Consider the following 228,863-nt stretch of genomic DNA (forward strand, 5'->3'; position numbering starts at 1 on the left):
AAACCTTTTTCGCGAGCGCCTGCGTTCGCGGGCCGTGCGCGGCCTGACCGGCGGGGATGAGGCGAGCGCCTCTGCGCTCGATCGCCACGTCGAAGCCGCGCAACAAGGCTTCGCCGCCCCGATCGCGGCCCTGTCGCTGATCTACGACGACATCCAGGCGATCCACGCGGCCCGCGGTGTCGATGTCGGCTGTCTGCCGCGACGGGAGGGATTCTGCACCCTGACGCTGGATGTCTCGGACGTGCTGGAATGTTGCGACGCGACCGTCGATCCGCGCTTCGCAAACTTGCCTTCGGTGACCGGCGAACCGTTCATCCGCTATTATATCGGTACGCCGCTGCGCCTGATCGACGGGATCGAGATCGGCGCGCTTTGCGTCGCCGATATCAAGCCGCGTCCGCCCGCATCGGTGGATCAGAAGGCCTATCTCGTCGGCCTGGCCCGACAGGTGTCGCTGGTGATGGAAGGGCGCCGCGGCGCCCGGGGGGTGAGGGCCGCATGACCGACATCGCCCTGTGTTTCGCGCAGCATGATGTGCATCTCGTCCTGCTGGCGGCGCTGGTCTGCCTTATCGGCTCGGCGGCCAGCGTTCAACTGTTCCACTGCATCCGGTCGGCGGATGGCTACAGCCGGCTGGGCTGGGTGATGCTGACCGCAGTGGCCACCGGCACGATGGTCTGGGCGACCCATTTCGTCGCGATGATGGCCTATCGCACGTCGGCGCCGGTCGTCCTCGATCCGATACAGACGCTCGGTTCGCTTCTGGTCGCCATCAGTATAGCGGCGCCCGGCCTGGCGTTGGCCGCCTCGGCTCGGCGGGGCGCAGGGGTATTGGGTGGCGGCGTCATCGGCGCAGCCATCGCGCTGATGCACTATCTTGGCATGTCGGCCTATCACGTCGACGGCATCGTCACCTGGACCTGGCCGGTCGTCGCCGTATCGATACTGCTGTCGGTCGGGCTCAGCGCCGCCGCCTTCGCACGCGCGCGGCAGGCGGCGCGTGCAGGTGCGTTGCGGACGATGGGCCTGCTCGCGCTGGGTGTCGTGACGCTCCATTTCACCGGCATGGCGGCGATGCATATCACCGTCATCCGCCTGGGCGACGGCCTGTCGCCCTCGACCATGAACGCGCTGGCCGTGGCGACGGCGGTCGCATCGCTGATCATCGTGGGCTGCGCCGCGATCAGCGCGCTGATCGACGGGCATACGAAGGGCGAATCCTACCGCCGGCTACGTCGCATGGCGATGTACGACGGGCTGACCGATCTGCCCAATCGCATGAGCTTCAACGAAGAACTGGAGCGCCGTTTCAACCGCAAGGGCGGGCATCTGTGCATGGCCGTCGTCATGATGGACCTGTCGCGGTTCAAGGTGGTCAACGACACCTATGGCCACCTGGCGGGCGACCAGCTGTTGATGGCGCTGGCGGCGCGGATGACGGCGACGCTGGGTCCCAACGAATGTATCAGCCGTCTGGGCGGAGACGAATTCGCGGCGGTCATTTCCTACGATCTGGCCGAGGAACTGACCGACTTCCTCGATCGGCTGCGCGCGGTCTTCGACGCGCCCTTCGTCTTCGATCGCTTCACCGCGTCGATCGGGACCAATATCGGCGTCGCACTCGCGGTTCATGACGGCTGGGATGCGGACGCGCTGCTGGCCAAGGCGGACCTCGCCATGTACCGCGCCAAGTCGATCCATTCGAGCGAGCCGTGCTTCTACGACGCGCAGATGGACGATGCCGTGCGCGCCCGGCGCGAGCTGGTCGTCGATCTGCGGCGTGCGCTCGACCGGGGGGCGTTCGAACTGCATTTCCAGGTGCAGGCGTCGACCGAGACGGGCGAGATCAAGGGGTATGAGGCGCTGGTGCGCTGGAACCATCCCGTCCGCGGCATGGTGCCGCCCGCGGAGTTCATCCCGCTGGCGGAGGAAAGCGGCGAGGTGGTGCCGCTGAGCATCTGGATCCTGCGCCAGGCATGTTTCGAGGCGGCGCTGTGGCCCAATCGCTATCCGGTGTCCGTCAACCTGTCCCCCAAGCATCTTTCCGATCCGCGTCTGGTGATGACGGTACGGTCCGCGCTGGAGGACAGCGGTCTCGCGCCGAACCGGCTGGTGCTGGAACTGACCGAAAGCGCGATCATCCACGATCGGCGCTTCGCACTCGAACAGCTGCACGCATTGAAGGCGATGGGCGTATCGATCGTCCTCGACGACTTCGGCGTCGGCTATTCGTCGATCGACGTCCTGCGATCCTTTCCGTTCGATTGCATCAAGCTGGATGCGTCCTTCGTCGCCGAGCTGGAATATGACGATCAGGCGATTTCGATCCTGCGATCGGTGACGGCGCTCGGCGGCCTGTTGCGCATGCCGGTGCTGGCAGAGGGGATCGAACGGCCGGCGCAGCTTGCCATCGTGGCGCGCGAAGGCTGCGCCAGCGTGCAGGGCTTCCTGGTCGGCCGGCCCTCGCGCACTTTGTCGGACCCGCACGAGGTGCGGCGGACGATGGCGATCGGGGCCGGTCCGGTGGTCGTCGATTTCCGGCAGCAAGCCGCAACGCCCACCGCGGCTTAACGGGACGGTTGACAGGTCCGGTGCGGTTCAACATTGGGACGTTACAACATCACTGGAATATGTTTTGCTTCTTCGATCCCGCGTTGCCGCCTGCCTGTCGCCGCTGATTGCCTGCCTTCCGATCACCCCCGCCGCTGCGCAGGACACCGATGACGTCGCCGTCGGCAGCGGCGACATCGTCGTGCTCGGCACGCGTCGCGCGCGCAGTGACGGGACGCTGTCATCGGATATCGCCACCCGCACGCTCTCGCAGTCGAGCCGATCGATCGAGCGCGATCTGCTGACCGCCGCCGGGACCTATCGCCTGTCGGACGCGCTCGAACTGGTCAGCGGCGTCAGCAATCAGAACAACCGTGGCGGCGTCATGGACAATTTCGCCATCCGCGGCTTTCTCGGTACGCCGGATGGCGGCGGGGAATATTATGTCGATGGCTTCCTTGCCAATCGCGGCATGGGGCCGCCCCGCGATCCTGCCACCACCGAACGGATCGAGCTGCTGAAGGGGCCGGCCGGCGCGTTGTTCGGCGACATCGATCCGGCAGGCCGCGTCAATATCGTCAGCAAGACGCCGGATTTCGTCCCGGCCGCCTATGCGGTGTTCACGCTGAGATCGTTCGGAACGCGCCGGGTAGAGCTGGATGCGACGGGGCCCGTGTCGCCGACGCTGGCGGCTCGGATCGTCGTGGCGGCGGAAACGTCGGACGGCTGGCGCAACTTCGTCGGGCTGGATCGGCAGGTGGTGATGCCGTCGCTGACCTGGCGGCCCAGCGATCGGCTGCGCGTCACCTATATCGGCGAGATCACGCGCTTCGACACGCTGTTCGATCGCGGCATTCCGGCGCTCGACGGCAACGCGAACGCCGTGCCGCGCGATGCCTATTATGGCGAGCCGAACGACGGCAAGACCCGCTTCCGCAACCAGCGTCACCAGCTGACGGCGCTGGCCGACCTGGGCAACGACTGGACGGTGACCGGGGGCATCGCGTGGCGAACGGGGACGCTGAAGGGCTTTTCCTCCGATCAGTCGCGGCTGGTCGGCGGCCGAACCTTGTGGCGGCAGCGGCGTTCGCGCGATTTCAAGGTGGACGATCTGTCCGCGCGGATCGAACTTGCCGGACATATCGGTGCGCATCGGCCCAGCATCGGGCTGAAGGGCTATACGCTGGACTATGCCGAACGCTGGATGCGGCGCAATCCGGGCGATCCGGCGCGCGGCGGCAATCCCTACGCGATCGACGTCTTTGCCCCCGTCTACGGCCAGACGCCGCCGACGCTGCTGCCCTTTACGAACAATCGCGAAAAGCGCTGGTCGGGCACCGTCTATGTGCAGGACATGTGGGATGTGACCGACCGGCTGACGTTGTCGGGCGGGGCCAGGTTCGATGCCTATCGCCAGCGCATCCGCAACAACAACACGGGGCAGGTGGGGCGTACGGTGGGCTCGCCGATGCATTACCGGCTCGGCGCGCGCTACCAGGCCAGCGATGCGATCGCGGTCCATGCCAGCTGGGGCGAAAGCTTCGTGCTCAACTCGGGCACGGGTCGCGACGGCAACGGTTTCGCGCCCGAAAGCGGCGTCGGATATGAGGTCGGCGTTGCCGGACGCTGGGCGGGTGTCGATGTCGCCGCGACCTGGTTCGATATCCGAAAGCGCGGCATCCTCGCCAACGATCCCGTCGACCCCGCTTTCAATGCGCCGGTCGGCAGCCTGCGCAGCCGCGGGATCGAATGGGACGCATCGGTACGGATCGCGCCACATTGGCAGATCGTCGGCAATTACGCCTGGACGCGCGCGCGGGTGGACGACGGCGCCTTCCCGACCGATCGCGCGCTGAACGTGCCCGATCACAGCGGCACGGTCTTTGCGCTGGGGCGGTTCACCGACGTTGACGGACGGGGGTTCTCGGTGAGCGCCGGCGCCAGCTACATGGGGGACCGTGCCGGGTCGATCGAGCGCGACTATGTGGTGCTGCCCGCCTATCTGAAGGCCAAGGCTGCGATCGAATATGCCGTATCGCCGCGGTTGACGCTGCGGGCGGAGGCGGACAACCTATTCGATGCCCGCTACGCGCAGAGCTCGTATAGCCGCGTGTGGATCTATCCGGGGCAGCCGCGCAACGTCCGGCTGTCGCTACGGGTCAGCGACTGACGTCGGTTCAGAATGCCGGGTCCTCGCCGGGCAGGGTGGAGACGTGGATGCCGCATTCCACCTTGTCCCAGCCACGCCAGCGGCCGGCGCGCGGGTCTTCGCCGGGGCGGACCTTGCTGGTGCAGGGCGCGCAGCCGATCGACAGATAGCCCTGCGCCTCCAGCGGGTGACGCGGCAGGTCGTGCTCGGCGAAATAGGCGTCGAGCTGATCCTTCGACCAGTCGGCGAGCGGATTGATCTTCAGGCGCCCGTCGTCCTCCTCGAAGCGGGGGAGTGCGGTACGGGTGCCGGCCTGGAAGCCCTTGCGGCCCGAAATCCACGCGTCGAACGGGCCGAGCGCGCGGCGGAGCGGTTCGACCTTGCGGATCTCACAGCAGCCGTCCGGGTCGTAGGACCAGCGCATGCCGGTCGCGTCACGTAAGGCGAGCAACCGCGGATCGGGGCGGAAGACGCGCAGGTCGGTGAGGCCCAGTCGCTCAGACAATTCGTCGCGATAGGCGAGGGTCTCGCCGAACATCTTCTGCGTGTTGGTGAAGATGACCGGCACGTCCTTGTCGATCTGCGCCACCATGTGGAGCAGGACCGCAGATTCGGCGCCGTAGGAGGACACGGAGGCGATGCGGCCCGCCAGTTCGCCGGTCAGCAGTTCGCGCAGCATCTCGGGCGCGGGCATGCCGGCGAAGCGGATCTGCATTGCGGCGGCGTCCGCCGCGGTAAAGGCGGGCGCGACATCGATCGTGTCGAGCTGACGTGCTGCCTCAGCCATGGCGGAGCTTCCACACCGGGGCGACGGCGTCCGCCGCGGCCTGATAGCGATAGTCGTAGCGGTCGAGCGCACGGGTTAGTGCCTCGCCGTCGATCGGGGCTTCGGGCGCGAAGCTGTCGAAGCCGCAGCGGCGCATCAGGGGCAGCTGATCGACCAGCACGTCGCCTGCCGCGCGCAGCTCGCCGGTATAGCCCGCCTCGCGCAAGACGCGTGCGGCGCTGTAGCCGCGGCCGTCGCGGAAGGTGGGGAAGCTGACCTCGACGAGCGCGAGTTGCCCCAGTTGCGGGATCAGCGCGCGTGCGTCCTCGCCCGCCTCCAGCCGGACCGCAGTGGCGTTGGTCTGGCCCAGGAAGGCGTCGAGGGTGACGGCGGGTTCGTCGTGCGGCTCGTCGTCGCGGAAGCGCAGCAGCGTGTCGGCATCAGCCATAGATCGCCTCCTTGAACGGTTCGAAGCCGACGCGGCGATAGGTGTCGAGGAAGCGTTCGCCCTCGTCGCGGAGCGCGACATAGCGGTCGGTCACGCGCTCGATCGCATCGACGACGCCGTCCTCCGAGAAGCCGGGCCCGGTGATCTTGGCGAGGCTGACGTCCTCCGCCCCCGATCCGCCGAGCGAGAGCTGGTAGTTTTCGGTGCCCTTCTTGTCGACGCCGAGGATGCCGATGTGGCCGGCGTGATGGTGGCCACAGGCGTTGATGCAGCCGCTGATCTTGAGCTTCAGTTCGCCGAGGTCGCGCTGGCGTTCGCGGTCGGCGAAGCGGTTCGCGATCTTCTGCGCGAGCGGGATCGAGCGCGCATTGGCAAGGCTGCAATAATCGAGGCCGGGGCAGGCGATGATGTCGGTGATGAGGTCGAGGTTCGGCTCGGCGAGGCCAGCGTCGCGCAGCGCGGCCCAAAGGTCACAAAGGTCACGCCCGTGCACATGCGGCAACACGATGTTTTGCGCGTGTGTGACGCGTAACTCATTGAAAGAAAAGCGTTCTGCTAGATCGGCCAGCAGGTCGATCTGATCGGCCGTCGCATCGCCGGGAATACCACCGGCGGGCTTCAGGCTGACGTTGACGATGTGGTAGCCGGGTTGCTTGTGCGCAACCACGTTCTGGTCGAGCCAGACGGCAAAATCGGGATCGCTGCGGTCGACCGCAGCGGCCGGCCCGGTGTCGAACGCGGGGGGCGCGAACATCGCGGTGATGCGGTCGAGTTCGGCGCGCGGCGGATCGATGCCGAGCTGTTTGACGAGGGCGAATTCCTCCTCGACCTGCGCGCGGTAGGCGTCGGCGCCGATCTCGTGGAGCAGGATCTTGATCCGCGCCTTGTAGATGTTGTCGCGGCGGCCGTAGCGATTGTAGACCCGCAGGCACGCCTCCAGATAGCTCATCAGATCGTCGGCGGTGACGAAGTCGCGGATCAGGTGGCTGACCATCGGCGTACGGCCCATGCCGCCACCGACGTAGATCGCGGCGCCCAATTCCCCGTTCTGTTCGAGCAGCTGGATGCCGATGTCGTGCAGGCGCATCGCCGCGCGATCCTCGGCCGCGGCGATGACCGCGATCTTGAACTTGCGCGGCAGGTAGCTGAATTCGGGGTGGAAGGTGCTCCACTGGCGGATCAGCTCGGCCCAGGGACGCGGGTCGGTCACTTCGTCCGCCGCGGCACCGGCATATTGGTCGGCGCTGATGTTGCGGATGCAATTGCCGCTGGTCTGGATGGCGTGCATCTGCACCGTCGCCAATTTCGCCAGAATGTCCGGCGTGTCGGCGAGCTTGATCCAGTTGAACTGCAGGTTCTGGCGCGTGGTGAAATGGCCGTAGCCGCGGTCGTAATCGCGGGCGATCGACCCCAGCATGCGCATCTGGTGCGCGTCGAGCGTGCCATAGGGAATGGCGACGCGCAGCATGTAGGCGTGCAGCTGAAGGTATAGGCCGTTCATCAGCCGCAGTGGCTTGAACTGGTCCTCGGTCAGCTGGCCAGACAGGCGGCGCTCGACCTGATCGCGAAATTCGTCGACGCGGGCATCGACGATCGCCTGGTCGTATTGGTCGTATTTATACATGCGTGGCTTTCCGGCCTTCGGAGTTTTGGTTCGCGCGAAGACGCGAAGACGCGAAGAGGGTTTGGTTCACGCGGAGACGCGGAGACGCGGAGAGGGCGGGGCGCTGCGGCTCGCTTACCTTCGTCATCCCGGCGAAGGCCGGGATCCATGGTTGCGGCGTGGTCAGCGATTGCGTGATGGCCTCAGCGACGTCGTGTCCATGGATCCCGGCGTTCGCCGGGATGACGAGGGGGAAGGTTGGAATGACGAAGGGTAGGGTGGGGCTGGGCATCAGATCACCCAGCTCCCGGCTTCGGGGTCCGCCGGCTTAAGCGTCAGGTCGGGCCGCACGGTCGGGCCGAGCGCACGGATGCGATCCTTGATATGCGCGGGGCGGGGGCCTTCGGGCGTGGCGATCGCGTCGATCAGATAGGGGACGTTGACACGGCGGGCGCCTTCCTCGGCTCGCAGGATACCTTCGCCCTCGTGGCCGACGTCGACGGCATCCTCGACATGACGCGACCAGCCGGTGCCGGTCCACCACACGACGTCGCCGGTGGGGAGGTCGTTGCCGGTCAGGAGCCTCATGCCGACATATCCTCCGCAACGCGCGCCCAGCGAGCGAGCTTGTCCTCGGCGTCGGACAGTTCGACGACCTCGCCGACGACGATTATCGCCGGGCTTTGCACGCGCTCACGCTCGACCATTGGACCGAGGTCGGCGAGCAGGGTGCGGATCGCGCGGCTGCCAACGAGCGTGCCGCGCTCGAGCACCGCGACAGGCATGTCGGGCGCGACGCCGTCCGCCATCAATTTGTCGGCGATGTCGTTCGCCGTTGCGACGCCCATGTAGATCACCAGCGTCCGGCCCTGACCGGCGAGGCCGGACCAGTCCTGATCCGCCAGCCCCTTGCACTGACCCGCGACGAAGCTGACCGCACTGCTGTGATCGCGGTGGGTCAGCGGCAGCATCGCCTCTGCCGCGCAGCCGAGCGCCGCCGAGACGCCAGGAATGACTTCGACGGGCAGGCCGGCGGCGCGCACCGCTTCGACTTCCTCGCCGCCGCGTCCGAAGATGAAGGGGTCGCCGCCCTTCAGCCGCACGACGATCGCGCCGGTCTTCACATGGGCGACGATCAGCGCATTGATCGCCTCCTGCGGCAGCGTGTGACGGGCGCGGCGCTTGGCGACGGAAATACGCTGTGCCGACGGCGGTGCGAGATCGAGTACGCGCGGGTCGATCAGCCCGTCGTGGACGAGGATGTCGGCCGTCCGCAACGCCTCGACCGCGCGAACGGTCAGCAGCCCGGGATCGCCCGGCCCGGCGCCAACGAGGATGACGCGCCCACGGGCGCCCGGATCGAGAAGCGTAGCCATGATCGCCGACATGGCCTCTGCGCCCTCGTGCCGCAACGCAGCGATGCTTGTGGCGACGGTAGGGAAGCTTGTGGCTGATTTACATCAATGTCATTTCGGGTGCGTGGTTCATATCGCGTTAGGATTTGTCACCTAGCCCTTATGTATGACAAGCATCGCTCCCGTCGGGTGTCAGGGCTGCCGCTCTACAGCCCATGTCTTCGACATAGCGATGGCGTTCCAGCCCATCGTCGATACGGTCACCGGCCTGCCCTTCGCCTATGAGGCGCTCGTGCGCGGAGGGAGCGGCGAGGGCGCGGCCGAGGTGCTGGCGCGCGTGACACCGGACAATCGCTACGCCTTCGACCAGCAATGTCGGGTTGCGGCGATCGAGGGGGCGGTGGCCGCTGGTATCCTCGACACGGGTGCCAAACTGTCGATCAATTTCCTGCCCAATGCGGTCTATTCGCCGCTCGCCTGCATCCAGTTGACGTTGAAAACCGCCCGGGCGACGGGACTGCCGACCGATCGGCTGATCTTCGAATTTACCGAGAATGAGGAGATGGCGGACACCGCGCATGTCCAGACGATCGTCGAATCGTATCGCGCGATGGGATTCGGCACGGCGATCGACGATTTCGGCGCGGGGCATGCCGGGTTGGGGCTGCTCGCCAAATTCCAGACCGACTATATCAAGCTCGACATGGAGCTGATCCGCGACATCGACGCCAGCCTGCCGCGTCGGATGATCGTTGAGGGGGTGGTGCGGATCGCCGCGTCGCTCGACATTACGTTGATCGCCGAGGGCATCGAGACGGTCGCCGAATATGAGACGCTGCGCAGCCTCGGCGTGCGCTACATCCAGGGCTATCTGCTGGCGCGGCCGGGGTTCCGGACGCTGCCGGTGGCCGTGCTGCCGGACGCGCGCGCCGCGGCGGTGGCGTGAGGCGCTAACCTCGTCCGTTCGTGCTGAGCGTGTCGAAGCATGGGTGGCCGCAAGAGGCGCAGCTGCCTGCGAAGACCCGCCCGTCGACAGGCTCAGGGCGAACGGAAGGGTGGTGAGGGCGGGGTTTACGCGTCCCGCAATCCGATCCCGATATTCGCCCGCGCGCTTTCCGCTTCGTTGCTGACGACGGGATAGGCACAGTAATCGGCGGCATAATAGGCGCTGGGGCGATGGTTGCCGCTCCAGCCAATGCCACCGAACGGGGCCGCGGAAGACGCGCCGTTGGTCGGGCGGTTCCAGTTGACGATGCCGGCGCGAATGCCCGCCCAGAACCGGTCGTAGAGCGACGGCGTGTGGCTGACGAGGCTCGCCGACAGGCCATAGCGCGTGTCGTTCGCGATGCCGATCGCCTCATCGAAATCGCCGGCACGATAGACCTGCAGGATCGGGCCGAACAGCTCGATATCGGGCCGTTCGGTCGCGTGGGTCATGTCGATGATCGCGGGGCTGAGGAACGGCTTGTCGTCGATCGGCCGTTCCATGTGCCGGATCGGACGGCCGCCGCGCATCGACAGCGCGAGGAAGCTTTCGGTCAGCATGTCGGCGGTATGGTTGTCGATCACCGGCCCCATGAACGGCTGCGGATCGTCATGCGGCGCGCCGACGATCAGCCGCCCGGCGAGCGCATTCACCTGCTCGAGCAGTGGATCGTACAGCCGGTCTTCGACGATCAGGCGGCGCGCGGCGGTGCAGCGTTGGCCGGCGGAGGTGAAGGCGGACTGGATCACCAGGGCGGCGGCCGAATGCAGGTCGGGCGTGTCCCAGACGATGATCGGGTTATTGCCACCCATCTCCAGCGCCAGAATCTTTTCGGGCTTGCTCGCAAAGGCGCGGTTGAGCGCGAGGCCGGTTCGCGCCGATCCGGTGAACAAAAGGCCGTCGATATCCGGATGTTCGGCGAGCGCCTTGCCCTCCGCCGGGCCGCCGAGCAGCAAGCGGACGCACGCCTCGGGCACGCCGGCGGCGCGGTAGCAGTCGATCAGGAAGGCGCCGGTCGCAGGCGTTTTTTCGGAAGGCTTGAACACCACCGCATTGCCGGCGAGCAGCGCGGGCACGATGTGCCCGTTGGGCAGATGCGCCGGGAAGTTATAGGGTCCGAGCACCGCGAGCACGCCGTGCGGCTTGTGGCGCAGCGCCATGCGGCTGCCCATCGGTGCATCGAGGCGGCGCTGCGCGGTGCGTTCGGCATAAGCGGTGACGGAGATGTCGACCTTGGCGATGACCGTGTCGATCTCGGTCCGCGCTTCCCACAGCGGCTTGCCGGTTTCGCGGGCGAGCAGGTCGGCGAACTGTTCGTGACGCTGGCGCACGACGTTGCCGAAGCGGCGCATCGTCTCGATCCGCACGGTCAGCGGCAGCGCGGCCCAGGCGGCCCAGCCGCCGCGCGCGGCCTCCACCTCGGCATCGGCATTGCCGATCGGGCCACGCCAGAGCTCTGCCCCGGTCGCGGGTTCGTGGGAGATGATCTCGTCAACCATGCGTGTGCGCTTCGGCCCTCCTGCGGGCGGGGTTAGGCGAATGGCGGCGGGGCGGCAAGGTGGCGCTCAGGCGAGCGCGTCGCCCATGGCGCGGATCGCGGCGACCTTGGCGTGGACGCGGGACCAGTCGTCGGCTTCCGCGATGGCGGACCAGATCGCCTCGACCTCGTCGATGAGCATGCTGCACGGGCCGCCCTGCCAATAGGCGTGGTCACGCGACTTGCGCGGTGCGTAGGGGGCGAGGGCGGCGCGCAGATCATCCCACGCGCTGCCGTAGCTGTCCGGCAGAGCGCCGCCGAACACGTCGAAAAACAGGCGATCGATGGCCACCTCGCTCGCGCGCATCGTGCGTTCGAGGGTGCGAACGAGCGCGCGGTCCTCATCGCCGCCGCGCGGGGTGACGCCGATCCGCCAGAGCAGCGCGTCGGCGATCTCGCGCTGATAGAGCGCCGGGAACGTCTCGAGCGCGGCGATCAACGGGTCGCTCTCGGCGATCAGGCGCAGCGAAGCGGCGAGCTGCATCACGTCCCAATGGATCGCCTCGGGCTGGCGGCCGAAGGCGTAGAGGCCGGCGTGATCGAAATAGGCGGCGGTGAAGGCGGGGTCCCACGTCGGGGCGAACCGCCACGGGCCATAATCGAAGCTTTCGCCGGTCACGTTGATATTGTCGCTGTTGAGCACGCCATGGACGAAGCCTGCCGCCATATAGCGTGCGGCGAGACGCGCGGTGCGCTCGACGACATGGGTGAGCAGGCGGATCGGATCGTCAGACTCCTCAGCGTACAGATGGTGGAGGACGTAGCGGACGAGCGCGCGCATGCCCGCTTCGTCGCGCTCGTAGGCGAGGCGCTGGAAGGTGCCGATGCGGATATGGCTGTGGCTGAGGCGCACTAGCACCGCCGACCGCGTGGGCGAGGGTTCATCGCCGCGAACCAGCTCTTCGCCCGTCTCGATCAGCGACAGCGTGCGGCTGGTGGGGACGTTGAGCGCCTCCAGCATCTCGGTCGCCAGAATCTCGCGCACGCCGCCCTTCAAGGTCAGCCGGCCGTCGCCGAAGCGGCTGTAGGGGGTCTGGCCCGATCCCTTGGTGCCGAGGTCCATCAGCCGGCCGGCCCCGTCGTACAGCTGCGCAAAGGTAAACCCACGGCCGTCGCCGATGTCGGGGTTGTACTGGCGGAACTGATGGCCGTGATAGCGCAGCGCGAGCGGTTGCGGCAGCGTGCCGGGCAGCGGCTGGAAGCGGCCAAAGGCTTGTATCCATTCGCTATCAACCAGCGTCGCCAGCCCGACCTCCGCAGCGGCGCGATCGTTGCGGAAGCGCAGCCACGTCTCCGGAAAACCGGCGGCCTCCACCGGGGTCGCTATCGTGTCGCCGAGATCGAGCAAGGCGGTGGCGGGGCGGTATGCTTGCGGGGTGGTGGGCATGTGTGGATATGGAGGGCGCTGCCCCCCGGCCGCAACCCCGAGGATACCCGCATGGCTGCGTACGAAGACGGTTACTGGATGTCGGCCGACGGGCTGAAGCTGCACTATCGCCTGTATCCGGGCGATGAGAGCCTGTTGCCCGTGCTGTGCTTTCCCGGCCTGACCCGCAACGCGCGCGACTACGACGCGCTCGCCGCAAGGCTTGCCGGACGGCGGCAGGTGATCGCGGTCGAGTTTCGGGGACGCGGGCGCAGCGAATATGCCAAGGATCCGATGACCTATCTCCCCGCCACCTATGTCGCGGACGTCCAGGCGCTGCTGGCCGAGCGCGGGATCGGGCGGTTCGTCGCCATCGGTACGTCGCTGGGCGGGATCGTGACGATGCTGCTCGCGCAGGCGGGTGCGCCGATCGCCGCGGCGCTGCTCAACGACGTCGGGCCGGAGATCGAGGCGGCGGGGTTGAGCCGGATTCGCGGCTATGTGGGCAAGGGCAGCAGCTGCCCGACGTGGATGCACGCGGCCCGCACGCTCGCCGAGGGCAATGGCGACGTCTATCCCGATTGGGAGATCGAGGATTGGCTGGCGATGGCCAAGCGGCTGTACCGCCTGACCAGCAGTGGCCGCATCGTGCTGGATTACGATCTGAAGATCGCCGAACCCTTCCGTACGCCGGGTAACGAGGCGGGGGCGGATATGTGGGCGGCGCTGTCGGCGTTGCGGGACACGCCGACGCTGATCGTTCGCGGCGGCCGATCCGACGTGCTGTCGCAGCCGGTCGCCGAGCGGATGCTGGCGGCGCTGGACCACGCGGAGCTGGTGACGCTGCCCGGTGTCGGCCACGCCCCGACGCTTGCCGAAGAGCCGCTGCGCGATGCCATCGACCGTCTGCTGGATCAGGCGCGCGCGTGAGCGAAGCGGGAATGCCGGCGGCGGTTCCGCCGGCCAATGAGCCGGCCAATGAACCAGACGGGGCGCCGCGGATCGCGACGCTGGATATCCTGCGCGGCATCGCGATCCTCGCCATCCTGTTCATGAACATCAGCGAGATGGGCGCGTCGATGACCGCCAATTGGTCGGACCTGCACCATCTCGGCTGGAGCGCGAGCGACCAGATCGTCTGGTGGCTGCGCACGATCCTGATCGAGGGCACGCCGCGCGCGATGCTCCAGATGCTGTTCGGCGCGGGCATGCTGATCCTGACCGACCGCATCGATGCGCGGTCGAGCGATCCGCTCAGCGTTCCGCTGCGCTATGGCTGGCGCAATCTGGTGCTGTGGGCGTTCGGCATGGCGCACATGATGCTTTTGCTGTGGCCGGGCGACATCCTGCACAGCTATGCGGTGGCGGCGATGGTCGCGTGCCTGTTCCGTGGCCTGCCGCCGCGGGCGCTGCTGGTGCTGGGCCTGTCCTATGCCACGTTCACGATGGCGCTGGGGCTGAGCACCGTCTCGCACCGGCTCGCCGATCCCACCGCCGCGTCCGCGAGCGCGACCCGCACCGCAGCGGCGGACGATGCGGCGGTCGCGCGCGAAGATGCGTTCGGCCACGGCACGATGGCGCAATGGACCGCCGGGCAGCGCGCGGTGTCGATGGATCGGCTGCGCAACGAGGAAGTGGTGATCGTCTGGGAAGCCGCGGCGACGATGCTGATCGGCGCGGCGCTGTTCCGCTGGGGCGTGTTGCAGGGGGCCTGGTCGCGGCGGCGGTATGGGTGGCTGCTCGCGGTGGGATACGGCATGGGTGTGCCGCTGCGCCTGTACGGCGGGTGGGAAGCGACCCGCCTGGGGGGCGGGTTCGACGTCGCCTGGCTGTGGGAGGATTTCGCCCGGCTGGCAATGACGATGGGGCATCTCGCCGCGGTGATGCTGGCGGTACAGGGGGCGCGGGGGCGGCGGCTGTTGCAGCCGTTCGTCGCGGCCGGCCGGACCGCGCTGACGCTCTATGTCGCGCAGACGCTGATCGTGTCGTGGTTGATCTTCTCGCCGATCGGGCTGGGGCTGTACGGTCGACTCGACTGGACGGCGATGATGGCGGTGGCGCTGGCCGTGAACGCGCTGCTGCTGTGGGGCGCGAACGTCTATGTCTGCCACTTCCGCATCGCGCCGGTGGAATGGGCGTGGCGGTCGATCGTCGAACGGCGGATGCTGCCGCTGCGCTGATCGCGATTCGCTGGGGCAAAGCGGTTTCGTCGGCGATGCGAACGGGGTACAGCCCGGCGCGATGCACCAGCCGGTCCATATCCTCCACCTGCATTCCAGCTTCAGCCTGGGCGGCAAGGAAGCGCGCGCGGTGCGCCTGATGAACGCCTTCGGCGACGCGGCGCGGCACACGATCGTCAGTGGCATGCCCGATCAACTCGGCGCGCGCGCCCAGATCGCCAAGGGCATCCGCTACGAGATCGCGCAGGACCCGCCGTCGCTGACCGGGCGGCCATCGGTCGCGCGCTATGAGGCGCTGGCGCGCTACATGCGGCGCTTCGATCTGGTGCTGACCTATAATTGGGGCGCGATCGACGGGGTGATGGCGCGCCGCGTCTTCCCCAAGGGCATGCCGCCGCTGGTCCACCACGAAGACGGGTTCAACGCCGACGAGGCGGGCGGACTGAAGATCGAACGCAACGTCTATCGCCGCATGGCCTTGGGGGCGGCGCATGCCTTGGTCGTCCCGTCGGAGGTGTTGGAAGGCATTGCGCGCACGACGTGGAAACAGCCGGCCGGCCGCGTGCACCGCATCGCCAACGGCATCGACACGGCGCGCTACACGCAAAAGCCCGAATTGCGCGCGATCCCCGGCTTCCTGCGCGATCCCCGCGACGTGGTGATTGGCAGTCTGGCGGGCCTGCGCGAGGTGAAGAACCTGCCGCTGCTGGTGCGCGCCTGCGGCGGCCTGAGCGGTCGGTTCAAGCTGGTGATCGTCGGCGAAGGGCCCGAGCGAGACGCGATCCTCGCCGCGGCCAAGGCGATGGGTATCGCCGAGCGGCTGGTGCTGCCCGGCTTCCTCGACCGGCCGTATCGCTTCGTCGGGCAGTTCGACGTCATGGCGCTGTCGTCGAAAAGCGAGCAATTGCCGATCAGCGTCGTCGAGGGGATGGCAGCAGGCCTCCCGATCGTCAGCACGCCGGTGGGCGACGTGCCACGCATGGTCGCGGCGGAGAATGCGCCCTTCGTCACCGGAGGCGACGAGGTACTGCTGCGCGATGCGTTGCAGGCCCTCGTGTCGGATGCCGCATTGCGCCGGCGGGTCGGCGCAGCCAATCAGGCCAAGGCGCGCGCCGATTACGATGCGGATACGATGATCGCGCTTTACCGGACGCTGTATGCGGACGCGTTGGGGCGTCCGGGCGCGCTGGGGTAGTTCGGATAAAAATGCGAAGTCGCGTTCCCATTCCTCCCCCGCCAGGGGGAGGTGGCGGCGCCGAAGGCGGTGACGGAGGGGGCGGACAGCAACGTCCCTAATAACGAAGCGCTGCCCTGACCTCCCCCTCCGTCATGCCTTACGGCATGCCACCTCCCCCTGGCGGGGGAGGAATGATCCGCTACGCCGAAGAGTAATCCGTCTTCGGCGATCAAATTTCCGTCAGGTCCACCGCGTTGCGTGTCACGAAGGCGAGCGTTGCCGGATCGGCCTCGCCATGGGCGAGCAGGGCGAGATCGCTCGCGCCTTGAAGCAGGCCGTCCTCGACCTCCGGTTCCTGGGCTTCGGCCGCCTCGACCGTGCCGGCGAGAATGTCGCGCGCCTGATCCTTGCCATAGGCGCTGGCAAAGGCGGCGAGCGCGGTGGCGAAGCATTCGCGATCGGTGACCGGAGCCGCCGGGCGGTGCTGAAGCGAGGCGCAGGCGGCACCCAGCACATAGCCGCGTGACCACGCCGATCCGGTGGCGCCGCCATGCGGCACCGCGCCCGCCGCATAGCCCAAAGCGGCGAACTGGCCGGACAGCAGCGCGTCGAGCGGACCGCTGGGCAGCGGCATGGGGGCAGGCTTGCGGGAACGGGGCGTGCGCTTGGGCGCGATCAGAGTGTCGAGAACCCCCATGGGTCGATGATCCCTCGGCATAAGAAGACGTGTCGTGTCGCGCCTCTCTGCCGCAATCGGGTTAACCGCCGCCTAAGCCTGCCGCAGGTCCGGTGGTGCATGCGGCTAGCACACGTTGCATTTTCTTCGCTTCGCCGCGTTCATCTTGTATAGCCGGCGGGATTTGTTCCCAGCGAGGTTGGATTTTCCGTGTTCAAGGGCCTGAAGCCGATCGTGTACAATGGCCGTGAGGTCTGGCCGCTGGTCGAGGGCGGCAAGGGTGTCGCCGCGACCAACCATGCCTCCGCGGGTGCCTGGGCCGCGGCGGGCGGGATCGGCACCGTCTCGGCGGTCAATGCCGACAGCTACGATCCCGAAGGCAAGATCATCCCGCAGGTCTATCGTGCGCTGACGCGGCGTGCCCGCCATGAAGAGCTGATCGAATATGCCATCGAAGGCGCCGTCCAGCAGGTCAAGCGCGCGTTCGAGATCGCGGGCGGCAAGGGCGCGATCAATATCAACGTCTTGTGGGAAATGGGCGGCGCGCAGCGTGTGCTGCACGGCGTGCTGGAGCGGACCCGTGGCATGGTGGCGGGCGTCACCTGCGGCGCGGGCATGCCCTATAAGCTCAGCGAGATCGCGGCGTCGTACGAAGTGTCGTACCTGCCGATCGTCTCGTCGGGCCGTGCCTTCCGCGCGCTGTGGAAGCGCGCCTATTCGAAGGCGGCGAACTGGCTGGCGGCGGTGGTGTACGAGGACCCGTGGCTGGCCGGCGGCCATAACGGCCTGTCCAACGCCGAAGACCCGCTGAAGCCGCAGGACCCGTACCCGCGCGTCGCCGAGCTCCGCAGCGTGATGCGCGAAGGCGGCATCCCCGACAGCACGCCGATCGTGATGGCCGGGGGCGTCTGGTATTTGCGCGACTGGAACGACTGGATCGACAATCCCGAGCTCGGCACCATCGCCTTCCAATATGGCACGCGCCCGCTGCTGACGCAGGAAAGCCCGATTCCCGAAGAGTGGAAAGCCCGCCTGACGCAGATCGAGGAAGGCGACGTCCTGCTGCATCGCTTCTCGCCGACGGGCTTCTATTCGTCCGCGGTACGCAACCCGTTCCTGCGTAACCTGGAGGCGCGGTCCGAACGCCAGATCGCCTTCTCGACCCAGGAGGCGGGCGACCACGTCTTCCAGCTCGACGTGGGCGTGAAGGGCAAGAACTTCTGGGTGACGCGCAACGACCTGCTGCGTGCGCGCCAGTGGTTCGGCGAAGGCTATACCGATGCGCTGAAGACGCCGGACAATACGCTGGTTTTTGTGACGCCGACCGAAAAGGGCATCATCCGCAAGGATCAGGCGGACTGCATGGGCTGCCTGTCGCAATGCGCCTTCTCGAGCTGGGCGGATACCGAGACGAATTCGACCGGTCGCCTCGCCGACCCGCGCAGCTTCTGCATTCAGAAGACGCTGCAGGACATCGCGCACGGTGGCGACGTCGACCAGAACCTGATGTTCGCCGGTCACGCCGCCTATAACTTCAAGCGCGATCCCTTCTATTCGAACGGCTTCGTGCCGTCCGTGAAGCAGCTGGTCGACCGCATCCTGACCGGCGACTGATCGTGCTGCTGATCGCCGGGACGATCCGCCTGCCCGCCGACCGGCTGGCGGCGGCGCGTCCGGCGATGCGCGCGATGGTGGAGGCGAGCCGGGCCGAGGACGGATGCCTTGGCTATAGCTACGCAGAGGACGTGCTTGAGCCGGGGCTGATCCATGTCGCGGAGCGCTGGCGGGATCGCGCTGCGCTGGAGCGACATTTCGTGACGCCGCACCTGGCCGCGTGGCGTGCGTGCTGGCCGGAATTCGGCATCGGCGAGCGTGCGTTGACGCTGTTCGAGACGGACGACGGCACGCCCACATGACGCCAAGGGTGGCCGCGGCGCTGGCTGATGTCGCGCAACTGATGCGGCCGGCGCTCCATCCGTGGTGGATCATCGGCAGCGGCGCGGTCGTGTTGCATGGAGCGGAGGCCGGCGACGTTCACGACATCGATGTCCTGATCGATCGCGCGGATGTTGCCGCAGTGCTGGCGGCGGCCGGGATAGCGCCGCTGGCGAAGCCACCGGACCCGCTCTTCCGATCGGATATCTTTGCCGTGTGGCAGGGCGCGGACGTGCCTGTGGAGATCATGGCAGGCTTCGCCATCGCCGGTCCGCAGGGATGGTGGCCGGTGCAGCCTGAAACGCGGGGGGCGATCGCCGTACGCGATACGACGCTCTTCGTGCCGGCACGATCCGAGCTGATCGCGCTGCTGCGCCGCATGGGGCGGGCTAAGGACCTGAGGCGGGCCGCGGCGTTGGAGGAGCGGGAGCCGGGTTGAGGCTCGACCCCCGCTCCATAAGGTTAGTTGGCGACGGTGCCGACCACGGCGCCGGCCGTGCCACCGACCGCGGCCCCCTTTTCGACGCTGCCGCCCGTTGCCGCAGCGACACCTGCGCCACCCGCCGCGCCGATACCTGCACCTTTGAGCGTCGAGCAGGCCGACAGGCCGGCAGCGGTGCCGAGGAGAAGGAGCGTGGCGGCGATCGGCTTGAGCGTCATGGGTTAGGCATCCTGTCAAATGGGGTGCCGCGTTCAATGTTGCCGCGCAGCAAAGGTTGCGCGACCCCATGAAATATCACGATTTGTTACATTCGCGCGGGAGGCGTCAGACCCAGCCGTCGAGCACCTGATCGGGCGGGCGGTGGCCGTCCGCCCACATGCGGATGTTCTGAATGACCCGCTCGCCCGACGCCTGCCGCCCTTCAAGTGTCGCCGAGCCCATGTGCGGCGTCATCACCACATTGGGCAGCGCGAGCAGGCGCGGATCGATCCGCGGTTCGTGCTCCCAGACGTCGAGGCCCGCTCCGGCGAGCCGACCCGCCTCCAGCGCATCGACCAGCGCGACTTCGTCGACGATGCCACCGCGCGAGGTGTTGATCAGATAGACGTGCGGCCGCATCAGACCGATACGCCGCGCGTCGATCAGGTCGCGGCTGTCGGTGTTGAGCGGCGTATGGATCGTGACGATGTCAGCGAGCCCGAGCAGGTCGTCGAGATCGGCGTGGAAGGTCGCGCCCAGGTCCGCCTCGACCACCGCGGGCAGGCGGCGGCGGTTGTGATAATGGATCGACAGGCCAAAGGCGCGGGCACGACGCGCGACCGCCTGGCCGATTCGGCCCATGCCCACGATGCCCAGCGCCTTGCCGCCGATGCGCCGGCCCAGCATGCCGCCGGGGCTCCAGCCATGCCATTCGCCCGACCGGACGAGCTTCTCGCCCTCTGCCAGCCGGCGGGGGACGGACACGATCAAGGCCATCGCCATGTCCGCCGTGTCTTCGGTCAGCACGCCCGGCGTATTGGTGACGATGATGCCGCGGGCGCGTGCCGCCTTTAGGGCGATATGGTTCACGCCTGCGCCGTAATTGGCGATCAAACGCAGCCGGTCGCCGGCGCCTTCGATCAACGCCGCGTCGATCTCGTCGGTGACGGTGGGGACCAGCACGTCGCAGTCGGCCATCGCCGCAGCGAGTTGATCGCGCGTCATCGGCGCATCGCCGCGGTTGTTCGTCGTGTCGAACAGATCCTCCAGCCGCGTCATGATCGAGTCGGTCAACTCGCGCGTGACGATCACGCGGGGCGCGCGCGGCGCCGGCGGACGGGGGCTGGTATCTGGCATCGCGCGTCCGGCTTGGCGAAGGCGCGGGCGAACGTCAACGCATCGTTGCCACCGCGCGCGGTGGCGCTAGAGAGAGGATATACGAGAAAAAGGGACAGTGACGATGCGCCATCGGATCTGGGCGGCAGCGGTGCTGGCGGCGGTCGCTATCGAAGGCGGCGCGCTGGCGGCCGACGCCAAGAAGACATTGCCATATTACGCCTCGATCAACGCAGGCCGCGCGCGGATGCGGACCGGGCCGGACAAGACCTATCCGGCGAGTTGGCTGTATCAGCGCGCCGATCTGCCCGTGCGTGTGGTCGCCGTCTTTAAACAGTGGCGCAAGGTGGAAGACCCGGACGGCACGCAGGGCTGGATGCTGGCGGCGCTGCTCAGCGAACGCCGCACCGGCATCGTGCGTGGCCAGCAACCCGCCGATATGCGGGCGCAGCCGTCCGCCGGCGCCGGCCTGTCGTGGCGCGCGGCCCCGGGCGTTGTCGGGCGGCTGAGCGAATGCGGCAATGGCTGGTGCCGTTTCGACGTCAAGGGGCAGGCGGGCTATATCGAGGTATCGCACCTGTGGGGCGTCGAACCCACCGAACGGCTTCCGTAAAAGGTGGTAACCAGCCGTTAGTGCAATTTGGGTTAGCGCGCAGAGGTATAGGAGCCGCCGCGCGTGATCCCGACCGAGCCTTTACCGCTTCACCACAGCTGGCCCCTTTGGATGGCCGATCGCTTCGATCTGGGGCGTGTGATCGAACTGGACCGCGCGCCATCCGACCCGGTTCGTGCTCGGCTCGACACGTCCGCGAACGCGTGGAGCTGCGAACTGGCCGGGCAGCGGCTCGATTGGGGCACGGACGTGCGCCGCCTGTTCGGCTATCCGGCCGACCATCATCCGCAGCGCGAAGAGGTGGTGACGCTGTACGAGGAATCGTCGCGGGCGGCGATGGAGCGGCTGCGCGCCCATGCGATCCGCCATCGGCGCGGCTTCACGCTCGATATCGCGATTCGACCGGTCGATGGCGGGCGCCGTTGGGTGCGACTGGTCACGATGCCGGTGTGCGAGGGCAAGGCCGTGACCTGCCTGAAGGGGTGGAAGGCTGACGTATCGCACCTCTACGGCGACGCGACGCCGATGCCGCTGCCCGCGCTGCCGCTCAGTCGCGGATAGGCTTGGGGCGCTGGCGACTGGCGAGCCACAGTCCGGCGGCGATCTGCGCGACAGCGTAGACCCGGCGACGGGCCGGATGGCCGACGAACGGTCGGACCACGCGCTCTGCGCCCAGCGCCGCATCCTTCCATAAATCGACATGGCGATCGGGTTGGGCAAGTCCGATCAGGCCGTCGCCGACCATGAAGATCGCCGCCATCTCTGCCGCGCGGGCGGGCCAGAGGCTGCCCATCAGCGCGCGCCGTGCGTCGGTCGCCATGCCCTCATCTCCTCTACCGCGACGCTGCGCCGCAGGACTTTTGCGTCGGGATCGACGATGTAGTGGGTGCCGACCGGAATAGTAAGCGTGCCGCGGCCGTCGGTCATCGGCGGGCGCGTGGTGGTGGTGCCGATTTGTACGTCGATCGGCATGGGGAAGGCGCCGCCGCCGGGCACGGTCCACGCGAAGGTTACGCGGTCGCCGGCGCGCGTTTCGACGAGGTCCGGTAGAGCTGCCTGGCGCAGATAGACGTCGAAGAACCAGCGATAGTCCTTGCCCGTCACCTGCCGGACGAGCGCCTCATATTCCGCGGTCGAACCGAAACGGGGGTGGAAATTGCCGGGGCGCGGATCGGGGCGACCGTATACCGCAAGGCGCGTGATCCTCCAGAAAGCGTCGTCGCCGATCAGCCCGCGCAGGGTGTGGAGCATCCACGATCCCTTGTAATAGATGTCCTGGCCCGCGCCGCCCTTGTCGGGTTCGTACACCTCTTCTTCGGTCAGGACCTTGCCCTTCACGATCGGCTGGGCGTTCACGATCTTGTCGCGTTCGGCCTGCATCATCGCGTCGTAGCGCGCGCGGCCTTCGCGCCACTGACCGTAGGCAGGCTGCATGTAGGTGCCATAGCCCTCGTGCAGCCAGTAATCGTCCCAATTGGCGGCGGTGAGCTGGTTGGCGAACCATTCATGGGAAAATTCGTGCTGGAACAGCCAGTCGAAGCCCTCCAGCGTCTTGGCGTAATCATTGCCGTAGGCGTTGATCGTCTGGTGCTCCATCCCCTTGTGCGGGGTTTCGACGACGCCGACCTTTTCGTCGCCGAAGGGATAGGGGCCGACCATGGTTTCGAAGAAATCGAGCGTCGGCGCGAATTCGGCGAAGAGGCGTTCGGCCTGCGCCTTCTCGCCGGGCAGATACCAGTAGGACATGGGGATCGTGTTGCCGAAACGGCTTTTGTAGGTGCCGCTGATCTCTTCATACGGCCCGACGTTGAGCGCGATGGCGTAGGTGTTGGGGTTGCGCGTTCGCCAGTTCCAACGGGTGCGCCCGTCGGGCAGGGTATCGATGCCGATCAGGCGACCGTTGGAGGGCGCCTTCAAGCCCTTGGGTACGATGATGTGGATATCGACCAGCGCGGGTTCGCCGGTCGGAAAGTCGAGGCACGGCCAGAACAGGTCGCAGCCATAGCCTTCGGATGTGGTCGCGAACCAGGTGCGACCGTCGGGCGTCTTCGACCAGACCATCCCGTCGTCCCAGGGCGCGCGCACCGCGACGTGCGGCTGGCCGCCGTAGACGATGCGCGCGGTGACGCTGTCTCCCGCGTTTAGCGCGCGCGGCAGGCGGATGGCGAGGCGCCCTTCGGGATTCGACCAACTCGTCGGCGTCAGGGCGGCGCCGTCGATGGTGATCGCGGTGACGGGCAGGTTGCGGTCGAGATCGATCAGCAGCGTGGCGACGGGCGCGGTGGCGGTGAAGCGCAGCGTCGCGATTCCGTTGAGGGTTTCGGTGTCGGGCAGCACCTCGAAGGTGAGGTCGGCATGGTCGAAGCGGAGCGCGAGTTGTTCGGCGGGGCGGACGCCGCCGGACGTCTGGGTGAGGGGCGTGATCGCGGGCTCGCCCTTCTTGGGGAGCGGTGCGGCGGCGGCGGCGAGCAGGGCGAGGAGGAGCATGGGGGATACCTGTCTAATTCCTCCCCGCTCTGCGGGGAGGGGGACCGCCCGGCGCAGCCGGGGGGTGGAGGCGCCGCCGCAGGCGGCATCGCGTGTGGCTGCCCCTCCACCACGGCCTTTCGGCCGCGGTCCCCCTCCCCTGCAAAAGCAGGGGAGGATTTGCGTACGTTACTTGTTTGCCTGGTCTTTCTTCCACGCCTGATAGGCATCCACTGCGTCGTCCTGCTTCAGCACGCGGGACATCGGGTCGACGACGATATGCGCGCCCGCCGGGACCGTGATCGTCGCGAGGCCGCCGGTCATCGGCACCTTGCGCACGACGTCGTCCACCGCGACCTCGATGGGGAGCGGGAAGGGCTTGCCGGTCGGGGCGACCCATTTCAGCGTCAGCTGCGTCGCGTTGCGGTTGACCACAAGCTTCGGCAAGGCGGCCTGATAGAGGTAGGTGTCGAAGAACCACTGCCAGTCCTGCCCGGTCACCTGATTGACGATCGCGATGAATTCGGGCGTCGTCCGGAACTGCGGCGTAAAATTGCCGGGCGCCGGATCGGGGCGGCCATAGACCTCGCGACGCAGGATTTCGCCGAAGGCTGCGTCGCCGACGGCGTTGCGCAGCGTGTGGAGGACCCACGATCCCTTGTTGTAGATGTCGCTGCCGCGGCCGGGCGCTTTCTCATACACCTCTTCGGCGGCCTGCGGCTTGCCGGTGACGAGGGGCGATTCGTTCAGGATCGCCGGGCGGCTCGCCAGCATCATCGCGGTGTAGCGGCCATCGCCCTCGCGCCAGCGGCCGTAGAGCGGCTGCATGTAGGCGGTGAAGCCTTCGTGCAGCCAGAAGTCGTCCCAGTTGCTCGCGGTGAGCTGGTTGGCGAACCATTCGTGACCGAATTCATGCTGGAACAGCCAGTCGAACCCCTCGGGCGCCTTGGCGTAATTGTTGCCATAAGCGTTGATCGTCTGGTGCTCCATGCCCTTGTGCGGGGTCTCGACCACGCCGACCTTTTCATCCGCCCAGGGGTAGGGGCCGACGGTCGATTCGTAGAAGTCGATCGTCGGGGCGAATTCGGCGAAGAGTTTCTCCGCTTTTTCCTTTTCACCGGGCAGATACCAATAAAACATCGGGATCTCGTTGCCGAAGCGGCTCTTGTAGGTGCCGGCGATCTGTTCGTACGGCCCGACGTTCAGCGCGATGCCGTAGAGGTTCGGGTGCTTCGCCTCCCAGTTCCACGTCGAGCGGCCGTCGTCGAGGCGATCGACGCCGAGCAGCTTGCCGTTCGACGGCGCCGACAGCCCCTTGGGCACGGTGATGTGCAGCGTCACCTTCTGCGGTTCGTAGGTCGGGTAATCGATGCAGGGCCAGATGAGATCGCAGCCCTCCATCTGCACCGCGGTCGCGATCCACGGCTGTCCGTCGGGCGTCTTCGCCCAGACGAAGCCGCCATCCCAGGGCGCGCGCACCGCGGTGTGCGGGCGGCCGCCGTAGACGATCTTGACGGTGAGCTTGGCGTCCTTCGCCGCCTTTTTGGCGAGCGTGATCGTCATCCGGCCTTCGGGGTTGCTGAACCCCGCATCGACGCCGTCGACCTGTACGGCCGTGACGGTGAAATTCTTGTCGAGATCGACGACCAGCTTGTTGATCCGGTCGCGCGCGGTGAAGGTGAGCGTCGCGGTGCCGTTGATCACCTCGCGCACCGGATCGACCTCGATCGCGAGATCGGCGGTGTCGAGCGTCACCTTCTTCTGCGCGGGATCGAGCGGGCCGCCGGACAAAGCGGTCTGCGCGGTGATCGGCGGCATGCCCTTTTCCGCAGCGTGGCCCCCCGTCGACAGGAGCAGCAGGGCAGCGAAGGGCAGGCGTGGCGACATCGGTTTCTCCCTGGGGACAGGCGAGCGCCGGTTTCCACGCTGGGCCGGGCGATGACAAGTCCGAAGCGAGCGGCCTGACGCGATTGCCACGAAAGCGATTGGCCCGAACCCGATCGACTGCTCAGGCTTGCATACCGACCCGTAACGATTGATGCCTATCGCAAGCCACCCCATATAGGCGACAAGGCCGCCCCGGTATCGGGCGGCGTCGGAGTATCCATGACCCTATTTCCCGTCCTTCCCCTGCGCGATATTGTCGTTTTCCCGCACATGATCGTGCCGCTGTTCGTCGGCCGCGACAAATCGGTCGCGGCGCTGGAAGCGGCGATGAACGCCGACAAGGAAATCTTCCTCGTCGCGCAGCTCGACCCCGCGCAGGACGATCCGGCGCGCGAGGACCTGTATGAGGTCGGCGTCACCGCGACCGTGCTGCAGCTGCTGAAGCTGCCCGACGGCACCGTGCGCGTGCTGGTCGAGGGCAAGGCGCGCGGACGGCTGGTCGAGCTGTCCGAGGCGGATGGCTATCTGCAGTCGACGATCGAGATCCTGGAAGAGCGCGTAGCCGAGGGCATCGAGGTCGAGGCGCTGATGCGCTCGGCGGTCGAGCAGTTCGAAACCTACGCCAAGCTCAACAAGAAACTGCCGGCGGAAACCGCGCAGCAGCTGGGCGAGCTGGTCGAGGCGGCGAAGCTGTCCGACGCGCTGATGGCCAACGTCCAGGTCAAGGTCGCCGACAAGCAGGCGCTGCTGGTCGAGCTCGATCCGGTCAAGCGGCTCGAGATGGCCTATGCGCTGATGGAAGGCGAGCTCGGCGTCCTGCACGTCGAGAAGAAGATCAAGAGCCGCGTCAAGCGCCAGATGGAGAAGACGCAGCGCGAATATTACCTCAACGAGCAGTTGAAGGCGATTCAACGCGAGCTGGGGAATAGCGACGACGAGGGCGACGGCGACGAGATCGCCGAGCTGACCCAGAAGATCGCGACGCTCAAGCTCAGCAAGGAAGCGCGCGCGAAGGCGACGGGCGAACTCAAGAAGCTGAAGACCATGGCACCGATGAGTGCCGAGGCGACCGTCGTGCGCAATTACCTCGACGTGCTGCTCGGCCTGCCGTGGGGCAAGAAGAGCAAGATCAAGAAGGACATCGCCGCCGCGCAGGCGGTGCTGGACGAGGATCACTATGCGCTGGAAAAGGTGAAGGACCGGATCGTCGAATATCTCGGCGTGCAGGCGCGCACCAACAAGCTGAAGGGGCCGATCCTGTGCCTCGTCGGCCCGCCGGGCGTCGGCAAGACCAGCCTCGGCAAGTCGATCGCCAAGGCGACCGGGCGCGAGTTCATCCGCCAGTCGCTGGGCGGCGTGCGCGACGAGGCCGAGATTCGCGGCCATCGCCGGACCTATATCGGCTCGCTGCCGGGCAAGATCGTGACGAACCTGAAGAAGGCGGGCACGTCGAACCCGCTGTTCCTGCTCGACGAGATCGACAAGCTGGGCCAGGATTTCCGTGGCGATCCGGCGTCGGCGCTGCTTGAGGTGCTCGACCCCGAACAGAACGGCAAGTTCAACGATCATTATCTCGAGATCGATATCGACCTGAGCGACGTGATGTTCGTGTGTACCGCGAACACGCTCAACCTGCCGCAGCCGCTGCTCGACCGCATGGAGATCATCCGGTTGGAGGGCTATACCGAGGATGAGAAGGTCGAGATCGCCGAACGCCATCTGGTCGAGAAGCAGATCGAGGCGCATGGCCTGAAGGCGGGCGAGTTCACGCTGACGCAAGAGGGGCTGCGCGCGCTCATCCAGCGCTACACCCGCGAGGCCGGCGTGCGCACGCTGGAGCGCGAGATCGCCAAGCTCGCGCGCAAGGCACTGCGCCAGATCCTGGAGGGCAAGGCGAGCAGCGTCACGATCACGCCGGACAACCTTCACGAATTCGCGGGCGTGCAGAAGTATCGTCATGGCCTCAGCGAAACCGAACATCAGATCGGCGCGGTGACGGGCCTTGCCTGGACCGAGGTCGGCGGCGAGCTGTTGACGATCGAGAGCGTGACGGTGCCGGGGAAGGGCGCGGTGAAGACCACCGGCAAGCTGGGCGACGTGATGAAGGAATCGGTGCAGGCCGCGTTCAGCTTCGTCCAGGCGCGCAGCCCCAGCTATGGCATCAAGCCCTCGCTGTTCCATCGCAAGGACATCCACATCCACCTGCCTGAGGGTGCGGTTCCGAAGGACGGGCCGTCGGCGGGCATCGGCCTCGTCACGTCGATCGTGTCGACGCTGACCGGCGTGCCGGTGAAGAAGGACGTCGCGATGACCGGCGAGGTGACGCTGCGCGGCCGCGTGCTGCCGATCGGGGGCCTGAAGGAGAAACTGCTCGCGGCGCTGCGCGGCGGCATCACCACGGTGCTGATCCCGCAGGAGAATGAGAAGGATCTCGCCGACATCCCGCAGAACGTGAAGGATGGCCTGACCATCGTTCCGGTCAGCCATGTCGACGAGGTGCTGACGCTCGCGTTGACCGAGCCGCTGGAGGCGATCGATTGGACCGACGCCGACGAACTTGCAGCGCTGCCCCCGACAGGGGTTGCGCCCGCGGGCGGCGAGTTGCATCACTGAGCACTTGGCGACCCTTAGGGTCCGTGTATTAACGCTATCGAACGGCCGCGTCGGAGAGGACGCGGCCATAATCATTTGACATGCCCGGCCGCGACAGCGTTATTCGTTGTTCCGGCGGGGCAATGATTCTGACGCTCATGCCAAAGGGGGCAGTAACTCGATGAACAAGCAGGAATTGATCGCGACTGTCGCGGACATGTCGGGCCTCGCCAAGGGCGATGCGGTCAAGGCGGTCGAAGCGGTGTTCGACGCGATCTCCGCAAGCCTCAAGAAGGGCGACGAAGTGCGCCTGGTCGGGTTCGGCACCTTTTCGGTGTCGAAGCGCAAGGCGTCGACGGGCCGCAACCCGCGCACCGGCGAGCCGATGACGATCAAGGCATCCAGCCAGCCCAAGTTCAAGGCCGGCAAGGGCCTGAAGGATTCGGTCAACTGATCCCAGCGGGCGGGGCGATATTCGGGCGCAAATTTTTTCGCGCAAGGATTTTGCACTGGACAGGGGGCCACGCCGCCCCCTAAAGGCCCGCCTCCGAACTGTTTCGGGCGCGTAGCTCAGCGGTAGAGCACACCCTTCACACGGGTGGGGTCACAGGTTCAATCCCTGTCGCGCCCACCATATCAGCCCGCCAGGTCGCATCGACCGGCGGGCTTTTTGGTGCGCTGCGTCCGTCGGGCCGCGAGGCGATCACGCGCCGGCCCTGTTGCCCGTTCGTGTCATATCCCTGTCATTTTGTCGTTGCGCCTCGGGAACAATGCGGGGCCCGTGCGCTTTAACGCCTTCACATTTCAGGGAGAGTGGTGATGGTGGACTATACGACCGATCGGACCGGACAGCGCGTCGTGGTGGAACGTCGCGGCGGTGCAGGCCGTGTGCTGGCGATCGTCGCGGTCGTCGCGCTCGTGATCGTCGGCCTGCTGTTCGCGACCGGCTTCTGGAGCGCCAAGGTCACGAAGGAAGGCTCGCTGCCGTCGGTCGACGTCAGCGCCAAGGGCGGTTCGCTGCCGAAGGTCGATCTCGATTCGAAGGAAGTTGTCGTCGGCACCACCGAAAAGACGGTCGAAGTGCCCAAGGTGAAGACCGAGAAGGAAACGATCTCGGTTCCCGCCGTCGGCGTGAAGGACAACGGCGAGAAGTAAGCGCACGCTTCTCGCATGATGCGACGGGCGTCCTCCGTGGGGAGGGCGCCCGTTTTGTTTGTCGGGCGTTTGTGGCGTTTGGGGTGTCGTGGATCGGCGAGCTGGCCGTGTCCTCCCCTCCGTCAGCGCTGTGCGCTGCCACCTCCCCCTGGCGGGGGAGGACTGACATGCGTCAAAAGTCCTCCCTCGCTTTAGCGGGGGAGGGGGACCGCGCCCGGAGGGCGTGGTGGAGGGGGCGTTTACGCAGGAGAGCGGCTTGCCGAGATACGTCGGCGGCTCCCCCCTTATTGGTCATCAACTGTAGGCATATTAATCGCTTAGCTAGCGCCGCACCCCGTCGGCAGTGTCACGAAACCGTCGCATCATCGTAACGGAACCGTCTCGAAATCCTCACGATGGCGTCATTCAACGCGCCTAACCGCCGCTTCAGGGATCGGCGAACGGGGGAACCTTGGTCGATCGCGGGCACGCAGCCCGACTTCGCGACAACGCATATCGACCGGGAGCATTTCGATCATGGCGACCACCACGCGCTACGGCAAATTCCTCATGACGTCCGCCGCCTGCCTCGCGCTTGCCGGCTGCGGCGGCGCGGACAACGTCGCCTCGCCCGGCGCGGGCAGCGTGACGATCGTGCAGCCGGCTCCGACGCCGACGCCGACCGCCCCCACGCCGACGCCCAGCGCGATCACCGCGGCGCAGTTCGCCGCCGTCACCACGGTGAACGGCATCTCGATCACCGCCGACGAACAGCTGGCGATCGTGAATGCGGGCAGCAACAACAACATCAACGGCACCGGCGCGCAGCTGAACGGCGTCTACCCCGTCTCGTCGACGTCGCTGACCACCGCGACCGACCCGTCGTCGATCAACAGCTTCTTCACCAGCACCAATTACGTCGGTGCCCTGAACGGCCCGAGCGACACGAGCTTCCAAGGCTGGACCTGCAACTCGACCGCGGCGGAATTCGGCGGGTCGGGCGCGCGCTGCACCGCGGTGCCGGCGATCGGCACGCTGGCGAGCGGCACCGCCTGCCCGACGGGCACGGTCACCGCGACCGGTGGCAGCGGCACCGCGACCGCGGCGACGGTCGGCGGCTTCAAGGTGTGCGACATCCCGCAGGCGATCACCACCAGCCTGACCCTGCCACGCATACCCGGCATCGCCTATCGCCTGACCGGCCAGACCGAAGTGGGCACCGATCTGGGCTCGACCGGCGGCACCGGCGCGACGCTGACGATCGAGGCGGGCGTGACCGTCTTCTCCAACGCCAATGAGGCGACCAACGACCTGCTGCTGGTCAACCGCGGTTCGAAGCTGGTGGCGATCGGCACGCGCGACGCGCCGATCATCTTCACCTCGCAGCAGAACGTGACCTCGGCGACCGGCGAATCGGAAACCAGCCAGGGCCATTGGGGCGGCATCATCCTGCTCGGCCGTGCGCCGACCGGCGTGTGCGCCAGCGGCACCGGCCCGAACAATGCGGCGGGCAGCTCGACCACCTGCCAGCAGGCGATCGAGGGCGTTACCGGCCGCTTCTACGGCGGGCCGACCACGGGCGACTCGTCGGGCCAGATGTCCTACGTCCAGATCCGCTATTCGGGCATCGCGATCAGCGACGGCAACGAACTGCAGGGCCTGACGCTGGGCGGCACCGGCTCGGGCACGATCATCGACCATATCCAGAGCCACAATTCGGCGGATGACGGCATCGAGATCTTCGGCGGCAACACCAACATCAAGTACATCGCGGTCACCGGCGCCGACGACGACGGCTTCGACATCGACAACGGCTATCGCGGCTTCATGCAGTTCATGATCGCGGCGCAGCGCGTCGGCGGCGCGACGGTCGACAGCTTCTCGACCGAGATCGACTCGAACAACGCCGAGGATCTGCTGCCGCGCACCTTCTCGACCTACGCCAACTTCACCTTCATCCAGACCGCGCTGGCGCCGGCTGCGATCCGTCAGCGTGGCGGGTCGGACATGCGCTACGTCAACGGCATCGTGAAGACGGTGAGCAACGTCGCCTGCATCAACCTCGTCGCCGGCGAGCAGACCAGCGGCGGCCGCACGACGATCCGGCCGAAGGACGACACGCTGCAGGACTTCGGCCCGCCGACGTTCAACTCGATCTACTTCGCCTGCCAGGGCCGCTGATGCGGTGGGGACGCACCCGTCCCCAGCCAGCATCGGTTCCGGGGTGGCGGCAACGCCGCCCCGGACACCTGTATCTACAGCCTCCTGTCCGGGATTGACGGTCATGTCGCAGCGGCACGCTTTCGCCACCCTTCTTCTTCTTTCCACCACGTTGGTGGCGCCGGCCGCGCTGGCGCAGACCAATGGCGCCGGCGCCCCGGCGCAGACCTCGACGCCCGCGACCGCCAGCCCGAGCGGCGCGGCCGACCCGCAGAGTGCGGCGCCGACCTCGACCGATCAGCAGGAGGCACCCGTCGAGGTGTCCGCACCCGGCATGAATGGCGATGGCGCGGATATCGTCGTCGTCGGCCGCAACATCCCCAACGTCGTCCGCGCGACGCCGCAGATCGTCTCGGTCCTGTCGACCGCCGACATCGCGCGCACGGGCGAGGGCGACATCGCCGGCGCGCTGACCCGCGTCACCGGCCTGTCGGTCGTCGGCGGTGGTTTCGTCTACGTGCGCGGCCTGGGCGATCGTTATTCGTCGTCGCTGCTCAACGGATCGCCGCTGCCGTCGCCCGAGCCGCTGCGCCGGTCGGTGCCGCTCGACATCTTCCCGACGACGATCGTCGGATCGGCGCTGGTCCAGAAGACCTATTCGGTGAACTATCCGGGCGAATTCGGCGGCGGCGTCATCAACCTGACGACCAAGGCGATTCCCGACAAGAATTTCGTCCAAGTGGGCGGATCGATCGCGGCCGACGATTCGACGACCAGCGAACTCGGCTACACCTATTACGGCGGTGGCGCGGACTGGATCGGCTATGACGATGGCACGCGCAAGGTGCCCGCGTTTATCCGCAACGCCCCGAAGGGCAGCGGTATCATCCCGGCCGCGCAGGTCGCGCAACTGTCCAACGCCTCGACGACGCTGCTCCAGCGCAACAACCAGCTGCCGGCGAACTGGTCGGGCGAGATCAGCGGCGGCTCGGTCTACGACATCGGGTCGTCGCGCCTCGGCGTGATCGCGTCGCTCAGCGCCAGCAACACCTTCCGCACGCGATCGGCGGTACAGCAGGACAGCGTGTCGGCGGACGGCACGCTGCGCAACGACTTCCGTACGCTGCTGACCGACAATCGCATCGTCGCCAACGCGCTGATCGGGCTGGGCCTCGAGTTTGGCGAAAACACGGTGCGCTGGACCAACGTCTATATTCACGACACGTTGAAGCAGGCGCGCGGGTCCGCGGCGGAGCTGTACAACAACGCCAGCGGTCTGCGCTTCCAGCAGAACACCAACTGGTTCGAACGCCAGCTGATCGAGACGCAGCTGGTCGGCGAATTCAAGATCACCGACGCGTTGAAGGTCGACGCGCGCGGCGCCTATGCCAATTCGAAGCGCAACGCGCCCTATGAGCGGCAGTTCGACTATCTGTGCTCGGCGACGACGACCAACGGCTATCCGATCACCAGCGACGGCATCCAGCAGGCCGGCGGGTTCCAGTGCAACGGCGCCTATCAGGTGACGCAGCGCTTCACGCCCTTCGCCTCGATCATCTTCAGCGAGCTGAACGAGGATCTGTGGACCGGTCAGGCGGACGCGTCGTACAAGATCGATGCCGATCGGCCGATCACGGTGTCGGCGGGCTATTTCTATCAGGACACTAAGCGCCGTTCGTCACGGCTCGTCTTCAACTATCAGACGTCGCGGGGCGGCGGCACCGCGCCGGGCTATCCCTATAATCTACTGCGGCCGGATTACCTGCTCAGCCCCGACGTGCTCAACAATGCCTGCCCGCTGACCGCAAACACCGATCCCTGCACGATCCAGCTGCAATTCAACACGCAGGCGGGCGCCTATCGCTACGATGCGAAGCTCAACGTGCACGCGGGTTATGTCCAGGCCGAGGCGGAGGCGTTCGACGGCCTGCGCGCGGTGATCGGCGTGCGCTACGAAAAGGGCGACGAGCGGGTCACGCCGTTTGGTGTCACGACGGGCGGTACGCGACTGCGCAACGATTACTTCCTGCCGGCATCGACGCTGACGTGGAATTTCGCGCCCGACATGCAGCTGCGTGCGAGCGCCGCCAAGACGATCTCACGTCCGCAGTTCCGCGAACTCGCACCGCAGCAGTTCCGCGACCCTGATTCGGATCGGCTGTTCTTCGGCAACCCGTTGCTGCGCGACAGTGAGCTGTACAACCTCGAGGCGCGCTACGAATGGTTCTTCAAGCGCGACCAGCGCTTCACGCTGGCTGGCTTCTACAAGCGGATCGATCGCCCGATCGAACAGGTCGGTTTCTACACCGGTGCCGACGATCGGTTGCAGACGGGCTTCACCTATCTGCCCAAGGCCGTGCTGTATGGCGGCGAAATCGAGCTGCAGAAGTATTTCCCGCTGGGCGACCTGTTCGCCGGCAGCGATTTCTTCGCAACGCGGCGCGCCTTGCTGATCGCCAACTACACCTACACCAAGTCGAAGATCACTGCGGACGGCACCTGCGTGCCAAATCCGGCGGTCGACTTCCGCTCGACGGGGACGGGCCTGGCGGGCTGCGGCTCGAAGCTCGGGCCGGCGGGGCTGCTGTTCCGCGATGGCGCGCCGCTGACCGGCCAGTCGGACCATCTGGTCAACGTGCAGGTCGGGATTGAGGACAAGGAATCGCTGTCGCAGATCACCTTGCTGTTCAACTATGCGAGCGATCGCGTGACGAACCGCGGGCCGTCGAACCTGGGCGGCAACACCTTCCAGCCCGATATCGTCGAGCATCCCGGCATCCGCCTGGACCTGGTCGCGCGCCAGGGCGTCAAGCTGCTGGGTGGGGAGTTCGAGATCAAGGCGGAGGCGCGCAACCTGACGCGTACGCGCTATAACGAGAGCCAGACCTTCGCGAGCGGCAAGGAAGTGTACATCAACCGGTACAATCTCGGCCGGGTGTTCAGCCTGGGGGTGAGCGCGACGTTCTGATCGTCGAGAGGGTGGGGCGGCGTTTCCGCCTCCCATCCGTCACCCCGGACTCGGTCCGGGGTCCACTCCGCGGCGAGGGGGATGGCTGGAGCCTCTTGCCCGCCCCTAGCGGCCGGGTGGACCCCGGACCAAGTCCGGGGTGACGGGAGGGAGCGGGGAAAGCGCTACCCCCACACCCGCTCGCGATACCATTTCGTGATGACGTACTTCGTCCCCGCGCGTACCTTCATCCCCTGATGCAAGGTCGCAGGGTTGAGAGTCCCGTCCGGGCGGCGGTTGTTCCAGGCGACGAGCTTGCCGGTTTCGGGCTGGACGATCTTGTCGACTGCCTTGAACCGGGTCGCGCCGCCTGCTTCGGGCGCGTTGAGATAGACCATCAGCGTCCACGTCCGGTTGCCCGCGACCGAGCAATAGCGGTCATAGTCCGCGCCATCGGGTTCGAAATAGTCGGTATGTCCCTTGAATTCCTGCCCCACCGCATAGCGTTGCCCCTGCAACGGCTCGCCATGCGCGGGGTGAAGGCCGGTGCAGGCGGTGAAGCGCGCCTCGACCGCCTGCACCAGCGGATCGCCCGCAAACAGGTCGCCCGTCTCGCTGGTGCGGAACGCGGCGTCGCCATTGGGGTCGGCGATCGTCGACGGGCGGCGCACCGCGTCGATCTGGTCGATCAACGCGGCGCAGGTGTCGGCGTCGAGGAAGTCGCGGAGCAGGAACAGGTCGAGCTTCGGGCTGGGCACTTTCTGCACGCCGGGCTGCGACAGGATGCGGCGCGCGATCGCCTGGCCTTCGAGCCCATTGCCGAGCAGGGTCATATCGGTCATGGCAAGGGTCATATCACCGGCCACGACATGCCGGGAAGGGGGCGCCGAAAAGAGGGTGAGGCGCATAGCACCCCATTGACGCACAAGCGTAACATGGCATGCGTAGGCCGAGGCACGCGGGACGGGACGACATCATGCGCTTGAGATTCGACGCGCGCACGCGGCGCATCCTGCGCCGGCTGCCCGTCGTGAACGTCTACTCGCTTGCCGAGCTGGTGCTGATCGGCGGTCTCGCGATTCAGTCGGCACGATTGTTCTGGACGATCGTCACGCCGATCGCGCCGCTGGGCGATTGGCGCCCGGCGGAGGTCGCGGTGCCGGGGCGGCCGTATGACGTGCTGGCCGGTTTCGATCCATTCTTTCGGCTGGGCACGCGCGCGCCGGCCCAGGCCACCGTCACGTCGCTGCAGCTCAACCTGTTCGGTATCCGCGTCGACGAAGCGTCGGGCCGCGGTTCGGCGATCGTCGCGGGGCCGGACAATGTGCAGAAGAGCGTCGCGGTCGGCGAAGACATCCTGCCCGGCGTCCGGCTGAAGTCGGTGTCGTTCGATCATATCACGATCGATCGCGGTGGCACGGCCGAGGACCTGTATCTGGTCCAGTCGGATGCGCCGGGCGCGGGCGCGCCTGCGGCGATCCCTGCCGCGCCGGCCGGTGCCCCGATCGCCCCGCCCGTGACGGACGCCGCACCGGCGATCAAGGCGAGCCAGATCCGCAATGAAATCGGCTTCATCCCGCGCATCGATGGCGGTCGCATCTCCGGCCTGGTCGTTCGGCCGCAAGGGTCGGGCACGCTGTTCCGCACCGCGGGCCTGCGCGAAGGCGATGTCGTCACCGCGATCGGCGGGCGGCCGGTGAGCGGCCCGCAGGACCTCGATCGCATCGCCGCCGATTTCGCCGGCGGCGGATCGCTTCCCATCACCGTCGAACGCGGCCAGCAGACGCTCGCGCTCGCCCTTACGATCGCTCCGCAATGACCATGAAGACGTTCTATCCCGCGCTGCTGCTGTCGACCGCGGCGCTCGGCCTGCCGATCCAGGCGATGGCGCAGACGACGCTGAACGTGCGCGACGCCGATATCCGCGCGTTCATCGCCGATGCCGCGCGGGTGACCGGGCGCACGTTCATCATCGATTCGCGCGTCAACGGCAAGGTGACCGTCGTCACCGACCGGCCGCTGTCCAAGTCCGAATATTTCGAGACGTTCCTGTCGACGCTGCGGGCGAACGGTCTGGTCGCGGTGCCCACCGGCAATGGCGCGTTCCGCATCCAGCCGATCGACAATGCCGCGTCCCAGCCGAGCCGCATCGGCCTGGGCGGCGCGGCGCGCAACAGCTTCGTAACCGAAATCGTGCGGCTGCGATCGGTCGATGCGCAGCAGGCGATCGATACCGTACGCCCGCTGGTGAGTGCGCAAGGCTCGGTCAGCGCCAACCGCGGGTCGAACAGCCTCGTCATCGTCGACTTCGCCGACAACATCCGGCGTATCCGCGAAGTGCTGCGCCGGGTGGACAGCGACAATGCCTCGACCCGCGTCGTTGCGCTGAAAAACGCGTCCGCCAAGGAGATTGCGGCGGCGTTGCAGGGCCTCAGCGGCGGGGCGCAGGGCGGTCAGGGCGTACCGGGCGGCGTCGGCACCAGCGTGACGGCGGTCGACAGCAGCAATTCGGTCATCATCCGCGGCGATCCCTCCAGCGTCGCGCGGCTGGTGTCGGTGGCGCAGGATCTCGACCAGAAGGCGAAGAACGGCACCGAAATCCGCGTCGTCTTCCTGGAGAATGCCGATGCGGCGCAGCTGCTGCCGGTCCTCCAGCAACTGGTGGGGCAGGCGCCCGATGCGGTGCAGGAGACGCCGCTGTCGCGCACGCAGACGGGGTTCGGCACCAACACCGGTAGCGCGGCGGCGGTGCAGCGCCCGCCGGCCGCCAGCGCCCCGGTGCAGCAGAGCAGCGGCGGCGGCGGCGCCACCGGCCAGCCGGCGATCACCACGCAGGGCGGCCGCACCGCCGCGGTCGTCACGCGCTTTCAGGGCGCCAATGCGATCGTCATCGCCGCGCCCGCGGATATCCAGCGCCAGCTGTCGGACGTGGTGCGCCAGCTCGATACGCGGCGCGAGCAGGTGCTGATCGAGGGGATCGTCGCCGAAGTCTCCGACGCGACGGTCAACCGCTTGGGCGCGCAGTTCATCCTCGCCAATCCGTCGGGCGGGGCGTTCGCCGCCTCGACCTTCTCGAACAGTGCGCCCAATATCTTGCAGATCGCCGGCGCGATCGGCGCGCGCGAGCTGGGGCGCAACACCACCACGACGATCGCCAATGGCGTGACGACGACGGTGACGACGAACAATGCCTCGGATCAGCTGACGCAGAGCGCGATCAGCTCGATCATCGGATCGTCGGGCGGGTTCGGCGGGTTCGGCGGCAAGGTCGGCGACTTCATCTTCGGCGCGATCATCAACGCGGTGAAGAGCGACACGACGTCGAACCTGTTGCAGGTGCCGCACCTCGTCACGCTCGACAACCAGGAAGCGCACAGCCTGGTCGGGCAGGAAATCCCGATCACCACCGGCCAGGCGCTGTCGAACAATTTCGACAATACCTTCCGCACCACGCAGCGCGAGAATGTCGGCATCGAGCTGACCGCGCGGCCGCAGGTCAATTCCAGCGGCACGGTGAAGCTGAACCTGCGGCTCGAGGTCAGCTCGATCGCCGGGCCGGTGTCGAACGACAATAGCGACCTGATCCTCAACAAGCGCGAGATCGAGACGGTGCTGACCGTCGATGAAGGCCAGATCGCGGTGATGGGCGGGCTGCTGAGCGACGAGGAACGGCGGACGATCGAGAAGATTCCGTTGCTCGGCGACATTCCGGTGCTGGGCAATCTGTTCAAGTCCAAAGCGAAATCGCGCAATAAGACGAACCTGATGATCTTCATCCGCCCGACGATCCTGCGATCGGCGGCGGATGCGCGGAGGGTCGCCGAGCAGCGCTACGGTTATCTGCGGCTGCAACAGGGCTTGCAGGCGCCGGGCGAGGAGCCGTCGATCGACCAGCTTGTGCGCGACTATATGGGCGCCGCGCCGCCGATCCCGTCCGCGCCGGTGCCGGGGAATATCGAGGACCCGCGCGTCGCGGTGCCGGTGCAGCACAATACGACCAGGGTTATCCGGCCGAGGGACCTGTGACGGAGCTTTTCGCCTCTCCGTCATCCCGGCGCACGCCGGGATCCATGGTTGCGGTGGTGGCTGTTGGAGCGCGCGCCATGCGCGTCGCGCGTCCATGGATCCCGGCGTGCGCCGGGATGACGGAGGGGGGGGCTGAGGGCTTCCCACATCCGTCATTCCCGCGGAGGCGGGAATTCAGACAGGCTACGCTTTCGGCTCCTTCGCCAGACCTGCGCGTCCGGACTCCCGCCTTCGCGGGAATGACGAGGGAGGGCATGGCATCGTGACGATCATCCGCCCCGGCTCCGAAATCGACGAACCCGCCGCGCTGGCCGACCCGGATGTCGCGCCCGTCGTCGAGCCGACGCCGCCGTTGCCGCTCGATCCGCTGCCGATGCTGGCCATCCCCTATGCGTTCGCGAGGCGGTTCGGCGTCGTCGTCCAGCATACCGAGGCGGACGCGCACCTGACCGTGGCGCTGCGCACCGGCGCGGACCCGCGTGCGCTGCTGGAGGTCCGCCGCTACCTCGCCCGGCCGTTCGATGTCGTCATCGTCGAGGCGCCCGCCTTCGATCGTTTGCTGTCCGACAGCTACGCCATGGACGGGCAGGCGAATGCGCTCGCCGCGGTCGGCATGGGCGATGAACTCGACAGCCTCGCCGAAGGGCTGCCGACCGCGGAGGACCTGCTCGACACCGCCGACGATGCGCCCGCGATCCGCCTCATCAACGGCATCATCGCCGATGCCGCGCGCAACGGCGTCAGCGATATCCACATCGAGCCGTACGAGACGGGGCTGATCGTCCGCATGCGCATCGACGGCGTACTGCGCGAGACGCTGCGCATGCCGCCGCACGTGGCCCCCGTCGTCGTCAGCCGCGTCAAGGTGATGGCGCGCCTCGATATCGCCGAGCGCCGCGTGCCGCAGGATGGGCGCATGGGGCTGACCTTGGGCGGTAAATTGCTCGACGTCCGCGTCTCGACATTACCCAGCCGCGCGGGCGAGCGGGTGGTGCTGCGTATCCTCGATAAGGACAATGCGGGCATCGACCTCGATGCGCTCGGCATGGACGAGCGGATGTACGCGCTGCTACGCGGCGCTTTAGCCGAGCCCAACGGGATCATCCTCGTCACCGGGCCGACCGGCTCCGGCAAGACGACCTCGCTGTACGGTGCGCTGCGGCTGCTCAACGATGGCAGCCGCAACATCCTGACGGTCGAGGACCCGGTCGAATATGCCGTCGAGGGCGTCGGGCAGACGCAGGTCAATCCGAAGGTCGGGCTGACCTTCGCCGCGGGGCTGCGCGCGATCCTGCGTCAGGATCCGGACGTGGTGATGGTCGGCGAAATCCGCGATCGCGAGACCGCGGAGATCGCGGTGCAAGCCTCGCTGACCGGCCACCTCGTGCTGTCGACCGTCCACACCAACGACGCGATCGGCGCGATCACCCGCATGCGCGACATGAAGGTGGAGCCGTTCCTGCTGGCCTCGACCCTGCGCGCGGTGATCGCGCAGCGGCTGGTGCGGCGGCTGTGCCCGGCGTGCCGGCGGCCGGTGCAGGGGAGCGGCGTGGCGGGCCTGCTCGGGATCGAGCCCGAGGCGACGGTGTATGAGGCGGTGGGCTGCGCGGAGTGCAACCACAGCGGCTTCAAGGGGCGGATCGGCGTGTTCGAGGCAGTGCGCGTCGACGATACGATCCGGCGCTTCATCAACGATGGCGCGGATGAGACCGCGATCGCCGCGCATGCCTTTGCACGCAGCCCGACGCTGGCGCAGGCGGCGGAGGCGCTGGTGCGGCGTGGGCTGACGACGCCCGAGGAGGCGATTCGGGTCAGCCGGCGCGATGCGACGGATGTGGTGGATGAGGTGGAGGCGTGACGACCCTCACCCGTCCGCGGCTGCGCCGCTTCCTCCCTCTCCCGCTGGGAGAGGGAAGAGCCGCCGAAGGCGGCGAAGGGTGAGGGCGGCTCGCCATGGCTGACTTCGACTATCTCGCCATCGACACGCGCGGACAGGAGCAGCGCGGGCATATTGCGGCGGCGGACGCGGACGCGGCGCGGGCGCAGCTCGATCGACGCAAGCTGTTCGTCGTGCGACTCGATCCCGGTGCGCCGCCGGTGGCGCAGAGCCGGCCGCTGTTTGGCATCCGGCTGGGCGCCAAGAAGATGAGCAACAAGCAGCTGACGCTCTTCACGCGCCAGCTCGCGACGCTCAACCGCGTCTCGCCGCTGGAGGAATCGCTGCGTACCATCACGCGCCAGACCGAGCAGGAAAGCGTGCGCGGGATCGTATCGCAGGTCCATGCCGGCGTGGTCGAGGGGCGGCGGCTGGCCGATTCGATGGCGCGCGCGCCTAAAAGCTTCCCTCCGCTGTACCGCGCGATGGTGGCGGCGGGCGAGAGTTCCGGAAGCCTGCCGACGATCCTCGATCGGCTGGCGGCGCTGCTCGAACGGCAGGCGGAAATCCGCGGCAAGCTGATCACCGCACTCGCCTATCCGACGATCCTGGCCGTGGTGGCACTGGGCGTCGTCACCGCGCTGATGATGTTCGTGGTGCCGCAGGTCGTCGAACAATTCGATACCGTGGGGCAGGAGTTGCCGTTGCTGACCCGCGTCGTCATCGCCCTGTCCGACATACTGGTCGGCTATTGGTGGGTGCTGGCGCTGGTGCTCGGCCTGATCGGGGTGGGCGGCGCCTATGCGTTGCGCGATCCCGCGATCCGGCTGTCGTTCGATACGGGGCTGCTGCGCCTGCCGTTGCTGGGCCGCCTGCTGCGCGACCTGCATGCCGCGCGTATGGCGCGGACGCTGTCGACGATGGTCGCGAGCCGGCTGCCGTTGCTGGAGGGGCTGACGCTGACGGCGAGCACGATCCACAACCGTCGCCTGCGCGTCGCGTCCGACGAGATCGTCGAGGCGATCCGTTCGGGCGGCAGCCTGTCGGCGGCGATGCGGCGCGCGAACGTCTTCCCGCCGCTGCTCACCTATCTCGCGGCCAGTGGCGAAGCGGCGGGGCGGCTCGACGAGATGCTCGAACGCGCCGCCGATTACCTCGAGCGTGAGTTCGACCGCTTCACCGCGACCGCGCTGTCGCTCCTCGAACCCGCGATCATCGTGCTGATGGGCGGCATCGTCGCGACGATCGTGCTATCCATCCTGCTCCCCATCCTCCAGCTCAACACGCTGGCAGGCCAGTAAGGATCATCATGCGTAAACAGCCTCATAAGCGTCACCGTCGGGAGGAGGGCTTCACCCTCGTCGAACTGATGGTCGTGATCGTCATCATCGGCCTCCTTGCCGCGATCGTCACGTTCAACGTCCTGCCCGCGGGCGACAAGGGCAAGATCACCAAGGCGAAGGCCGACATCAGCACGATCGAGGGCGCTTTGGAAATGTATCGCCTGCAGATGAACGGCTATCCGACGACGTCGCAGGGCCTGCAGGCGCTCGTCACCGCGCCGAGCGGCGTGAATGCCGCCGAATATCAGAAGGGCGGCTATATCAAGAAGCTGCCCAACGATCCTTGGGGCCGGCCGTATCTCTACGCTTCGCCCGGCCAGCATGGCGAGGCCGATGTCTGGAGCCTGGGTGCGGACGGCAAGGAAGGCGGCGAGGGCGCCAACGCCGACATCACCAGCTGGCAATAACGTGCCGCGCCGCCGCCCCTCGGCCACGCGATTGCGCCGTGTCCGGCGTAACGCCCAACAGGGCTTCACGCTGATCGAGCTGATGGTGGTCGTGACCATCATCGGGCTGGCGGCGGCCGTGGCGGTGTGGAACATGCCCGATCCGCGGGGCCGGGTGGCGGATGAGGCGGCGCGCTTCGCGGTGCGCGCGCGGGCGGCGCATGATGCGGCGATCGTCGAAGCGAGGCCCGTCAGCCTGTGGGTGACGGCGGGCGGCTATGGCTTCGACCGGCGGATTGCGGGGCAATGGGTCGCGGTGGCGGACACGCCGCTGCGGGTCGAGCGCTGGAGCGCGGGCACGGACGCCGCGATCGGCGACGCCAACGGGCGGCTGCGGATCGTCTACGATCCCACCGGCCTCGCCGACCGGCCCGCACAGGTGACCCTGACCCGCAGCGGGGCGCGCGCGGTGATCGATATGGACGCGGACGGCAGCGTGCGGGTGGCGAGCTGATGGGCCGCGCCGGCGACCGGCAGGAGGGGGGCTTCACCCTCATCGAGATCATGGTCGCGCTGGCGGTGTTCAGCTTGGCGGTACTGGCCTTGCTGCGGCTGGAGACGGCGACGATCCGCGGCGCGCGTGTGCTGGACGACAGTCTGGTGGCGGGGATCGTCGCGCGCAACGTCGCCAACGAAGCGGTCAGCGAGGCGCGACCACCGGTGGTGGGGCGCACGAGCGGCAGCGAGGTGAACGCCGGGGGCACCTGGAATTGGGTGCGGCAGGTCGTGCCGACGGGCAATGCCAGCATCGTGCGGATCGACGTCGCGGTGCGCAATCGCGCGGGGCAGGTGGTCGGGCGGACGACGGCGATCCGGCCGCCGGACGTATCGTGATGCGCTGGCCCGGTCATCTTCGTCACCCCGGTCTCGTTCCGGGGTCCACTCCGCGGCGAGGGGGATGGCTGGAGGAACTTGCCGTCCCCGTGCAACCCGGTGGACCCCGGACCAAGTCCGGGGTGACGGTGGTAGTGGGGCGATGTCACCGTCATCAGCAGGCGGGCTTCACCCTCGTCGAAGTCCTCGTGGCCCTGCTCATCTTCGGCCTGATCGCGGCGGCTGGCGTCGCGATCCTGACCTTCAGCGTCCGCGCGCAGACCGCCACCGGCTCGCGGTTCGACGATATCGCGGCGCTCAACCGCACCGCCGCGCTCATCGCGGGCGATCTGGGGCAGGCGATCGACCGGCCTGCGCGGGACGAGGCGGGCACGCCGCGCCCGGCCTTCACCGGCGAGAGCGACGGCCGGCTGGCGTTCGTGCGTGCAGGCTGGACCAATGTCGACGATGCCCCGCGGGCGAGCGCGCAGAAGGTCGCCTATCGCGTCGTCGACGGCACGCTGGAGCGCGTTGCCTATCCGATGATCGATGGCGCGGCGCCGCTGCCCGCGGTCGCGCTGCTGGGCAAGGTCGTCGGGGTCGGCGCGCGTTATCGCTACAAGGGCGCTTGGAGCGATCGCTGGGATGGCACGCAGGGCGCGCCGTTGCCGCAGGCGGCGGAGTTGACGATCCGGCGCACCGACGGCAGCGCATTGCGGCTGATGCTGCTGGTCGGGTCGGGCTATGCCCCCGCCCAGGCGGGTGCGCAGCCCGGGCCCCAGCCAAGTCCGACGGGAACGCCCGGTGCCACCTGAGCGCGAGCGCGGCGCCGCGCTGCTCACCGTCCTGCTGCTCGTCGCGATCATCGCGGTGCTGGCGGGGGCCGCGCTGGAACGGCTGCGGCTGACGACCCGGCTCGCCGGCAATGCGCTGGCTGGCGAGCAGGCGCGCGGCTTTGCGCGCGCGGCGGAGGCGCTGGCGACGTCGCGGATCACGACGATGCTGGGCGATGCGCCGGATCGCGTGACGCTCGCGGGCGGCTGGAGCGGGCGGCCGTTCGGCCTGCCGTTGCCCGGCGGCGGGCTTGCCGTCGCGCGGGTTCGCGATGGCGGCAATTGCTTTAACCTCAACGGTTTGGTCAGCAGGCTTGCGCCCAACCTGTACACCTCATCGCAGAATTTCGCGCAAAGGTTGCAGTTCGTCCGGCTGATGCAGGCGATCGGCGTGCCCAGCCAGGCGGCCGACCATATCGCCGCCGCCACCGCCGACTGGATCGACAGCGACGGCGACCAGCAGGGCAATGGCGCCGAGGACCCCGTCTATCTCGCCCGCAGCGTGCCCTATCGCACCGCGGGCACGCTGATGGCCGATCCCAGCGAGCTGCGCGCGGTGGATGGCGTGACGCCCGATATCTACGCGAAGTTGCGGCCCTGGATCTGTACCTTGCCCAAGGCGGAGCCGGCGACGATCAACATCAACACACTGACGCCCGAACAGGCCCCGCTGGTCGCGATGCTCTTCCCCGGCACGCTCTCCGTCGAGGCTGCTCGCGGCATGATCCTGCGCCGGCCGCCCGACGGCTTTCGCGACGCCAGCACGTTCCTGAACCTCGCCGGCAACGGCGCCGCGCCGGAGGGCGGGGGCGGGCTGGGGGTGAAAACGACGTGGTTCGCGCTGGCGATCGACGTCAGTACCGGGTCCGCCCGATTGCAGGAAAGGGCGCTGATCGACGCAAGCCGTCTTCCCGCGCGGCTCGTGGCACGGCAATGGGGCGACGAATCATGACGACGCTGCTCTTCCTGCCCGCGGGCGATGCCCCCTATCGCTGGCTGCGCCTTGCCGAAGACGGCGAAATCGCCGAAGGCGAGGGGCTGTCTGCTGTCCCTGAGGAGCGCATCGTCGCGGTCGCGCCCGCGCAGGACGTGACGCTGCACTGGGCGGACCTGCCCGCCCGCTCGCCCGCACAGAGCGTCGCTGCCGCGCGCCTGCTGGTCGCCGAGGCGAGCGCGACGCCGATCCACGAACTCCACGTGGCGGTCGGCAACGCGGAAGAGGGGAATGGCGAGCGGCCGATTGCCGTGGTGGGCAGCGCGGTGATGGCGGCCTGGCTGGCGGACCTTGCGGCCCTCGGGATCGACCCGGCCGCTATGGTGCCGGCGCCGCTGCTGCTGCCGCGCCCGGAGGAGGGCTATCTTCGCGCCACGGTCGGCGGAGCGGCGCTGGTGCGCGGCCGCACCTCCGGCTTTGCCGACGAAGCGCGGCTGACCGACCTCGTCGTGGGGGATGCGCCGATCGAGACGCTGCCGCGCAGCGCGCTCGATCCGGTGGTCGCCACCGCCGCCGCGACGCCGCCGCTCGACCTGCGGCAGGGGCCGTTCGCGCGTCGGCGCCGGATCGGGATCGACTGGCCGCTGATGCGGCGTCTCGCCGTCATGGGGGCCGGCATCCTCGCGCTGACGCTGGCAATCGATCTGGTGCGGATCGGCAAATACAGTTTCGGCGCGGATGCGATCGACGCGCGGACCGAAGCGCTGGCGCGAACCGGCCTGCCGCGCGGTGAGACGGTGACCGACGTCGACCGCCAGCTCGCCGAGCGCCTGTCGGCCGTGCGCGGTCCCGGCCTGGGCTTCAGCCGGACCGTGGCCGCGGTCTATGCCGCGGTCCGCGCCACGCCGGGCACGGAGCTGACCAGCCTCGATTTCCAGTCGAACGGTGCCTTGCGCATCGGCGTCGGTGCGGCGCGCGAATCGCTGCCGACCGACCTCAAGCGCGCGCTGGAGGCGGCGGGCTTTACCGTCACCGCCGGTACGTTCCAGTCGGCCAACGGAAGGGTGACGGGCGAGATGACGGTGACGCGGCCATGAGCGGCATCCGCAGCTGGTTCGCCGGCCGATCCTTACGCGAACGCCGGCTGATCCTCGTCATGCTCGCGCTGCTGGTCGTCACCATCCTGTGGGGCGGGATCATCCTGCCCGTCCGTGACGGCCTGTCGAGCGCGCGCGAGCGGTACGCCGATGCGGTCGTCCGGCTGGGCAGCACGCAGAATGCGGTCGACCTGATCCGCAGCGCCGGGCGACGCACGCCGATCGAGGGCAGCCTCGCCGACACGGTGCGGCGGCGTGCCGAGGCGGCGGGCTTCGCGCTCGCCACCGTCGACGAATCGGGCGCGGGCCGGGTGCATGCGACCATCACCGCGGCCCGGCCGGCGGCGCTGGCCCGCTGGTTCGCCGGGCTGGAGGCGAGTGGCATCCTGATCGAATCGGCGGCGTGGCGCGACAATGCGGACGGCAGCGTCGGCGTCGATTTCGTCGCACGGGCGCGCGCGTCATGAGGCGGCTGAGACTCACGACCGGGCCGGCGGCGCTGTTCGGTGCGATGATGCTCGTGGCGTTGCTCGTCTTCCTCCCGATGCGGCTGGTGCTGGGCGCGGCCGGTGTCGGCGAGCAGGGTTTCAGCGCACGCAGCGTCACCGGCAGCGTGTGGGACGGTCGGCTGGTCGATGCACGCTTCGGCGATCTCGCGCTGGGCACGCTGGATGCCAGCCTGTCGCCCTTCGCGCTGCTGATCGGGCGCGCGCGCGTATCGGTCGAGGATCAGGCAGGAACGGTGCATGGCGCCTTCGTGCTGGGCCGCCATCTACGCGGGATCGAGGGGATGACCGCGACCTTCCCAACCGGCAACGCCTTCGCGCCGCTGCCCGTCACCGCGCTGACGCTGGAAGACGTGAGCATCCGCTTTGCCGACGATGTGTGCGAACAGGCCGAGGGTCGGGTGCGCGCACGACTGGTGGGCGAAGCGGCGGGAATCGCTTTGCCGACCGAGCTGACGGGCGTTGCCCGCTGCGATGGCAACGCCTTGCTGCTGCCGCTCGCCAGCCAGGCCGGGACCGAGGCGATCGAGCTGCGGCTGACCGGCGATGGCCGCTACTCCGCCGCACTGCGCCTCGCGCCCAGCGACGACGCCGCGGCGCAGCGGCTGGCGGCGACAGGTTTCGTCGCCGGGCCCGGCGGTTACCGACTTTCGGTCGAAGGACGCTTCTGACGGCCTTGACCGCCGCTACAGTGCCCGCTAGGGGCACCCGTCTTCGCGGCGACCGTAGTTCAATTGGTTAGAGCGCCGGCTTGTGATGCCGGAAGTTGCGGGTTCAAGTCCCGTCGGTCGCCCCATTTTCCCGCTCCTTTTCAGGACCGCGGGGACTAGCCAAAACCGCTGGGAAACAATATTGCGGACATTCGCAATATTCGATCCATGGAGCAGGCGATGACCTCGGTGTGGGACCTTCCCGACTTTGACCATCATGAGGGCGTCCACGCCTTCACCGATCGCGAATCGGGCCTGCGCGCGATTATCGCGGTCCATTCGACCCACCTCGGCCCCGCAGCGGGCGGCGCGCGCTTCTGGCATTACGCTTCGGGCGACCTCGCGGTCACCGACGCGCTGCGCCTGTCGCGCGGCATGAGCTTCAAGAACGCCATGGCGGGCCTCGCGCTCGGCGGTGGCAAGGGCGTGATCCTGGCCGACAAGCCCGGTGCGGTCATTCCTGACGCGCAGCTCAAGGCGTTCGGGCGCGCGGTCGAATCGCTCGGCGGCCGCTACGTCACCGCCGAGGACGTCGGCATGTCCGAAGCGCGCATGAAGGTGATCGCGGGCGAGACGAAGTACGTCAGCGGCCTGCCGGTCGAGAGCGGCGCGGCGGGTGGCGATCCCGGCCCGTACACCGCGCACGGCGTCTATCTCGGCGTGAAGGCGGCGGCGAAGCGCGGCCTTGGCACGGACGACATGAAGGGCGTGCATGTCGCGATCCAGGGCGTTGGTTCGGTCGGCGGCGGCCTTGCCAAGCTGCTGGCGAAGGACGGCGCGCGCCTGACGCTCGCCGACGTCGATGCGGCGCGTGCGGCGGCGCTGGCGGCGGAACTGGGCGGCGAAACGGTCGCAGCGGGCGCGATCCTGGGCGTCGAGGCGGATATCTTCAGCCCGAACGCGCTGGGCGCGATCCTGACCGAAGCGACCATTCCGACGCTGACCGCCAAGGTCGTCGCGGGCGGCGCGAACAATCAGCTCGCGACGCGCGAGGATTACGATCGCCTGCACGATCGCGGCATCCTGTATGCCCCGGATTACGTCATCAACGCCGGTGGCATCATCAACGTCGGCCTCGAATATCTGGGGCAGGGCGACGAAGCCGAAGTGATGGCGCGCATCGCCAAGATCCCGGCACGCCTGAACGAGGTGTGGGATGAAAGCGAACGCACCGGACGCCCCGCTGCCGAGGTCGCCGACACGATCGCCCAGCGCCTGATCGGCCGCGGCTGATAGGCCTCGGCGGTCTGGCCGACACCGGCGGTGCGCTGCCGCCGGTGTTGGTCCAAAGACCGACGGCGCCGCTGCAACCGACGGGATGACGGCGGCCGCAAAGCTGCTATGACGCTGGGCGACCGTGCCGACCCTTCATGCCCTTGCCAATCCCGCCCGCTTCCTGAAGCTCGCCCGCGTGCTGACGCCGGCGCTGCTGTGGGCGGGCGTCACGCTGATCGCCGTCGGCTGCTGGGCGGGCCTGACGCAGAGCCCGCGCGACTATCTGCAGGGGGACAGCGTCCGCATCCTCTACATCCATGTGCCTGCTGCCTGGCTCGGCATGGGCGGCTGGAGCGGCCTTGCGATCAGCAGCATCGCCTTTCTCGTCTGGCGGCATCCGCTGGCCGACGTGGCGGCGCGCGCGATCGCCTTGCCGGGGGCGATGTTCGCCGCCGTCTGCCTCGTCACCGGATCGATCTGGGGGCGGCCGACTTGGGGGACGTGGTGGCAATGGGACGGGCGGCTGACGTCGATGCTGCTGCTGTTCTTCGTCTATTGCGGCTATATGGCGCTTGCGCGCGCCGATGCGGAACGCGGCGGCGATGGGCGTATTCCGGCCCTGTACGGCATTGCCGGCACCGTGTTGCTGCCGATCATCCGTTATTCGGTGATCTGGTGGAACACGCTGCACCAGGGCCCGTCGATCGGCCTCACCGGTTCGAGCATCGCGGGCAGCATCCTGTGGCCGCTGGGCTTTACGATGACCGGCTTCACCGCGCTGTTCGCCGCCATCGTCCTGATGCGCATGCGGACGACGCTTGCACGAACCAAGGCCGAGGCGCGGATGCGGCGGATGGCGCGGGCATGAACCACTGGCCGTTCATCGTCGCGGCGTATGCCGTCACGCTCGGCGCGGCGGGTGCCCTGACGCTCGTCAGCTATATCGCGATGAAGCGCGCCGAGAAATGAAGGCGAAGCATCAACGGCTGACGCTCGTGCTGCTGGGCCTTGCCGCGGTGATCGCGGCGGCGCTGCTCGCCATGTCCGCGCTGAAGGATCAGGCATCGTTCTTCTACGCGCCGTCCGACGTCGCCAAACAGGGCCTGCCGCTCGGCTGGGCGGTGCGCCTCGGCGGTATGGTGCAGGCCGGGTCGATCAAGCGTGCGCCCGACGGGGTCACCATCCACTTCGTCGTCGGCGACGGCATCGCGACCACCCCCGTCACGTTCGCCGGCATCGCGCCCGACCTGTTCCGCGAGCGCTCAGGTGTCGTCGCGGAGGGGCATTTCAACCCTGACGGCAGCTTTACCGCGACCAACCTGCTCGCCAAGCACGACGAAAAGTACATGCCGCCCGAACTCGCCGCAAAGGGCGGCAAGGCGATGCACGAGACGCGGACGCTGGAACCATGATCGCCGAGGTCGGCCTTGCCGCCTTATGGCTCGCGGCTGCGCTGGCGGCGTTGCAGCTGGCGCTGGGCGCGATCGGCCTGTCGCGTGGCGGTGCCGAGACGATCGCCGCGGTTCGCCCCGTCGCGATCGTCCAGGGCGCGCTGGCGCTGCTGGCGATGGCGGCGCTGATTGCGCTGTTCCTCGCGTCCGACATGTCGGTCAAATTGGTGGTCGAGAACAGCCATTCGGCCAAGCCGTGGATCTACAAATTCGCCGGCGCCTGGGGCAATCACGAAGGGTCGATGCTGCTCTGGGTGACGATCCTGGGCCTTGCCGGCGGCGCGGTTGCGGTGCTGGAGCGGCGCCTGCCCGAACGCACGCTGATCGCGACGCTGGCTGCGCAGGCGGGGATCGCCCTCGGCTTCTATGCCTTCCTGCTGTTCGCCTCCAATCCGTTCGCGCGGCTGCCGATGCCGGCGCGCGACGGCATGGGGCTGAACCCGCTGTTGCAGGACCCCGGTCTCGCCTTCCATCCGCCGACGTTGTACATCGGCTATGTCGGCATTTCGGTCGCTTTCTCCTTCGCGGTGGGCGCGCTCATTACCCGCGACGTCGGCCCGGCATTCGCGCGGGCGATGCGGCCTTGGGTGCTCGGCGCTTGGGTGTTCCTGACGCTTGGTATCACCGCCGGGTCCTATTGGGCCTATTACGAACTCGGCTGGGGCGGCTGGTGGTTCTGGGACCCGGTCGAGAATGCCTCGCTGATGCCGTGGCTCGCCGCGACCGCCTTGCTCCATTCGGTGACGGTGCTGGCGACGCGCGATGGCTTGCGCGCGTGGACGGTGATGCTCGCCGTCGTCGCCTTTTCGATGTCGATGATCGGCACCTTCCTGGTCCGCTCCGGCATCCTGACCAGCGTCCACGCCTTTGCCGTCGATCCGGAGCGCGGCGCCTTCATTCTGGCGCTGCTCGCTATCTATATCGGAGGGGCGCTGGCGCTGTTCGCGGCGCGGATCGGCACGGTGCGCACGGGTACGACGTTCGAACTGGTCAGTCGCGAAGGGGGATTGGTCCTCAACAATCTGCTTCTGTCGGTCATCCTCGGCATCGTGTTGATCGGCACGCTCTACCCGCTCGTCGCCGCGGGCTTCGGCGTCCAGCTGTCGGTGGGGCCGCCCTTCTTCAACAAGGCCGCGGGCCCGGTCGCGCTGGCGCTCGTCGTCGTCATGGCCGCCGGGCCGCTGCTGCGCTGGCGGCGGGATAGCGCGAACGCGCTGCTGGAGCGGATGATGTGGCCGGTCGCGGCGGCGGGTTTCACGGGCGCCGGGCTGGTCGTGCTGGCACCGCCGGGCGTGCTGCCTTTGTTCGGCCTGTCGCTCGCCGCGGGATTGGCGGTGGCGAGCGTGCTGCCGCTGCTCGGCCGCAATCCACGGCGCACGCCGCTGTTCACCTGGGGCATGGTCGTCGCGCATCTGGGCATCGCGGTGAGCCTTGCCGGCATGGCATGCGATGCGGCCTATACGTCGGAGACGTTGGTCGCGGCGCGGGTCGGCCAGCCCGTCCATGTCGGCCCCTTCACCGTGCGGCTTCAAGGCGTCCGCCCCGTGATCGGCCAGAACTGGTCGGCGCTGGAGGCGCGGCTGAGCGCGACCCGCGACGAGGACACGGTGATCCTGCGTCCGCAATCGCGCTTCTTTTCCGACCCGGTCACCACCACCAGCGAAAGCGCGATCCTGACGCTGTGGGACGGCCAGCTCTATACCGTGCTCGGCCAGCCCGACACGCAGGGGCGCTGGCAGCTCAGGCTGTGGTGGAAGCCGTTCGTGACGCTGATCTGGCTGGGCGGCGCACTGGTCGCCCTGGGCGGTGCCTTGTCGCTGATCGGTCGCTGGCGGCGCGAGCGGCGTAGCGCGCTGCGCGAGGGCGTGGCGTGAAGCGCTGGCTGCTCTGGGCGCCGCTCGCGGCCTTCGTCGCGATCGCGGCCGTGGTGGCATTCGGCCTGTTCCGCCCCGCAGACCGTACCGTCCGCTCGGCGATGATCGGCAAGCCGCTGCCCGACGTCACCTTGCCCGCCATCGTCCCCGGCAAGCCCGGCAGCGGCACGCTGGCGGGCAGGCCGCGCCTGATCAACATTTTCGCGAGCTGGTGCATCCCCTGTATCGCTGAGGCGCCACAGCTGATGCGTCTTAAGACCCTGGGCGTGCCGATTGAAGGCATCGCGATCCGCGATACCACGCCCGCGCTCACCGCCTTCCTGCGCCAGAACGGCGATCCCTATGCCAGTATCGGCGACGACCGGCAGAGCGCGGTGCAACTCGCGCTCGGCTCGTCCGGCGTGCCGGAAAGCTTCGTGGTCGACGGGCAGGGGCGTATCGTCCTGCAACATGTCGGCGATATCCGCGCGAGCGACGTGGCGGCGATTGCCGCCGCGGTGAAGGCGGCACGATGAGGGGCTGGGCGATCCTCCTTGCGGCTACGCTCGCCACGCCCGCGCTTGCCGATCCGACGACCCCGCCCGCCGCGCTCGCCGACACGCAGCTGCGGGATCCGGCGCAGGAGGCGAAGGCGCGCGCGCTGATGGAGACGCTGCGCTGTGTCGTCTGTCAGGGCCAGTCGATCGCCGACAGCGACGCCAGCATGGCGGGCGACATGCGCGCGCTGGTGCGTAGCCGTATCGCCGCGGGGGAGACGCCGCAGGCGATCCGCGCGTGGCTGATCGAACGCTATGGCGATTACATCAGCTACGATCCGCCGCTGGGCGCGGCGACGGGCCCGCTATGGGCCGCGCCGTTGGTCCTGCTCGCCATCGGCATCGGCATCGCGCGGTCGAGCTTCCGGCGTAGGCGGCGCGACTGATGGGCTGGATCGCGCTTCTCCTGATCGCCGGGGCGAGCTTTGCGTCGCTCGTCGCGCTGCGGATCGACCGGCGGCTATGGTCGATGGTCGGTGCCGCGTTGATGCTCGGCGCGGCAGGCTATGCGTGGCAGGGCAGTCCGATGCGGCCCGGTGCCGCGCCGCGGAGCAATGCGGCGCTGCAAGCCGATGATCCCGAACTCGTCACGCTGCGCGATGCAATGTTCGGCCGCTTCACCGCCGATGGCACCTATCTGATCGCGGCCGATGCGCTCGCCCGGTCCGGCGACCGACGGTCTGCGGTGATCGCGCTTTTGGGTGGGATCAACCGTTATCGCAGCAGCGCGATGCTGTGGACCGCGCTGGGTACGACCATGGCTGCGCATGACCGCGACGTGGTGTCGCCGCCCGCCCTCTTTGCCTTCCAGCAGGCGATGCGCCTCGCGCCCGACCATCCGGGGCCGCGCTTCTTCCTGGGGCTCGCCTATATCCGCGCCGGCGAGTTTCAATTGGCGCGCCGCTATTGGGCACAGGCGCTTGCGCTGACGCCGGAGCGAGCCTCCTATCGCAAGGACATTGCCGTCCGGCTCGCCTTGCTCGACCGCCTGCTCGCCCAGCAGGCGCCCGCGCGCTAGCGTCGTTTCAGCCGCCCGCGGAACAGCCCGCGGTGGGTCGTCGCTTCGAACATCTCGCCCGGTCCTTCGGGATCGAGGATTTCGTTGTCGGCTAGCCATTCCTGTACGCTGTCCAGGTCGGGGACCTCATAGGGCCGCAGCGATCGGCCGAGCCCGCGTAACCGCTCGATTGTCTCGATCAGCGACCCCGTTTCGTCGATCGTCGCTGCCACCGTGGCGGGGGATACGCCCAGATGCTCGGCCATCAGGTCGGCGCGCGCATCCGCGATAATCGCCTCCAGCCCGCGGCCGGGATGCCGGGCCGCGTCCACCACGACGTCGCATTCGGTATCGAGCCGCAGCGAGCGATTGTTGATGTTCGCCGATCCGATCCGCAGCTGCGTGTCGTCGATGATCGTGATCTTGGCATGGCAGTAGATCGCCGTGCCCCCTTGCGTGAAGGGATGGTACAGCCGCAGCCGCCCGTGCCGGTCGCGCCGCCGCAGCGTTTCGACCAGCCGGGCGCGCGCCGTGTCCATCGCGATCGGCTCCAGCCAGCCTTGCGCGGTCAGCGGATTGACGATGACGATCTCCGGGCCGTCCTCCTCATCCAGCCGCGCCGCGATTGCCTCTGCAATGCGGCGCGAGGCGAAATACTGGCTTTCGCAGTAGATGTGCCGGCGTGCGGCCCGGATCTGGTCGAGGAACAGCGCTTCCACCTCGGTCACCGGCGCCTCGCCCGGCATCTCGGGCTGGCTGCGCGCAATACCGACGTCGACGTCCTCGAACGTCGGCGCGAGCGAGCCCGGCCAGCAGGACACCTCGCCTTCGACCGGCGCCAGCCGGTGCGTCGTCGCAAGCCGCCAGCGGTTGCGGCACAATTCGGCGAGCGCCGCCGCGGCCGGACCGGTGATCGCGATCGTCGCATCGTGCCACGGCTTGTAGAGCCCACCGCCCGGCAGGCGCCGTCCGGGGTCGTCGTCGCGATGCGCACGCGTGTCCCAGCGCTCGGCGGTCATGTCGATCCCGCCGCAAAAGGCGAGGCAGTCGTCGATCGACACGATCTTCTGGTGATGCGACGATCCGGTCGGGTGGTGGGCGTCGAGCTTCACGTGGATGCGCGGATGCCGTGCCCACTTCCACACGGTAAACAGCGTCTTGCCGCGAAAGATCGACTTCAGCGCGCCGATGTCCCAGCGTAGCAGATACAGCTCCAGCTGCGGATTGCGCTCGACCAGCCAGTAGAGAAAATCGCCGACCGTCTCCGGCCCGTCGACCTCCACGCCGTCGCCGACCAGCGGGATACGCGCGTCGAAATCCCAGCCGACCAGCATGATGCGCTTCTTCGCCGCGGCGAAGGCTTCGCGGGCGACGCCGAAATAGCGGTCAGCGTCGACGATCACCGACAGGCGGTTCGCCCGCTCGATCCGCCAGACATTGCGATCCGGTTCGAGCATTTGGACCTATCCCCCTGTTTTATATGTCACGCACCCCATGCGGCATACGGGCATCGCGGATCAACTGTTCCGCCTTCGCATCGAAACGGGGGGAGGGGGCAAGTGTTCCGAAAACAGCTGCGGTCAATCTGGGAACGTTACGCCCCCGATCCGTGTTTGACAGGGTCATGATCGATGATGCTGTTCGCGCCTTGCCCCGATCTGACGCGCTCGGGCGCTTTCCCCTCACCGGCCGCTTCCTCATGGGGCGGGGGCGCGAGCGCCTTTCGATCGAGGAGCAGCGCATCCTGGAAGATGCCGTCCAGACCGTGAAGGACTTCCCCGCGCGCCAGCATCTGGTGCGCCGGGGCGAGCGGCTCGAACAAAGCATGTTGCTCGTCGACGGCTATATCACCCGCTACATGGACGATCGCGAAGGGTATCGGCAGCTGGTGTCGGTTCACGTGCCCGGTGACTTCGTCGATCTGCACGGCTTCCCGACCGGGCGGCTCGATCACGATATTGGCACGCTGGGGCCGGTAAAGGTGGCGCTGTACGATCACCAGACGCTGACGGCGATTACCGACCGGCATCCGCACCTCACGCGGGTGCTATGGTTCTCGACGCTGCTCGATGCGGCGATGCACCGGGAATGGATTTTCCGGCTCGGGCGACTGGGGGCCGACGGGCGGCTGGCGCACTTTTTCTGCGAATTGAACGCCCGCTTGACCATGGTGGGGCTGGCACAGGCCGGACGGTTCGAGCTGCCGTTGACCCAGCCCGATCTGGCGGAGGCGTGCGGCCTGACCGGCGTTCACGTCAATCGCGTGCTGCGTGATCTTCGCGAGCGCAACCTGCTGGTCTTCCGCAACGGTCACGTCGAAATCCTCGACCTGACCGGCCTTGCCGCCGTCGCCGAATTCGAAAGCGATTATCTGTATTCCGACATGGGGAATTGGGCGACCGCCGTGCCGCAGGTCTGACGGCGGATCAGCGCGGCAGCTCGATCGTCGCGCACAGGCCGCCGCCCGCGCGGTTCGCCAGCCGTATCTCGCCGCCGGCTTCGCGCACGATCGACTGGGCCAGCGCGAGGCCCAGCCCGATGCCGCCGGTATCGCGGTTGCGCGAGCTTTCGAGGCGGGTGAAGGGCGCGAAGACGTCGCCCAGCCGCGCCTCGGGGATGCCCGGCCCGCGGTCGCCCACCTCGATCGCGACGCGCTGCGGCTCGGCGATCAGCCTCACCTCGGCACCGCCACCATATTTCACGGCGTTCTCGATGAGGTTGCGGATCGCGCGGCGGATCAGCGAGGGGCGCAGCCGCATGCGCAGCCGCTCGGCCTCGTCGAACGATACGTCCTGCCCCAGATCGCGGAAATCCTCGACCACCGCATCAACCAGCGCGGCAAGATCGACCTCGGTGACGGGTTCGCTGGGCCGGCCCATGCGTGCCAGCGACAGGATATCGTCGAGCGTCCGGTTCATTTCGGCGATCGTGTCGCTCATCCGGGCGCGATCGGTGTCGTCCTCGACCGATTCGACCCGGACGCGCAGCGCGGCGAGGGGGGTGCGCAGATCGTGGCCGATCGCGCCCAGCATTCGGTCCTTTTCGTCGAGCATCGCGGTGACGCGCGTCTGCAACTGGTTGAACGACTGGACCAGGCCGGTGATGTCGGCCGGCCCGCGCACGGGCACCGGCACCACGCCTTCACCACTGCGCCCGAATCGCTCGGCCGCCGCGGTCAGCGCGCGTAACGGCCGCGAGATCCGCCGCGCGATCCACAGCACCGGAAGCAGGACGATCGCGTACAGGATCAGCGTCTGCGCGAATAGGCGCCAGAATAGCCGGATGCCGCCATTGTCACCCCAGGCGACCGTCAGCGCCAGCCAGCCGTGCCCCGGCTGCTCGATCGCGACCAGCAGCGCGGCCTCCGGCCGCTCGACGTGCCGGCGATAGCGGCCCGGCCGCATCGGATTGCGCGCCTGCCATGCATCGTCGATTCCGGCCCAGGGACGCACGCCGGTATCGATCCGCCCGACCTCCATCCCCTGTTCGCGCAGCTGGTCGCGCAACTCGTCGGCAAAGGCGGGCAGGCGCGGCAGGTCGGCCGGGATCGCGTCGGCATCGGCGCGGCGCACGCGCCCCCGGTCGCGCAGGATCGGCCGCAGGCCTTGCGCCTCGCGTTCGACCGCATCGGCAATGCGGATCGCGACCGGCCGTGCCGCCTGCGCCAACCGGAATTGCGCGCGATCGCGCAGCGCCAGCCCGAAATTCACCGCCTGTGCCACGAACAGCGCCAGCGCGATCAGCACGGCCATCTGCCCGGCAAGACTGCGCGGCCACAGCCGCCGTCTGGCGCGCGGCGCCGCCGCCGCAGCGGGCTGCGTCACAGCCGCGTCACTTCCGCGGCCAGCGTATAGCCGCCGCCCCAGACGGTCTTGATGATATCGGGAGTCTTGGCGTCCGCCTCGATCTTTCGGCGCAGGCGGCTGACCTGATTGTCGATGGCGCGATCGAACGCCGCGGCCTCACGGCCCTGCGTCAGGTCGAGCAGCTGGTCGCGCGTCAGCACCTGCCGGGGCCGCGTCACCAGCGCCAACAGCAGATTATACTCCCCGGTCGACAGCGGCACGCTGACGCCTTCGCGATCAACGAGCGAGCGCTCGCCTGTCTTCAGCACCCAGCCGGCGAAGGCATAGGAGCCGCTTTCGGGCGCATGCTGCCGCGCGCCGCCCGCGGTCAGCCGGCGCAGCACCACCTTCACGCGAGTCGCGAGTTCGCGGGGCGAGAAGGGCTTGGTGACATAATCGTCCGCGCCCATTTCAAGCCCGACGATCCGGTCGGTCTCCTCGGCCTTGGCGGTCAGCAGGATGACGGGCGTGTCGCTGGTCGCGGCGATATGCCGGCACAGCGACAGGCCGTCCTCGCCCGGCATCATAACGTCGAGGATGACGAGATCGATCGCATAGGCCGCCAGCCGCATCCGCGCACTTTCCGCATCGGCGGCCTGGGTCACGCGAAAGCCCTGCTTGGTAAGATATTGCGCCAGCGGCTCGCGGATCGAACGCTCGTCATCGACGAGCAGCAGATGCTGCATGTCTCCCATAAGATCCGGCTCTGCCACGCGAATCGTCTCCTGCAAAGCCGGGCGGTCCGATCGGGACCGCCCGGCGCTTGCCGTCAGAATACGCTTATTGCGCGTCGGGCGTGCCGGCGGGCTGGCTGGCGTCGGGCGCAGCGCCGCCACGGCGACCGTGATGCATCGCAGAGCGAGCCGCCGTCATCTCGGTCGCATCGAGCTTGCCGTCGTGGTTCGTGTCCATCCGGTCGAAGCGCGCACCCGCGCGGGCCGTGGCGTCGGCGCGGGTCAGGGTGCGACCACCACCGTTGCCTCCGCGGTTCATGGCCGGAGCGTCACCGGTGCCGCCACCGCGCTTGGCCCACATCGCAGCGCGCGCCGCGGCGCGTTCGTCGGGCGTGACGGTGCCGTCATGATTGGTGTCCATCGCGTCGAAGCGCGCCTGCGCCTGCGCGATCACTTCCGCGCGCGTGACGGTGCCGTCGCCATTGGCATCGGCCCGCATCATGCCGCCGTGCGGACGTGCGGCGGCATTGGGGGCAGGAGCGGGGGCCTGTGGCGCGGTCTGCGCGGTCGCAGCCGTTGCGAGCAGGCCGCCCGTCGCCATCATCGAAATCAGAGCTGTACGCATCGTCCTGGTCTCCAGGGGGCGGGGCCAACCCCCGCCCGACGATGCGCCTTGTCGATCAGCTCTGTCGCGCGGTCATGTCGGCCGCGCGGATTTGTGTCGCAAACTGTCGCAGCGGCTCAGCGCTGCGCCGCCGCCTTGGCCTGCGCCTTTTGCGCGCGTGCCTGCTTGGCATAATGGTGGTGCATCGCGGCACAACCCGCCGCGGCGCCGAGCATGGCGTGACCCTTGCCGACGAAATGACCGGCCGCCGCGCCGGCGGCGGCACCGCGCAGACACCCCTTGGCCAGAGCGGGCTGGGCAGAGGCCATCATCAGCGGAATGGCGATAAAGGCAAGCTTACGCATCGTGCATTCTCCACATCGAAGAGCTGCAATATAGGTGAGCCGCCAAGCCCTGTCCCGTGAACAATAGTTCACCTTTTCGTCAGATAATCGGTGCTTAAGACAAGGGGCGTCACCTGTGTTGAACGCTGGGATGCGGCAGGTTGAGTAGTAATAGTGGAAACCTACCGGGTGCAGGGCAGGATTGCTTCATCGGCGCAGAGGGCGATCAGGCAAAGACCGCCACGCTCTGCATCTGATCCGCGATCGCCGTGCCGTCGGCGGACCAGATCCCCATCCGCTGGCTGGAACTGCCGTCGCGCGCATGGCCTGCGACCGCCTGTAGCAGCCACCAGCCATCCTGCGTCACCGGCGTATCGGCGAGCAGGTTCAGCTGCCATGTCATCGAACTGACCGGCGCCGGCCCGCCGAGCAGCTTCATCGCGGCGGGCGGCAGGCAATCGGCGACCGCCATCAGCTCGACCATCGGGTGCAGTCCCTCGCGGTCCTTCAGCCGGACCCAGCGCAGCCACTCCGCAGGGCCGGCGTCGGGCGCATCGACCAGCTCAAAATTGCCGGTGAAGGGCACGGCGGGATGGCCGCGCAGGATTCGGTCGTCGGGTCCGGGCGGCGATACCGCCGGGCCGGCCGGCGCGCGCTGATCGAGCCGCGACGGCACCGGCCCCATGAAGACGAAGGTTGCACGCAAGCCCAGGCCCGCCTCGCTCGTCACGTCCGCTTGGACGAAGGCGGCATTGCGTCCGCGCCGCAGCCGCTCGGCACGGATCGTGATGGCGCCACTCAGCGGGCCGATAAACGCAACCAACGCCGAGCGCAGCGGGGGCAGATCGCTGTCCGACGCCATGGCGGCATGCAAGGCGAGCGCCGACGACAGGCCGCCATACGCCGTGCGCCCCTGCAACCAGCTGTCCGGCACGACGCCCGTCCAGCCGCCCGCGTCCGGCTGCAAACCGGCGATGATGTCGCGCAGGGGGACGAGGGCGGGGTCGGTGGTCGGGCTCATCGGCGAAGGCTAGGGCAAGGTCCGTGCCGACGCCATACGCAATGTTCGAAATCGTCCGGCATCATCACCCGGCTGCCCGCACCCGCGTCATCACGATGGCGCCCGCCGCCAGCGCCAGCACGCCGGCGATGACGAAGGATGCGCCGGGAAACCCGTGTGCCAGGCCCCAGGCGAGCACCTGCGTCAGCAGCAGCGGCGCGACGATCGCCGACACGCTGCCCATCGCGCCCAGTCCGCCCTGCAATTGCCCCTGCCGCGATGCGTCGACCATGCGCGACACCATGGCCTGCATCGCCGGCATGGCGAATCCATCGAAGGCGCTGACGGCGAACAGCACATAGACCTGCCACCCCTGGGTCACGCCGCCGAACGCCAGGAACGACAGGCCGGCGGCGGTCAGTCCGATCAGCAGTGCCCGCCGCTCCCCCAGCCGCGCGATGGCCGGCCCGGTCAGTCCGCCTTGCACGATTGTCGCCACCACGCCGACGAAGGCGAGGCTCCAGCCGATCGCCTTGGCATCCCAGCCAAGCTGCGCGGTGGCCCAGAAGCTCCAGGTCGCCGGATAGACCATGTGCGCCAATTGCCACAGGAACATCGCGATCAGCAGCGGCGCGGCATTGCCGGCGTGGAACAGCGGCCGGAACGCGCCGATGACATGCGCGTCGCGCAGGCGGAACGGCCGCCGGTTCTCAGGCGCCAGCGTCTCCGGCATCGCCACCAACATCACGACCGCATTGACCAGCGCCAGCAGCGCTGCCGCGACGAACGGCGCCCTTGGCCCCCATAGCGAAAACAGCCCGCCCAGCGCCGGGCCGATGATGAAGCCCAGGCCGAACGCCGCGCCGATCAGCGCAAAGGTCCCTCCGCGTTTTTCGGGCGGCGTCACGTCGGCGATCACCGATCCGGCAGGGCCATAGACCGCGCCTGCGATCCCGGCGATCGCGCGTCCGGCGAACAGCCAGCCGACGCTCGGCGCGACCGCCATCACCGCATAATCCAGCCCGAAACTCACCATCGACGCGATCAGCACCGGCCGTCGTCCGAACCGATCGGACAGATTGCCGAGCACTGGTCCCGCAAAGAATTGCGCGCCGGCATAGACGACGAGCATCCACCCGGCGATCCGCGTCGCCTGTTCGATGTCCGTCTCGCCCAGGCTGCGCAGCAGCGCGGGGAAGACGGGCGCGACGATGCCGAAGCCGATCGTGTCGATCAGGACCGCCGCCAGCGCGATCGGCACCGCCTTATGCTCGAACCGCATGCCCCACTCCCCACATTTGTCGGCGCTCTTGTGCCGCAAGCCGCGCGCCAAGCCAATGCGGGGCTTTGCACGCCCGATCATTCATGGCATGGCTATCCGCAGCATACCCGATCTTCAGATTCGGGATCAGGAGAGACATGATGGCGACTGCCCTCACCGCCGACGCCCCCACCGATCCGCTCGACGCCTTCCGCACGGAGGCACGCGATTGGCTGGCTGCGCATTTTCCCAAGGCCCTGGCGCATAAGGATGGCGGCATGTCCGCCGTCGAAGGCCCGCACGATCCCACGCCCGACGAAGCCGCCTGGACGAAGGCGATGGGCGAGAAGGGGTGGGGCGTCCCCACCTGGCCCGCGCAATATGGCGGCGGTGGCCTCAGCCGGGCCGAGGCGCGCGTGCTGCAAGAGGAAATGGCGCGGATTGGCGCGTGGAATCCGATCGGCGGCATGGGCGTGATGATGTTCGGCCCGACGCTGCTCGAATATGGCACCGAAGCGCAGAAGCAGGAGCATATCCCCGCCATCGCGCGCGGCGAGGTGCGCTGGTGTCAGGGCTATTCCGAACCCGGCGCCGGCTCCGATCTGGCGTCCTTGCAGACCTTCGCCGAGGACAAGGGCGACCATTATGTCGTCAACGGGCAGAAGACCTGGACCTCCGGCGGCCAATGGGCCGACAAATGCTTCGCGCTCGTCCGCACCGACAAGACGAAGAAGCATGAAGGCATCAGTTTCCTCCTGATCGACATGGATGCCCCCGGCGTCGAGGTAAAGCCGATCCGCCTGACCTCCGGCTCGTCGCCCTTCTGCGAAACCTTCTTCACCGACGTGAAGGTGCCGAAGGAAAACCTCGTCGGGCGCGAGGGCGAAGGCTGGACGATCGGCAAGCGCCTGCTCCAGCACGAACGCTCCAGCCTGTCGGGTGGTGGCGGCTCGGCCGGGCGTCTGCTCGCCGGCAAGCCGCTCAGCGAGATCGCCAAGGCCTATCGCGGCACCGACGAACAGGGCCGCATCGCCGATCCCGACCTGCGCACCCGCATCATCCGCCACGAAATGGACGTGCGCGCCTTCGTCCTGACGCTGCGCCGCGCCGCGGCCGAGGCGAAGTCGAACCAGGGGCCGTCTGCCGCGACCTCGATCATGAAGAACGTTGGCGCGCGTATCACGCAGGACCGCGCCGAACTCGCGATCGAGATCATGGGGATGAATGGTCTCGGCTGGGAAGGCGAGGGGTTCACCGACGAGGAATTGGCGCAGACCCGCACCTGGCTGTGGGGCAAGGCGGTGTCGATCTATGGCGGCAGCTCCGAAATCCAGAACAACATCGTCGCCAAGCGCATCCTCGGGATGCTGGACCACCAGTAACTGGCACCAATAACCGCCACCAACACCCGCGCACCCAAACTCAGGAGCTCACGGCATGGCCGTCCTCACCGAAGAACAGACGATGCTGCGCGACATGGCGCGCGAATGGGGCGACAACGAATCCCCGGTCACCGCCTTCCGCCGCCTGCGCAATGCCGCGCCCGCGGAAGGGTTCGACGTCAACGCCTGGGGCGACATGGGCCAGATGGGCTGGGGCGGCATCGTCGTGCCCGAAGCGCATGGCGGCTCCGAACTCGGCTATCTGTCGCTCGGCATGGTGATCGAACAGCTCGGCCGCACGCTCGTCGCGCACCCGCTTGGCTCCACGGGCCCGGCGGCAACGGCGATCGTGCTCGGCGACAGCGATGCCGCCAAATCCGAATGGCTGCCGCGCATCGCGAGTGGCGAGGCGGTGGCGACGCTTGCCATCGATGAAGGCTCGCTCCACGGCGGCGCCATCGACACCCGCGTCGAGGATGGCCGTCTCACCGGCACCAAGGCGTTCGTCGCGGAGGGAGACAGCGCCGCGGCCTTCGTCGTCGCCGCTGCCGACGGCCTGTACCTCGTGGCGGGCGACGAGGGCGTCACCCGCTCCACCCGCCGCATGGCCGATGCCCGCAGCCATGCCGAAGTCCGTTTCGACAAGGCTCCGGCGACCCGGCTCGGCGGCACGGACCTCACGGCCAAAATCGTCGACCATGCCACCGCGCTGGTCACCGCCGAAATGCTCGGCCTCGCCGAACAGGCGTTCGCCACCACCAACGATTATCTCAAGACGCGCGTCCAGTTCGGCCAGCAGCTCAGCACCTTCCAGGCGCTTCAGCACCGCATGGCCAAGATGCTGACCGAGCTCGAACTCATGCGATCGGTGGTGGAGGGGGCGCTGGAGGCGATCGATGCCCGCCGCAGCGACGTCTCGCAGAGCGTCAGCCTCTCCAAGGCGGTGGCGGGCGACACATTGCGCCTCGTCAGCCGCGAAATGATCCAGCTGCACGGCGGCATCGGCATGACCGACGAACATGACGCCGGCTTCTACATGAAGCGCGCAGCGGTGCTGGAGGCGATGTGGGGCAATGCCGCCTTCCACCGCGAACGCTTCGCGCAGCTCGCCGGCTATTGACGGATACGGGGCGGCCGATGCGCCGCCCCGCCCGATATTGGCGCCCTGATATTAGGCGCGTCCGTGCTTCCGTCGCGTAGGCCGCTGCGGGGCTAACGCTCACGCGTCGTGAAGCGCCCGATCGTCGAACAGGCCAAAGAACAAGGTCGAGGCATACATCGCCACCGCGCGCTCGCGCGGCATCGTTCCGGCCCATTTCCGCATATCGAATGCCGCATTCTGCAGGGCCATCAGCGCTTGCGCCGCCACCAGCGCATCGACCGGGCGGATCGATCCTTCGGCGATCCCGTCCATCATCGTGCCGGCGAAGCGCCGCGCGATCCGGTTGGAGCGGTCGACCATCGCGGTCCGTACGATCGCCGGCAGGCCCGACAGCGCCGTCGTCCGCAGCAGCGGTGCGCGCTCGGCGAACTGCACGTCCAGCAGCGTCGCGATCGTGCTGGACAGCCGTTGCCAGTGGCTGCCGCCGGTTTCATCCGCCAGTCGCTGCGCATCGCTGATCGTGTCGAAGCTGCGCCGATAGCAGGCGATGACCAGATCGTCCTTGGCATCGAGGTGATGGTAGAAGCTGCCCTTGGTGACGTTCAGCTCCGCCGCGATCCGCTGCACCGATGCGCCGCGGTAGCCCAGTTCGTTGATCAGCTGTGTCGCCGCCAGCAGGAAGGCCGCGCGCCCCGGTTCGGTTTCTTCATGGCTCAGATCGATCGGCTGCGGCGCCCAACGCGCGTGCGGCGCGGCGATGCCATGTTCGAACACGTCCATCAGCCGCGCTTCGATCCGATCGTATTGATCCGGTTCGTAGCGCAACACCCAGATCGGCAGCCAGAAGGTGTTTTCCAGCAGCACGTGCGCCCGCGCACCGAACAGGTCTGTCTCCGCGCGGCTGGCGGCGGGGCCCCATAAGGAGCGCGTCCGCCGGAACACCTCGCGCCAGCGATTCAGCAATCGGGTACGGTTGGGCTCTTCGCTGGCGCGCAGGTCGGACAGGACCGCCATCGCGCGATCCTCGCCGCGCTGCACGCGCGCCAGCCGGTCCATGATAAGGCCGAGATAGCGGCGCACGCGTGCCTGCGGCGTCGGTTGGGCGAGTGCATCGTCCAGCATGGCGAGCAGCTGGTCGAGCGTATGCTCGAACGCCGCCGCCGCCAGGTCTTCCTTGCGCTTGAAATAATAGGTGACGCTAGTCGTGTTCAGCCCTACGCGGCGCGCCACGTCGGCGAAGGTCATGCCCTTCGCGCTCTGTTCGTTGATCGCCTCCGCTGCGGCGGACAGGATCGCATCGCGCTTCGCCCGGAAGCGCTTGGTGCCCTGTTCCTCCGCCCCGACGGTCTCGCCGGCATCCGCCCCCGTTTGTTCCATCCGGCCAGTCTATCAATGCCGCTTTCGAAGAAACAGTGTTTTCTTGGGGTGTCCGGCGTCAGGCGTGAAAAAGCCATCGGAAGCGGGCGGATGGGACTTTACCGAATGTACGGTACGGCCTAGACCTCTGCCAAACATACGTTGGAGAGACGCCCCATGGACTTCACCCTGAGCGAGCGGGAAACCTATTTCCGCGACCGCGTCCGCCAGTTCATCGATTCGGAAATCCGCCCCCGCCAGGCCGAACATGACGCGCAGGAACATGAAGGCGAGCGCTGGAAGGTGATCCCCGTCATCGAAGAATGCAAGGCGAAGGCGAAGGCCGCGGGCTTGTGGAATTTCTTCATGCCGCCCAACTCGGGCCAGACCCATGTCGACGACACGTTCGCGTTCGAAGGTACGCAGCTCACCAACCTCGAATACGCCCTGTGCGCCGAGGAAATGGGCAAGATCGGCTGGGCGTCGGAGGTGTTCAACTGCTCCGCGCCCGACACCGGCAACATGGAGGTCTTCCACCGCTACGGCACGCGCGAGCAGAAGGAGCAATGGCTGCGGCCGCTGATGAACGGCGACATCCGCTCCGCCTTCCTGATGACCGAGCCCGCCGTCGCCTCGTCCGATGCGACCAACATCGAAACCTCGATGGTCCGCGACGGCGATCACTACGTCATCAACGGCCGCAAATGGTGGTCGTCGGGCGTCGGCGATCCGCGCTGCAAGGTCGCGATCGTGATGGGCAAGACCGACACCTCGGCCAAGCGCCACCAGCAGCAGAGCATGATCCTGATGCCGATGGACGCGCCCGGCGTCACGATCGAGCGCATGCTGACCGTCTACGGCTACGACCATGCGCCGCACGGCCATGGCGAGGTGGTGATGAAGGACGTGCGCGTGCCGGTCGAGAACGTGCTGCTCGGCGAAGGCCGCGGCTTCGAGATCGCGCAGGGGCGCCTGGGGCCGGGCCGTATCCACCATTGCATGCGCACCATCGGCGTCGCCGAAACGGGGATCGAGGCGATGGCCAAGCGCCTGCTCAGCCGCGTCGCCTTCGGCAAGCGCATCGCCGATCATTCGGTGTGGGAACAGCGGATTGCCAAGGCGCGCATCGACATCGAAATGACGCGCCTCCTGTGCCTGAAGGCCGCGGACATGATGGACAAAGCGGGCAACAAGGCCGCGCAGCTCGAGATCGCGATGATCAAGGTCGCCGCGCCGACGATGGCGCTGCAGATCCTCGACGACGCGATCCAGGCGCATGGCGGCGGCGGCGTCAGCCAGGACTTCCACCTCGCGCATGCCTGGGCGGCGCTGCGTACGCTCCGCTTCGCCGACGGGCCGGACGAGGTCCACAACCGCGCCATCGCCCGCGCCGAATTCGGCAAATATGGCGACTATGCCGCGGAACGCCCGGCGCGCTGATCTGCCCTTTATCGTCATCCCGGCGAAAGCCGGGATCCATGGACGCGATGACCTGACGAGGGCGTGCTCCACCAGCGACGCCGAAACCATGGATCCCGGCGTCCGCCGGGATGACGAAGACGAAACAGGAAAGGCCATTCCCATGAAAGCCGCCGTCCTCTTCGAACCCAAGACCCCGCTCCGTATCGAGGACGTCGCCGTCGCCGATCCGGCCCCGCACGAAGTCCTGATCCGCACCGTCGCAGTGGGCGTCTGCCGATCCGACTTGCACTTCGTCGATGGCATCTATCCGCACGCCCTCCCCACCATCCCGGGGCATGAGGCCGCGGGCGTGGTGGAGGCGGTGGGCAGCGAAGTGCGTACCGTGAAGGTCGGCGATCATGTCGTCACCTGCCTCAGCGCCTTCTGCGGCCATTGCGAATTCTGCGTCACGGGTCGCATGTTCCTGTGCGTCGACGCGGGCGTCCGCCGACCCAAAGGCGCGGCGCCGCGGCTGACGCTCGACGGCCAGCCGGTTGCCCAGATGCTCAACCTGTCGGCTTATGCCGAGATGATGCTCGTCCACGAGCATGCCTGCGTCGCGATCGACCCGGAGATGCCGATGGACCGCGCCGCGCTGATCGGCTGCGCGGTGACGACGGGCGCCGGGGCGGTGTTCAACACGACCGACGTCACGCCCGGCGAAACGGTGTGCGTCGTCGGCTGCGGCGGTATCGGCCTCGCCGCGGTGAACGCCGCCAAGATCGCGGGCGCGGGCAAGATCATCGCGCTCGATCCCGTGCCGGAAAAGCGTGCGCTCGCCGAGAAGCTCGGTGCGACGCACAGTATCGACGCGTTGTCGGACACGGCGGCGGACGAGGTGGTCGAGATCACGCGTGGCGGCGTCCATCATGCGATCGAGGCGGTCGGCCGTCCGCAGAGCGCCGCCACCGCAGTAAAGGTCCTGCGCCGCGGCGGCACCGCGACCATCCTCGGCATGCTGCCGCCGTCGGAGAAGGTTGGCCTGTCCGCGATCGACCTTCTCTCGGGCAAGAAATTGCAGGGTGGCCTGATGGGCAGCAACCGCTTCCCCGTCGATATCCCGCGCCTGGTGGATTTCTACATGCGCGGGAGCCTGGACCTCGACACGATCATCGCCGAACGCATGCCGCTGGATCGGATCAACGACGCGTTCGACGAACTCCGCAAGGGTGACGCCACCCGCAGCGTGATTACCTTCGCATGAGGAGTGCCCACAGTACCTCGTCACCCCGGACTTGGTCCGGGGGCCACCGGGCCGCACGGGCACGGCACGAGGCTCGAACCGCCCCCCTCGCCGCGGAGTGGACCCCGGAACGAGTCCGGGGTGACGGAGGAGGCGGGGCAGTCCATCGCGCATTCCAAAAGGCAGTCGCATGACCACACCCCCCGGCACCATCGCCGTCGCTGACAAGGACCGGCTCGACGAGGCGAACCTCACCCGCTGGATGGAGGCGAACGTCGCCGGCTTCACCGGCCCGCTCACCTACGCCAAATTCGCGGGCGGCCAGTCCAACCCGACCTATCGCATCGACAGTCCGTCGGGCGCCTATGTCCTGCGCCGCAAGCCGTTCGGGCCGTTGCTCCCCTCCGCCCATGCGGTCGATCGCGAATATCGCTTGATTGCCGGCCTGTACCCGACCGGCTTTCCGGTCGCGAAGCCCTATGGCCTGTGTACCGACGACGGCGTCATCGGCGCGATGTTTTATGTCATGGGCCTCGCCGACGGGCGCAACCTGTGGGACGGCACGTTGCCGGACTATACGCCCGACCAGCGCACCGGCATCTACAATGCGATGGTCGACACGCTCGCCGACCTCCACAACACCGATCACGTCGCCGCGGGCCTTGGCGATTACGGCAAGCCCGGCAATTACTTCGCCCGCCAGGTCGAACGCTGGACCAAGCAATATCGCGCCAGCGAAACCGAACACATGCCGGAGGTGGAGAAGCTCATCGACTTCCTGCCACGCACCGTGCCGGACCAGACGCGCACGTCGATCGTCCACGGCGACTATCGCATCGACAACATGATCTTCCACGCGACTGAGCCGCGCGTCATCGCGGTGCTCGACTGGGAGCTGTCGACGCTCGGCGATCCCCTCGCCGATTTCAGCTATTTCCTGATGAGCTGGGTAACGGAGCCGGAAGGCCGATCGGGCGTGAAGGGGCAGACCGGCCCCGACACCGGCATCCCGACGATCGAGCAGATGGTGGACCGCTATTGCGCGCGCACGGGGCGCGACGGCGTGCCCGACCTCAACTGGTATTTCGCCTACAATCTGTTCCGCCTGACCGGCATCGTTCAGGGCATCAAGAAGCGGATCGTCGATGGCACCGCGTCCAGCGCGCAGGCCGAACGGTCGGCGGCGCAGGTCCACCGCCTCGCCGCGGCCAGCTGGTACTTCGCACAAGAGGCTGGCGCATAATCAATGGCTTGGGTGGTATAGCTCGCATGAAGCGCGAAGCGAAAAAGATGGTTTCGTGTGACTTTTAGTGACTTTTGAAAGGGCCTCCATGTCGCTGTTCGACCTTACCGGCAAAGTCGCCATCGTCACCGGCTCCAGCCGCGGCATCGGCAAGGCGAGCGCGATCGAGCTCGCCCGCGCCGGTGCCCGCGTCGTCATCTCCAGCCGCAAGCAGGACGCCTGCGACGCGGTCGCTGCCGAGATCAACGCCGCGTTCGGGGAGGGCCGGGCGATCGCCATCGCCGCCAGCATCTCCGACAAGGCCGCCTTGCAGGCGCTGGTGGATCGGACCCGCGCGGCATGGGGCCAGATCGACGTGCTGGTCTGCAACGCCGCGTCCAACCCCTATTACGGCCCGCTTGCCGGCATCGCCGACGACCAGTTCCGGAAGATCCTCGACAACAACATCCTGTCGAACCACTGGCTGATCCAGATGGTCGCGCCCGAAATGCGCGAACGGCGCGAGGGTTCGATCGTCATCGTCTCGTCGATCGGTGGCCTGAAGGGGTCGGACGTCATCGGCGCGTATAACGTGTCCAAGGCCGCGGACTTCCAGCTCGCCCGCAACTACGCGGTCGAGTACGGCCCCGACAATGTCCGCGTGAACTGCATCGCGCCCGGCCTGATCAAGACCGACTTCGCCCGCGCGCTATGGGACACGCCGGAGGCGGAGACGCGCTCCAGCCGCCACACGCCGCTCAGGCGCCTGGGCGATCCCATCGATATCGCCGGCGCGGTCGTTTACCTCGCGTCCGACGCCAGCCGCTACATGACCGGCCAGGCGATGGTCGTCGATGGCGGGGTGACGATCTGATGGCCCGCTTCACCGACAAATCGATCATCGTGACGGGTGCCGGCAGCGGCATCGGCCGTGCCGCTGCCATGGCCTTCGCCGCAGAGGGTGGGCGCGTGCTCGTTGCCGACCTCACCGACGGGGCCGACGCCACGGCAGACGCGATCCGGCAGGCCGGCGGCACGGCGGAGGCGCTGCGCATCGATGCCGGCAGCGAAGCCGATGTCGTCCGCGCGATCGACCTCGCTTGCGAACGCTTTGGCGGCCTCGACATCATGTTCGCCAACGCCGGCATTTCGGGCGGTATGGCCAATATCTTCGACACCGACGTCGCGCTGATTACCGATGTGCTGCGCGTGAACCTGATCGGCCCGTTCCTCGCGATCAAGCACGCCGCGCCGCGCATTGCCGAGCGGGGAGGCGGCGCGATCGTGCTCACCGCCAGCGTCGCCGGCATCCGTTCGGGCGCGGGCTCGCCCGCCTATTCGGCGTCGAAGGCCGGCGTCATCAACCTCGCCGCGGTCGCCGCGCAGCAGCTGTCGGGCAGCAACGTCCGCGTCAACGCGATCTGCCCCGGCCTCACCGAAACCGGCATGACCAAGTCGACGTTCGACTATGCGCGAGAGGCGGGCAAGATGGACCGCGTCGGCCGCCTCAATCCGCTGCGGCGCGGTGCGCAGCCGGAAGAGCTGGCCAAGGTCGCCCTGTTCCTTGCCTCCGACGATGCCAGCTACGTCAACGGGCAGGCGCTGGCGGTCGACGGGGGTCTGTCGTCGAGCCACCCGGTCACGCGGCAGGAATATGGCAAGACCGCGGTGTGACTTGATGCCGTCACGCGGCGCGCGCAGGATGCGGCCATGCTGCTGATCCTCGCCGCCGCTCTCGCCGCCCCGCAGGCTGCTCCCCTGCCGATCATTTCGGTGCCCTCCGTCCCGCGCGCGCCGGAGTCGGGGCAATGGCTGCTCCACTGGACGATGAGCCCGGTGCTGTGCCGCGACGGGGGCAGCCAGCCGCCGGTGATGGCCGCCGAACCGCGCCGCACGGTCCTCTATTGGAACGGCAACGGTCGCGCCTCCGCGACGTTCGACTTCCGGATCGATGCCAGCGGTCGGCCGCTGACCATTGTGCGCCGCGGCAGTGGCTATTTGCAGGACGGCGACGATATCGCCCCGGCGCTTGCCGCGACCCGCTTCGCCGCGGGTGCTGCGCGAAAGGGGTGCGTCGTCACCTTCACACCCGATGTCAGCTCGGTCGCTGGCGCGCCGCTACACGATGTCATCGCGACCTTCATGACGCCGCGGACCACGCCGCCGCGCAGCATCTGGGATCGCATCCATGCCGGCGGCGATTGCGGCGATCCTGCCCCGCAGGCGCTGCTGCGTGCCTTTCCGGATTTCAAGGCGTTGCCCGATCAGCCGGGCTATGTCAGCTGGACGCTGATCGGCTTCGATGTGTGGGGCGATGGCAAGCCCAAGGCGATCCGCACGCTCGACAGCAGCGGCACGGCGCCGCTCGACCGGGCGGGGCGTGAGGCGGTGGCGCGCTCGCGCTTCGAGAAGGGCGCCCACAAGGCCTGCACCTTCGGCTATTTCAAGGCGCCGACCCTGCTGCCCGCACCGCCTGCGCCCGAAGAAGATGCCTGGCGTCCCGCCGCGACAACCTGTCCGCGCGAACATATGTGGGACCGGCGACCGCAGCTCGTTTATCCGACCAACTACAATGCGCGCAGCATCGAAGGCTGGGCGATGGTGACCTTCGACGTCGCGCCCTGGGGCGCGATCGGCAATGTCCATGCGCAGGCCGCCGAACCGACCGCCGATTTCGGCGCGGCCGCCGAAAACATGCTGCGCAGCGCGACGTTCAGGCCCGGCCCGGGCTATGTCGGCTGCATCGAACGCGTACGCTACGTCATCCGCAAGCCAGGCGAAAAGCCGGCATACGCGCCGCCGCCCGTCGTCACGCTGACGCCGATCAGCCGCGCGGAGCCCGCTTCCGGATCAGCCCTTCCTGCGCGACGCTCGCCACCAGCCGACCGTCCTGCGTGAAGATGCTGCCCCGGTTCATGCCGCGCGCATGGCCTGCCCAGGGGCTGTCGGTGACGTAGAGCAGCCAGTCGTCCGCGCGGAACGGCTCGTGGATCCACAGGGCATGGTCCAGGCTCGCGGTCTGCATTTCGGGCATCAGCCAGTTGACGCCGTGCGGCATCATGCTCGTCGCCATCAACGCCATGTCGGAGGCATAGGCGAGGGCCGCGCGATGCAGCGCCGGATCGTCGCCGATCGGCGCGGCGGTGCGGAACCAGGCGGCGTTGTTCGGCGCACGCTTCTCCGGCAGGAACCAGCTGCGCGGGTACAGCGGACGCATCTCGATCGCATTCTGCCGCCGCGTGAAGAAATCCCGGAACTTCTCCGGCACCTTATCCGCGACGGCAAGGCGCAGCTCGCGCTCCGACTTCAGCGTCTCCGGCGCCGGCACCTCGGGCATCGTGTCCTGATGGTGCAGGCCGTCCTCGGGCGCCTGGAACGAGGCGGTCATCGTCAGGATCGGCTGGCCCTGCTGCATCGCCACCACCCGGCGCGTCGCGAAGCTCTTGCCGTCGAAGTCGCGCGTCACCTGGTACACGATCGGGAAATTCTCGTCGCCCGGCCGCATGAAATAGGCGTGTAGCGAATGCGCATCCTTGCCCTCGACCGATCGCTGCGCCGCCTGCAACGCCTGCGCGATCACCTGCCCGCCGAACACCCGACCGCGGCCACCCGGTTGGCGGGGGCCGCGATACAGATCGGTATCGAGCGTCTCGACGTCGAGCAGCGTGACGAGCATCGCCGCCAGCTCTTCGGGCGTGCGCTCGCGATGCTCGATTGCGGCTTGGTCCCCCATCAATAGCCTGCCGCGCGCGCCAGCCGGTCGGCATGGAAGCCGGTGTCGCCGAACATTTCGGCAAGCACCCGGGCGCGCTTCATGAAGAAGCCGATGTCATATTCGTCGGTCATGCCGATGCCGCCATGCATCTGAACGCCTTCCTGAACGCTGAGCGTCGTCGCCATGCCGGTCATCGCCTTGGCGACCGACACCGCCTCGTCCGCCTCATCCGATCCGGCGTCAAGCAGTTGCTGCGCCTTCAGCACCGCGGCGCGTGCGACCTCCAGTTCGCTATAGAGGTGCGCAGCGCGATGCTGCAGCGCCTGGAAGCTGCCGATCAGCGTGCCGAACTGCTTGCGTTCCTTCAGATAACCGACGGTCATGTCCATCGCGCCGCCGGCGACGCCGAGCATTTCGGCCGACGCACCCGTCCGGCCGGCCCGCAGCAGCCGGTCGAGCCCGCTGCGCCCGCCATCGACTTCGCCGATCACCGCATCGGCATCGACCGTCACGCCGTCGAAGGTCATCCGCGCGGCGAGGCTCGAATCGGCCAGCCGCTCCGGCGACGCCTCGAGACCCGCAGCATCGCGCGGCACCGCGAACAGCGTCACGCCGTCCGCATCCTCCACCGACCCGGCGGTGCGCGCCGCGACGATCAGCAGGTCGGCGACATGGCCATGCGTGACGAACTGCTTGGCACCGTTCAGGCGAAAGCCGTTGCCGGCGCGTTCGGCGGTCATCGCGATCCGGTCGCGATGCTTGGGGCCTTCGTCGATCGCCAGCGCGGCGATCGTGTCCCCCGAGACGATGCCGGGGAACCAGCGGTCCGCCTGCGCGCTGCCCTTCAGCGCCTCGACCGCCGCGACCGCGGTGGCGAGGAAGGGGGAGGGGGACAGGTTGCGCCCGATCTCTTCCAGCACTACGCCCGCCTCGACATGGCCCAGGCCCAGGCCGCCCTGCGCTTCGGGCACCAGCACGCCGTTCAGGCCCATCTCGGCAAATTGCTTCCACAGGTCGCGCGAAAAGCCGGTGGGGTCGTTCGCATCGCGAAGCGCGCGCAGGTGGCTGACGGGCGCATGTTCGGCGACGAAGTCCTTCGCCGTATCGCGCAGCATCGTCTGTTCGTCGTTGAGGTAGAGGGGCATTCGAATGTCTCCAAAGCCCTCTCCCTGTGGGAGAGGGTTGGGTGAGGGCGGAGCAGCCTTTACGCTTCCTTCCGACCCTCACCCTTCCGCCGTGCTGCGTACGGCTCCCTCCCTCTCCCGGTGGGAGAGGGACATGTTGCTCACGCCCCCGGCAGTTCCAGGATGCGCTTGGCGATGATGTTGAGCTGGATTTCGCTGGTCCCGCCCTCGATCGAATTGGCCTTGGTGCGCAGCCAGGCGCGGGGCGCAGCGCCGGTGTTCGACCGCTCGCTTTCCCATTCCAGCGCGTCCGACCCGCCGGCGGCCATCATCAGCTCGTGGCGATCCTTGTTCAGCTCGGTGCCGACGTACTTCATCATGCTTGGCTGGGCGGGATGCGCGCGCCCGGCCTTCAGCTCGTCGATGAAGCGTTCGCTCATCGCCGCGAACGCCTTGGCACGCACCTCGAACAGCGCGATCTGCGTGCGCAGCACCGGGTCGGCGAGGCGGCCGTCATGATCCAGCCCGATCGTCGCGATCGCGCCCGCCACCAGCGGGCTTTCGCCCTGACCGCCCAGGCCCATGCCGGAGATCATCTCGCGCTCGTGGCCGAGCAGATATTTGGCGACGTCCCAGCCCTTGTTTTCCTCATGGATGCGGTTCGCCTTGGGCACCTTCACATTGTCCATGAAGGTTTCGCAGAACGGCGAATAGCCGCTGATCAGCAGGATCGGCTTGGTCGAGACGCCCGGGCTCTCCATGTCGAACAGCACGAAGCTGATGCCACCCTGCTTGGACGCCTTGCTGGTGCGGACGAGGCAGAAGATCCAGTCGGCCTTGTCGGCGTAGCTGGTCCACACCTTTTGCCCGTTGACGATATAATGATCGCCCGCATCCTCGGCGCTGGTCGCGAGGCCGGCAAGGTCGGACCCGGCGTTCGGTTCCGAATAGCCCTGACACCAGCGGATTTCGCCGCGCGCAATCTTGGGCAGATGTTCGCGCTTCTGCTCTTCGCTGCCGTATTTCAGCAGCGCCGGCCCGAGCATCGAGATGCCGAAGCTGTTGAGCGGATTGCGCGCCCGGATCGCGCGCATCTCTTCACGCAGCACCTTGGTTTCCGCGGGCGACAGCCCGCCACCGCCATATTCCTTCGGCCAATCGGGGACGGTCCAACCCCGTTCGCCCATCACCTTCAGCCATTGGGCCTGCGCCGGGTTGGCGGTGGGATCATAGTGGCGCCCACCCCAGCAGACGTCCTGATCCCCACGGATCGGCTCGCGCATGTCTGGCGGGCAGTTCGCCTCCAGCCAGGCGCGAGTGTCGGCTCTGAATTGATCGAGATCGGTCATCATTGGCTCCAGGCAAGCGCATGCGCCGCGCGGGCGGCGGCAAGCGCGGTGCGGTCTTGATACACATCGGCGATCACCTGCACGCCGATCGGCAGGCCGTCGCCATCGCGGCCGATCGGCACGCTGGTCGCAGGCAGCATCGGCAGCGTGGCGAGGCCGGGGAAGGCGAACTGGTGGAGGAACGGCGTATCCTCGCCGTCGATGTCCAGCCGTCGGTGGGGCAAGGGCGTGTCGTCATGTGGAAAGGCGGTCATGCCGACGGTCGGCGCGATCACGACGTCATACGTCTCGAACAGGCGGCGCCACTGGCGCTGCATGCGTGCTTGTTCGTCATGCAGGTGCAGCCAGGTCGCCAGCGTCGGCGGCTCATGCCCCGGCGGTTGCGGCCCGCGCACCGACATCGCGATGTTGAGCATCTGTTCATAGGCGGCGTTCTGCCGCTCGAGGTCGGGCAGCAGGTCGCTCGCCGTATCGACCGTCGCACCTTGCGCGCGGAAATGCTCGGCGAGATCGTTGATCGCATCCCGGATCGCGCGCTGCACCTTCGCCTTGGGCGCATCGACCAGCAGCAGGACGCGCCACTGCTCGCCATGGCGCTTGGCGGGCGCGAGGGGGTGGTCGGCGACGATCTGCAGCGCCGCCTCCAGATCGTCCGGATCGCGCGCCAGCGGCCCGATCACCGACAGGACCGACTTGGCGAAGTCGGTGCCGGGAAAGAAATGCCCGTCGGTCGGCAGCACGCCATAGGTCGGCTTGTGCCCCCACACGCCGTTGAACGCCGCGGGCACGCGGATCGAGCCGCCGATGTCGGACCCGAACTCCAGCGGCACCATGCCGCTCGCCAGCGCGACGGCCGAGCCGCCCGACGACCCACCCGCCACGCGCGCCGGATCGAACGCATTGCGTGTGCGGCCGTAAATCGGGTTGTTCGACTGGATATCGGCAAGCCGTGGCGGCACGTTGGTCTTGCCGAGGATGATCGCGCCCGCGGCCTTCAGCCGCCGCACGGCCACCGCATCCTCCGCGGCGACGAAATCGCGGAACTGCTCGACGCCGAACGTCGTCGGAAGGCCAGCGACGTTAAAGCTTTCCTTGATCGTCATCGGCACGCCGAGCAGCGGTGCGTCGAACCCCTCGGCGATCCGCGCGTCGAGCGCACGCGCCGCATCGCGGGCGCGGTCATAGTCTTTCACCACCACCGCGTTGAGGTCGCCGTTCGCCGCCTCGATCCGCGCAATCGCGGCTTCGGTCTGGGCGAGGGCGGTGGTGTCACCGGCACGGACGGCCGCGGCAGTGGCGAGGGCGGAGGGCGGGGTCATTGATTCCTCCCCCGCCAGGGGGAGGTGGCGCGCGCAGCGCGTCGGAGGGGGCGGACACGGTGCCCCCTCGACGGTGCGTCGCTGCCCGCCCCCTCCGTCAGCGCTGACGCGCTGCCACCTCCCCCTGGCGGGGGAGGAATTCGGATCGCCCTCACTTCAACCGCCCACCGCTGGCCGCGGCATCCTTCAGGCTCTTCGCCGCGGTGAAGCCGTGCTTCTCCAGCCCCGCCACGATCTTCCCCAGTCCCTCGCTCTGCGCCCAGAACATCGGGCCGCCGCGATAGACCGGCCAGCCATAGCCGTAGATCCACACCACATCGACGTCGCTCGCCCGCTGCGCCTTGCCCTCCTCCAGGATCAGCGCGCCTTCATTGACCATCGTGTACAGCGTCCGCTCGACGATCTCCTCGTCGGTGACCTCGTGCTGCGGCGTGCCGGTCTTGTCGCGCCATTCCTGGATGATCTCGGCGACCCGCGGGGACGGGGTGGGGTTCCGCTTCTCGTCGTAATCGTAGAAGCCCGCCTGCTTCTTCTGCCCCCAGCGCCCCTCGGCGGCGAGCGCGTCGCGGACATTCTCGATCCGGTTGGGATCGCGGTGCCAGCCGATGTCGACGCCGGCGAGGTCGGCCATCTGGAACGGCCCCATCGGCATGCCGAAGGCGACGTGGACACGGTCGATCTGTTCCGGCGTCGCGCCTTCCAGCAGCAGCTTGTTCGCTTCGACCTGCCGCGGCATCAGCATGCGGTTGCCGATGAAACCATAGGTGACGCCCGCGACGACCGCGACCTTCTTGATCTTTTTGGCGAGGTCCATGACCGTCGCCAGCACGTCCGGCGCCGTCTTCGCGCCGCGCACCACCTCCAGCAGCTTCATGACGTTGGCCGGCGAGAAGAAGTGCATGCCGACGACGTCCTGCGGCCGCTTCGTCACCGCGGCAATTTCATCGATGTCGAGGTAGGAGGTGTTGCTGGCGAGGATCGCGCCGGGCTTGGCCAGCCCGTCGAGCCGCGTGAAGATCTCCTTCTTCACGTCCATATTCTCATACACCGCCTCGATGATGAGGTCGCATTCGCTCAGCGCCTCGAAGTCGAGCGTCGGGGTCAGCGCGCCCATCGCCGCTTCGACCTGTTCGGGCTTCATCCGGCCCTTGGCGGCGGTCGCTTCGTAATTCTTGCGGATCACGCCGGTGCCGCGATCGAGCGCCTCCTGCGCCATTTCGACGATCGTCACGGGAATGCCGGCGCTCAGGAAGTTCATCGCGATGCCGCCACCCATCGTGCCGGCGCCGATCACGCCGACGCGTTTGATCGGGCGCTTGACGGTGTCGGCGGGAACGTCGTCGATCTTGGCCGCCTGGCGTTCGGCGAAGAAGATGTGGCGCTGCGCGGCGGACTGGTTGCCCGTCATCAGCTTCATGAATTCCTGCCGTTCGAAGGCGATGCCGTCAGCGAACGACGTCTCGGTCGCCTTGACGACGCAGGCGATGTTGGCGGCGGGCGCGTCAAAGCCGCGGAAGCGGCGGCCGTTGGCCTTCTCGAACGCGGCAACGGCATCCGGGTCGGGCTGTACCGTCCGCTCCGACGCACGCGGAATCGGGCGCTTCGCCTTCACCTCATTCGCAAAGGCGATCGCATCCGCCTCCAGGCTGTCTTCTCCAACGATCTTGTCGATCAGGCCGGCCTCCTGCGCCTTCTTGGCGCTGATCGGATCGCCCTTGGCGGTCATCTCCAGCGCCAGCGCGACCCCGGCAATGCGCGGCAGCCGCTGCGTGCCGCCCGCACCGGGCAGCAGGCCGAGCTTCACTTCGGGCGTGCCGAGCTTCGCCGAGGGCACCGCGACGCGATAATGGCAGCCGAGCGCCACCTCGCACCCGCCGCCCAGCGCCGTGCCGTGGATCGCCGCGACGATCGGCTTGGTCGACGCCTCAATCATGTCGACCACGGTGGGCAGGCCCGGCTCGACCATCGGTTTGCCGAACTCGGTGATGTCGGCGCCGGCGAAGAAGGTACGGCCATCGCAGCGGATCACCATCGCCGCGATCGAGGCATCGGCGACGCCTTCCTTGATCGCGGCCTCCAGCCCCTGCCGCACGGCTGCGCCCAGCGCATTGACCGGCGGGTTGTCGGAAATGATGACGAGCACGTCGTCGTGGCGTTCGGTGCGGATCGGCGAAGTCATCGGGTCAGTCCTTCCTAAGGCGTCCCCCGGTCGGCGCCGGGGTCACGAAATGGTCAATTGAGCGCGGCGTAGATCATCGTCTTCAGCTCGCGCCGGATCGGGTAGAGGCCCGACGGGCTCAGCTGCGTCATGAACACCATGTGCAGCCGCTCGACGGGGTCGATGAAGAAGGCGGTCGAGAACATGCCGCCCCAGTAATATTCGCCCTTCGATCCGGGTATCATCGTGCGGGCAACGTCCTGCGTCACGGCAAAGCCCAGGCCGAAGCCGGTGCCGGCATTCTGCGTCTCGCTGAACAGCGACCGCGACAGGCTGCTGAGGTCCTTGCCGCCCGGCAGATGGTTCATCGTCATCAGCTCGAGCGTCTTGCGTCCGACGATCCGCGCGCCGTCCAGCGATCCGCCATTCTCGCACATCCGGCAGAAGCGGTGATAATCGAGCGCGGTCGACACGAGGCCACCGCCGCCGGACAACAGCTTCGGCTGTCGGCTCCACGCGCTCGCCTCGCCCCGATCGTACATCACGCGCCCCTTGCCCTCGACCAATGTGTAGCAATCGGTCAGCCGGTCGGTCTTGTCCTCGGGCACCGCGAAGAACGTGTCGTGCATGCCCAGCGGGCCGAAGATGCGGGTGGCAAAGAACTGGTCGAGCGGCATGCCCGACACGCGCTGCACGACCGCGCCAAGCACGTCGGTCGCAACGGAATAATTCCACGCCGTCCCCGGCGAGAATTCCAGCGGCAGCTTGCCCAGCGCCGCGACGAAACCGTCGAGGTCGTGGTTGCCGTGCCAGCTCTCCAGCTTCGATTCGCGATGCGCGGCGTCGATGTTCGACCGGTTCTGGAAACCATAGGTCAGTCCGGCGGTATGGCGCAGCAGGTCGAGCATGCGCATCGGTTCGGTCGTCGCTTTTGTGACGAACGGAACGCCACCACCGCCGCCGTCATAGACGCCGACGCCTTTGAACTCGGGCAAGACGTGATGGACGGGCGTATCGACCGCGACCTTGCCCTGCTCGACCAGCATCATGAAGGCGAGGCTGGTGATCGGCTTCGTCATGGACGCGATGCGGAAGAGCGAACGTTCGTCGATATTTGGCCCGCCTTCGCGCGCCGCCCCCTGATGCGAAAAATGGGTGATCTCGCCATCGCGCGCGATCAAAAGCTGTGCATTTGGCAGGCGTCCGGTGTCGAGGTAGCGCGCCTTCAGAAACGCGTCGATCGCCGCCAGCCGATCGGGGTCGAAGCCCAGCGCGCGTGCATCGGTGTCGGCCATGCGGTGACATACCCCAGTTTCGAACTTATCTGCTCTATTGCCTTGAGCGGCGGCGGAATCAACAGTAACCTTTCATCGAAACGCCGTAACCGCAAGCGCGGTCGGGACGATATGGAGAGGATGCCGACATGGCCAGCGCGCCCGCTAGCGAGCCGATCGTACCCCTGCCGCCGACATGGCCGGCGATGCCGCTGCCTCAGGTCGATGCGCTGCTGACCGCGCCCGGCGCGAAGTTCGAGATGGACGAGGTCGTAATCCGCGGCGTGCCGACTCGGGTGTGGAAGAATGCGCCGCCGTCGATGCGCTTCCTTCTCGAGGCGAGTCGCGGCCACGGCGATCGGCTGTTCGTCATCTACGAGGACGAGCGCGTGTCGTATGAGGCGCATTACCGCGCCGTCGCCGCGCTTGCAGCGCATCTAGTGGCCTTGGGCGTGGGGAAGGGGGATCGCGTCGCGCTCGCGATGCGCAACCTGCCCGAATGGCCCGTCGCCTTCTTTGCAGCCGTATCGATCGGCGCGATCATGGTGCCGCTCAACGCCTGGTGGACGGGTGCCGAGCTGGATTACGGGCTGCGCGATTCGGGTTCGCGCGTGCTGATCGTCGATGACGAACGTCACGCGCGCTTGCACGATGTCTATGGCAACCTGCCACAATTAGAGCGGGTGATCGTCGCGCGCGCTTCGACGCCGCTGGCGGAGGGCGTGGAGCGGCTCGAGGATATCATCGGTACGCCGCACGACTGGCCGAACCTGCCCGCCTCACCGCTGCCGCCCGCCCAGATCGCCCCGGACGACGAGGCGACGATCTTCTACACCAGCGGCACGACTGGCGCCCCCAAGGGTGCGCTGGGCACGCACCGCAATTTCATGACCAACATCCTGTCGAGTGGGTTCACCGCGGCGCGCAGCTATCTGCGCCGGGGCGAAGCGCCGCCCGATCCCACACCGCGCGTCAGCCTCACCGTCATTCCGATGTTCCACGTCACGGCCTGTTCGGCGGGGATGATGGGGACGATCGCGACTGGATCGACGACAATCTACATGCGCCGCTGGGACACGGCGCGCGCGCTGGAGATCATCGAGCGTGAGCGCGTCAATATGACCGGCGGCGTGCCGACGATCGCCTGGCAGCTGCTCGAACATCCGGATCGCGCGAAATACGATCTCTCGTCGCTGGAAACGATCGCTTATGGCGGCGCGCCCTCGGCGCCCGAGCTGGTGCGGCGCATCTATCAGGAATTCGGCGCGCTGCCGGGCAATGGCTGGGGCATGACCGAAACGACCGCGACGGTCACGCAGCATGGCGCCGAGGATTATCTCAACCGACCGGCGAGCGCGGGCGCGCCCGTCGCCGCGGCGGATATCGAAATTCGTGCCGACGACGGCGTCACCGTGCTGCCCCGTGGCGAGATCGGCGAGCTTTGGGCGCGCGGGCCGATGATCGTGAAGGGCTATTGGAACAAGCCGGAGGCGACCACAGCGACCTTCGTCGATGGCTGGGTGCGCACCGGCGACCTTGCGCGGATCGATGACGACGGCTTCCTGTTCATCGCTGATCGCGCCAAGGACATCGTGATCCGCGGCGGCGAGAACATCTATTCGATCGAGGTGGAGAACGTGCTCTACGCCCATCCCTCGGTCACCGACGCTGCGCTGGTCGGCATTCCGCACCGGACGCTGGGCGAGGAACCGGCGGCGATCGTCCACCTGTGCCCCGGTTGCACCGCGACCGAGGCGGAATTGCAGGGGTTCGTGCGCGAGCGGCTGGCGGCGTTCAAGGTGCCCGTCGCGATCCGCTTCCTGCCCGAACCGCTGCCGCGCAACGCCAATGGCAAGATCCTGAAACGCGAGCTGAAAGCGCTGTTCGAGGATCATTCCGCCGCCGCCGCTTAGGCGGTGCAAACAGGGGGGTGGCGGCGCGCGAAAATGCGCTAGAGCAGGGGGATGGCCGACGATCCCGAACCTGCTCCCCCGTCACCCTCCATCACGCCCGAGGAGCAGATCGCGCTCGGCGCGCCGCTGATGCCCGGCACCCGCAGCGAGATCGGCCGCATCGCGCAGCGCCGCGATCGCCTGCTCGCCGCCTTCACGCTCATCGCCGGTATCGGTCTTGCGCTCGGCACGCCCTTCGCGCTCAAATCGGGCGCGGAATTCTTTCTGCCGCTGACGACGGCGCTGGTGATCGCCATCGCGCTGGTGCCGGTGCTCGAATGGCTCGAACGGCGCGGCATCCCGTCCGCGATCGCAGCGCTGTTCTGCATCCTGGTGTTCCTGATCATCGCCAATATCGCGATCGCCGCGATCGTCGTGCCGGCGACGGACTTCTTCCAGCTGCTCCCCAGCCGGATCACGCGAATCCAGCACAATCTGTCGCCGTTGCTCGACCTGTATTCGACGCTCGAAAAATCCGTGAACAAGATGTTCCGGCAGATCGCGTCGACGCCGGTGCGTCAGCCGCAGACCGCCGCGGTCGCACCGCCCAGCTCGATCCTGGAACTCGCCGCGACATCGGCGCCGACGGTGATCGTCCAATTCTTCTTCGGTATCCTGATCGTCTTCTTCTTCCTCTCGGGATGGACCGGCCTGCGCAAGAAGACGATCACCGGGCGTACCAGCTTCGACGGCGCGATGGCGACCGCCCGGGTGATCCAGGACGTCGTCGACGACGTGTCCGCCTATCTCGGTACGATCACGCTCATCAACCTCACTCTGGGCGGCATCGTCGCGGGCGCATTGTATTTCCTCGGCATGCCGTCGCCGCTGATGTGGGGCGGTATCGTCGCGCTGCTCAACTACATCCCCTATTTCGGCCCGATCCTGGCGGCATTTCTGCTCGCGATCGGGGGGTTGATGACGTTCACCGATATCTGGCTGGCACTGATCCCGCCGGGCGTGATGATCGGCTGTCACCTCGTGGAGGCGAATGCGATCACGCCGCTGATCGTCGGCCATCGGCTGACGATCAGCCCGCTGATGATCCTGGTGTCGATCAGCTTCTGGGGCTGGGTATGGGGCACGACGGGCGCCGTGCTGGCGGTGCCGCTGCTGATCATCATCCAGACCGTGCTGGGCGCGGCGGGCAAGCCGGATATCGCCGGATTCCTGTTCGAACACGGCACATTGGTGCATCAGGAACGCGCCCGGCGACGCCGGAGCGAGGGGGAGGGCGAAGAAGGTCGTTGACACCCCCCGCGCCCTCGCTTAGTGGGCGCGCCTCAACGCTTTCAGCGGGTGTAGCTCAGTTGGTTAGAGCGCCGGCCTGTCACGCCGGAGGTCGCGGGTTCGAGCCCCGTCACTCGCGCCATTCCTTCCCGGAATGGTATGATTTGCCGAGACAAGCATAGCGCATTGCGCCGCGTGCCGAACACGCGGGTGTAGCTCAGTTGGTTAGAGCGCCGGCCTGTCACGCCGGAGGTCGCGGGTTCGAGCCCCGTCACTCGCGCCACCGGTCAGGACCGGTGGCATCCGCCCCAGGGGCGTCGATCCTTTCCCCATATGTCATGGCTTGCGTTAGCCGATCGAGCGGCGTCCATCCGCTATCCAAACACGGGCTTACCGTGCTTCTCGACACGCACAGGGCGCGCGGACTGCGTTACCGCCAGCGCCCGGTCTCCATCCACAGCAGCAGCGGCTTGAGCGGCAGGATCCAGACGATCCCGGCAACGAGATAGAAGGGCGCCTGCAGCCACCATGGCCATGTGCCGACGACACCCGACAGGCTGACGATCCCGACGCACCAGATCGCGATCAGGCTCAGGATGATGAGCATGCCGGCGGGTTTGCGCCACGTGGGGGTCATAAGGCGATCCAGTCTGATTCGGTGGCGATGGCGTGAAGTGGCATATCCCACGGATCGGCCGGCAGCGCAGCGACTCGCTGCACCGACCATGCAATCCCCACCCGCCATGCAGCGGGATGGGCGGCAAAGGCGCGATCGTAATGGCCAGCCCCTTGCCCCAGGCGGTTTCCAGCGTCGTCGAAGCCCACGAGTGGCGTCAGGATGATGTCGGGCGACACCTCGGGTGCATCCGCTGCGGGTTGCAGCAGGCCAAATGCGCCGCGTTCCAGCGGCTGCGATGGGTCCCACGACAGAAAGCGAAGCGGTGCGGCGCGCGTCGTGACATGTGGCAGCGCGAGTGCGCATCCTGCGGCACGCGCCGCGTCAGCCAGCGGCGCCGGATCGGCCTCGCTACCCAGCGGCCTATAGCTTGCAACGATCAATCCTGGCCGCAAGCGGGCAACGAACGCTGTTGACGACCCGATCGGTGCCTTCGGCGCGAAGCCGTCACGAACAGCGCGCAGGCGGGCGCGGAGGGCGAGCTTGTCGGTCATCGCTCCACGCGGTCACGAGAGGAGAGGGGCGGGTGGCGGGACCGCCATGGCCGTGTGCCAAAATATCCACTGACGCCCTGTAACGTCAGGTGGGGACCATGTGCGTCGGACCAGGATCCGGGCAGGGACAGCCCCCATGGATGATGAATAGCCTCAGGGATAAAGTAAGGCTCGTACCGGGCAGAACCCGCCGCCGACCAATTTAGGATGGGCGGAGCGCACTGGCAATGGGGCAGGGGGCTTATCCTGCCGCCGGATCATGCTCCAGCGCATCGGCCAGCGCTTCCAGCCGATCGGCTATGCGTTGCAACGCGGGTTCGCTCACCGCCGCGCCCTCGGGCGGGCGCTGGCGGACGTCTTCCAAGGCGTCGGCGAGCATCAGGGCGACGAACAGCATCGCCCGCTCGCCCGGTACGCCGCCCGCGGCGCGCAGGGCCGCCGGCCAGCGCTCGTCGAGCATCTTGCCCAGCTCCACGAGATGCGCTTCCTCACCGTCGCGGCAAGCGACGGTGTGCGGACGACCGCCGATCGGCAGCGAGACGTTCGCCATCAGGCCGGCGTCCCACGGGCGATCACGTCGTCCAGTGCGCTCACTGCTTCGGCCATGCGCGCCTTTAGCGCCGCATGGCGGCGCGCCAGCGCGTCGCCTGCCGCGGCACGGGCCGCGATCGCGGTTTCGATTCGGGCGATCGCCGCGTCGATGCGATCGACGGCGCTCGGCGTATCGGGGGGCGTGTCGGGAAGCGGTTCGGCCATACCTCCTGACCTAGGCGCGCACCGGGGCAGCGGCAAGTCGTCAAACCGCTTCGCGCAAACACGATCCGCGCATCGCCCGCGGTTGACAGACGGGCGTTCCCCCTCGCAAAGGCGGGGCCGCTTTAACACGTTTAACGCGGCCCCGAATCCGATGCGCCGCGACCCATTGCGAGGAGTGAAGCAGATGACGGTGAAGGTTGCGATCAACGGCTTCGGCCGCATCGGCCGACTGGTGGCGCGCGCGATCATCGAACGCGGTGCCGGCGACCTCGAACTGGTCGCGATCAACGACCTCGCCGACGCCAAGTCGAACGCCTGGCTCTTCAGCCGTGACAGCGTTCACGGCAAATACCCCGGCACCGTCACTGCCGAGGGCAACGACCTCGTCATCGACGGCAAGCGTATCCGCGTCACCGCCGAGCGCGATCCCGCGAACCTGCCGCACAAGGAACTGGGCGTCGATCTGGTGCTCGAATGCACCGGCTTCTTCACCGACAACGTCTCGTGCCAGAAGCATATCGACGCGGGCGCGAAGAAGGTGCTGATCTCGGCCCCGGGCAAGGGCGTCGACCTCACCGTCGTCTATGGCGTCAACCACGACAAGCTGACCGCCGAGCACACGATCGTCTCGAATGCGTCCTGCACCACCAACTGCCTGGCGCCGGTCGCCAAGGTCCTGAACGACACGGTGGGCATCGAGCGCGGCCTGATGACCACCGTCCACGCCTACACCAACGACCAGAAGATCCTCGACCAGATCCACCCGGATCTGCGGCGCGCCCGCGCCGCGGCGATGAGCATGATCCCGACCACCACCGGTGCCGCTCGCGCGGTGGGTGAGGTGCTGCCCGAACTGAAGGGCAAGCTGGACGGTTCGGCGATCCGCGTGCCGGTGCCCGACGTCAGCCTGATCGATCTGACCTTCACGCCGAAGCGCGACACGACGAAGGACGAGGTCAATGCGATCCTGAAGGCCGCGTCGGAAGACGGTCCGCTGAAGGGCGTGCTCGTCTATTCGGACGAACCGCTCGTCTCGATCGACCTGATGCATTCGCCGCAGTCGTCGACCGTCGACAGCCTGGAAACCGCGGTGCTCGACGGCAAGCTCGTCCGCGTCGTCAGCTGGTACGACAACGAATGGGGCTTCTCGAACCGCATGGTCGACACCGCGACGGCGATGGCGAAGTTCCTCTAAGGCATCGTCAATGACCCATTCCGTCATTGCGAGCGGAGCGAAGCGATCCGGAGCGTCACGCACGACGCTCCGGATCGCCGCGCCGCTGCGCTCCTCGCGATGACGGGGCGGGTATGACGACCGCCGGCACGCTCGTCGGGATCGCCCGGCACGCCTTTTCGAAGGCGCCGATGGAACTGGTCGAAGCCGTCGACGTGACGGTCGAAGGTGGCCTGCACGGCGATTTTCGTGGCGCGGTGAAGCCCGGCGGGCGCGGCAAGCGGCAGGTGACGCTGATGGAGCGCGGCGACTGGGATGCCGCCATGGCGGACCTCGGACATACGATCCCGTGGCAGGAACGGCGCGTTAACCTGTTGGTCGACGGCTTCGACATCCCGCAGGTGCCCGGCACGCGGCTGCGCATCGGAGCGGTCGAGCTGGAGATCACGGTCGAATGCGACCCGTGCAGCCGCATGGAGACGATCGCGACCGGGCTGAAGGCGGCGCTGACGCCCGACTGGCGGGGCGGGGCCTGTACGCGCGTGAAGGTGCCCGGCCGGATCGCGATCGGCGATCCCGTGTCGGTCGTCTCATTCTCTTAAGATCTGAAGGACGATATCATGGCTAAGGCCTTCAAGACGCTCGACGATATGGGCGAAGTTCGTGGCAAACGCGTGCTGGTGCGCGAGGATCTGAACGTCCCGATGGCCGACGGTGTCGTCACCGACGACACGCGGCTGCGCGCGACGTTGCCGACCGTCACCGAACTCGCCGACCGTGGTGCGATCGTACTGATTCTGGCGCATTTCGGCCGTCCGAAGGGCACGCCGAATCCTGAGATGTCGCTCAGCCGCATCGTCCGCCCTTATTCCGCCGTGCTGGGACGCGAGGTCCGCTATATCGATTGGGAGGGCGACGAGGCGGCTGTCGCGACGCTGCAACCCGGCGATATCGCGGTTCTGGAGAACACGCGCTTCTTCGGTGGCGAAGAGAAGAACGATCCACAAGTCGTTCAACGATTTGCCAAATTGGGTGATCTCTATGTCAACGATGCCTTTTCGGCAGCGCACCGCGCGCATGCCTCGACCGAGGGGCTGGCCAAGGTGCTGCCCGCCTTCGCCGGTCGTGCGATGGAGGCCGAACTCGACGCGCTCGAAAAGGCGCTGGGCAACCCCGACCACCCCGTTGCCGCCGTGGTCGGTGGCGCCAAGGTGTCGACCAAGCTCGACGTGCTCAAGCACCTCGTCGCCCGCGTCGATCACCTGATCATCGGCGGTGGCATGGCGAATACCTTCCTCGCGGCGCGGGGGGTCGATGTCGGCAAGTCGCTGTGCGAGCATGATCTGACCGGCACCGCGGAGGAGATTCTCGAGGCCGCGGATCGCGCTAATTGCACCGTCCATCTGCCGTATGACGTCGTGGTGGCGAAGGAATTCCGCGCCAACCCGCCGGTCCGCACCGTCAATGTCCACGAAGTCGCGGCAGACGAGATGATCCTGGACGTCGGCCCGAGTGCGGTCGAGGCGCTGGGCGATGTGCTGAAGAACTGCCGCACGCTCGTGTGGAACGGCCCGATGGGCGCATTCGAGACGCCGCCCTTCGACGTCGCGACGGTCAGCCTGGCGCGCACCGCCGCGGCGCTGACGCAGGACGGCAGCCTCGTCTCGGTTGCGGGCGGTGGCGATACCGTCGCCGCGCTCAACCAGGCGGGTGTGGCGGATCGCTTCACCTTCGTGTCGACCGCCGGTGGCGCCTTCCTCGAATGGATGGAAGGCAAGGCACTGCCCGGCGTCGCCGCGCTCACCGCCTGACCCGAATGCGAGACGCCGCTCAGGTGGGCGGCGTCTCCTTCAATAGCGGCACGACGATGGTGTTGAGATCGTCGAGGTCGAGCGATGCCGCCTTGGCGTAGCGGACGACCCCCGCACGATCGATGACGTAATTGGTCGGCACCGCATTGCCGATCAGCGGATATTTGCCCTTCACCCGCCGCGTGGGCGTGATCGCCATCGCCGCGAACAGCGGCTTCATCCGAAAGACCGGCACCGAATCCTCGGTCGCCACCGCGAACACGCGCAGGCCGTGCTTCTGCTGCGTGCGATAATAGGCATCCAGCAACGGCAGTTCGGCACGGCAGGGCACGCACCACGTCGCCCAGAAGTTCAGGATTACCACCTGCCCGCGCAGATCGGCGAGCCGCACCTTGCTGCCGTCGATCAGCGTCAGTTCCGCGTCCGGCGCAGGTTTGCCAACCAGCGGCGACGCATAACGGTCCGCCGCCGCGCCCGCGCCGCTCGCGGTCAACAGCGCAGCGACGATCGCCAGCCGGATTGGTGTCATGATCATTCCCCCTTGGCCCGCATCAAGCGTCCTTTGGCGCGTGGCGTCAAGGCTGCACTCGCCCCTTGCGCAAGGTCCTGCCACGCCGTAGGTTAAACGCGTTAAACAGGCAGGGAGCCGGCATGCTCGGAGTGCGACTCGACACCGAATTGGAAGAGCGGCTCGCCGCGGTCGCGCGCACCCAGGGTCGCAGCAAGAGCGACATCGCGCGCGAGGCGGTGCGTCGCTACGTCGACCTGCACGACGACGCCTATCGCCGCGAGGCCCGCCGCCAATCGACCCGCGCATCGCAACGCGTATCGAGCGATGATGTGATCTTCTGGCAGGATGCGCGCGCGTGGAAATAAGGCATGGCGGCATCGTGTTGGTCGATGGACCCGACGGTGCGCCGGCGCGGCCGTGCGTCGTCGTCCAGTCCGACCTGTTCAACGCGACGCATGCGACGATCACCGTCTGCCCGCTCACCTCGGTGATCGGTGGCGAGGCGCTGTTCCGCGTCGTCATGTCGCCGCGCGAACACAATGGCCTGACCGCCGAATGCGAGGTGGAGGTCGACCGGATCACCAGCGTCGCACGCCACCGCATCACCGCGGTGATCGGCGATGCCAGCCCCACCCGCATGGAGCAGATCGACCAGGCGCTGCGGCGCTGGCTGATGCTCTGACGACCCCATTTCACGACGTGCCCCCAAGGAGCTACTCATGACCACGAACGTCACGCCCGCCGTCAAGGCGATCCTCGACAAGTATGAAGCCACCAGCCCCGCGGTGAAGGCGAACCTCGCCCGCATCCTGATGCAGGGCAAGCTGGGCGGCACCGGCAAGCTCATCATTCTGCCCGTCGATCAGGGCTTCGAACACGGCCCGGCGCGCTCGTTCGCCGTGAATCCGCCGGCCTACGACCCGCATTATCACTATCAGATGGCGGTGGACGCGGGCCTCAGCGCCTATGCCGCGCCGCTCGGGCCGCTCGAGGCGGGTGCCGACACCTTCGCCGGCCAGATCCCGACGATCCTGAAGGTCAATAGCTCGAACAGCTGGGCGACCAGCATCGACCAGGCGGTGACGGCGAGCGTCGGCGATGCGGTGCGCCTCGGCTGCGCGGCGATCGGCTTCACCATCTACCCCGGCTCGGACCAGATTTTCGAGCAGATGGAAGAGATTCGTGAACTGTCCGAAGAGGCGAAGGCCGTCGGCATCGCGACCGTCATCTGGAGCTATCCGCGCGGCGGCAAGCTCAGCAAGGACGGCGAACTGGCGCTCGACGTCGGCGCATACGCCGCGCACATGGCGGCGCTGCTCGGCGCACACATCATCAAAGTGAAGCTGCCGTCCGCGCATATCGAGCAGGACGAAGCCAAGAAGGCGTATGAGGGCACCGACTGGTCGAACCAGGCGGACCGCGTCCGCCACGTCGTCCAGTCGAGTTTCGCCGGTCGCCGTATCGTCGTCTTCTCGGGCGGTGCGGCCAAGGGCGCCGATGCGGTCTATCAGGACGCGCGCGACATCCTGGCGGGTGGCGGCAACGGCTCGATCATCGGCCGCAACACCTTCCAGCGCAGCCGCGAAGACGCGCTGGAGATGCTGGCGAAGCTCGTCGCGATCTACAAGGGCGAGGCGTAAGCCGATCCTGCCGCCGCGGCTTTCGTCGCGGCGGCAATCGGGGTAGGGGCCGGGCATGACCGAAGACGATCCGCTTGGCCCCCTCGACCCTGAATTTGCGGCGCAGTTCCGCCGTGACGACCGTCGGCCACCGTGCCAGCTCTACCTGATCTCGCCGCTCGATGTGACCGGTGGCTTCGCCGACCGATTGGCGCGCGCACTCGACGCCGGCCCCGTCGCGGCCTTCCAGTTTCGCGTGAAGGATATCGACCAGCACGCGGCAGCGAAGCTGGCGGAACCGCTTCAGCGCCTGTGCGCGGACCGCGAGGTCGCGTTCATCGTCAACGACAGCATCTCGCTTGCCAAGCGCCTGGGCGCCGACGGCGTGCATCTGGGTCAGGATGACGGCGACCCGCGAGAAGCACGTGATGCGCTGGGCCCCAATGTCCAGATCGGCGTGACCTGTCACGACAGCCGTCACCTCGCCATGGAGGCGGGCGAGGGCGGTGCCGACTACGTGGCCTTCGGTGCTTTCTATCCGACCACGACCAAAACGGTGAAGCACGTGCCGGAGCCGTCGATCCTGTCTTGGTGGGCGTCGATGTTCGAACTGCCCAGCGTCGCGATCGGCGGCATCACGCCGGACAACGCCGCGCCACTGGTGGCCGCCGGCGCGGACTTCCTCGCCGTGTCCGGCGCGGTGTGGAACGGCGACGAGGCCGCCGCTGTCGCCGCATTCACGAAGGTGCTGAACGGCTGAGCCGCTGACCCCCGTCGCCCTGGGACCCGTCCGGGGTGACAAAGGTGGCAGGCGAAGCGCTCCGCACAAAACGGCTGTTCCACGAAACCCTTAGCCCCTCCGCCCGTTGATCCGCCTGCGTAACGGTCAGGGAGCGGATTGATGAAGGCGGCACTCACCACGGCACTCTTGGCGGGCGCCGCGCTCGCCGCGTCGGCGACGGCACAGGCACCCCAAGCCGCCCCGGCGGCCAAGCCCGTCGATCGCAACCTGCTTCATGTCCAGGTGATCCTCGACTCGCTCGGCTTCGGTCCCGGCCTGCTCGACGGGAAGGGCGGCCAGTCGCTCACCGCCGCGCTGAAGGGGTTCCAGGAGGCCAAGGGTCTGCCCAAGACCGGTAAGCCCGACGCCGCGACGCTCGCGGCGCTCTATCCCTACCGTGCCAAGCGCCCGACCGCGCGCTTCATGCTGACGCGCGAGGCGCTCGCCGGGCCCTATATCAACCCGCTGCCTAAGGATTACGGCGAACAGGCGAAGCTGCCGACGATCGGCTATGCGACCCCGATGGAAAAGCTGGCGGAGATGTTCCACACCAGCCCCGAGACGCTGATCGCGCTCAACTCCCCCTCGACGCGGCTGAAGGTCGGCAACACGATCATCGTTCCCAATGCGCTGCCCGCGTCGCGTAACTATGACGCCAAGCTGCCCGATCACTGGCGCCAGACGCTCAACATGCTCAACGTCGACGCCAACCAGCCCGTCGCCGACCACATCGTCGTCGACAAATCGGACAAGGTGCTGCGCGTCCTCGACAAGGACGACAAGTTGATCGCGCAGTTCAGCGCGACGATGGGGTCGGAGCACGATCCGCTGCCGCTGGGGACGTGGAAGATCTACGGCGCCGATTACAACCCCAAGTTCCACTATAACCCGGCTTTGTTCTGGGACGCGAAGAAGGGCGACGAGAAGGAGTTGCTGCCGCCGGGGCCGAACGGTCCGGTCGGCGTGGTGTGGCTCGACCTGTCGAAGGAGCATTACGGCATCCACGGCACGCCGCACCCCGAGCTCATCGGCCGGACGGAAAGCCACGGCTGCATCCGTCTGACCAACTGGGATGTCGCGCGCCTGGCGCAGATGGTGAAGCCGGGCACCAAGGCGGTGTTCCAAGCGTGAATGGGATGGTGACGCTCGCACCAAAGTTCGCGTCACTCCGGACTCGTTCCGGGGTCCACTCCGCGGCGAGGGGGGCGGCTAGAGCCTCCGGCCATGCCCTTGCTGACCGGTGGACCCCGGAACACGTCCGGGGTGACGAAGGGGAGGGTGCATGACTCGCCTCGGCTGGGGCATTCTTGTCGGCTTGGTGCTGCTCGGAGCGGCGTTCGTCGCCATGACCCGCTTCGGCACCGCCGACCCCTCGGCGCGCCGCGTGACCGCAACGGCGAGCACCCCCGAACCGGCCGCCGAGGCCACGGCACCGACCGGCCAACTCACCGTGCCTGTCGCCGGCATTGCCCGATCGACCATCATGGACAGCTGGAACGACCCACGCGAAGGCGGCAGTCGAGGGCATCACGGCACCGACATTCCCGCCCCCGCCGGCACCCCCGTTCTCGCCGCCGCGGCCGGCCGCGTCGAAAAGCTGTTCCAGTCCGACCGCGGCGGTACGACGCTCTACATCCGCTCGCCCGACCGCCGCTGGGTCTATTATTACGCGCATCTGTCGGGCTACGCGCCGGGTATCGCCGTCGGCCAGCCCGTGCGTGCCGGGCAGACGATCGCCTATGTCGGCGACACCGGCGATGCGGGTGCGGGCAATTATCACCTCCATTTCGGCATGCAGCGCATGGGGGCGGGTGATCGCTGGTATCAGGGCGAGGACGTCAATCCGTTCCCGATGCTTGCCGCTTCGGCGCCCGCACGGTAAAGCGCGGCCACCCGGCGTGGCTCATCGCCCGCCAAACTCGCTCTTTCCAGTAGGTTCAATCCCATGAAGATCAGCGGCGTGGACATCCGTCCCGGCAACATCATCGAATATGAAGGCGGCATCTGGCGCGCGGTCAAGATCCAGCACACGCAGCCCGGCAAGGGCGGTGCGTACATGCAGGTCGAGATGAAGAACCTGATAGACGGCCGCAAGAACAACGTCCGCTTCCGCTCGGCGGAGACGGTCGAGCGCGTGCGCCTCGACACCAAGGATTTCCAGTATCTGTTCCGCGACGGCGACCAGCTGACCTTCATGGACAAGGAAAGCTACGAACAGATCACGCTCGACGCGGGCATCCTCGGCGATGCCGCGGCCTTCCTGCAGGATGGTATGGACGTCGTGCTCGAACTGTATGACGAAAAGCCGATTTCGGTCGAACTGCCGAGCACGATCGAAGCGACGATCGTCGAGGCGGATGCCGTGGTGAAGGGGCAGACCGCCTCGTCCAGCTACAAACCCGCCATCCTCGACAACGGCGTCCGCGTGATGGTGCCGCCGCATATCGGTGCTGGCACGCGCATCGTCGTCGACGTGTACGAGCAGACGTACGTCCGCCGCGCGGATTGATTGATGATCCCTCTCCCATCGGGAGAGGGTGGCCGAGCGTAGCGAGGTCGGGTGAGGGCAGGGCCTTCATCCGACCCTCACCCTCCCACCGCCTGACGGCGGCGGGCCCCTCCCTCTCCCGCCGGGAGAGGGGTATAGAGATTATCCCATGCCCTCCCATTCCGGCCTCTTCACCGTCATCGAGCGCGCCGCCCGCAAGGCTGGCACCGCGCTGCGTCGCGACTTCAACGAGGTCCAGCATCTCCAGGTCAGCCGCAAGGGGCCTGCCGACTTCGTGTCGATCGCCGACAAGCGCGCCGAGCAGACCCTCTTCGAGGAATTGCGCAAGGCGCGTCCCGACTGGGGTTTCCTGATGGAAGAGGGCGGCGAGGTGAAGGGCGACCCCGACAAGCCGCGCTTCATCATCGATCCACTGGATGGCACGTCGAACTTCCTCCACGGCATCCCGCATTTCGCGATCTCGATCGCGGTCGAGGAGCTGACGCCGGCCGGCAAGCGCGAGATCACGACCGCGCTCGTCTATCAGCCGCTGACCGACGAGAGCTTCTGGGCCGAAAAGGGCCGTGGCGCCTGGCTGACCGACCAGCGCCTGCGCGTCTCGGCCCGCCGCGATCTGTCGGAAGCGCTGATCGCCACGGGTATTCCGTTCCTGGGCCATGGTGATTTCGTCCAGTGGAGCCGCATCTTCGGTGCGGTCGCCCCCGAAGTCGCCGGAATCCGTCGTTTCGGTTCGGCCGCGCTTGATCTCGCCTGGGTCGCGGCGGGTCGCTTCGACGGCTATTGGGAATCTGGCCTGAAGCCCTGGGATACGGCGGCGGGGCTGCTGCTCGTCAAGGAAGCCGGCGGCTATGTCACCGACTTCCGCGGTGCCGACCGGGCGATGGAAAAGAACGAATTCCTCGCCGCCAATGACGGCCTGCACGTCAAGCTGCACAAGCTGGTCGCCGGCGCGCTGCGTTAAGCGAGCCGTCCCGCACGCACATTCACCCATCGGTGCTGCGCGCCTCTTCCCTCTCCCATCGGGGGAGGGAGGGAGCGGCGTAGCCGCGGAAGGGTGACCGCCTGCGCCTGAACCGCGCCTTTCTGCGATTCATTCTCACGCCGCCACGGCCTTGCCCGACCCGGCGCGGAGGCCTAAAGCCACCCCATTCCTATCGCATGTGCGAGATGCCCTTTGGTTGACCTGTCGCAATATCTGCCGATCCTGCTGTTCCTGGGCGTCGCCATCGCGCTGTCGAGCACCTTCGTGTTCCTGCCGATGGCGGTGTCGCGGCTGACCGGCAGCAACAAGCCGAACGAGCAGAAGCTGTCGGAATATGAGTGCGGCTTCCCCGCGTTCGAGGATCCGCGCAGCCAATTCGACGTGCGCTTTTATCTCGTCGCGATCCTGTTCATCATCTTCGATCTTGAAGCCGCGTTCCTATATCCTTGGGCAGTCTCGGTTTTCAGCATCGGCTGGACCGCATGGATCTCCATGATGATCTTCATCGGCGAACTGGCCCTCGGCCTCGTCTACGCCTGGAAAAAGGGAGCGTTGGATTGGGAATGACCCCCATGTCCGGACCCGTTGAACTCGATCGCTCGGCCGCGGGCACCGCTCCGGTGCAGCCGGATCAGGGCTTTTTCGACAGCCTGAACGGCGAGCTGACCGACAAGGGCTTCCTTGTCACCTCGACCGAAGAGCTGTTCCAGTGGGCGCGTACCGGCTCGCTGTGGTGGATGACGTTTGGCCTCGCCTGCTGCGCGGTCGAGATGATCCACGTCAACATGCCGCGCTACGATCTCGAACGCTTCGGTGCCGCGCCGCGCGCCAGCCCGCGTCAGTCGGACGTGATGATCGTCGCCGGCACGCTGTGCAACAAGATGGCGCCGGCGCTGCGCAAGGTCTACGACCAGATGTCGGAGCCGAAGTACGTCATCTCGATGGGCAGCTGCGCCAACGGCGGCGGCTACTACCATTACAGCTACAGCGTCGTGCGCGGTTGCGATCGCGTGGTGCCCGTGGACATTTATGTCCCCGGCTGCCCGCCGACCGCGGAAGCGCTACTCTATGGCATCATGCAGTTGCAGCGGAAGATCCGCCGCAGCGGGAGCATCGAACGGTGAGGGCGCCCGCTCCCGCCTTTGCGGCGAACCTCAATGGCGAAACGATCGAAGCGGTCCGCGCGACGCTCGGCGCGGCGCTGATCGACGCGGTCGACCAGGTCGGCGAGGTTGCGCTCTACGTCGAGCGTGAGGCGATCGCCGACGCGCTGACCAAGCTGCGCGATACGCCCGGCCTCGAATATCAGCAGCTGATGGAAATCGCCGGCGTCGACTATCCGGATCGTGCGGAGCGGTTCGAGGTCGTCTATTGCCTGCTGTCGCTGACGCGGAACCACCGCCTGCACGTCCACGTCGCCGCCGACGAGGATAAGCCGGTGCCGTCGGTCACGGGCATCTGGCCGGTCGCCGGCTGGCTGGAGCGCGAGGTGTACGACATGTACGGCGTGCTGTTCGCCGGCAATGCTGACCTGCGCCGTATCCTGACCGACTATGGCTTCCGCGGCCATCCGCAGCGCAAGGACTTCCCGCTTTCCGGGTTCGTCGAGATGCGCTATTCGGAAGAGGCGAAGCGCGTCGTCTATCAGCCGGTGCAGCTGGCGCAGGACTTCCGCAACTTCGACTTCCAGAGCCCGTGGGAAGGCGCACAATATGTGCTGCCGGGCGACGAGAAGGGCATGGTCCCCGAAGCCAAGGGCGCGCCGACGCCGCTGAAAGCGGATACGATCGTCAAGGCCGATGCGCCGACGCAGCCGAAGGCGGCGCCCGTCACGAACGAGCCGAAGACCACGGAGGCGCCATCGCAGACCGGCGCGGGCGAACCGCATGCGGGCAACAAGGGCGGCGACAAGCCGGCCGCGTCCGACGTGATCCCGACCAAGGGCCAAGGACAGAACCAGTGAGCGACTATGTCGACGAACTGATGCACGTCACCGATGCCGCCGATCCGACGACCGGCGACGTGACGATTCAGAACTACACGATCAACTTCGGCCCGCAGCATCCCGCGGCGCACGGCGTGTTGCGCCTCGTCATGGAGCTGGACGGCGAGATTATCGAGCGTGTGGATCCGCATGTCGGCCTGCTGCATCGCGGCACCGAAAAACTGATCGAGTACAAGACCTACGCGCAGGCGCTGCCGTATTTCGATCGGCTCGATTACTGTTCGCCGATGTGCATGGAGCACAGCTTCGTGCTCGCGGTCGAGAAGCTGCTCGATATCGAGGTGCCGCTGCGTGCCCAATATCTGCGCGTCTTCTTCGCCGAACTGACCCGCATCTCGAACCACATGCTCAACCTCGGCAGCCACGTCATGGACGTCGGCGCGATGACGCCGAACCTGTGGCTGTTCGAGATCCGCGAAGACTGCCTCAACTTCTTCGAGCGTGCCTCGGGCGCGCGCATGCACCACAATTACATGCGTCCGGGCGGCGTCCATCAGGACGTGCCGCTCAAGCTGCTGACCGACATCGCCGATTGGCTCGACACGCGCCTGCCGCGCCTGTTCGAGGACGCGATTTCGCTGGTCGCGGACAACCGCATCTTCAAGCAGCGCAACGTTGATATCGCGACGGTGAGCCGCGAAGACGCGATCGCCTGGGGCTTCTCCGGCCCGATGATCCGCGCCGCGGGCATTCCGTGGGATTTGCGCAAGTCGCAGCCCTATGACGCCTATGCGCGCATGGATTTCGACATTCCGGTCGGCACGCGCGGCGATTGCTACGACCGGTTCATGGTGCGCGTCGAAGAGGTCCGCCAGTCCGCGCGGATCATGAAACAGTGCCTCGCCGAAATGCCGGAAGGGCCGATCGCGTCGACCGACCGCAAGGTCGTGCCGCCCAAGCGCGCCGAGATGAAGAGCTCGATGGAAGCGCTGATCCATCACTTCAAGCTCTATACCGAAGGCTATCACGTTCCCGCCGGCGAAGTGTATGTCGCGACCGAAAGCCCCAAGGGCGAGTTCGGCGTGTTCCTCGTCGCCGACGGATCGAATAAGCCCTATCGCTGCAAGATCCGTCCGACCGCGTTCAGCCACTTGCAGGCCATGGACTTCATGTCGAAGGGCCACATGCTGGCGGATACGACCGCGATCCTGGGCGCGATGGACATCGTGTTCGGCGAGTGCGACCGGTGAGCATCGACCGGCCCGGCATCGCGCACGCCATGATCGCGCGCTACAATGCGCAGGACGCCGACGCCTATGTCGCGTTCATGACCGACGATGCCTGCGAGGCGGGCTATCGCGGCGCCGTGTTGCGCGAGGGTCGGGAGGGCGTGCGGTCAGGCCTCAAGGCGATGTTCGCGCAATATCCGCAAAACCGTGCGGACATTCTCGCGACGTTCGAGCTGGGGGAGACGGTCGTCCTGCATGAGGCGGTCGAGCGTGCGCCCGGTGGCGAGACGTTCGAGGTCATGTCCGTCTATTCGTTTGAAGGCGACAAGGTGTCGCGCGTGGAGTTCATCCGCTGATGGCTGAAGCAGCCCAGATCCCCGACGAAGCCGAAACCCGCGCACGCTGGGGCGGTTTCGCGTGGACCGAAGAGAACCAGAAAAAGGCGAACGAGATCCTCGCGCGCTATCCCGCCGGTCGTGAGCAGTCGGCCTCGATCCCGTTCCTCGACCTGGCGCAGCGTCAGGTCGGTGCGGAAACGCAGACGCAAGGCTGGCTGCCGGTTCCGGTGATCGAGTTCGTCGCGCGCCAGATCGGTGTGCCGTACATGCGCGTGTTCGAGGTCGCGACCTTCTACACGATGTTCAACCTCGCGCCGGTCGGCCGTTATCACGTGCAGGTCTGCGGCACGACGCCGTGCATGCTGCGCGGGTCGGACGACGTGTTGGCGGCGTGCAAGAACAAGGGGCTGATCAAGGGCAAGACGACGCCCGACGGCCTGTTCACGCTGACCGAGGTCGAGTGCCTTGGCACCTGCGCCAACGCGCCGATGGTCCAGATCAACGACGACAATTACGAGGATCTCGACTACGACCGCACCATCGCGGTGCTGGAGGCGCTCGCCAAGGGTGAGCAGCCGAAGACCGGCTCGACCATCGGCCGCCAGACGAGCTGCCCCGAAGGCGGCCCGACGACGCTGACCGCGATGACGCAAGAGAACCACGATTACCGGAGCGAGTGGGCCTGATGCTTGCCGACAAGGATCGCATCTTCACCAACGTCTACGGGTTCCAGCCCTGGAACTTGGCAGCGGCGCTGAAGCGTGGCGACTGGGACAATACCAAGGCGCTGATGGCGCTCGGCCAGGACGCGATCATCGACGTCATCAAGGCGTCGGGTCTTCGCGGTCGTGGCGGCGCGGGCTTCCCCACGGGCACCAAATGGTCGTTCATGCCGAAGGAGCCGAAGCCCGATCGGCCGAACTTCCTCGTCATCAACGCTGACGAATCCGAACCCGGTTCGTGCAAGGACCGCGAGATCATCCGTCACGATCCGCACAAGCTGATTGAGGGCGCGCTGATCGCCGGCTTCGCGATGCGCGCGCGCGCGGCCTACATCTACATCCGCGGCGAATATATCCGCGAGGCCGAGACGCTGTTTGCGGCCGTCGCCGAGGCGTATGACGCCGGGCTGATCGGCAAGAATGCCTGCGGATCGGGTTACGACTTCGACGTCTTCGTCCATCGTGGCGCTGGTGCGTACATCTGCGGCGAAGAAACCGCGATGCTCGAAAGCCTCGAAGGCAAGAAGGGGCAGCCGCGCCTCAAGCCGCCGTTCCCGGCGGGTGCCGGCCTCTATGGCTGCCCGACGACGGTCAACAACGTCGAATCGATTGCGGTCGGCCCGACGATCCTGCGGCGCGGCGCCGAATGGTTCTCCAGCTTCGGTCGCGAGAACAACAAGGGCACCAAGCTCTTCCAGATCAGCGGCCATGTGAACAAGCCCTGCGTCGTCGAAGACGCGATGGGCCTCACCTTCCGCGAACTGATCGAGACGCATTGCGGCGGTATCCGCGGCGGCTGGGACAATCTGCTGGCGGTCATCCCCGGCGGCTCGTCGGTGCCGCTGGTGCCCGCCAAGGACATCATCGATGCGCCGATGGACTTCGACGGTCTGAAGGCGGTCGGTTCGGGTCTCGGCACCGCGGCGGTCATCGTCATGGACAAGTCGACCGACATCGTCCGCGCGATCAGCCGGATCAGCTACTTCTACAAGCATGAAAGCTGCGGCCAGTGTACGCCGTGCCGTGAAGGCACCGGCTGGATGTGGCGCGTGATGGAGCGGCTGCGCACCGGCGATGCCGACATCGCCGAGATCGACACGCTGCAGCAGGTGACCAAGCAGGTGGAAGGCCACACGATCTGCGCCCTCGGCGATGCCGCCGCCTGGCCGATCCAGGGCCTCATCCGCCACTTCCGCCCGGAACTGGAACGTCGCATCAACTCGCGCAACGGCGGCGATCTCGCCCCGATGCAGGAAGCTGCCGAATAATGCCGAAGCTTAAAGTAGACGGGATCGAGGTCGAGGTGCCGCAGGGAGCCACCGTGCTCCAGGCGTGCGAGGCGGCGGGCAAGGAAATTCCGCGCTTCTGCTACCACGAACGGCTGTCGATCGCCGGCAATTGCCGCATGTGCCTCGTCGAGGTGAAGCCGGGGCCGCCCAAGCCCCAGGCGTCGTGCGCGCTGCCCGCCGCGGACAATCAGGAAGTGTTCACCACCACGCCGATGGTGAAGAACGCGCGCGAAGGCGTGATGGAATTCCTGCTGATCAACCATCCGCTCGACTGCCCGATCTGCGATCAGGGCGGCGAGTGCGACCTGCAGGACCAGTCCGTCGCCTACGGCAAGGGCCACAGCCGCTACACCGAGAACAAGCGGGCGGTGACCGAGAAGTATATGGGTCCGATCGTCAAGACGATCATGACCCGCTGCATCCAGTGCACCCGCTGCGTCCGCTTCGCGGAAGAGGTTGCGGGCGTGGAGGAAATCGGCGCGATCTATCGCGGCGAGGACATGCAGATCACCAGCTACCTCGAGCAGGCGGTGACGAGTGAGCTCAGCGGCAACGTCGTCGATCTGTGCCCGGTTGGTGCGCTGACGTCGAAGCCCTACGCCTATGAAGCGCGGCCGTGGGAGCTCAAGAAGACGCTGACGATCGACGTCCAGGACGCGGTCGGCACCAACATCCGCCTCGACAGCCGCGGCCGTCAGGTGCTGCGCTGCGTTCCGCGCATCAACGAAGACGTCAACGAGGAATGGGCGCACGACAAGACGCGCCACCACGTCGATGGCCTGGTGCGTCGTCGCCTCGATCGCCCGTACGTGCGCCGTGACGGCAAGCTCGTTGCGGTCAGCTGGGACGAGGCGTTCGGCGTGATCAAGGATCGCGTCGCCGCAGCCGGATCGAACGTCGCTGCGGTCGCGGGCGATCTCATCGATTGCGAGACGATGTATGCCGCCAAGGCGCTGCTCGCGACGCTCGGCTCGACCAAGCTCGAAGGCCGCCAGACCGGCATGGACTATGATACGTCCAGCCTCGCCGCGGTGAACTTCAACACCACGATCGCGGGCGTCGAACAGGCGGACGCGATCCTGCTGGTCGGCACCAATCTGCGCTGGGAAGCGCCGCTGATCAACACTCGCATCCGCAAGGCAATCAAAAAGGGCGCGAAGGTTTTCGCGATCGGGCCGGAGACGGAGCTGACCTATAAGGTCGAATGGCTTGGCACGGACCTGTCGCTGCTCGGCAATCTGCCGGAGGCTGCGGCCAAGATTTTCGCCGACGCGAAGGCACCGATGGTGATCGTCGGTGGTGGTGCGCTGAAGGGCGGCCATGGCGCCGCGCTCGCCTTCGCCAAGCAGTTCAACCTGGTCCGGGACGGCTGGAACGGCTTCAATGTCGTTCACATGGCGGCGAGCCGCATGGGCGGACTGATGCTCGGCTATGCGCAGAAGGGCGGCATCGCCGATCTGCGCGACGCGGGCGTCACCTTCTTCCTGGGCGCGGACGAGGTGGATTTCACCGCGTTCGGCGGCTTCAAGGTCTATGTCGGCCATCACGGCGATCAGGGCGCGCATCATGCCGACGTGATCCTGCCGGGTGCGACCTATGCCGAAAAGTCGGGCACCTGGGTCAACACCGAAGGCCGTGTCCAGCGTGGCGAGCGCGCGGTGTTCGCACCGGGCGACGCGCGGGAAGACTGGACGATCTTCCGCGCCTTGTCGGAAGTGCTCGGCCACACACTGCCGTTCGACACGCTCGCCGGCTTGCGCGAAGCGATGGCGACCGAGGTGCCGGCGCTGCGCCATGTGGGTCAGCTGGCCGGCTATGAATGGAACCCGCCGGCGCTGGATGGCGCGGGGCAGGGGAGCCTTTCCGGCTATCCGATCAAGGACTTTTATCTGACCAACGCCATCTGCCGCGCGTCCCCGACGATGCAGCGCTGCTCGGCCGAACTGGTCCATGGCGAGACGTTCGCGGAGGCGGCGGAGTGACCGATTTCTTCAACACCACGGTCGGGCTGCCCTATGGCTGGGCGTGGTTCGTTTCGACCATTATCGGTATTCTGGTCATCGCGCTGCCGCTGATGCTGGCGGTCGCGATGATCATTTACGCCGATCGCAAGATCTGGGCGGCGATGGCGCTGCGTCGCGGTCCGAATGTCGTCGGCCCGCTCGGCCTGCTGCAGTCGTTCGCCGACGGCCTCAAGGTCTTCCTGCAGGAAACGATCGTGCCGGCCGCGGCCAACCGCACGCTGTTCCTGCTCGCGCCGATCATCACCTTCACGGTGGCGTTGATCGTCTGGGCGGTGGTGCCGTTCGGCGCAGGCGTCGTGCTCTCCGACATCAACGTCGGCCTGCTCTACGTGCTCGCGGCCTCGTCGCTCGGCGTCTACGGCATCATCCTGTCGGGCTGGGCGTCGAACTCCAAATATCCCTTCTATTCGGCGCTGCGTGCGGCGGCACAGATGGTGAGCTACGAAGTCGCGATCGGCTTCGTCCTCGTCACGGTCGTGCTGTGGGCGGGCAGCTTCAACCTGTCCGCGATCGTGCTGGCGCAGCAGAACCTTTACGGCCTGCCGATCAACGGCTTCGTGCTCAATCCGCTGCTGTTCCCGATGTCGGTCGTGTTCCTCATCTCGTCGATGGCGGAAACGCAACGCGCGCCGTTCGACCTGACCGAGGCGGAGAGCGAGCTCGTCGCCGGCTATCAGACCGAATACAGCTCGATGAGTTTCGCGCTCTTCTGGCTCGGCGAATATGCCAACGTGCTCCTGATGTGCGCGCTCAACGCGACGCTGTTCTGGGGCGGCTGGCTGCCGTTCTTCAACTTCGCGCCGTTCACCTGGGTGCCGGGGATCATCAACCTCTTCATCAAGATGCTGATCTTCTTCTTCATCTTCAGCTGGGTGAAGGCGACCGTCCCGCGCTACCGCTACGACCAGCTGATGCGTCTGGGGTGGAAGGTGTTCCTGCCGCTGTCGCTGCTCTGGGTGTTCCTGGTGTCGGGCGTGCTGATGTGGATGCGGGTGCCGCTGTGAGCGCCATTCTCACCAGCAACCTGTGGCGCCGTGCTCTTGGCGGCGTGATTATCGGATTGACGGTCGTCGCCATCGACCGGGTTATGGGGTTCGGATCGTGACCGTAGGTCAACTCGTCAAATCGTTCACGCTCTGGGAGTTCGTGAAGGCGCATGCCCTCACGCTGAAGTATTTCTTCAAGCCCAAGGCGACGATCAACTATCCCTACGAGCGCAACCCCATCTCGCCCCGCTTCCGCGGCGAGCATGCGTTGCGTCGCTATCCGAATGGCGAGGAACGCTGCATCGCGTGCAAGCTGTGCGAGGCGGTGTGCCCGGCGCAGGCGATCACGATCGAGGCCGAACCGCGCGACGACGGCAGCCGCCGCACGACGCGCTACGACATCGACATGACCAAGTGCATCTATTGCGGCCTGTGTCAGGAAGCGTGCCCGGTCGACGCGATCGTCGAAGGGCCGAACTATGAATTTTCGACCGAAACGCGCGAAGAGCTGATCTACGACAAGGCCAAGCTCCTCGACAACGGTGACCGCTGGGAGCGGGCGATCGCGGCGAACCTTGCCGCCGATGCGCCGTACCGTTAATGCGCGCCGCACTTGATTCCGGGCTGAGGGGGCCGACCAACTCGTGATCCAGGCCATAGCCTTTTATCTCTTCGCGATCGTCGTGATCGGCTCGGGTGCGATGACGATTACGTCGCGCAACCCGGTGCATTCGGTCATGTGGCTGATCCTCGCCTTCTTCAACGCGGCGGGGCTGATGGTGCTCGTCGGCGCTGAATTCATCGCGATGCTGCTCGTCATCGTCTATGTCGGTGCGGTCGCGGTGCTGTTCCTGTTCGTCGTCATGATGCTCGACATCGAGGTCGCGCAGCTGCGCGCCGGGTTCGCGCGCTATGCGGCGCTGGGCCTAGCGCTGGCGGTGGCGCTGGCCGCCGAGATCCTGATCGGCATCGGCGCGTGGAGCGCCGGTGGCCTGAAGATCAGCCAGCGCATCGCGCCGATCGACGGCACCGTGCCGAACATCCAGGCGATGGGGCAGCTGCTCTACACGCGCTATCTGTTCGTGTTCGAGGCGGCGGGCTTCGTCCTGCTGGTCGCGATGATCGGTGCGATCGTGCTGACGCATCGCCAGCGTGGCGGCGTGCGCGGGCAGAATATCGCTCGCCAGAACGCGCGCCGTCCTCAGGATGCGACGCGCAACACGCAGCCGACGGTCGGCCAGGGGGTCCAGCTGTGATTGGTCTGACGCATTATCTGGTCGTCGCGGCGATCCTGTTCACCATGGGGGTGCTCGGCATCTTCATGAACCGCAAGAATCTGATCGTCATCCTGATGGCGATCGAGCTGATCCTGCTCGCCGTGAACATCAACCTCGTCGCCTTCTCGGCCTTCCTCCACGATCTGGTCGGCCAGATCTTCGCGATGTTCGTGCTGACCGTCGCGGCGGGTGAGGCGGCGATCGGGCTGGCGATCCTGGTGATCTATTTCCGTGGCCGCGGCACGATCGCGGTCGATGACGTCAACCGGATGAAGGGCTGATTTCGGTGCACGCCATCTTATTCATCGTATTCCTACCGCTCCTGGCGGCCGCCGTCGCAGGGCTGGGCAACAAGGCGATCGGCTTCGTGCCGGCCAAGGTCATCACGACCGGCGCGCTGTTCGTATCGTGCCTGCTGTCGTGGCCGATCTTCCTCGGCTTCCTCGCCGGCACCAGCACGGCGCAGGTCGTACCGGTGCTCACCTGGATCGTCAGCGGCGACATGGCGGTCGATTGGTCGCTGCGCGTCGACCAGCTGACCGCGATCATGCTGGTGGTCATCACCAGCGTGTCGGCGCTCGTCCACCTCTATAGCTGGGGCTATATGAGCGAGGATCCGGATCAGCCGCGCTTCTTCGCCTATCTGTCGCTGTTCACCTTCGCGATGCTGATGCTGGTGACCGCCGACACGCTGGTCCAGATGTTCTTCGGCTGGGAAGGTGTGGGCCTCGCCTCGTACCTCCTGATCGGTTTCTGGTTCCGTAAGCCGTCCGCCAATGCGGCCGCGATCAAGGCGTTCGTCGTCAACCGCGTTGGCGATCTGGGCTTCATGCTCGGCATCTTCGGCACCTTCCTGGTGTTCGGCACCGTCTCGATCCCGGCGATCCTCGCCGCGGCACCGAACATGGCGGGCTCGACGATCGGCTTCCTGTGGTTCCGTGCCGATACGATGACCGTGCTCTGCCTGCTGCTGTTCGTCGGTGCGATGGGCAAGTCGGCGCAGCTCGGCCTGCACACGTGGTTGCCGGACGCGATGGAGGGCCCGACCCCGGTGTCGGCGCTGATCCACGCCGCGACGATGGTGACCGCGGGCGTCTTCATGGTGTGCCGCCTGTCGCCGATGTTCGAAATGTCGCCGACCGCGCTGCATTTCGTCACCTTCATCGGTGCCGCGACCTGCCTGTTCGCCGCGACCGTCGGCATGGTGCAGACCGACATCAAGCGCGTCATCGCCTATTCCACCTGTTCGCAGCTTGGCTATATGTTCTTCGCGGCGGGCGTCGGCGCTTATGGCGCGGCGATGTTCCACCTGTTCACGCACGCCTTCTTCAAGGCGCTGCTGTTCCTGGGGGCCGGCTCGGTCATCCACGCGATGCATCACGAGCAGGACATGCGCTATTACGGCGGCCTGCGGAAAAGCATCCCGCTGACCTTCTGGGGCATGATGATGGGTACGCTGGCGATCACCGGCGTCGGCCTGCCCGCGGTGTTCGGCAACCCGCTCGGCATCGGTTTCGCTGGCTTCCATTCGAAGGATGCGATCATCGAGGCAAGCTGGGCCGCCGGTGAGCCGGGTGTGTGGTTCGTCGGTGTGCTCGTCGCGCTGATCACCAGCTTCTATTCGTGGCGCCTGATGTTCCTGACCTTCTGGGGCAAGCCGCGTTGGGCCGCATCGGAGCATATCCAGCACGCGCTCCACGATGCCCATGGCCACGGCCATGACGATCACGCTCACGGTCATGACGCCCATGCGCACGACGCGCATCACGCCGATGAGGCGCGCAGCAACCCGGCGCAGGCCGAGGATGCGGGCGACCATCCCTCGACGCACGGGCCGGCGCAGCATGATCTGCCGGCGGGGACGGGTGGCTATCATCCGCACGAAAGCCCGCTGCCGATGCTGATCCCGCTGATCGTGCTGTCGATCGGCGCGATCGCGGCCGGCTTCGTCTTCCATGGCTATTTCATAGAGCCGAGCGCTGGGGAAAGCTTCTGGAAGGGCGACATCGCCTTCCGCGAGCATCTGATGCATGCAATGCATGAGGTGCCGACCTGGGTGAAGCTGTCGGCGACGGTCGCGATGCTGACCGGCCTGTTCACCGCATGGTACGCCTATATCAAGGCGCCGACCTTCCCCGCCGCGGTGGCGGAGCAGTTCCGCGTCCTGTACCGCTTCCTCACCCACAAATATTATTTCGATGAGCTGTATAACCTGCTCTTCGTCCGCCCCGCCTTCGCGATCGGCCGCTTCCTGTGGCATCGCGGTGACGAAAAGACGATCGATCGCTTCGGGCCGAACGGCTCGGCGTGGATCGTCGAGCGGTCCAGCCGCATCGCCGGCCGGCTCCAGAACGGATATGTCTATACCTATGCTTTCGTCATGCTGATCGGTCTGACCGCCGTCGTCACCTGGGCGATCGCACAATGAGCGGCTTCCCCATCCTGACGATCATGCTGTTGATCCCCGCGCTCGCGGCGATCGCCTGCCTGTTCGTCCCGGCCGCGACCGCGCGGATGGTCGCACTGGGCGCGACTTTCGCCGACTTTGCGCTGGGCATCCTGCTCTGGGCGAACTTCGACATCGGCGGAGCGCAGTGGCAGTTCGTCGAGCACGGCCCCCGCTTGGGCTTCTTCGCCTGGGACCTCGGCATCGACGGCTTCGCGCTGATGCTGATCATGCTCAGCGTCTTTCTGATGCCGATCTGCATCGGGGCGAGCTGGCGGTCGGTGACGAACCGCGTGCCGGAATATATGGCCGCGTTCCTGCTCACCGAAACGCTGATGATCGGCACGTTCGCGGCGCAGGACCTGTTCCTGTTCTACCTGTTCTTCGAAGCCGGCCTGATCCCGATGTATCTGATCATCGGCATCTGGGGCGGCGTGAACCGCATCTATGCGTCGTATAAGTTCTTCCTCTATACGCTGCTCGGCTCGCTGCTGATGCTGATCGCGATGCTGTACATGGTGCAGGTCGCGGGCACGTCCAGCATCCCGGCGCTGCAGACGTTCGACTTCCCGGCGCATGTGCAGACGTGGCTGTGGCTGGCGTTCTTCGCCTCGTTCGCGGTGAAAATGCCGATGTGGCCGGTCCACACCTGGTTGCCCGACGCGCACGTGCAGGCGCCGACCGCAGGCTCGGTGATCCTGGCGGGCGTGCTGCTGAAGCTCGGCGGTTACGGCTTCCTGCGCTTCAGCCTGCCGATGTTCCCCGAAGCGTCGGGCCAGCTGACCTGGCTGATCTTCGGCCTGTCGGCGGTCGCGGTGATCTACACCAGCCTCGTCGCGCTCGTGCAGTCCGATATGAAGAAGCTCATCGCCTATTCGTCGGTCGCGCACATGGCGATCGTGACCATCGGACTGTTCGCCTTTAACCGGCAGGGCATCGAAGGCGCGATGATCATGATGCTCAGCCACGGCCTGGTGTCGGGCGCGCTGTTCCTGTGCGTCGGCGTCATCTACGATCGCCTGCACACGCGTGAGATCAGCCGCTACGGCGGTCTGGCGATCAACATGCCGCGCTACGCCCTGTTCTTCCTGTTCTTCACCATGGCGTCGATCGGTCTGCCGGGGACGAGCGGCTTCGTCGCCGAATTCCTGTCGCTGATGGGCACGTATCAGGTGTCGACGTGGATCGCGCTGCTCTGCACGACCAGCATCATCCTCGGCGCGGCGTACATGCTCTATCTCTACCGGCGCATCGCCTTCGGCGAGATCAAGTCGGACGAGGTTCGCGCGATGGAAGACCTGTCGCATCGCGAGCTTTGGCTGCTGGCTCCGATCGCCGCGGTCGCGCTGTGGATGGGTGTCTATCCGGAAAGCTTCATGGCGCCGATGCGCAAGGACGTCGCGGTTCTGCTGACCCGCGTCGATCGGGCAGCGCCGCCGTCCGATTCCAAGCCGACCGCCGGCAAGCCCGCCGCGACCACTCCTGCCGCGGCGCACGCCGCCGCTGCCCACGGAACCACGCACTGATGGATTACGCCGCCAATCTCGCCATGACGCTGCCTGAGGTGATCCTCGGCGTCGGCGCCATCGTCCTGATGCTGGTCGCCGCCTGGGGTGGACCTGCGTCGACCCGCGCGGTGTCCTGGGCTGCGGTTGCGATCCTGGCCGGCGCGTGTGTCGCGTTGATGGGGCCTGCGGGTTCGGGCGGCAGCGCGTTCGGCGGGCTGTACCGCGCCGACGCGTTTGCCGCGTTCGCCAAGGTGCTGATCTTCGTCGCCGCCGCCGTCGGTATCCTGATGGCTCCGGACTTCTTCCAGCGCACCAGCGGCGACGACCTGCGTCCCGAATATCCGGTGCTGATCCTGCTCTCTGCGGCCGGCATGGGCATGATGGTGTCGGCGAGCGACCTGCTGACGCTGTACGTCGGCCTCGAACTGCAGAGCCTGTCGGCCTATGTGCTGGCGAGCTTTATGCGCCGCGACACGCGTTCGGCGGAAGCGGGCCTCAAATATTTCATCCTCGGTGCGCTGGCGAGCGGCATCCTGCTCTACGGCATCAGCCTGGTGTACGGCTTCTCGGGTACGACGCTGTTCGGCGGGATCGCCGCGGCTTATGCTGGCACGAAGTCGCTGGGCCTGCTGTTCGGGCTGGTGTTCGTCTTTGCCGGTATCGCCTTCAAGATTTCGGCTGTCCCGTTCCACATGTGGACGCCAGACGTGTACGAGGGCGCGCCGACGCCGGTGACCGCGTTTTTCGCCTCGGCGCCAAAGGTCGCGGCGATGGGCCTTGCCGTCCGCGTTGCGGTCGAGGCGATGGGTCCGGCGACGGACCAGTGGCGCCAGATCGTCATCTTTGCCGCGCTTGCCTCGATCATTCTCGGCGCGGTCGCCGCGATCGGTCAGAGCAACATCAAGCGCCTGCTCGCCTATTCGTCGATCAACAACGTCGGGTTCGCGCTGGTCGGCCTTGCGGCGGGTACGCCGGAGGGCGTGGCGGGCGTGCTGACCTACATGACGATCTACATCGCCATGACGCTGGGCTCGTTCCTCATCGTCCTGCAGATGCGTGACGAGGCGGGCCAGCCGGTCGAGAGCATCGCCTCGCTGTCGGGGATGTCGCGGACCCGTCCGGGTCTTGCCGCGGCGCTTGCGATCTTCATGTTCAGCCTCGCCGGCATTCCGCCGCTGTTCGGCTTCTACGCCAAGTTCGCGGTGTTCGACGCGGCGGTGAAGGCCGGGCTGTTCCCGCTCGCGGTGATCGGTATCGCGGCGTCGACGATCGGCGCCTATTATTACCTGCGCGTCGTCAAGACGATGTACTTCGACGAACCGGCACCGGCGTTCGTGAAGGGTAACAGCCCCGTCGAGGGCGGCCTGATCGTGCTGACGGCCGCCTTCGTGTCGCCGCTCGGCTATCTCGCCATCCCGCTGCTCGGTGGCTGGACGATGGCCGCAGCTCGCGCATTGTTCCCCGGCGTTTGACCATCCGCTTCATCTCGGAAACGGGATCCACAAACGCCGATATGCTCCTCCTCGCCACGCAGGGCGCGGAGGAGGGGCTGTGGCTCCGTGCCGAGCGGCAGACGGCGGGGCGCGGCCGGCTGGGACGGACATGGAGCGCGCCGCCGGGTAATTTCTCGGGATCGACGCTGGTTCGTCTCCGGGCCAGCGATCCGCCGCCCGCGACGCTGGCGCTGACGGCTGCCGTTGCTCTCCACGATGCCTTGGGCGTTTTTCTGACGCCATCCGGAACGGCTTGGCTCAAATGGCCGAACGACGTCGTCATCGCTGGTGCGAAGCTGTCAGGCATTCTGCTGGAGCGGAGCGGCGATGCGGTGGTCGTCGGCATCGGCGTCAATCTGGCGCATCACCCCGACCTCTCCGATCGCCCGACGACGAGCCTTGCGGCGCAAGGCGTCAGTGTCGATCCGCCGACCTTTGCCGAGGTGCTCTCCGAAGCGTTCGCGCGATGGCTGGCGCGCTGGCGTGGCGAGGGGATCGCAGCCATTCGCTCGGCATGGCTCGCGGCTGCGCATCCGCTCGGCACGCCGCTCACCGCCCGTCTGCCCGATGGAAGCGCGGTCGACGGCCTGTTCGACGGCTTGGACGCCGACGGCGCGCTGATCCTGCGCTTGGCGTCGGGTGCCCGGCATGTCATTCATGCCGGCGACGTTTTTCTGCTGTGAAGGAGTGAGGATGCTGCTCGCCGTCGATGCCGGCAACACCAATGTCGTGTTTGCGCTGGTGGACATGAGCGAGGCCGGTGCCCGCACGATCAAGGCGCGCTGGCGCATCGCGACCGATCCGCGGCGGACCGCGGACGAATATGCCGTATGGCTAAGCCAGCTGCTTGCGCTGGAAGGCTATGACCGGTCGCAGATCGACGCCGTCATCATCGCGACCGTCGTACCCCGCGCCCTCCACAATTTGCAGGTGCTCAGCAGCAAGTATTTCGGGTCGGAGGCGCTGATCGCCGGTCGCGCGCCGGTGGAATGGGGGATCGCGCTGGATGTCGACGAGCCGCAGAACCTGGGCGCAGACCGCGCGGTCAACACCATCGCGGCACATGCGCTGCACCCAGGTGACCTGATCGTCATCGATTTCGGGACCGCGACGACCTTCGACGTCAGCGACTATAGCGGCGCCTATAAGGGCGGCATCATCGCACCCGGTATCAACCTGTCGTTGGATGCGCTGGTCAGCGCCGCGGCCAAACTGCCGCGCATCGCGATTGAAGCGCCGGCGAACGGCAGCGTCATCGGCCGCAACACCGTCGATCAGATGACGATCGGGGTGTATTTCGGGTATATCGCGATGATCGAGGGGCTGGTCGCGCGCATGAAGGCGGAGATCGGCCGACCCGCAAAAGTGATCGCGACCGGCGGCCTGGCGACGTTGTTCGAACAACATACCGACGTCTTCGACGTCATCGAACCGGACCTGACCATCCAGGGGCTGGCGATCATGTACCAAAACGCCCATATCGGCTGAGACGCGCTCGCGCCATTCACCGGCCTGCGGGCGCTACGCAATTCACGAAAGACATCAATGACTCCCAAAACCAACGAACTTCTCTTCTGCGCCCTGGGTGGCTCGGGTGAGATCGGCATGAACGTCAATCTCTATGGCCACGCCGGCAAGTGGCTGATGGTCGATCTGGGCGTGACCTTCGCCGATGCCGCATATCCCGGCATCGATATCGTCCTGCCCGACCTGTCCTTCATCGAGGATCGCCTGAACGATCTAGTCGGTATCGTCCTGACGCACGGGCATGAAGACCACATCGGCGCGCTGCCCTATCTCGCCGAAGACCTGGGCGTGCCGCTGTATGCGACGCCGTTCACGGCCGGTTTGATCCGCGGCAAGCTGGAGGAAGAGGGCAACGCCCATCGCGTCAAGCTGCGCGTGATCCAGCCGGGCAAGAGCGGCGTCGCGGGCGCACAGATCGGCCCCTTCGGCGTCAGCTTCATCGAGCTGTCGCACTCGATCCCCGAACCCAATGCGCTGGTGATCGAAACCAAGGCGGGCCGCGTGTTCCACACCGGCGATTGGAAGCTTGATCCCACGCCGGTGATCGGCAAGCCGACCAGCCCGGAACGACTGACCCAGATCGGGGACGCCGGCGTCGACGTGCTGGTCTGCGATTCGACCAACGTCTTCAACGCAGAAGCATCCGGCTCCGAAGCATCGGTGCGTCGCGGCCTGGCGGAGCAGATCGCGCGCGCGAAGGGGCGGGTGCTTGTCACCACCTTCGCGTCCAATGCGGCACGCCTCCATACGTTGGGGCAGGTGGCGCGCGAGACCGGGCGCAAGCTGTGCGTCACCGGCCGCTCGCTCGACCGGATCCTGAAGGTCGCGCAGGCGACGGGCTATCTGACCGATTTCCCCGAAACGGTCGATCCCGACACCGCGATGCGGCTGCCGAAGAACAAGGTGCTGATCGTCGCTACGGGCGGCCAGGGCGAGCCGCGCGCAGCGCTGGCACGGGTCGCCGATGGCTCGCACACGATCAAGCTCGACCTCGGCGACACGGTGATCTTCTCATCGAAGCAGATTCCGGGCAACGAGGTTGCGATCGGCAAGATCCAGAATACGCTCGCGTCCAAGGGCGTGGTGATGATCACCGAGCGGCAGGCACACGTCCACGTCTCGGGCCATCCCGGACGACCTGAACTGGCGCAGATGTACAAGTGGATCCGTCCGCAGACGTTGGTGCCGGTCCATGGCGAGATGCGTCACATGATGGAGCATGCCCGCTTCGCGCTGAGCGAGGGCGTGCCGCAGTCGATCGTGCAGAGCGATGGCGACGTCATTCGGCTGCTGCCCGGCAAGCCCGAGAAGATCGGCAATGCCGGTGTCGGTCGCCTGGTGCTCGACGGTGACGTGATCCTGCCCGCGGACGGATCGACGATCAACGAACGTCGCAAGCTGGCGATCAATGGCCAGATTTCGGTTGCGGTCGCGATCGGCAAGGATGGGCGGCTGCTCGGCCGGCCGCAGGTGCGCGTTCAGGGCGTGCCGGTCGAAGAGGATCGCGCGGCCTTTATCGAAGATGCCGCCGAGGCCGCTGCCGAAGCGTTGAAGGGCCAGCGGCGCGAACTCGATCGACGCCGCGAGGACGTCCGGCTCGCGGTGCGGCGCATCGCGACCCGCTGGACGGGCAAGAAGCCGATCGTCGATGTGCTGATCATCGAGGCCTGATCCCATGCGCTGGACGTCGATGCTTGCGATCTACGTCCTGTTCTGGGCGTTCTCGGTGTTCCTCGTATTGCCCTGGGGCGTGCGCACGACCCATGAAGTGGGGGGTGAGCACGTCGCGGGTCAGGCGGAAAGTGCGCCGCACGAATTTCGCCTCGGCCGTCTCGCGGTCCGCGTAACCATCGTGGCGACGATCCTGTTCGGCCTGTTCATTGCCAATTACGAATTCGGCTGGGTCACGCCGCAGATGCTCGACCTGTTCGATCGCGAGGCCGTCTACAACCGCAGCTAGGCGCGATCGGCCTGACTTGATTGTCATGTTCGTGTCAGGTTCGCGCAAGTCGTTGCCTGATAGGCTTTTGCCGCCGCCACAGAGGGTGGTGACTGACGAAAGGCCCGATCGGTGTACGACAGGCACGGCCAAGCGCTCGATTTGCTCGAACGCGCGCTCCACCTGATGGATGAAGAAGGGCGGCCGCTGGTCGCAGCGCGCATCGCCGCCGCGATCGACGATCTGCTACGCGACCCGAAGGTCCGCGAGCAACACCCGAACTGACGCGCCTTAGCGCAGCCGTTCGATCGCCTGCGCGAGTGCGACGTACAGTTTGCCCATGTCCGACGACAGCAAGGTCACGCTGAGCGGCGAGCCGTCCCGCTGTGCAAGGATCGTCCGGAGCATCCCTTCGAAATCGTGGATGTAGCGATTGACCGACTCCCGGAACCGGGCGTCGTCATCGTACAGCCGTGCGATATCGCGGGCGTCACCCGGTTCGAGCACGCGCACCGCACGGCGGGTGAAGACCCCGCGATCGCCCTTCAGATAGGCGGCCCAGGCGCTGTCAGACACTTCGGGCGCAAATGCCTTCGTGATGTCGATCGCGGCCGAATTGAGCGATTCGATCAGCAGCGAGGCGCGGCGAGCGAATGTGTCGCGCTCCGCCTCTTCGCGCTCGGTGCGGGCATCCTCGAGTCGCGTCTCGACCAGCGCCGTCTGATCGAGGATCTGCTGGACCTGCGCCGATAGCCGTTCGGTCGCGCGGGTGGCGGCGTCGACGGCATGCCCCGTCGCATCGGCAATCGCCCGCACCTGCCGCTCGACCGTGTCGCCGGTGGCGCGGCGCATCGCCTCCGCGCTCGCTTCCTCCATCTGGCTGGCCGCATCGGGAATGACGCTCGCCAGCGTCTCGCGCGCCTTGTCCGCCGCGACGGACGCGGTGTCGCGGACGCGGAGCAGCGCGTCGACGAGCCGCGGGGCTGCCTCTTCGGCGAAGCGATGCGTGCGATCGATCGTTTCGTCGACCATCATGCCGAGCGCGTCGGCCTTGGCGCGGCCGTCGTTGAGCGTCTGGAGCAGGGTGCCCGACAGGCGATCGAGCGTCGTCGTCTGTTCGGCGATGACGCCCGCGATCGCCTCGATCGCGTCATGCGTGCTTTCTGCAGCGGTCACGAGCGCGAGCAGCTCCGGCTTCGCGGCGACGACGACCTGCTTGCTGGAGGCGATGCGCGAATCGAGTCGCGCTAGCGCTTCGGGCAGCGTCTCGTCGATCTCGCGCGCTGCTGCATCAAGGGCGATGAGCAGCGATTCGGTGGTGCCGATCGTTCGCGTCGCCATCGCTTCGCCAGTGCGCAACGCTTCGGTCATCGCATCCGCCGAGCCACCCAGCGCGCTGATCGACGCCGCGAGCAGCTGCGACCGGTCGACGCCCTGTGCGTGCAACGTATCCAGCCGCGTCTCGACGCGCTCGATCCCGGCGTCGAGCCCGGCGAGCAGCGACTCGCTTGCCCCGCGCTGGTCGTGCAGGCGCAGCGTCACGCGGTCGATGACGTCTTCGACGGCGGCGATCCGTTCTCCCAGAGCGTCTGCACTCTGACGCGCGGCAGTGTCGAGCGCGGCCTGATTGGCGCGCAGCATCGCCAGCATTGCCTCGCCCTGCGCGGCAATGCCCTTGCGCGCCTCGTCCACGGCGTCGGCCGTACGGCCGAGCAGCGCATCGACCGCGTCGGACATGTCGCCCGTGACCGATTCGAGCCGGGCGCCCGCTGTTTCGCTGGTCGCCTCCATACGCGCGATATGCGCAGCGAGTTTCTGTGCGGCGCCGCCGGCGACGAGGTCCGCCTCCCTGCCGCGCTCCGCGAGCGCGGCGAGCTTCGCCTCCAACGCCGCAGCATGCTCGCCGGCGGCCAAGCCGGTATCGTCGAGCAGCCGCCCGGCCTCCGCCACCTCGGCCTGCGCACGCGGCAGCGAGGCGAGGAGGACGCCGAGGTGCGTCTGCGCCTCGGCTACGGCTTCGGACAGCGCGCGGGCGTGTGCATCAGCCTGGCCGATCTCCAGTGCCATGCCGCGTCCGACCGCAGCCAGCCGTTCGTTCGCGCCATCGCCCATCGCCATCAGCGTGGTGATCTGGTCGGCGAGCTGGCGGCGGTTGGCGTCGAGCGATCGGGAGACGGCGGCGACCGTCCGTTCCAGACTGGCGGCCTCGGCCCGCATCGCCTGGGCGGTGCTGCGGAATCGGGTCGCCTCGCGCCGGCTGGTGCGCATGGCGAGCAGATAGACGATGCCGATGAGGGCGGGGATCACCGCCAGCGCGGCGATATATTGGGCGAGGGGGACGGGCAGCAGGAACGGAAGCTGGTCGCGGGCGAGCCAGAGCATGCCGCCGATCCAGGCGACGGAGGCGGTGATCGCCAGCGTCGGCGCCAGCCACGTCGCGCGGCGCGGCTCGACCTCGACCGCCTCGGTCCAGGCGAGCGGTTCGCCGCCGTGATAGTCGCCGTGGCCACCCATCGATTCGGGCGTAGTCGGTTCCAGCTCGTACCGGCCCAGGGCATCGTCGGTGGCTGCGGCTTCCGCCCGCATGTCGATAATCATGGAACCCCCGTTCGTGTCCGCCGGGCTTAACCATGTTCGGCACCGTCATAAAGCGAAAGTGCAACACTTGATTAAGTGGTGGTGCGCTAAGCGGCCTCTCATGGCGTATGATCCCGGAGCGATCGACGCGGCGCTGGCCGCCGCAGTGGGTGACGAACCCGGGTTGATCGCCGAATTGCGGCTGGCCTTCACCGAAAGCGCCGAACGGGCGCTGGCGGCGATGGACGCGGCGACGACCCGCGACCAATGGCGTGACGCGGCCTCGCGATTGAAGGGGCTGGCGGCGAGCTTCGGGGCCGTCCGGCTGATGGCCCTCGCGGCACAGGCGGCCGATGGTGCGCGCGATACGGCTATCCTCGGCAAGCTGCGTCGATCGGTGATGCGTCTTTAGCCGCAATCCGCCCTAGGCAGGGGGAAGATGACCCCTTAACAGCGCCAGATGCTCGCCGGCCTTCTCTTCGCCATGCACGACGCGGACGATCGGCCCAACATGCTGACCGCGACGCTGCCGTTCGGTGGCGTGACGCTGATCGAATATCAGGCGCGGCTGCTGATCGCCGCTGGCGCATCGCAGATCATCATCGTCGTTGCCCGGCTGACGCCTGAATTGCTGGGTGCGATCAATCGTATAGGCAAGCGTGGCATCGCTGTCGACACGGTGCGGACCGCCGCCGAGGCGGCAGAGACCTTGCACCCGCTGGCCCGCGTGCTGATGCTGGCGGATGGGTTGACCACGACCGGCGATACGCTCGCCGTACTGGCACGCGAGGGCGGCGACGCGTTGCTGGTCGTGCCGGAGGATCAGGTGGGGCCGGGGTACGAACGGCTGGGCGGTGGCATGGTCTGGGCAGGCGTTGCCCGACTGGAACCGCGTCGCCTAGCCGAGCTGGCGGCGATGCCACGGGACTATGACGTGCCTTCGACCCTTGTCCGCCTCGCGTCGCAGGCCCGGGCGACGCATATCCTGCTGCCGCAAGAGGCGATCCGCGCAAGCCATGGCGTCGGTCATTCGGCGCAGACGCTCGACGCGCGAAGCCGGCGCGCGATGGCGGCGATGGTGTCGTCGCGCAGTGGGTGGTTCGAACGCTATATCACCGCACCACTCGCCCGGTCGGTTATTCCATTGCTGGTGCCGCGGACGGTGCCCGTCCTCGCCGTGGCAGCCGCCGGCGGCGTTTTGGGGCTGCTCGGTACGACCCTGACCGCGTTCGGGCATGACGTGTCGGGGCTGCTGTTGGCCTTGGTCGGCACGCTGGGCCTGTCGCTCGGTGCGATCCTTGCCGATCTGCGAGACGAATCGGGCAGCGCGACATGGCTGACCCGGGCCGCCGCGATCCTGCCGGCGCTCGCGGTGTTGGCCTATGGCCATGATGCGACTCAGTTATCGGTCGATGGCAGCGAGCAGATGCTGGCGATCGCCGGTGTCGTGCTTGCGGGTCTTGGCGAGCGCGCGCTGGGGCCGGCGCCGCGGCGGATGTGGTGGGGCAGTCCGCCGGCCTACCTGCTGCTCGTCTGGCTGGGCGCGCTCCTGTCGTCGCCCATGCTGGGACTGGGGCTTGCAGCGACCTACGCCGCTGCAACATTGGCGGCTGGAATCGAGCGATTGCGGACCCTTGCATAACGCTGTCTTAATGATGGAAGCGTAGGCAACCACATCATGGCGGTCGGAACGGATCAGGCGGAGCGGGATGCGCTCGCCACGCGCATCGGCGCTGCGACCCGTCTCGCGGCGCGCGCCGACGCACGCCTGACCGGTGCGATCGACGATTTCTTCGTGGCCGAGGATTCGCGGCTGGACGAGCGGACGCGCGTGGCGCTGGGGCGCATGCTTGCTGCCGTCGTCCAAGGCGTCGAGACGGACATCCGCCGTCACGCGGCTCGCGTGCTCGCAGGGCAGGGCGCCGATACGCAGGCCGAACAGCTGCTAAAAGGGCATGAGGACGTGGTGCGACGCCTGTCGCGTGCAGGCCTGCTGCGCGATCGCGGTCTGATGGACGAACTGATCGCGCAGGTGCGATGCGACCGAATCGCTGCCGCTCTGCCGTCGCAGGCGGGTACGCCCGATCAGCCGAGCCTGCTCGTTCGCCTGGCCGAGGTCGATGACGGTGTCGTCGCCGCCGCGGCGCGGGCGTTGATGACCGCAGAGGCTCGTCGCCGCGCTTCGGTGGAGCAAGGCGGCGCATTGCCCGGCTTGCTGCCCGCTGAGCGGCATCATCAGCTGGTCTGGTGGGTCGCCGCCTCGATTCGCGAAGGTCGCATCGCGGTATCGGGCGAGGATGCCGCCGTCGATCGCGCGATCGTCGAGGCAGCGCAGCGGAGCCTTGCCGCGCACGACGAGGGCCAGCGGGTCGAAGCATTGGCGGTGCGCCTCGCAAGCGCGATCGATGCGCGGGCGCACGAACTTGGCGATCTGCTGGTCGAAGCCCTCGGCGATCGCCGCCTGATCCTGTTTATCGCAATCCTCGGCCGCGCGGTCGATCTCGACTTCACCGGCGCGCGCGCGATCGTGCTGGAGCCCGAGGGCGACCGGCTGTGGCTGGCACTGCGGGCGGCGGCGCTCGATCGCCCGACGATCGCGCGGATCGCGCTGGCACTCGCCGACGCCGATCCACGGCGCGACATCGATATCTTTGCCGAGGAACTCGACGCCATTGCCGCCGTTCCGGTCGAGGCTGCGCGATCGGCGCTGGCCCCGCTGACGCTGCACCATGACTTGCGTCTCGCGATCGATGCTTTGGCGCGAGAGGCTGGACGATGAGGCTGGACGGTATTCCCGACGTTCCCGTCAGCCATGCGATGATCGATGGCGACGGACGGCTGGTCGCGGCCGACCCGGCATTGCTCGCACTCAACGAAGCAGCCGGCGGCACGATGGGCGCCGCACTCGCGGTGCCGCAACTGGCGACGGTGGCGCGTCTGGCGCGGCGGCTCGGCATTCTCGTGTCGCGCGGCGTCGTGGTTGCCGACGGGGATACCGACCTTGACCTATGGATACGGGCCCAACCGGATGGCGACGGCGTACGCATGGCCGTCAGCGGCTGGCGTGAGATGCGGGCGCGGCCGGTCATCGCATCGCCTGCGGCCCGATTGGTCGAATCGGACGATCTTGCCTGGGATACGGATGGCGGGCTTCGCCTGACATTCGTGTCGATCGATGCGGCACGACGGCTGGGGCTCGACGCCTTGTCGCTGCTCGGACAGCCGCTGACCGCCTTGTTCACGCTCGATTCGGATGGTGACGGTGCGCTCCCGATGCTCGAGGCGGTGGCGCGTCAGCGGCCACTCGAGCGCCAGCGTGCGCGTGTGCGCGGTGGCGACGTCCGCGTCCTGCTGACCGCGCATGTGCGCTGCGATCCCTCGGGCCAATTTGCCGGTCTGTCCGGCATCGCGCGGGTTGAGGACGAGGCGCCCGCACCGGCCTCTCCATCGACAATTGCGCCGGCCTTCACCGAAGGGCTCGACAAGGCGCTGCGCACGCCGCTTGCCCGGATCATCGCCCACGCCGACACGATCCACGCCGAGGCGGAGGGGCCGGTGCAGCGCGACTATGCCGATTATGCGTCGGACATCGCCAATGCGGGCCGGCATCTGCTCGGACTGGTCGACGATCTGGTGGATCTGCAGGCGATCGAGCGGCCCGATTTCGCGCTGGACACCGATTCGATCGATCTCGCCGACGTCGCGCGCCGCGCGGCGGGGCTGCTCTCCGTCCGCGCGAGCAACGCGGGCGTCGCGATCGCGCGGCCGCTGCCCGAGCTGCGCATGCCGGCGCAGGGCGATTTTCGCCGTGCGTTGCAGATCATGGTCAATCTTGTCGGCAATGCCGTGCGCTACTCGCCGGAGGGTGGCGTCGTGAGCGTCACCGCGCTGCGCACCGGCGGCATGGCAGAGGCGGTGGTCGCCGATCAGGGCAAGGGCATCGCGATTGAGGATCAGGCGCGCATTTTCGAGAAGTTCGAACGCGTCGATCCGACCGAGGCGGGCGGCAATGGCCTGGGCCTCTATATCGCGCGGCGTCTGGCGCGGGCGATGGGCGGCGATCTGACGGTAGAAAGTGCGCCCGGTGAGGGCGCGCGGTTCACGCTCAGCCTGCCGGTCTGATCGGGGCCCCTAAGCGTTCCGCAGGGCGTCAGCGTCGGATACGGCGCGCGACTAGGATCAAGAGCAATCCGCCGACAGCGAGCGCGGCACCGCGGTCCGCCCATGGCCGCTGGTCGAGCATGAAGCTCTCCTGCGGCCAATGGACGTAGCCGAGGCCCTGGCCGACCCACAGCAACCCGACCAGCGTCAGCATGACGCCGATCGAGATGAGGACCGGCCGGGCCCGGCGCATCAGCGCTGCTCGACCGGCACGTACGACCGCTGCGTCGGGCCGGTGTACAGCTGACGCGGACGGCCGATCTTCTGGTCGGGATCGGTGATCATCTCGTTCCACTGCGCGACCCAGCCGACGGTGCGGGCGAGCGCGAACAGCACGGTGAACATCTCGGTCGGGAAGCCGATCGCCGACAGGATGACGCCCGAATAGAAATCGACGTTCGGGAACAGCTTCTTCTCGATGAAGTAATCGTCCGACAGCGCCAGCTCTTCCAGCCGCAGTGCGGTGTCGAACAGCGGATCGTTGACCTTCAGCGCGTCGAAGACCTCACGCACGGTCTTCTGCATCACGGTCGCGCGCGGATCGTAATTCTTGTACACGCGGTGACCGAAGCCCATCAGGCGGAACGGATCGTTCTTGTCCTTGGCGCGCGCGATGAACTCGGGGATACGCTCGGGCGTGCCGATCTCGCGCAGCATGTTGAGCGCGGCTTCGTTCGCGCCGCCATGTGCCGGACCCCAGAGGCAGGCGATGCCGGCGGCGATGCACGCGAACGGGTTCGCGCCCGACGAACCGGCGAGACGGACGGTCGAGGTCGAGGCGTTCTGCTCGTGATCGGCGTGCAGGATGAAGATACGGTCCATCGCCTTTTCGACGGCCGGGTTCACTTCATACGGCTCGGCCGGAACGCCGAACGTCATGCGCAGGAAGTTACCGGTGTAGGACAGCGAGTTGTCCGGGTACAGGAAGGGCTGACCCACGCTGTACTTGTACGCCATCGCCGCGATCGTAGGAATCTTGGCGATCAGGCGATGCGACGCGATGGTGCGCTGCACCGGATCATGGATGTCGGTCGAATCGTGATAGAAGGCCGACAGCGCGCCGACCACGCCGCACATGATCGCCATCGGGTGCGCATCGCGGCGGAAGCCACGGAAGAACGCCGCGAGCTGCTCATGCACCATGGTGTGGCGCGTGATCGTGTTGGTGAAGCCCGTCAGCTCGTCCGCCGAGGGCAGCTCGCCATTCAGCAGCAGATAGGCGACTTCCATGAAGCTCGACTGTTCGGCGAGCTCGCCGATCGGATAGCCGCGATGCAGCAGAACGCCTTCGTCGCCGTCGATATAGGTCAGCTTCGACTGGCACGAAGCCGTCGAGGTGAACCCCGGATCGTAGGTAAAGTCCCCGGTCTGCGCGTAGAACTTGCGGATGTCGACGACGTCCGGTCCGACAGTGCCGGACATGACCGGGTAGTCGAAATCCTTGCCGTTCACGGATACCTTTGCGGCTTCGGTCATCTGGTTGTCCTTCCTATCAGACTTGCATCTGGTCCGCGATGCGGCCGAGGCTTTCCTCTTTGCCGAGCAACGCGAGCACGTCGAAAATGCCGGGCGAGGTCTTGCGCCCGGTGAGAGCGGCGCGGAGCGGCTGGGCGATCTGTCCGAGCTTCACGCCCGTGCTGTCCGCCACCTGCCGTACCGCTGCTTCGATTGTCTCCTGATCCCACTGCTGCACCGCGTCAAGCGCGGCGTGCAGCGCAGCGAGGAGCGTTCGGGCGTCGGCGGTCAGCAGGTCCGAAGCTGCCTGATCCATCGCGAGCGGCCGGACCGCAAACAGGAAAGCGGCGCCGTCGCTCAGTTCGTTGAGATTAGCGGCGCGCGCCTTCAGCACCGGCATCGCGCGCGTGAGCAGATCGACGTCGGTATAGCCGCCGATCCCCGCGACCAACCCTGCCAGCCGCGCGTCGTCGGCGGCACGGATGTAATGGCCGTTGAGGTTTTCGAGCTTCTTCAAATCGAAGCGCGACGGGCTCTTGCCGACCGCGTCGAGGTCGAACCATTCGGTCGCCTGTTCGCGGCTGATGATCTCATCGTCGCCATGGCCCCAGCCGAGGCGGAGCAGGTAATTGTCGAAGGCTTCGGGCAGGATGCCGAGCTCGTCGCGATACGCTTCGATCCCCACCGCGCCGTGGCGCTTCGACAGCTTTGCGCCGTCGGTGCCGTGGATCAGCGGGATATGCGCGTAGACCGGCTCCGGCCAGCCATTCGCCTTGTAGATCGGCAGCTGGCGAAAGGCGTTGTTGAGGTGGTCGTCACCGCGGATGACGTGCGTCACGCCCATGTCGTGATCGTCGACCACCACCGCGAGCATATAGGTGGGCGTGCCGTCCGAGCGCAGGAGGATGAGGTCGTCGAGCTCGCTGTTCTGGACCGTCACCGACCCCTGTACCTGGTCGTCGATCGTCGTCGCGCCCTCACGCGGCGCCTTGAGGCGCACGACGAAGGGCTGGCCGTCCGGCGCGGTCGCGGGATCGGCGTCGCGCCAAGGCGAGCGGATGCGCAGCGGCTGCTTCGCCGCCTGCGCCGCTTCGCGCTGCGCGGCGATCTCGTCCTGCGTCATGTAGCAGCGATAGGCATGGCCGTTCGCCACCATCTGATGCGCCACTTCGGCATGGCGATCGGCGCGCGCGAACTGAAAGACGGCGTCGCCGTCCCAATCGATGCCCAGCCATTGCAGGCCGGCGAGGATCGCGTCGATCGCCGGCTGCGTCGAGCGGGCACGATCGGTATCCTCGATCCGCAGCAGGAACGTGCCGCCATGGTGACGCGCGTACAGCCAATTGAACAGCGCGGTGCGCGCGCCGCCGAGGTGCAGATAGCCGGTGGGCGAGGGGGCGAATCGCGTGACTATTCCCGCGCCGTCGCCCGAACGATTTTCAACTGTTGCGCCCAACCGCGCTTGCTCCCAAAGTTTGAAACCTGATGGCCAGTTCAGCCGCCGCGGCCTCTAGCACGCGCTCCGTGCGCCTTCAAATGCCCCAGGGGTGGCATCGGTTGCGCGATCGTGTGGAAGCGTGGCTGCACGCGGAACGCGATCGGATTGCTTTATGGGTGCCGGTGGCGTTCGGGACGGGCGCTGGCGGCTGGTTCCTGATGCCCGACCCCAACCAGTGGATCGCGGCGATGCTGGCGGCACTCGCCATCGCCTGCGTTGCGGCGGCGATCGGGCGGGGCGGGCGGGCGGCGCATAGCGTCGCTGTCGGCGCGGTTCTGATGGCGGCAGGCGTGGCGACCGCATGGTGGCGCGCCGAGCAGGTCGCGGCCCCGGTGCTGGCGCGGCCGGTCGTCGCCGTGGTGACGGGGCGGGTGGTCGGGATGGAGGCGCTCGTCGCGCGCGATCTGGTGCGGCTGACGATCGAGAGCGATCCGGGGATCGGACTGCCACCGCGGGTGCGGATCAACCTGGCGACCGATGATGTGCCGAGGGGGCTGGGTGAGGCGGCGCGAATCCGGCTGCGGGCGCGGTTGATGCCTCCGGCCGCGGCGTCAGTGCCGGGAGCGTATGATTTTGCGCGGGCGGCGTGGTTTGCCGGGATTGGCGCGACCGGTCGGGGGTTCGCGCCGGTGGAGCTGGTGTCGCCCGGCGCGGCGGAGGGCAGCCTGCGGCGACGCCTGACCGCGCATATCACCGATCGGCTGGGGGGGAGCCGGGGCGGCATTGCGGCGGCGCTGGCGACCGGGGACGAGGGTGCGATCAGCGAGCGCGATGCGGAGGCGATGCGGCGGGCGGGCCTCGCGCATCTGCTGTCGGTCAGCGGGCTGCACATCACCGCGGCGGTGGCGGCGACGATGTTCGTCACGTTGCGGCTGCTCGCGCTGTGGCCATGGCTCGCCATCCGCGTCCGGTTGCCGTTGGTCGCGGCGGGGATGGGGGCGTTGGCCGCCATCGGCTATACGTTGCTCACCGGATCCCAGGTGCCCACGATCCGATCGTGCGTCGCCGCGCTGCTCGTGCTGGCGGCGCTGGCGATGGGGCGGGAGGCGATGACGCTGCGGCTGGTTGCGGCCGGCGCGATGGTCGTGCTCGCGGTGCGGCCGGAAGCGCTGGTGGGGCCAAGCTTCCAGCTGTCGTTCGCCGCGATCGTGGCGATCGTTGCGCTGCACGAGCATCCGCGGGTGCGCGGGTGGTTCGAGCCGCGTGAGGAAGCGCGCGCACGCCGTCTGCTACGCGGGCTTGGGTCGCTGCTGCTGACGGGCGTGGTGGTGGAGGCGGCGCTGATGCCGATCGCAATCTATCACTTCCACAAGGCGGGCCTGTATGGGGCTGCGGCCAATATCGTCGCCATCCCGCTGACGACGTTCGTCGTCATGCCGCTGGAGGCGGGGGCGTTGGTGCTGGACACGGTCGGGCTGGGCGGGCCCGTGTGGTGGTTGACCGATGGGGCGCTGCGCGGGCTGCTGTGGCTGGCGCATGTCGTGGCGGATGCGCCGGGCGCGTCTCTGGTGGTGTCGTCGATGCCGCTGGGGGCGTTTCTGTCGATGGTCGCCGGTGGGCTGTGGCTGGCGCTGTGGAGTACGCGGATGCGCTGGATCGGCGTGCTGCCGGTCGTCGCCGGTGCCGCCTGGGCGGCGTCGACCCCGCCACCCGATCTGCTGGTGACGGGGGACGGGCGGCATATGGCGATCCGGCTGGGTGGCCGGCTGGCGCTGCTGCGCGACCGCGCCGGGGACTATACGCGGGCGATGCTCGCCGAAAATGGCGGGACCGATGGCGAGCCGTGGCTGCTCGACGATCTGCCGGAGGCCCGGTGCAGCCGCGATGCGTGCGTGGCGGTCCTGCGGGACGGGGGAGGGCAGTCGTTCCGCGTCCTGGCAACCCGCAGCGGCTACCAACTGGCATGGCGGGATGTGGTCGCGGCCTGCGGGAGGGCGGACGTCGTGGTGAGCGACCGGCGGCTGCCGCGGGCGTGCCGGCCGCGCTGGCTGCGGCTAGACGCGCCCGTGCTGCGGCGTACCGGCGGGGTCATGCTGACCCTGGCGAGCGGGCGTGTGCGGACCGTGACGCAGCCAGGGGATCGGCATCCATGGTTGGTGGGAGCCAAGGTCGCCCCGCCTCGGCCGGACGATATCCCGACGGCCATGCCTCCGCGATGACCTCAGCTCGAGCGCTGGTCTCGGTCTGAGCCTTTGCGACGGGGCGCTGCTTCCCGTAGCGGCACGAGTTCGGGTCAATCCGTCATTGCTTCGCTGCGCTCGCAATGATGCCCGTGTCTAAACATCCGATATTTAAGGACTTTCAAGCACGCAATCAGCGGGAAGCCGGAATGCCCTGCCCTCGACGGGAGGCAGAAGGCGCCGTTTGGAAAGTCACAAAAGTCTCACGAACGATCGTGTTTTGCGGTGCGCCACCACGCCGGAATCCCGTCAGTCGTAGCGGCGCAGGATACCCGACAATTTGCCCTGCACGCGGACGTGCGAGGGAACGTAGCGCTGCGGCTCATAGGCGCGGTTGGCGGGATCGAGGCGGATCATCGCGCCTTCGCGACGGAAATATTTGAGTGTCGCCTCGCTATCCTCGATCAACGCAACGACGATCTCGCCATCGCGGGCGATGTCGGTACGGCGGATCAGCGCATAGTCGCCATCTAGAATACCAGCCTCGACCATCGAGTCGCCGGAAACCTCCAGCGCATAATGTTCGCCGGTGCCGAGCAACGCCGCGGGGACGGCGAGCATCGAACTGCCTTCGAACGCCTCGATCGGCACGCCGGCGGCGATCCGGCCGTGCAGCGGGATTTCGACGACGTCGTTCGCCGGCGAGGGGGCGGGACGCACATTGCCCGCGGCCGGCGCGCTCGGCGGCGCAGCGGGAGCGGGCGTTTCAGGCGCCTTGCGTTCGGAGCGTTCCGGCATGCGCAGCACTTCCAGCGCGCGCGCACGGTTGGGAAGGCGGCGGATGAAGTTGCGTTCCTCCAGCGCGCTGATCAGGCGGTGGACGCCGGACTTGGACTTGAGGTCGAGCGCGTCCTTCATCTCCTCGAACGACGGTGAGATGCCCGTCTCCTCGAGCCGGTCGTTGATGAAGCATACAAGCTCGTGCTGCTTGCGCGTGAGCATAAGCGGTCCTTCCCCGTCAGAACAGACGCGGAACTTCTAGGGAACAATTCGTGGGGCGTCAAGCGATGACGAGGATTTCCGCCGAGTCGCCCACGCGCGCGACGGGGGCACCGACCGGCCGCACGATCAGGCAATGCGAGCGCGCCAGCGTCAGCAGCATCGAACTGTCCTGAATGGTCGAGGCATAGGCGCGGCCGTCGCGCAGCTCTGCGCGCAGATAATCGGTGCGCGGGCCGTTGGCGGGCAGGTCTTCCCCCAGGATCGCCATCGTGCTGCGCGGCAGCGGGTTCGCAGCGCCGGACAGGTGCGCGATCAACGGTTTGACGAAGAGCAGGGCGGTGACGAAGGCCGATACCGGGTTGCCCGGCAGGCCCAGCACCTGCATCGCGCCGCGCCGTCCCGCCATCATCGGCTTGCCCGGCCGCAGCGCGATCCGCCAGAAATCGATGACGCCGCCCGCCGCCTCCAGCGCCGGGCGCACGAGGTCGTGGTCGCCCACGGACGCGCCGCCGGTGGTGACGAGCAGGTCGGCGTCGACGCGCGCGAACGCATCGCGCAGGCGATCGAGATCATCGGGCAGGATGCCGAGGTCGATCAGCTCGATCGGCAGGTCGGCGAGCATCGCCGTCAGCATCGCGCGGTTCGATTCGGGCAGCGCGCTCGCGTCGCCGCGGGTGCCCGGATCGACCAGTTCGTCGCCCGTCGCGCAGATGGCGACGCGCACCCGGCGGTGGACCGCGATCGTGCCGATGCCGCCGGTCGCGGCGACGGCGATGCGGGCTGGCGTCAGCCGCTCGCCGCGGGCGATCAGGCGATTGCCGGCGTGAAAGTCGAGGCCGCGGCGGCGGGTGTTGCGGCCGAGCGTTGCCGGGCCTTCGCCAGTCAGGTGGATCGCGGTGCCGGAGGCCGCGATCTCTTCCTGCACCATCACCGTGTCGGCGCCTTCGGGCATGGCCGCGCCGGTGAAGATGCGCGCGGTTTCGCCGGGCCCGACGGTGCCGGCAAAGGGGCGGCCGGCGGCGCTTTCGCCGATCAGCGTCCACGGTCCGGGCAGGTCGGTGAAGCGGATCGCATAGCCGTCCATCGCCGACAGGTCGGCGGCGGGCTGGGTGCGGCGGGCGGCGATGTCGTCCGCCGCCCAGCGGCCGGCGGCGGCGGTCAGCGGCACGGTTTCGGTCCCGACCGGCGGGGCGTGCGCGAACAGCCGCGCCTGGGCTTCGTCGATCGGGAGCAGCGCCATGGCGTCAGGCGCGCCAATCGCCAGAGGCGCCGCCGGCCTTTTCGAGCAGGCGGATGTCCGAGATGGTCATGGCGCGGTCCATCGCCTTCGCCATGTCGTAGATGGTGAGCAAGGCGACCGACACGGCGGTCAGCGCCTCCATCTCGACGCCGGTCTTGCCGTCGGTGGCGGTCAGCGCGGTTGCGGTGATGCCGGCATCGTCCAGCGTCAGGTCGAGCGTGACGCGGGTGAGGGGCAAGGGGTGGCAGAGCGGGATAAGGTCCGCGGTCTTTTTCGCCGCCATGATCCCGGCGACGCGGGCAACGGCGAGCACGTCGCCCTTCTTCGCGGCGCCGTCGCGGATTGCCGCCAGGGCGTCGGGTGCGATGGCGATGCGGCCGGTGGCGACCGCGCGACGCTGCGTCACCGCCTTGTCGCCGACATCGACCATATGCGCGGCACCGTCGGCGTCGATATGGGTGAGGCGGCTCACCCGACCAAGGCCCGCGTCGCGGCCTCGACGTCGTCGGCGCGCATCAGCGCCTCGCCGATCAGGAAGCAGCGCACGCCATGCGCCGCCATCGCATCGAGATCGGCGCGGGTTTCGAGGCCGCTTTCCGCAACGAAGGTGCAGCCCTTTGGCGCCTTGCCGACCAGCTCGTAGGTGCGGGCGAAGTCGACGGAGAAGTCGTGCAGATTGCGGTTGTTGACGCCGATCAGCCGCGATTTGAGGCGGAGCGCGCGGTCCAGTTCGGATTCGTCATGCACCTCGACCAGCACGTCCATGCCGCAATCGAGCGCCGACGCCTCGATTTCCGCCATCTGATTGTCGTCCAGCGCGGCAACGATGATGAGGATGGCATCGGCGCCGATCGAGCGGCTTTCGGTCGCCTGCCAGGGATCGACCATGAAATCCTTGCGGATCACGGGCAGGTCGCAGGCGGCGCGCGCGGCGATCAGATAGTCATCGCTGCCCTGGAACCATTGTTCGTCGGTGAGCACCGACAGGCAGGCCGCGCCACCCGCCTGATAAGCGCGCGCGTGGGCGGGCGGATCGAAATCGGCACGGATCAGCCCCTTGGACGGGCTGGCCTTTTTGATTTCGGCAATGAGCGCGTGGCCGGATGTGGCGTCGAGCGCGGCGCGGAAGCCGCGCGGCTTCGTCACCGCGGCGATGCGCGCGTCGAGATCGGCGAGGCTGATCGTCGCCTTGCGCGCGGCAACCTCTGCGCGCTTGGTTTCGATAATGCGGGACAAAATGGTCATCGGTAGGCGATCCAGCGGTCGAGGAGCGCGGCAGCGCGGCCGGCGTCGAGCGCTTCGGCGGCGGCCTGTGCGCCCGCAGTGAGATTGGGTGCGCGGTCGGCAACGACAAGCGCCGCCGCCGCGTTGAGCAGCACGGCGTCGCGATAGGCGCCCGCCTCTCCATCGAGCAGTCGGCGCAGTGCGGCGGCATTATAGGCCGGGTCGCCGCCGCGGATGGCGGCGAGCGGGTGGCGGGGCAGACCGGCGTCTTCCGGCGTGATGCGCGATGGCAGCGCCGCGCTGCCGACATTCACCGCGAGGCTGGGGCCGGCGGTGGACAGTTCGTCCAGGCCCTCTTCGCCCGAAATCACCGCGGCGCGTGCGGTGCCGAGCTGTTCCAGCGCCTCGGCATAGAGGCCGGCGTAATCGGGGCGGGCGATGCCGATCAGCTGGTGCGACACGCGCGCCGGATTGGCGAGCGGCCCCATCAGGTTGAAGATCGTGCGCTTGCCGATGCGGCGGCGGATCGGCGTGATCCGCGCCATCGCGGGATGGTGGTTGGCGGCGAACAGGAAGGCGATGCCGATATCGGCGAGGCTCGCCTCCGCGGTCGCGCCGGCGATCTCCATATCGAGGCCGAGCGCCTCCAGCGTATCCGCAGCGCCCGCTTTCGAGGAGGCGGCGCGGTTGCCGTGCTTGGCGACCGGTACGCCGCACGCCGCGACGACCAGCGCGACGGCGGTCGAGACGTTGAGCGTATGATGCCCGTCACCGCCCGTGCCGCAGACGTCGATCGCGCCATCGGGAGCGGCGATCGGGATCAGGCGGGCACGCAGCGCGCGCGCGGCCTCGGCGATCTCGATGCTGGTTTCGCCGCGATCGGACAGCGCCAGCAGGAAGTCGCCGATCGCCTCTGCCGAGACGCGTGCGTCGAGGATATCGGCAAACGCCTGCGCCGCGCTTTCGCGCGACAGCGGCGTCGATGGGTCGGGAAGCAGGACGATGCTGGTCACGGGCGCTCGCGCACCGGAATGCCGGCGATCGTCAGGAAGTTGGCGAGCATGGCATGGCCGTGTTCGGTCGCGATGCTTTCGGGATGGAACTGCACGCCGTGGATCGGCAGGTTTTCGTGGCGGAAGCCCATGACGATGCCATCCTGGGTGCGCGCGTTGACGACCAGGGGCGACGCCACGTCGTTGACGATCAGGCTGTGATAGCGCGTCGCCATGAACGGCGAGGGCAGCCCTTCGAACAGGCCGGTGCCGTCATGGTCGACCGGGGATGTCTTGCCGTGCATCAGTCCGCCGCGTTCGACCTTACCACCGAAATGCTGGCCGATCGCCTGATGGCCCAGGCACACGCCGAGCAGCGGACGCCCCGCATCCGCGGCCGCGGCGACGAGATCGAGGCTGACGCCCGCCTCGGTCGGGGTGCAGGGGCCGGGCGAGATGAGGAAGGCGCTGGCGCCCGACGACAGCGCCTGCCCCGCCGAAATGGCGTCGTTGCGCACCACCTCGACCTCGCTGCCCAGCTCCATGAGGTAGTGGACGAGGTTCCAGGTGAAGCTGTCGTAATTGTCGACGACGAGGATCATGGCGCCGCCATAGCCGAAGAGCGCGGGCGTGCAACCTGTCGCACCCTCTTGCGTCGTGGCAATCCTGTAGCAATGTCGGTTCGGTTAGACCCGAAAAACCATGCCACGCCGGCGGGAGCCATGGCGGCGGCTGCACGTTGAACGACCTGAAGGAGTGCCCGTCATGATCCGCCCGTTGCTGCTCGCCGCCCTCATCGCCCTGCCGGCGGTCGCCTCCGCGCAGACCACCCCCGCCACCGGGACGGACGGGACGGCGGAGGCGGGCTCGCCGCCGCAGCGGGTGCGGAGCGTGACGCTGGGCGTGGGACAGAAGTGCCCGCAGAGCACCTCGACCGAGATCGTCGTCTGCTCGACGCTCGACCAGCCCTATCGCATCCCGAAGCAGTTCCGCGACAGCGGGCCGATCCCGGCGCAGAACCAGGCATGGTCGAACAAGGTGGCGGTGCAGGACCAGATCGGTCGCGCCGCGGCCGGGTTGCCGGATACGTGCTCGCCCGTCGGCACCGGCGGGCAGAGCGGCTGTGCGCTGATGCAGAACCGCCAGTGGGCGGCGGAACGGCGTGCGCAGCGCGATGCGCAGGCGCAGATTCCCTGAGGCTTGGACTACGGTCCTAGGACCGATCGACATTCAATCACGCCAAGATACGAAGAGGTGACGATAAAAGACGGTTCGCGCGGAGGCGCGGAGGACGCAGAGGTGTCGCGTTTGCCGCGCGAGCGGCCTGTCTATCTCGGTCGAGGTCAAGGCGAAGCGCTGCCACGCATGTGACATCTCTGCGTCCTCCGCGCCTCCGCGCGAACAAAACTCTTTTTCTTCGGGTCTCTCCGCTCGTCGAAAAATCCATCACGACGGCGAATGTTGATCGGCCCTAGTTTAGGTCGTCACCCCAGCGGCGGCTGGGGTCTCTTGCGGCTTTCTGCGCGCTGTAACCGGGAGATCCCGGCCTTCGCTGGGATGACGGATTGGCTGAAGTTTCGTCGGAGCGCAGAGCCTAGGGCCTACTGCCCGAACCGCCCATCCGCCGCGCGCGCTACGGCGTCGCGGGCGGCCGCCAGGATCGCCCCAGCCTTCGCTTCGCACTCGCGCTGTTCGTACGCCGGCACGCTGTCGGCGACGATGCCGGCGCCGGCCTGCGCGTGGATGGTGCCGTCCTTCACGATCGCGGTGCGCAGGACGATGCACGAATCCATCGATCCGTCCGGCGAGAAATAGCCGACGCCGCCGGCATAGGCGCCGCGCCGTTCGGGCTCGAGTTCGGCGATGATCTGGCAGGCGCGCACTTTCGGGGCGCCGCTGACCGTGCCGGCGGGAAAGCCGGCGAAAAGGGCGTCGATCGCGTCGGCGGCGGGGGACAGATCGCCCACCACGTTCGAGACGATGTGCATGACGTGGCTGTACAATTCGATGCCGTAGCTCGACGTGACGCGCACCGTGCCCGGGGCCGCCGCCCGGCCGACGTCGTTGCGGCCGAGATCGAGCAGCATCAGATGCTCGGCGCGTTCCTTCGGATCGGCGAGCAGGGTTTCGCGATTCGCCTCGTCCTCCGCCGCGGTCTTGCCGCGCGGGCGGGTGCCGGCGATCGGACGGATCGTGACCTGACCGTCGCGGACCCGGACGAGGATTTCGGGGCTGGACCCGATCAGCGCAAAGCCGGGCAGATCGAGGTGGTAGAGGAAGGGCGAGGGGTTGATGCGGCGCAGGCTGCGGTACAGTTCGAACGGCGGCAGCGCGAAGGGCGCGGAGAAGCGCTGCGCCAGCACCACCTGAAAAATGTCGCCCGCAGCGATATAGTCCTGCGCGCGGGTGACCATCGTCGCATAGTCCTGCGGCGCGATGGCGGGCGTATAGGCGGGCTCTTCGGGGTCTGCGGTGACGGGCGCCGGCAGCGGGGTATGGGCGAGGCGGGCGGCGACGTCGTCCAGCCGGTCCTCCGCCGCGGCGACCAGCTTCTCCGGCGTGCGCGTGGCATCGGGCCATACCGGGGCGACCAGATAGAGCGCATCGGCGAGGCGATCGAACACGCAGATCACCGTCGGCCGGACGAACAGCATGTCGGGCAGGCCGAGCGGATCGGCGGCCGGGGCGTCGAGCCGCTCGACGAGGCCGATCGTCTCATAGCCGAAATAGCCGACGAGGCAGGCGAGCGCGCGCGGTAGTTCCGCAGGGACCTGACCCTGGCATTCCGCGACGAGCGCGCGCAGCGCGGCGAGCGTCGGCGTCCCGGTCGGCTGGAAGGCGGTGCGATCGGTCGCCCAGTGGCGGTTGATCTCGGCGGTGTCGCCATGCGCACGGAAGACGAGATCGGGCGCGAGGCCGATCAGGCTGTGCCGCCCGCGCGTCGCGCCGCCTTCGACCGATTCGAGCAGGAAGTCGCCGCGGCCCGGCTCGATCAGCTTGAGCGCGGCGGCGACCGGCGTTTCGGTGTCGGCGACCTGCCGCCGCCAGACGAACGCCGGGCGCCCGGCGGCGAGGGTCGCGATCGCCGCGGCGCTGGCGCTCATCTCAGTTGCCGGCGCCGGTCAGATCGGCGCGCACCTTGGCGAGCGCGGCCGCATCGGTCTTCACGCCGACGGCGTTGCGGACGGCGCGGGCGAACTGCTCGGCATATTCGCGGCCGACGAGCTGCGCGATGCTGGCGCGGGCACCGGCCACCGCCTGCGGCACGCCCTTGGCGTCGCCGGGCACGATCTGGTCGAGCTTGACGATCAGCCAGCCGGCATTGTTCGGCGCTTCGAGCAGCTTCGCATTGCCCTTGGCCATCGCGAACATCAGCGCGAGCGGCGCCTGCACCTGGCCCTGCGCGGACGCGAGCTGCGCGCGCGTCGCGACGGCGGGCTGGACCGGCGGCAGCGGACGGCCGGCGGTCGCCATCGCCTGCGCCAGCGGCGTACCCTTGTTCACCTTGGCGAGGATGTCGGTCGCGAGCTTGCGCGCGGCGGCGCGGGCACGATCGGCGGCGTAGTCCGCGGCGACCTGTGCGTGCACCTGATCCAGCGGGCGCGGCGCGGCGGGGACCACACGGCCGAGCGCAACCACGGCGAAGCTGCCGTCCTGGCCCGTCGGCACCAGCTGCGCGGGGTCGCCCTCCGCCATCTGGAAGGCGGCGCCGACGATCGGGGCGATCGCCGGATCGGCGGCGGTGCCGGGCGAATCGGGGTTGGTGCCGTTGGCGAGCAGCGCGGGCGTGGTGGTGGCGCTGAGCTTCTGGTCGGCGGTCACCTCGTCGAACGTCGCGCTCTTGCCGAGCGCATCGTCCAGCTTGTCATGCAGGTCCGACAGCGCGCGGGCGAGCTTGTCCTTGGACAGCGCCGCGACCAGTTCCGGCTTCGCCTGCTCCAGCGTCTTGCCGGGCGATTGTTCGATCGATTCGATCTTGGCGACGACCCAGCCGAGCGGCCCGCGCACCGGGCCGATCATACCGCCGCGCGGCGCGGCGAAGGCGGCGTCGGCGATCGCAGTGCTGGTCGTGCCGGCATAAGCCGACTTGGTGACGGCGGTCTGCGTCGCGGCTTCCAGGCCGGCGGCGCGCGCGGCGTCGGTCAGCGACGTGCCGCCCTTCACCTTGGCGGCGATGGCGTTGGCGCCGGCCTGATCGGCAACCACGACCTGCGCGATCGTGCGCTTTTCGGCAGCGGCGAAGCGCGGCGCCTGGCTCTTGTAGGCGGCGGCGATCTCGGCGTCGGTCGGCGTGGCGGCGGCCTTCACCATATCGGGCGTGACGCGGGCGTAGCGGATCACGCGGCGTTCCGGCACGGTGAAGCGCGCGACGTTGCGGCGATAGAAGGCCTGCAATTCGGCGTCGGTCGGCGCGGGGCCGCCGGCGAGCGCGGAGGCGGGGACGAACGCGATCTGGCCGGTCCGCTTTTCGAGCATCAGCGAGGCATAGGGCAGCGCGACCTTCTGCGGCACCTGCGTCGCCCCCTGCGTCGGCAGCATCAGCTGCTGCGCGATGATGTCGCGCGCGATGTCGGTGCGGACCTGTGCGTCGGTCAGCTTCTGGTCGGCGAGCAGCTGCTGGTAGCGGACGGGATCGAACTGGCCGTTGGGACCGCGCAGGCCGGGGATGCCGGCGATGACGCCGTCGATCGACCGCTTGCTGACGACCATGCCCTGGTCCTGGCCGAAGCGTTCCAGCGCGACGCCGTTGATCGCGCGGTCCAGCGTGGATTGCAGGCCGCCCTGTTCGAGCAGCTGTTCCATGGTCAGCGTCGGGATGCGCTGGCGGGCGCCGGCCAGTTCGGTCTGCACGCGCTGGCGCAGCTCGGCGGGCGAGATCTTCGTGCCGCCGACGGTCGCGACGCTGCCGCCCGACAGGCTGGGGCCGTTGCCGGCGAGGCCGGTGATGTCGCCCGCGGCGAAGGCGAGCGCGATGACGCCCAGCACGATGAAGGTGACGACGACGCCGGCCTTGGAATTGATGATCCGGCGGAAGAAGCTGAGCATGGAGTGGCCGATCGTCCCTGAAAGATTTGGTCCACGCTTTAGGGGGGCAGTGCCTTGCCATCAAGCGCGCGGGCAGGCATGACGCGTTTAACGTGTAAAACGACTGATAAGGCAGGACGGGAGGTCGGATGACTCGGCGCAAGTTCGTGGCGGGAAACTGGAAAATGAACGGATCGCGCGCGGCGCTCGCCGAACTGGACGCGATTGCCGCCGCGGCCGAGGCAGCACCGGGGGTGGACGTGGCGGTCGCCGTGCCCTTCACGCTGATCGCGGGCGCGGCGGACCGCGTGCCCAACCTGTCGATCGGCGCCGAGGATGTGCATGAGGCGGACAGCGGCGCGCACACCGGCTGCGTCTCGGCGGGCATGGTCGCGGAAGCCGGCGCGCGCTTCACGATCGTCGGCCATAGCGAGCGCCGGGCGGATCAGGGCGAAACCAGCCATGACGCCTGGGCCAAGGCGGCGGCGGCGCGGCGCGCGGGGCTGCACGTCATTTCCTGCTGCGGCGAGACCGAGGCCGAGCGCGACGCCGACCGCGCCGAGCGCGTGGTGCAGGCGCAGATCGAGAAATCGGTGCCCGACAACGCCGATGGCAGCTGGTTTACGCTCGCCTACGAACCGCGCTGGGCGATCGGCACCGGCCGCACGCCGACGCTGGACCAGATCGCCGCGATCCATTCGATCGCCCGCGCCAAGCTGCGCCAACTGGTCGGCGACGCGGCGGATGGGATCCGCATCCTGTACGGCGGATCGGTGACGGGCGATAATGCCGCAACGATTCTCGCCTGCGAGAATGTCGACGGTGCCCTGGTCGGCGGCGCGAGCCTGACCGCGGCGAAGTTCGTGCCGATCATCGAGGCGGCGGCGACGCTGTAACGCCCTATCCACGCTGCCAGTCAGCGTTGCGAAAGGCGCCATGCGACATCATCTGTCGCATGGTGACGACCTATGGCCCTTCGCAATACGGCGCTTCGCGACGCGAGCGGATCGGTGCGGCGCTCCTGACCGGGGGCGTCGTGGCGACGCTGGGCTATGCCTTGGTGATGGGGCTGGCCTTTCACGGCGCGCCGCAGGCGGTGCAGCAGGCGTTGGCGACCTTTACCGTCATGCCCGATCTACCGCCGCCCGAACGCGTGGTGCCGCCGCCCAAGAAGATCAACCGGCCGAGCGGCAAGGCCTCTCCGCCCAACCTGCGCTCCAAGGCGACCGAAGTGACGGCGCCGGTGCCGATTATCCAGGTCGCGCCGCCGCCGCCGGTGATCGTCGCGCCGCTGCCCAATACCGGCGTGCAGGCGACCTCCGGCGCGTCGGACAAGCCGGGGCCGGGCACGGGCGCCGGCGGGATCGGTAACGGTAATGGCGCGGGCGGCGACGGTGATGGCGACGGCAGCGGCTGGGAACGCGTGCCGCGACTGATCAACGGGCGGATCAAGGGATCGGACATTCCCGATTCGATCCTCGACACCGGTTTTCGCGGCGTGGTGAGCGTCCGCTACCGGGTCGAGACCAACGGCCACGTCACCAATTGCCGGATTGCGCAATCAAGCGGCAATGCGCTGATGGATCAGGCGACGTGCCGGGCGATCGAAAAGCGCTTCCGCTACGATCCGTGGCGCGATGCGGCGGGCAAGCCCGTGGCGTCGACCGTGTTGCGCGACCAGCAATGGGATATCGATCCGCCCGCGACCGACCGCTGATGCGTTGACAGTGCGGGCTTCGCGGCGCAGCTAGGCAATGGACACCGCTTCATCACCCGGCATGCGCACCGCCGCCGCTGCCCGACAGGATGATTTCCGATGGATGAGCCGGTTACGTTCGGGCGTGCGGCGCCGACGATCTGCGTGCGCGATATGCAAGCGGCCTTGCGTTTTTACGGCGGCGTGCTGGGTTTCGCGACCGTCTTCGAAAACGGCGATCCGCTGGGCTTTGCCGTGTTGAAGAAGGATGCCGCGGAGGTTCACCTGACCCGCAAGGCCGATCACGTCGCCTCCACGGCCAACGTCATGCACCTGTTCGTCGACGATGCCGATGCGCTCTATCGCCGGCTGGAGGCCGCGGGCACGCGGATCATCAAGCGGCTGGCCGACAAGGACTATGGCCAGCGTGCCTTCGTCTTCGCGGACCCCGACGGGAACCGCATCGATGTCGGCGCGCGACCTCAGCCGAGCGGATAGCGCGCCTTCAGCACCGCATAACACGCCCGCAACGCATAGGCCTCGCCGCCCTTGGGTCGGCCGGGCTTGGCGGTCGGGCGCCAGGCGAAGACGTCCATATGCGCCCAGGCGACGTCCTGCGGCACGAAGCGGCGAAGGAACAGCGCGGCGGTGACGGCACCGGCGAAGCCGCCGTCGGGCGCGTTGACCATGTCGGCGATGTCCGACTTCAGCATGTCGTCGTACGCGCTCCACAGCGGCATGCGCCACAGTGGATCGCTGAGCGCATCGCCGGCGGCCAGGATATCGCGCGCCAGATCCTCGTCGTCGGTGAACAGCGGCGGCAGGTCGGGGCCGAGAGCGACGCGGGCCGCGCCGGTCAGCGTCGCGAAGTCGAGGATGAGTTCAGGCTTTCCTTCGCCCGCCTTGGTCAGCGCATCGCCCAGAATCAGGCGTCCTTCGGCGTCGGTATTGGTGTTCTCGACCGTCAGCCCCGCGCGGCTGCGCAGCACATCCCCGGGGCGGAAGGCGTTGCCGGCGATCGCATTCTCGACCGCCGGGATCAGCAGGTGGAGCCGCACCGGCAGCCGTGCCGCCATCACGAGGCTCGCCAGCGCCAGCGCGTGGGCCGCGCCGCCCATATCCTTCTTCATCAACCGCATGCCGGCGGACGGCTTGATGTCGAGACCGCCGGTGTCGAACACCACGCCCTTGCCGACCAGGGCGATGCGCGGATGCGCGGGGTCGCCCCATTCCAGCTCGATCAGGCGCGGATGGCGCTCCTTCACCGCGGCCTGCCCGACCGCGTGGATCATCGGATAGTCGGCGGCCAGCGTGTCGCCGCGCGTGACGGTGAGCGCCGCATGATGCTCGCGCGCCAGCTTCTCGGCGGCCATTTCCAGCTCGGCCGGCCCGAGATCGCCGGCGCCGGTGTTGACGAGGTCGCGGACCAGCGCGGTCGCGGAGGCAACGCGCAGCACCTCCTCGATCCCCGCCGCATCGCGGGTCAGCAGGATGCGGGGGCCGGTGTCGTCGGGGCGGCGATAGCGGTCGAAGCGATATTGGCCGAGCACCCAGCCGAGCGCCGCCGGGCCGATCTCGCCCGCGACGCGATAGGTCCCAGCCGGCAGCGTCTCGGCAAGCTTGGCGAGCGACCACGGGTCGGCGGGGCCCGCGACGGCGATGCCATGGACGTCCTCGTCGACGAACACCGCCGCGCTGCCCGCCTTGCCGGTGAAGCGCTGTGCGGCGAGGGCGGTGCGCACCCGCTGCGGCTGGCCGCCCAGCCACGCGTCATAGGCGTCGGGGGCGATCAGGTCGATCGTGCGGGCGGCCTGGCCACGGTCGGGCTGGAGCAGGGTATCGGGCATGTCAGTTGGCCGGGAACACGAGGAATTGTTCGTAGCGCTGCGCGCCATCCGGTTCCGCGAAGGTCGCGATCGACAGCTTCCGGTCTGGATAGGTCACGACGTAGCGGCGCTGCACGAAGCCACCGCGCAGCCGCTTGGGCCCGGCGAGTTCGAAGCTGGTCGGCGCGCCCAGTGGTGCGAGGCTGCTCTTATAGTCGGCGAGCACCTGCGGCGTGAAATAATAGGATGCATTGGGCGTCAGCTTCGACCGGTCGAGCGTGCCGGACCGCAGCGAATCGAACAGCGCGCGGGCCTGCGCGGTCTTCTGGACTTCGGCGGCATCCGCCGTCGCCGGGAGCACGACCTTCGCAATGCCATTGGCGATGGTGACGAAGGCGTCGCCGAAATCGGCATTGGTCAGCACGACCACCGCCGCTTTCTGTTCGGGGAAAACGATGTTTTCGGACAGGAAGCCGACCGCCTCGCCGCTATGCTCCACATAGGGCACGCCGGCGCGCTTGCCGAGGCTGACGCCCAGGCCGTAATTGGTCGTGCTGCCGTCGTTGAGCAGCACCGGCTTTTCCTGCGCGGCCCAGTCGGCGGCGGGCAGCAGGCTGCGATCCATACGCGCGACGTCCCATTTCGCGAGATCGGCGGCGCTCATCGACAGCTCACCGGCGGCGAACAGCCAGCCCTCCGCGGGTGGCGGCGCGGCGCGGACCGGGCCCAAAGCGTTGCGGTGATAGCCGACGGGGAAACCGTTGCCGACCGCCTTGTCCTGGTCGATCGCCTTGATCCCCAAAGGCGCGAAGATGCGACGTTGCAGGAAGGTCATTAGTGGCTCGCCTGCGGCCTTTTCGGCGATCATGCCGGCGACGACATAGCCGGTGTTCGAATATTGCCACTGCGTGCCCGGCGCGAAATCGAGCGGCTTCTTCGCCCAGCGATCGACGATCGCCTGCGGCGTCGTCGGCTTTTCCATCGCGGCGAAGCTATAGTCCTGCGGCCAGTAATCCTGCAGACCCGAGGTGTGGCTGAGCAACTGGCGGATGGTGATTTTATCGCCGCCGCTGATGCCGGGCAGCCATTTGGCCACCGTATCGTCCATCGATACTTTGCCGTCGTCGGCAAGCAGCAGCAGCGCCGCGGCGGTGAATTGTTTGGAGATCGACGCGATCTGATAGGGCGCGTCGGTGCGGGCGGGCACGCCCTTCGCCTGCTCGCCATAGGCCTTGACGAGCACGATCTTGCCACCGCGCACGATCGCGACCTGCGCAGACGGCGTGGCCGTGGCGGCGAGGCCATCGGCAACGACCTTGTCAACCGCGGCGAGTTCGGTGGGGGAGAGCGCTTGCGCCTGCACCGCTGCGGGAGCGAGGGCGAGCGCACAGGCTGCGGCGAATGTCGGGAGCTTCATCGCGCCTAGCTGCCACATCGGCCGCGATGGGCGAAAGTGAAATCGACGTCAGCGTTTCGGCCACGCCCATTGCGGGCCGAAGCGATCCTGCGTGCGCGTTTCGCCCAATTCCTTTTCCAGCGCGATGTCGCCGACGTCGCCGCTGGCGCGCAACGCATCGAGCAAGGCGCTGCTGTGGGAGACAACGATGATCTGGCAGGAGCGGGCGGTGGCGGTGAGGAGTCGGGCGAGCGGTAGCAGCAAAGACGGGTGGAGGTTCGCCTCAGGCTCGTTCAGCACCATCAGTTCGGGCGGACGAGGCGACAGTAACGCTGCGACCAGCAGGACGTACCGCAGGGTGCCATCGGATAATTCGCGTGCGTCGAGCGCCCGAAGCATACCGGGCTGGCGCAGGCCGAACGACGGACGAGCGCCCTCGCCACCGATAAGCGTGATCGTCGATCCGGGAAAGGCGTCGTCGATCGCCGCTGCCAATGCCTCCCCATCGCCAAAGAATTGGATGGTCGCGATCGCGGCAACGAGGTCCGATCCATCGCCCGCCATGACGGGCGTGTAGGTGACGATCTGCGGCCGCCGGACCGGTGCGTCCAGATCCGTCCGCAGGCTGTCGTAGAAGCGCCAGTTGCGCATGCGCTCACGCATCAGCAGCAACTCCAGGCCATCGACGGGATCGGCCGCGTGCGTGACCATCGATTCGAAGCCCGACAGGTCGATGGGGCTTCGCCGCCATTCGCCGGTGTCGGCCGTGCGCAGGTTGACGACGCGCCCTCGACGCTCGGCGAAGGCATTGGCGCGGCCGAGCTTTTCGCCCGTCCACATCGCCTCTACCTTGATCTCAGGATCGCCCGCGAAGCCGGTGCCGGGGATCGGCGGCCCGATATCGATCGCATAACCGAAGTCGGGACCGGAGAAACCGAGCCTGAGGCTGACCGGTCCGGTCCGCACCGTTCCCTGTACAGGCACGCGCCCGGCGCGCATGTCGCGGCTGATCGTCTCAGGACCAGCCCATAACACCGACGCCAGTCCGCCGTCCTGCGCGAGCGAGGCGATGAGCCGGCCCTGCGCTACGTCGGCCAGCAGACGCAACGCGCGATACAGGCTGGATTTGCCCGAACCATTCGGTCCGGTGACGATCGTTAGCGGCGACAGCTCCAGCGTAAGGTCGCGGATCGAACGATAGCCGCCGATCGCCAGCCGCGTCATCATCGCCATCGTCTCCCGCCGCAGACCGGTGATCCTTGCAGGGGAGCGCTGCGGCGTCCAGCGTGGACCGCTAAGTCCTTACGCCGGCACGCCGTACAGGTCGTGTTCGTCGGCGTCCTCGATCGTTACCGGCACGATATTGCCGACAGACAGATGGGCGGCGTCGCGCAGGAAGACCTGCCCGTCGATTTCGGGCGCATCGGCCTGGCTGCGGCCCGTTGCGCCTTCCTCGCCGACCTCGTCGATGATGACGGGCAGGGTGCGACCGACTTTGGCGGCGAGCTTCGCGGCGCTGATCGCGGCGGTCTTTTCCATGATCCGCTGATAGCGCTCTTCCTTGACCTCCTCCGGCACCGGATCGGGCAGCGCATTGGCGGCGGCACCCTCCACCGGCTCGAAGCGGAACGCGCCGACGCGGTCGAGCTGTGCTTCGTCCAGCCAGTCGAGCAGATACTGGAAGTCCGCCTCGGTCTCGCCGGGGAAGCCGACGACGAAGGTCGATCGGATCGCGATGTCCGGGCAGATGTCCCGCCACTGGTGGATACGCTGCAAGACCTTGGCGTCGTTGCCGGGGCGCTTCATCGCCTTCAGCACCGACGGCGCGGCGTGCTGGAACGGGATGTCGAGATAGGGAAGCACGAGCCCTTCCGCCATCAGCGGAATGACCTGATCGACATGCGGATAGGGGTAGACGTAGTGCAGCCGCACCCAGGGCGCGATCTGGCCGAGTTCGCGGGCGAGATCGGTCATGTGCGGCACGACCTCGCGCCCCTTCCACATCCGCGGTTCCTTGCGGATGTCGATGCCGTAGGCGCTGGTGTCCTGGCTGATGACGAGCAATTCTTGCGTGCCGGCGGCGACCAGTTTCTCCGCCTCGCGCAGGATGGCGTCGGGGCGGCGGCTGACGAGGTCGCCGCGTAAGCTGGGGATGATGCAGAAGGAGCAGCGGTGGTTGCAGCCTTCCGAAATCTTCAGATAGCTGTAGTGGCGCGGCGTCAGCTTCAGCCCGGCGTCGGGGATGAGGTCGATATAGGGCGACAGGTTCGCAGGCGCCGCCTCATGCACCGCCTCGACCACCTGTTCGTATTGATGCGCGCCGGTGACGGCGAGCACCTGTGGGAAGCGGGCGCGGATCACCTCCGCCTCCTTGCCCATGCAGCCCGTCACGATGACGCGGCCGTTTTCCGCGATCGCTTCGCCGATCGCCTCAAGGCTTTCTTCCTTGGCGGAATCGAGGAAGCCGCAGGTGTTGACCAGCACGACGTCGGCGCCGGCATAATCGGCGGACATCTGATAGCCGTCGGCGCGCAGCTGGGTGAGGATGCGTTCGCTGTCGACCAGATTCTTGGGACAGCCGAGCGACACCATGCCGACGCGCGGCGGAGAAGGAAGACGAGTTGCCATGAGAGCGCGCGACATAGTCGATTTCGCGCGCTTTTGCCAGATGGCGCGACAGGCGCGGCCATTCGTCGCATCCGGGGGCGATGCCGCTCGACAGCCTGCCGCGCAGCCGCCACATCGAGCCGACGGGAGTGATCGTGCATGCTGGCAATAGGATTGATGTCCGGGACGTCGCTCGACGGGATCGACGCGGCGCTGATCGATACGGATGGCGAAGGAGAGGTGCGGCCGATGGCCTTTCGCGGCGAGCCCTATTCGGATGCGGCCCGCGAGCAGCTGGCCGCGGCGACCGCGCTGGCGCTGACCTTCGATCGGCCGCGCGCTTCGCCCGATATCGTCGCGGCGGGCGAGCTGATCGACCGGACGCACGCCTTTGCCGTCCACAAGCTGCTGCGCGATGCGGGCGTGGCGGCGGCGGACGTGGCGGTGATCGGCTATCACGGGCAGACCGTCGCGCACCGGCCCGACCGCGGCTGGACGTGGCAGATCGGCGATGGCGCGGTGCTGGCGCGCGCCACCGGCATCGCGGTGGTCAGCGATCTGCGCAGTGCGGACGTTGCGGCAGGCGGGCAGGGGGCGCCGCTGCTCCCGATCTATCACGCCGCACTGACGGCCGGGCTTGAGCGGCCGGTCGCGGTGCTCAACCTCGGCGGCGTCGGCAATGTCACCTTCGTCGGCGCGGATGGCGCGCTGGTCGCCTTCGACACGGGGCCGGCGAATGGCCTGATCGACAGCTGGGTCGAGGCGGAAACCGGCGCGCGTTACGATGCCGATGGTGCGCTTGCCGCGTCGGGGCATGTGGACGAGGCGGTGCTGACCGCGATGCTCGACCATCCCTATTTCGCCGCGCCGTCGCCGAAGAGCCTCGACCGCAACGATTTCACCATTCAACCGGCACGCGGCCTGTCGGCGGCGGACGGCGCGGCGACGCTGACCGCCTTTACCGCGGCGACCGTGGCCGAGGCGCTGGACCAGCTGCCCGCACGGCCGCAGCGCCTGATCGTCGCGGGCGGGGGCCGTCACAACCCAACGCTGCTGCGCATGATCGGCGAACGCACCGGCATCGCACCGGAAGCCAGCGATACGCTCGGCTGGGATGGCGACGCGATGGAGGCGGAGGGCTTCGCCTATATGGCGGTGCGGACGCTGAAGGGGCTGCCGATCAGCTTTCCCGGCACGACCGGCGTGCCGCATCCGCTGCCGGGCGGCCGCGTCGATCGGCCCTGACGCTTATGCCCGGCCGTACTGATCGGTAGGGCGCCGGCCGCTCCTGGCGCTCGCGGTCAGGAAGGCGGCCATGCCGATCAGCTTGTGGCGCAGGCAGAACGTGTAGAATGCCCGAATGCTCTTATGGGCGCGGACCGGGCGGAGCAGGTCGAGACGCAGCGATCCGACGTCCTGCATGAGGTAGCGCAGCACCCGCCGGTCCTTGAACAGGAATTTGGCGTAGAGCGCGCCATCGCCGACGCTGTACCCCGCTAGCAACGCGCGTTCCTCGGCGGCGAGGCGGCGTCCGTGGTGATGGTCGACGACGAAATGGGGCTCGTAACGCAGCGCGATCCCCGCCGCCTGCGCGCGCAGCAGATAGTCGGTGTCCTCGGCGGCGCGGAACGGCGCGCCCGCGCCGAACCGCTCGTCGAAGGCACCGACGCGGTGCAGCACGTCGCGCGTCATCGCCAGATTGGCGCCCATCACGAACCCGCCCGGAAACCGATCGGGCGTCGCGATCATCGGGTGGTCTTCCAGCTTGATCGTGATCGGCAAGTCATTGGGGTCGCCGGGCAGGATGCGGCCGCCGACGATGGCCGATCCGTCGAGCGCCGCGAAACAGCGGGTGAGCGCGATAAAATATTCGGGGTGGAGACGGCAGTCGTCGTCGGTCATCGCGACGATCGCGCCGCGCATGGCGGCGAGACCGACGTTCCGCGCGCGCGCCAGGCCGGGCCGGTCGCTGTGGAGCAGGTGGACGGGGAACGACTGTTGCGCCTGCCATGCCGCCAGCCGATCGGCCGTGGCGTCGGTCGAGCCATTGTCGACGATGACGACCTCGATCGCAGGCGCGCCCTCCTGCGCGGCGGCGTGGGTGATCGAGGCGAGCAGGCGCGGCAAAGCGGCGGCGCGGTTACGCGTGCAGACGAGCAGGCTGATCGCCGGGATGGCGGTCATGCCGCGACGGATCGCGGCGGCGATGGCAGTGCGTGGAGCAGGCGCGGGCTGCCCTGGGTCCATGTCGCGACGTAGCGGCCGATCTTGCCGTAATCATTGTCGAAGACGACGTGGGGGATGTCGAGCAGCAGCGCGAGGATATGGCCGTGCAGGCGATCGGTGGCGATCGTCTGTCCGCGCGACAGCAAGCGCAGGCCGCGCGCGACACGCGCCGTGGCGAGGGCGGCGTGGTCGCCGGACAGGCCATCGTCGTCTTCCAGCCAGTCGCAGACGATCGCGTCCGCCGGCAGCGGCGACGCGGTGTCGACTCGCTCCTTGTCGGTGCGCATCAGCGCCAGCACCGGCACGTCCGGCTCCCGGCGTGCCTGGCTCCCGAGCGCGAAGGCGGAATCCGGGGCGAGCGAAGCGACCGTCCCGACCATCTGTTGTGCGATGGCGAGGCTGGCGGTGTCGCGCGCGTAGAGCGTCAGCTGCGGGTGCCGTGCTGCAATGCCTGCGAACCGCGCCGCTGCCGACGCGTCGCGAAAGTGGATCGACTGCGGCAGCTGCACCACGATGCGGTCGCGTAGCCGCTCGAGCACGGTTTCGCGCAACTGCTGGTGGTGTGGCCAGATATCGCCCAGATTGCCGCCCCCGTGCAGGAAGACGATGCCGTCCGTGCAAGCGGCGCGCAGCGCGTGTTCGTCGAAATCGTGCCACGTGCAGACATAGTCCGGATCGCGCCCGGTGATGCCGCGCAGCATCACCAGTTCGCCCAGCCAGATCGCGCTGTCGCCGACATTGGCGTGATCGGGAAAGTCGAGCAGCGCATAGCGGCTGCCCAGCGTCAGGTGCCGGCGGTAGAGGGTATCGAGCGCGGCTCGCTGCGCCGCGACGACGTCGCTCATGCCGCCAGCCTGACGTCGCCGGCGATCACGGTGCGGTACAGCGCCTCGCAGCGGTCGAGCCAGCGATCGTGCGTGAACAGCCGCTGCACGCGGTCACGCGGGACGTCGGGGGGAATCGCCATCGCCTCGCGCATCGCCGTGGCCAGCGCGGCGACATCGCCCGGGGCCGCGAACCGGCCGGCGTCGCCGACGACCTCGCGCGCCGCACCCATGTCGAATGCTGCGACGGGCAGGCCGCACGCCATCGCCTCTGCCGCGACCAGTCCGAACGGCTCGTCCCAACAGGGTGTGAAGACGAACAGCGAGGCGCGGCCAAGCTCCACCGCCAGTTCCTCGGCATTGCGGTGCCCGGCATAGACGACGCCGTCGCCGAGCAGCGGCGCGACCTCTGCGCCGTAATAATCGGGATCCTCGATCCCGCCGAACAGCGTCAGGTGGATGCCGGCGGCGCGTGCGGCCCGGGCGGCGAGATGCGGCCCCTTGTTGGGCGTGATGCGCCCGCACCACACCGCCTCGCCGTTGCCGTGCGGGCGATAGGGCCAGCGATCGATATCGATGCCGTTGTGCAGCACCGATACCTCCGCCGGTGCGCCGTTCGGCCACCAGGCCTCGCGCTGCCGTGCCGACGTGACGGTCAGATGGTGGCGCGGCGACGGGCTCTGCTGCACGAACCAGTGCAGCGCGTCATAGGGGGGCACGTGCAGCGAGGTGACGGTCGGCACCGCCTCCGTCCGGCGGCGCTCCAGCGGGAAGCGGTGCAGGCTGTTGTTGTGGACGACATCGAAGCCGCCCGCCGCGATCCGGTCGCATGCCGCGGCATAGCCGGCGTCGAGGTGCGCGATCAGCGGCGCCGAGCCGCGATGCTCGGCCCAGGGGAAGGTGCGCTCGTAATGCTCGGCGAGCACGGGATCGATCGCGAAGCGCGGATCGCTGTCGCCCGAGGCGAACAGGACGACGTCATGCCCGCGATCCTGCAGCCCGGCGGCGAGGTGCCAGCAATGCGCCTCCATGCCGCCTGCGAACGGCTGTGCGATCCGCTGGCGGACATGCGCGAGGATGGCGATCCTCACGCGGCGACCGCCTCCGATGCGCGGGCGGCGGCGGCTTCCAGTTCGCGCAGCACGCGCGCGGTATTGGCATAGGGCTGATGGCTCTGCTGGCCGGTCAGGGCGCGATCGCCGTCATGGGCTTCGCGCAGGATGCGGATCGGCCGGCCGGGCGTGTCGTCGATCAGCCCCATCAGGCGGAAGGCGTGCAGCCAGTGGCCCATCGTCCGATAGCCCCATTTCGCTTCGAACAGCTGCGCGTTGCGGACGACGCTGTCGATATGGTGGACGGGCGGCATGTGGTGCGGGTGATATTGGTGATAGGCGAGCCCGCCCTTGATCCAGGCGATCGTGACGTTCGCCTGATCCAGCGTCTTGCCGAAATCGGTATCCTCGCCGCCATAGCCGACATAGCGTTCGTCGAAGCCGCCGACGCGCAGGAACGTCTCGCGGCGCATCGCGAAGTTGAGCGACCAGAAGCAGCGATAATCGGCACACACCTCCAGCCCCTCCGCGGGCGGACCACGGCGATCCGAGTGCCGTTCGGCGACCGCGGCGAAACCGGAATAGGACCAGTCACCCGCCGTCGCGCCGCCCGGCAGGTACATCACCTCGCCCATCAGCAAGCCGTCGAACGTGGCGGCGAAGCCGGCGTAATCGGCGACCAGTTCCGGCGTCGGGATACAGTCCATGTCGAGGAAGACGAGCACCTCGCCCTGCGCCGCGCCCGCCGCGACGTTGCGTGCCATCGCGAGCGGCAGCGCATCGGCGTCGATCCGGATCTGGCGGATGGGAAAGGGGCCGTCGGGCAGGTCGTAGAGCGTGTCCTGCATCACCGCGACGATCAGCTCAACCGGCCGCATCGTCTGCTGCGAAAGCCCGCGCACGACGTTGACGAGGTGATCGGGGCGGCCCTTCGCCAGGGTCACGACGGAGACGGAAGTCATAGGATGCGGGGCTCCAGGGAGAGGGAAGGGGTGGCGGCGAGCGGCGTCCACAGTCGGTCGGCGAGCGCTTCGAGCCAGAGGGCGGCGCGGTCGGCCGGCGTGTCGTCGATCATCGCGCGCTGGCGGTCGGGGCGGTGGTCGCGCAGCGTGTCGGCCAGTGCCGCGCTCCAGCCGTGCGCCGATGAGGGCAGGTGCGGCCTCACGGTCGCGACGCCGGCGGCGGCGAGGGCATCGGCCTTGCGATGCTGTTCGTCGAAATAGCGCCATTCGGGCACCGCCAGCCATGGCCGGCCCGACGCCAGAATCTGCTGGCAGGTGGTGTTGCCGGTCGAGGCGATGACGAGGTCCGCCGCCGCGATATGGTCGGCGGCGTCATCCACCCAGCCGCGATGCTCGACATTGGCGGGCTCGGTCGCATGCCAGTCGCGCTGGACCTTGCCGATCGTGATCCAGCGTGCGGCCGGGCGCGCGCGCGCTCCGACGCCGATCGGCGCCTGCGCGAAGCCATCGCCGCCGCCCCCCGACAGGACGAGGATCATCTCTTCGTCAGCGCCAATGCCGATCCGCTGCCGCGCGACCTCGCGCTCGGGCACACGGACATCGACGCCGAGGCCGCCGGCGAAACAGGTCCGCGCGCGTAACGCTGCGTCCCAGTCGGGCTGCGCGAGATCGGCGTGGAAGGGCGCGAGCAGTCCGGCCGCGCCGTCATAAGCCGCGCGGTGGCCCGCATCGCCGCGGTCGCCGTGTTGCAGCACCTTGACGTGCGGCACCGAACAGATGCGCGACAGCTGCGCGATCTCCGCCGAGACGTCGCAGATCATCAGTGCGGGATCGGCGCGGTCGAACCACCCCGCCAGCATCGCCATCGCGTGGCGGATGCCGGGCCAGCCCAGCGGCGCGCAGTGCAGTGTCTGCGGCGTCGGCACCCAGTCCATCGTCGTCGCCTCGTCGCCGGTGGCTTCGAACAGCGAGGGCAGGCGGACGATATCGACCTGCGGGGGCAGCGCGGGAAAGATGTCGTCACGCGCGCAGAAGATCGTCATCGGCCGCGTCGGCGGCAGCGCGTTCGCGATCGCGGCGCAGCGTTCGGCATGGCCACGACCCTGATGATGGACGAAATAGCCGAAGGGGCGCATCATGCCGCCACCGACACAGGCAGGTCGGCCGGGGACGCATCCGCCAGCCCCAGGGTCGCGAGCCCCTCCAGCACGCCGCCGGCATGATGGCGCCGCACGCGCAGCAGACCGGAGCGTGGCGACAGATGGGCCAGTTCGCCCCCCGCATTGCCGACGACGATGGCATGGCCGCACGCCGCCAGCATGTCGGCGTCGTTGCCGCTGTCCCCCGCCGCGATGCAATCCGCCAGTGTCAGGCCGCGCCGGGCGGCATAGGCTGCGATCGCCTGCGCCTTGCCGCCGGTGGGCGCGAGCACGTCGATCAGGCGCCCGTGCGAGAAGATGACGCGTGCCGCCAGCCCTGCTGCCGAGAGTGCTTCGCGGATACGGCCGGCGTCCGCTGCGCCGCCGTAGAAGCTGATCTTGTGCGGCCCCGCCGTCGCCGCCGGTTGCGCCGTCACGCCCAGCGGCGCGAGCGTCGCGGCGACGGCGCCCCGATCCCAGCCCGCATCCAGCGCGTGCGCATAGTCCGCGCAGGCGCACCAGCCGCCAGTTCCGTCGGGCAGCATCAACCGGGTGCCGACATCGACGATGAACGCATCGGGCTGCGGCAGGCGCCAGCGTTTCAGGATCATCCGCGCCGCATCGAAGCCGCGGCCGGTGGCGATGATGAAGGGCAGGGGGCTCGCCGCCCGCCACGCCGCGAAGGCACGCGCACCCTCGGCGCAGCCGGTCAGCGTATTGTCGATGTCGCAGGCGAGCAGGCGGGGCGACGCCAGGTCGCCGTACAGCGCGCAGGTCGCGGCCGCATAGCGATGCCAGCAATACAGATCGGCACGGGTGTGCGCAGCGGTGGCAAAAGCGAGATGCCGGGTGGGATCGCCGACGATCGCGCGGATCGCCGCACCGATCGCGGCCGTATCCTCCGGATCGATCAGCACGCCATGGCCGATCGTCGCGACGATATCGGCGGGACCGCCGTTGCGCGTCGCGACCACCGGCACGCCCGCTGCCGCCGCCTCCACCAGCGTCAGGCCGAAGGGCTCGTGCAACGCCGGGTTGACGAACACACCGCCGCGCGCCGCCCGCGCATATAGCGCCGCCACGTCATCGGCATCGTGCCGCGGCGGCAGGGCGATGCGGCCGCGCATGCCAGGCCGGTCGGCGATTGCCTGCAACTCGGCGAGCGACACCTGCTCGTCGGCCGAGGCATAGGCATGTTGCCCGGCCAGAATGACGAGGTTCGCTTTTGCCTGTAGCGCGGGATCGTCGGCATAGGCGCGGGCGAGGGCCGCGAGGTTCTTTTTCGCGACGGGCCGCGCGATGGCGAGGATGATCGGCAGGTCCGGGTACTCGAACCATTCCTCCAGCCGGTCGGCCAGCGTATCCGGCCCCGGCACGCAGTCGCGGCGCGGCACGCCGGGCGCGACGACGGTCACCCGGTCGCCGAGCGCGACGCCGTAACCGCCGACCTGACGCGCCGCCTCTTCTTCGGTCGAGACCACGATCGCCGACGCCCCTTCGATCGCGGCGCGTTCGGCGGCGATCCGGGCGTCGAGGCCGGGGCATTCCAGGCGCTGCATCCGCTTGTCGATGCCGAGCGCGTGCGGCGTGTAGACGAAGGGGATGCCGAACCGGCGCTGTGCCGCCATGGCCACGGCGGCGGCGTCGGCGAAATGTGCGTGAATGACGTCCGGGCGTCGCTCTTCCCGTTCGATCATCGCGCAGAACGCCTCGGTGAAGGCGGCGAGGTCGGCACCCAGCGCCTCCTTCTCGAGGTAGCGATGGTCCGCGGTCGCGATCCGGCGGATCGTCACCTTCGGCGCGACGACCTCCTCAACCTGTGCGTGGACGGGATCGAGCCGTTCGTCGGAGAAGCGTCGTGTGACGATCGTCACCGCATCGACATCGGAGCGCAACGCCTGATGGCATGCCGCATCGAGCACATAGGCGATATGGCCACCGGTATCTGCCGTCACGCCGAAATTGACGGGCGGCGCCTTCAGACAACCGCCGAGCGCCAGATGTACGATGATCACGAGCGCCCCTTTTCGCTTTATCGGGGCTCAACGACAGTTTGGTCGATTTGTATCCAGCGAGAAACGCGAGAAATAGTATTTAGCGCAACGACTTATTGGTTCCGCCGTGCTCTCTGTTTTTCGTATAGACGCAGATCAATCCGCTTCTTGCCTCATTACCACCGGAAGCGGTGCGCGACTATTGATCCATTACTGTCTCATCGTGGTAATCTTCCTCCCGGACCGGCCATCGACGGGCGGAAGCCACAGCAGAATGGCTAGTGGTCCGACCGGTCAGCGCGCCGACAGACGGTCTCGGACGAAGCGCGTCATACAGTGCGTCGCCTCCCGATCCTCGGGCGCTCTGCCGAAGCCGCCATGGGGCATGGCTTCGAAGACATGGAGGTCCGCAGGAACCCCGGCCGACAGGAGCCGGCGGTGCATGCGCACGGTGTTGGACAGGAACAGGTCGCGCGTGCCCGTCAGAAGGAAGGTCGGGGGGAAGTCGGCCACGTCACCAAACAGCGGTGACACGAGAGGGTCGCTGAGATCGGCCCCGCCCGCATAGAGCCGATTGCTCGACATGAGCGACGTGGGCAGCATCCCGTCCACGCCGGCGTTGACCACGAAACTGTCGCCGCTTTCCGTCAGATCGACCTGCGGCGACAGCAGGACCAGCCCGGCCGGCAGCGGCAGGCCCTCCGCCTTCGCGCGCAGCAGCATCGCGGCGGCGAGATTGCCGCCGGCGGAGCGCCCGCCAACGACGATCCGTTCGGCCGGGTACAGTCGAAGCGCGGCGCGATAGGCCGCCAGGCCATCGTCGAGGCCCGCCGGGAAGGGGTGTTCGGGCGGCAGGCGATAGTCGACGCTCCAGACGCGCAAGCCCAATTGATCGGCCAGCGTCCGCGCGCCATGCCGACACGCCTCGCCACCACCGAAGACCAGCGCACCGCCGTGCAGGTCGATGTACACAGCGTCCTCGGCGATCAGCGCAGCGGGCGTGGCGACATGGACGACCGCATCGTGGCACCGGATCGTCTCGACCGCAGCGGTGGGCGCGTCCGAAGCCGCGGCCAGCATGCGCGCATAATGGGCATCGACCGATGCCTTGACTGCCTGCCACCCCGCAACGTCGTCATGGTGGGGCATGGTGAAGCGCGCATTGACCGGCACGCCGTCCGCGTCGATCAGCCGCTCCAGCGCCGCCTGCGCCTCGGGGCTGATCGAGCTGGGCGACGGAATGTCTCGCGGCGTCAGCCGGATCGAACGTGGGCGTGCGGTCATGGGGCGGTCCAGCGGCTTCGGCCCCTGCCGGTCGGTCCGGCGGCGGGCGGGCAGGGGTGCGTGTGGACGTCCGTCCGGCGTATGTCGAGGGCCGGGCGCGAACGCCGCACGCACTCACCTCATGCCTGCCGGTCGCGGATCAGCGTCGCGACCACCGATGGATCGGCGAGGGTCGAGGTGTCGCCGATCGTGTCGACCGCGCCTTCCGCGATCTTGCGCAGGATACGGCGCATGATCTTGCCGGACCTTGTCTTCGGCAAAGCGGGGGCGAACTGGATCGCGTCGGGCGTCGCGACCGGGCCGATCTGTCGCCGGACCCAGGCGCGCAAGGTGCCGCGCAACGTCTCATCTTCCACCGCATCTGCGTGCAGCGTGACGAAGGCGTAGATGCCCTGGCCCTTCACGTCGTGCGGCATGCCGACGACGGCAGCCTCCGCGACGCTGGGATGGGCGACCAGCGCGCTCTCGATTTCCGCGGTGCCGAGGCGGTGGCCGCTGACGTTGATGACGTCGTCGACGCGGCCGGTGATCCAATAATCGCCGTCCCCATCGCGGCGGCAGCCGTCGCCGGTGAAATATTTGCCGGGATAGGTGGTGAAATAGGTCTGGATGAAGCGGTCGTGATCGCCCCACACCGATCGCATCTGGCCGGGCCAACTATCGGTGAGCACCAGATTGCCCTCCGCCGCACCGTGCAGCACGACGCCCTCGGCATCGACCAGCTCCACCTGCACGCCGGGCAGCGGCCTGGTCGCGGCACCGGGCTTGGGATCGGGGGTGTGGGGCAGGGGGCAGATCAGCACGCCGCCCGTCTCGGTCTGCCACCAGGTGTCGACGATCGGGCAGCGGCCGTCGCCGACGACGCGGTGATACCAGCCCCAGGCTTCCGGGTTGATCGGTTCGCCGACGCTGCCAAGCAGGCGCAGGCTGATGCGGCGGTGGCGGGTGACGTGATCGTCGCCTTCGCGCATCAGCGCCCGGATCGCGGTCGGCGCGGTGTAGAGCACGCTTACCCCGAGCCGGTCGACCGTATCCCAAAGCCGCCCGTGGTCGGGATAATTGGGCACGCCGTCGAACATCACCGTCGTCGCGCCGTTGGCGAGCGGACCATAGACGACATAGCTGTGCCCGGTGACCCAGCCGATGTCGGCGGTACACCAGAAGACGTCGCCGTCGCGGTGGTCGAAGACGTCGCGAAACGTCTTGGCGACCCACAGCAGATAGCCGGCGGTCGTGTGGAGCACGCCCTTGGGCTTGCCCGTCGATCCGCTGGTGTAGAGGATGAACAACGGGTCCTCGGCCTCCATCGCCACGGGCGGGCAGTCGGGCGAGGCGTCGGCGATCGCATCGTCCAGCCACAGGTCGCGGCCGGGCGTCATCGCGATATCGCCACCGGTGCGGCGCAGGACCAGCACATGCTCGACCGAGGGGCAGGCGCTTAGCGCGGCATCGACATTGGCCTTCAGTGGAATGCGACGGCCGCCGCGACAGCCTTCGTCGGCGGTGATGACCAGTTTCGATCCGCAATCGCGGATCCGGTCGGCGAGCGCATCGGGGGAAAAGCCGCCGAACACGATCGAATGGATCGCGCCGATCCGCGTACAGGCGAGCATCGCTGCCGCTGCATCGGGCACCATCGGCAGGTAGAGCGTCACGCGGTCGCCGCGTCCGACGCCGAGCGACGTCAGGACGTTCGCCATCCGGCAGACGCGATCGTGCAACGCGCGATAGGTGATGCGCGCGCCCTCGCCGGGTTCGTCGCCTTCCCACAGGATCGCGACCTGGTCGCCCCGCGTCGCCAGATGCCGGTCGAGGCAATTGGCGGACACATTGATCTGGCCGCCGTCGAACCAGCGGATCCGGAAATCGTCCGCCGTGAAGGACACGTCCTTCACCGTATCGAACGGCCGCATCCAGTCGAGCTGTGCGGCCTGATCGCGCCAATAGGCATCGGGCGTATCGATCGCGGCGCGACACTGATGCTCATATTCGGCAGGGCCGATGCCGCCGGAACGTGCAGGGGTCGCTGGAACGATATCGAGCATGAGGCGGCCTTTCGTGACGCGGGCCGCGCATCCGGCGCGGATGCACAGCCCGTCGATGCGGTGGGGTCAGAAGAACAGGATCGCGCCGAGCGCCAGCGCGTCGGAACTCGCGTCGTTGCCGTTGTGCGCGCGTGACATGGTGTGGGTGTATTCGCCGATCAGCGTCACCCAGCTGTTCAGGCCATAGCGCGTCTGGCCGACCCAGCTCGCGTTGCGGCGGACGAGGGCAGAGATCGCCTCACCCTGCGCGCGCGACAGGTAGCTCGCGCCATAGCTCGCCCCCAGCGTCAGCTTGCCGATGCCGTAGGTGCCCTGGACATAATAGCCGTTGCTGTCGCGCTTGCGGCCGAGCGCATCGGTCGACAGCAGGAACAGGCCGATCGTGCCGATACCGGTGCCGGTGTAATAATAGCCGGTCAGGCTGGCCGGACCGTAGGACAGCTTGGCGCCGACATCGATCGCGCGGCCGGTATAGGCCGGCAAGCCGCCGATCGCGTCATGGCCCTGAATCAGCCCGCTGACCCACAGATGCGCGCCGAGGCCTCCGTCGGTCGGCACGAGGTCGTAGGTCGCCTTGGCTTGGAAGCCGATCGTCTCGTTCGTTTCGGTGCGGCCGATCGTGGTCAGCGGCTGGAAGACGCCTGCGGCGAACTGGAAGCCGCCGAACTTCGGCGAGGCATAGGTGATCTGCGGCTGGAAGTCGGTGTAGATATACCCCAGCCCGATCCGGCCGAGCGACGTATTGGACGGCGCAGCATTGCCCGCGGCGGTGCCGACCGACAGCAATGTGATGTCGTTCAGGATCGCATCCGACCCGAACAGGCCGATATCGCGGCCGATCTTGATCTCGCCGAAGCCACTGCGGCCGAACGTCAGATAGGTCTGGCGGAAATCGATGCCGGAGGTCTGCAGCGCCTGGGGGGCGCCCGCGCCGTTCGCGCCGGAATTGCCCAGGCTGGAATTGATGCCGGGGTACATGCCAAAATGCGCGCCGACGTCCCAACCGCCCTGGGTCGTCGAGACGTCGACCTTCAGGAAGCCGGGCAGCAGTCCGTTGCGGATCGCCGACGTGTCGTTGCCGACGCTCGCGAGCCCGCCCGCGACGGTGTTCGCGGGCGTCGCCGCATCGGCGCTGTCGTGGACGTAGAAGCCGTTGACGGAGCCGGAGAATTTCAGCGCGACATCGCCGATCATCAGCCCGACGCCGCTGTCCGCCATGCGTACCAGCTTCTTGTCGTCGAGCCGTTCGGCGGCGGCCTGCTGCGGCGCCTCTGCGGTGTTGGCGGCGGGGACGGGGCTGGGTTGTGCCGTCTTGCGGGCGAGCAGCGCCTGATATTCGTCCTCGGTCAGGATCCCCTTTTCCTTCAGCTTCAGCAGCAGCCCGTCGGTCGCATCCTGCGCCGCGGCGGGGGTGGCGATGGCGATGGATGCGAGGGCGACGGCGCCCAGCAGGCGGGCAACGGCTTTCATGCTAATCCTCCCCTGTTCGGCCCGTGGTCTCGGGCTCGTGTCGGCAAGGCTGATGGAGACGGGCGCGGCGCGGTATTGGACTTTCGATCCCGGACCAAAGTGGGATGGTGCGGCGATCGCCCCGCATTCCCTGCCGCACGACCCCTACCGCACGACGACACCCCAGGGCGCGCGGCCGACCGGGACCGTGGCGATGGCCTTGGCGCTGGCGAGATCGACGACGGTGACCGTGTCGGACAGGCCGTCGCTGGAGATGGCGCGGCGTCCATCCGGCGTGATCGCAACGCCCCATACGCGCGGGCCGACGGGGACGATGGCGCGCGTCTTGCGCGTCGCGGTGTCGACGATCGCGATCGCATTACCGCGACCCAGAGCGATCACCGCCTGTCGCGCGTCCGGCGTGAAGCGAATCTGCACCGGCATGACCTTCTCGGGGGCGATGCCCGGCACGGTGAAGTGCAACGTGTCGATCACTTTGCGGCTGGCGACGTCGATCACCGCCACGCTGTTGCCGAGCTCCGCCGACACCCACAGCTGCTTGCCGTCCGTGATGAATTCGGCGTGGCGCGGCCGGTCGCCCGTCGGCGTCGTCGCCACCACCTCGCGCCGCGCGATGTCGATCCAGTGGACCGCATTGTCCGTTTCGGAGGTGGAGACCGCGAACCGGCCGTCGGGGCTCACCGCCATCCCCTCGGGCTCGACGCCGACGACGACCTGGAACGCGACCTTGCGCCCCGGCACGTCGATCGCGGTCACCGTCGCATCGCGCTCGTTCGAGGCGAACAGCAAGGTGCCGTCCGGCGACAGCGCGAAGGTTTCGGGATCCTCCCCCGACGGCAGGTTGGCGACGACCTTGCCCGATGCCAGATCGACCACCTGCACCGCGTTTTCGTCGCTGGCGCAGACGTACAATTGCTTGCCGTCGCGCGACAGGACGATGCCGCGCGGACGTCGGCCGACGGGCCAGGTCGCGGTGACCTTGAGCGTGGCGGCGTCGACGACGCTGATCGTATTGGCGCGCTCGTTCGAGACATAGATCGTCTCGGCGGTCGCAGGGGCGAGGGGGGCGGCGAGGGCCGCGATGAGGAGCAGGGATCGCATGACCGCATCCTAGCGTATCCCGGCGCGCCGCCCCTTCGTACCAAAGTCCAATAAGTCCCGATGCTTCGCCGCGGTTAGGGTCTTTGCCGAGCCGCCGTCAGGGCGGCGGGAGAGGATGATGCCGGTGAAGGGTTCGCGTATCGCATTCGTCTGTTCGGCGCTGATCGCGGCGTCGTCGATCGGCTATAACGTGTTCGCGCATGGCAACGTCACGCCGCAGGCGGTCGACACCAGCAAGCTGCCCGACATCAAGCCCGACAACACGACATGGGTGACGAAGAACCCCTATCGCGACGACCCCCAGGTCTATGCGATGGCCAAGAAGATCGGCGAGAGCGCCTATGGCGGCAATTGCGCGCGCTGCCACGGGCTCGATGCGATCTCGGGCGGCATCGCCCCCGATCTGCGCTACCTCGACAAGGGCGAGGCCGGCGACGAATGGTTCATCCAGCGCTTCCAGCATGGCTCGTCGCGCGACGGCAAGGTCTATATGCCGCCGATGGGCGATGCGCTGGGGCAGAAGGCCGGCTGGGCGATCCGCTCCTGGCTCGACACGAAGCACGAGGAATGAGCGGGGCATCCTCCCGCGCACCCACCCGCCGCGCGATGATCGCGGGCGCACTCGCCGCGGCCTTTGCCCCTGTCGGAGCGATGGCGCGGGGGCTCGACACGATCACCGCGGCGGGTGTCGTGCGCATCGCGGTCTATCGCGATTTCGAACCCTGGTCGTGGAAGGGCGCCGATGGCACCGTCATGGGCATCGACGTCGACCTCGGCCGTGCGATCGCCAAGGCTTTGGGAGTGCGCGCGGAGATCGTCGACTTTCTGGCCGACGAGGATGTCGGCGACGATCTGCGCAACATGGTGTGGCGGGGCTCCTTGGTCGGCGGGCAGACGTGCGACATCATGATGCACGTGCCGGTGGACCGGCAGCTGGCCCGGGCCAACGACCGCGCGGTGATCGGCGCACCTTATTATCGCGAGGGCTTCCTGATGGCCTGCGGCGTCGAAACCGATTGCGAGGTCGCCCCCGCCGCCTTCAAGGGCAAGCGGCTGGTGGCCGAGCTGGACAGCGTGCCCGACTTCTACTTTTCGGGCAGCTTCGGCGGCGTGTTGCGCACCGACACGCGCCACCTGATGAGCGGCGCGGCGGCGGTCGATGCGGTCAAGACGGGCGACGCGGATGTCGTGCTCGCGACGCGCGCGCAGATCGAGCATGCGCTCGCTGCCGGCGCGCCGCGGGTGAAGACGCGCAAGGGGCCGCTGCCGGCCCTGCCCAGCGCAGGCTGGGACGTGGGTCTGGCGGTGAAGGATGACAGCCGCGACCTCGCCGACCGGCTCGACCGGATCGTCGCAAGCCTGCGGGCCGACGGCACCGTCGCCGCGATCCTCGCCCGCCACGGCGTCAGCGACCGCGCGCCGCTGGCGACTTGATCCAAGGTCCAATGCCACCGACGCGGATCCCGGATTAGGCTCGGCGTCATCAACCAAGGTCGCACGGACGGCCGAACGGAGGGGAGACGAGAGCGATGAAGACCATGGCGACCCGATGCGCGATGCTGCTGGCCGGCACGATGTTGGCGACGGCAGTGACCGCGACCGAACCGCGCGCGGCCGCCACGACCCCGCCCGCCGCTGCCCCGGCTGCCGCTGCTGCCGCGGCTGCGGGTGCAGGGCCGACCGATGCGGATCTGATGAACGATGCGGCGACCCCCGGCGACGTCCTGACCTATGGCATGGGGCCGCGTGCGCAGCGCTTCAGCACGCTGACGCAGGTCAACGCCGCCAATGTCGCGCGCCTCGTCCCCGCCTTTTCCGCCAGCCTGGGCGGCGAGAAGCAGCGCGGGCAGGAAGCGCAGCCGATCGTCTATGACGGCGTGATCTACGTCACCGGCAGCTACAGCCGCCTGTTCGCCTTCGACGCGCGTTCGGGCGAGGAACTGTGGCAATATGACGCACGCCTGCCCGACGGGATCATGCCGTGCTGCGACGTCGTCAACCGCGGTGCCGCCATCTATGGCGACAAGATCATCTTCGGCACGCTCGATGCGCATATGGTCGCGCTGAACCGCAAAACCGGTAAGGTCATCTGGAACAAGACTTTGGCCCCCTATGACGCGGGCTACAGCTTCACCGCCGCGCCGATGATCGTGAAGGGCAAGGTGATCTACGGCAATTCCGGCGGCGAATTCGGCATCGTCGGCAAGGTGGAGGCGCGCGACGTCAACACCGGCGAGCTGATCTGGTCGCGCCCGACGATCGAGGGCCATATGGGCCAGCTGAACGGCAAGGATTCGACCATGACCGGCAAGCTTAACGCGAGCTGGCAGGGCGATCAGTGGAAGAACGGCGGCGGGGCCACTTGGCTGGGCGGCACCTACGATCCCGATACCAACCTGATTTACATGGGCACCGGCAATCCCGCGCCGTGGAACAGCCATCTGCGCCCCGGCAACAACCTCTACACTTCGTCGACGCTAGCGATTGATCCCGACACGGGCGAGATCAAATGGCATTACCAGACGACCCCGCATGACGGCTGGGACTTCGACGGCGTCAACGAATTCATCCCGTTCGACATGGATGGGCGGAAGCTGGGGGCGAAGGCCGATCGCAACGGCTATTTCTTCGTGCTCGACCGGACGAACGGCAAGTTCGTCTCCGCCAATCGCTTCGTCTCGCGCACCGACTGGGCGACCGGCTTCACCAAGGACGGCAAGCCGATCTACGATCCCGCCAAGCGCCCGCCCGCGCCCAGCGCCGAAAAGGGCGCCAGCGTGTTCGCCGCGCCCAGCTTCCTGGGCGGCAAGAACTGGATGCCGATGGCGTACAGCCAGCAGACCGGCATGTTCTACATCCCCTCCAACGAATGGGGCATGGACATCTGGAACGAGCCGATCGCCTACAAGAAGGGCGCGGCCTATCTCGGCGCCGGCTTCACGATCAAGCCGCTGAACCCCGACTATATCGGCGTGCTGCGCGCGATGGACCCCAAGACGGGCAAGATCGCGTGGGAATATAAGAACAAGGCGCCTCTGTGGGGCGGCGTGCTGACCACCGCCGGCAATCTGGTCTTCACCGGCACGCCCGAGGGCTATCTGAAGGCGTTCGATGCCAAGACCGGCAAGGAGCTGTGGAAGTTCAACACCGGCTCCGGCGTCGTCGGCAGCCCGGTGACGTGGGAGCAGGACGGCGAGCAATATGTCGCGGTGATGAGCGGCTGGGGCGGCGCGGTGCCGCTGTGGGGCGGCGAGGTCGCGAAGGCGGTGCAGCATATCAACCAGGGCGGCGCGCTCTGGGTCTTCAAGCTGCCCAAGGCATGATCGGGTCGCAGGGGGCGTCGCCGGTCGCGGCGCCCTCTTCGCATCCGATCGCACTTATATTACAATCGTCTGCGGGGAGAGGGGGCGTGGAACGAGTCCTGATCGCGGACGATCATCCGCTGGTGCGTGACGGCTTGCGTACCGTTATTTCGGTCGCCTTCGACCAGGCCGACCTGTTCGAGGCATCGTCGGTCGCCGAAGCGGTCGAGATCGTCGATCGCGAGGGCGATTTCGACCTCGTCCTGCTTGATCTCAATATGCCCGATGCGCGCGGCTTTTCTGGGCTGACGATGTTGCGCGACCGGTTTCCGTCGCTGCCCATCGTGCTCGTGTCCGCCGCGGCGGATAACCAGGTCGTCAACGGCGCGATCGCCAACGGTGCCGCCGGGTTCATCCCCAAATCGCTGAAGCGCAGCCAGATCGTCGCGGCGATCCAGTCGATCCTGTCGGGCAACGTCTATATCCCCGACGATTTCGCCGCCCCGTCGGATGCCGAGGCGGAGATCGAGGGCATCCGTCGCCGGATCGGCACGCTGACGCCGCAGCAGCGCGTGGTGCTGGGGCTGGTCGTCGCAGGCAAGCTGAACAAGCAGATCGCCTATGAGCTCGACGTGTCGATGACGACGGTGAAGGCGCATGTCTCCGCCATCCTGTCGAAACTGAACGTCTACAGCCGCACGCAGGCGGTAATCCTGGCGAACAAGGTCGGGCTGGGGCGTTAGCGGACGCTGGCGAGCAGCGCCCGCAGCTGCGCGGGCTTCACCGGTTTCTGCAGCACGTGGAGCCCGGCGGCGAGCAGCTGTTCGCGCAGGTCGGGCATGCGGTCCGCGGTGATGATCGCCGCGGGCACCTTGGCGCCGATATCCGCCCGCAGCGTGGCGACCGCGGCATCGCCCAGCGTGTCCGACCCCAGATGATAGTCCGCGAGGATGACGTCCGGCCGCAGCCGCGACCGGCGGACGATCGCGCGCGCATCCTCCAGCGTCGCCGCGGTCCGCACCCGCACGCCCCAGCCGCCCAGCATCGCTTGCATCCCGGCGAGGATCGATTCCTCATTGTCGAGCACGAGCACGGTCGACACGCCCAGCCCGCGTGCCGGTGCGGCAGTCGCCGTCGCGCCTGCCACCCCCGCTGCGGCGAGGGGGGCTTCGATCGAGAAGGTCGCGCCTGCGCCGAGCGCGCTATCCACGCGTACCGGGTGGCCCAGCATCCGGCTGGCGCGCTGCACGATGGCGAGGCCCAAACCGATGCCCTGCGACGCACCCGTGTTGAGCCGGCGGAATTCGTCGAAGATCTCGGCATGATGCGACGGATCGATGCCGGGGCCGGTATCGGCGACGGTGATTGCGACCGATCGCCCCTCGGCACGGGCGGTCATGGTGATGCTGCCCCGCTCGGTATAGCGCACGGCGTTGGACAGGAAGTTCTGCAACACGCGCCTCAGCAGCCGCCGGTCGGAATGCACCCACAGCCGCGTCGGCACGACGTTTAGCGTCAGCCCCCGCTCGGCCGCGACGACGGCAAATTCGGCGCGCAACGCCGTGAACATCTCATCGAGCGGGACATCGCCGAGGTCCGGGGTGATGGCGCCGGCATCGAGCTTGGAGATTTCGAGCAACGCCTCCAGCAGGCCTTCGATCGAATCAAGTGCCGACGCCGCCTGGTCGACGATCTTGCGATTGCCCTCGGCAAGGCGGCGGCCGGCCAGTGCGGAGACGAACAGGCGCGCGGCGTTCAGCGGTTGCAGCAGGTCGTGGCTGGCGGCGGCGAGGAACCGCGTCTTCGACAGATTGGCCTGTTCCGCCGCCATCTTGGCCGCGCGCATTGCCAGCTCGGCCGCCTGCCGTTCGCGCACCTCCTGTTCCAGCTCGCGCGTCCGCGCGGCGACACGCTGTTCCAGGGCATCGGCGGTTTTCAGCCGTTCGGTGACGTCGTCGAAGCTCATCACCATGCCGCCGTCGGCCATCGGCTGGCGTCGGATTTCGATCGAGCGGCCATCCGCCAGGCGCCGGACGGCAACGATCTCCTGCGTCGCCTCGGCGGGATCGCTGCCCTGCGTGTCGACCCAGCCCAACGTGTCTGCAGCATCGGCGCGCGGCAGCTTCGTCTTGCACCATTTGACGAGCGCGGCGTGATCGGAAATGCGCTGCCGCATCCGCTGCGGCGCCAGATCGAGCAGGGTCAGCAGCGGATCGTTCCAGGCGAGCAGCGAGCGATCGGGGGCGAACAGGCACACGCCCTGCGGCATGGCGTCCAGCGTTCCCTGCAACACCACCGCGCGCTCGGCCAGCTCGCGCGCCCGTTGCCGCGCATCCTCCGCCTTGATGTCGGTGATGTCGGTATAGACGCCGACGATCCCGCCTTCGCTGGTGCGCTGTTCGTTGACCTGGATCCAGCGGCCATCGGCGAGCAGGATGACCTGCCCACCGTCGGCGACCTGATGGCGGCCGACGCGCTCGGACACCCAGCGCGCCGGCGATACGAGGGGGCCGAGCGTCGATCCCACCTCGCAGATCGCACCGGCGATCTCGTCGAAGGCGACGCCCGGCTGGATGCGATCGGCGATCGTCGGCCATAACGACAGATAGGTGCGGTTGCACAGCACCAGCCGATCGTCGGTGTCGAAGATGGCGAAGCCTTCATCCAGCGCCTCGATCGCATCGCCCAGGCGCCGCCGCGCGGCATCGGCGGCGTCACGGGCGTGGGCGAGCGCGGCATTGCTCGCCGCCAGGTCGTCGAGCGCGCGTTCGAGATCGGCGGTGCGTTCGCGGACCTTGCTCTCCAGCGCGATCGCGGTTTCGAACACCGAAAAGGCGTTGCCCTGCAGGTCGGTCGAGCGTTCGACCCGGTCCATCAGCGATCGGTTGATCCGCTCCAGCTTGGCGATCCGCGCCTCCAGCGCGGCAACGTGCGCGGCGTCGTCTCGTTCGCCGGTCATGGCCGCCCGATCGCCAGACCGGCGAAGGTCTGGTTGACGTGCAGCGCACGGAATTGCTCGCCATAGGTGTTGAAGCCGATGACACCGCGTCGTGCGTAGAGGTCGGACACCGGCGTGCGCAGCTGACGCTGCGCGATCTCGACCGAGTTGAGCACGCAGTCGAAGCCGAGGATGCGGTCGACGCCGCCGATGTCGCTGTCGAGCCGGTCGAACAACGCCTCCAGCCGGCCGACTATATCGTCGGCCTCGCCCAGCGTCAGCACGATCCCCTCGTCAATCGCGCAATAGAAGGTGAGGCTGCTGTCCGGATTGGCGGACTGGATCGAGCGGACGTAATATTCGCCGCCCGCCCGCACCATCAGCGGGTGCGCCGCGAATACCGGCAGCCCAAGCTGATCGACCTGCGTTCCGACCAGCCGGGCATATTCCTCCGCGGCTGGCTCGGCGTTGATTTCATGGACGATGCGCCGTGTCGTGTCCGCGGCGGTGATCACCATCTTCACCTCGCCCGGCCGATAATGCTGCGCGCGGAACACCGTCATCGGCCGCGCGGTCGACAGGATTGCGATCACCGCGGCGTCGCGGCGAAACGCGCCGTCGTACAGGACGAAGGTCTCGCGGAAATCGAAGCCGTCGCCCGACGAACCACCGATCAGCGGCACGTCGCCCAGCGCATCCTGCAACGTCAGCGTCAGCATCTCCTCGCGGTGCGACAGGCCATCGACCAGGAAGATCGCCGCATGGTTGACGCGTCCGCCGAAATGCCGCGTCTCCTCGGTCGCCTGGGCCACCATCGATCGGACGCGCCGCTGCGCATCGCCGCCGTCGAAATGGTCGAGGTCGGTGAAGCAGGTCGCGGTCAGGCGAAAGTCGCTGGCGGGGAAACCGATCGCGGTCAGCGTGCCCTCGCCCATGCCATCGGGGGTCAGTTCGCCCGACGACGTGCAGCCGACGATCGTCAGCCCCTCGCTGCGGCTGGCGATCGACTGCGCCAGCGCGTCCAGCGGATACCGGCTCGAACAGAATAGCAGGATGCCCGACAGTTCCGGCACGTCGAGCTGCCGGAACAGCGCACGGATCGCCAGTTCGGGATCGTGTTCGCGCGTCGCGGCGACGCGAAGGAGGGGCGAGGTGGGCACGGCAGCGATGATGGCAGCGGAGCGGGCGGCCGTCACGCATCATCTCCGCGCGGCGGTGGGCCGGCGGCGTCGAGCGCGTCGACCTCGGCGTCCGTGAATACGCGGCTGCGCACGATGAAGCGCAGGCCGTCGGGGCCTTCCAGCGAAAAGCCGGCGCCGCGACCGGGGACGACGTCGATCGTGATCTGGGTGTGGCGCCAATAGTCGAACTGCGCCGCGCCGATCCACACGGGGATGGCGGCGTCGTCCGGCCCGACGGTGCCGAGCAGGATGTCCTGCCCGCCGACGCGGAATTCGCCCGCCGGATAGCACATCGGCGCGGAGCCATCGCAGCAGCCGCCCGACTGATGGAACATCAGCGCCCCGTGCCGGCGGGTCAGATCCGCCATGACCGCATCGGCGGCGGGGGTGGACAGGACGCGCGGCGGAACGGTCATCGGCGGGGCCTTCGCAGACAAGGACGGCGACCCTCGCGAAGAGGGCCGCCGCTGGAGGATGCGGGGGTGGGTGGAAGAGTGGGCAGACAGTCCCCCGCGGTGGCAAGGATCAGAAGAAACCCAGCGCCTTGGGGCTGTAGCTGACCAGCAGGTTCTTGGTCTGCTGATAATGGTCCAGCATCATCTTGTGCGTTTCGCGGCCGATGCCCGACTGTTTGTAGCCGCCGAACGCGGCATGGGCGGGATAGGCGTGGTAGCAATTGGTCCAGACGCGTCCCGCCTGGATCGTGCGGCCGGCACGATAGGCGGTCGTCCCGTCGCGCGACCATACCCCGGCGCCCAGGCCGTAGAGCGTGTCGTTGGCGATCGCCATCGCATCGTCGAAGTCCTTGAACGTGGTCACCGCGACGACGGGGCCGAAGATCTCTTCCTGGAAGACGCGCATCTTGTTGTGCCCTTCCAGGATCGTCGGCGTGACGTAATAGCCTGCGTCCAGTTCGCCGCCGAGCTGTGCGCGGGTGCCGCCGGTCAGCACCTTCGCCCCCTCCGCCTTGCCGATGTCGATGTACGACAGGATCTTTTCGAGCTGGTCGTTCGAGGCCTGCGCGCCGATCATCGTCGATGCGTCCAGCGGGCTGCCCTGCTTGATCGCCTGCACCCGTGCGATCGCCTTCTCCATGAAGCGGTCGTAGATCGATTCGTGGATCAGCGCGCGGCTGGGGCAGGTACACACCTCTCCCTGGTTGAGCGCGAACAAGGCGAAGCCTTCCAGCGCCTTGTCCAGATAATCATCGTCCGCGGCCATCACGTCGGCAAAGAAGATGTTGGGGCTCTTGCCGCCCAGCTCCAGCGTGACGGGAATCAGGTTTTCGGTCGCATATTGCATGATCAGGCGGCCGGTCGTCGTCTCGCCGGTGAAGGCGATCTTGGCGATCCGCTTGTTCTGCGCCAGCGGCTTGCCCGCCTCGACACCGAAGCCGTTGACGACGTTGAGCACGCCCGGCGGCAGCAGGTCGCCGATCACGTCCATCAGCACCATGATCGACATCGGCGTCTGTTCGGCGGGTTTCAACACCACGCAATTGCCCGCGGCGAGCGCCGGCGCAAGCTTCCACACCGCCATCAGCAGCGGGAAATTCCACGGGATGATCTGGCCTACGACGCCCAGCGGCTCGTGGAAGTGATAGGCGACGGTGTCGTGGTCGATCTCGGCGATCGATCCTTCCTGCGCGCGCAAGCAGCCGGCGAAATAGCGGAAATGATCGATCGCGAGCGGCAGGTCGGCGGCGGTGGTTTCGCGGATCGGCTTGCCGTTGTCGATCGTCTCGACCAGCGCGAGCAGCGACAGCCGTTCCTCCATCCGGTCGGCGATCTTCAGCAGGATGCGCGACCGCTCGGTCGCGCTCATCCGGCCCCAGGCGTCCTTCGCCTTGTGCGCGGCGTCGAGCGCCAGTTCGATGTCCTCGGCGGTGCCGCGCGCGACCGAGCAGACGGTCTTGCCGGTGACGGGCGAGGGGTTGTCGAAATACTGGCCCCGCACCGGCGCCACCCAGTCGCCGCCGATGAAATTGTCGTAGCGCGGGCGGATCGCGATCTGCCCTTTCAGCTCGTCAAGCGCCTGTTGCAGCATGGGTCGTCTCCTAGGGGTCGCGCGCCGGCGGTTCTGCCGGTTCGGGCTCGTTGCGATGCCCCACTGTCTGCCTGCCGGGCGCCCCGCGCCATTGCACCAAAGGGCAATTGCCGCTGGCGGCGCGATCCGGGCACCCCGGCCACATTCGGCGTCGGTCCCTGACGGCGCGTACGGGAGAGGAATGTCACCATGTTGAAGCTCGCCATCGTCGGCGCCGCCGCCGCCACCCTCGCTGCTGCCGCGCCGGCCGCCGCGCGCGACATCGTCGTGCAGATGAAGAACGTCGGCACGGGCGGATCGATGGTGTTCGAACCGGCCTTCATCAAGGCGCAGCCCGGCGACACCATCCACTTCAAGCCGACCGACCCCAGCCACAATGCGGAGACGATCCCGACGATCCTGCCCGCCGGTGTCGCGCCGTCCAAGGGTCAGATGAACAAGGAATTCGTCCTGCCGGTCACCACGCCGGGCCTGTACGGCATCAAGTGCATGCCGCATTTTTCGATGGGCATGGTCGCGCTGGTGCAGGTGGGCAACGGCCCGTCGCCCAATCTCGCCGCCGCGCGGGCCGTGAAGCTGCCGCCGTTCGCCGCCAAGCGGATGACGCCGATGCTGGCCCAGGCCAAGTGAGCGCGCGGGAGGAAACGCCGACGTCTGCTGCGCTGATGGTCGCCTATCCCGCGGACGGGGGTGCCGCCTTCGATCGCGAATATTATGTCGCGACGCACCTGCCGCTCGTCCGGCACGCGCTGACGCCGCACGGGCTGACCGGTGTTGCGGGCTATTTTCCCGATCACGTGGGCGACATGCTCGCGGTCGCCATCCTGACCTTCACCGATGCCGCGTCGCGTGACGCGGCGCTGGCGTCGCCCGAGGCGGCGCCGGTGTTCGCCGACATCGCCAATTTCACGACCGCAACGCCGATCCCGATGCCGATGACGGTCGCCTGACGTCGGGGCGGGCCTGGGTTACCCGGTCCGCAGCGTCAGCCCCACCCACACGGTCCGCGGCGTCGCCCGCTCGACGATCGCATTGCCGCTGATCCCCGTTTCGACCCGCGCATCGAAGACGTTTTCCGCGCGGAGCTCGACCCCCAGCGTGCGGGTGAGCGGCAAGGCGGCATAGCCGTCCAGCGTCGTCGCCGGCGCAAGCGAGCGGCTGTTCTGGTCGTCTTCGAACTGGCGGGCGGCGTGCCGCAGCGTCGTCGAGATCGCCGCGCCGCCCTTGCGCCAGCCGAGCGTTGCGGACGTCAGGTCGCGCGGCGTCTGCGCGGGCCGCAACCCGTCGAGCGCCGCCGCAGCACCGCTGGCGACGACGCGGGGATCGACATGCGACCAGGACGCCTGGGCGAACGCCGGCCCGCTCTGCCAGCGGGCGTCCAGCTCCAGGCCGGTCGAGCGGATCGCATCCAGATTGCGGCGCACGCGGTAGATGCCGTTCGCGGCGACGAAGCCGACGCCGGGGAAGGTGCCGGGCCCGCGCCCCGCCGTGACGTTGGCGATCGCGCCGTCCAGCCGGTTCCAGAACACCGTGGCGGCGAATGAGAGGCCGGCACCGGGCGCCAGCGTGACGCCGCCGTCGATCCCGCTCAACCGTTCAGGCTCCAGCGCGGCATTGGCGGCGACCGCATCGGCGCCCACACGGAACGGCCGGTACAGCTCGTTGAGCGTCGGCAGGCGCCAGCCGCGATAGGCGGACGCGCGCAGCGTCACCGGCGCGACCGGCGTGACGGCAATACCGGCCCGCCCGGTCCATTCCGTCCCCCGCCGCTCCGGAAACTTGGCGTTGGTCAGCGGAGCGCCCGTGGCAATCACCGCCTCGCGCAGCGCGCCGTCCGTCAGCCGCCAGCGATCCACCCGCCCGCCGAGTGTCAGTGTCGCGGGTCCGGCGGTCAGGCTCGCGTCGGTGAACAGGCCATAGGTCAGCGCGGTGCCGCCCGCCACGCGCCGCCGCGTGGGCAGCGCGTTGACGTAGGTGTACAGCTCCTGCGTCTGCCCGGAGACGCGTCGCACGTCGGCGCCAAGCCGCAGATCGCGGCCTTCGCCGACCGGGGGCTTCACTTCGATGCGGCCGCCGGTGCCGGTGGCGGGCGTGTTATATTGGTCGAGTGTCTGCGTTGCGGTCGTCCGGGCGGCATCGACGCCGGCGAATTGCGACGCGAAGGCGCGCGTCTGGAGATAGGCGAGCGCGGACCAGCCCCAGTCGCCGCGCCCGATCAGGCGGATGCTGGCGTCGGCGCCCTGGCTGCGGTTGCGGGTGAAGGCCGTCCCGCGTTCGCGCGTGTCGGTGAAGCCAGACAGGTTGGTCTGCAATTCGGTCTGTCCGCCGAGCGCGACCACGCTGCGTGCCGCGGCGGAGAATTGCTCGAACGGGGCTGCGCGATCGGCGGGGCCGCGGCTTTCGGCGACGGTCGGCACAAAGCCGTCACCACGATCGTACGCCGCCGACAACGTGGCGAAGCCGCCGTCACGGCGCAGCAGACCCGATGCGGCAGCGGACAGCGACCGGCGGCTGCCGTACGCGAGGTCTGCGGCAAGCGTGGGTTGGTCGGCGGGATCGGCGCTGTCGATCTCGATCGTGCCGGCGAGCGCGCCGGGTCCGAAATAGCCGCTGCCGCCGCCGCGCGTCACGCGGATCAGGCCGATGCGATCGGTGGCATAGGCGGGGAAGGGCACCCAGCCGCCGAACGGGTCCGCCTGCGGCACGCCATCCAGAACAAGGAGCGCGCGGCTGGACGCATTGCCGCCGATCCCGCGCAGCGACAGCCCCTGGCTGGTCGGATTGGCCGAGCGCGAATCGCTCCGGCGGAACTGCTGCAGCCCCGCGACATCGGCGAGCACCGTTTCCAGCCGACCGCTGGCGCTTTCGCGGATGCGCGCCGCGTCGATCGCGACGACATCCGCCGTGCGATCACCCGGTCGGGCGGGCAGGCCGCGACCGATCACGACGATGTCCTGCGTGGCAGAAGGGTCCGCGGCGGCGCGGTCCTGCGCGGCGGCGGGAAGCGCGGAGGCGCCGCACAGCAACAGAGCGATGGCTCGAACGATCATAACGGCTCCGGATAGGGGGTGATCGGCACCAGCGGGCGGCCCAGGTCGCGCCAGCCATCAGTGCCTTCGGCGAACCAGCGCACCCGCCTATAGCCCGCCCGGCGCAAACGCCACGCCGCATTCCAGCTCATCCAGCAATCCGCCAGACAGAAGACGATCAGCGTGGTGTGCGGTGCGGCGGCATGCAGACGGGCGACGCCGCGAAGGAACCAGCGTTCGACGGCAGGATCGATCGCCCCGCGCCCCGCTTCGGGAAACCAGGCGGCGCCCGCGATACCGCGCTGGTCGCGGGCGAGCCGCCAGTGCCCGTCGGCCGTCCGTACTGCCCCCTCGGCGGGCACGACGTCGATCAGCGTCGCGCGGCCGGCATCGACCAGCGCGGCGACCGCGGCGGCATCGATACGCGCGACCCCGGGCGGCGGCGCCGGCACGACGCCGCGATAGTCGGCGATGCGATAGCCGCTTTGCGCATCGAAGCGCGCATCGGGCGTCGCCGCCGCGGGGGCGATCAGGGCGATAAGGCAGAGGGGCAGGTGGCGTCGCATCGTACCAAGGTGTCATGGTCGCGGACGGGCGACCTGCCTACCGGACTTAGGGATGAGGATCGCATCAGGCTGTTTCGTCACGGCGCTGCTCGCCGCCGTCTCCGCCCCGGCTTCCGCCACGCTGCCGGCCGATCCGCTGGCATCGCCGATGTGGGATTTCGTCGCCGATCAGGCGTTTGGCGCCGGCGCACGCGTCGCCTTCGATCCGCGCGTCAAGGTCCGCTTCCCGGACATCGCCGAAAACCAGCGCGTCTTCCCGGTCGAGGTCGACGCGCGGGGCATCGCCGACGTCAAGCGGATCGTCATTTTGGTCGATCTCAACCCGATCCAGCTGCCGATCGACTATCGGCTGGACGATGCCGAGCCGTTCATCGCGACGCGGATCAAGCTCGATCAACGCACGCCGGTACGCGGGGCGGTGCAACTCGCCGACGGATCGTGGCTGGTGTCGGGCGGCTGGATCGACGCAGCGGGTGGCGGTTGTTCGGCACCGCCGGCCAGCCGGGTCAGCGGCGACTGGGCGCAGCATCTGGGCGAGGTGCGCGGCGGCCTGTGGCGGACCGCGACGGGCCCACGCGCGCAGATCGCCTTCCGTCACCCGATGGACACCGGCTTCGTCGCCAATATCGCGAGCTATTATATCGATCAGCTGGCGCTCACCGGCGCGGATGGCCGGTCGCTCGGCATGGTCGCGATGCAGGCAGCGGTGGCCGAGGACCCGGTGCTGACGCTCTTGCCGCACGCGCGAACGGGCGAAGTGGTGCGCTTCCACGCGCGCGACACCAACGGCATCGACTATCGCGGCACGCTGGCGGATCGCGGCGGTCCCGCCGCATGATCGATCGGCGGACACTGATCGCCGCGGCGAGCGCCGCCCTCGCCGCGCCGGTGCTGGGACAGGCGCTGGCCTATCGCCTGACGCCGCACACGGTCGGGGACGGCATTTGGCTGATCCGCGGGGCCGATGCGCCGATCGCGCGCGACAATGGCGGCGCGATCGCCAACATCACGCTGATCGCCACCGATGCCGGTCCGGTGTTGATCGATGCGGGACCGTCGCTACGCTATGGCGAGGCGTTGCAGGCGCTGGCGAAGACGCTGACGGGCAAGCCGGTGGCGCGCGTCTACCTCACGCATCTCCATCCCGACCACAGCTATGGCGACGCGGCGTTCGCGCCGGCGATCGTCGCGGCGACACCGGGACTGATCGCGACGCTGACGCGCGACGGGCCGGGCTTTGCCGGTGGCATGTACCGCCTGCTGGGCGACTGGATGCGCGGCACCGAGCTGCGCATCCCGGGTCATGTCGTGTCGAGCCCGCAAGAGGTCGTGGGGGGACGGACGTTCCGCATGCTGCCGCTGTCGGGGCACAGCGCCGACGATCTCGCCATCCTCGACGAGGCGACGGGGACGCTGGTGGCGGGCGATCTCGTCTTCCACGATCGCGCGCCCTCGACGCCGCATGCCGAGCTGCCGACGTGGCGGCGGTCGCTCGATAGGCTGAAGGGGGTGGGGCATCGCACCCTGATACCCGGCCATGGCCCGTTCGACCCGACGCCCAATGCCGCCATCGACCAGACTGGCGACTGGATCGACTGGCTCGACGCCGCGCTGCGCCGGGCGGTCGCAGACGGGCTCGACATGGTGGAGGCGGGCGATCTGCCGATCCCGGCCCGGTTCGCGACGCTGGCCGCGGCGCGATACGAATTGCAGCGCTCGGTCGCGCATTTCTATCCGATGCTGGAGCGCACGCTGCTACCGCGGATCGATGCGCGATGACGGGGGTGCGTCCGATGCGCTATGGTCTACTGGCTGCGACCGCGCTGGTCGCGACACCTGCCGCGGCGCAGACGCTTGACCCCGCAGCGCAGGACGGGGGCGAGCCGCTGGTGATCGTCGGCACGCCGCTGGTCGATCCGGGCGAGGATATCGTCGGCTATCCCGCGCAGCACGTGTCCGACGAACAGATCGCGCGCAGCCATGCGCTGGACTTGTCCGACTATCTGCGCCGGCTCGCGGGGGGTGTGTTCGTCAACGAGGTGCAGGGCAACCCGCTGCAACCCGACATCACTTATCGCGGCTTCACCGCATCGCCGCTGCTCGGCACGCCGCAGGGCCTGTCCGTCTACCTCGACGGGATCCGCATGAACCAGCCGTTCGGCGACGTGGTCAGCTGGGATCTGATCCCCACCTCCGCGATCCGATCGACGACGCTGGTGCCGGGCGCGAACCCGCTGTTCGGGCGCAATTCGCTGGGCGGCGCGCTGGTGATCCGCACCAAGGACGGCCGATCCGATCCGGGCATGACCGCCGACATCGGCTATGGCAGTTTCGGCCGCTCGGTCACGCGCGCGACCGTTGGCGGGACGCACAAGCGTTGGCATTGGTTCGCCTCTGCCGATTATTTCCGCGAAAGGGGCTGGCGTGACTATTCGCCCTCGCGCGCTGGCCAGCTGTTCGGCAAGCTCGGCTGGGCCGATGGCGGCACCGATATCGCGCTGTCGGGCAGTGTCGCCGACAGCGACCTCAACGGCAACGGCCTGCAGGAGATGCGGCTGCTCGCGCAGGATTCGGCGAGCGTCTACACGCACCCCGACACGACGCGGAACCGCGGCTGGTACGGCAATGCGACGCTGTCGCAGGAGCTGTCGGACAGTCTGACGCTGTCCGCCAACGCCTTCTACCGTGGCATCCGCACCCGCACGGTCAACGGCGACGTCAACGAAGGCGCGTTGGGCGAGAACCTGTACCAACCCAATGCCGCAGAGCGCGCCGCTCTGGCGACGGCGGGCTATTCGGGCGTCCCCACGGCTGGCGAAACGCAGGCGAACACGCCGTTTCCGCGCTGGCGCTGCATTGCCAACGTGCTGCTGAACAGCGAGCCGAACGAGAAGTGCAACGGCTTGGTCAACCGCACCGCGACCCGGCAGCGCGAATGGGGCGCGACGGCAGAGCTGACGTGGACCGCCGGCGCCAATCGGTTGACGCTGGGAGCGGCCTATGTCGATGGGCATGCCGACTTCACCCAGTCGTCGCAATTCGGCTATCTGACCCCCGATCGTGGCGTGGTCGCGGTGACGGGACCGGGCGCCTTCGCCGACGGGACGCAGGCGTCGGAAAATGCGTTCGACGTGCGCGTCGATCTGTCCGCAGGCACCCGTGTCGTCAGTCTCTACGCGCTCGACGGGCTGGACGTCACGCCGACGGTCCATGTCGATCTGTCGGGTCGTTTCGACCGGACGATCGTGCGCAACCGCGACCGGATCACACCGGGCGGTGGCACGGGATCGCTGGATGGCGATCACCGCTTCCAGCGCTTCAATCCCGCAGTCGCGCTGCGTTGGACTCCGCTGGCGCCGGTGGCAATCGATCTGGCGGTTGCCCGGACCAGCCGCGCGCCGTCCGCGATCGAACTCGGTTGCGCCGATCCGCGCAGCCCGTGCCGTCTGCCGAATGCGCTCGCCGGCGACCCGCCGCTCGCGCAGGTCGTCGCGCAGACGGTGGAGGGCGGGGTGACGCTGACGCACGGCACCGTCCGGCTGAGGGCGGGCGCGTTCCGCACCGTCAGCCGCGACGACATCCTGTTCGTCGCCAGCGACCAGACCGGCTTCGGCTATTTCCGCAACTTCGGCCGCACCCGGCGGCAGGGCGCGGACCTCGATCTGTCGGCACGGCTCGGTGCGATCGGGCTGTCGGCGCATTACACGTTGCTAGACGCGACCTATCGCAGCGCGGAAACGGTCGGCGGCGCCGGCAATAGTAGCAACGACGGCCCCGCACCGGGCTTCGAGGGTACGATCGCCATCGCGCGCGGCGACCGCATTCCGTTGATCCCGCGTCACCTGCTCAAAGGCGCCGTGACGGTCGATGCCACACGCTGGCTGACGCTCTCCGCGGACGTCGTCGCCAGCGCGGGCGTGATCGCGCGCGGCAACGAGAATGGCGCGCATCGGCCCGACGGCGTCTATTATCTGGGGGAGGGGCGCACCCGCCCCTATGCGGTGGCCAATGCCGCGGCAGAGGTGCGACCGGGCAGGGGCATCACGCTCTACGTCCAAGTGAGCAACGTGTTCGACAAACGCTACACGACCGCGGCGCAGCTTGGCGCGACCGCCTTCGACGCGGCCGGCCGGTTCGTCGCGCGGCCCTTTGCCGGGCCGGTGATCGACGGCGAACGGCCATTGCTGCACTCGTCGTTTCAGGCGCCCGGCGCGCCGCGCTCGGCGCAGTTCGGCATGCGGCTGGGCTTCTGAACGGGCAACGCCGCGCGGATGCGATCCCATCGCGTCCCGCGCGGCGCCGCCGGTCATCAGCCGCCGAAATGCACCGTCCCGGTCAGCCCCCACGTGCGGGGCTTGGCGTAGACGCCGGCAACCGTCCCGTCGAACAGCGTGTTGTCATAGCCGTAGACGCGATAACGCTCGGAAAACAGGTTGTTGACGAACAGAGCGATGTCCCAGCGGTCCGCCGGGCCGGCAAAGCCGATGCGCGCATTGGCGACCGTGTACGCCCGCTCCCGCTCGACCGGCGCGCACAACACCGTGAAGCAGAAGCTGCTCGAATGCTGCGCATCCGCCTGCAGCGAGGCGGTGCCACCCGCGACCGCGAACTCGTATCGCGCCAGCAGGTTGCCCGAAAAGCTTGGCGCCTGCGGCAGGCGATGGTCTTCCACGGTGACCAGATCGGGCAGCTCGACGTTGCGGACCTTCGTGTCGAGGAACGACGCATTGGCCTGTAGCGTCAGGCCCCGGATCGGGCGCGTCGCGAACTCGACCTCCAGTCCCGCCGATTTTGCGGGCAGGTTCACGACCGTCTGCACCGTCGAATATTGGGCGAAGGCCTGATAATTCTTATAATCGTAGTAGAAGGCCGACAGGTTCAGCGTCGTGCCCGGTGCAAGCCGCGTCTTGGCGCCGACTTCCCAGGCGTTGAGCGTTTCTGGCCGATAGTTGATGCCGTTCAGCGCTGCCGCCTCCGATCCGGGGAAGGGCGTGCCCGTCGAGAAGGTGAAGCCACCGCTCTTCGACCCGCGGTTATAGCTCGCATACAGCAGCACGTGGTCGGTCGGCTTGTAGTTGATCAGCGCACGCGCGGTGACCCCGTCGAACACGGGGGTGGCATCGGCCGGCGTCGCGGTGATGCCGGTCCGCGGTTGGATCACGCCGAACGAGCCATAGGCGACCTGGCGCGGGTTGAAGATGATCGACACGCCGGTGCTGGGTTCCGACCCGAAATAGCGGCCGGTCTTGCGATCGTTCCAATAGCGCAGGCCACCGACCAGCGTCACGCGATCGGCAACCTTCCATTCGTTCTGCACGAAGAAGGCGTAGGACCGCGTGTTCTGCGAAAAGGCGACGGTGGGGTCGTAGCCGTAGAAGAGCGAGGCGTATTTGCCGGTGTAATTGCCGTCGATCGACATGGCGAAGGCGCCGGCCGTCAGCTGATTGGCGCCCAGATCGGCCTGCAGGCGGACTTCCTGCGACCATTGGTCGATCCGCGAACCTTGCGTGAAGTACACGCCGCTGGCGGGCGAGGAATCGCCGTCTTCGGTGTAGAATTTGTCGCCGTGCTGGTAATCGGTGATCGTGACCAGCGTCACCGCATCCGAGACGCGTGCCTGGATCTTCAGGTCCGCACCGAAGACCTTGCGATCGACATAGCTGGGATCGGTCGCCGCCGTCTTGTACGGATCGCCGCCGCGTGCGGGATTGATCGCGTCGTTGCGATAGCCCGCGCCCGTTTCGCCCGGGCCGGTCCCCCAATAGGCGCAGTTGCGATCGGGGGCCAGCACCTCGCCTTGCAGCCGGGCATTGGGACAGCTCGCGACCAGCGAATACAGGCCGGCCTGCCGTTCCTTGTCGGCGCGCATGTAGCGGAGCGTCAGCGTCGATTCGATATCCGCATTGGGCTGCCATGCCACGATGCCGCGCAAGGCCCAGTGATTGTTGGCGCCGCGTGCAGGCGCGCCCGGGTTGATATTCCGGATGTACCCCTTGTCCCGGTTGCGGGTGCCCGCGACGCGGACCTGGAGATTGTCGGTCAGCGGCCCCGACACGGCGCCTTCGGTGATGATCTGCCCATAGCTTCCGACCGTGACGGAGCCGTAGCCGTCCAGCTCGCGGGTCGGCTGGTTCGAGATGAACTGCACCGCGCCGCCGGTCGCGTTGCGGCCGAACAGCGTCCCCTGCGGCCCACGCAGCACCTCGACCCGTGCGAGGTCGAAGGTCGGGAAGCTGGCGAGGTTGATCGAGCTGGAATAGCTGTCGTCCTGATAGACGGCGACGGGCGGCTCCTGCTGGTCGCCATAATCGTTCTGCGACACGCCGCGAATGTTGAACACCACCTGCGAGCTGGAATAGGCGTTCATCTTCAATTCCGGCACAGCGCGCGTCAGATCCGTCGCAGTCTGCACGTTCATGTCGCGCAGCGAATCCGCCGTCATCACCGATACGGCGATACCGACATCCTGAAGTTTTTGTTCACGCCGTTGGGCCGTGACGACGATGTCGTCCGAGTCTTTGGCCTGATCCTTGGAGTGTTCCTCGGAGTGTTCCTTGTCCTGCGCGGCAGCGATCGGGGACCATGCCAAGACGGCACATGTCGTAACCGTAGACAGCAACAGGCGGCGAAGATCGCCCGAACGGTGTTCGCGATGCATGGAATGACCCCCCTTTTGGTGTGGCGGGCATCACGACTGGGGAAAGGTCAATCGTGACACCGGCACGTCGATAGTCCGCCTCTCCCCGATCTTTATCGACGACTATCCTGCGACGATGCGATGGAACGGATTGAATGGATTCGACAGTAACACAGTATAGATGCGACATCGCTGGCGGGGGCCGCGCAGTCAGTCGTTGCTGCAATGCTCATATAGGAGGAATGTTACTGAAGTGAGGACGGAGAGAATAAAAATTGCTCAGTAAAACCGAAAAACGAGGTTTGAATATGCTGGTATATACCGGGCGTTAAGTGATTTGTATTTGATAAGTCCGGACTTTTGTTGCCCTTCGCCGAAGGCTGGGCCTATGCGTCACGGCTCCTCTGACGTTCGTTTGTGGCGTCGCGCCGTCGTGCGGTTCCTGCCGTCATGATGGGGTCCCGGGGCGGTCGATGGCCTCCCTCTGGCCCGTCGCAATCGCAATAAATTGCTGTGTCCTCGCGGGCTTAGGTCGCTGAGCACGGGCAATGACAGGGGCGATTGCTCACGCTCCGCGGGTTGGCGTCGCGGCATATTCCGCGCCGTTGGGGCGCCTCAGCCTTTAGTCGTTGAATAATCGATCAATTAATATCAAAACGTGGACGCTTAGCTATTCGCAGCCAGTCGGCGCGAGGCATGCCGATCCGCAGCCGCTCAAGGCTTCATAACGCGCTCTTATGCTCATCATGCATACTGCTGATTGATCGTTCAACCGAACAAGGCATCTTGCAATAATTGTGTCACCGGCGAAGATTTGAACGCCGAATCCGGCCGTACTGGACCTTCATGGGAGCAGGTGCGGAATGCGAAATGCCGTTGCGTGCCGCCTGCGACGATGCGGGCAGACCAGTCATCAGTCCATAGCCGGCAGCGCGCCGGACACCGAGACGTCGCGAACGATCGACGGCTGGAGCCATCGCGGCTCGGTCCGCCGGCGCTTCCGCGTCCGGTCGTGGACCGGCAATGTCGCACGCATGGGCGGACGGGTGATGTCTTTCGGGTGGCAGAGAGGTGCCGTCGGCGCGTGACGCGCCGGTCGCAGGACTCTGGTCCGTACAAAATCAAAAGGGGGCGGCGGAATGGCGGACGAGGTGATGATCGCGGAACCGTGCGACGGCAGGGTCGCTGCCCGGCATGCCACAGGCGTTTCGTCGCGCCCCACGCTGCTGCGTGCGCTGGATTGGCGGGGGGCGTTCTGGGCGATCAGCGGCGTTCCGGCCGGGGTGCTGCTGACGATGGGCGGCGTTTCCACCGTGGTCGGGCAGGCGTCCTGGGCGGTCTGGATCGTCTCGGTGCTGATCGGCTTCCTGCAATGCTTCGTCTATGCCGAAATTGCGGGCCTGTATCCCGACAAGTCTGGCGGCGCCTCGGTATATGGCGCGGCGGCCTGGATCAAATACAGCAAGTTCGTCGCGCCCGTGTCCGTCTGGTGCAATTGGCTCGCCTGGTCTCCGGTCCTCGCGTTGGGTACGGGGCTGGCCGCCGGTTACGTCCTGACCAGCCTGTTCCCGGCGGATGCGGCGATCAATACGTGGCACCTCACGCTGCTCGATCTGAGCGCCGTAAAACCCGGGCTGACGCTGCGGATCAATGCGGTCGCGATCATCGCCGCCGGGTTTTTGCTCATGACCTTCCTGTTGCAGCACCAAGGCGCGGCGCGCGCGGCCGGCACGCAAAAGGTGCTGGCGCTCGTCTGCCTCTGCCCGTTGCTGCTGGTTGGGCTGGTGCCGATCGTGACGGGCGATCTGCCGTCCGACCATCTGTTTCCGCTGCTGCCGATCGTGCGCGATGCGGCGGGCCATATCGGCTTCGGCAGCTGGAATGCCGCCGGGCTGACGTTGCTGGCGGCGGGCCTGTTCGGGGCCGGCTGGTCGACCTACGGCTTCGAAGGCGCGGTCTGCTACGTGCGCGAATTCAAGGACCCCGCCCGCGACACCTATAAGGCGATCATCTCGGCGGGGTTGCTGTGTCTGGCGGTCTTCACGCTCGTTCCTTTGGCATTCCAGGCCTCGCTGGGGCTCAGCGGCATGACGAACCCCGCCATCTATGACGGGACGGGCGTGGCACTGGCACTGGCGAGCATCGTCAAGGGCGGGGTGATCGTCACCAACCTGTTCATTGCGATGTTCATTCTGGCGCTGCTGCTGATCGTCATGTCGTCGATGATGGGATCGTCGCGCACGCTGTATCAGGCCTCGGTCGACGGCTGGCTGCCGCGGTATCTGTCGCGGGTCAATCGCCACGGTGCGCCGACCGCGGCGATGTGGACCGATCTGGCCTTCAACCTGATCCTGCTGATGATGTCGGACTATTTCATGGTCCTGATGCTCTCCAACGTCTGCTACATGATCTTCATCTTCCTCAACCTGCAGGCGGGCTGGATCCACCGCATCGACCGGCCGCACTGGCCGCGCCCGTTCCGTGCGCCGACCTGGCTGCTCGGCGTGGGTGCCGCTTTGGGCTTCGTCAATCTGGTGCTGCTCGGCGCGGGGGCGGAGGTGTGGGGGCCCGGCACCTTGCGCAACGGCCTCATCGCCGCGGCCCTGATCCTGCCGGTGTTCGTCTTCCGCCACTATATCCAGGACGGCGGCCGGTTTCCCGCCGCCGCGCAACCCGAGGAGGCGCGACTGCCCGATCCGCCGCGCGCCGGCATCCTGCCCTTCGCCGCGCTGGCGCTCGCCGCGGTGGTGATCGGGGTGTCGCACCACCTGTCAGTGCTGCCGGGGTGACATGACTGTCCCATGCCGCTGCGTCAGCGCCCAGATAGATGCCACGTCACGATACGGGCATTGACTGGTCGTTCAACACAGGCTCACATTGTAGATGGCGGCGTCTTCTTTGAATCACAGCACGCTTGTGGCTACGCCGCTCCAACATTGAACGTCTGATCAGGACCCGTTGCTTATGCCCCGTTCCTCGCCGATCGCTGACGATGGCCGCGCCAGACAGCTCGTCGAAATGACGATCGACAGTCTGTCCGAAGTAGGGTTCGTCGGCACGACGCTGATCCAGATCGCGGGGCGAGCGGGCGTGTCGCCAGGGCTGGTGGCGCATTACTTCGGCGACAAGGAAGGGCTGCTGGAGGCAGCGTTCCGCCTGCTCCTGTCGCGCCTCGGCGCACGGCTGCGCCTGCGTCTCGCGCAGGCGGAGGGGCCGCGCGAGCGTCTGCAGGCGGTGATCGACACGAACCTGGCGCCCGAAGAGCTCGACGGCACGACCAGCAAGGTCTGGCTGGCCTTTTGGGGACACGTCCGGCACCAGCCGCGCCTGTTCCGCATCCAGCACGTCTATCAGCGCCGCATGCTGTCCAACCTGCGCCATCCGCTCCGCGCGCTGGTGCCGGCCGAGGAAGCGCCCGCGCTCGCGGCGACGATCGCGGCGATGATCGATGGCGTATGGCTGCGCGGCGCGCTGTCGGGGTGGAGCGAGATCGACGGCGATAGCGCACGCCATTTGCTGGGATCGTTCGTCGATAGCCGCCTCGCCGCAATGCCGGTTGCCGCGCCGCCGCGCCGCGAGATCGTGCCGTGCAATCCCGCGACGGGAGAGGCGCTTGCGCGCATCGCGGTGACGGACACGCCTGCGCTGGAGGCTGCCATCGCCCGCGCCCGCGCCGCGCAACCGGGATGGGCGGCACTGGCGCCGCGCGAGCGCGGCCGCATCCTGCGCCGTGCCGCGGACATCCTGCGCGAGCGCAACGTCGAACTGGCGCGGATCGAAACGCTCAACACGGGCAAACCCGTGCAGGAGACAGAGGCGGTCGACGTCCTGTCCGGTGCCGATTGCCTGGAATATTATGCCGGCGTCGCCGCCACGGTGGCGGGGCAGCATCTGGATCTGGGCGCGGAAGCGTTCGGCTATACCCGGCGCGAGCCGCTGGGCGTCGTCGCCGGCATCGGCGCGTGGAACTATCCGTTGCAGATCGCCTGCTGGAAGGCGGCGCCCGCGCTGGCGTGCGGCAATGCGATGATCTTCAAGCCCGCCGAACAGACCCCGTTGACCGCAGCAGCGCTGGAGTCGGTGTTCCGCGACGCAGGGTTGCCGGATGGCATATTCCAGGTCGTGCAGGGCTACGGCCCGCTCGGCCGCGCGCTCGTCACCCATAAGGACATCGCCAAGGTCTCGCTGACCGGATCGGTGCCGACGGGGCGGGCGGTGATGGCGGCGGCCGCGCCGGGGCTGAAGGCGGTGACGCTGGAACTGGGCGGTAAGTCGCCGCTGATCGTGTTCGAGGATGCCGCGCTCGACAATGCGGTGTCCGGCGCGATGCTCGCCAATTTCTATTCCACCGGTCAGGTCTGTTCGAACGGCACCCGCGTGTTCGTCCATCGATCGGTGCTGAACGATTTTCTGGAGCGGCTGGCGGCGCGCACCGCGCGACTCGTCGTCGGCGATCCGCTCGATCCCGCCACGCAGATCGGGCCCCTGGTGTCCGAGACGCAGATGAACATCGTGCTCGGCCATATCGAGCGCGCCCGGCGCGAGGGCGTGCGGCTGCTGGCGGGCGGCAATCGGCTGACCGATGGTGATCTGGCGCGCGGCTGGTTCGTCGCGCCGACGATCTTCGTCGCGCAGGACGACCGCGCCTCGATCGTGCGTGACGAGGTGTTCGGCCCGGTGATGACGGTGCTGCCGTTCGACGACGAGGACGAGGTCGTCGCCCGCGCCAATGCGACCGAATTCGGGCTCGCCGCGGGCGTCTTCACCGCCGACATCACGCGGGCGCATCGCGTGATCGCGCGGCTGGAGGCTGGGACGTGCTGGATCAACCAGTACAACATCACCCCGATCGAGCTTCCGTTCGGCGGCTACAAGGCGTCCGGCATCGGTCGCGAAAACGGGCTGGCCGCCATCGAACATTATACCCGTCTGAAGAGCGTCTATGTCGCGATGGCCGACATCGACTGCCCCTATTGAGGTAGCGCTGATGACCGACAGCTTCGATTACATCATCGTCGGCGCCGGATCGGCGGGGTGCGTGCTCGCCGCGCGATTGACCGAGGATGGACGGCATAGCGTGCTGGTGCTCGAACAGGGCGGGTCCGATCGCTCGGTCTTCATTCAGATGCCCAGCGCGCTGTCGATCCCGATGAACATGGCGCGCTACAATTGGCAATATGAGACGGAGCCGGAACCGCATCTGGGCGGTCGACGGATGCATACGCCGCGCGGCAAGGTGATCGGCGGTTCGTCCTCGATCAACGGCATGGTCTATGTGCGCGGCAATCCCGCCGATTTCGATCGATGGGAAGGGGAAGGCGCGACCGGCTGGGGCTATCGCCACGTACTGCCCTATTTTCGGCGCGCGGAGACGCGGCAGGAAGGCGGTGACGCCTGGCGCGGCGACGCCGGGCCGCTCCACACGCAATATGGCCAATTGGCCAATCCGCTATACCGCGCCTTCATCGATGCCGCGCGCGAAGCGGGCTATCCCGAAACGGCGGACATCAACGGCTACCAGCAGGAAGGCTTCGGCCGGATGGACATGACCGTCCATCGCGGACGCCGCTGGAGCGCCGCCAGTGCCTATCTCAAACCGGCGATGCGCCGCCCGAACCTGACCGTGGTGACCCATGCGCTGGCCAGCCGCATCGTCCTCGACGGGCGACGGGCGACGGGGATCGTCTATCGCCGCAACGGCGTGGAGACGGTCGTCCACGCCCGGCGCGAGGTGATCCTGGCGGGCGGGCCGATCAATTCGCCGCAACTGCTGAAGCTGTCGGGGATCGGCCCGGCCGACGAATTGCGCGCGCTTGGGATTACACCGGTCCATCATCTTCCGGGCGTTGGCGAGAATTTGCAGGACCATCTGGAATTCTATTTCCAGATCGAATCCAAACTGCCGATCACCCTCTACCCGGCGATGCATCCGCTGCGAAAGGCGCTGATCGGCGCGCGCTGGCTGTTCGGGAAAAGCGGGTTGGGCGCGACCAATCATTTCGAAAGCTGCGGTTTCATCCGCAGCCGTGCCGGGGTCGCCTATCCGGACATCCAATATCACTTCCTGCCGCTGGCGGTAAGCTACGACGGGTCGTCGCTCGCGACCGGCCACGGCTTCCAGGCGCATGTCGGGCCGATGCGATCGAAGAGCCGCGGGCATGTCCGCCTGCGCAGCGCCGATCCGGCGGAGAAGCCCTCGATCCGCTTCAACTATATGAGCCATCCGGACGATTGGACCGAGATGCGCGCATGCGTGCGCCTGACGCGCGAGATCTTCGCCCAGCCGGCGATGGCGCCCTACGCCGGGCGCGAGATCCAGCCCGGTGCGGACGTCACCGACGACGCGGCGATCGACGCCTTCGTCCGCACGCACGTCGAAAGCGCCTATCATCCGTCCTGCTCCTGCGCGATGGGCGAGGCGTCGAACGCGATGGCGGTGGTCGACCCGATGCTGCGGGTGCATGGCATCGAGGGCCTGCGCGTCGTCGATTCCTCGGTGATGCCGTCGATCACGACCGGTAACCTCAACGCGCCGACGATCATGATCGGCGAGAAGGCAGCCGATCACATCCTGGGGCGTCCGGCGCTGTCCGCCTCGAACGCGGAATATTACCGCTCCAAGGGATGGGAAGCGCGGCAGCGCTAGGCATAAGCCACATCGCGTGAGACGGACCCCATCGCAACCGGGCGTCGGGATCGTACGGGATCGCTGATCCGCATTCCCCGCGGGCGCGCTCGCCGCAACAGCATCACCGACAACACCACACATCAGGCGCAGGCGCAGGTCTGCGCCTGATGTTTTGTGCGTGTCCCTCGTCACTTGGGCGCCGGATGGACGGTGTCGCAAATCTGCGTGGTGCGCGACGCGCTTGTCCCGGCGGTGTGGGCGGCGAGCCCTCATCCTGCGCTCGACGATGACGGGGGAGCCATCATGGCGGAGATGAGCATGCGCAGCGGTGACGCCGATCCGGGCTTCGCGACAGCGGCGTTTTTCGGCGGTGCGTTGCGCGATGCGGATCCCGAAGTCGATGCGGCCATCAATGCCGAACTCGGGCGGCAGCGCGACAAGCTGGAACTGATCGCGTCGGAGAATATCGTCTCCACCGCCGTGCTCCAGGCGCAGGGCTCGGTCCTGACCAACAAATATGCGGAAGGCTATCCGGGCCGCCGCTATTATGGCGGCTGCGAGCATGTCGACGTCACCGAGCAGCTCGCGATTGATCGTGCGTGCCGGCTGTTCGGCGCCAAGTTCGCCAACGTTCAGCCGCACTCGGGCGCGCAGGCCAATATGGCGGTGCAGTTCGCGCTGATGAAGCCCGGCGAGACGCTGATGGGCATGAGCCTCGCGCATGGCGGGCACTTGACCCACGGCGCGGCGCCGACCTTTTCGGGCAAGTGGCTGAACGCCATCCCCTATGGCGTGCGCGAGGAGGATCAGCGGATCGATTATGACGCGGTCGCCGAGCTGGCGCGCGACTATCACCCGAAGCTGATCATCGCAGGCGGATCGGCCTATCCCCGCCAGATCGACTTCGCGCGGTTCCGCGAGATCGCGGATTCGGTCGACGCGCTGCTGATGGTCGACATGGCGCATTTTGCCGGGCTGGTCGCGGGCGGCGTGCATCCCAATCCGCTCGACCATGCGCATGTCGTCACCACGACGACGCACAAGACGCTGCGGGGGCCGCGCGGCGGCATGATCCTGACCAATGACGAGGCGCTGGCCAAGAAGTTCAACTCGGCCATCTTCCCGGGCATCCAGGGCGGGCCGCTGGAACATGTCATCGCCGCCAAGGCCGTCGCGTTCGGTGAGGCGCTGCGCCCATCCTTCAAGGACTATGCGCGCCGCGTGGTCGAGAATGCCCAGGCGCTGGCTGCGGTGCTGTCCGCCAACGGCTATTCGATCGTCTCGGGCGGCACCGACACGCACATCGTCCTCGTCGACCTGCGCCCCAAGGGGCTGACCGGCAAGCGCGCCGAACAGGTCCTCGATGAGGCCGGCATCACCTGCAACAAGAACGGCATCCCGTTCGATCCGGAGAAACCCGCCGTGACATCCGGTATTCGCCTGGGGAGCGGCGCCCTGACCAGCCGCGGGTTCGACGTCGCCGCCATCCAGCAGGTGGGGCGCCTCATCAACCGCATTCTCGACGCCGCGTCGGAAGGGGAGGTGCCGCAGGCACTGATCGACGCAGTACGGGGCGACGTGATCGCCCTGTGCGATCGCTATCCGATCTACGACACGGCGCGCGGCTGATGCAGCGCTTCTCCGCATTCTCGCTGTTCCGGCAGGGACTTGGCGGGCACAAGGGGTGGAAGCCCCAGTGGCGCAATGCTGCGCCCAAACCCTCCTATGACGCGATCATCGTCGGCGGCGGCGGGCACGGGCTGGGCGCGGCCTATTATCTCGCCAGCCAGTTCGGGATGCGCAACGTCGCGGTGGTGGAGAAGGGCTGGATCGGCGGCGGCAATACCGGCCGCAACACGACGATCATCCGCTCCAACTATCTCTTCGACGAGAGCGCCGCGCTCTACGACCATGCGCTGAAGATGTGGGAGGGGTTGAGTCAGGAGCTCAACTACAACGTCATGTTCTCGCAGCGCGGCGTGATGATGCTGGCGCACAACATCCATGACGTGCAGGTGTTCAAACGCCACGTCCACGCCAACCGGATCAACGGCGTCGACAACGAATGGCTGACGCCCGAAGAGGCCAAGGAATTCTGCCCGCCGCTCAATATCGAACCCAACATGCGCTATCCGGTGCTGGGGGCGGCGTTGCAGCGGCGCGGCGGCACGGCGCGGCACGACGCGGTCGCCTGGGGCTATGCCCGCGCCGCCGACGCACTGGGCGTCGACATCATCGAGAATTGCGAAGTCACGGGCATCCGCCGCGATGCGAGCGGAGCGGTATCGGGCGTGGAGACGACGCGCGGCTTCATCGCCTCGAAGCGGATCGGCGTCTCGGCAGCGGGGCATACCAGTGTCGTCCTCGGCATGGCGGGCGTCCGCCTGCCGCTGGAAAGCTACCCGCTCCAGGCGTTGGTGTCGGAGCCGGTGAAGCCGATCTTCCCCTGCGTCGTCATGTCGAACACCATCCACGCCTATATGAGCCAGTCGGACAAGGGCGAGCTGGTGATCGGCGCGGGCACCGACGCCTATACCAGCTATACCCAGCGCGGCGGCCTGCACATCGCGACCCACACGCTGGAGGCGATCTGCGAGCTGTTCCCGCAGTTCCGCCGGATGCGGATGCTGCGCAGCTGGGGCGGCATCGTCGACGTGACGCCCGATCGCTCGCCGATCATCGCCAAGACGCCGGTGCAGGGCCTGTACGTCAACTGCGGCTGGGGCACCGGCGGGTTCAAGGCGACGCCCGGCGCGGCGCATCTGCTCGCCCACACGATCGCCAACGACGCGCCGCATGCCATCAACGCGCCCTATACGATCGAGCGCTTCCGCGACGGCTATATGATCGACGAGGCGGCCGCCGCCGCCGTCGCCCACTGAGAGGCGCACCGATGCTGCTCATCACCTGTCCCTATTGCGGCCAGCGGCCCGAGCTGGAGTTCAGCTACGCCGGTGAGGCGCATATCGACCGCCCCGTGCGCCCGGCCGATCTGAATGACGAGGATTGGACGACGTATCTCTACACGCGCTCCAACCCGAAGGGCGCGCATGCCGAACGGTGGCGGCACCTGCACGGGTGCGGGCGCTTCTTCAACGCCATCCGCGACACGCGCAGCGACGTTTTCCTGGCGACGTACAAGGTCGGCGAACAGGCCCCGGAGGTGGAGTGCGCATGAAGACCGCCGATCACCGGATCGCGCGCGGCACCGTGATCCGCGACACGACGATCCACTTCACCTTCGACGGCAAACGCTATGCGGGGCGGGAGGGGGATACGCTCGCCTCCGCGTTGCTCGCGAACGGCGTGCATCTGGTCGGCCGATCGTTCAAATATCACCGTCCGCGCGGCGTTCTGGGCGCGGGCGCGGACGAGCCCAACGCGCTGGTCGGCATCCGGCGCGACCGCTCGCGCTACGCGCCCAATCTGCTGGCGACGCAGGTCGAGCTGTATGACGGGCTCGATGCGGTCAGCCAGAACCGGCACCCCAGCCTGGAAAACGACCGCATGGCGGTCAACGACAAGCTGCTCAGCCGCTTCATCCCGGCGGGCTTCTACTACAAGACGTTCATGTGGCCGAAAGAGGCGTGGGACCGGCTGTACGAGCCGCGCATCCGCGAGGCGGCGGGGCTGGGCGTCGCACCGTCGGATCCCGACCCCGATCATTATACGCAGCGCTACGCCCATTGCGACGTCCTGGTGATCGGCGGCGGCCCCGCCGGCATCGTCGCGGCGCGTGAGGCGGCGGAGACCGGCGCGCGGGTGATCCTGTGCGACGATCGCGCGCGGCTCGGCGGATCGCTGCTGGCGGCGGTCGATACCGACATCGCGGGGCAGCCGGCGGCCGCTTGGTTGGACGACGCACTGGCGGCACTCGCCGCGCTGCCCAACGTCACATTGCTGCCCCGCACGATCGCCTTCGGCTATTATCCGCACAATTGGATCGGCCTGACCGAAAAGCTGACCGATCACCTCGCGGCGCCGGCGCACGGCCGCCCGCGCGAGCGGTTGTGGCAAGTGCGGGCGGCGCAGGTGGTGCTCGCGACCGGTGCGATCGAACGCCCGCTGGTGTTCCCCGACAACGACCGGCCCGGCATCATGCTGGCGGATGCGGCACGTATCTATCTGCAGCAATATGGCGTCGCGGTGGGGCGGACGATCGTCATCGTCGGCGCCCATGACAATGCCTATCGCGTCGCGCAGGAGATGGCGGCGGCGGGCGTCACGGTCGCGGCGGTCGCCGATATCCGCCCGCGCTCCGCCGTGTCGGAGGCGGCACGGCTGGCGGGCCTGCCGGTCGTCACCGACGCGAAGATCGACGGGACGACCGGCGGGCTGCGCGTCGCGTCGATCACCATCACCGCCGATGGGGCGACGCGCCGTTATCCTTGCGATGCTGTGCTGATGGCGGGCGGCTTCACCCCCAGCGTCCACCTCTTCTCGCAGTCGCGCGGCAAGCTCGCCTGGGATGAGGCGCTCCAGGCCTATCTGCCATCCGTCTCCGCCGAGGCGGAGCGATCGGCGGGCGCGTGCCGCGGCCGCTTCGCGCTGGCGGAAGCGATCGCCGACGGGATCGACGCGGGGCGTGACGCAGCGTCGGCCGCGGGCTTCACCCCGTCCGCACCGGCTGCGGTGCCCGCCGTGTCCGTCCGCCACGCCCAGGGCGTGGGCGGCTATATGGGCGCCGCGCCGACGACGAGCGACCTGACGAAGGCCAAGGCGTTCGTCGACTGGCAGAATGACGTGACCGCCAAGGACATCATGCTCGCCACGCGCGAGGGGTTCCTGTCGATCGAGCATGTCAAACGCTACACCACCACCGGCATGGCGACCGACCAGGGCAAGCTGTCCAACATCAACGCGCTGGGCATCGTGTCGGAGGCGACGGGGCGGTCGATCCCCGAGATCGGGCTGACGACCTTCCGCTCGCCCTATACGCCGGTGACCTTCGGCACGCTGGCGGGCCATGCGCGCGGCGATCTGTTCGATCCGGCGCGCATCACCGCGATCAACGACTGGGCCAAGGAACACGGCGCCGCGTTCGAGGATGTCGGCAACTGGCGCCGCGCGCATTACTTCCCGCGCGGGGCTGAGGACATGCACGCGGCGGTCAACCGCGAATGCGTCGCCGTCCGGCAGGGCGTCGGCATCTTCGATGCCTCGACGCTCGGCAAGATCGAGGTGGTCGGCCCGAACGCGGCCGAGTTCATGAACCGCTTCTTCGTCAACGCCTGGACCAAGCTCGGCGTCGGCAAATGCCGCTACGGCGTGCTGCTGCGCGAGGACGGGTTCGTGATGGACGACGGCGTGGTCGGGCGGCTGACGGCGGATCGCTTCCACGTCACCACCACGACGGGCGGCGCGGCGCGCGTGCTGAACATGATGGAGGACTATCTCCAGACCGAATGGCCCGACCTCAACGTCTGGCTCACTTCCACCACCGAACAATGGTCGGTCATCGCCGTGCAGGGCCCCCGCGCCCGTGAGGTGATCGCGCCGCTGATCGAGGGGCTGGACGTCTCGGCCGAGGCCTTCCCGCACATGAGCATCGCCGACGCGCGCATCTGCGGCGTGCCGATGCGGCTGATGCGGGTCAGCTTCACGGGCGAACTGGGTTTCGAGGTGAACGTGCCGAGCGGTTACGGCCGCATGGTGTGGGAGGCGATCTGGGCGCGGGGCAAGGCGTTCGACATGGTGCCCTATGGCACAGAGACGATGCACGTTTTGCGCGCCGAAAAGGGCTATATCATCGTCGGCCAGGAAACCGATGGCACGGTCACCCCCAACGACGTCGGCCTTTCCTGGGCGATCGGCAAGGCCAAGCCCGATTTCGTCGGCAAGCGCTCGCTCGCGCGCCCGGCGATGTCCGCGCCCGATCGCAAACAGCTGGTCGGCCTCAAGACGGTCGATGGTCGCACGGTGCTGGAGGAAGGCGCACAGATCGTCACGCCGTCCGCCGCCACGACACCGATCGGCCATGTCACCTCGGCCTATTACAGCGGGGCGGTGAACGCGCCGATCGCGCTAGCGCTGGTGCGCGGCGGTCGTGCGCGGCTCGGCGAAACGCTGCACATCCCGATGCCGGCAGGGCCGATCGCGGTGCAAGTCGTCTCGCCCATCTTCTACGATCCGGAAGGCACCCGCATCGATGTCTGACCTGTCTCCCGCCACGCCCTTCTCAGGCAGCACCGCGTCGATCCGCCCGCTGGGACATGCCGGGCGCGCCGTCTTGCGGTGCCCGGCAACGATGATCGACACGGTCGCAGAGCGCCTGGGCGTCGCACTGCCGATCGAGGCCTGCCGCTCGGCCGAGGCTGCCGGGCTGTCCGCGCTGTGGCTCGGGCCGGACGAATGGTTGCTGCTGGCGCCGGACGCACCGGACGATTGGGTGGCCTCGTTGCAGGCGCGGCTGGGCGATGCCCTGTGTTCGCTCGTCGACGTCAGCCACCGCCAGGTTGCGCTGGAAGTAATAGACGGCGCCGTCGATGCGGAAACGCTGCTGGCGAGCGGCTGCGCGCTGGACCTGTCGCTCCGCGGCTTCCCCGTCGGCATGTGTACCCGGACGATGTACGACAAGGCGGAGATCGTCCTGTGGCGCCGCGCGCCCGACCGCTTCCACATCGAGGTGTGGCGCTCGTTCGCCCGCTATGTCGAAGGGCTGCTGCGGATCGCCGAGGCTGAGGCGTAAGCGATGCTCGGCGTACGGGACCTGTTTCGGATCGGCATCGGGCCGTCGTCGTCGCACACCGTCGGGCCGATGCGGGCCGCCCACGCGTTCGCCAGCACCTTGCGGGGTTCGACCTTCGCCCGCATCCGCTGCGACCTGCTGGGCTCGCTCGCCTGGACGGGGACGGGCCATGCGACCGACACGGCGGTCGTGCTGGGCCTGGCGGGCTTCCTGCCGGACACGATCGAGCCGGAGCAGATCGACCGGGTGGTGGAGCAGGCGCGTACCGATCGCAGCCTGGTCGTGGCGGGTCGCGCCATCGCCTTCGATCCCGAAACCGACATCGTGTTCGACCGCGACAGCGAGACGCCTGTCCATCCCAATACGTTGCGCTTCACCGCGTTCGATGCCGACGGGGCGGTGGTGGTCAGCGAACGCTGGTGCTCGATCGGCGGCGGCTTCATCGTTCCCGAGGATCGGGTCGGCGACGCGACGCTGGAAGAGGACGAGGCGCCGCCGCCATTCCCCTTCCGGCGCGCCGAGGAACTCCTCGCCATCTGCCGCTGCCATGGTCTCAGCATTGCAGAGGTGATGCGTGCGAACGAATTGTCGCGCACCTCGGCGGCGGAGCTCGACGCCTATCTCGATCGCATCATCGACGTGATGATGACCTGTATCGACAGGGGGATGCAGACCGATGGCATCCTGCCCGGTCGGCTGAAGGTGCCGCGCCGCGCCCGCCCGCTGCGGCAGAAGCTGGACGGCGATCGCTTTCGCAACCGTCAGGCGCCGCACAGCATCATGGACCATGTCAGCCTGTTCGCGATTGCGGTGAACGAGGAGAATGCGGCGGGGGGCCGTATCGTCACCGCCCCGACGAACGGTGCGGCCGGCGTCGTGCCGGCGGTGCTGCGCTATTATCGCGACTTCTGGCCCGGTGCCGATCGTGCCGGGATGCACGACATGCTCCTCACCGCCAGCGCGATCGGCGTGCTGACCAAGCTCAATGCCTCGATCTCGGGCGCGGAAGTGGGCTGCCAGGGCGAGGTGGGGACGGCGAGCGCGATGGCCGCCGCGGGGCTCGCCGCGGTGATGGGCGCGACCGATCTGCAGGTGGAAAATGCCGCCGAGATCGCGATGGAGCATCATCTGGGCATGACCTGCGATCCGATCGCGGGGCTCGTCCAGGTGCCCTGTATCGAACGCAACGCCTTCGGCGCCGTCAAGGCGATCAACGCCGCCTCGCTCGCGCTGCGCGGCGACGGCCAGCATATCGTCTCGCTCGATCAGGTCATCGAAACGATGATGCGCACCGGCACCGACATGCACGCCAAATACAAGGAAACGTCGCAGGGCGGCCTTGCCGTGAATTTCCCCGAATGCTGAATGGTGGATCATGACCGAAGACGAATTATACGCCGAATTCGCCAAAGCCGGCATCGCCACCGAGACGATTGAACATCCCCCCGTCTACACCGTCGACCAAAGCACCGCGATCCATGACGCGCTACCGGCGGCGCATACCAAGAATTTGTTCCTGAAGGACAAACACAAGCAGCTGTGGCTGATCGTCCTGCCAAGCGATCGGCGTGCCGATTTGAAGGCCTTTGCGGAGCTGCTCGGGGCGGGCAAATTCTCGTTCGGCAAGGCGGACGAGATGGAGCAGGTGCTCGGCGTCTCGCCCGGTTCGGTGACGCCGCTGGCGATCGCGAATACGACGCCCGGCGAGGTATCGCTGGTGTTCGACGCTGCTTTCGCCGGGGCCGACCGGATCGCGGTGCATCCGTTGCGGAACACCGCCACCGTCGCGCTGCCCTTCGCCGCTCTCGTGACGTGGCTCGAAGCGCGCGGACACGCTGTGCGCACCGTGGCGCTCCCTTGATCGGTCGAGCGCGGTGATGCGGATGCGATCGACGACGCTGGCGCCATATCGCGCGGATCACGATAAACGTCCGCATCGCGGATAGGGGACGCTGAAAGCCGATCATGTCCACCAAGCTGTCGCCCGGCTTCGACCTCAATTCGGTGGAGGTCTTCATCCTCACCGCCGAACTCGGGGGGATGACGCAAAGCGCGCGGCACCTGGGCATGACGCAGTCCGCCGTGTCCCAGACCATTTCGAAGCTGGAGCAGGCGCTCGGTGCCCGCCTGTTCGATCGTACGATGCGCCCGGTGGCGCTGACGCCGGCGGGCAAGCTGCTCCGCCGGGACGGCGGTGAGCTGATCGCCGCGGCGAAGCTGCTGGCGCGTGAGGTGCGCGACGAAACCGCCCGGCCGGCCGATTGCATCACGATCGCAATGGCCGAAAGCCTCGCCAATCACCTGACCGCGCCGCTGCTGAAGGCGGTCGGTCCGCGCGCGCTGCGCTGGCAGATGCGATCGGGTATCTCGCTCATGCAGCAGCGCGAGTTCCTGTCGCGAAGTATCGATCTGCTCATCACCGGGTCGAGCCAGCTCGAAAATTTGGAGGAGGTTGAACACTTCCCGATCATGGACGAGGCCTTCGTCATCATCGCGCCGGCTGAATACGTGGGCCCGCTGGAGCCGATCGAGACGCTGACGGATCTCCCGCTCGTGCGCTATTCGCTGCTGTCGGCGATGGGGCAGCGGATTGAGAGGCAGTTGTCGCGGATGCGGATGCAAATGCCCAACGTGATCGAGGTGGATTCGACGTTTCAGCAGGTGTCCAGCGTCGCTGCGGGCGTTGGATGGAGCATTACCACGCCGTTATGCCTGGCGAGCCAGCTGGAGCTGCTGCCGGGACTGCGCGTGGCGCCGATGCGGCGGGCGAGCTTCCGCCGCCGCATTCAATTGGTCGCGCGCAGGGGCGAGTTCGGCGGCCTGCCGCAGGAGATTGCGACGCGGTCGACCGCGCTGCTGCAAGCCGGCAAGCTGGCGCAGCTGATCGACAAAGAGCCCTGGATCGCCGATTGCGTGAGCTGGGGCGAATAGCCTAGCCGGCGGCGGCCCGGGGCAGCGCCGCGGTCGTCGCGGCCGCTGCCGTCTGGCGCGCGCCCGCCAGCGACGCCCGCGCTTCCAGCGGCGAACGGCCGAAGCGGCGCCGGAACATGCGGCTCATGTGCGAGGAATCGCAGAAGCCGCATTCGACCGCGATCGCCGTGATCGACTTGTCGGTGGTTTCCAGCATATGCTGCGCCAGCGACAGCCGAACGTCCATGAACGCGACCTGCGGCGAGACGCCGAGCGCGGTCTTGAACCGGCGTTCGAGCTGCCGTTTGCTCTTGCCCATTCGTTCGGCGATGCCCGCGACCGACAAGGGCATGTCGATGCTCTGCTGCGTGATCAGCAACGCGCGCAGCACGATCGGATCGTCGGTGCGATAGTTGAGCATCGCGCCCGGCTGCGCCTTTTCGCTGCCCAGCGCCTCGTCGATGATCATGATGTGCAGGCTCTTGCTCGCCTGCGCGCGGCCGACGTGGCGGTCGACCAGATAGGCGGCGAGATGCGCGGAACTGGCGCCGCCCGAACAGGTCAGCCGATCGCGATCGACGATGAAGATGCGGTCGGACACCGGATCGAGCCCGTCGAACTGTTCCAGAAAGTCGCGATGATGGAACCAGCTGACGCAGCATTTATACCCGTCGAGCAGGCCCGCGCTGTGGAGCAGGAAGGCACCGGTACAGACGCCCACCAGCGGTATCCCCAGCGCCGCCGCCCGGCGCAGATAGGCGGTATATTCGCTGCCGAACCCATCGATTTCGTCGATCAGCCCGCCAACCACGACGATATAGTCGAAGCGGGCGGGGTCGCCGAGGTGTTCATCGGGCTGGATGGCGATCCCGGAGCTCGACGGGATCGGCGACGAACTGTCGGATATCACCTTCCAATCGCAGGCGATGTGCCGGCTGCGATCGCCTTCGTCCGCGGCAAGGCGCAGCACGTCGACGAAATTGGCGAAGGCGCAGAGCGTGAAGCGTCGGGCGAGGATGAAACCCACCGACAAACGCAGGCCCGCCGCCCGACGGCGCAAGGACGCGTCCAATACCGATTGCGCCATGCTCCAACCCGCCCCCAGTTCGAGAGATCTTGCATCCCATGTCGTAGAGTTTGTGGTGGTCTGACGCAATTATCCTTTCCCGCCCCGCAGAGCTTGTCGCAAACCTACTGAGGTTCAAGGCTAATCTTGCATATCTGCGCTGATCGGCGCGGCGGGGGGGCGGCAATATGAAAGTCTTGGTGCCGGTCAAACGGGTGGTCGACCATAACGTCAAGATTCGCGTCAAAGGCGACGGATCGGGCGTCGACCTCGCCAACGTGAAGATGTCGATCAATCCGTTCGACGAAATCGCGTTGGAAGAAGCGGTTCGCCTGAAGGAGGCCGGGGTCGCGAGCGAGATCCTGGTCGTCTCGATCGGCCCGGCCCCGGCGCAGGACGTCTTGCGCACCGCCTTGGCCGTGGGCGCGGACCGCGCCATCCTGATCCGCGCGGACGCAATGCCCGAACCGCTCGCGGTGGCGAAGCTGCTGAAGGCGGTGGTGGACGACGAGCAGCCCGGCCTGGTCCTGCTCGGCAAGCAGGCGATCGACGACGATGCCAACCAGACCGGGCAGATGCTGTCGGCGCTGCTCGGCTGGTCGCAGGCGACGTTCGCATCGCACATCGCGGTCGCGGAGGGGCGGGCGACGGTGACGCGCGAGGTCGATGGCGGGCTGCAGGTGATCGATGTCGCGCTGCCCGCGGTCGTCTCGGTCGATCTGCGCCTCAACGAGCCACGCTATGCGACGCTGCCCAACATCATGAAAGCGAAGAAAAAGCCGCTCGAGGAGCGCGCGCTGGCGGACTTCGGGATCGACGTCGCGCCGCGCCTGGCGATCCTGTCGACCGAAGAGCCGGCCATGCGCGGACCGGGTGTCCGCGTCGCCTCGGTCGCCGAGCTGGCCGACACGCTGAAGGCCCAAGCCTGTGTCCTGTGACCGCGATCGGGAGAGCCCGGAAATGACCGTCCTGCTGCTTGCCGAACATGACAATGTCGCCCTGTCCGAATTGACCGCACGGGCACTGACCGCCGCATCGCGCATGGGCGAGGCGGTCGATATCCTCGTCGCGGGGCGGGGTGCGGATGGCGTTGCGGCAGCGGCGGCGCGGCTGCCCGGCGTGCGCCGCGTCCTGCTGGCCGACGCACCCGCCTTCGAGCATCGGCTGGCCGAACCGACCGCCGCGCTGATCGTGGCGCTGGCCAAGGACTATGGCGCGATCGTCGCACCGGCGACCAGCACCGGCAAGAACGTGCTGCCGCGCGTCGCGGCGCTGCTCGACGTGATGCAACTGTCCGAAGTGGTCGAGGTCGTCGCGCCCGACACGTTCAAGCGGCCGATCTACGCCGGCAATGCGATCCAGACGGTGCGATCGCGTGACGCCGTCAAGGTGGTCACCGTCCGCACGGCGGCCTTTGCGCCCACCGCAGCGGGCGATGGCACCGCCGACGTCGTCATGATCGGCGATGGCGGCAATGCCGGCGATCCCGGCCTGTCGCGCTTCGTCGAGAACCGGTTCGCGGCGAGCGACCGGCCCGATCTGGGCGCGGCGCGGATCGTCGTGTCGGGCGGCCGGGCGCTCGGTTCGGCGGCGCAGTTCCAGGCGACGATCCTGCCGCTCGCCGACAAACTGGGCGCGGCGGTCGGCGCGTCGCGCGCCGCGGTCGATGCCGGCTATGCGCCCAACGACTGGCAGGTCGGCCAGACGGGCAAGGTCGTCGCCCCCGAACTCTACATCGCCTGCGGGATATCCGGCGCGATCCAGCATCTTGCCGGGATGAAGGACGCCAAAGTGATCGTCGCGATCAACAAGGATGCGGACGCGCCGATCTTCCAGGTCGCCGATTACGGCCTGGTCGGCGACCTGTTCGACGTCCTGCCCGAACTCGAACGCCAGCTCTGAGCCATCGAAAGGCCGTCCATGACCGAGAAAACCTATGTCGTACGGCTGGGCTGTAAGGACCAGCCCGGTATCGTCGCCACCGTGACCACCGTCCTGGCGCATATGGGCGGCAATATCCTGGAATCGAACCAGTTCTGGGATCGGCAGGCGGACCATTTCTTCCTGCGGATCGCGATCACCGTTCCCGCCTGGGTGACGCGCGATGCGATAGAGGAGGCGCTGCGCCCCGCCACCGCCCGCTTCGCGCTCGACCTGACGGTCGTCGACGTCGCCGAACGCCCGAAGATCATCATCATGGTCTCGAAGTTCGACCATGCGATGCACCACCTGCTCTACCAAATCAAAGTGCGCTGGCTGAACGCCGAGGTCGTCGCGATCGTCTCCAATCACGACGGCGCGCGCGCCGCGGCTCAGATCGAGGGCGTGCCCTTCCATCACTGGCCGGTCACCAAGGAGAACAAGGCCGAACAGGAGCAGAAGCTGCTCGCGCTGGTCGAGGAAACGGGGGCGGAGCTGGTGGTGCTCGCCCGCTACATGCAGGTGCTGTCGAACGATCTGTCCGAACGCCTGTACGGCCGGGTGATCAACATCCACCATTCGTTCCTGCCGAGCTTCAAGGGCGCCAAGCCCTATCACCAGGCGCACGAGCGTGGCGTGAAGCTGATCGGCGCGACCGCGCATTACGTCACGCCCGACCTCGACGAAGGGCCGATCATCGAACAGGAAACCGAGCGCGTCAGCCATATGATGACGAGCGAGGATTTCGTCGCCGCCGGGCGCGACATCGAATCGCGCGTGCTGGCCCGTGCGGTCAAATACCACCTCGAAGGGCGGGTGATGCTCAACAGCCACCGGACGGTGGTGTTCACGCCCTGAGCGCCGCGTCGACCATGGTCACGCCCCCATCACCGCGCTGCGTCGGCGCGATCCCGTACCGAGAGGAATAGAGAATGGCTGCGCTCCCCGAAAAGGCCCGTGTCGTGATCGTCGGCGTCGGCGGCATCGTCGGCGCATCGGTCGTCCACCATCTGGTCGAGCGGGGCTGGACCGACATCGTCGGCATCGACAAGTCGGGCGTGCCGACCGACATCGGCTCCACCGCGCATGCCTCCGATTTCTGCTACGCGACCAGCCACGATTATCTGACGACGTGGACGACGCTCTACTCGATGAACTTCTTCAAGAAGATGGGGCATTATTCGCGGATCGGCGGCCTGGAGGTCGCGCGCGTCGGCGATGATCAGCGGATGGACGAGATCCGCCGCAAGGTCGCCTCGGGCAAGGCGTTCGGCACGCGCGCGGAATTGGTCGACGCCGCGACGATCAAGGCGAAATTCCCGCTGATCGAGGAAAGCCTGATCCAGGGCGGGCTGTGGGATCCGGATGCAGGGCTGGTCGTGCCGCGGTCGCAGACGGTGGCGGGCAAGCTGATCGACCAGGCGGTGGATGCCGGCGCGCTCACCGTCTTCGCCAACAATCAGGCGGAATCGCTGATCATCGAGGATGGGCGGATCAAGGGCGTCGTGACGACGCGCGGCACGATCATGGCGGATTACGTCGTCGTCTGCACGGGCCTGTGGGGGCGGCTGATCGCGGAAATGGCGGGCGAGGACCTGCCGGTCTTCCCGGTCGACCATCCGCTGACCTTCTTCGGGCCCTATACCGCGTTCGAGGGGACGGGGAAGGACATCGGCTATCCGCTGCTGCGCGATCAGGGCAATTCGGCCTATATGCGCGACACCGGCGACCCCAAGACGACCGAGGGCGGCCAGATCGAATGGGGCTATTACGAGGAGCATGCGCCCCGCCTCGTCCATCCGCGCGATCTGCTGGAAAAGGAATTCGCCCGCCTCTCGCCGTCGCAGCGCGACCTGGAGATGGAGCAGATCATCGCGCCGCTGGAGCGCGCGATGGAGCTGACGCCGATCCTGGGCGAGCTGGGCTATAACGAAAGCCATTCGTTCAACGGGCTGCTGCAAACGACCACCGACGGCGGGCCGTCGATCGGCGAGAGCCAGAAGGTGCGCGGCCTGTGGTATGCGGTTGGCATCTGGGTGAAGGACGGCCCCGGCATGGGCAAGCTGGTCGCCGACTGGATGACCGACGGGCGCACCGCGATCGACCATGCCAGCATCGATTATGCGCGCTTCAACCCGTTCCAGCTCGAGCCGAAGTTCATCGAGGAACGCTGTCTGGAGACGGCGGCCAAGATCTACAATCCGCCGGTCCACCCGCGCGAGCCGTTCGCGGGCGGGCGCGGCATCCGCCGCTCGCCCTTCTGGGAGCGCGAGAAGGAGCTGGGCGGCTATTTCATGGAGCTGGGCGGCTGGGAACGCGCGCACGGCTATGCCGCGAACGAGCATCTGCTGGAGAAATACGCCGATCAGGTGCCGGTGCGCGAGAACGAGTGGGACAATCGCCATTTCTGGCGCGTGTCGAATGCCGAACAGCTGGAGCTGAGCGCCGATTGCGGGCTCATCAACCTGTCGCACTTCCATATCACCGATATCGAAGGGCCGGATCATGTCGCGCTGATGGAATGGCTGTGCGCGGCCAAGGTCGGCGGCGATGCGACGGTGGGGAAGGGCGTCTACACCCATTTCCTGGATGACGAGGGCAATGTGCGCGCGGACTTCACCGTCTTCCGCCTGCCCGACCGCTGCCGGTTGGTGAACGGCGCCGATGCGGGCCCGCGCGACGTCCATTACATGCGCCGCGTGGCGCAGGATCGCGGGCTCGACGTCACCGTCACCGACGTGACCGAGAAGTACGTGACCGTCGGCATCTGGGGCCCGAACGCGCGCGTCAATTTGCAGAAGGTCGTCGAGGACCCCGACGCGCTGTCGCTGGAGAATTTCCCTTTCGCGGCGATCCGCACCGTCCGCATCGCGGGCAAGGACGTGATGGCCTTCCGCATCTCCTATGTCGGTGAGCAGGGCTGGGAACTGCACATGGCCTATGAGGACGGGCTGGCGGTATGGGACGCGCTGCGCTCCACCGGCGTCATCGCGGTGGGGATCGAGACCTATGCCAATTCGCGCCGCATGGAGAAGAGCCTGCGCTTGCAGAATGCCGACCTGCTGACGCATTACAATTTGCTGGAGGCCGATCTGGCCCGCCCGAAGGCCAAGGAGGCTGATTTCCGGGGCAAGGCCAAACATCTGGAACACCGCGCTCGCGCGCATCAGCCGGCCAAGCTCTGCACGCTGGTGATGACCGACAATGTCGATAGCCAGGGCGTGAAGCGCTATCCGGTTGGCATCCTGCCGGTGATCGATCCCGAGACGGGCGAGGTGCCGGTGGATGAGCTGGGGCGGCGGTCCTATACCACCTCCATCGCCTACGGCCCCTCTATCGGCAAGAATATCGCGCTGGCCTATCTGCCCTGGGCGCTCTGTCAGGAAGGGCGCATGCTGGAGGTCGAATATTTCGGCGAGCGTTATCCGGTCGAGGTCGCGTCGGTGGGCTATCGCCCGCTGTACGACCCCGACAATCGCAAGCCGAAGAGCTGATGGTCCGGCGCCGGTGGCCAGCGTGCGATACGTCATCCGTCTGGAAAATTGTGCCTTCTTCGCCCGGCACGGCGTGTTCGACGAGGAGGAGCGGCTGGGTCAGCGTTTCCATGTCGATGCGCAGGTGCAGGTCGATGCCGCACTCGGCGATGATGGCTGCGGCATCGTCGGCACGGTCGATTACGGTGCGCTCTTCGCCGAGATCGAGCGGCTGGTGCGCGGGCGAGGGCACCTGCTGATCGAATCGCTCGCGCTGGAGATTGCGCGGGGGCTGTGCGACCGCTTTCCCGCCGTCGCGGGCGCGGTCATCCGGTTGCGCAAGCCGTGCGTGCCGATCGATGGCATCCTGGACCATGTCGAGGTGGAGGTCGCGTGGCCACCCGCGGATACGATCACTGCCGCCGATGCCACGGTGTCGCGATCGCAGGGCGCGGGCGACGCACCTGTCCTATTTTCGGCAGACCGCGTCTGAATATCGTGGCGACCATTAGGAATTATCGCGTTGCTCATAAGGCTGGCGGCGCAAGAATGGCGTGGGTCCCGCTGCGCCGACGTGCGGCGGGGTCGGGGATTGCGTGGGGAAGGATGGCATGATGGACGCCCGTAGCGAGATGCTGGATCTGATCCGCCACCGGAAGCAGGGCTATTCGCTGCCCCAGCCCTTTTACGTCGACCAGCAATTCTTCGATCTGGACCTGGACCTGATCTGGTATCGGGACTGGCTGTTCGCCGGGCATGATTGCGAGCTGACCAAGGCCGGCAGCTATTTCACGCTACAGGTCGGCGCCTATCCCATCGTCGTGGTGCGGGATCGCGACGGCACGCTGCGCGCCTTTCACAACAGCTGCCGGCATCGCGGCAGCCGGGTGTGCAAGGCCGAACGCGGCGTCGCGCCTAAGCTGGTCTGCCCGTACCACCAATGGACGTACAATCTCGACGGCTCGCTCGCCTTCGCCCGCCAGATGGGGGAGGGGTTCGACCGCACGCAGCATGGCCTGAAGCCTGTCGCCTGCGAGAGCGTTGCGGGCTATATCTTCATCTGCCTCGCCGATCGACCGCCCGCCTTCGCGCCCTTCGGCGACCTGATGCGCCCCTATTTCGCGCCCCATAATCTGGCCGACGCCAAGATCGCGTTCCAGTCGACGATCGTCGAAAAGGGCAATTGGAAACTCGTCTGGGAAAACAACCGCGAATGCTATCATTGCGCGGGCAGCCATCCCGAATTGTGCAAGACCTATTCGGAATCGCCCAACGTCACCGGCGTGGCCGGCGGCGAGGAAGACCCGGAGATGGCGGAGCATTGGGCGCGGTGCGAGGCCGCCGGCCTGCCCGCGCAGTTCCGCATGCACGACAGCGGGCAATTCCGCGCGATCCGCGCGCCGCTGCTGCGCGAGGCCGAAAGCTATACGATGACCGGCAAGCGGGCGGTCGCGCGCGGCCTGTCGGAGAGCGTCACGGCCGACCGTATCGGTGCGCTGATGCTGTTCAACTATCCGACGACGTGGAACCACGTGCTCGTCGATCATGCCGTCACCTTCCGCGTGATGCCGATCGGCCCGAACGAGACCGCGGTGACGACCAAGTGGCTGGTCCACAAGGATGCGGTCGAGGGGGTCGATTATGATCTCGATACGCTGACGCACGTCTGGACGCAGACCAACGATCAGGATCGCCGCATCGTCGAGGAAAATGCGGTCGGCATCCGATCGCCCGCCTATGAGCCCGGCCCTTATTCGCCGCTGCACGAAGGCGGGGTGATCCAGTTCGTCGACTGGTATACGCGCGCGATCGAGGCGCGGTTGGACGACACGGGTCAGGACCGCGTGCGGCGGGTCGCGTGATCGCACGCCGACGGAGCGGTCGATGACGGCTGGGCGGTATCTGCACCTCGACGAGATGTCGCCGTGGAGCGACCGGCTGCATCATCTGGAAGTCATCGGCATCGCCGACGAGGCACCGGGGGTGAAGACCTTCACCTTCCGCTCCGATCCCGACCGCTGGTTCCGGTATCGTCCCGGCCAGTTCGTGACGCTGGAATTGCCCGCGGACGGTGGCCCGCTGTTGCGCACCTATACGCTGTCGTCCTCGCCGTCGCGCCCCTTTTCGATCGCGGTGACGGTGAAGGCGCAGGCGGACAGCGTCGGCACGCGCTGGATGTTCCAGCATCTGCGGATCGGCGCGCGCATCCGCGCTTATGGTCCGGCGGGGCAGTTCACGCATGTCGCGCATCCCGCCGCGCGCTATCTGTTCATGTCGGCGGGATCGGGCATCACCCCGATGATGTCGATGCTGCGCTGGATGGCCGATTGCGCGCCCGACAGCGACGTTGCGTTCGTCACGGTCGCGCGGCGGCCGGAGGATCTCATCTTCCGCCGCGAGCTGGAATTGCTCGACCGGCAGATGCCGAACCTGTCGCTTGCGATGCTGGTGCGCGACACGCCGCCGGGCGAGACGTGGAGCGGGCATCGCGGCCGGCTGGATGCGGCGCGGCTGGCGATGCTGGTGCCCGACCTCCTCGCGCGTGAGGTGTTCTGCTGCGGCCCGGATGCCTTCATGGCGCTCGCCGGTGACATCATGCGCAACGCCGGGCTCGACATGGCCCGGTATCATCAGGAGAGTTTCGGCGAGACGCCGGCACATGCGCCGAGCGAGCAGGTGGTGCCCGTGCCCTGTGCATCGGGCGAGGCGGTGTCGATCACCTTCACCGCATCGGGCGTCACCGCGCCGTGCCAGCCGGGGCAAACGGTGCTCGAGGTCGCGCGTCAGGCCGGCGTCCGTATTCCCGCGGCGTGCGAATCCGGTCTGTGCGGGACGTGCAAGATCCTGAAGCAGCACGGCAGCGTCGAAATCGCGCACAATGGCGGCATTCTGGATGAAGAGATCGAGGAGGGATATATCCTAGCCTGCTGCTCCCACCCGCATCACGATCTGCACGTCGACGCCTGAGTGGGGGCGTCGCGCCCCGCGTGACCCTATCGTTCGGCTGATGGCGATGAGGGCTGGCGCCTGAGCGGCGCGGGCCCGTTCAGTCGACGATCGCGATCAGCGCCATCAGTGCAAAACCGCACCAGGGCGCCACTTGTCGCGCGATACCCAGCGCCTGTGCCGTCGTGCGATGGCGCTGCATGCCGAAGTGCAGGAACGTGCCGGCTCCCAGCGCGAGGATCGTCGGTTTGACGAGCGGCCAAGCCTGCTCCTGCCGCGTGGCCACCGCGCCCAGCACGACGCCGAGCGGCAGGGCGACGACGAACGCGCTCTGCACGATCATCGCCCTGCGGCGGGACAGCGAGCTGTCGGTCAGGATCTGCGCCAAGGAGAAGGACGCCGCGCCCTTGTGCGCAATGAGCGCGAGAAACAGCACGAGAATGGCGGCCTGACGCGAGGTGGCACCCAAGGCCGCTCCAGCAAGGAAACTGTGGGCGGCGAGGGCGATGGCCGCGGCGAGTGCGGGGGCAGCGGACCGGCCGCTCCCCCACGCCAGACGTTCGAGCAGGGCGAGGCCCATGATCGTCGCGCCGCAAATGAAGAACGGCCAGGGATAGCTGGCGCCATAGGTCCAATAGCCCTGCGCGGAATCGGGCAGCATGTGGATCAGGCCCGCACCCAGGAAGATGCCGGCGGCGAGCGCATCCGCGGTGGCGGCGACGGCGGACCGGCGCGACGACGGGGTCGTGCGAAAAACCGGAGCGGCTGCGGCCATCGCGACGACGACCAATATTGCGGTGAGAAGACCAAGAAGAAGGTCCCGGTGCATGGTGCTGCTGCTCCCGTTCGATCCTGTCAGCGGGGCGGTCGTGGGGCGCCCGTCCTGCCTCGGTTCAGCGTATTGAGGCTGCGTCTTCGATTGTGCGCGCGACGCGGCCGCATGCGGTCCGTCACAACGCTGTGTGTCGATCCGCTTCCGTGATGCGGATCGACGGGGGTGCGTGACCCCTAAGGCGGGGTAGGGGGCTTAGCCTGTCATGGCACGACGTCATCGTCCCGCGCTGGGGCATCGGCATGCGCCGCAGACCATTGCCGTCGAGCCATTGTCGATCGCGCGTGTCCGTCGGTCGCGTAAGGGCAACAGGTGCTGGAGAGGTGGCATTCGTTATCGGTCCCATATCTGCCCAAGAGTATGCGATGGTATAACGTCGCTCGCAATCGGCATTTCGAGGACGGAAGCTCGATACCGCTTGTGCTAGGGTTCCCCGATCTAGGAGATGCCGGGGATACTCCGCGATTGGTACGCTGTCGCCTGCGTGTGCGGCGGCTCAGCCTCTGGGGCGGATCCGCGTGCGAGACGTTATTCCCGGCACGTGGCGTCGACCGCACAGCGCGTGGATTGGAGAGTCAAGGTGATTGCAAGCCCGCGCGAAACGGCGCTTATGCTGCTCGCATCCCGGGCGGCGGACGCGACCGTGTGCCCGAGCGAGGTGGCGCGCGCGATCGCACCCGAGGGCTGGCGCGCGGCGATGCCGTCGGTCCATGCAGCCGTCGATGCGCTGGTCGAAGAGCGCCGCGTTCAGCTGAGCTGGAAGGGGAAGACGCTCGCCAAACGTAGCGGTCCCTATCGGATCGGCCGCGTCGTCGTGCCCTGACGGGCGATCTGCGACCGTCGCCGGAGCGCCGACGGTCGCAATCCCGGCCCGATCAGTCCGCGGCCGTTCCTGCCGGGGCGGGCCGGGCGGCCTGCTTCGGCTTGACGTAACGATCGAGCCAGTCGGTCATCTGCCACAGCGTCTCTTCGGTCGATTCCAGCGCGCGATAGCCATGCGGCTCGTTCGGCAGGACGACATAGCGGACGGTCGCGCCATTGCCCTTCAGCGCGGCGTACATCCGTTCCGACTGAATCGGGAAAGTGCCGCTATTGTCGTCGGCACCGCCGTGGATCAGCAGGATCGGCGCCTTGATCCTGTTCGCATAGGTGAACGGGCTCATCTCGGTATAGGTGGGCGTCGCCTGCCAATAGGTGCGCTGTTCCGCCTGGAAGCCGAACGGGGTCAGCGTGCGGTTGTACGCACCCGACCGGGCGATGCCGGCGCGGAACAGATCGGTGTGCGCAAGCAGGTTGGCGGTCATGAACGCGCCATAGCTGTGGCCGCCCACCGCCATGCGGTTACGGTCGCTCACGCCGAGCTTCACCACTGCATCGACGGCGGCCTCGGCATCCTCGCGGAGCTGTTTGACATAGGTGTCGTTCGCCTCTGCGCCGCCTTCGCCGATGATCGGCATCGCGGGATTGTCGAGGATCGCATAGCCTTGCGTCAGCAGGAACAGATGGCTGATGCCGCGCGGGCGCACGAATCGATTGCCCTGGTCGACCGTCTGCCCGGCGACCTTGGCGTCGGTATATTCTGCCGGATAGGCCCAGAGCAACGTCGGCAACGGCCCGTCACGCTTGGCGTCATAGCCGGCCGGCAGATACAGCGTCCCCGACAGCGGCACGCCGTCGGCGCGGGCATAAGTGATCGTCTTCTGGGTCACGCCCGCGAACACCGGTGCCGGATCGGCGAAGGCGGTGACGGCCTTCGCCTGGCCGCCCTTGACGCTGCGGATCATGTAATTGGGTGCGAGCTTGGCGCTTTCCCGTCGGGTCAGGATCCGCTGCCCGTTATCGTCGAGCAGCGCCACGACGTTTTCGTAATAGGGCGCCTTGGCCGTCCACAGCCGGGTCTGTGCGCCGCCGGCGAGGGGCATGGTCGCAAGAAAGGGGAAGGCGCCTGCCTTGGTCGCGCCGTCGCCGCGCACATAGACGGCGTCATGGCGAGGCGTGAAGCGCATCACCCGCTTGCCCGCGGCATTGTCCTCCAGGATCGGATCGCCGGGGTCGCCATATTGATCCTGGTAATTGCGGGTGAGCAGCATCCGGCTCTCTCCCGGACGCGACGGAGCGACGGCCTGACGATGTTCGGTGCGCGACCGCCATTCGCGGTCGATCACCATCGCAAAGCCGTCGTCGCCCCATAACGTGGTCGCATAGCGCGCGGGCGTCTTGGCCAGCTCGACCGGCGCGGCGTCGAAGGGCGCGGCCTGCATCATCACCTTGTCGTGAAAGGCGATCTTCACGCGCGGGTTGCCGCCATCGAGCGCTTCGGCCCAGACCAGCGTCGCGGGCGCATCGGCACGCCATTCCGCGTCGCGCGGGCCTTTGACGGTCGCGTCGAAGTCGACGGGCAAGTCGTCGGCGAGCGGGCGATCGACGAGCGTCTTCACCGGCTTGCCGTCGATCGTCGATACCGCGATCTCGGTGGGGAAGAAGCGCGCGGGCAGCAGATAGGAATAGGGCCGCTTCAGCCGCTCGGTCAGCAGATAGCGACCGTCGGGCGACACGCTGAAATCGGTGATCAGCCCCGGCGTTCCGATCGGCTGCGCGGTTCCGTCCAGCGCGACGCGGGTCAGCTGACCAGTGAAATAATGGTCGAACAGCGCCTCGTCATGCGCGTCGCCGAGCAGATCCTCATAGGTGCGCGCGGCCGAGGTGCGGCCGTTGCTTTCCTGTACCACCGGGCCGGTCGGCGTGGTCGTCGCGACCGGGGCAGGCCCGCGCCCGGCGGGGACGGTATAGGCGATCAGGGCTTTGCTGTCGGGCGTCCAGACGAACGGCGTGCCGAAGCTGCCGTTCAATTCCTTGGCGACGACGCGTGCGCTACCGTCGCGCTCCGCGATCCAGAGCGACAGGCCATCGGGCTCTTGCGCGTAGAAGGCGACGTGGCGGCCGTCGGGCGACCAGTCCGGCGCGGCGAACCGCAGCCCGGCCGGCAGGCGTGCTGCCACCGTTCGGCCGCTCGCGATATCCTTGAAGCTCAGCGCGTTCAGCCACTGCACGCGAACCTCGGCCTGACCGTTGGTAGCGGGGTCGATGCGATAGCCGCCCAGCCGCAGGATCGGCTTGGAAAGATTGGCGATCGACGGCAGGTTCTCGCGCCCGAAGATGGCGAGCGTGTTGTGATCGGGGCTGACGGCCACCGCGGGGGTGGGGGACGCCTCCAGCGCCTTGGCGATGGCGTCCGGTGCGCGGTGATAGGTGGTGCCGGCCGGCTGGGCATGGACCGTGGTGGCGAGCAGCAGAGCGATCAGACAGGCACCGGCGCGCATTCGTAACCCCTTATGTGACGGTCCGTTCATGTGCCACGGGGCCATCGCGCCTGCCAGCGATTTTGGGATCGGGCGCGTGCGGCGGCGGCGCGGGTGGGGTTTTCGCTATGAGATCCGAGGCAAGGTCGGAACCGAGCGAACGCGGCGTCGGTGACGTGCAGAGTGGACGGTGGCGTGATCGCACGACACGGGCGTCCACCATATGCCGGACGTGCGCTCCCACGGCCGGCGGCGCCGCGTAGATACCCCGGACGCTTGACGGCTGGAAAGCTTCGGCAAAATATAGAAACCCGCGCAGGGGGATGGAAACACTTGGGCTCGAACCAAGGACCGGCCGATTAAGGGTTTGGCTAAGTGTCTGAGAACGCGGCGTGGGAAACCTGGTCAGGGCATTTCCCATCCAGGCGCCAGGATCGATGGAGACAGGTTTTATCAATTAGGTAAAGTGCGATATGATGAGCGATAGAAGGGGCGGTATCGATCATGCGTTGCAATTGGCAGCAAGACGATTGGCCCAATTTCGTGTGGGATGCGGCGGCGCTCCGGCGGCGGAAGACGTCTTTCTGCACGGCAGCGGGGTCATCGTCGGCATCCTCCATCATGTCGATGCCGAGGAGCGTCAGGCCCTCGCGATCGAACTAATGTCTCAGGAGGTCGTCGATAGCTCGGCGATCGAGGGCGAGATATTGGATCGGGCGAGCGTGCAGTCGTCGCTCGCTAAGCAACTCGGCCTCGCGACCGATCGCCGTAAGGCCAACGCAGCCGAGGCCGGCGCGGCCGAACTGATGGCCGTTCTCTATCGCGGATATCACGAGCCGCTCAGCGACAACCTGCTGTTCGGTGGGCACATGATGCTGATGAACGGGCGGCGTGATCTGACGGATATCGGCCGCTACCGAACCCACGCGGACCTGATGCAGATCGTGTCCGGGCCTCTGCATGCGCCCCGCGTGCATTTTGAAGCGCCGCCGTCCGCCAGCGTGCCGGCTGAAATGGCGCGGTTCATTGGTTGGTTCAACGAGACCGCTCCTGACGGAGCATCGCCCCTGCCGGGAATCACGCGCGCCGGTATCGCGCATCTGTGGTTCGAAACCATTCACCCGTTCGAGGACGGCAACGGCCGTTTGGGACGGGCAATCGCGGAGAAGGCGCTGGCGCAAAGCCTGAAGGCTCCAACGTTCACGGCTCTTGCGGAGACGATCCACCGGCATCGTAAGGACTATTACGCCGCGCTTCATCGGGCGAGCCAGGACAACCGCATCGACGACTGGCTGCGGTGGTTCGCGGATATCGTGACCGCTGCGCAGGCACGAACCACGGCCCGCGCGCGTTTCCTCATCGAAAAGACGAGGATGCTGGATCGGCTTCGTGATCGCCTCAATCCACGGCAGGAGAAGGCGCTGTTGTGCATGTTCGCCGAGGGTGTGGACGGATTCGCCGGCGGCCTCAGCGCGCACAACTATCGGACGATCACGGGTGCCGCTCCGGCCACAGCAACCCGCGATCTTGCGGCGCTGGTCGAGATGGGTGCGCTCGTTCGATCGGGCGACCTTCGGTATGCGCGCTACCGTCTCGCTTTTCCGAACTGAAGTTCGGAAGCATCACGTAATGACGTGAGGTCCCAGATCGGGAGCCAGTAAAACGGCGGCAGGTGCCTGCATTCGATGCGGTCTTCGGTCCGAACCAACCCCCCGTTCATCATAGACGATGATGCAGATCGCGTCAGGCTGAACATTTCCAAATCACCGTGTTCGCCCGGCGACGGCTTCGTAATGGAATCAATGGAGGCGAAGGCGATGAAGCCCGCGCGCTGGTTTGCCGATCACGGCATCGCCGCCTTCGTCCTGAATACCACCTCGATCCGACGCCCGCGCCGATGGACGCGTTCAAGCAGGCGGCGCTGGCGCTTCGCCGCCGCCGCGGAGGCGGGCGCGAAAGGGGGCGCGGACATTCCCGCGCCCGTGCCGGCGCTCGCCGATGCACAGGCGGCGATGCGGCCGGTGCGCGCCTGCGCCGCGCGATGGGGCGTCGACCCCAAACGCGTCGCCTATGTGGGCTTTTCGGCAGGTGCGATCATGGGCGTCGATCTGGTAAGACTGCGGCACCGGGCACGATGCCGGACCTGTTCGCCGCCATCTATCCGTCGATGACGCCGACGCCCGCCGCGCCGCCGCTGTTCGTCGCCGTGGCGAGTGATGATGAGCTGTTCGCTAAGCAGGGCTACGGTCTGCCCGACAGCTGGCACCGCGCCAGGCGGCCGGTCGAGCTCCACGTCTACGAACATGGCGGCCACGGCTTCGGTTTCGACGGCAAGCCGGGCACGACCAGCTCTGGCTGGGCGGAGGCGCTGCTCGGCTGGCTCGGCCCGCACGGCTGGCTGACGACATGACACGAGCGGTTCGAAAAGGCTGCCGCGGGAGGATGACCATCTGACGAGGAGACGGGACGATGCGTTCGGCGCTATGGTGTGCGTTGAGTGCGATGCTGATGACCCAGTCGGGGAGGGCGGCTGTCGCACAGATCCTATCGCTTGGAGCCTGGCGACTATCAGAAGCATCGTTTGATGGGGCCCACCTCGCCGGTCGGCGAGAGCTGCGATATTCATTGAGCCGACGCTCTCGTGTAGATCGAGTATTCTAAGGCGCGTCATATCCGCCTGACCGGTGTGGATGCACTTATGGCGGAGAGCGGCTAGGGTCAGGACTCGTTGTTCATAACCAGAAGATGACAGTGGCAGCGAGTGCGACGGCGTAGAAGAAGGCGGTCGGGCAGCGGTCGTAGCGGGTGGCGATCCGTCGCCAATCCTTGAGGCGGCCGAACATGATCTCGATGCGACTGCGGCGCAGGTAGCGACGCTTGTCGTACCGGACCGGCTCGTTGCGCGACCTGCGGCCCGGGATGCAGGGCTGGATGCCTTTGGCCTGAAGAGCGTCCCTGAACCAGTCGGCGTCGTAGCCGCGGTCGCCGAGCAGCCACTGCGCCTTGGGCATGTCATCGAGCAGCGCTGCCGCGCCAGTGTAATCGCTGACTTGACCCGCGGTCATGAAGAAGCTCGAGGGGCGCCCGTTTGCATCGGCGACGGCATGGAGTTTGGTGTTCATGCCGCCTTTGGTGCGACCAATCAGTCGGCCAAGATCCCCTTTTTAACCCGCAGGCTCGATGCCGTGCGGTGCGCCTTCAGGTAGGTCGCGTCGATCATGACCGTCTGCGGCTCGCCACTAGCTGCAGCCAGACCTTCCATCATTCGCGTAAAAACACCGGCCTCCCCCCAACGCTTCCACCGATTGTACAGCGTCTTGTGCGGGCCGTAGTCACCGGGCGCGTCTCGCCAGCGCAGTCCATTGCGGTTGACGAACACGATGCCGCTCAACACCCGCCGGTCATCGACGCGGGGCTTGCCGTGGCTTTTCGGAAAGAACGGCCGCAGCCGCTCCATCTGCTCATCCGTCAGCCAAAACAGGTCGCTCATCCCAGTCTCCTTGTGGAGTCTGAATCAGATCGCGAGGCTCACATCAATGGGTCCTGACCCTAACCACGGCCGTACAAGATGCTGTCGACTCGCAATAGCATTGCGCTTATGGGCGGTGCTATGACGGGGCAGGCGATCGATCAGGCTGCGGCGATTATGGTCGAGCGCACGATGAAGCACAATCGGGTCGTCTCATGCCGGACGCGACCCGCCCTCCGGAGGGGCGCATCGCTATGCGCTGAGGTCGATGGGTTTTCGGCCTTGACGGTGAAGGCGGCAGATCGCGACATCAGCGCGGTTCGTCCGCATCGATGATCCCCATGCGGCGCCGATGACCGACCGACCCGGGCGCATTCTGGCGCTGTTCGCCGGCCAGCGCCGTCGACTGATCGCTGAGGCGGTGCGGCTGACCGGCGATACGGCATCGGCGGAGGATATCGTTCAGGAGGCCTGGATTCGCCTGTCGAAGGGAGCCGCAGGAACGCGCATCGACGCCCCGGTCGGCTATGTCAGCCGGGTCGTGCGCAACCTGGCATTGGACGAATATCGCCAACGGCGGCGGCGCGAGCAGGTGACACTTTCGGCTCCCGATGGCGACCCCGATATGCCGGACGGCGAGGCGGTGAGTGTCGAGCGGGCGCTGATGGCACGGGAGGAACTGGCGCTGGTGACCGCCGAATTGGCGCGCATGCCGGCCCGGATGCGTCGCGCGGTAGAGCTGCATCGGGTATCCGGCGCCCCGCTGCGCGAGATTGCCGCCGAGTTGGGCGTGTCGGTCACCACCGCCCATGGGCTGGTGACGCAGGGTGTCGAGCGGTGCCGCAAATGCCTGGAGCGGACGCGGCGTTGACCGACGAACCGAAAACGGGAGCGCGCGGCTCGTCCTATCATCCTGAGCCCCGAGACGGGGGCGGGGTGATCGCAGACGGGGAGTGTCGGCGCGAGGCGCTCGACTGGATGATCCTGTTGCAGGAGCGTCCCGACGATGGCGAGGTGCGAGCGCGCTTTTGGCAGTGGCGGCAGGCGCCCGCGTGCGCCGCGGCGTGGCGGGATTTGGATCATGTCGGCGATGTGCTCCGTCAGGCATGGGACGATCGCCCCGCCTCGTTCTCCGATGCGCCACGCCGGTGGAAGAGGACGCTGCCGGTTGCGATGGCGGCCTGTCTTGCGGCGATCTTCGCCGGGCAAGTCGTGCTGCTGACCGCCCGTGCCGATCTCGCGACCGGGACCGGCGACGTGCGGCGCGTCCGTCTGGCCGATGGCAGTCGCGTGACGCTGGCGCCCGACAGCGCCATCGCGCTCGACGGCGCACGACATGTCAGGCTGCTGCGCGGCACCGGCTTTTTCGAGGTCCGGCACGACGCCGCCCATCCGTTCCGCGTCCAGGTGGGCGAGGCGGTGGTGACCGACCTGGGCACCGCGTTCGAGGTTCGACGCGATCACGATGGCGCGCGCATTGCGGTACGGGAGGGACGCGTGCAGGCGTCGTGCGAGCCTCGTTCGATCGACCCGAGCGACATGCGACCGGGCGACGTCGTGGCCCTGGACTGCACGAGCGGCCGTGCCGTGACATCGTCCGTCCCGCTATCGGCGATAGCGACGTGGACGCACGGCCGGCTCGTTATCGTCGATCGCCCTTTGGGTGAGGTCGTGGCCGCGCTGCGTCCGTGGCATCACGGGCTGCTCCTGGCGCGGGGGAGCGGTATGGCGCGCCACGTTACGGGCGTTTACGATCTGCGTCATCCCGACCGGGCTCTTGCGGCCATCCGCCAGGTGCATGGCGCGACGGTGTGGCAGGTCACGCCCTGGGTCACCATCGTCACCGCCAGCTGAGCGACCGTTTTCCACCATCGGATAAAAAATGCCGAAAATCCCCCGGCGACGCTCGTCTACTGAATGAATGCGAATGATGCGCAATAGCATTCATGCTCTTCTGGACATGGGGGGACGACGTGAAGAACGGATATTCGGGGCTCCGGGGCGGTATGCCGCGGTACAAGGACATGGGTCTGGCGATGCTGCTGACGGCCTCGTCCCTGGCGGGACTGATGGCGCCGACGAGCGCATACGCCCAGCAGGCCAATGTCAGCGTCAGCATTCCGGCCCAGCCGCTGGGCGATGCGCTGGCGCAGTTTGCGCAACAGGCCAAGATACAGCTCAGCCTCGACGCGACGCTGGTGGCGGGCAAGCGCTCGCCGGGGGTGTCGGGGCGGATGGACCGGGCGCGGGCGCTCGACCGGTTGCTGGCGGGCAGCGGCCTCGACTGGCGTGTCACCGACGGTGTGCTGACGGTACGGCAGGCCCCCGCGCGCGCTGCGGCCGAGGCGCAGGCAGCGCCGCTTGTTACCGACGCCTTGCAGGTGGACGGTAACGAAACCCCACGCGATGTCGCGGAGGCGCGGGCCGAGCGTGGCCACGACACCGTGTTCGACGCCGATTATTCCAGCGGGTACAAGGACCGTGCAGAGATCGAGCGCTACAAGGGCGTCACGACCTCGGACCTGCTGACTGGCATGGTCAACGTCCTGAGCGGCGATGCGCGCAACAGCGGCGCGCTCGATCCCAGCATTCGCGGCATTCAGGGGCCGGGGCGCGTGCCCGTGGTGATCGACGGCACCGAACAGGCGCTAACCGTCTGGCGCGGCTATAATGGCGCGAGCAACCGGGCCTATGTCGACCCCAACCTGATCTCGGGCCTTCAGGTGCTGCGCGGGCCGACCGACAAGGGCAATATTCGCAGTTCGACCGGCGGTGCGGTCGTCATCAACACGCTGGACGCCGACGACGTGCTGCGGCCCGGGCGCACCTTCGGCCTAGACTTGCGGTTGGAGGGGGGCGACAACTCGACCGATCCGCGCCTGCCGACGCTGCTGACGGGGCGCGACTATCGCACCGTGCCCGGCTTTCCTCAGACGTCGCCCAGCTTCGCGCTGAAGGATCCCTATCTGCGGATCGTGCCGCGGACCGGATCGGATAACCATTTCCTGTCGTTCGGCGACCGTGCCGTGCGTGTCGCCGGCGCGGTGCGGATCGAGGGGCTGGACCTCTTCGCGGCCTATGCCTTTCGCGAGCGGGGCAATTACTTCTCCGGCACGACCGGGGCGGATTATTACGAGCAGTCGAGCCTGCCGTCCCGGAACCTCAATCGTATCCGCCGGATGGCGCTGGGTTTCGCGGCCGGCAATGAAGTGCCCAACACCTCCAGCGATCTGGAGTCGGTGCTGCTGAAGGCCACCTGGCACATCACCGACGACCAGTATCTGCTGGTCAGCCTACGCGACAGCGTCACCCGCTATGGCGAGATCATGCCGTCGCGCATCCCGATCGACACGGGTAATGTCCAATGGCCGCTCAGCAAGGTCCATGCCCGCGCCTATAATGCGGAATATAAGTGGCAGCCGGACAGTCGCTGGATCGACCTGAAGGCCAATCTCTGGGCCACCGACACAAGGAGCGACACCTATAATTCCGGCGGGATGCCCAATTTCGCGACCTTTGCCGATCCGATCATCATCGACAATGCCCGCGCCAATGCGATGAACGATCGCTATGGTTTCAACGCCAGCAACACCCTGCGCCTCGGCACGACGCTCGATCTGACGCTCAGCGGCAACTGGCAGCATGAGAAATTGGCGTCGCGCGACATCTACAATGCGGCGAACTTCCAGGGCTGGCGGCAATTCCCGCGCGCCGGGCGGCGTGAGGAGTTCCTGGTCCGGCTGGACGGGGAGTGGCGGCCCGCGAGCTTCCTAAAGCTGAACGCCGGGCTGAGCTATGCCGGATATTGGGCGGTGGACGATTTCGCGCGCGACCAGATCGCCAAGGGGAATCCGAACCTGAATACGACCCTCTACAAGGGCTATACTTCCTTATTCCCTGTCCGTGGCATGGGTGAGGCATTCTTCAAGCGATATTATCGGAACCTTTTTGCAGGATTCTCCTCTGCGGACATCGAAGAATTTATCGCAATGGATCTGCCGGACTATCTGGCGAATCCTCATCCGCTTTCATTCGATCAAGCCGGCCCGGACTGGGTACCTGATGCCCAGGGGCGCTACCGGCGGGCGGACAACCCCTGCGTGAACGGCACGATCAACGGGATTCCGGGCAATAAAGGAATCTGCGTTCTGCAAAGTATCGTCGAAACCGTTCCGATCGCGGCGCCGCGTCGTTCGGCCCACAACTGGGCGCCGAGCCTTTCGGCCACCGTCTACGCCGACGATCATACCCGCGCCTATGCCCGCTATATCGAGACGTGGCGCTTTCCGAGCATGTTCGAAAGCACGCTGGGCTTTTCGGCGTCGTTCAACCCAGCGGCACCCCTGCGGCCTGAACACGCCAAGCTTTACGAGGTCGGTCTGGTCCGCGATCTGCGCAGTCTGTTGCGGCTGAACCGGGAGGATCAGCGCGCCGACGTCAAGCTGACCTTCTATCGTAACCACATCACCGATGTGGTCGAGCGATCGACCAATCTTCAGTTCAGCAATATCCAGGAACAGACGATCGCCGGAATCGAGGCGGAGGCGCGGATCGACACCGGCGGCTTCTACACGCAGTTTGGCGCCGCTTTCATGACGACAAATCGGGTCTGTGACGCAAGCGTCGCTGCTCTCGCCGACCGAAAGAACGGTAGCATTCCCGATTGCGTCAAATATGGCTTCCCGGATGGCTTCCTGCTGACCCAGGCGACGCCCGAAGAGACGGTCAACTGGACGATCGGCGGGCGCTTCTTCGACAAGCGGCTCGAGATCGGCGGACGGCTGACCTATTACAGCCGCTACGACAATCCGCTGTTTCAGAGAATCGCCGACCTTCCGCGCGAGCAGCAGCTCGACGTCTATTCGCTCAACGTGCCGTTCAGCTGGGGCGAGATCGTCACCGCCGATGCCTATGTCCGATACCGGCTGAACGACCGTTTCTCGGCCGAGCTGGTCGGGACCAACCTCAACGATCGTTATTATGCGGACCCGCTGACCCGTTCGATGATGCCCGCCCCCGGGCGCACCGTCCGGCTGAGCCTGACGGGCCGCTTCTGACGATCCCGCCATTCGACCCCGCCGTCCATGTCCTTCCTGAAAGCCGGACAGTCACGGCGGGGCCGGATCGATGCGCCCGAAGCGATCGGGCGCACACAACCGCAGGAGTAATAGCATGACCTCCATCACAATGAAGACCATTGTTCTCGCCGGCCTTGCCACGGTCCTGACCGCCGGGTCGGCGCAGGCCCAGTTCGCCGGTGGCTCCAGCGACACCAGCAAGGTGACCGTGGGCGAAAGCGATGTGCAAGGCGGCCCGCATGTCAAAGGGCGTGCCGGGATCGGCGTGCCGGGAACCGAGGGGAGGCGCGTCGATTTCCAGGGACTTAGCCTTTACGCCGCGCCCGACCTGAACGGTGTCCGCCACCTTAACATGGCGAGCAGCAATACCCAGGATCATAGCCGCTATGGCGACTTCCGCTTCGCCCGCGTCGGCTCTGCCGATCTGTGGTTCGGCGAATGGTCGCAGACGGGCAACGCCACGGCAGGCGATCACACCGTCTATTATGTCGGCAACACCAGCGGCACGACCGTCCCGACCAGCGGCACCGCGACTTATTCGGTCAAGGGCATCAGCGACTATGCCAACAAGGGCGTGCTGACCGGCACACTGACCGCCAATTTCGCGTCGGGTTCGTCGGGCACGCTGCGTGGCAGCCTGTCCAACGCCTCGACCGGGGCGGGCGTCAATATCGGTACGGCGCGGATCAACGGGGCGGACTTCGTGGGCGGTAATGCCGTTGCCACCCAGTCTGGGGCCGTGGTCGCCTCCGGTGGCGCAGTGAACGGTCGCTTCTTCGGCGCCAGTGCCGCGGCGCTGGCCGGGACCGTCAAGTTCGACGGTGCGCGTCAGCACGACACCGCCTTCGGCGGCACGAAGAACTGACGCGAAGGGCTGGGGCTCCTGTCTCTCCCTTGCGGGAGCCCCGGCTTCGTGCCGATCCGATGCGCCACGCCGTCTCCCCCTATCTCCTGACGCTCGCCACGCTGTGGCTGGCCGCGCCCGCTTCCGGCCAGAGTGCCCGGAGCGAGGATAACCGCCTGCGCCTCGACCCCGGTATCGATCGCCGGACCACGCCCCAGGACCGCGAGGCGATCGAGGGGGGCAGTTCGCCGGATCGCATCTCCATAGATGGCCAAGTCTATTCGGTCGGCCATAACCCGGACGATCTGGGCCGGGCGCTGTACCTGTCGGTAGCGCGCAAGAACTGGGCGGATGTCCGCCGCTTCCTGCCACCGTATCTGGCGCTGGCCCGCCATGATCCGATGCTGGTCGCCTGGGCGCGCGGTGGCCTCGCGCGCAGCGACGGGCGGCTGGGCGAGGCCGAGCGCCAGTACCGCGCCCTGCTGGCGATCCAGCCCGACTTCCTGCCGGGGCGGCTGGAGCTTGGCCGCGTACTGTTCGAGAACCGGAAGGACCGGGAGGCCCGCCGCCTGTTCCGCGCGATCCGCGACGAACTGGCGGGGCAGGGCGAGCAGGCCGCCGGGGTTCGCCGGACGGTCGACACCTTCCTAGCCGCGCTCGACCGGCGGGGTGGCTGGCAGGGCATGATCGCGGCGGGGCCGGGCTATAGCAGCAATCTCAACCAGACCTCCGCCAGCCAGACCTGCCTGCTGGTCGGGGTGGACGGCACCTGCCTGATCGACCGCACGCTGCCACCGGCGGTCGCCTCCGTCGGCCTCAACGTCGAGGGGAGCGTCAGTCGCCGGTTCGCGCTGAAGGGGCAGGGCGGGCTGTTGGCCCGGGCCTTCGTCTATGGCGATCTCTGGCCTGGGCATGGGGCATTCGATCAAGCGACGTTGACCGCGCAGATCGGCTATGATCATCAGACCGCCCGGCGGAGCCTGACCCTGTCGCCGACCATCGACCTGGCGAGCCTGGGTGGTCGGCTGCTCTATGCCGCGCCCGGCCTTCGCGCCGAGGCGATGGTCACCCCGTCGCCCGACACCGCCCTGCGGCTGGAGGTCGCGCGCCGGGTCTTCGATTATCGGCGAAGCTTCGATGATCTCGACGGAGCACTGACCGAGGCGTCCTTGACCGGCTGGTGGTCGCGCCCCCGCGGCTGGACGTTGTTCGCCGGTATCGAGGCGGGCGACAAGCAGGCGGGGGAGCGCGCCAATGCCTATCGCCATGTCGGGGCGCGACTGGGGGTGGTGCACGGCTTTGCCGACTGGGCCGAACTGACGCTGATCGGGTCGGTGCGGCAGCGCGATTACGGGGCCTATAGCGCATTGCTGGAGGCCGTCCGCCACGACCGAGAGGCGAACCTGACCGCCGTCCTCCGCCTGCCCAAGCTGCGCCTCGCCGGGCTGACGCCCAACATCCTTCTCCAGCACAATCGGGTGAAGAGCAATGTCGACTGGCTCTATTCCTTTCATCGCACCGCCGCGAGCATCAGGTTGGAACATGCCTTCTGAGGCCGGGCCCAGCGGCTATCGCCAGCCGGTGCAGGCACGGGCGTTCGGAACCGGGGCGATGGTGGCCACCGGGCTGCTGGGGATCGTGTTGCTCAGCATCCGGGTGACCGCGCCGCCGACCCCGGTAGCTGACGCCGGGTCGATGGCGGTGTTCGTCGCGGAGGCGATCCCGCTCGATCGGCCTGTGCTCGATCCAGCGGAGCCGCAGCCCGCGCCGCCGCCGCCCGATGCCACGCCACCCCGTCCGACGGCGACGCTCCCGTCCACCATGGCTCCGGCGGTATCCGTGATCGCCGCGCCGTCATCGGTCGGACCGCCCTCCGCCGCGCCGCTGGCTCAGCCGGCGGATGCGGTTGCGCTGCCTTCCTCGCCCTCATCCGGGACGAAGCCGGTCGAAAGCCCTGCGACGACCGCCCCGGCCGCTTCGGCGGCAGCAGCTGCAGCGGACTGGCGGGCACGGCTGCTCGGCCATCTCAAACATTATCGTCGCTATCCGCGCCAGGCGGAGGCCGCGCGGCAACAGGGCGTCGCCCGCATCGCCATCACCCTGCATCGCTCGGGCGAGGTGATCGCCGTCGAACTCGTCCATGGCAGCGGCTACCCGCTGCTCGACATGGAGGCGCGGACCACGGTGCGCCGTGCCGCGCCCTTGCCCGCGGTCGACGACGCCGTTCCCGGCGATCCGGTCACCGTCGAGGTGCCGATCGAATTCGCCCTGCACCGCTGACCCTTTCCCGTTCTTTCAGGAGTATCGCCATGACCCCGATCGCGTCCCATCCCCAGCCGAGCGTCCCGATGGCCGCGTCCGCCCGGCCGATATCCCGTTCGCAGCGGCTGATGCAGGCCACGCGCAGTGCGCATGACGGGCTGGACAACCGGATCATCTCGGCCGAGCCCTTTCAGGACCGCGATCATTATGTCCGGCTTTTGGAGATGCAGTATCGCTTTCATCGCGCCATCGAGGGGCTCTACTCGCGGTCACTGCCACTCCCGGCGACGCTGGATTTGCCCGCCCGGCGGCGGCTGGACCGCGTAAGACAGGATCTGGAGGATCTGGGTCGGTCGCCGCCGGAGAATGAAGGGGCTCGGCCGCTCCACATCGCCCGGGTCGACGCCGCCACGGCGATCGGCTGGCTGTGGGTCGCCGAGGGATCGACGCTGGGCGCGGCGTCGCTGTTGAAGCGCGCGGCGGCCCTGGGGCTCGACGAGACGTTCGGCGCGCGTCACCTCGCCGGGCACCCGGACGGGCGCGCAAAGGCCTGGAAGCACTTCACGGCGGCGATCGATGCGCTGGACCTGGATCAGGTCGATGACGCGCTGATGCTGGGCGGCGCGCGCGACGCCTTCCTCTATGCGCGGAGACTGGCGGATGCCAGCTTTGCGTGACGGGGGCCGAGTGAGGCGGGCGATCCGGTTCGGCTGGCTGGCGCTGGGGGTATTCTGCGTCGGGTTGGGGATCGTCGGCGCGTTGCTGCCGCTGATGCCGACCACGATCTTCCTGATCCTGGCGGCGGCATGCTTTGCCCGTTCCTCGCCCCGGCTGGAGGCGTGGCTGCTCAATCATCCGCGCTTCGGCCCGACCTTGCGCGCGTGGCGGCGTGACGGCGCCATGAGCCGCCGGGCCAAGGGGCTGGCCTGTGGCGGCATGGCGTCGGGCTATGCGATCTTCGTCGCGGTCGCGCATCCAACCGTCAGCGTGCTGTCCGTCGTAGCGCTCATCATGTCGGGCTGCGCCGTTTACATTTGTACCCGGCCGGGGACGTCGTCTCGATAACGCGGCTTAGACGGTGCGTGTGTAGCTTTCGTCCGTCGTCGGGTTGTTGTGCTCGAGCGATCAGCCACGCTCTCGCATTCGGACGCTGTTCAGGCTCGTCCTTTACCCGCTCGCCAGCGAGCTCTTCCGCGACGGCCGCAGCGGGCCGCAGGCATCATAGATCGCGGCGTTGACGTCCCAAGTGGACACGGGCCAAGATTGACTATCGGGCCAGCAAAACCGCGGCGGACCTGTGGTTGCCGATGGTGCCGGATTTGCTCGCTGCCATCGCCGCGACACCGAACATCGGCCTGACGAGCTATCTGGTCAACGATTACGGGCAGCCGTTCACCGTGGCCGGGCAGGGCAGGGCAACAATATGCGCTAGTGGTGCGACGAGGCAGTCTTACCGCAATGCACGGCGTATGGCCTGCGAAAAGCCATTGCCCGGCACATGGTCGCGATCGAAGCTACGCAGTAGCGATGAAGGCGGTGGGTGGCTGGAAAGGGCACGCGGAAGTTGTAACTTACGCGGCGGATGCAGCCCAGGCATAGCGTGCCCAAGCAGCGATCGACAAGTTCGTCAGCCAATTTTCGGACGAGCGCGGGTCACGACTTTGCCTAACCGCCTTGCCTACCGTTTGTCCAACCCATCCCGAATCGCGCATTTGCGCCATTCCAGCGACCGGCTGGTGACCCCTACGGGAGGCGTTCATCCAGCAGGAAAGCACGTATTTCTGCGGTTCTCGTGGGTCGCTTGCCCATCGGTTTGTACACACGGCCTGTACCCGCGTGCATGACGATATGAGCCCGCTATTTGCCATCCGTTAAGGAGAAGCTGGGAGGAAAGCCGCCTGTCCGCTTTTGGTAGGCGATCGCCGGTAAGTGGCCACTCGTTCAGGCGGCGGGGCAGGGGCTCGAACGCCCGCCGGTGGTGGATTGCGGCCCGTCCGCTTTCGGGCGTCCATCGTGACAAACCGGACGTTCGTTCAGGCGGCAGGGCAGGGGGTGAAAGCCCGCTGATGGTGAATTGCGGTCTGTCCGCTATTCGAAGGCGCTTGCCGTGATCAGCTGTTCGTTCAGGTAGGGGTGCGACAGCACGCGCCGAGCGTTTTCGGCGCCAACTTCTCTACCATTCACCAAACGCGAGCCGGCGACGGTGCGATAGAGAGCCACCGCGTCCTCGATGCGGCGAAACCGAGCGCCTGCCGCTGCGGCACGGGTGTAGAAATCCCAGTCATTACAATTGTGAAAGCTCGGGTCGAAGCCGCCAACCGCGAAAACGGTGGCGCGGCGCACGATCGACCACGACGGCCCGATCACTCCACCGTGGATGAGCGCGCCGCGGATCGCGTCGCCCCACCAGCCGCACTCGGGCTCACCGGGTGGCGCGTCGCCTTCTACACGGCGGAAGTGTCCGCACACGATGTCGCTATTCTCGGTCGCCTGCAGCAAAGCGCGGGCTGCACCCGGCAGCCAAACGTCGTCGCTGTCGAGGAACGCGATCCACGGCGACATGGCCAGCGCCGCACCGACGTTGCGCGCGTGGGAGGCGCCGCCGTTGCGCGGCAGCGTCGCCGCGATCATGCGCTGGCCGTGACGCACTTCCAGCGAGCGGATCACCGCCGCGCTCGCGTCGCGCGAGCCATCGTCCACCACGATTACGCGCGCGGGTGCGTGATCCTGCTCCAGCACGCTCTCCACGGCGTCGGCAACGACGTGCGCGCGATCGTGGCAGGGAATGACGACGTCGTAGGCGGGCAGCGGCTGAGCCACTGCGAACAGGTCGGCGATGTTGTGCACCATATCATATTACGGGAAAGCCGCGCCGAGGCAAGGACAGTGGCTCCTCGCTTCGCCGCCGCTTGCCCGCTTACCGCCGCCCTAGATCCACCTTTGCGCCGGCGTAGAAGAAGCGTCCGATCGGCGAGATCGGCACGTTGGTCTCGAACCCGATGTCGGGGAGCTGGTTGGTCAGGTTGTTGACGCCGACGTAGAACGCAAAGTTGTCACGCGTGCGCAGCTGCACCTGGAGGTCATGCTGCCACAACGCCTTGAAGCGGAAGTAGCGCGGATCGACGAAGTCGGGATTGCCATCGGTCGCAACCCGGTCGAACCGGCGTACCGCATCCTGCCAACGCAAATTGTAGCTGACGGTGACGTCGTCGAGCGACCATGTCGGCGAGAAGGTCGCGTTCCACTGCGGTCGAAAGGGGCGGTCGAGGTTGTTGGTCACGTCCGCGCCCGGCGTCGCGATCTGCTCTAGCCGGTTGACGTAGCCGCCGACCAGCCGCAGGTCGAACCGCCCCGCGCTGGCGGTCTTGACGACGTAGCTCACGTTCAGCTCCGCGCCCGCGGTACGGAACGCGGCGACGTTCTCCGGCTGGACGACGAAGCTGCTGATATAGCCGGAGCCCGGCTGCCGTGTCTGCGAGGCGCAGAAGACGTTGGCGATCGTCGGCTGGTCGACGCACAGATTGGCTATGTCGGTCGCGCTCGCCAGGCTGATCGCATTGCGCAGGCGGATGTCGTACCAATCGAGCCCGATCTGCAACCCCGGCACGAAGCTGGGGCGGAACACGACTCCGGCGGTCCATGTGCGCGCGGTTTCCTCCCGCAGGTTAGGATTGCCGCGCTGGACGCCGGGGCGATAGATGCTGGCGAACGGATCGGCGGCGGCAGTGAAGGTCGCCGCGTTGCCCCCCGCGGCGCTGATCAACGCCTGGCAGTTGGCGGCGCGATATTGCGTGCCGTTGCCGCGGTTCGTCAGATAGCACGGATCGCTGACGAAATCGCCCGATCCGGTCGCCGCCTGGAAAAGTTCGCCGATGTTCGGTGCGCGGACCGACTGGCCGTAGGAGCCACGGAAGGTGATGTCCGCGACTGGCGACCAGATTGCGTTAAACTGATACGCGTTGGTGCTGCCGACCGTCGAGTAATTGGAATAACGTCCCGCCGCGCCGACCGACAGCAGGTTCGCGAACGGCCTGTCCTTCAGCAGCGGCAGGTTTACCTCGCCGAACGTCTCCCACACGTCGAAATTCCCGCTGGTCGGCGTCGGGATGATATATTCGTCATACTCGTAGAAGATGTTGTCGAGCAGCGCCTGCGACGGGCGGAAGCGGCTGCTCTCGCGGCGGTATTCGCCGCCGACCGCGAATTCGATCACGCCGCCGGGGAGCGAGAAGAACTGACCGAAGTCGCCGGACAGCGACCCGCTCACCACATGCTGCTCGATCCGCGCGTCGCTGACAGGATCGAACAGGAAGTAATCGAACGCCGCGGGGTTGGCGGTGTCGGCGCCGAACGGGTTGATCGGCAGGCAGCCCGCGCTGCGCGCCGCGGCCGAGCGGCACTGGGGACCGTTCGGGCCACTGACGGCGTCGAGCGCGTCGGCGAACCGCTGTCCTAGCCGGTCGTTCAGCTTGGTCGCGCGCAGGTCGGTGCGGCCGTATGTGTAGTAAATGTCGTAGCTGGCATGCTCGCTCACCGCGCCGGTCGCGTCCACCACGCCGCGCCACGTGCGGCGGCGGTCCTCCTCGCCGCGGCGTGGCAGGTCGAAGTTGTTGCGGTTGATATCGATCGTCGTTTGCCCAGCCGTGATCGCTGCGTTGCGGATCGTCGCGGGGATGAACGGATTGTCGAGCGTGAACGGCTGGTAGAAGTTGCCCGAGTTGTACGTGCCGCTGTACGAGCCGAGCGTGCGCGTCGTCGTCTGGACGAACTTGCCCTCTAGCGTCAGCTTGAACGCGTCTGAGGCGTCGAAATGGGTCAGCAGGTTGAACGCGTGCCGCTCGCTCGCCGACAGAATATCGCCGATATAGCCCGCCACCGGCGTATCGTCGCCGCCGGCGGTGAAGTAGCTGGACCCGATCGGCGTCCCGCGCGTGTAGAGCGCGCCGTCGCCGCGATAGCGCACCCCGGCGATGTCGACGTAGCCAAAGGTCGAGCTGTCGCCGTAGCGGATGTCGCGCACCGGTTCCTGCTCATACCGACCGCCCGCGGTGACGAAGTTGAAGCGGTTCGCGCTTCGCAGATAATCGCGGTCGTCGTTGGCGAGCGGATCCTGCGCATAATATTCAAACGCGAGCGTCAAATTCGCGCGCCCGTCGGCGAAATTGCGCCCGACGATCGCGGAGGCGAAGCGGTTGCCTGCGTCGCCCTGCTCCGAGATGCCCGCCTGTCCGCGCATCGCAAGGCCGTCATAATCACGTTTCAGCACGAAATTGACCACGCCCGACACGCCGTCGGCGCCGTACACCGCGCTCGCCGCACCGGTCAGCACGTCGACGCGCTCGATCAGGTCGGTCGGGATCGCGTTAATGTCGACCGCGGCGGTGTTGATCTGGCCGGACACGTGGCGGCGGCCGTTCACCAGCACGAGAGTACGGTTCGGCCCCAGCCCGCGCAGGTCGAGCAGGTTGAGGCCGGCATCGCCGATGGCGCCGTCGGCCTGCGCGTTGCCCGCGGTACGCGTGCTGTCGCGCGAGTTGGTGAGTGCGGGGACGCGCTGCAGGAAATCGGTGACGTTGGTCTGCCCAGACTGCTGGATCTTGGCGGCATCGAACGAGACGATTGGGTTCGGCGCCTCGTAATCGGGACGGCGGATGCGCGATCCGGTGACCACGATGTCGCCGCCGTCACCCGCCGACGCAGCCGGTGCGGCGGGCGCATTCGCCGCATTCTGCGGCACAGTTGCGATGTCCTGCGCGTGCGCTGCGGCGGATAGCAGCAGCGCGGCCGCGGCCGCTCCCGCAAGCAGGCGCGGACGGCGGATCGTGGTGGATGTCGGCATGCTTCCCCCTGAGGAATTTTTTCGTTCTCCGCCGCGCGGCCGTTTCCCCCGGTACGCGACGCCTTGGCGCGAAGTGCATGGCATGCCGCGGCGGCGACGCCTATGCTAAAATGCTTCAACGGCAACGACATGGCCGGTACGATGAGGGTGGCGCCAGCCGGCGCTCCCTGCCATTATGCCCGCGTGGCGAGGATGACGACGGATGCGCGGATCGGGCGCCGAGGATTCGTCGTCGGATCGGTCGCCGTGCTCGCCACCGCCGGCTGCGCTGCGCACCCGGCCGATCTCTCGTTCTGGGCGATGAGCTATCAGGGCGATTATGCACCGTTCCTGATGACGGAGTTCACCGCCGCAACCGGGCTGACGGTCGACGTCCAGTCGCTACCCTGGACCGCGAGCCACGAGAAGCTGCTCACCGCTTTCGCGGGCGATGCGCTGCCCGACGTCCTGATGCTTCCCAACGGCTGGGTCGACGAGTTTGCGATGATCGGCGCGATCCGGCCCCTGCCGTCGCGCGCGATGCTCGACGGGGTCTTTCCCGGCGCGGTGCCGGACACGCGAACCCCGCATGCGGTGCCGTGGTCGGTCGCGCCGAGGGTGCAATTCTTCCGCCGCGACCTGCTCGCCGCCGCGGGCTGGGATGCGCCGGCCCGCGACTGGGACGGGTGGCGCCGGATGGCAACGGCGCTCAAGCGGCGGCGCCCCGATGATTACGTTTTCCTGTTCCTGCTCAACTGGCCCGACGACCTGCTGACGATGTTCACGCAAGTCGGCGGGCGCGTGCTGCGCGAACGCGACACGCGCGGCAATTTCGCGACGCCCGAGGGGCGCTTCGCACTCGCCTATTACGTGTCGTTGTTCGACGACGGCTTCGCACCCGTCGTTGCCTCCACCGAGGTGCAGGACCAGTTCGCCGCCTTCGCGCAAGGACAGTTCGCGATCTGGAACAGCGGGCCGACGACGTTGCTCGATATGCGTCGACGCAGTGCCGAGCTGCCGCAGGATCGCTGGGGGACCGCGCGGATCGCGGGCCCCGGCGGGCCGGGTGCGATCTCGACCCGCGACGTGTCCCTGTGCGTGTCGACACGCAGCCGCCGTCCCGGTGATGCGTGGGCGCTGCTGCGCCACTGCACCGCGCCCGCGAGCGAGCAGCGCTTCGCCGGGTTGATCGGCAGTTTGCCGGCGCGCGAGGCAGCGTGGTCGGGAATGCCGTTCCCTACTGACGTGATCGCGCCCTTCGCGGCGCAGGCGCGCGCGGTGGCCGACAGCCCGTCGATCCCCGAATGGGAGCAGATCCGCGAGCAGGTGGCGCTCTATGCCGAGCGTGCGATCCGAGGTTTGCTGAGCGTGGAGGAAACATTGGTGGCGCTCGACGCCCGCGCCGATGCGATCCTGGCCAAGCGGCGCGCGCTGGTGCAGGCGGGCAAGCTGACGTGAGCGTGGGACGCGCCCGTACTCAGGCGGTTACCGCCTGGTTGTTCACCGCGCCGGTTCTCGCGATCGTCGCGCTCGTGTTCCTGCTGCCCACCGCGCTCGCACTCGCGCTCAGCGTCACAGATTACTCGATTTACGCGCTGGCGAGCTGGAACAACCTGTCGTTCGTGGGCGCTGGCAATTTCGCCCGACTGCTGTCCACGCCCCTGTTCTGGCGCGCGCTCGCTAACACCGTGCTGTTCACAGCGTTAGGCGTCCCGATGGCGATCGGCGCGTCGCTGTTCGCCGCGCTGTTGCTGAACGACGCAACGGTACGATGGAAGCCGATCTGGCGTGTTGCCTTGTTCGCGCCCTACGTCACCAGCGTCGTCGCGACCGCGGTGGTCTGGCGATTCGTGCTCGGTACCCGCTTCGGGCTTCTTAACCGCGCGTTGGAGCTCGTCGGACTGCCCGCGGTCGACTGGCTCGGCAACCCGCACGCCTCGATCCCCGCGATCCTGATCTTCGTCACGTGGAAGATCTTCGGCTACAACATGATCGTGTTGACCGCCGCCTTGTCGGCGGTGCCGCAGGATCTGATGGAGGCGGCGCGGCTCGACGGCGCGACGCGTTGGGAACGTTTTCGCCACGTGACGTTGCCTGCGATCGGCCCGACGCTGCTTCTCGCCGCCGTAATGAGCGTGTCGGGTTTTCTACAATTGTTCGCCGAACCGTACGTGATGACGCTCGGCGGGCCAGCGCAGAGCACGGTGACAGTGCTATACTTCATGTTCGACGAAGGCTTCAAATGGTGGAACCTGGGGCAGGCAAGCGCGGTCGCGCTGATTCTGTTCGTTCTGACATTATGTGTCACCTGGGTGCAGACCCGCGTCGGGCGACGGTACGAGTGGTTGTGACCGCGATAGGGCGCATGAGCGCGGGTCGCACCCGTCGCCGCCTGCGCGCGGTGCTTGCCAACGCGGCGGTCGCGCTACTGACGCTGGTCACGCTGCTGCCGCTCGCATGGATGGTGACGGTGTCGTTCATGCCGCGCGGAGAATCGAGCCACTCGCCTTCACCGTTTTGGCCCAGCCGCTGGTCGTGGGAGAATTATTACGAGTTGCTGGTCCGGCGAGAGATCGACGGCGCGTGGTTCGATTATCGCATCGTCCCCGCGCTATGGAACAGCCTGACCGTTGCCGCGCTCGCGACGCTGTTCGGGCTGCTGCTCACCGTTCCCGCAGGCTATGCGCTGGCGAAGCTCCACTTCACCGGACGGGCGCGCGTGCTAAAGTTGCTGATCGCCAGCCTCGTCATTCCCGGGCAGGTCGCGATGCTGCCGTTGTTCCTCTTGATGAAGGAAGTGGGGCTGGTGAACAGCTATGCTGGGCTGATCCTGCCGAGCCTGGCAGGAATCTTCGCCATTCTGTTCGTGCGCCAGGCGACGCTTGGAATTCCCGACGAGATGCTCGACGCCGCGCGGCTGGACGGCGCGAGCGAGGGGCGCATCTTCATATCGATCGTGCTGCCGTTGCTGGCGCCGATCACGGTCACGCTCGCGCTCTTCATGTTTCTGGGCGCGTGGAATGACTTTCTATGGCCGCTGATCATCCTGACCGACCAGCACCGCTACACGCTTCCCGTCGCGGTCGCTGCGATCGCACGCGAGCACTCGGGCGACGGCGAGCTTATGATGGCGGCGGCCGTGGTGACGACGCTGCCCGTGCTAATGATCTTCCTTGCGCTGCAGCGCTACTACATGACCGGTCTGCTCGGCGGCAGCGTGAAGGGCTGAGCCACCCGCGCGAGGGCCGCGCCGTCGTCGCCGAACAGGTGCACGCGCGTCGGCTCCGCGCCGAACCGCAAGGTCTCGCCCAGCACAACCCGTCGGTCGCCGGGTAGCTGCGCCACCACCGTCCCGCTCGATCCGCGCGCACCCAGGTGGACGAACGACAGCGGTCCCAGCCGTTCAAACAGTTCGACCGGGCCCGCGAACACGCCGTCGTCCCGCGGCAGCAGGTGCTCGGGACGCACTCCTAATGTTACCGAGGTTCCGGGCTCCGCGCGTACCGCGGCGCGCACCTCCGCACCTCCTTCCAGCTGTACCGTCGTACCGTCCGCGTCCGTATCCGTCACGCGGCCGGCGAGCAGGTTCATTCCCGGCGACCCGATCGCGCGCGCCACCGCCAGGCTGGCTGGTGCATCGTAGAGATCGAGCGGTGGACCCACCTGTTCGACGCGCCCCGCGTTCATCACCACGATCCGGTTGGCGAGCGTCATTGCCTCCAGCTGGTCGTGCGTGACGTAGATCATCGTCGCCTGCAATTGCGCGTGCAGGCGCGCGAATTCGTGCCGCATCCGCACACGCAGCTCGGCGTCGAGGTTCGACAGCGGCTCATCGAGCAACAGCACGCGCGGGCGTCGGACGATCGCGCGCGCGATCGACACGCGCTGGCGTTGCCCCCCCGACAAGGCGCGCGGGCGGCGCGAGAGCAGGGGGGTGAGCTCCAGTGCTTTGGCAACTTCGTTTACCCGCGCCGCGATCTCGGCGCGCGGTCGCTTCGCGACCTTGAGCGGAAAGGCGATGTTCTCGGCGACCGTCAGATGCGGGTAAAGCGCGTAGGACTGGAAAACCATTGCGAGGCCGCGGTCCGCGGGGACCACATGGGTCACGTCGCGCCCGTCGATCGTGATGCGCCCCGAACTTGGCTCCTCCAGCCCAGCGATCAGGCGCAGTAGCGTCGACTTACCGCATCCGGACGCACCAACGATGACGACAAATTCGCCGTCCTCGATGCTCAGGCTGGTCGGTTGCAACGCGGTGACCGCGCCGAAGCGCTTGGCCAGATCCTCTACCGTAACGCTGGCCACCTAGTCCCCTTCCGGGTAACAGCATCGGCGCCTCAGCCTCTTTACGCAACCCCGACAGTCGGTTGCCAGCTATACACGCGAGCGCTGACCATGGATCAGCGTTCGGGCTGCCAGCCTCGAGCGCGAGCTAAGGGCTGTCAGGAGCTACAACTTTACCCCAATCTCTTTAGAGCCGTTAGGGCGACCCGCCTTACGGTCGGAGGTTGTTGGCCCGGTCATCATCAACAAGCTCGCAATTTTGGTGGGAAGCGAACGAGCCGCGAATGTCTGTATACGGGTCGACACGAACCTTACCAGTTATTGAAGGGGGCGGTGCTCCGCAAGTAAGTCGTGAGCGCCGCACAATGATCAGAACAGATAGCTTGCACTGACCGTGAAGTTGCGCGGCTGGCCGTAGCGATACTGACTAAACGATTCGACTTGGCTGAAGTAGGTCTTGTCGAGAACGTTCTCGACGTTGGCTTGCATATTGAGGTGGTCCGAGATCGCCAGACGAGCCATGAGATTGACTACCGCAAAGCCACCCTGCTCAAAGCGAAACGGAGTGGTCGATCCAGGTATTATACCGATAGAATAGGCCGCGCTGCGGTAGTTGACGCCTCCGCCGAACGTAAGACCGCCCAGTATCTCCGGTACGGTATAGGTCGTGAAGGCCTTCAAAAGCCGGCGGGGCTGATCGGTGTTGGCATCGACGTCTGCGGCATCGCGTGCGGTAAACTGGCTGTAGCCGACGTTGATGTTCCAGTTGGTTAGCGGGCTGCCTGTCGCCTCGACTTCGAAGCCCTTGCTGACAACCCCGTCCGCCGCCCGATACGGCTGGAACGGCAAGCCGGTACCCGGCCTCGTGATCGGCGCGCCGTCTATCTGGGCTAGATTGTCCTGTTCGATCCGGAACAGGGCGACCGACGTCTGCAGGGCCTCGTTGAAGAAGGCGCTCTTCAGGCCGACCTCGTACGACTTGCCCCTGATCGGATCAAGCTGCACGAAGTTGCGGTCCTGCGCGTTTTGCGGCAGAAAAATGGTCGTATAGCTGGCGTAGAGGCGATGGTTTGCGGTGATGTCGGCAAGGACGCCTGCATACGGAATGAAGACGTTTTTGTTGCCGTAGTTACGGTCCACGCCGTAGGCGCGGCCGCTCTGCCGGTATGTCGCAAGTCGGCCACCGCCGATCACCTTCAGCCAGTCGGTCGGATTGAGACGCAGGGCGCCGTAATAGCCGATCTGCCGGATGCGCTCCTCCTCGTTGACCACGCCCGTCTGCGAGAAGCCAGGAAATGCATAGGAGTTGGCATTCCAACTGATGAAGTCGCCAGCTGGCGGGAACAGGAAGTTGCCGAGTGGTGCCAGCTCGTTCAGCGGCGCATAGCTCACCGTCGTGCGGTTCAATTCGCTGTTGAGATAGCCAAGCACCAGATCGTGGTCACGGCCGAACAGCGACAGCTTGCCCTTCAGCTGCGCGTCGTAGCTGCTCTGGATGCTCTCGCCGTTGGCGGAATAGGGGTTGCTGCCCAATCCGAGACCCGTCGTGCGATCGACGTTGCCGTACAGGTATAGGATCTCGGTGAATTGCGTGTTGCGGAACCGGTTGTAGTTTCCAGTGAGGCTCCAGCCACGGCCGAAATCGTGACTTAGCGTTGCGAAGAAGTTCTGGTTGACCGTGGTCCATGTGGTCCAGGGTTGAGCGGTGCTCTTGGATCGATCCCAGCGCGCAATGGTACCATCGCTGTAGAAGGTCGGCAGGCTGCCCCAGAACGCCCCATGTGGTTCGTTGCGTTGATGGCTGAAGCCTATGCGCAGGAGCGTATCGTTGGTGACGTCCGCCTCGAGGACGCCGTAGAGGACGAGCTTCTTGTTGCTGTAGAAGTCGGTGAATGAATTGCCCTCCTCGTACCGACCGACGCCGCGTACGCGCAGGCGGCCGTCGGACGTGACCGCTCCGCCAAGATCGCCCGACAGCCGCCATGTGTCCCAGCTACCACCGGCCGCTTCGAGGTAGCCGCCCCATTCACGCTTGTCGGCATGCTTGCGCACAAGGTTGATGGAGGCGGACGGATCGCCGACTGTGGATCGGCGTGGAAAAGGGACCCCGTTAGCGGGGTGATCGGCGTCGAAAAGGGACCCCTCATCCTGGTGTTCTAGGCTGTTCGCTTGGCGGTGTGTCAGGCGGCGAGATCGGGATG

Annotated in this window: 204 protein-coding genes and 4 tRNA genes; 134 read left to right on the forward strand and 74 right to left on the reverse strand. The window is 67.4% G+C overall.

What is annotated here, in order from left to right; all coding sequences use genetic code 11:
• Window positions 1-34 precede the first annotated feature (34 nt).
• From ACP690_RS06740 to ACP690_RS06750, 3 genes are all read left to right on the forward strand, one after another.
• Window positions 35-502: a GAF domain-containing protein gene (locus tag ACP690_RS06740; protein ID WP_426260568.1), complete on the forward strand. Its 468-nt coding sequence runs from the start codon at window positions 35-37 to the stop codon at window positions 500-502.
• Complete coding sequence (locus ACP690_RS06745; protein WP_426260569.1) at window positions 499-2,571, forward strand: putative bifunctional diguanylate cyclase/phosphodiesterase; 2,073 nt, start codon at window positions 499-501, stop codon at window positions 2,569-2,571. Before ACP690_RS06740 ends, ACP690_RS06745 begins: the two co-directional genes overlap by 4 nt.
• Window positions 2,572-2,635: 64 nt before the next feature.
• Window positions 2,636-4,720 (forward strand): TonB-dependent siderophore receptor, encoded by a 2,085-nt coding sequence (locus tag ACP690_RS06750; protein WP_426260570.1) that lies wholly within the window; start codon window positions 2,636-2,638, stop codon window positions 4,718-4,720.
• 7 nt (window positions 4,721-4,727) lie between these two features.
• On the opposite strand, the gene ACP690_RS06755 is transcribed toward ACP690_RS06750, so the two are convergent.
• The 5 genes from ACP690_RS06755 to cobA form a co-directional block, all read right to left on the reverse strand.
• Window positions 4,728-5,486 (reverse strand): phosphoadenylyl-sulfate reductase, encoded by a 759-nt coding sequence (locus tag ACP690_RS06755; protein WP_315462273.1) that lies wholly within the window; start codon window positions 5,484-5,486, stop codon window positions 4,728-4,730.
• Window positions 5,479-5,913 carry a DUF934 domain-containing protein gene (locus ACP690_RS06760; protein WP_017979272.1) on the reverse strand — a complete coding sequence of 145 codons (435 nt, stop codon included), beginning with the start codon at window positions 5,911-5,913 and terminating at the stop codon, window positions 5,479-5,481. Before ACP690_RS06760 ends, ACP690_RS06755 begins: the two co-directional genes overlap by 8 nt.
• Window positions 5,906-7,537: a nitrite/sulfite reductase gene (locus tag ACP690_RS06765; protein WP_426260571.1), complete on the reverse strand. Its 1,632-nt coding sequence runs from the start codon at window positions 7,535-7,537 to the stop codon at window positions 5,906-5,908. The genes ACP690_RS06760 and ACP690_RS06765 overlap by 8 nt, the downstream gene beginning before the upstream one ends.
• 270 nt (window positions 7,538-7,807) lie before the next feature.
• Window positions 7,808-8,104, reverse strand: a complete 297-nt coding sequence (locus ACP690_RS06770) for a DUF2849 domain-containing protein (RefSeq protein ID WP_017979270.1) — start codon at window positions 8,102-8,104, stop codon at window positions 7,808-7,810.
• Window positions 8,101-8,892, reverse strand: coding sequence for a uroporphyrinogen-III C-methyltransferase (cobA, locus tag ACP690_RS06775; protein ID WP_024310288.1), 792 nt, complete (start codon window positions 8,890-8,892; stop codon window positions 8,101-8,103). The genes ACP690_RS06770 and cobA overlap by 4 nt, the downstream gene beginning before the upstream one ends.
• Window positions 8,893-9,103: 211 nt before the next feature.
• On the opposite strand from cobA, the gene ACP690_RS06780 reads away from it, so the two are divergent.
• Complete coding sequence (locus ACP690_RS06780) at window positions 9,104-9,817, forward strand: EAL domain-containing protein (RefSeq protein ID WP_063685442.1); 714 nt, start codon at window positions 9,104-9,106, stop codon at window positions 9,815-9,817.
• A gap of 125 nt (window positions 9,818-9,942) precedes the next feature.
• On the opposite strand, the gene astD is transcribed toward ACP690_RS06780, so the two are convergent.
• Window positions 9,943-11,355 carry a succinylglutamate-semialdehyde dehydrogenase gene (gene astD, locus ACP690_RS06785; RefSeq protein WP_426260572.1) on the reverse strand — a complete coding sequence of 471 codons (1,413 nt, stop codon included), beginning with the start codon at window positions 11,353-11,355 and terminating at the stop codon, window positions 9,943-9,945.
• Between the two features lie 66 nt (window positions 11,356-11,421).
• Window positions 11,422-12,780, reverse strand: a complete 1,359-nt coding sequence (locus ACP690_RS06790; RefSeq protein ID WP_426260573.1) for a protein adenylyltransferase SelO family protein — start codon at window positions 12,778-12,780, stop codon at window positions 11,422-11,424.
• Window positions 12,781-12,831: 51 nt separating this feature from the next.
• Between ACP690_RS06790 and ACP690_RS06795 the strand changes: the two genes are divergently transcribed.
• The 3 genes from ACP690_RS06795 (at window position 12,832) to ACP690_RS06805 (ending at window position 16,134) form a co-directional block, all read left to right on the forward strand.
• Window positions 12,832-13,689: an alpha/beta fold hydrolase gene (locus ACP690_RS06795; RefSeq protein WP_426260574.1), complete on the forward strand. Its 858-nt coding sequence runs from the start codon at window positions 12,832-12,834 to the stop codon at window positions 13,687-13,689.
• Window positions 13,686-14,939: a DUF418 domain-containing protein gene (locus ACP690_RS06800; protein ID WP_426260575.1), complete on the forward strand. Its 1,254-nt coding sequence runs from the start codon at window positions 13,686-13,688 to the stop codon at window positions 14,937-14,939. The genes ACP690_RS06795 and ACP690_RS06800 overlap by 4 nt, the downstream gene beginning before the upstream one ends.
• Before the next feature lie 61 nt (window positions 14,940-15,000).
• A complete protein-coding gene (locus ACP690_RS06805) occupies window positions 15,001-16,134 on the forward strand; it encodes a glycosyltransferase (RefSeq protein WP_426260576.1) in 1,134 nt (377 codons plus the stop codon).
• A gap of 211 nt (window positions 16,135-16,345) precedes the next feature.
• On the opposite strand, the gene ACP690_RS06810 is transcribed toward ACP690_RS06805, so the two are convergent.
• Window positions 16,346-16,813, reverse strand: coding sequence for a hypothetical protein (locus ACP690_RS06810; RefSeq protein WP_231376747.1), 468 nt, complete (start codon window positions 16,811-16,813; stop codon window positions 16,346-16,348).
• A gap of 189 nt (window positions 16,814-17,002) precedes the next feature.
• Between ACP690_RS06810 and ACP690_RS06815 the strand changes: the two genes are divergently transcribed.
• The 3 genes from ACP690_RS06815 to ACP690_RS06825 are packed head-to-tail and all read left to right on the forward strand — an operon-like array spanning window position 17,003 to window position 19,166.
• Window positions 17,003-18,406 carry an NAD(P)H-dependent flavin oxidoreductase gene (locus ACP690_RS06815; protein ID WP_043060112.1) on the forward strand — a complete coding sequence of 468 codons (1,404 nt, stop codon included), beginning with the start codon at window positions 17,003-17,005 and terminating at the stop codon, window positions 18,404-18,406.
• A 2-nt stretch (window positions 18,407-18,408) separates the two neighbouring features.
• Window positions 18,409-18,708, forward strand: coding sequence for a putative quinol monooxygenase (locus ACP690_RS06820; protein ID WP_426260577.1), 300 nt, complete (start codon window positions 18,409-18,411; stop codon window positions 18,706-18,708).
• 8 nt (window positions 18,709-18,716) lie between these two features.
• The gene (locus tag ACP690_RS06825) at window positions 18,717-19,166 is read left to right on the forward strand and encodes a hypothetical protein (protein WP_426260578.1); all 450 of its coding nucleotides are present in this window, start codon (window positions 18,717-18,719) and stop codon (window positions 19,164-19,166) included.
• Between the two features lie 23 nt (window positions 19,167-19,189).
• Here ACP690_RS06825 and ACP690_RS06830 read toward each other — a convergent pair whose 3' ends face one another.
• Window positions 19,190-19,387, reverse strand: a complete 198-nt coding sequence (locus ACP690_RS06830) for a hypothetical protein (protein WP_017979258.1) — start codon at window positions 19,385-19,387, stop codon at window positions 19,190-19,192.
• Window positions 19,388-19,493: 106 nt separating this feature from the next.
• Window positions 19,494-20,504 (reverse strand): 2-hydroxyacid dehydrogenase, encoded by a 1,011-nt coding sequence (locus ACP690_RS06835; RefSeq protein ID WP_426260579.1) that lies wholly within the window; start codon window positions 20,502-20,504, stop codon window positions 19,494-19,496.
• A 103-nt stretch (window positions 20,505-20,607) separates the two neighbouring features.
• Between ACP690_RS06835 and ACP690_RS06840 the strand changes: the two genes are divergently transcribed.
• Together ACP690_RS06840 and ACP690_RS06845 are read left to right on the forward strand one after the other, a co-directional pair.
• Window positions 20,608-21,096 carry an SH3 domain-containing protein gene (locus ACP690_RS06840; RefSeq protein ID WP_063685420.1) on the forward strand — a complete coding sequence of 163 codons (489 nt, stop codon included), beginning with the start codon at window positions 20,608-20,610 and terminating at the stop codon, window positions 21,094-21,096.
• A gap of 111 nt (window positions 21,097-21,207) precedes the next feature.
• Complete coding sequence (locus ACP690_RS06845; protein ID WP_426260580.1) at window positions 21,208-21,657, forward strand: hypothetical protein; 450 nt, start codon at window positions 21,208-21,210, stop codon at window positions 21,655-21,657.
• Here the strand turns inward: ACP690_RS06845 and ACP690_RS06850 are convergent.
• The 3 genes from ACP690_RS06850 to ACP690_RS06860 all read right to left on the reverse strand — a co-directional run bounded on the left by ACP690_RS06850 (window position 21,644) and on the right by ACP690_RS06860 (window position 25,449).
• Window positions 21,644-21,916: a hypothetical protein gene (locus ACP690_RS06850; RefSeq protein ID WP_426260581.1), complete on the reverse strand. Its 273-nt coding sequence runs from the start codon at window positions 21,914-21,916 to the stop codon at window positions 21,644-21,646. The two genes, ACP690_RS06845 and ACP690_RS06850, sit on opposite strands and share 14 nt — an antisense overlap.
• Window positions 21,889-23,583 carry a M1 family metallopeptidase gene (locus ACP690_RS06855; protein ID WP_426260582.1) on the reverse strand — a complete coding sequence of 565 codons (1,695 nt, stop codon included), beginning with the start codon at window positions 23,581-23,583 and terminating at the stop codon, window positions 21,889-21,891. The genes ACP690_RS06850 and ACP690_RS06855 overlap by 28 nt, the downstream gene beginning before the upstream one ends.
• A 168-nt stretch (window positions 23,584-23,751) precedes the next feature.
• Entirely contained in the window at window positions 23,752-25,449 is a 1,698-nt protein-coding gene (locus tag ACP690_RS06860) for a M1 family metallopeptidase (protein ID WP_426260583.1), read from the reverse strand.
• A 219-nt stretch (window positions 25,450-25,668) separates the two neighbouring features.
• On the opposite strand from ACP690_RS06860, the gene lon reads away from it, so the two are divergent.
• From lon to ACP690_RS06890, 6 genes are all read left to right on the forward strand, one after another.
• Window positions 25,669-28,062 (forward strand): endopeptidase La, encoded by a 2,394-nt coding sequence (gene lon, locus ACP690_RS06865; RefSeq protein WP_043060267.1) that lies wholly within the window; start codon window positions 25,669-25,671, stop codon window positions 28,060-28,062.
• 160 nt (window positions 28,063-28,222) lie between these two features.
• A complete protein-coding gene (locus ACP690_RS06870; protein WP_017979250.1) occupies window positions 28,223-28,495 on the forward strand; it encodes an HU family DNA-binding protein in 273 nt (90 codons plus the stop codon).
• 105 nt (window positions 28,496-28,600) lie between these two features.
• A tRNA-Val gene (locus ACP690_RS06875) sits at window positions 28,601-28,675 on the forward strand.
• A 185-nt stretch (window positions 28,676-28,860) separates the two neighbouring features.
• Entirely contained in the window at window positions 28,861-29,196 is a 336-nt protein-coding gene (locus tag ACP690_RS06880) for a hypothetical protein (protein ID WP_017979249.1), read from the forward strand.
• Between the two features lie 516 nt (window positions 29,197-29,712).
• The gene (locus ACP690_RS06885) at window positions 29,713-31,356 is read left to right on the forward strand and encodes a hypothetical protein (protein ID WP_426255906.1); all 1,644 of its coding nucleotides are present in this window, start codon (window positions 29,713-29,715) and stop codon (window positions 31,354-31,356) included.
• A gap of 103 nt (window positions 31,357-31,459) precedes the next feature.
• Window positions 31,460-34,303 (forward strand): TonB-dependent receptor domain-containing protein, encoded by a 2,844-nt coding sequence (locus ACP690_RS06890; RefSeq protein ID WP_426260584.1) that lies wholly within the window; start codon window positions 31,460-31,462, stop codon window positions 34,301-34,303.
• A 164-nt stretch (window positions 34,304-34,467) separates the two neighbouring features.
• On the opposite strand, the gene ACP690_RS06895 is transcribed toward ACP690_RS06890, so the two are convergent.
• Window positions 34,468-35,124, reverse strand: a complete 657-nt coding sequence (locus ACP690_RS06895; protein ID WP_426260585.1) for a prolyl hydroxylase family protein — start codon at window positions 35,122-35,124, stop codon at window positions 34,468-34,470.
• Between the two features lie 134 nt (window positions 35,125-35,258).
• On the opposite strand from ACP690_RS06895, the gene ACP690_RS06900 reads away from it, so the two are divergent.
• From ACP690_RS06900 to ACP690_RS06995, 20 genes are all read left to right on the forward strand, one after another.
• Window positions 35,259-36,101 carry a type II secretion system protein N gene (locus tag ACP690_RS06900; RefSeq protein WP_426260586.1) on the forward strand — a complete coding sequence of 281 codons (843 nt, stop codon included), beginning with the start codon at window positions 35,259-35,261 and terminating at the stop codon, window positions 36,099-36,101.
• Entirely contained in the window at window positions 36,098-38,308 is a 2,211-nt protein-coding gene (gene gspD, locus ACP690_RS06905) for a type II secretion system secretin GspD (protein ID WP_426260587.1), read from the forward strand. Before ACP690_RS06900 ends, gspD begins: the two co-directional genes overlap by 4 nt.
• Before the next feature lie 307 nt (window positions 38,309-38,615).
• Window positions 38,616-40,166: a GspE/PulE family protein gene (locus ACP690_RS06910; protein WP_426260706.1), complete on the forward strand. Its 1,551-nt coding sequence runs from the start codon at window positions 38,616-38,618 to the stop codon at window positions 40,164-40,166.
• 95 nt (window positions 40,167-40,261) lie between these two features.
• Window positions 40,262-41,485, forward strand: a complete 1,224-nt coding sequence (gspF, locus tag ACP690_RS06915; RefSeq protein WP_426260588.1) for a type II secretion system inner membrane protein GspF — start codon at window positions 40,262-40,264, stop codon at window positions 41,483-41,485.
• Between the two features lie 8 nt (window positions 41,486-41,493).
• On the forward strand, window positions 41,494-41,934 hold the full coding sequence (gspG, locus tag ACP690_RS06920) for a type II secretion system major pseudopilin GspG (protein ID WP_043059797.1): 441 nt from the start codon (window positions 41,494-41,496) through the stop codon (window positions 41,932-41,934).
• Between the two features lies 1 nt (window position 41,935).
• Entirely contained in the window at window positions 41,936-42,427 is a 492-nt protein-coding gene (locus ACP690_RS06925; RefSeq protein ID WP_426260589.1) for a GspH/FimT family pseudopilin, read from the forward strand.
• Window positions 42,427-42,807, forward strand: coding sequence for a type II secretion system minor pseudopilin GspI (gene gspI, locus ACP690_RS06930; protein WP_426260590.1), 381 nt, complete (start codon window positions 42,427-42,429; stop codon window positions 42,805-42,807). Before ACP690_RS06925 ends, gspI begins: the two co-directional genes overlap by 1 nt.
• A 134-nt stretch (window positions 42,808-42,941) precedes the next feature.
• Window positions 42,942-43,601, forward strand: coding sequence for a type II secretion system minor pseudopilin GspJ (gene gspJ, locus ACP690_RS06935; protein ID WP_426260591.1), 660 nt, complete (start codon window positions 42,942-42,944; stop codon window positions 43,599-43,601).
• Window positions 43,591-44,571, forward strand: coding sequence for a type II secretion system minor pseudopilin GspK (gspK, locus tag ACP690_RS06940; protein WP_426260592.1), 981 nt, complete (start codon window positions 43,591-43,593; stop codon window positions 44,569-44,571). The genes gspJ and gspK overlap by 11 nt, the downstream gene beginning before the upstream one ends.
• Window positions 44,568-45,650 carry a type II secretion system protein GspL gene (gene gspL, locus ACP690_RS06945; RefSeq protein WP_426260593.1) on the forward strand — a complete coding sequence of 361 codons (1,083 nt, stop codon included), beginning with the start codon at window positions 44,568-44,570 and terminating at the stop codon, window positions 45,648-45,650. Before gspK ends, gspL begins: the two co-directional genes overlap by 4 nt.
• Window positions 45,647-46,117: a type II secretion system protein GspM gene (gspM, locus tag ACP690_RS06950; protein ID WP_043059792.1), complete on the forward strand. Its 471-nt coding sequence runs from the start codon at window positions 45,647-45,649 to the stop codon at window positions 46,115-46,117. Before gspL ends, gspM begins: the two co-directional genes overlap by 4 nt.
• Window positions 46,114-46,827 (forward strand): type II secretion system protein N, encoded by a 714-nt coding sequence (gene gspN, locus ACP690_RS06955; RefSeq protein WP_043059791.1) that lies wholly within the window; start codon window positions 46,114-46,116, stop codon window positions 46,825-46,827. The genes gspM and gspN overlap by 4 nt, the downstream gene beginning before the upstream one ends.
• Before the next feature lie 48 nt (window positions 46,828-46,875).
• A tRNA-His gene (locus ACP690_RS06960) sits at window positions 46,876-46,952 on the forward strand.
• A gap of 94 nt (window positions 46,953-47,046) precedes the next feature.
• Window positions 47,047-48,099 (forward strand): Glu/Leu/Phe/Val dehydrogenase dimerization domain-containing protein, encoded by a 1,053-nt coding sequence (locus tag ACP690_RS06965; RefSeq protein ID WP_426260594.1) that lies wholly within the window; start codon window positions 47,047-47,049, stop codon window positions 48,097-48,099.
• Window positions 48,100-48,223: 124 nt separating this feature from the next.
• The gene (ccmC, locus tag ACP690_RS06970) at window positions 48,224-48,949 is read left to right on the forward strand and encodes a heme ABC transporter permease CcmC (RefSeq protein ID WP_426260595.1); all 726 of its coding nucleotides are present in this window, start codon (window positions 48,224-48,226) and stop codon (window positions 48,947-48,949) included.
• A gap of 97 nt (window positions 48,950-49,046) precedes the next feature.
• A complete protein-coding gene (gene ccmE / locus ACP690_RS06975) occupies window positions 49,047-49,493 on the forward strand; it encodes a cytochrome c maturation protein CcmE (protein WP_426260596.1) in 447 nt (148 codons plus the stop codon).
• Window positions 49,490-51,406 (forward strand): heme lyase CcmF/NrfE family subunit, encoded by a 1,917-nt coding sequence (locus ACP690_RS06980; RefSeq protein ID WP_426260597.1) that lies wholly within the window; start codon window positions 49,490-49,492, stop codon window positions 51,404-51,406. Before ccmE ends, ACP690_RS06980 begins: the two co-directional genes overlap by 4 nt.
• Complete coding sequence (locus tag ACP690_RS06985; RefSeq protein ID WP_426260598.1) at window positions 51,403-51,921, forward strand: redoxin family protein; 519 nt, start codon at window positions 51,403-51,405, stop codon at window positions 51,919-51,921. Before ACP690_RS06980 ends, ACP690_RS06985 begins: the two co-directional genes overlap by 4 nt.
• Window positions 51,918-52,328, forward strand: a complete 411-nt coding sequence (locus ACP690_RS06990; RefSeq protein ID WP_017979227.1) for a cytochrome c-type biogenesis protein — start codon at window positions 51,918-51,920, stop codon at window positions 52,326-52,328. The genes ACP690_RS06985 and ACP690_RS06990 overlap by 4 nt, the downstream gene beginning before the upstream one ends.
• Window positions 52,328-52,960 (forward strand): tetratricopeptide repeat protein, encoded by a 633-nt coding sequence (locus tag ACP690_RS06995; RefSeq protein WP_426260599.1) that lies wholly within the window; start codon window positions 52,328-52,330, stop codon window positions 52,958-52,960. The genes ACP690_RS06990 and ACP690_RS06995 overlap by 1 nt, the downstream gene beginning before the upstream one ends.
• Here the strand turns inward: ACP690_RS06995 and ACP690_RS07000 are convergent.
• Window positions 52,957-54,396, reverse strand: a complete 1,440-nt coding sequence (locus ACP690_RS07000; protein WP_426260600.1) for a phospholipase D-like domain-containing protein — start codon at window positions 54,394-54,396, stop codon at window positions 52,957-52,959. The genes ACP690_RS06995 and ACP690_RS07000 overlap by 4 nt on opposite strands.
• 167 nt (window positions 54,397-54,563) lie before the next feature.
• Between ACP690_RS07000 and ACP690_RS07005 the strand changes: the two genes are divergently transcribed.
• Window positions 54,564-55,358, forward strand: coding sequence for a Crp/Fnr family transcriptional regulator (locus ACP690_RS07005; RefSeq protein ID WP_063685372.1), 795 nt, complete (start codon window positions 54,564-54,566; stop codon window positions 55,356-55,358).
• Between the two features lie 7 nt (window positions 55,359-55,365).
• Here the strand turns inward: ACP690_RS07005 and ACP690_RS07010 are convergent, their stop codons facing one another.
• The 6 genes from ACP690_RS07010 to ACP690_RS07035 form a co-directional block, all read right to left on the reverse strand.
• Complete coding sequence (locus ACP690_RS07010) at window positions 55,366-56,763, reverse strand: HAMP domain-containing sensor histidine kinase (protein WP_426260601.1); 1,398 nt, start codon at window positions 56,761-56,763, stop codon at window positions 55,366-55,368.
• Entirely contained in the window at window positions 56,760-57,479 is a 720-nt protein-coding gene (locus ACP690_RS07015; RefSeq protein WP_020486532.1) for a response regulator, read from the reverse strand. Before ACP690_RS07015 ends, ACP690_RS07010 begins: the two co-directional genes overlap by 4 nt.
• 85 nt (window positions 57,480-57,564) lie before the next feature.
• The gene (locus ACP690_RS07020; RefSeq protein ID WP_426255926.1) at window positions 57,565-58,083 is read right to left on the reverse strand and encodes a hypothetical protein; all 519 of its coding nucleotides are present in this window, start codon (window positions 58,081-58,083) and stop codon (window positions 57,565-57,567) included.
• Between the two features lie 116 nt (window positions 58,084-58,199).
• Window positions 58,200-58,427, reverse strand: coding sequence for a hypothetical protein (locus ACP690_RS07025; RefSeq protein ID WP_294210452.1), 228 nt, complete (start codon window positions 58,425-58,427; stop codon window positions 58,200-58,202).
• Window positions 58,428-58,632: 205 nt separating this feature from the next.
• The gene (locus ACP690_RS07030; protein WP_426260602.1) at window positions 58,633-59,427 is read right to left on the reverse strand and encodes a thioesterase family protein; all 795 of its coding nucleotides are present in this window, start codon (window positions 59,425-59,427) and stop codon (window positions 58,633-58,635) included.
• 64 nt (window positions 59,428-59,491) lie between these two features.
• On the reverse strand, window positions 59,492-60,688 hold the full coding sequence (locus ACP690_RS07035; protein ID WP_426260603.1) for an MFS transporter: 1,197 nt from the start codon (window positions 60,686-60,688) through the stop codon (window positions 59,492-59,494).
• 140 nt (window positions 60,689-60,828) lie between these two features.
• On the opposite strand from ACP690_RS07035, the gene ACP690_RS07040 reads away from it, so the two are divergent.
• Together ACP690_RS07040 and ACP690_RS07045 are read left to right on the forward strand one after the other, a co-directional pair.
• Complete coding sequence (locus tag ACP690_RS07040) at window positions 60,829-62,049, forward strand: acyl-CoA dehydrogenase family protein (protein WP_426260707.1); 1,221 nt, start codon at window positions 60,829-60,831, stop codon at window positions 62,047-62,049.
• Between the two features lie 55 nt (window positions 62,050-62,104).
• Window positions 62,105-63,169 carry an acyl-CoA dehydrogenase family protein gene (locus tag ACP690_RS07045; RefSeq protein WP_426260604.1) on the forward strand — a complete coding sequence of 355 codons (1,065 nt, stop codon included), beginning with the start codon at window positions 62,105-62,107 and terminating at the stop codon, window positions 63,167-63,169.
• A gap of 99 nt (window positions 63,170-63,268) precedes the next feature.
• Here ACP690_RS07045 and ACP690_RS07050 read toward each other — a convergent pair whose 3' ends face one another.
• Window positions 63,269-64,528 carry a TetR/AcrR family transcriptional regulator gene (locus tag ACP690_RS07050; protein ID WP_426260605.1) on the reverse strand — a complete coding sequence of 420 codons (1,260 nt, stop codon included), beginning with the start codon at window positions 64,526-64,528 and terminating at the stop codon, window positions 63,269-63,271.
• A gap of 156 nt (window positions 64,529-64,684) precedes the next feature.
• Between ACP690_RS07050 and ACP690_RS07055 the strand changes: the two genes are divergently transcribed.
• From ACP690_RS07055 to ACP690_RS07080, 6 genes are all read left to right on the forward strand, one after another.
• Entirely contained in the window at window positions 64,685-65,947 is a 1,263-nt protein-coding gene (locus ACP690_RS07055; protein ID WP_426255930.1) for an acyl-CoA dehydrogenase family protein, read from the forward strand.
• Between the two features lie 142 nt (window positions 65,948-66,089).
• Window positions 66,090-67,172 carry a Zn-dependent alcohol dehydrogenase gene (locus ACP690_RS07060; protein ID WP_147034748.1) on the forward strand — a complete coding sequence of 361 codons (1,083 nt, stop codon included), beginning with the start codon at window positions 66,090-66,092 and terminating at the stop codon, window positions 67,170-67,172.
• A 169-nt stretch (window positions 67,173-67,341) separates the two neighbouring features.
• Window positions 67,342-68,394: a phosphotransferase family protein gene (locus tag ACP690_RS07065; RefSeq protein WP_426260606.1), complete on the forward strand. Its 1,053-nt coding sequence runs from the start codon at window positions 67,342-67,344 to the stop codon at window positions 68,392-68,394.
• Window positions 68,395-68,482: 88 nt separating this feature from the next.
• Window positions 68,483-69,247, forward strand: coding sequence for an SDR family oxidoreductase (locus tag ACP690_RS07070; RefSeq protein WP_017979211.1), 765 nt, complete (start codon window positions 68,483-68,485; stop codon window positions 69,245-69,247).
• A complete protein-coding gene (locus tag ACP690_RS07075) occupies window positions 69,247-70,047 on the forward strand; it encodes an SDR family NAD(P)-dependent oxidoreductase (protein WP_426260607.1) in 801 nt (266 codons plus the stop codon). Before ACP690_RS07070 ends, ACP690_RS07075 begins: the two co-directional genes overlap by 1 nt.
• Window positions 70,048-70,083: 36 nt before the next feature.
• Entirely contained in the window at window positions 70,084-71,271 is a 1,188-nt protein-coding gene (locus ACP690_RS07080; RefSeq protein ID WP_426260608.1) for an energy transducer TonB, read from the forward strand.
• Here the strand turns inward: ACP690_RS07080 and ACP690_RS07085 are convergent.
• The 6 genes from ACP690_RS07085 to ACP690_RS07110 all read right to left on the reverse strand — a co-directional run bounded on the left by ACP690_RS07085 (window position 71,198) and on the right by ACP690_RS07110 (window position 79,333).
• On the reverse strand, window positions 71,198-72,106 hold the full coding sequence (locus ACP690_RS07085; RefSeq protein ID WP_241891237.1) for an acyl-CoA thioesterase: 909 nt from the start codon (window positions 72,104-72,106) through the stop codon (window positions 71,198-71,200). The two genes, ACP690_RS07080 and ACP690_RS07085, sit on opposite strands and share 74 nt — an antisense overlap.
• A complete protein-coding gene (locus tag ACP690_RS07090; protein WP_426260609.1) occupies window positions 72,106-73,233 on the reverse strand; it encodes an acyl-CoA dehydrogenase family protein in 1,128 nt (375 codons plus the stop codon). Before ACP690_RS07090 ends, ACP690_RS07085 begins: the two co-directional genes overlap by 1 nt.
• A 140-nt stretch (window positions 73,234-73,373) precedes the next feature.
• Entirely contained in the window at window positions 73,374-74,564 is a 1,191-nt protein-coding gene (locus tag ACP690_RS07095; RefSeq protein WP_426260610.1) for an acyl-CoA dehydrogenase family protein, read from the reverse strand.
• A complete protein-coding gene (locus tag ACP690_RS07100) occupies window positions 74,561-75,880 on the reverse strand; it encodes an amidase family protein (protein WP_426260611.1) in 1,320 nt (439 codons plus the stop codon). The genes ACP690_RS07095 and ACP690_RS07100 overlap by 4 nt, the downstream gene beginning before the upstream one ends.
• Before the next feature lie 151 nt (window positions 75,881-76,031).
• Entirely contained in the window at window positions 76,032-78,059 is a 2,028-nt protein-coding gene (locus ACP690_RS07105) for a 3-hydroxyacyl-CoA dehydrogenase NAD-binding domain-containing protein (RefSeq protein WP_426260612.1), read from the reverse strand.
• 53 nt (window positions 78,060-78,112) lie between these two features.
• A complete protein-coding gene (locus ACP690_RS07110; RefSeq protein WP_426260613.1) occupies window positions 78,113-79,333 on the reverse strand; it encodes a serine hydrolase domain-containing protein in 1,221 nt (406 codons plus the stop codon).
• Between the two features lie 128 nt (window positions 79,334-79,461).
• On the opposite strand from ACP690_RS07110, the gene ACP690_RS07115 reads away from it, so the two are divergent.
• From ACP690_RS07115 to ACP690_RS07130, 4 genes are all read left to right on the forward strand, one after another.
• A complete protein-coding gene (locus tag ACP690_RS07115) occupies window positions 79,462-81,225 on the forward strand; it encodes a class I adenylate-forming enzyme family protein (protein ID WP_426260614.1) in 1,764 nt (587 codons plus the stop codon).
• A gap of 51 nt (window positions 81,226-81,276) precedes the next feature.
• Window positions 81,277-82,515, forward strand: a complete 1,239-nt coding sequence (locus tag ACP690_RS07120; protein ID WP_426260615.1) for an AI-2E family transporter — start codon at window positions 81,277-81,279, stop codon at window positions 82,513-82,515.
• A gap of 44 nt (window positions 82,516-82,559) precedes the next feature.
• Window positions 82,560-82,636: transfer RNA gene (locus ACP690_RS07125), tRNA-Asp, on the forward strand.
• 64 nt (window positions 82,637-82,700) lie between these two features.
• Window positions 82,701-82,777: transfer RNA gene (locus ACP690_RS07130), tRNA-Asp, on the forward strand.
• A gap of 147 nt (window positions 82,778-82,924) precedes the next feature.
• Here the strand turns inward: ACP690_RS07130 and ACP690_RS07135 are convergent.
• The 4 genes from ACP690_RS07135 to ACP690_RS07150 form a co-directional block, all read right to left on the reverse strand.
• Window positions 82,925-83,131, reverse strand: coding sequence for a DUF2842 domain-containing protein (locus tag ACP690_RS07135; RefSeq protein WP_063685333.1), 207 nt, complete (start codon window positions 83,129-83,131; stop codon window positions 82,925-82,927).
• Entirely contained in the window at window positions 83,128-83,664 is a 537-nt protein-coding gene (locus tag ACP690_RS07140) for a 5-formyltetrahydrofolate cyclo-ligase (RefSeq protein ID WP_426260616.1), read from the reverse strand. The genes ACP690_RS07135 and ACP690_RS07140 overlap by 4 nt, the downstream gene beginning before the upstream one ends.
• 241 nt (window positions 83,665-83,905) lie before the next feature.
• Window positions 83,906-84,214: a cell division protein ZapA gene (locus ACP690_RS07145; RefSeq protein WP_043059765.1), complete on the reverse strand. Its 309-nt coding sequence runs from the start codon at window positions 84,212-84,214 to the stop codon at window positions 83,906-83,908.
• A complete protein-coding gene (locus tag ACP690_RS07150) occupies window positions 84,214-84,420 on the reverse strand; it encodes a hypothetical protein (protein WP_017979197.1) in 207 nt (68 codons plus the stop codon). Before ACP690_RS07150 ends, ACP690_RS07145 begins: the two co-directional genes overlap by 1 nt.
• Before the next feature lie 184 nt (window positions 84,421-84,604).
• On the opposite strand from ACP690_RS07150, the gene gap reads away from it, so the two are divergent.
• The 3 genes from gap (at window position 84,605) to ACP690_RS07165 (ending at window position 87,405) form a co-directional block, all read left to right on the forward strand.
• Complete coding sequence (gene gap, locus ACP690_RS07155) at window positions 84,605-85,615, forward strand: type I glyceraldehyde-3-phosphate dehydrogenase (protein ID WP_020486529.1); 1,011 nt, start codon at window positions 84,605-84,607, stop codon at window positions 85,613-85,615.
• Window positions 85,616-85,728: 113 nt separating this feature from the next.
• Window positions 85,729-86,196, forward strand: a complete 468-nt coding sequence (locus ACP690_RS07160; protein WP_426260617.1) for an MOSC domain-containing protein — start codon at window positions 85,729-85,731, stop codon at window positions 86,194-86,196.
• A gap of 18 nt (window positions 86,197-86,214) precedes the next feature.
• The gene (locus ACP690_RS07165; RefSeq protein WP_426260618.1) at window positions 86,215-87,405 is read left to right on the forward strand and encodes a phosphoglycerate kinase; all 1,191 of its coding nucleotides are present in this window, start codon (window positions 86,215-86,217) and stop codon (window positions 87,403-87,405) included.
• A gap of 19 nt (window positions 87,406-87,424) precedes the next feature.
• Here the strand turns inward: ACP690_RS07165 and ACP690_RS07170 are convergent, their stop codons facing one another.
• Window positions 87,425-87,940: a TlpA family protein disulfide reductase gene (locus ACP690_RS07170; protein WP_017979193.1), complete on the reverse strand. Its 516-nt coding sequence runs from the start codon at window positions 87,938-87,940 to the stop codon at window positions 87,425-87,427.
• Window positions 87,941-88,056: 116 nt separating this feature from the next.
• Between ACP690_RS07170 and relB the strand changes: the two genes are divergently transcribed.
• From relB to ACP690_RS07310, 28 genes are all read left to right on the forward strand, one after another.
• Window positions 88,057-88,281: a type II toxin-antitoxin system RelB family antitoxin gene (gene relB, locus ACP690_RS07175; protein WP_183949553.1), complete on the forward strand. Its 225-nt coding sequence runs from the start codon at window positions 88,057-88,059 to the stop codon at window positions 88,279-88,281.
• Window positions 88,272-88,598, forward strand: coding sequence for a type II toxin-antitoxin system PemK/MazF family toxin (locus tag ACP690_RS07180; RefSeq protein WP_426260619.1), 327 nt, complete (start codon window positions 88,272-88,274; stop codon window positions 88,596-88,598). Before relB ends, ACP690_RS07180 begins: the two co-directional genes overlap by 10 nt.
• A gap of 37 nt (window positions 88,599-88,635) precedes the next feature.
• A complete protein-coding gene (locus ACP690_RS07185; RefSeq protein ID WP_426260620.1) occupies window positions 88,636-89,556 on the forward strand; it encodes a class I fructose-bisphosphate aldolase in 921 nt (306 codons plus the stop codon).
• Between the two features lie 55 nt (window positions 89,557-89,611).
• Window positions 89,612-90,295, forward strand: coding sequence for a thiamine phosphate synthase (gene thiE, locus ACP690_RS07190; RefSeq protein WP_426260621.1), 684 nt, complete (start codon window positions 89,612-89,614; stop codon window positions 90,293-90,295).
• A gap of 141 nt (window positions 90,296-90,436) precedes the next feature.
• Entirely contained in the window at window positions 90,437-91,447 is a 1,011-nt protein-coding gene (locus tag ACP690_RS07195; RefSeq protein ID WP_426260622.1) for a L,D-transpeptidase family protein, read from the forward strand.
• 151 nt (window positions 91,448-91,598) lie between these two features.
• Complete coding sequence (locus ACP690_RS07200) at window positions 91,599-92,198, forward strand: M23 family metallopeptidase (RefSeq protein WP_426260623.1); 600 nt, start codon at window positions 91,599-91,601, stop codon at window positions 92,196-92,198.
• Between the two features lie 63 nt (window positions 92,199-92,261).
• Window positions 92,262-92,825 carry an elongation factor P gene (efp, locus tag ACP690_RS07205; protein WP_017979186.1) on the forward strand — a complete coding sequence of 188 codons (564 nt, stop codon included), beginning with the start codon at window positions 92,262-92,264 and terminating at the stop codon, window positions 92,823-92,825.
• Between the two features lie 148 nt (window positions 92,826-92,973).
• Complete coding sequence (locus ACP690_RS07210; protein ID WP_043059730.1) at window positions 92,974-93,786, forward strand: inositol monophosphatase family protein; 813 nt, start codon at window positions 92,974-92,976, stop codon at window positions 93,784-93,786.
• A gap of 213 nt (window positions 93,787-93,999) precedes the next feature.
• Window positions 94,000-94,374: an NADH-quinone oxidoreductase subunit A gene (locus ACP690_RS07215; protein WP_017979184.1), complete on the forward strand. Its 375-nt coding sequence runs from the start codon at window positions 94,000-94,002 to the stop codon at window positions 94,372-94,374.
• A 5-nt stretch (window positions 94,375-94,379) separates the two neighbouring features.
• Window positions 94,380-94,931 carry a NuoB/complex I 20 kDa subunit family protein gene (locus tag ACP690_RS07220; RefSeq protein WP_426260624.1) on the forward strand — a complete coding sequence of 184 codons (552 nt, stop codon included), beginning with the start codon at window positions 94,380-94,382 and terminating at the stop codon, window positions 94,929-94,931.
• Window positions 94,928-95,770 carry an NADH-quinone oxidoreductase subunit C gene (locus ACP690_RS07225; protein WP_426260625.1) on the forward strand — a complete coding sequence of 281 codons (843 nt, stop codon included), beginning with the start codon at window positions 94,928-94,930 and terminating at the stop codon, window positions 95,768-95,770. Before ACP690_RS07220 ends, ACP690_RS07225 begins: the two co-directional genes overlap by 4 nt.
• Window positions 95,771-95,790: 20 nt before the next feature.
• Window positions 95,791-97,002, forward strand: a complete 1,212-nt coding sequence (locus ACP690_RS07230; protein ID WP_172436197.1) for an NADH-quinone oxidoreductase subunit D — start codon at window positions 95,791-95,793, stop codon at window positions 97,000-97,002.
• A gap of 29 nt (window positions 97,003-97,031) precedes the next feature.
• Window positions 97,032-97,337 (forward strand): nuclear transport factor 2 family protein, encoded by a 306-nt coding sequence (locus ACP690_RS07235; protein WP_232479821.1) that lies wholly within the window; start codon window positions 97,032-97,034, stop codon window positions 97,335-97,337.
• Window positions 97,337-98,005, forward strand: coding sequence for a complex I 24 kDa subunit family protein (locus ACP690_RS07240; protein ID WP_043059727.1), 669 nt, complete (start codon window positions 97,337-97,339; stop codon window positions 98,003-98,005). Before ACP690_RS07235 ends, ACP690_RS07240 begins: the two co-directional genes overlap by 1 nt.
• Window positions 98,005-99,309 carry an NADH-quinone oxidoreductase subunit NuoF gene (gene nuoF / locus ACP690_RS07245; RefSeq protein WP_024310282.1) on the forward strand — a complete coding sequence of 435 codons (1,305 nt, stop codon included), beginning with the start codon at window positions 98,005-98,007 and terminating at the stop codon, window positions 99,307-99,309. The genes ACP690_RS07240 and nuoF overlap by 1 nt, the downstream gene beginning before the upstream one ends.
• Complete coding sequence (nuoG, locus tag ACP690_RS07250) at window positions 99,309-101,312, forward strand: NADH-quinone oxidoreductase subunit NuoG (protein ID WP_426260626.1); 2,004 nt, start codon at window positions 99,309-99,311, stop codon at window positions 101,310-101,312. Before nuoF ends, nuoG begins: the two co-directional genes overlap by 1 nt.
• Window positions 101,309-102,358: an NADH-quinone oxidoreductase subunit NuoH gene (nuoH, locus tag ACP690_RS07255; RefSeq protein WP_017979176.1), complete on the forward strand. Its 1,050-nt coding sequence runs from the start codon at window positions 101,309-101,311 to the stop codon at window positions 102,356-102,358. Before nuoG ends, nuoH begins: the two co-directional genes overlap by 4 nt.
• Before the next feature lie 94 nt (window positions 102,359-102,452).
• Window positions 102,453-102,941: an NADH-quinone oxidoreductase subunit NuoI gene (gene nuoI / locus ACP690_RS07260; protein WP_172436196.1), complete on the forward strand. Its 489-nt coding sequence runs from the start codon at window positions 102,453-102,455 to the stop codon at window positions 102,939-102,941.
• A 43-nt stretch (window positions 102,942-102,984) separates the two neighbouring features.
• Entirely contained in the window at window positions 102,985-103,596 is a 612-nt protein-coding gene (locus tag ACP690_RS07265) for an NADH-quinone oxidoreductase subunit J (protein ID WP_043059724.1), read from the forward strand.
• Window positions 103,593-103,898: an NADH-quinone oxidoreductase subunit NuoK gene (gene nuoK / locus ACP690_RS07270; protein ID WP_017979172.1), complete on the forward strand. Its 306-nt coding sequence runs from the start codon at window positions 103,593-103,595 to the stop codon at window positions 103,896-103,898. Before ACP690_RS07265 ends, nuoK begins: the two co-directional genes overlap by 4 nt.
• A gap of 5 nt (window positions 103,899-103,903) precedes the next feature.
• Window positions 103,904-106,045 (forward strand): NADH-quinone oxidoreductase subunit L, encoded by a 2,142-nt coding sequence (gene nuoL / locus ACP690_RS07275; RefSeq protein ID WP_426260627.1) that lies wholly within the window; start codon window positions 103,904-103,906, stop codon window positions 106,043-106,045.
• Window positions 106,042-107,589, forward strand: a complete 1,548-nt coding sequence (locus ACP690_RS07280; RefSeq protein ID WP_426260628.1) for an NADH-quinone oxidoreductase subunit M — start codon at window positions 106,042-106,044, stop codon at window positions 107,587-107,589. The genes nuoL and ACP690_RS07280 overlap by 4 nt, the downstream gene beginning before the upstream one ends.
• A complete protein-coding gene (gene nuoN, locus ACP690_RS07285) occupies window positions 107,589-109,043 on the forward strand; it encodes an NADH-quinone oxidoreductase subunit NuoN (protein WP_426255955.1) in 1,455 nt (484 codons plus the stop codon). The genes ACP690_RS07280 and nuoN overlap by 1 nt, the downstream gene beginning before the upstream one ends.
• On the forward strand, window positions 109,040-109,747 hold the full coding sequence (locus tag ACP690_RS07290) for a biotin--[acetyl-CoA-carboxylase] ligase (RefSeq protein WP_426255956.1): 708 nt from the start codon (window positions 109,040-109,042) through the stop codon (window positions 109,745-109,747). Before nuoN ends, ACP690_RS07290 begins: the two co-directional genes overlap by 4 nt.
• A 10-nt stretch (window positions 109,748-109,757) precedes the next feature.
• The gene (locus ACP690_RS07295; protein WP_426255957.1) at window positions 109,758-110,552 is read left to right on the forward strand and encodes a type III pantothenate kinase; all 795 of its coding nucleotides are present in this window, start codon (window positions 109,758-109,760) and stop codon (window positions 110,550-110,552) included.
• A gap of 57 nt (window positions 110,553-110,609) precedes the next feature.
• A complete protein-coding gene (locus ACP690_RS07300; RefSeq protein ID WP_063685296.1) occupies window positions 110,610-112,262 on the forward strand; it encodes a ribonuclease J in 1,653 nt (550 codons plus the stop codon).
• Between the two features lie 4 nt (window positions 112,263-112,266).
• Window positions 112,267-112,551: a DUF1467 family protein gene (locus ACP690_RS07305; RefSeq protein ID WP_017979165.1), complete on the forward strand. Its 285-nt coding sequence runs from the start codon at window positions 112,267-112,269 to the stop codon at window positions 112,549-112,551.
• 111 nt (window positions 112,552-112,662) lie between these two features.
• Window positions 112,663-112,815: a hypothetical protein gene (locus tag ACP690_RS07310; RefSeq protein ID WP_017979164.1), complete on the forward strand. Its 153-nt coding sequence runs from the start codon at window positions 112,663-112,665 to the stop codon at window positions 112,813-112,815.
• Between the two features lie 6 nt (window positions 112,816-112,821).
• Here the strand turns inward: ACP690_RS07310 and ACP690_RS07315 are convergent, their stop codons facing one another.
• Window positions 112,822-115,128, reverse strand: a complete 2,307-nt coding sequence (locus ACP690_RS07315) for a hypothetical protein (protein WP_426260629.1) — start codon at window positions 115,126-115,128, stop codon at window positions 112,822-112,824.
• Between the two features lie 100 nt (window positions 115,129-115,228).
• On the opposite strand from ACP690_RS07315, the gene ACP690_RS07320 reads away from it, so the two are divergent.
• The 4 genes from ACP690_RS07320 to ACP690_RS07335 are packed head-to-tail and all read left to right on the forward strand — an operon-like array spanning window position 115,229 to window position 119,229.
• Entirely contained in the window at window positions 115,229-115,519 is a 291-nt protein-coding gene (locus tag ACP690_RS07320) for an Hpt domain-containing protein (protein WP_017979162.1), read from the forward strand.
• Between the two features lie 48 nt (window positions 115,520-115,567).
• Window positions 115,568-116,749 carry a hypothetical protein gene (locus ACP690_RS07325; protein WP_426260630.1) on the forward strand — a complete coding sequence of 394 codons (1,182 nt, stop codon included), beginning with the start codon at window positions 115,568-115,570 and terminating at the stop codon, window positions 116,747-116,749.
• A 36-nt stretch (window positions 116,750-116,785) separates the two neighbouring features.
• Window positions 116,786-117,886, forward strand: a complete 1,101-nt coding sequence (locus ACP690_RS07330; protein ID WP_426260631.1) for a hypothetical protein — start codon at window positions 116,786-116,788, stop codon at window positions 117,884-117,886.
• Window positions 117,883-119,229, forward strand: coding sequence for an ATP-binding protein (locus tag ACP690_RS07335; RefSeq protein ID WP_426260632.1), 1,347 nt, complete (start codon window positions 117,883-117,885; stop codon window positions 119,227-119,229). Before ACP690_RS07330 ends, ACP690_RS07335 begins: the two co-directional genes overlap by 4 nt.
• Before the next feature lie 28 nt (window positions 119,230-119,257).
• Here ACP690_RS07335 and ACP690_RS07340 read toward each other — a convergent pair whose 3' ends face one another.
• The 3 genes from ACP690_RS07340 to gltX are packed head-to-tail and all read right to left on the reverse strand — an operon-like array spanning window position 119,258 to window position 122,179.
• The gene (locus ACP690_RS07340; protein WP_017979158.1) at window positions 119,258-119,461 is read right to left on the reverse strand and encodes a hypothetical protein; all 204 of its coding nucleotides are present in this window, start codon (window positions 119,459-119,461) and stop codon (window positions 119,258-119,260) included.
• On the reverse strand, window positions 119,461-120,744 hold the full coding sequence (locus ACP690_RS07345) for a citrate synthase (protein WP_017979157.1): 1,284 nt from the start codon (window positions 120,742-120,744) through the stop codon (window positions 119,461-119,463). Before ACP690_RS07345 ends, ACP690_RS07340 begins: the two co-directional genes overlap by 1 nt.
• A 16-nt stretch (window positions 120,745-120,760) precedes the next feature.
• Entirely contained in the window at window positions 120,761-122,179 is a 1,419-nt protein-coding gene (gltX, locus tag ACP690_RS07350) for a glutamate--tRNA ligase (RefSeq protein ID WP_426260633.1), read from the reverse strand.
• An 80-nt stretch (window positions 122,180-122,259) separates the two neighbouring features.
• Here gltX and ACP690_RS07355 point away from each other — a divergent pair, with 80 nt between their 5' ends.
• Complete coding sequence (locus ACP690_RS07355; RefSeq protein ID WP_426260634.1) at window positions 122,260-124,380, forward strand: ComEC/Rec2 family competence protein; 2,121 nt, start codon at window positions 122,260-122,262, stop codon at window positions 124,378-124,380.
• Window positions 124,381-124,650: 270 nt separating this feature from the next.
• On the opposite strand, the gene lexA is transcribed toward ACP690_RS07355, so the two are convergent.
• From lexA to ACP690_RS07385, 6 genes are read right to left on the reverse strand one after another with little or no spacing between them, the layout of a single operon-like run.
• Window positions 124,651-125,343, reverse strand: a complete 693-nt coding sequence (lexA, locus tag ACP690_RS07360) for a transcriptional repressor LexA (protein ID WP_426255964.1) — start codon at window positions 125,341-125,343, stop codon at window positions 124,651-124,653.
• A gap of 58 nt (window positions 125,344-125,401) precedes the next feature.
• On the reverse strand, window positions 125,402-126,583 hold the full coding sequence (locus ACP690_RS07365) for a molybdopterin molybdotransferase MoeA (protein ID WP_426260635.1): 1,182 nt from the start codon (window positions 126,581-126,583) through the stop codon (window positions 125,402-125,404).
• Window positions 126,584-126,587: 4 nt separating this feature from the next.
• On the reverse strand, window positions 126,588-127,055 hold the full coding sequence (moaC, locus tag ACP690_RS07370) for a cyclic pyranopterin monophosphate synthase MoaC (protein ID WP_426260636.1): 468 nt from the start codon (window positions 127,053-127,055) through the stop codon (window positions 126,588-126,590).
• Window positions 127,052-127,828 (reverse strand): indole-3-glycerol phosphate synthase TrpC, encoded by a 777-nt coding sequence (gene trpC, locus ACP690_RS07375; RefSeq protein ID WP_426260637.1) that lies wholly within the window; start codon window positions 127,826-127,828, stop codon window positions 127,052-127,054. Before trpC ends, moaC begins: the two co-directional genes overlap by 4 nt.
• Window positions 127,825-128,820 carry an anthranilate phosphoribosyltransferase gene (gene trpD, locus ACP690_RS07380; protein ID WP_426260638.1) on the reverse strand — a complete coding sequence of 332 codons (996 nt, stop codon included), beginning with the start codon at window positions 128,818-128,820 and terminating at the stop codon, window positions 127,825-127,827. Before trpD ends, trpC begins: the two co-directional genes overlap by 4 nt.
• The gene (locus tag ACP690_RS07385) at window positions 128,817-129,401 is read right to left on the reverse strand and encodes an anthranilate synthase component II (protein WP_277286889.1); all 585 of its coding nucleotides are present in this window, start codon (window positions 129,399-129,401) and stop codon (window positions 128,817-128,819) included. The genes trpD and ACP690_RS07385 overlap by 4 nt, the downstream gene beginning before the upstream one ends.
• Window positions 129,402-129,564: 163 nt before the next feature.
• Here ACP690_RS07385 and ACP690_RS07390 point away from each other — a divergent pair, with 163 nt between their 5' ends.
• The gene (locus tag ACP690_RS07390; RefSeq protein ID WP_017979148.1) at window positions 129,565-129,996 is read left to right on the forward strand and encodes a hypothetical protein; all 432 of its coding nucleotides are present in this window, start codon (window positions 129,565-129,567) and stop codon (window positions 129,994-129,996) included.
• 404 nt (window positions 129,997-130,400) lie between these two features.
• Here ACP690_RS07390 and trpE read toward each other — a convergent pair whose 3' ends face one another.
• Entirely contained in the window at window positions 130,401-131,903 is a 1,503-nt protein-coding gene (gene trpE / locus ACP690_RS07395) for an anthranilate synthase component I (RefSeq protein WP_426260639.1), read from the reverse strand.
• A gap of 1 nt (window position 131,904) precedes the next feature.
• Window positions 131,905-133,845, reverse strand: a complete 1,941-nt coding sequence (locus tag ACP690_RS07400) for a peptidylprolyl isomerase (protein ID WP_426260640.1) — start codon at window positions 133,843-133,845, stop codon at window positions 131,905-131,907.
• 128 nt (window positions 133,846-133,973) lie between these two features.
• On the opposite strand from ACP690_RS07400, the gene tpiA reads away from it, so the two are divergent.
• The 3 genes from tpiA to ACP690_RS07415 all read left to right on the forward strand — a co-directional run bounded on the left by tpiA (window position 133,974) and on the right by ACP690_RS07415 (window position 136,018).
• Window positions 133,974-134,720 carry a triose-phosphate isomerase gene (gene tpiA, locus ACP690_RS07405; RefSeq protein WP_063685267.1) on the forward strand — a complete coding sequence of 249 codons (747 nt, stop codon included), beginning with the start codon at window positions 133,974-133,976 and terminating at the stop codon, window positions 134,718-134,720.
• 59 nt (window positions 134,721-134,779) lie between these two features.
• Window positions 134,780-135,541, forward strand: coding sequence for an energy transducer TonB (locus tag ACP690_RS07410; protein ID WP_426260641.1), 762 nt, complete (start codon window positions 134,780-134,782; stop codon window positions 135,539-135,541).
• Between the two features lie 99 nt (window positions 135,542-135,640).
• Window positions 135,641-136,018 carry a VOC family protein gene (locus ACP690_RS07415; protein WP_426260642.1) on the forward strand — a complete coding sequence of 126 codons (378 nt, stop codon included), beginning with the start codon at window positions 135,641-135,643 and terminating at the stop codon, window positions 136,016-136,018.
• Here the strand turns inward: ACP690_RS07415 and ACP690_RS07420 are convergent.
• From ACP690_RS07420 to rimO, 4 genes are all read right to left on the reverse strand, one after another.
• Window positions 136,003-137,367: a leucyl aminopeptidase family protein gene (locus ACP690_RS07420; protein ID WP_426260643.1), complete on the reverse strand. Its 1,365-nt coding sequence runs from the start codon at window positions 137,365-137,367 to the stop codon at window positions 136,003-136,005. The genes ACP690_RS07415 and ACP690_RS07420 overlap by 16 nt on opposite strands.
• A 1-nt stretch (window position 137,368) precedes the next feature.
• The gene (locus ACP690_RS07425) at window positions 137,369-138,781 is read right to left on the reverse strand and encodes a serine hydrolase domain-containing protein (RefSeq protein ID WP_426260644.1); all 1,413 of its coding nucleotides are present in this window, start codon (window positions 138,779-138,781) and stop codon (window positions 137,369-137,371) included.
• A 30-nt stretch (window positions 138,782-138,811) separates the two neighbouring features.
• Complete coding sequence (locus tag ACP690_RS07430; RefSeq protein ID WP_426260645.1) at window positions 138,812-139,969, reverse strand: AAA family ATPase; 1,158 nt, start codon at window positions 139,967-139,969, stop codon at window positions 138,812-138,814.
• 75 nt (window positions 139,970-140,044) lie between these two features.
• The gene (gene rimO / locus ACP690_RS07435) at window positions 140,045-141,370 is read right to left on the reverse strand and encodes a 30S ribosomal protein S12 methylthiotransferase RimO (RefSeq protein WP_426260646.1); all 1,326 of its coding nucleotides are present in this window, start codon (window positions 141,368-141,370) and stop codon (window positions 140,045-140,047) included.
• A gap of 138 nt (window positions 141,371-141,508) precedes the next feature.
• Between rimO and ACP690_RS07440 the strand changes: the two genes are divergently transcribed.
• Complete coding sequence (locus ACP690_RS07440; RefSeq protein ID WP_426260647.1) at window positions 141,509-142,594, forward strand: anhydro-N-acetylmuramic acid kinase; 1,086 nt, start codon at window positions 141,509-141,511, stop codon at window positions 142,592-142,594.
• Window positions 142,595-142,597: 3 nt separating this feature from the next.
• Here ACP690_RS07440 and ACP690_RS07445 read toward each other — a convergent pair whose 3' ends face one another.
• The 10 genes from ACP690_RS07445 to ACP690_RS07490 form a co-directional block, all read right to left on the reverse strand.
• Window positions 142,598-143,533: a glycosyltransferase family 2 protein gene (locus tag ACP690_RS07445; protein WP_426260648.1), complete on the reverse strand. Its 936-nt coding sequence runs from the start codon at window positions 143,531-143,533 to the stop codon at window positions 142,598-142,600.
• Window positions 143,530-144,420 carry a polysaccharide pyruvyl transferase family protein gene (locus ACP690_RS07450; RefSeq protein ID WP_426260649.1) on the reverse strand — a complete coding sequence of 297 codons (891 nt, stop codon included), beginning with the start codon at window positions 144,418-144,420 and terminating at the stop codon, window positions 143,530-143,532. The genes ACP690_RS07445 and ACP690_RS07450 overlap by 4 nt, the downstream gene beginning before the upstream one ends.
• Window positions 144,417-145,490: a glycosyltransferase gene (locus ACP690_RS07455; RefSeq protein ID WP_426260650.1), complete on the reverse strand. Its 1,074-nt coding sequence runs from the start codon at window positions 145,488-145,490 to the stop codon at window positions 144,417-144,419. The genes ACP690_RS07450 and ACP690_RS07455 overlap by 4 nt, the downstream gene beginning before the upstream one ends.
• Window positions 145,487-146,413, reverse strand: coding sequence for a galactosyltransferase-related protein (locus tag ACP690_RS07460; RefSeq protein ID WP_426260651.1), 927 nt, complete (start codon window positions 146,411-146,413; stop codon window positions 145,487-145,489). The genes ACP690_RS07455 and ACP690_RS07460 overlap by 4 nt, the downstream gene beginning before the upstream one ends.
• Entirely contained in the window at window positions 146,410-147,552 is a 1,143-nt protein-coding gene (locus ACP690_RS07465; RefSeq protein ID WP_426260652.1) for a glycosyltransferase, read from the reverse strand. Before ACP690_RS07465 ends, ACP690_RS07460 begins: the two co-directional genes overlap by 4 nt.
• On the reverse strand, window positions 147,549-149,567 hold the full coding sequence (locus ACP690_RS07470) for an HAD family hydrolase (protein ID WP_426260653.1): 2,019 nt from the start codon (window positions 149,565-149,567) through the stop codon (window positions 147,549-147,551). The genes ACP690_RS07465 and ACP690_RS07470 overlap by 4 nt, the downstream gene beginning before the upstream one ends.
• Before the next feature lie 273 nt (window positions 149,568-149,840).
• The gene (locus ACP690_RS07475) at window positions 149,841-150,830 is read right to left on the reverse strand and encodes an alpha/beta hydrolase (RefSeq protein WP_426260654.1); all 990 of its coding nucleotides are present in this window, start codon (window positions 150,828-150,830) and stop codon (window positions 149,841-149,843) included.
• A 119-nt stretch (window positions 150,831-150,949) separates the two neighbouring features.
• Window positions 150,950-152,875 (reverse strand): acetate--CoA ligase, encoded by a 1,926-nt coding sequence (acs, locus tag ACP690_RS07480; protein ID WP_426260655.1) that lies wholly within the window; start codon window positions 152,873-152,875, stop codon window positions 150,950-150,952.
• Between the two features lie 66 nt (window positions 152,876-152,941).
• Window positions 152,942-154,345, reverse strand: coding sequence for a porin (locus ACP690_RS07485; RefSeq protein ID WP_426260656.1), 1,404 nt, complete (start codon window positions 154,343-154,345; stop codon window positions 152,942-152,944).
• A gap of 144 nt (window positions 154,346-154,489) precedes the next feature.
• Entirely contained in the window at window positions 154,490-155,446 is a 957-nt protein-coding gene (locus ACP690_RS07490) for a PQQ-dependent catabolism-associated beta-propeller protein (RefSeq protein WP_426260657.1), read from the reverse strand.
• A 118-nt stretch (window positions 155,447-155,564) separates the two neighbouring features.
• On the opposite strand from ACP690_RS07490, the gene pedF reads away from it, so the two are divergent.
• The 4 genes from pedF to ACP690_RS07510 all read left to right on the forward strand — a co-directional run bounded on the left by pedF (window position 155,565) and on the right by ACP690_RS07510 (window position 159,491).
• Window positions 155,565-156,017, forward strand: coding sequence for a cytochrome c-550 PedF (gene pedF, locus ACP690_RS07495; protein WP_017979127.1), 453 nt, complete (start codon window positions 155,565-155,567; stop codon window positions 156,015-156,017).
• Window positions 156,014-156,880 carry a substrate-binding periplasmic protein gene (locus ACP690_RS07500; RefSeq protein ID WP_426260658.1) on the forward strand — a complete coding sequence of 289 codons (867 nt, stop codon included), beginning with the start codon at window positions 156,014-156,016 and terminating at the stop codon, window positions 156,878-156,880. Before pedF ends, ACP690_RS07500 begins: the two co-directional genes overlap by 4 nt.
• A 95-nt stretch (window positions 156,881-156,975) precedes the next feature.
• Window positions 156,976-158,769: a methanol/ethanol family PQQ-dependent dehydrogenase gene (locus ACP690_RS07505; protein ID WP_426260659.1), complete on the forward strand. Its 1,794-nt coding sequence runs from the start codon at window positions 156,976-156,978 to the stop codon at window positions 158,767-158,769.
• An 86-nt stretch (window positions 158,770-158,855) separates the two neighbouring features.
• Window positions 158,856-159,491, forward strand: coding sequence for a response regulator (locus tag ACP690_RS07510; RefSeq protein WP_426260660.1), 636 nt, complete (start codon window positions 158,856-158,858; stop codon window positions 159,489-159,491).
• Here the strand turns inward: ACP690_RS07510 and ACP690_RS07515 are convergent.
• The 4 genes from ACP690_RS07515 to adh form a co-directional block, all read right to left on the reverse strand.
• Window positions 159,488-161,707, reverse strand: coding sequence for a NahK/ErcS family hybrid sensor histidine kinase/response regulator (locus tag ACP690_RS07515; RefSeq protein WP_426260661.1), 2,220 nt, complete (start codon window positions 161,705-161,707; stop codon window positions 159,488-159,490). The genes ACP690_RS07510 and ACP690_RS07515 overlap by 4 nt on opposite strands.
• Window positions 161,704-162,882, reverse strand: coding sequence for an FIST N-terminal domain-containing protein (locus ACP690_RS07520; protein ID WP_426260662.1), 1,179 nt, complete (start codon window positions 162,880-162,882; stop codon window positions 161,704-161,706). The genes ACP690_RS07515 and ACP690_RS07520 overlap by 4 nt, the downstream gene beginning before the upstream one ends.
• The gene (locus tag ACP690_RS07525) at window positions 162,879-163,283 is read right to left on the reverse strand and encodes a DUF779 domain-containing protein (RefSeq protein WP_426260663.1); all 405 of its coding nucleotides are present in this window, start codon (window positions 163,281-163,283) and stop codon (window positions 162,879-162,881) included. The genes ACP690_RS07520 and ACP690_RS07525 overlap by 4 nt, the downstream gene beginning before the upstream one ends.
• 109 nt (window positions 163,284-163,392) lie before the next feature.
• Complete coding sequence (gene adh / locus ACP690_RS07530; RefSeq protein ID WP_043059689.1) at window positions 163,393-164,913, reverse strand: aldehyde dehydrogenase; 1,521 nt, start codon at window positions 164,911-164,913, stop codon at window positions 163,393-163,395.
• Between the two features lie 189 nt (window positions 164,914-165,102).
• Between adh and ACP690_RS07535 the strand changes: the two genes are divergently transcribed.
• Entirely contained in the window at window positions 165,103-165,543 is a 441-nt protein-coding gene (locus tag ACP690_RS07535; RefSeq protein ID WP_426260664.1) for a pseudoazurin, read from the forward strand.
• Window positions 165,540-165,863, forward strand: a complete 324-nt coding sequence (locus ACP690_RS07540; RefSeq protein ID WP_426260665.1) for an EthD family reductase — start codon at window positions 165,540-165,542, stop codon at window positions 165,861-165,863. The genes ACP690_RS07535 and ACP690_RS07540 overlap by 4 nt, the downstream gene beginning before the upstream one ends.
• An 18-nt stretch (window positions 165,864-165,881) precedes the next feature.
• Here ACP690_RS07540 and ACP690_RS07545 read toward each other — a convergent pair whose 3' ends face one another.
• Window positions 165,882-167,963 (reverse strand): TonB-dependent receptor, encoded by a 2,082-nt coding sequence (locus tag ACP690_RS07545; RefSeq protein WP_426260666.1) that lies wholly within the window; start codon window positions 167,961-167,963, stop codon window positions 165,882-165,884.
• Complete coding sequence (locus ACP690_RS07550) at window positions 167,960-168,508, reverse strand: rhodanese-like domain-containing protein (RefSeq protein WP_426260667.1); 549 nt, start codon at window positions 168,506-168,508, stop codon at window positions 167,960-167,962. The genes ACP690_RS07545 and ACP690_RS07550 overlap by 4 nt, the downstream gene beginning before the upstream one ends.
• A gap of 52 nt (window positions 168,509-168,560) precedes the next feature.
• Here ACP690_RS07550 and ACP690_RS07555 point away from each other — a divergent pair, with 52 nt between their 5' ends.
• Genes ACP690_RS07555 through ACP690_RS07565 form a run of 3 tightly spaced genes read left to right on the forward strand, consistent with a single transcriptional unit; the run spans window position 168,561 to window position 172,761 of the window.
• The gene (locus ACP690_RS07555; RefSeq protein ID WP_426260668.1) at window positions 168,561-169,346 is read left to right on the forward strand and encodes a quinoprotein dehydrogenase-associated SoxYZ-like carrier; all 786 of its coding nucleotides are present in this window, start codon (window positions 168,561-168,563) and stop codon (window positions 169,344-169,346) included.
• Complete coding sequence (locus tag ACP690_RS07560; RefSeq protein ID WP_426260669.1) at window positions 169,343-170,287, forward strand: quinoprotein relay system zinc metallohydrolase 1; 945 nt, start codon at window positions 169,343-169,345, stop codon at window positions 170,285-170,287. The genes ACP690_RS07555 and ACP690_RS07560 overlap by 4 nt, the downstream gene beginning before the upstream one ends.
• 14 nt (window positions 170,288-170,301) lie before the next feature.
• On the forward strand, window positions 170,302-172,761 hold the full coding sequence (locus ACP690_RS07565; RefSeq protein WP_426260670.1) for a TonB-dependent receptor: 2,460 nt from the start codon (window positions 170,302-170,304) through the stop codon (window positions 172,759-172,761).
• Window positions 172,762-172,817: 56 nt separating this feature from the next.
• Here the strand turns inward: ACP690_RS07565 and ACP690_RS07570 are convergent, their stop codons facing one another.
• Window positions 172,818-175,097, reverse strand: coding sequence for a TonB-dependent receptor (locus ACP690_RS07570; RefSeq protein ID WP_426260671.1), 2,280 nt, complete (start codon window positions 175,095-175,097; stop codon window positions 172,818-172,820).
• Window positions 175,098-176,284: 1,187 nt separating this feature from the next.
• On the opposite strand from ACP690_RS07570, the gene ACP690_RS07575 reads away from it, so the two are divergent.
• The 11 genes from ACP690_RS07575 (at window position 176,285) to ACP690_RS07625 (ending at window position 191,392) form a co-directional block, all read left to right on the forward strand.
• Window positions 176,285-177,934: an APC family permease gene (locus ACP690_RS07575; protein ID WP_426260672.1), complete on the forward strand. Its 1,650-nt coding sequence runs from the start codon at window positions 176,285-176,287 to the stop codon at window positions 177,932-177,934.
• A gap of 175 nt (window positions 177,935-178,109) precedes the next feature.
• Window positions 178,110-180,122, forward strand: coding sequence for a betaine-aldehyde dehydrogenase (betB, locus tag ACP690_RS07580; protein WP_426260673.1), 2,013 nt, complete (start codon window positions 178,110-178,112; stop codon window positions 180,120-180,122).
• Between the two features lie 10 nt (window positions 180,123-180,132).
• The gene (betA, locus tag ACP690_RS07585) at window positions 180,133-181,791 is read left to right on the forward strand and encodes a choline dehydrogenase (RefSeq protein ID WP_426260674.1); all 1,659 of its coding nucleotides are present in this window, start codon (window positions 180,133-180,135) and stop codon (window positions 181,789-181,791) included.
• A 300-nt stretch (window positions 181,792-182,091) separates the two neighbouring features.
• Window positions 182,092-183,402, forward strand: a complete 1,311-nt coding sequence (glyA, locus tag ACP690_RS07590; protein WP_426260708.1) for a serine hydroxymethyltransferase — start codon at window positions 182,092-182,094, stop codon at window positions 183,400-183,402.
• Window positions 183,402-184,655 carry a sarcosine oxidase subunit beta family protein gene (locus ACP690_RS07595; protein ID WP_241891294.1) on the forward strand — a complete coding sequence of 418 codons (1,254 nt, stop codon included), beginning with the start codon at window positions 183,402-183,404 and terminating at the stop codon, window positions 184,653-184,655. The genes glyA and ACP690_RS07595 overlap by 1 nt, the downstream gene beginning before the upstream one ends.
• A gap of 11 nt (window positions 184,656-184,666) precedes the next feature.
• A complete protein-coding gene (locus ACP690_RS07600; protein ID WP_277286722.1) occupies window positions 184,667-184,951 on the forward strand; it encodes a sarcosine oxidase subunit delta in 285 nt (94 codons plus the stop codon).
• Window positions 184,948-187,929, forward strand: coding sequence for a sarcosine oxidase subunit alpha family protein (locus ACP690_RS07605; protein ID WP_426260675.1), 2,982 nt, complete (start codon window positions 184,948-184,950; stop codon window positions 187,927-187,929). The genes ACP690_RS07600 and ACP690_RS07605 overlap by 4 nt, the downstream gene beginning before the upstream one ends.
• Complete coding sequence (locus ACP690_RS07610) at window positions 187,922-188,461, forward strand: sarcosine oxidase subunit gamma (RefSeq protein ID WP_426260676.1); 540 nt, start codon at window positions 187,922-187,924, stop codon at window positions 188,459-188,461. The genes ACP690_RS07605 and ACP690_RS07610 overlap by 8 nt, the downstream gene beginning before the upstream one ends.
• A gap of 3 nt (window positions 188,462-188,464) precedes the next feature.
• Complete coding sequence (locus ACP690_RS07615; protein WP_426260677.1) at window positions 188,465-189,826, forward strand: L-serine ammonia-lyase; 1,362 nt, start codon at window positions 188,465-188,467, stop codon at window positions 189,824-189,826.
• A 10-nt stretch (window positions 189,827-189,836) separates the two neighbouring features.
• Window positions 189,837-190,322: a prolyl-tRNA synthetase associated domain-containing protein gene (locus ACP690_RS07620; RefSeq protein ID WP_426256003.1), complete on the forward strand. Its 486-nt coding sequence runs from the start codon at window positions 189,837-189,839 to the stop codon at window positions 190,320-190,322.
• A gap of 104 nt (window positions 190,323-190,426) precedes the next feature.
• Complete coding sequence (locus tag ACP690_RS07625; protein ID WP_426260678.1) at window positions 190,427-191,392, forward strand: LysR family transcriptional regulator; 966 nt, start codon at window positions 190,427-190,429, stop codon at window positions 191,390-191,392.
• Between the two features lies 1 nt (window position 191,393).
• Here the strand turns inward: ACP690_RS07625 and ACP690_RS07630 are convergent, their stop codons facing one another.
• The gene (locus ACP690_RS07630; protein ID WP_426260679.1) at window positions 191,394-192,431 is read right to left on the reverse strand and encodes a GlxA family transcriptional regulator; all 1,038 of its coding nucleotides are present in this window, start codon (window positions 192,429-192,431) and stop codon (window positions 191,394-191,396) included.
• A 194-nt stretch (window positions 192,432-192,625) separates the two neighbouring features.
• Between ACP690_RS07630 and ACP690_RS07635 the strand changes: the two genes are divergently transcribed.
• From ACP690_RS07635 to ACP690_RS07665, 7 genes are all read left to right on the forward strand, one after another.
• On the forward strand, window positions 192,626-193,375 hold the full coding sequence (locus ACP690_RS07635; RefSeq protein ID WP_426260680.1) for an electron transfer flavoprotein subunit beta/FixA family protein: 750 nt from the start codon (window positions 192,626-192,628) through the stop codon (window positions 193,373-193,375).
• A 22-nt stretch (window positions 193,376-193,397) separates the two neighbouring features.
• The gene (locus tag ACP690_RS07640; RefSeq protein WP_426289620.1) at window positions 193,398-194,339 is read left to right on the forward strand and encodes an electron transfer flavoprotein subunit alpha/FixB family protein; all 942 of its coding nucleotides are present in this window, start codon (window positions 193,398-193,400) and stop codon (window positions 194,337-194,339) included.
• Between the two features lie 18 nt (window positions 194,340-194,357).
• On the forward strand, window positions 194,358-195,215 hold the full coding sequence (gene purU / locus ACP690_RS07645; RefSeq protein WP_426260682.1) for a formyltetrahydrofolate deformylase: 858 nt from the start codon (window positions 194,358-194,360) through the stop codon (window positions 195,213-195,215).
• 74 nt (window positions 195,216-195,289) lie between these two features.
• On the forward strand, window positions 195,290-197,851 hold the full coding sequence (locus ACP690_RS07650) for a GcvT family protein (RefSeq protein ID WP_426260683.1): 2,562 nt from the start codon (window positions 195,290-195,292) through the stop codon (window positions 197,849-197,851).
• Between the two features lie 13 nt (window positions 197,852-197,864).
• Complete coding sequence (gene folB / locus ACP690_RS07655; RefSeq protein ID WP_426260684.1) at window positions 197,865-198,323, forward strand: dihydroneopterin aldolase; 459 nt, start codon at window positions 197,865-197,867, stop codon at window positions 198,321-198,323.
• Window positions 198,324-198,441: 118 nt separating this feature from the next.
• Window positions 198,442-199,692 carry an aromatic ring-hydroxylating oxygenase subunit alpha gene (locus ACP690_RS07660; RefSeq protein ID WP_426260685.1) on the forward strand — a complete coding sequence of 417 codons (1,251 nt, stop codon included), beginning with the start codon at window positions 198,442-198,444 and terminating at the stop codon, window positions 199,690-199,692.
• Window positions 199,693-199,714: 22 nt separating this feature from the next.
• Entirely contained in the window at window positions 199,715-200,797 is a 1,083-nt protein-coding gene (locus ACP690_RS07665; protein WP_426260686.1) for a 2Fe-2S iron-sulfur cluster-binding protein, read from the forward strand.
• 79 nt (window positions 200,798-200,876) lie between these two features.
• On the opposite strand, the gene ACP690_RS07670 is transcribed toward ACP690_RS07665, so the two are convergent.
• Window positions 200,877-201,605: a ZIP family metal transporter gene (locus ACP690_RS07670; protein ID WP_426260687.1), complete on the reverse strand. Its 729-nt coding sequence runs from the start codon at window positions 201,603-201,605 to the stop codon at window positions 200,877-200,879.
• A 583-nt stretch (window positions 201,606-202,188) separates the two neighbouring features.
• On the opposite strand from ACP690_RS07670, the gene ACP690_RS07675 reads away from it, so the two are divergent.
• The gene (locus ACP690_RS07675) at window positions 202,189-202,431 is read left to right on the forward strand and encodes a DUF3253 domain-containing protein (protein ID WP_295560250.1); all 243 of its coding nucleotides are present in this window, start codon (window positions 202,189-202,191) and stop codon (window positions 202,429-202,431) included.
• Between the two features lie 52 nt (window positions 202,432-202,483).
• Here the strand turns inward: ACP690_RS07675 and ACP690_RS07680 are convergent, their stop codons facing one another.
• A complete protein-coding gene (locus tag ACP690_RS07680) occupies window positions 202,484-204,928 on the reverse strand; it encodes a S9 family peptidase (protein WP_426260688.1) in 2,445 nt (814 codons plus the stop codon).
• 452 nt (window positions 204,929-205,380) lie between these two features.
• Here ACP690_RS07680 and ACP690_RS07685 point away from each other — a divergent pair, with 452 nt between their 5' ends.
• The 3 genes from ACP690_RS07685 (at window position 205,381) to ACP690_RS07695 (ending at window position 207,317) form a co-directional block, all read left to right on the forward strand.
• Window positions 205,381-206,517 carry a Fic family protein gene (locus ACP690_RS07685; protein WP_426260689.1) on the forward strand — a complete coding sequence of 379 codons (1,137 nt, stop codon included), beginning with the start codon at window positions 205,381-205,383 and terminating at the stop codon, window positions 206,515-206,517.
• 207 nt (window positions 206,518-206,724) lie between these two features.
• Window positions 206,725-207,078 (forward strand): hypothetical protein, encoded by a 354-nt coding sequence (locus ACP690_RS07690; RefSeq protein WP_426260690.1) that lies wholly within the window; start codon window positions 206,725-206,727, stop codon window positions 207,076-207,078.
• Window positions 207,042-207,317, forward strand: coding sequence for a hypothetical protein (locus ACP690_RS07695; RefSeq protein WP_426260691.1), 276 nt, complete (start codon window positions 207,042-207,044; stop codon window positions 207,315-207,317). Before ACP690_RS07690 ends, ACP690_RS07695 begins: the two co-directional genes overlap by 37 nt.
• A gap of 322 nt (window positions 207,318-207,639) precedes the next feature.
• Here the strand turns inward: ACP690_RS07695 and ACP690_RS07700 are convergent.
• Window positions 207,640-208,397 (reverse strand): IS5 family transposase gene (locus tag ACP690_RS07700; protein WP_426260692.1). Its coding sequence is split into 2 segments (ribosomal slippage): window positions 207,640-208,064 and window positions 208,064-208,397, totalling 759 coding nucleotides; the frame shifts between segments, so codons are not numbered across the junction.
• Between the two features lie 331 nt (window positions 208,398-208,728).
• Here ACP690_RS07700 and ACP690_RS07705 point away from each other — a divergent pair.
• From ACP690_RS07705 to ACP690_RS07740, 8 genes are all read left to right on the forward strand, one after another.
• The gene (locus ACP690_RS07705) at window positions 208,729-209,247 is read left to right on the forward strand and encodes a sigma-70 family RNA polymerase sigma factor (protein ID WP_426260693.1); all 519 of its coding nucleotides are present in this window, start codon (window positions 208,729-208,731) and stop codon (window positions 209,245-209,247) included.
• Complete coding sequence (locus tag ACP690_RS07710) at window positions 209,244-210,230, forward strand: FecR family protein (RefSeq protein ID WP_426260694.1); 987 nt, start codon at window positions 209,244-209,246, stop codon at window positions 210,228-210,230. The genes ACP690_RS07705 and ACP690_RS07710 overlap by 4 nt, the downstream gene beginning before the upstream one ends.
• 152 nt (window positions 210,231-210,382) lie before the next feature.
• Complete coding sequence (locus ACP690_RS07715) at window positions 210,383-213,433, forward strand: TonB-dependent receptor domain-containing protein (protein ID WP_426260695.1); 3,051 nt, start codon at window positions 210,383-210,385, stop codon at window positions 213,431-213,433.
• 115 nt (window positions 213,434-213,548) lie between these two features.
• Window positions 213,549-214,319, forward strand: a complete 771-nt coding sequence (locus ACP690_RS07720) for a Slam-dependent surface lipoprotein (protein ID WP_426260696.1) — start codon at window positions 213,549-213,551, stop codon at window positions 214,317-214,319.
• A 59-nt stretch (window positions 214,320-214,378) separates the two neighbouring features.
• Window positions 214,379-215,851, forward strand: coding sequence for a surface lipoprotein assembly modifier (locus ACP690_RS07725; RefSeq protein ID WP_426260697.1), 1,473 nt, complete (start codon window positions 214,379-214,381; stop codon window positions 215,849-215,851).
• A complete protein-coding gene (locus ACP690_RS07730) occupies window positions 215,841-216,578 on the forward strand; it encodes an energy transducer TonB (RefSeq protein WP_426260698.1) in 738 nt (245 codons plus the stop codon). Before ACP690_RS07725 ends, ACP690_RS07730 begins: the two co-directional genes overlap by 11 nt.
• 29 nt (window positions 216,579-216,607) lie before the next feature.
• Window positions 216,608-217,237: a biliverdin-producing heme oxygenase gene (locus tag ACP690_RS07735; protein WP_426260699.1), complete on the forward strand. Its 630-nt coding sequence runs from the start codon at window positions 216,608-216,610 to the stop codon at window positions 217,235-217,237.
• Window positions 217,221-217,625: a YbaN family protein gene (locus ACP690_RS07740; protein WP_426260700.1), complete on the forward strand. Its 405-nt coding sequence runs from the start codon at window positions 217,221-217,223 to the stop codon at window positions 217,623-217,625. Before ACP690_RS07735 ends, ACP690_RS07740 begins: the two co-directional genes overlap by 17 nt.
• 1,023 nt (window positions 217,626-218,648) lie before the next feature.
• Here ACP690_RS07740 and ACP690_RS07745 read toward each other — a convergent pair.
• A complete protein-coding gene (locus ACP690_RS07745; RefSeq protein WP_426256023.1) occupies window positions 218,649-219,410 on the reverse strand; it encodes a glycosyltransferase family 2 protein in 762 nt (253 codons plus the stop codon).
• A gap of 67 nt (window positions 219,411-219,477) precedes the next feature.
• The gene (locus ACP690_RS07750; protein ID WP_426260701.1) at window positions 219,478-222,399 is read right to left on the reverse strand and encodes a TonB-dependent receptor plug domain-containing protein; all 2,922 of its coding nucleotides are present in this window, start codon (window positions 222,397-222,399) and stop codon (window positions 219,478-219,480) included.
• A 129-nt stretch (window positions 222,400-222,528) separates the two neighbouring features.
• On the opposite strand from ACP690_RS07750, the gene ACP690_RS07755 reads away from it, so the two are divergent.
• The 3 genes from ACP690_RS07755 to ACP690_RS07765 are packed head-to-tail and all read left to right on the forward strand — an operon-like array spanning window position 222,529 to window position 225,607.
• Window positions 222,529-223,836 (forward strand): extracellular solute-binding protein, encoded by a 1,308-nt coding sequence (locus ACP690_RS07755; protein WP_426260702.1) that lies wholly within the window; start codon window positions 222,529-222,531, stop codon window positions 223,834-223,836.
• A complete protein-coding gene (locus ACP690_RS07760) occupies window positions 223,833-224,729 on the forward strand; it encodes a carbohydrate ABC transporter permease (RefSeq protein ID WP_426260703.1) in 897 nt (298 codons plus the stop codon). Before ACP690_RS07755 ends, ACP690_RS07760 begins: the two co-directional genes overlap by 4 nt.
• Window positions 224,730-224,743: 14 nt before the next feature.
• Window positions 224,744-225,607: a carbohydrate ABC transporter permease gene (locus ACP690_RS07765; RefSeq protein ID WP_294217190.1), complete on the forward strand. Its 864-nt coding sequence runs from the start codon at window positions 224,744-224,746 to the stop codon at window positions 225,605-225,607.
• Here the strand turns inward: ACP690_RS07765 and ACP690_RS07770 are convergent.
• Window positions 225,568-226,683 (reverse strand): ABC transporter ATP-binding protein, encoded by a 1,116-nt coding sequence (locus ACP690_RS07770; protein ID WP_426260704.1) that lies wholly within the window; start codon window positions 226,681-226,683, stop codon window positions 225,568-225,570. The genes ACP690_RS07765 and ACP690_RS07770 overlap by 40 nt on opposite strands.
• Window positions 226,684-227,031: 348 nt before the next feature.
• A partial coding sequence (locus ACP690_RS07775) for a TonB-dependent siderophore receptor (protein WP_426260705.1) occupies window positions 227,032-228,863 on the reverse strand: 1,832 nt, incomplete at its 5' end.

The sequence above is a fragment of the Sphingomonas sp. DC4900 genome (assembly GCF_049896485.1).
Lineage (GTDB): Bacteria > Pseudomonadota > Alphaproteobacteria > Sphingomonadales > Sphingomonadaceae > Sphingomonas > Sphingomonas aquatilis.

What these genes read in the sequence shown, in the direction of transcription:
- glyA (WP_426260708.1), top strand. Translation starts at nt 182,092, where the DNA reads ATGCGCAGCGGTGACGCCGATCCGGGCTTCGCGACAGCGGCGTTTTTC.
- ACP690_RS07600 (WP_277286722.1), top strand. Translation starts at nt 184,667, where the DNA reads ATGCTGCTCATCACCTGTCCCTATTGCGGCCAGCGGCCCGAGCTGGAG.
- ACP690_RS07060 (WP_147034748.1), top strand. Translation starts at nt 66,090, where the DNA reads ATGAAAGCCGCCGTCCTCTTCGAACCCAAGACCCCGCTCCGTATCGAG.
- cobA (WP_024310288.1), bottom strand. Translation starts at nt 8,892, where the DNA reads ATGGCTACGCTTCTCGATCCGGGCGCCCGTGGGCGCGTCATCCTCGTT.
- lexA (WP_426255964.1), bottom strand. Translation starts at nt 125,343, where the DNA reads ATGCTCACGCGCAAGCAGCACGAGCTTGTATGCTTCATCAACGACCGG.
- betB (WP_426260673.1), top strand. Translation starts at nt 178,110, where the DNA reads ATGCCCCGTTCCTCGCCGATCGCTGACGATGGCCGCGCCAGACAGCTC.
- ACP690_RS07650 (WP_426260683.1), top strand. Translation starts at nt 195,290, where the DNA reads ATGGCTGCGCTCCCCGAAAAGGCCCGTGTCGTGATCGTCGGCGTCGGC.
- ACP690_RS07490 (WP_426260657.1), bottom strand. Translation starts at nt 155,446, where the DNA reads ATGCGATCCCTGCTCCTCATCGCGGCCCTCGCCGCCCCCCTCGCCCCT.
- ACP690_RS07150 (WP_017979197.1), bottom strand. Translation starts at nt 84,420, where the DNA reads ATGGCCGAACCGCTTCCCGACACGCCCCCCGATACGCCGAGCGCCGTC.
- ACP690_RS07035 (WP_426260603.1), bottom strand. Translation starts at nt 60,688, where the DNA reads ATGCGGTTCGAGCATAAGGCGGTGCCGATCGCGCTGGCGGCGGTCCTG.
- ACP690_RS06885 (WP_426255906.1), top strand. Translation starts at nt 29,713, where the DNA reads ATGGCGACCACCACGCGCTACGGCAAATTCCTCATGACGTCCGCCGCC.
- gspI (WP_426260590.1), top strand. Translation starts at nt 42,427, where the DNA reads ATGGGCCGCGCCGGCGACCGGCAGGAGGGGGGCTTCACCCTCATCGAG.
- ACP690_RS07110 (WP_426260613.1), bottom strand. Translation starts at nt 79,333, where the DNA reads ATGGCCGACACCGATGCACGCGCGCTGGGCTTCGACCCCGATCGGCTG.
- nuoG (WP_426260626.1), top strand. Translation starts at nt 99,309, where the DNA reads ATGCCGAAGCTTAAAGTAGACGGGATCGAGGTCGAGGTGCCGCAGGGA.
- ccmE (WP_426260596.1), top strand. Translation starts at nt 49,047, where the DNA reads ATGAAGGCGAAGCATCAACGGCTGACGCTCGTGCTGCTGGGCCTTGCC.
- gspF (WP_426260588.1), top strand. Translation starts at nt 40,262, where the DNA reads ATGGCTGACTTCGACTATCTCGCCATCGACACGCGCGGACAGGAGCAG.
- ACP690_RS07725 (WP_426260697.1), top strand. Translation starts at nt 214,379, where the DNA reads ATGCGCCACGCCGTCTCCCCCTATCTCCTGACGCTCGCCACGCTGTGG.
- ACP690_RS07390 (WP_017979148.1), top strand. Translation starts at nt 129,565, where the DNA reads ATGATCCGCCCGTTGCTGCTCGCCGCCCTCATCGCCCTGCCGGCGGTC.
- ACP690_RS07670 (WP_426260687.1), bottom strand. Translation starts at nt 201,605, where the DNA reads ATGCACCGGGACCTTCTTCTTGGTCTTCTCACCGCAATATTGGTCGTC.
- ACP690_RS07315 (WP_426260629.1), bottom strand. Translation starts at nt 115,128, where the DNA reads ATGATTATCGACATGCGGGCGGAAGCCGCAGCCACCGACGATGCCCTG.
- nuoF (WP_024310282.1), top strand. Translation starts at nt 98,005, where the DNA reads ATGCTTGCCGACAAGGATCGCATCTTCACCAACGTCTACGGGTTCCAG.
- ACP690_RS07460 (WP_426260651.1), bottom strand. Translation starts at nt 146,413, where the DNA reads ATGACTTCCGTCTCCGTCGTGACCCTGGCGAAGGGCCGCCCCGATCAC.
- ACP690_RS07735 (WP_426260699.1), top strand. Translation starts at nt 216,608, where the DNA reads ATGACCCCGATCGCGTCCCATCCCCAGCCGAGCGTCCCGATGGCCGCG.
- ACP690_RS07545 (WP_426260666.1), bottom strand. Translation starts at nt 167,963, where the DNA reads ATGATCGTTCGAGCCATCGCTCTGTTGCTGTGCGGCGCCTCCGCGCTT.
- ACP690_RS07440 (WP_426260647.1), top strand. Translation starts at nt 141,509, where the DNA reads ATGCTGGCAATAGGATTGATGTCCGGGACGTCGCTCGACGGGATCGAC.
- ACP690_RS06755 (WP_315462273.1), bottom strand. Translation starts at nt 5,486, where the DNA reads ATGGCTGAGGCAGCACGTCAGCTCGACACGATCGATGTCGCGCCCGCC.
- ACP690_RS07750 (WP_426260701.1), bottom strand. Translation starts at nt 222,399, where the DNA reads ATGCCGACATCCACCACGATCCGCCGTCCGCGCCTGCTTGCGGGAGCG.
- ACP690_RS07015 (WP_020486532.1), bottom strand. Translation starts at nt 57,479, where the DNA reads ATGGGAGACATGCAGCATCTGCTGCTCGTCGATGACGAGCGTTCGATC.
- rimO (WP_426260646.1), bottom strand. Translation starts at nt 141,370, where the DNA reads ATGGCAACTCGTCTTCCTTCTCCGCCGCGCGTCGGCATGGTGTCGCTC.
- ACP690_RS07330 (WP_426260631.1), top strand. Translation starts at nt 116,786, where the DNA reads ATGGCGGTCGGAACGGATCAGGCGGAGCGGGATGCGCTCGCCACGCGC.
- ACP690_RS06980 (WP_426260597.1), top strand. Translation starts at nt 49,490, where the DNA reads ATGATCGCCGAGGTCGGCCTTGCCGCCTTATGGCTCGCGGCTGCGCTG.
- gspG (WP_043059797.1), top strand. Translation starts at nt 41,494, where the DNA reads ATGCGTAAACAGCCTCATAAGCGTCACCGTCGGGAGGAGGGCTTCACC.
- ACP690_RS07080 (WP_426260608.1), top strand. Translation starts at nt 70,084, where the DNA reads ATGCTGCTGATCCTCGCCGCCGCTCTCGCCGCCCCGCAGGCTGCTCCC.
- ACP690_RS07340 (WP_017979158.1), bottom strand. Translation starts at nt 119,461, where the DNA reads ATGCGCCGGGCCCGGCCGGTCCTCATCTCGATCGGCGTCATGCTGACG.
- ACP690_RS07730 (WP_426260698.1), top strand. Translation starts at nt 215,841, where the DNA reads ATGCCTTCTGAGGCCGGGCCCAGCGGCTATCGCCAGCCGGTGCAGGCA.
- ACP690_RS07235 (WP_232479821.1), top strand. Translation starts at nt 97,032, where the DNA reads ATGATCGCGCGCTACAATGCGCAGGACGCCGACGCCTATGTCGCGTTC.
- astD (WP_426260572.1), bottom strand. Translation starts at nt 11,355, where the DNA reads ATGGTTGACGAGATCATCTCCCACGAACCCGCGACCGGGGCAGAGCTC.
- ACP690_RS07090 (WP_426260609.1), bottom strand. Translation starts at nt 73,233, where the DNA reads ATGCCCCTCTACCTCAACGACGAACAGACGATGCTGCGCGATACGGCG.
- ACP690_RS07620 (WP_426256003.1), top strand. Translation starts at nt 189,837, where the DNA reads ATGACCGAAGACGAATTATACGCCGAATTCGCCAAAGCCGGCATCGCC.
- ACP690_RS07515 (WP_426260661.1), bottom strand. Translation starts at nt 161,707, where the DNA reads ATGACCGGCGAACGAGACGACGCCGCGCACGTTGCCGCGCTGGAGGCG.
- ACP690_RS07065 (WP_426260606.1), top strand. Translation starts at nt 67,342, where the DNA reads ATGACCACACCCCCCGGCACCATCGCCGTCGCTGACAAGGACCGGCTC.
- ACP690_RS07635 (WP_426260680.1), top strand. Translation starts at nt 192,626, where the DNA reads ATGAAAGTCTTGGTGCCGGTCAAACGGGTGGTCGACCATAACGTCAAG.
- ACP690_RS07165 (WP_426260618.1), top strand. Translation starts at nt 86,215, where the DNA reads ATGGCTAAGGCCTTCAAGACGCTCGACGATATGGGCGAAGTTCGTGGC.
- gspM (WP_043059792.1), top strand. Translation starts at nt 45,647, where the DNA reads ATGAGCGGCATCCGCAGCTGGTTCGCCGGCCGATCCTTACGCGAACGC.
- ACP690_RS07005 (WP_063685372.1), top strand. Translation starts at nt 54,564, where the DNA reads ATGATCGATGATGCTGTTCGCGCCTTGCCCCGATCTGACGCGCTCGGG.
- ACP690_RS06805 (WP_426260576.1), top strand. Translation starts at nt 15,001, where the DNA reads ATGCACCAGCCGGTCCATATCCTCCACCTGCATTCCAGCTTCAGCCTG.
- purU (WP_426260682.1), top strand. Translation starts at nt 194,358, where the DNA reads ATGACCGAGAAAACCTATGTCGTACGGCTGGGCTGTAAGGACCAGCCC.
- ACP690_RS07000 (WP_426260600.1), bottom strand. Translation starts at nt 54,396, where the DNA reads ATGCTCGAACCGGATCGCAATGTCTGGCGGATCGAGCGGGCGAACCGC.
- ACP690_RS06880 (WP_017979249.1), top strand. Translation starts at nt 28,861, where the DNA reads ATGGTGGACTATACGACCGATCGGACCGGACAGCGCGTCGTGGTGGAA.
- ACP690_RS06965 (WP_426260594.1), top strand. Translation starts at nt 47,047, where the DNA reads ATGACCTCGGTGTGGGACCTTCCCGACTTTGACCATCATGAGGGCGTC.
- ACP690_RS07660 (WP_426260685.1), top strand. Translation starts at nt 198,442, where the DNA reads ATGATGGACGCCCGTAGCGAGATGCTGGATCTGATCCGCCACCGGAAG.
- ACP690_RS07385 (WP_277286889.1), bottom strand. Translation starts at nt 129,401, where the DNA reads ATGATCCTCGTCGTCGACAATTACGACAGCTTCACCTGGAACCTCGTC.
- relB (WP_183949553.1), top strand. Translation starts at nt 88,057, where the DNA reads ATGCTCGGAGTGCGACTCGACACCGAATTGGAAGAGCGGCTCGCCGCG.
- ACP690_RS06790 (WP_426260573.1), bottom strand. Translation starts at nt 12,780, where the DNA reads ATGCCCACCACCCCGCAAGCATACCGCCCCGCCACCGCCTTGCTCGAT.
- ACP690_RS07070 (WP_017979211.1), top strand. Translation starts at nt 68,483, where the DNA reads ATGTCGCTGTTCGACCTTACCGGCAAAGTCGCCATCGTCACCGGCTCC.
- ACP690_RS07695 (WP_426260691.1), top strand. Translation starts at nt 207,042, where the DNA reads ATGCCGGACCTGTTCGCCGCCATCTATCCGTCGATGACGCCGACGCCC.
- ACP690_RS07640 (WP_426289620.1), top strand. Translation starts at nt 193,398, where the DNA reads ATGACCGTCCTGCTGCTTGCCGAACATGACAATGTCGCCCTGTCCGAA.
- ACP690_RS07505 (WP_426260659.1), top strand. Translation starts at nt 156,976, where the DNA reads ATGAAGACCATGGCGACCCGATGCGCGATGCTGCTGGCCGGCACGATG.
- ACP690_RS07500 (WP_426260658.1), top strand. Translation starts at nt 156,014, where the DNA reads ATGAGCGGGGCATCCTCCCGCGCACCCACCCGCCGCGCGATGATCGCG.
- ACP690_RS07055 (WP_426255930.1), top strand. Translation starts at nt 64,685, where the DNA reads ATGGACTTCACCCTGAGCGAGCGGGAAACCTATTTCCGCGACCGCGTC.
- gspL (WP_426260593.1), top strand. Translation starts at nt 44,568, where the DNA reads ATGACGACGCTGCTCTTCCTGCCCGCGGGCGATGCCCCCTATCGCTGG.
- ACP690_RS06835 (WP_426260579.1), bottom strand. Translation starts at nt 20,504, where the DNA reads ATGCCAGATACCAGCCCCCGTCCGCCGGCGCCGCGCGCGCCCCGCGTG.
- ACP690_RS07020 (WP_426255926.1), bottom strand. Translation starts at nt 58,083, where the DNA reads ATGCGTACAGCTCTGATTTCGATGATGGCGACGGGCGGCCTGCTCGCA.
- betA (WP_426260674.1), top strand. Translation starts at nt 180,133, where the DNA reads ATGACCGACAGCTTCGATTACATCATCGTCGGCGCCGGATCGGCGGGG.
- ACP690_RS06995 (WP_426260599.1), top strand. Translation starts at nt 52,328, where the DNA reads ATGGGCTGGATCGCGCTTCTCCTGATCGCCGGGGCGAGCTTTGCGTCG.
- ACP690_RS07615 (WP_426260677.1), top strand. Translation starts at nt 188,465, where the DNA reads ATGCTCGGCGTACGGGACCTGTTTCGGATCGGCATCGGGCCGTCGTCG.
- ACP690_RS06795 (WP_426260574.1), top strand. Translation starts at nt 12,832, where the DNA reads ATGGCTGCGTACGAAGACGGTTACTGGATGTCGGCCGACGGGCTGAAG.
- ACP690_RS07450 (WP_426260649.1), bottom strand. Translation starts at nt 144,420, where the DNA reads ATGAGCGACGTCGTCGCGGCGCAGCGAGCCGCGCTCGATACCCTCTAC.
- ACP690_RS06850 (WP_426260581.1), bottom strand. Translation starts at nt 21,916, where the DNA reads ATGGCGACCGACGCACGGCGCGCGCTGATGGGCAGCCTCTGGCCCGCC.
- ACP690_RS07445 (WP_426260648.1), bottom strand. Translation starts at nt 143,533, where the DNA reads ATGACCGCCATCCCGGCGATCAGCCTGCTCGTCTGCACGCGTAACCGC.
- ACP690_RS06770 (WP_017979270.1), bottom strand. Translation starts at nt 8,104, where the DNA reads ATGAGGCTCCTGACCGGCAACGACCTCCCCACCGGCGACGTCGTGTGG.
- ACP690_RS07765 (WP_294217190.1), top strand. Translation starts at nt 224,744, where the DNA reads ATGAGCGCGGGTCGCACCCGTCGCCGCCTGCGCGCGGTGCTTGCCAAC.
- ACP690_RS07320 (WP_017979162.1), top strand. Translation starts at nt 115,229, where the DNA reads ATGGCGTATGATCCCGGAGCGATCGACGCGGCGCTGGCCGCCGCAGTG.
- ACP690_RS07400 (WP_426260640.1), bottom strand. Translation starts at nt 133,845, where the DNA reads ATGCTCAGCTTCTTCCGCCGGATCATCAATTCCAAGGCCGGCGTCGTC.
- ACP690_RS07625 (WP_426260678.1), top strand. Translation starts at nt 190,427, where the DNA reads ATGTCCACCAAGCTGTCGCCCGGCTTCGACCTCAATTCGGTGGAGGTC.
- ACP690_RS06870 (WP_017979250.1), top strand. Translation starts at nt 28,223, where the DNA reads ATGAACAAGCAGGAATTGATCGCGACTGTCGCGGACATGTCGGGCCTC.
- ACP690_RS07410 (WP_426260641.1), top strand. Translation starts at nt 134,780, where the DNA reads ATGGTGACGACCTATGGCCCTTCGCAATACGGCGCTTCGCGACGCGAG.
- ACP690_RS06890 (WP_426260584.1), top strand. Translation starts at nt 31,460, where the DNA reads ATGTCGCAGCGGCACGCTTTCGCCACCCTTCTTCTTCTTTCCACCACG.
- ACP690_RS07185 (WP_426260620.1), top strand. Translation starts at nt 88,636, where the DNA reads ATGACCACGAACGTCACGCCCGCCGTCAAGGCGATCCTCGACAAGTAT.
- ACP690_RS07365 (WP_426260635.1), bottom strand. Translation starts at nt 126,583, where the DNA reads ATGGCGCTGCTCCCGATCGACGAAGCCCAGGCGCGGCTGTTCGCGCAC.
- ACP690_RS07075 (WP_426260607.1), top strand. Translation starts at nt 69,247, where the DNA reads ATGGCCCGCTTCACCGACAAATCGATCATCGTGACGGGTGCCGGCAGC.
- ACP690_RS06765 (WP_426260571.1), bottom strand. Translation starts at nt 7,537, where the DNA reads ATGTATAAATACGACCAATACGACCAGGCGATCGTCGATGCCCGCGTC.
- ACP690_RS07045 (WP_426260604.1), top strand. Translation starts at nt 62,105, where the DNA reads ATGGCCGTCCTCACCGAAGAACAGACGATGCTGCGCGACATGGCGCGC.
- ACP690_RS07685 (WP_426260689.1), top strand. Translation starts at nt 205,381, where the DNA reads ATGATGAGCGATAGAAGGGGCGGTATCGATCATGCGTTGCAATTGGCA.
- tpiA (WP_063685267.1), top strand. Translation starts at nt 133,974, where the DNA reads ATGACTCGGCGCAAGTTCGTGGCGGGAAACTGGAAAATGAACGGATCG.
- ACP690_RS07025 (WP_294210452.1), bottom strand. Translation starts at nt 58,427, where the DNA reads ATGCGTAAGCTTGCCTTTATCGCCATTCCGCTGATGATGGCCTCTGCC.
- ACP690_RS07610 (WP_426260676.1), top strand. Translation starts at nt 187,922, where the DNA reads ATGTCTGACCTGTCTCCCGCCACGCCCTTCTCAGGCAGCACCGCGTCG.
- ACP690_RS06830 (WP_017979258.1), bottom strand. Translation starts at nt 19,387, where the DNA reads ATGACGCTCAAGCCGATCGCCGCCACGCTCCTTCTCCTCGGCACCGCT.
- ACP690_RS07170 (WP_017979193.1), bottom strand. Translation starts at nt 87,940, where the DNA reads ATGATCATGACACCAATCCGGCTGGCGATCGTCGCTGCGCTGTTGACC.
- ACP690_RS07420 (WP_426260643.1), bottom strand. Translation starts at nt 137,367, where the DNA reads ATGCCCGATACCCTGCTCCAGCCCGACCGTGGCCAGGCCGCCCGCACG.
- ACP690_RS07120 (WP_426260615.1), top strand. Translation starts at nt 81,277, where the DNA reads ATGGCCGACGATCCCGAACCTGCTCCCCCGTCACCCTCCATCACGCCC.
- ACP690_RS07415 (WP_426260642.1), top strand. Translation starts at nt 135,641, where the DNA reads ATGGATGAGCCGGTTACGTTCGGGCGTGCGGCGCCGACGATCTGCGTG.
- ACP690_RS07705 (WP_426260693.1), top strand. Translation starts at nt 208,729, where the DNA reads ATGACCGACCGACCCGGGCGCATTCTGGCGCTGTTCGCCGGCCAGCGC.
- ACP690_RS07525 (WP_426260663.1), bottom strand. Translation starts at nt 163,283, where the DNA reads ATGACCGTTCCGCCGCGCGTCCTGTCCACCCCCGCCGCCGATGCGGTC.
- ACP690_RS07105 (WP_426260612.1), bottom strand. Translation starts at nt 78,059, where the DNA reads ATGACTTCGCCGATCCGCACCGAACGCCACGACGACGTGCTCGTCATC.
- ACP690_RS06780 (WP_063685442.1), top strand. Translation starts at nt 9,104, where the DNA reads ATGGCGTTCCAGCCCATCGTCGATACGGTCACCGGCCTGCCCTTCGCC.
- acs (WP_426260655.1), bottom strand. Translation starts at nt 152,875, where the DNA reads ATGCTCGATATCGTTCCAGCGACCCCTGCACGTTCCGGCGGCATCGGC.
- ACP690_RS07740 (WP_426260700.1), top strand. Translation starts at nt 217,221, where the DNA reads ATGCCAGCTTTGCGTGACGGGGGCCGAGTGAGGCGGGCGATCCGGTTC.
- ACP690_RS07690 (WP_426260690.1), top strand. Translation starts at nt 206,725, where the DNA reads ATGAAGCCCGCGCGCTGGTTTGCCGATCACGGCATCGCCGCCTTCGTC.
- adh (WP_043059689.1), bottom strand. Translation starts at nt 164,913, where the DNA reads ATGCTGCAACAGGCGCTTGACGAGCTGAAAGGGCAGATCGCGATCCGC.
- ACP690_RS07430 (WP_426260645.1), bottom strand. Translation starts at nt 139,969, where the DNA reads ATGATGACGCGGCTGGCGATCGGCGGCTATCGTTCGATCCGCGACCTT.
- pedF (WP_017979127.1), top strand. Translation starts at nt 155,565, where the DNA reads ATGCCGGTGAAGGGTTCGCGTATCGCATTCGTCTGTTCGGCGCTGATC.
- ACP690_RS07465 (WP_426260652.1), bottom strand. Translation starts at nt 147,552, where the DNA reads ATGATGCGCCCCTTCGGCTATTTCGTCCATCATCAGGGTCGTGGCCAT.
- ACP690_RS07135 (WP_063685333.1), bottom strand. Translation starts at nt 83,131, where the DNA reads ATGACCCCCACGTGGCGCAAACCCGCCGGCATGCTCATCATCCTGAGC.
- lon (WP_043060267.1), top strand. Translation starts at nt 25,669, where the DNA reads ATGACCCTATTTCCCGTCCTTCCCCTGCGCGATATTGTCGTTTTCCCG.
- ACP690_RS07325 (WP_426260630.1), top strand. Translation starts at nt 115,568, where the DNA reads ATGCTCGCCGGCCTTCTCTTCGCCATGCACGACGCGGACGATCGGCCC.
- ACP690_RS06855 (WP_426260582.1), bottom strand. Translation starts at nt 23,583, where the DNA reads ATGCTCCTCCTCGCCCTGCTCGCCGCCGCCGCCGCACCGCTCCCCAAG.
- ACP690_RS07565 (WP_426260670.1), top strand. Translation starts at nt 170,302, where the DNA reads ATGCGCTATGGTCTACTGGCTGCGACCGCGCTGGTCGCGACACCTGCC.
- ACP690_RS06845 (WP_426260580.1), top strand. Translation starts at nt 21,208, where the DNA reads ATGGCCGATCGCTTCGATCTGGGGCGTGTGATCGAACTGGACCGCGCG.
- ACP690_RS06900 (WP_426260586.1), top strand. Translation starts at nt 35,259, where the DNA reads ATGCGCTTGAGATTCGACGCGCGCACGCGGCGCATCCTGCGCCGGCTG.
- ACP690_RS06860 (WP_426260583.1), bottom strand. Translation starts at nt 25,449, where the DNA reads ATGTCGCCACGCCTGCCCTTCGCTGCCCTGCTGCTCCTGTCGACGGGG.
- ACP690_RS07050 (WP_426260605.1), bottom strand. Translation starts at nt 64,528, where the DNA reads ATGGAACAAACGGGGGCGGATGCCGGCGAGACCGTCGGGGCGGAGGAA.
- thiE (WP_426260621.1), top strand. Translation starts at nt 89,612, where the DNA reads ATGACCGAAGACGATCCGCTTGGCCCCCTCGACCCTGAATTTGCGGCG.
- gspN (WP_043059791.1), top strand. Translation starts at nt 46,114, where the DNA reads ATGAGGCGGCTGAGACTCACGACCGGGCCGGCGGCGCTGTTCGGTGCG.
- ACP690_RS07745 (WP_426256023.1), bottom strand. Translation starts at nt 219,410, where the DNA reads ATGGTGCACAACATCGCCGACCTGTTCGCAGTGGCTCAGCCGCTGCCC.
- ACP690_RS06990 (WP_017979227.1), top strand. Translation starts at nt 51,918, where the DNA reads ATGAGGGGCTGGGCGATCCTCCTTGCGGCTACGCTCGCCACGCCCGCG.
- gap (WP_020486529.1), top strand. Translation starts at nt 84,605, where the DNA reads ATGACGGTGAAGGTTGCGATCAACGGCTTCGGCCGCATCGGCCGACTG.
- ACP690_RS07680 (WP_426260688.1), bottom strand. Translation starts at nt 204,928, where the DNA reads ATGCGCGCCGGTGCCTGTCTGATCGCTCTGCTGCTCGCCACCACGGTC.
- ACP690_RS06810 (WP_231376747.1), bottom strand. Translation starts at nt 16,813, where the DNA reads ATGGGGGTTCTCGACACTCTGATCGCGCCCAAGCGCACGCCCCGTTCC.
- ACP690_RS07425 (WP_426260644.1), bottom strand. Translation starts at nt 138,781, where the DNA reads ATGTGGCAGCTAGGCGCGATGAAGCTCCCGACATTCGCCGCAGCCTGT.
- ACP690_RS07475 (WP_426260654.1), bottom strand. Translation starts at nt 150,830, where the DNA reads ATGACCGCACGCCCACGTTCGATCCGGCTGACGCCGCGAGACATTCCG.
- ACP690_RS07535 (WP_426260664.1), top strand. Translation starts at nt 165,103, where the DNA reads ATGTTGAAGCTCGCCATCGTCGGCGCCGCCGCCGCCACCCTCGCTGCT.
- ACP690_RS07040 (WP_426260707.1), top strand. Translation starts at nt 60,829, where the DNA reads ATGGCGACTGCCCTCACCGCCGACGCCCCCACCGATCCGCTCGACGCC.
- ACP690_RS07100 (WP_426260611.1), bottom strand. Translation starts at nt 75,880, where the DNA reads ATGACCCCGCCCTCCGCCCTCGCCACTGCCGCGGCCGTCCGTGCCGGT.
- ACP690_RS07160 (WP_426260617.1), top strand. Translation starts at nt 85,729, where the DNA reads ATGACGACCGCCGGCACGCTCGTCGGGATCGCCCGGCACGCCTTTTCG.
- ACP690_RS07595 (WP_241891294.1), top strand. Translation starts at nt 183,402, where the DNA reads ATGCAGCGCTTCTCCGCATTCTCGCTGTTCCGGCAGGGACTTGGCGGG.
- efp (WP_017979186.1), top strand. Translation starts at nt 92,262, where the DNA reads ATGAAGATCAGCGGCGTGGACATCCGTCCCGGCAACATCATCGAATAT.
- ACP690_RS07335 (WP_426260632.1), top strand. Translation starts at nt 117,883, where the DNA reads ATGAGGCTGGACGGTATTCCCGACGTTCCCGTCAGCCATGCGATGATC.
- ACP690_RS07140 (WP_426260616.1), bottom strand. Translation starts at nt 83,664, where the DNA reads ATGACCGACAAGCTCGCCCTCCGCGCCCGCCTGCGCGCTGTTCGTGAC.
- ACP690_RS07300 (WP_063685296.1), top strand. Translation starts at nt 110,610, where the DNA reads ATGACTCCCAAAACCAACGAACTTCTCTTCTGCGCCCTGGGTGGCTCG.
- ACP690_RS07345 (WP_017979157.1), bottom strand. Translation starts at nt 120,744, where the DNA reads ATGACCGAAGCCGCAAAGGTATCCGTGAACGGCAAGGATTTCGACTAC.
- ACP690_RS07720 (WP_426260696.1), top strand. Translation starts at nt 213,549, where the DNA reads ATGACCTCCATCACAATGAAGACCATTGTTCTCGCCGGCCTTGCCACG.
- ACP690_RS07715 (WP_426260695.1), top strand. Translation starts at nt 210,383, where the DNA reads ATGCCGCGGTACAAGGACATGGGTCTGGCGATGCTGCTGACGGCCTCG.
- ACP690_RS07280 (WP_426260628.1), top strand. Translation starts at nt 106,042, where the DNA reads ATGAGCGGCTTCCCCATCCTGACGATCATGCTGTTGATCCCCGCGCTC.
- ACP690_RS07095 (WP_426260610.1), bottom strand. Translation starts at nt 74,564, where the DNA reads ATGATGACCGATCTCGATCAATTCAGAGCCGACACTCGCGCCTGGCTG.
- ACP690_RS07030 (WP_426260602.1), bottom strand. Translation starts at nt 59,427, where the DNA reads ATGAGCCCGACCACCGACCCCGCCCTCGTCCCCCTGCGCGACATCATC.
- ACP690_RS07230 (WP_172436197.1), top strand. Translation starts at nt 95,791, where the DNA reads ATGCACGTCACCGATGCCGCCGATCCGACGACCGGCGACGTGACGATT.
- trpE (WP_426260639.1), bottom strand. Translation starts at nt 131,903, where the DNA reads ATGAGCGCCAGCGCCGCGGCGATCGCGACCCTCGCCGCCGGGCGCCCG.
- ACP690_RS06895 (WP_426260585.1), bottom strand. Translation starts at nt 35,124, where the DNA reads ATGACCGATATGACCCTGCTCGGCAATGGGCTCGAAGGCCAGGCGATC.
- ACP690_RS07305 (WP_017979165.1), top strand. Translation starts at nt 112,267, where the DNA reads ATGCGCTGGACGTCGATGCTTGCGATCTACGTCCTGTTCTGGGCGTTC.
- ACP690_RS07665 (WP_426260686.1), top strand. Translation starts at nt 199,715, where the DNA reads ATGACGGCTGGGCGGTATCTGCACCTCGACGAGATGTCGCCGTGGAGC.
- ACP690_RS06840 (WP_063685420.1), top strand. Translation starts at nt 20,608, where the DNA reads ATGCGCCATCGGATCTGGGCGGCAGCGGTGCTGGCGGCGGTCGCTATC.
- ACP690_RS07220 (WP_426260624.1), top strand. Translation starts at nt 94,380, where the DNA reads ATGTCCGGACCCGTTGAACTCGATCGCTCGGCCGCGGGCACCGCTCCG.
- ACP690_RS07145 (WP_043059765.1), bottom strand. Translation starts at nt 84,214, where the DNA reads ATGGCGAACGTCTCGCTGCCGATCGGCGGTCGTCCGCACACCGTCGCT.
- ACP690_RS07485 (WP_426260656.1), bottom strand. Translation starts at nt 154,345, where the DNA reads ATGAAAGCCGTTGCCCGCCTGCTGGGCGCCGTCGCCCTCGCATCCATC.
- ACP690_RS07195 (WP_426260622.1), top strand. Translation starts at nt 90,437, where the DNA reads ATGAAGGCGGCACTCACCACGGCACTCTTGGCGGGCGCCGCGCTCGCC.
- gspD (WP_426260587.1), top strand. Translation starts at nt 36,098, where the DNA reads ATGACCATGAAGACGTTCTATCCCGCGCTGCTGCTGTCGACCGCGGCG.
- ACP690_RS07115 (WP_426260614.1), top strand. Translation starts at nt 79,462, where the DNA reads ATGGCCAGCGCGCCCGCTAGCGAGCCGATCGTACCCCTGCCGCCGACA.
- ACP690_RS07200 (WP_426260623.1), top strand. Translation starts at nt 91,599, where the DNA reads ATGACTCGCCTCGGCTGGGGCATTCTTGTCGGCTTGGTGCTGCTCGGA.
- ACP690_RS07240 (WP_043059727.1), top strand. Translation starts at nt 97,337, where the DNA reads ATGGCTGAAGCAGCCCAGATCCCCGACGAAGCCGAAACCCGCGCACGC.
- ACP690_RS07085 (WP_241891237.1), bottom strand. Translation starts at nt 72,106, where the DNA reads ATGGGGGACCAAGCCGCAATCGAGCATCGCGAGCGCACGCCCGAAGAG.
- ACP690_RS07575 (WP_426260672.1), top strand. Translation starts at nt 176,285, where the DNA reads ATGGCGGACGAGGTGATGATCGCGGAACCGTGCGACGGCAGGGTCGCT.
- ACP690_RS07295 (WP_426255957.1), top strand. Translation starts at nt 109,758, where the DNA reads ATGCTGCTCGCCGTCGATGCCGGCAACACCAATGTCGTGTTTGCGCTG.
- ACP690_RS07605 (WP_426260675.1), top strand. Translation starts at nt 184,948, where the DNA reads ATGAAGACCGCCGATCACCGGATCGCGCGCGGCACCGTGATCCGCGAC.
- nuoN (WP_426255955.1), top strand. Translation starts at nt 107,589, where the DNA reads ATGGATTACGCCGCCAATCTCGCCATGACGCTGCCTGAGGTGATCCTC.
- ACP690_RS07755 (WP_426260702.1), top strand. Translation starts at nt 222,529, where the DNA reads ATGGCCGGTACGATGAGGGTGGCGCCAGCCGGCGCTCCCTGCCATTAT.
- ACP690_RS06745 (WP_426260569.1), top strand. Translation starts at nt 499, where the DNA reads ATGACCGACATCGCCCTGTGTTTCGCGCAGCATGATGTGCATCTCGTC.
- trpC (WP_426260637.1), bottom strand. Translation starts at nt 127,828, where the DNA reads ATGACCATTTTGTCCCGCATTATCGAAACCAAGCGCGCAGAGGTTGCC.
- ACP690_RS07355 (WP_426260634.1), top strand. Translation starts at nt 122,260, where the DNA reads ATGCCCCAGGGGTGGCATCGGTTGCGCGATCGTGTGGAAGCGTGGCTG.
- ACP690_RS06760 (WP_017979272.1), bottom strand. Translation starts at nt 5,913, where the DNA reads ATGGCTGATGCCGACACGCTGCTGCGCTTCCGCGACGACGAGCCGCAC.
- ACP690_RS07555 (WP_426260668.1), top strand. Translation starts at nt 168,561, where the DNA reads ATGAGGATCGCATCAGGCTGTTTCGTCACGGCGCTGCTCGCCGCCGTC.
- ACP690_RS07210 (WP_043059730.1), top strand. Translation starts at nt 92,974, where the DNA reads ATGCCCTCCCATTCCGGCCTCTTCACCGTCATCGAGCGCGCCGCCCGC.
- ACP690_RS07560 (WP_426260669.1), top strand. Translation starts at nt 169,343, where the DNA reads ATGATCGATCGGCGGACACTGATCGCCGCGGCGAGCGCCGCCCTCGCC.
- ACP690_RS07550 (WP_426260667.1), bottom strand. Translation starts at nt 168,508, where the DNA reads ATGCGACGCCACCTGCCCCTCTGCCTTATCGCCCTGATCGCCCCCGCG.